We start from the raw sequence: 228,052 nt of genomic DNA on the forward strand, positions 1-228,052 counted from the left end.
GGTGCTCGCGGCGGCGACCCTGCGTCGGCGCACCGGCTGACCGACCGGCGGCGACCCGCGCGGGGCGGGTCGCCACCCGCCGCCGGGAGACCGGCGGCGTCAGCGGACGAACGAGGGGCGGCGATGACGCGGCGTACCGGCCGGCGACCCGGCAACCCGGACACCCGGGAGGCGATCCTCGACGCGGCGCGGGCGACGTTCGCCGAACGGGGTTTCGACGCCGCCCCGATCCGCGCCATCGCCGCCACCGCCGGGGTGGACCCGGCTCTGGTGCACCACTACTTCGGCACGAAGGACCAGCTCTTCCGGGCCGCGATGAACTTCCCCGTGGACCCCGCCGAGCTGCTGCCGGCGGTGCTCGCCGGTGACCAGGACGGCGTCGGCGAGCGGCTGGTACGGGCCTTCATCGGCATCTGGGACTCACCGGCCGGCAGCGCCGGAGTGGCGCTGGTGCGCTCCGTGCTCAGCAGCGAGTGGACCGCTCGGCTGCTGCGGGAGTTCGTCACCACGCAGGTGTTGCGCCGGGTGCTCGACCAGCTCGACGTCGACCCGGCCGAGGTCCCGCTGCGCGGCTCGCTGGTCGCCACCCAGCTCATCGGCCTCGCCATGATCCGACACGTGGTACGGCTGGAGCCGGTCGCGTCGGCCGATCCGGAGCTCCTGGTCGCCACCATCGGCCCCAGCGTCCAGCGGTACCTCACCGGGTCGCTGCCGATCTAGGGCCGGGCACGGTCAGCGGGGCGGGTGCACGTCGGCGGGGCGGCGCAGCGGCGGGAGCAGCCGGCCCAGCTCGTCGGGGCCGGTGAGCGGGCACGGGAACGCCAGCCGGACGCGCCGCCGTGCGCCGGGGCGTCCGAGAGCGACCACCAGCCCGTAGCGGTCGACACGCACCACGCGCGGCGGGCCGTCCGGGGCCTCTTCGGTCAGGCCGAGCTGCCGGCACAGGTAGTCGGTGACGGCGGCGGGCTCGCGCTGGGCGAAGTCGGCGAGCAGCAGGGCCTCGAAGGGGTGCACCGGATCCGGCTCCGCCTCGGCGTACTCCACCGGGTCGATCCGGTGCACGACGCCGGCCCGCTCCCAGCGGACCTCGGCCACCTCGAAGCGGAACAGCCGGAACCGGGCGCCGACGTCGAGCAGGTCGCCGGTCGGCTCGACGGCCGCGAAGTCGACCGCGGCGCGGCGTGCCTCGTCGTCGTGCAGTTCGGCGGCCCAGCCGGAGACCCAGGCCCGCCCGAGCCCGGGAGCGCCGGCCGCGGGCGGCAGGTCGAGGACGTCCAGGACCACCGCGACGTCGTCGCCCCCGGCGGCGGGCTGTAGCGCGGCGCCCAGGTGGCTGGCCACCGGCACCAGCAGCAACACGCGGCCGTCGGGGTCGGTCACGTGCCGGGCGTGGTGCGGACCCGGGCGGCGAGCCAGGTGGACGAGGCCGGGCAGGCGACCGGCGACGAGGGTACGGACGATCTCGGCGGGGCTGGGCCGCATGGCGCAACCTCCTTCAAAGGTTAGCCTTACCTAACCGGAGCGTAGAGCACCAGCACCACCGCGTCCACCAGCCGATGCCATGGACATCGACCCGTTACCTGGTCTGCTCCAGCCAGGAGGCGTACAGCAGCCCGTAGACCGAGTCGGCGTCGCGCACCAACTCGTCGTGCGGGCCCCGCTGCACGACGCGCCCCCGGTCCACCACGATGACCTCGTCGGCGGCCTGGGCGGTGGAGAGCCGGTGCGCGATGGCGAGGGTCGTACGCCCCCGCGTGACCGCGTCCAGGGTGCGCTGCAAGCGCACCTCGGTCGCCGGATCCACCGCGCTGGTCGCCTCGTCCAGCACCAGCAGGTCGGGGTCGGCCACGTACGCGCGGGCCAGCGCGACGAGCTGCCGCTCCCCCACGCTCAGCGCCTCGCCGCGCTCCCCGACCGGGGTGTTGAGGCCGGCGGGCAGACCGTCCAACCAGTCCGCCAGGCCCAACTCCGTAAAGGCGGCCCCCAGCTCATCGTCGGTCAACTCCGGCCGGGCGAACCGCACGTTGTCCCCCACCGTCGCGTCGAAGAGGAACCCGTCCTGCGGGACCATCACCACCCGGGCGCGCAGCGAGTCGAAACGCACCTGCGCCAGCGGCACCCCGGACAGCAGCACCGCCCCCGCCGACGGATCCATCAGTCGGGTCAGCAGCTTCGCGAAGGTCGTCTTGCCGCTGCCCGTCTCGCCGACCACCGCCACCCGGCTCTTCGCCGGGATCTCCAGGTCGATGTCGTGCAGCACCGGCGGGCCGCCGGGATAGGCGAACCGTACGCCCGAGAACCGGATGTCCAACGGACCGATCGGCAGGTCCCGGCCCTGCTCCCCGGGATCCGCGACGTCCGGGGCGACGTCCAGCACGTCCAGCACCCGGCGCCAGCCCGCGATCGCGTTCTGCGCCTCGTTGAGCACCTCGGTGGCGATCTGCACCGGCTGGATGAACAGCGTCACCAGGAAGAGGAACGCGGTCAGCTGACCGATCGACAGCGTGCCGTCCACGCCCAGCGTCACCCCGAGCACCACCACGCCGGCCAGCGCCAACCCGGCCGCCAACTCACCGACCGAGCTGCCCACGATGCTGATCCGGATGGCCCGCTGCTGCGCCATGCGCTGCGCGTCGATGGCCTCGTCCAGCCGCCGCTCGGTACGCCCCGCGATGCCGTACGCCCGGATCACCGGCGCGCCCACGACGCTCTCGCCGATCGCGCCCAGCAGCGCGCCGGTGCGCTGGCGCACCGTCGCGTACGCCGCGCCGAGTCGGCGCTGCAACTGCCGGATGACGAGCACCGCCGGCAGGAACGCCACCAGCACCACCAGGGTCAACTGCCAGGAGTACGCCAGCATGACGGCCGTCGTCACCACGAGCTGGCCCAGGTTGACCAGCAGGATCACCCCGCCCCACTGGAGGAACTGGGTGATCTGGTCGACGTCGCTGGTCACCCGCGAGACCAGCGAGCCGCGGCGCTCCGACTGCTGGTGCAGCATCGACAGGTCGTGCACGTGCCGGAACGCCCGCGTCCGCACGTTCGCCAACGCGGTCTCGCTGACCGTGAACAGCCGGCGCATCATCAGGTAGCCGCAGGCCGTGGTGACCACGAGGATCGCCGCGGTGACCGCCACCACCCACCAGACGACGTCCAGCCTCAGGCCGCCGACGATGCCTCGGTCGATGCCCTGCTGCACCGCCACCGGAACGGCCACCCGGCCCACCATGTAGACCAGCGCCAGGGCCAGGGTGGCGGCCAGCCCGGTCCGCAGCTCGGGCGAGAGGGCCAGCCCCCGCCGCAACGTCCGCCAGGTCGTCTCCGGCCGCTCGTCGCGCTCGTCGGTCGTCACCGTCGTACTCAATGGTCCACCTCGATCTCCAGGCCCGACGGGAGCGGCGCCACCTCGTCGTCGTACGCGCGCTCCTGCGCGCGGTCGACCTCCGCCTGCTCGTAGGCGGTGACCAGGTCCACGTACCCGGGCACGGTGGCCAGCAGCTCGGTGTGCGTGCCCCGCGCGATCACCCGCCCCTGCTCGACGTAGATGACCTCGTCGGCGAGGGCGATGGTGGCCCGGCGGTACGCCACGACGAGGATCGACGCGGCGGGAACCCCCGGCTCGCCGGCCGAGGAGCGCAGGCCGGCGAGGATGGCCGCCTCCACGCGCGGGTCCACGGCGCTCGTCGCGTCGTCGAGCACCAGCAGGCGTGGCCGCCCGGCGAGGGCGCGGGCCAGGGTGAGCCGCTGCCGCTGCCCGCCGGAGAGCGAGGTGCCCCGCTCGCCGACCATCGTGTCCAGCCCGTCGGGCAGCGCCGCGACGAAACCGTCCGCCTCGGCCAGGCGCAGTGCCGCCCACACGTCCTCGTCGTCGATGCCCGGCCGGTCCAGGGCGATGTTGGCCCGTACGGTGTCGTCGAAGACGAACGGCACCTGCGCCACGAGCGCGACCGTGCCGGCCAGCGACGCGGCGGTCAGGTCGCGCGTGTCCACGTCGTCCAGGGTGACGGTGCCCGAGTCCGGGTCGACCAGGCGTACGGCCAACGAGGCGATGGTGGACTTGCCCGCGCCGGTCGGCCCGACCAGGGCGACCGTGCGGCCCGCCGGGACGGTGAAGCCGACCTCGCCGAGCACCTGCGCGCCGGGCTGGTGAGCCTCGGCGGGCGGATAGGAGAAGTGCACGTCGGTGAAGGTGAGGCTGGCCGGGCCCGGGGTGGCCGGGTCGAGCACCCGCTGTCCGTACGGCATCTCGCCGGTGGCGTCGAGGACCCGGCGCACCCGGTCCCAGCCCGCGACGCTGCGCGGCAGCTCGGCGAGCACCCAGCCGATGGCCCGTACCGGGAAGGCCAGCACGGTGAAGAGGAAGGCGACGCTGACCAGCTCGGTGACGCTGATCGCGCCCTGGCGCAGCCGGAACGCCCCGACCACCAGGACGGCCAGGGTGCCGAGGCTGGGCAGTGTCTCCAGCAGCGGGTCGAAGACGCCCCGCAGCCGGCCGACCGCGATGAGGGCGTCGCGCAGCTCACCGGCGCGGCCGGCGAACCGGGCGGTCTCCTGCGCCTCGCGGCCCATGGTCTTGACCACCAGCGCGCCGTCGAAGCTCTCGTGCGCGATGCCGCTGACCTCGGCGCGCAACCGCTGCGCGCGGGCCTGGCGGGGCGCCATCCGGCGGGAGTAGACCACGTTGAGCGCGAACAGCGCGGGGAACACCGCGAGGCCGACCAGGGCCAGGGCCCAGTCGGTGGCGAACAGCGAGACGATCGCGCCGACCAGCATCACCAGCGTGCCCACCGCGAAGGGCAGCGGGGCGATCGGATACCAGGCCGCCTCCACGTCGGAGTTGGCGTTGGACAGCAGCGTGCCGGTGGCGTTGCGGTGGTGCCAGGACAGCGGCAGGTCCAGGTAGCGGCGGGTGACCCGGCGGCGGTAGGCGGCCTGGAGCCGGTACTGCATGTAACCGGCGCCGAGCCGGCGGCCGAAGATGCCGACCACCCGCAGCACGCTGATCCCGAAGAGGGCCACCGCCGCCAGCACCAGCGCGCCGACGCCGACCTCGCCCCGGGCGATCGCCGGCACCACCACGTCGCCGACGACCGCGCCCACCACGTACGCGCTCACGATGACCATCGAGCCGAACAGCACGCTGCCGACCACGGCGACCGTGAAGATCCGTGGCTGCTCGCGGATCGCCTGCCGCAGCACCCCCAGCCCTCTGCCGAGCACGTCCCGGCTTGTCCTGCTCGCCACGCTCTCCCCCGCCGTAAGCCACAATTATCTACCTCATCCTTACCGGTGCGGGCCTGCGCCGCCGACCCGGACGGGATATGTCGACCATCACGTATTCCACGCCCGCGCCAGCGGTACGACCCGGTCCCGCTCGCCGCGCGGCCGCCAGGGTCCGGGCCTACGATCGGCCCATGTCGCGGTACGCCCGAGCCGAGCGCGAGACGCTGGCCGATCTCCTCCTGGCCCTCGGGCCCGACGCACCGACGATCAACGAGGGCTGGGCGACGCGCGACCTCGCCGCGCACCTGGTGCTGCGCGAGCGCCGTCTGGACGCCGCCGGCGGGATCCTGCTGCCGCCTCTGCGGGGGTACGCCGAACGGGTCCGCCGCCGGCTCGCCGCCGGGCCCTACCCGGAGCTGGTGGCGAAGGTACGCCGGCCACCGGTGTGGAGCCCGGTCAGCAACCCGCTGACCGACGAGCTGGTCAACACCATGGAGTTCTTCATCCACCACGAGGACGTTCGGCGGGCCGTCGGGGGATGGCAGCCGCGTGAGTTGCCGCGTGGCCTGCAGGCCACCCTGTGGAAGCGGGCCGCACCGATGGCCCGGCTGACGCTGCGGCGCTTCCCGGCGGACCTCTACGTGCAGGCGCCGGGGTACGGCGAGGTCTCCGTCGGCCGTGGCGGCGAACGACTGCGCCTGGTGGGTGCCCCGGCCGAGTTGGCCCTGTTCCTGTCCGGACGGCAGCGGGTGGCCAGGGTCCAGCTGGACGGCCCGGCGTCGTCCGCGCGGCAGCTGCGCAACGCCAGCCTGGGCATGTGACTTTCTGCGCCTAATCGGTCACAGCAACGTCGGACGAATGCCCCAGTCCCAACGATGCATACCGATACCTCCTCCCGTACGCTTCACCGCGCCGTTCCGCGCCGGGGCGGCACGATGTGGGGGCACACGATGCGAAGTTTCGCAATCTCGGCGCTACGGGAACCCTCCTTCACGGCGGGGCGCCACAAGTCCACAGATCTGGTGGCCAACGAAAGCGTCGATTGGGCGCGCGCTTTCGGCCTGGTCAACTCCGGTCAAATTCATCGACTACAACGGGCGGACGCCGCCGGCCTGGCGGGCCGAGCCTGCCCGGACGGGCCGGCACGGGGGCTGCGACTCCTCACCGACCTGATCTCCTGGCTGTTCGTCATGGACGACGCCTGCGACGAGGACGGCCTCGGGGCCGATCCGAGCCGGCTGGCGCCGGTCATCGCCGCCCTGCTCAACGTGTTGGACCGGGCCGGCGACCCGCGCGCCGTACCACCGCCGGAGGCCGGCCCGCTGGGCGCCGCGCTGCACGACCTGTGCCGCCGGACCCGGGCCGAGGGTCGGGCGCCGATGCTGCTGCGGTTCGTCAGCCAGGTCCGCCAGTACCTGCTGGCGCTGCTCTGGGAGGCCAGCAACCGGGAGCGCCGCCGGGTACCGGGGGTCACGGAGTACGTCCAACTGCGTCGGCACATCGGCGGCGTACACCCCTGTCTCACCCTGACCGACCTCGCGTCGGAGCAGCCACCCGGGCCGGCGCGGCGGGCCGATCCGGCGCTGACCGCCCTGGACCTGCTGGCGGTGGACCTGGTGTGCTGGTGCAACGACCTCTTCTCGTACGGCAAGGAGAGCCGGTCCGGCCCGGACGCGCACAACCTGGTGACGGTCATCGCCCAGGAGAGCGGCCTCGACGAGGCGGGCGCGTTACGGGCCGCCGCGGAACGCTTCAACCGGGGGTTGGCGGCGTACCAGGCGGCGGAGGAGGGCCTGCTGGCGAGCGGTGTCGCGGCGTTGCGCTCGCCGTTGGCCGCGCGGCGCAACTGGGTCCGGGCCACCTACGACTGGTCGGTCGTGGCTGCCCGCTACGCCTGATTCAGGGCGCCGGTCGGCGCGGCAGGGTCGCCGGACGATCACCGGCACTAGCCGATGCCCGGTATCAGGCAATACTCTTCGGTAACCACTATGACGTGACGACCGTCACGTCGCCACCCCCGAAGGCGGCTACAGCGATGGCTCTCGATGTACCGTACCGTTCCATCCCGGACATGTTCCTCAAGCGCGTGGCGGCCACCCCCGACCGGCACGCGTTCGCGTCCCCGACCCCTGACGACTCGGGGCCCAACTGGTTGACCTGGGCGCAGGTCGGCCAGCGCGCCAAGGCCGTCGCCGCCGGCCTGCACGCGCTCGGCGTCGGCCAGGAGAACCCGGTCGCGATCCTCGCCAACACGCGACTGGACTGGGTGGTCGCCGACCTGGGCATCATGTGCGCCGGCGGGGCGACCACCACCGTCTACCCGACCACCGAGCCGGCGGACGCGACGTACATCATCGCCGACTCCGGCTCGCGGGTCCTCTTCGCGGAGAACCCGGCGCAGGCGGCCAAGATTGCCGGAGCGGAGCTGCCGGCGCTGACCCACGTGGTGCTCTTCGACGGCGCCCCCGACCCGAACGCCGCGATCCCCCAGCTCACCCTCACCGAGCTGGAAGAGCGGGGCAGCCGGGCGCTGGCCGCCGAACCCGATCTGATCGACATGCTCGTGGCCGGCATCGGCCCCGACCACCTGGCCACGCTGATCTACACCTCCGGCACCACCGGCCAGCCCAAGGGTGTCGAACTGTTGCACGGTGGGTGGTGCTGGGAGGCGGTGGCGCAGGCCGACGGCGGGCTGCTGCGCGACGACGACCTGCAGTACCTGTGGCTGCCGCTGGCGCACTCGTTCGGCAAGACGCTGCTCTGCGGCGCGATCCACGTCGGCCTGCCGACGTACGTGGACGGGCGGGTGGAGAAGCTGGTCGACCTGCTCGCGGTGATCCGCCCGACGCTGATGTGTGGCGCCCCCCGCGTCTTCGAGAAGGTCTACAACCGGGCGGTCACCACCGCGCAGGGCGCCGGCGGCGCGAAGGCGAAGATCTTCGCCTGGGGTGTCCAGGTCGGTAAGGAGAAGGTCGCGCTGGAGCAGGCCGGCAAGCCGGTGCCGGCCGGGCTCAAGCTGCGCTACGGGCTGGCCGAGAAGCTGGTGTTCAGCAAGCTCCAGGCCCGCCTGGGCGGCCGGATGCGGGTGCTGGTCTCCGGCGCCGCGCCGCTCAGCCCGGAGATCGCCACCTTCTTCGCCGCGGCCAACCTGCCGATCTCGGAGGGCTACGGCCTCACCGAGACCAGCGCCGGCAACTTCGTCAACCCACCGGACGGGCTGCGCATCGGCACGGTCGGGAGGGCGATGGGCGACCTGGAGTGCCGGGTCGACACCGACGGCGAGATCCTCGTGCGGGGTCGCCCGGTGATGCGCGGCTACCACAACCTGCCCGAGGAGACCGCCGCCGCGTTCACCGAGGACGGCTTCTTCCGCACCGGCGACATCGGCACGCTCGACGAGCAGGGCTACCTGCGGATCACCGACCGCAAGAAGGACCTGGTCAAGACCTCGGGCGGCAAGTACATCGCGCCGTCGCACATCGAGGGCATGTTCAAGGCCATCTGCCCGTACACCTCGCAGGCGGTCGTGATCGGGCAGGCCCGCAACTTCTGCACGATGCTCGTCACGCTCGACGCGGACGCCATCCGCGGCTGGGTGGCCGGCGGCCCGCTGGAGGGCCGCGACTACACCGAGATCGTCGCCTCGCCGGAGGCGCAGGCGATGGTCGAGGAGTACGTCGCCCAGCTCAACGCCAAGCTGAACCGCTGGGAGACGATCAAGAAGGTGGCGATCCTGCCGCGTGACCTGACCATCGAGGACGGCGAGGTCACCCCGTCGTTGAAGATCAAGCGACGGGGCGTGGAGAGCAACTTCGCCGCCGAGATCGACAAGATGTACGCCGGCTCCCTCGCCGAGCTCTAGGAACGTGTCGTCGTGGCCCCGCACCCGCCCGGGTGTGGGGCCACCGGCGTCCTCGGTCCGCTCAGGCGATGACCGACGGCTCCGGCCACCGCTGCCGGCCGCTGCGGTCCAGGTCGTAGCGGACCGTGGCGATCCGCTCCACGGCCTCCACCAGCTCGGCGGCCGGCAGGGTGAACGGCAGCCGCAGGAAGCGTTCCAGGGTGCCGTCCAGACCGAACCTCGGCCCGGGCGCGAGCCGTACGCCGACCTCCTCGGCGGCCCGCGCGAGCGCGCTGGAGACCGGGCCGTCCAGCTCGGCCCAGAGGGTCACGCCGCCGCGCGGCACGGTCACCCGCCAGTCCGGTAGTCGGTGTGCCAGCGCGCCGAGCAACGCGTCGCGCTGGGCGGCGAGCTGCGCCCGACGGTCGGCGACGATGGCTGCCGCGTCGGCGAGCAGGCGCACCGCGACCAACTGGTCGAGCACCGGGCTGGACATGTCGACGCCGACCCGGACCGCCGCCAGCCGCTGCACCTGCGGCGCGGAGGCGCGGACCCAACCGATCCGCAGACCACCCCAGTACGGCTTGCTCATCCCGCCGATGCTGACCACCCGGGAGTGCCGGTCGAACGTGGCCGTGGGCGGGGGCAGCTCGACGCCGTCCAGCGGGAGGTCCACGAAGGACTCGTCGACGATGAGATCGGTGCCCACGGCGTGGGCGGCGGCGACCACCCGCTCGCGCAACGCGGCGGGCATCAGGTGGCCGGTCGGGTTCTGGAACTCCGGGATCAGGTACGCCAACTTGGGGCGGGTCTGCCGCAGGCTGCCCAGCAACAGGTCGGGCTCCCAGCCGCCGGCGTCGGCGGACAGACCGTGCGTGGCGATCCGGGCCCGCCGGCCGGCCAGCGCGGCGAGCGCGTTGGGGTAGGTCGGTGACTCGACCAGCACGTTCCCGCCGGGGGCCAGGGCGAGGCGCAGCACCAGGTCCAGGGCGTGCTGGGTGCCGCTGGTGACCATGATCTGGTCGGCCGAGGTGGGTAGCCCGCGCGCGGTGTAACCGGCGGCCACCGCCTCGCGCAGCTCACCGATGCCGGTCGGGTGGTAGCCGGCGCCGCCCAGGTAGCGGGGCAGGTCCTCGACGGCGGCGCGGGCAGCCCCGAGCAGTTGCGGCGGGGCCGCCAGCGCGGCGACGCCGAGGTCGATCATGTCCCGGTCGTCCAGTGGGGTCCACAGGCCGGTGCTGGCGACCCGGTGGTTGCCCGGCAGCATCGTCCAACTGCCGGCGCCCCGCCGGCTGGCCAGGTGGCCGGTCTCACGCAGCTCCCGGTACGCGGCCGTGACCGTGGTGCGGCTGATCCGCAGCGCCTCGGCCAGCTCACGTTCCGCCGGCAGCCGCACGCCCAGGGGAAGCCGGGCGTCGGCGAGCAGCCCGCGTACCGCACCGGCGAGCGCCGCGTAGTCGGGGCTGCGGCGACGGCCCGGCAGGGCGTGCCACTGCCCCAGCAGTCGCGCTAATTGGACCCCTCGCACCTGACCAGTCATGACCACTCCTCGGATATTGGCCTCTTCCTCCGGGAGGATTGGCACCTAGGGTGGCATGCATGGCACTGATTGGCAATCTGCGGGAGCGGCCGGCACGACGGCTCAGCCAGCTCTACGCCGGGCTCGTCCTCTACGGGGTCAGCATGGCCCTGATGGTCCGCTCCCAGCTGGGCCTGGACCCCTGGGACGTCTTCCACCAGGGGCTGTCCGAGCTGACCGGGCTCTCCTTCGGCACGGTCACCATCGGTGTCGGCGCCCTGGTGCTGCTGCTCTGGATTCCGCTGCGACAGCGGCCCGGCCTCGGCACCGTCAGCAACGTGGTGGTGGTCGGCCTCGTGGTGGACGCCACTCTGGCCCTGCTGCCCGCCGGTGGTCCCCTCGGCGTCCGCATCGCCCTGTTGATCACCGGGATCGTCGCCAACGGAGCCGCCACCGCGCTCTATCTCGGCGCCCGCCTGGGTCCGGGCCCACGCGACGGGCTGATGACCGGCTTCGTCGCCCGTCGGCCCCGCTTCTCGGTGCGACTGGTGCGTACCGTCATCGAGGTCACCGTGCTCGCGCTGGGCTGGCTGCTCGGCGGCACGGTCGGCGTGGGTACCGTCGCGTACGCGCTGGCCATCGGTCCGCTGGCGCAGTTCTTCATCCCGCTCGTCGCGGTGCCCCCGGCCAAGGCCGACGCTGACGACGAGTCGGCGGTCACCGCCGGTGACCCGTCGCGTGCCCCGGCCGCCTGAACGTTCACCGACCGTTCACGGACCGGCACGCCGCGCTGGTGGAAGTGGGCTCGTTGGAGGGTGGGTGTTCCCTTCCGCGTCGCTCGCCGTCATCATCACTGCATGGGGGAGAACGGTTGGCGCTGGAGCGACGCATGGATCTTCGTGTCGTTGGTCATCGCGAGCGGCGCCGGACGGCACCGCCGTTCCGCGACCAGCCGCCGCCCGGAGGGCGTACGTCTGACCGACGTGCTGTCCACCGCCGACCATCTCAACCACGCGATTCCCGAACGACACGAGGTGGAGGCCGCGGTCCAGCGGCTGGTCGGCGCGGGCCTGGTCACCGTCGCCGACGGGTGGTTCCGCATCACCGCCGAGGGTGAGCAGCTCTGGCGCAGCCGGCCCCGGGCCGGCGTCGCCACGATGGTGGACACCGTGCAGGGGGTCCTGAGCCGCCGGCACGCGCCCGGCAGCGCGGACTGGATCCTGGAGGAGGCCGACCACGCGGCGGCCGTGCAGGAGTACGCCGTCCGCTCGATCCCCACGCCCCGCCGCTCACCCGAGGGGCAGTCCGGCGGCCACTGACCCACAACGAGATCTTGGACAGTTTCCGTTAGCTACTAACGAAAACTGTCCAACATTGCCACGGTTAGGGCGCGCCGACGGGCGGAGCGGGTAGCGGCAGGACCAGCAGGTGCGTGGGTGTGCCGTCGGGCATCGCCGACCCGCCGACCTGCCGCCAACCCGCGCGCTGGTAGATGTCGCGGGCCGGCGCGGCCGGGTTGGACGCGAGAGTCGCCCACCGCTCGGCCCGCCCGTCGAGGAGCCGGTACATAAGCTGCGCGCCAATGCCCTCACCCCGCCGGCCGGGACGCACGATCCATTCCATGACCGCGAACTTGTCCACGGCGCGGAGATCGGCGGGCGGCTCGGCGGTGGCACGCGTCCACCAACGCCCGGCAGCCATCGTCGAACCGTACGCCGCACCGACCAGTTCCCCCGCGTCGTCCGCCACCACGAGGGTGAACCCAGGGCGCCTCGTCTCAGCAGGCAGGGCGGCGGCGAACGCGGCCACCTGATCCGGTCCCTCGACGTACGGCGGCTCCGCGTAGACGACCGCGTAGAGACCCACGAGCGCCGGGAGTACGGCCGCGGCCGATTCGCTGTCATGCATGGTGTACGTGACGGGCATGGCAGCAGAGCCTAGGCCCGGATCCGGTCGGCGAGATCAATGAACGCGGTCCGGGACCGTTCCACTGTGGGTACCGCATCCACGACCTGAGCGGCCACCGAGCGAAGCGAGTTGTTGTGCAGGTCGACCGGGAGCGCGTCAAGGGTGTCTGCCGCGTGCCGCAACCCGTCGGGAATGTACCCGCCCCGAATCAGCCGGGCAGCCTCATGCAGTTGCACCTGCGCACGTAGCCGCGCCTGCGATGCCGGATACAGGTGGCGGGCCTGCCGCTGCGCGGCTTCAGCGTCGCCCAGCCGGTCCGCATGCGTGTAAACCCACGATTCGGTGTGGTGAATCCGATGCTCCGGCCATCCCCACAGCGACTCCACATCGCTCACGACTGCGGCTGGCAATCGCTGAGCGACGTCGACGAGTTGCCGCACCGCTGTCACCGCCTCCGCATGCCGTCCGGCCAACGAGAGTGCCTGGGCCCGGCCGGCGAGTAATCCGCACACCGCCGACGTGGCTTGTCGGCGCAGCAGCGGCAGCACGTCGTCGGACAGGGCGACGACCGCCGATGGTGGACGTCCGTCGTAGCAACCGTTCACCACGTCCCACGCCCGCACCAACACCCGGGTTTCGGTGTCCCCGGATTGGTCGGCGACCCGACGGGCCGTCTGCCACCAACGCCGACCCATCACGATCTGGCCCGAGGCGACAAGGCTCAACGCGACGACGACGGACAGGCGTGCGGCGGCCTGCAGGAGACCAGGACGACGCGCACCGGGGTCAGCGGCGATCTGGTGCTGCAGCACCGTCAGATCGGCCGTCAGCTGGGCCATCAACGCGGGACGGGGTTGACGGTAGTAGCCGTGACCGTAGTCGACCGCGATCTGCTCCCACTCGTCATGATCGGGAGTCGCCGCGTCGCCAAGGCCGTGGCGAAGAGCCTCCAACCCCGCCAGGGGCGCGACGGCGGGGGCGGCGGCCAACGCCGTCATGGCCCGCAACATGGTGCGTCGGTGCAGGTCGGAGGCACCGACCCGCTCACTCCGGTACGCCTCGACGAGCGCCCCGTCGGCGTCTAGGGCCCGGTCGCAGGCCGTGGCCAGGGCCTCGGTTGGGCGGCGGTCACCGCGCTCCACTTGGGCGATGTGGCTGTACTGGAAATGGATGATGGCGCCGAACTGTCGCAGGGACAGTCCGGCGCTCTCCCGATGCTGCCGGAGCAGCCTCCCGAAAGCGTCCATGGTCGGCTCCTAGCGTGTGCAGGAGCGTGTGCACACGACGCACGCCTGCCGTATGGGCAGCATATCGGCCATGCTCGACGTGTCAGCCCACCTGACACAGCGGGTTTCCACCGGAAACTCTCTGCCGTCTTGGGTGATGTCACTCCTGCCCCCGGAGCCGAGCATGACCGACAGCCTTCATGTACCTGCGGGCACCCTGCTTCACCTGCTGGCATGGGAGATCACCCCCAATCCCACCAACCGCGACGAGCTGGTGTGGGCGGTGGTCGTGGGCCAACAGGCGGTCGGCGGCATGGTGCGGATGCGAGGGCACACGTGCTCTGGCCCCGTGCCGGATTGTGCCGGCGGATGGTGCTTCGAAGCAGAGGTCTCGGTCGCGGCGATTCGCGCGAACCTGAGTGGAGCCCGGTGAGTGCACCCGCCGCCGAACTACCGGACCGCTGGTGGCGGATTCTGGCCGAGCATGAACAGCGACACGGGCGATGCCCGATCTGCGGCACCCGCGCACGGTGCTGGGCATGGGCGGGAGCGTTCGGGAACCTCGTGGCGAACGACGCGTACCATCTCGGTCCACCGTCACCGCGCGCCAGCGGTTCACCAGCCGCCGCGTCCCCGATCTCCCGGGCAAGACACGACGACCAATGACCTTGGTATGAGTCGTGTAGGACGAATCAGGGCCGCAGTTTCGCGTCCTTGACCCCGCCGAGGAATGCCGTCCACGCCGCGGCGGTCGCGACCAGGGAGGGGCCGGACGGGTCTACGTGCGACACGGACACTGCCCCGTGGGCAGTACAACAGCTGCCGATGAGTGCGTACGCCCAGTTGGCGACCGCTGCGGCTTGGACCGCGATGACCAGCTAACACTCAGCGCCGTGCCGCTCTTGCCGTACGCCGACGGCAGGAGCGGCACGGCCTGGTGCCGACTAGGCTTCAGTGCGTCCGCAGCAGAAGGAGCTCCGTTGATCTCTGAGAAGTTTTGGTCGTACATCGACCTGCTCGACGACGCGGCGAGCCCGGAGGGGTGCGGGCGTCTCGTCGAGTCCCTTGGTTCGGCCGGAGAGGCAGACGTGCGGCAGTTCGCCGACGATCTCGTCGAGGCAGTGCGCGCACTCACCAGCGCGCGCCACCAGTCGCAAGCGGTCTGGGACGTGTCAGAGCCGGCCGCAACGCCCGCGCTGCCCATGTCCGACGACGTCTTTCTGTACGCCAGACTCGCCGTCGTCGCCGCCGGCCAGCGCTCGTGGCAGGCGGTCCGCGCCGATCCCGACGCCATGTCGGGGCGCTGGCACGTGGCAGATGCCGAGGAGCTGTTGGAAGTAGTGCCGACGGCGTTCCGACGCGCCACGGGTCTGGAGTGGGACGAGGACCTGGTCTTCGACACGCCGCTCGCTGGCGGCGGCCCCGGAGCCGAGGCCGGCGTCGCCGACGACGGCAAGTGGTGGAACTGGTACATGTGCGGACACATGTACGACGTGAAAGCCGAACGTGATGAGTTCGACGCCGTGTCCTACGAACTGGAAGCGGCGATCGACGCTGATCCCGCCTGGCGGGCATGGTGGGCCGGATCCGGCGTGCCCGATCTGGAGACCTACCCGTTCTACACCTGGGACGTCGTCCCGAAACAGCGCCTGAGCAAGGGCCGAAAGGTGGTCCGAGTTCACTTCGGCTTTGACGCCGCGGTTCTGCACAACGCACCCGTCCGGGACCTGCCACGTCTTGCGGCTGAGCATCAGCGGGCGATGTTCGAGTATGCGCAGGTGAGACTCGGCCTGCCGGAGATGCCGCCCGTGCCGAGGCCTGACCGAACATAGCTGGCAACGTGTCGCGGGATGTCTCCCGGGCCCGACCCCGCCGTTCGTCCCAGTGGTCAGCCCGCCTGGCTCGGGACGGGTCGAGGTGGACTGATCTTCAGCTGATCGGCGGTGGAACACCGGCCGCAGGTCGAGGGTGGTCTTCATGTCGCGCCAGCCGCGTTCGACCTCGAGGAGCTGCTGGTAGCCCAGGGCGACCTGACCTGCACCTTCGGGCCCGAGTGCCGAATATATCGACGCGAACCTGCGGAACGCAGGGGCGGAGGAGACATCGACGACAAGGGTGACCGCATGCGCGAGGGTCGACGGTCGACCGAACTGGGCGTCGGACCGAGCAGAAGGACGTCGCGCGATGAGCCGGCTAGCGGACCGGGTGGCCGCTGCGGCGCAGGGCGTCCTTGACCTCGCCCACCGTCAGCTCGCCGAAGTGGAAGACGCTGGCCGCGAGGACCGCGTCGGCCCCGGCCCCGATCGCGGGCGGGAAGTGCGCCACCTCGCCAGCCCCGCCGCTGGCGACGACCGGCACGTCCACCACGGCTCGCACCGCGGCGATGAGTTCCAGGTCGAAGCCCGCCTTGGTGCCGTCGGCGTCCATCGAGTTGAGCAGGATCTCCCCCGCGCCCAGCTCGGCCACCCGCCGGGCCCAGTCCACCGCGTCGATGCCGGTGCCGCGCCGACCGCCGTGGGTGGTGACCTCGAACCCGCTGGGCGTGTCGCCCGTGGGCGCGCGGCGTACGTCGAGGGAGAGCACGAGCACCTGCCGGCCGAACCGGTCGGCGATCTCGGCGATCAGCTCCGGCCGCGCGATGGCGGCGGTGTTCACGCCGACCTTGTCGGCTCCGGCGCGCAGCAGCGTGTCGACGTCGCCGACCTGCCGGACCCCGCCCCCGACGGTCAGCGGGATGAAGACCGACTCGGCGGTGCGGCGTACCACGTCGAGCATGGTGCCCCGGTCACTGGACGACGCGGTGACGTCGAGGAAGGTCAGCTCGTCGGCGCCGGCCCGGTCGTAGGCGGCGGCCAGCTCCACCGGGTCGCCGGCGTCGCGCAGGTCGAGAAAGTTGACCCCCTTGACCACCCGCCCGGCGTCCACGTCGAGACAGGGGATCACCCGTACCGCCACCGTCATGCGGTCAGCCTATCCTCCGCGCACGGCTCGGCGGCCGACCCGAGGGGGCCGACCGCCGCGCCGCAGGTGCACGTCACACCCGGACGAGCATCTTGCCCAGGTTTTCGCCGCGGAGCAGGCCGAGGAACGCCGCCGGGGCGTTCTCGATGCCGTCGACGACCGTCTCGTCGTAGGAGAGTTTGCCCTCGCGCAGCCAGCCGGCGACGTCCTGGACGAACGTCGCGCGCACGTTGTTGTGGTCGTTGACCAGGAACCCGCGCAGGGTGAGCCGCTTGCCGATGACCAGCGCCAGGTTGCGCGGCGCGGCCGGCGGCTCGGTGGCGTTGTACTGGGCGATCATGCCGCAGATGGCGACCCGGCCGTGCAGGTTCATGGCCGAGATCGCCGCCTCCAGGTGGTCGCCACCGACGTTGTCGAAGTAGACGTCGATGCCGTCCGGGGCGGCGGCGCGCAACGAGTCGCGGACCGGCCCGTCGTGGTAGTCGAACGCGGCGTCGAAGCCGAGTGCCCGGAGCCGCTCGACCTTGGCGGCCGACCCGGCGCTGCCGATGACCCGGCCCGCGCCCTTGAGCTTGGCGATCTGGCCCACCAGGCTGCCGACCGAGCCGGCCGCGGCGGAGACGAAGACCGTCTCGCCGGGCCGCATCGCGGCGACCTCCAGCAGACCGGCGTACGCGGTGAGTCCGGGCATGCCGAGCACGCTCAGGTACGCGCTGGCCGGGGCGATGCTCGCGTCGACGGTGCGGGCGCGGCCGGCGTCGAGCAGCGCGTACTCCCGCCAGCCGAGCCCGTGCAGGACGGTGGCGCCCACGGCGATGTCGGGTGACTCGCTGGCCACCACCTCGCCGACGGCGGCCCCGTCGAGGGGGGCGTCGAGCGCGAACGGCGGCACGTACGACTTGACGTCGTTCATCCGTCCCCGCATGTACGGGTCGACGGAGACGTACTGGTTGCGGACCACGATCTGGCCCGGTCCGGGCGTCGGGACGTCGGTCTCGACGAGCCGGAAGGTGTCCTCGGTGGGCCAGCCGTCGGGGCGGCGGGCCAGGTGGATCTCGCGGTTGCTGGTCATCGGGGGGTCGTCCTCTCGTACGCGGGTGGGGTCCGGGGCCGCGACGGTCAGGCGGCCAGGGTCTCGCGGACGGTCAGCGCGACGTCGATGTTGCCGCGGGTGGCGTTCGAGTACGGGCAGACCTGGTGGGCCTGCTCGACGAGCTGCTCGGCGGTCTCCCGCGCGACGGCGGGCAGGTCCACGATGAGCTGGGCGGTGAGCCCGAAGCCACCGCTGCCGTTGGGGCCGATGCCGACCTCGGCGGAGACGACGGAGCCGGTCACGTCGGCCTTGGCGCGGCGGCCGACGATGCGCAGGGCGCTGTGGAAGCAGGCGGCGTAGCCGGCGGCGAAGAGCTGTTCGGGGTTGGTGGCGCCACCCTCGCCGCCCAGTTCCTTCGGCGACGCCAGGTCCATGGCGAAGGTGCCGTCGGAGGTCTCGACGTGGCCGTCCCGGCCGTCACCGGTGGCGGTCGCGGACGCGGTGTAGAGAACCTTCATGATGGTCACTGCTCCTTCTGTCGATGGACGGTCTCGGTGACCCGGGTGAGCGTGTCGCGCAACGCGACAAGCTCGTCGATGCCCAGGCCGGTGGCCTGCGCGATCCGCAACGGAACGTCGCAGAGCCGCTCGCGCAGCGCCCGACCCTGCTCGGTGAGGCTCACCTCGACCCGCCGTTCGTCGCGCGCCGCGCGTCGGCGCACCACCAGGCCCGCGCTCTCCAGCCGTTTGAGCAGCGGGGAGAGGGTGCCGGAGTCGAGCCGCAGCTCGGCGCCCAGCTCGGACACGGCGGGCGGGTCGTCGGGGCGTTCCCAGAGGACCAGCAGTACCAGGTACTGCGGGTAGGTCAGCCCGACCTCGTCGAGGATCGGCCGGTACACGTCGGTGAGGGCGCGCGACGCGGCGTAGAGCGCGAAGCACACCTGCCGGCGCAGCACCAGGTCATCGGTCACCGCTGAACCGTAGCCCGCAATTGAGTTGTGCACAACTTATCGGCGCGGGATGCGGCCGTGACGACCGCCACCGAAGCGGTCAGCGGTCGCCGACGTACGCCTCCAACTCCACCTCGACGAGGTGCTCCGGATCGAGCAGACCGGCCACCACCACGAGCGTCGCCACCGGCCGGACCGCGCCGAAGACCGCGTTGTGCGCCCGGCCCACCTCGTCGGCGTGCAGCCGGTCGGTCACGTACATCCGGGTCCGGACCACGTCACCCGGCTCCGCGCCCACCTCGGCGAGCGCGGCCAACCCGATCCGTAACGCCTGCGCGGTCTGCGCGGCCGCGTCCCCGACGTGCGCCACCCGACCGTCCACGGTGGCCGTGCAGCCGGCCGTCAGGGCCAGGTCACCGGCGCGGACCACCCGGCAGTAGCCGTAACTCTGCTCCCACGGCCCGCCCGAGCCCAGCCGGGTGACCGTCACGCCTCGGCCAGGGTGCGCAGCGCCTCGGACACCGTGAACGCGCCCGCGTACAGCGCCTTGCCGGCGATCACGCCCTCCACACCCAGCGGTTCCAGCGTGGCCAGCGCCCGCAGGTCATCCAGGGTGGACACGCCGCCGGAGGCGATCACCGGCCGGTCGGTACGGGCGCACACGTCCCGCAGCAGGTCCAGGTTCGGCCCGCGCATCGTGCCGTCCTTGGTGATGTCGGTGACCACGTACCGGGTGGCGCCTGCCTTGTCCAGGCGCTCCAGCACCTCGTACAGGTCACCGCCGTCGCGGGTCCACCCCCGCGCGGACAGCGTCTGACCCCGGACGTCCAGCCCGATGGCGACCCGGTCGCCGTACTCCCCGACGACCCGGTCGCACCACTCCGGGTTCTCCAGGGCGGCGGTGCCGATGTTCACCCGGGCCGCCCCGGTGCCCAGCGCGGCCCGCAGCGACTCGTCGTCGCGGATCCCGCCCGACAACTCGACCTGCACATCCATCTGGCGCACCACCTCGGCGAGCAGGTGCGCGTTGCTGCCCCGACCGAACGCCGCGTCCAAGTCGACCAGGTGGATCCACTCGGCGCCGTCGCGCTGCCACGCCAGCGCCGCGTCCAGCGGGTCGCCGTAGACGCTCTCGCTGCCGGCGGCGCCCTGCACGAGCCGGACAGCCCGGCCGTCGGCGACGTCCACGGCGGGTAAAAGGGTGAGGCTCAACGTCTTCTCCTCGATCAGGTACGACGGTCCAGGGCGATCACCACGATCGCCGGCAGTACGAGTAGCAACAGCACGATCAACGCGACCCGCAGCGCCAGATCGTCGACGAACGTCCAGATCAGAATCATCGCCGCCCCGGTGAGCAGCACGATCGCCGCGCGCTCACCCCGCGAGTGCCGGGCCAGCCGGCCCGAACGACCCCGCCGGACCTGCGGCGTCAACCGGCGCAGAACCGCGCGGCGGCGCTGCCGACGGGCCACCCGGCGCTGCCGGACCGCCCGCTCCCGCGCCTGCTCCGCCTCACGTTCCGCCCGCCGGCGGGCCCGCTCGCGGCTCACCGCGACGCCCGCTGGGCGAACGCCGGGCGGCGTCGACGCTCAGTCACCGGCGGGCAGCGCGGCGAGCCAGTTGCGCAGCAGCGCGGCACCGGTGTCGGCGGACTTCTCCGGGTGGAACTGCGCCGCCGACAGCGGCCCACGCTCCACCGCCGCCACGAAGTCGGTGTCGTGGTGGGCCGTGGTCACCAGCGCGCCCGCGCCCGCCAACGCCGCCGGCTCGCCCATCGCGTACGAGTGCACGAAGTAGAAGCGGCTCTGCGCCGGCAACCCGGCGAACAGCACCGAGCCCCGGGGCGCGCGGACCGTGTTCCAGCCCATGTGCGGCAGGCGGTGCGCCGCCAACCGGGTCACCCCGCCGGGCAGCAGCCCGAGGCCCTTCGTCACGACCCCGTGCTCCTCGCCGTACTCGAAGAGCACCTGCATGCCCACGCAGATGCCGAGCACCGGCCGGCCCGCCGCCACCCGCTCCGCGATCACCGGGCCCGCGCCGAGCGCCTCGATACCCGCCATGCACGCGGCGTACGCGCCCACCCCCGGCACCACGAGACCATCGGCGGCAGCCGCCGCGGCCAGGTCGTCGGTCACCCGGACGCTCGCGCCGGCCGCTTCGAGGGCCCGCTCCGCCGAGCGCAGGTTGCCCGAGCCGTAGTCGAGCACCACCACGTCGGCGGTCACGACCCCGACTCCGGGATCAGCCGCAGCACCCCGGCGGCCGTGGCGAGCAGCGCCAGCAGCGCGGTCACCACGACGGCGCCGCGCGGAGCGCCCTGCCGGTGCAGCGACCACGCCCCACCCACCAGCACTCCGGCAAGAATCAACAGCAACGTCGGCAACGCGGCACCCATCAGAGCCACCTTCCCTTCGCGACTGCGGGGCTCCGCTGCGCTGCACTCCTCGCGCTCATCAGAGAGCACCCTTCGTGCTCGGGATCGCGCCCGCCGCCCGCGGGTCGATCGCGGTGGCCTCGCGCAGCGCCCGGGAGACCGCCTTGAACTGGGCCTCCACCACGTGGTGCGCGTCCGGGTGCCCACCGGGACGCGCCGCCCGCAGCACGTCGACGTGCAGGGTCACCCGGGCCGCCTGGCCAAACGACTCCCAGATGTGCCGGGTCATGCTCGTCGCGTAGACCGGCCCGATGTACGGCGCGAGCAGCGGCTCGTCGTGCACCACGTACGGGCGGCCGGACAGGTCCACCGCGGCCCGGACCAGCACCTCGTCCATCGGGACGGTCGCCGACCCGTACCGCCGGATGCCGGCCTTGTCGCCCAGCGCCTGATCGAACGCGGCGCCCAGCGCGAGAGCTGTGTCCTCCATCGTGTGGTGCGCGTCGATCTCCAGGTCGCCCACCGTGCGGACGGTCAGGTCGTAGCCGCCGTGCCGGGCGATCTGGTGGAGCATGTGGTCGTAGAAGCCCACGCCGGTGCTGATCTCGGCGGCGCCGGTGCCGTCGAGGTCGATCTCGACGAGGACCTTGGTCTCCTTGGTGATCCGCTCCACCCGGGCGGTCCGGCTCATCACAGGGTCTCCATCGCAGTCAGAAAAGCATCGGTCTCGGCCGGCGTGCCGGCGGTCACCCGTAGCCAGCCGGGCAGGCCGACGTCACGGACCAGCACCCCCTGCTCCAGCAGGGCGTGCCAGACGGTGGCCTGGTCGCCGCCGACCTCGAACAGCACGAAGTTGGCGTCACTGTCGGCCACCCGCAGCCCGCGAGCGCGCAGCGTCGCCACGATCCGGTCCCGCTGTGCCATCACGGCGGCCACCGTACCGAGCAGGGCGTCGCGGTGGGTCAGCGCCGCGCGGGCGGCGGCCTGGGTCAGCGCGGACAGGTGGTAGGGCAGGCGGACGAGCTGCACCGCCTGCACCACGGCCGGGTCGGCGGCCAGGTAACCCAGCCGGCCCCCGGCGAAGCCGAAGGCCTTGCTCATCGTGCGGGTCACCACGAGCCGCGGATGGCCGGGCAGCACCGCGAGGGCGCTGACCGTGCCGGGCCGGGCGAACTCGGCGTACGCCTCGTCGACGACCACCATCCCGGGCGCGACGTCGAGCACGGCCGCGACGACCGCCGGGTCGAGAGCGGTGCCGGTCGGGTTGTTGGGTGAGCAGAGGAAGACCACGTCGGGCCGGTGCTCGCGGACCTGGGCGGCCGCCTCGTCGGCGGTCAACCCGAAGTCGACGCCGCGCCGCGCCGGCACCCACCGGGTGCCGGTGCCGAGGGACAGCAGCGGGTGCATCGAGTACGACGGGACGAAGCCCAGCGCGCTGCGCCCCGGCCCACCGAACGCCTGAAGGATCTGCTGCTGGATCTCGTTGGAGCCGTTCGCCGCCCAGACGTGCTCGACGGTGAGCCCGTGCCCCAGGTATTCGGCCAGGTCGGCGCGCAGCGCCACCGCGTCCCGGTCCGGGTAGCGGTTCAGGTCACGCAGCTCGGCGGCGAGCGCCTTGCCGATGGCGTCCACCACCGACTCGGGCACCGGGTAGGAGTTCTCATTGGTGTTGAGCCGCACCGCCACGTCGAGCTGGGGTGCCCCGTACGGCGACAGGCCACGCAGGTCGTCGCGGATCGGCAGATCGTCGAGGCCGCTCACGCCGACTCCTGCGGGAACCGGGCCTGGACGGCCTGGCCGTGCGCCGGCAGGTCCTCCACGGTCGCCAGGGTCACCACGTGCGGCGCCACGTCCCGCAGCGCGGCCTCGGTGTACTCGATCAGGTGCACCCCGCGCAGGAAGGACTGCACCGACAGTCCCGAGGAGTGCCGGGCGCAGCCGCCGGTGGGCAGCACGTGGTTGGAGCCGGCGCAGTAGTCGCCGAGTGACACCGGCGACCACGCGCCCACGAAGATCGCCCCGGCGTTGCGGACGCGCAGCGCCCACTCCCGCGCGTCGACCGTCTGGATCTCCAGGTGCTCGGCCGCGTACGCGTCGACCACCCGCAGCCCCGCCTCAAGGTCGTCGACCAGGACCACGCCGCTCTGCTCGCCGGTCAACGCCGTGGTCACCCGCTCGGCGTGCTTGGTGGCCGGTACCTGCCGGGCCAGCTCGGCCTCGACCGCGTCGACGAGCGCCAGCGACGGGGTGACGAGCACGCTCGCCGCGAGCGGGTCGTGCTCGGCCTGGCTGATCAGGTCGGCGGCGACGTGCGCCGGGTCGGCGGTGTCGTCGGCCAGGATGGCGATCTCGGTCGGACCGGCCTCGGCGTCGATGCCGACCACACCGCGCAGCAGCCGCTTGGCGGCCGTCACCCAGATGTTGCCGGGGCCGGTGACCAGGTCGACGGGCTCGCAGCGCAGCTCACCAGCCGGGTCGACGGCGGAGCCGTACGCCAGCATCGCGACCGCCTGGGCGCCGCCGACCGCGTACACCTCGTCGACGCCGAGCAGCGCGCACGCGGCGAGCACCCGGGCGTCGGGCAGGCCGCCGTTGTCCTTCTGCGGCGGGCTGACCACCACCAGCGAACGCACTCCGGCCGCCTGGGCCGGCACCACGTTCATCACCACCGTCGACGGGTACATGGCCAGGCCGCCGGGGACGTAGAGGCCGACCCGGTCGACGGGCAGCCACCGTTCGGTGACCGTGCCGCCGGGCACCACCTGGGTGACGTGGTCGGTACGCCGCTGGTCGGCGTGCACCCTGCGGGCCCGACTGATCGACTCCAGCAGCGCCTCGCGCACCGCCGGGTCGAGCATCCCCTCGGCCTCGGCGATCGCCTCGACGGGCACCCGCAGCACCTCCGGCGAGATGCCGTCGAACCGCTCGCTGGCCTCCCGGATCGCCGGGTACCCATGCTTGCGGACCGCCTCCACCAGCGGGCGGATCCGCTCGACGGCAACGGACACGTCGAGCTGGGCACGGGGCAGCAGACGGCGCGGGTCACCGAGACCGTCGCGCAGGTCGATCCGATTCAGCACCCTTGCGAGTCTAGGCGGCCCGCCCGTCGCCCACCCGGGCCGTCCGGTCGGCGGGACGGTGAGCCGGGCCACGCCGTCGCGGACGGGATTGGTTAGGCTCGACGGCGTGACCGCACGGCTGCCGGTGTTCCCGCTCGCAACGGTGCTCTTTCCCGGGTTGGTGCTGCCACTGCACATCTTCGAGGAGCGCTACCGGGCCCTGGTCCGGCACCTCGTCGACCTGCCCGAGGGCGCGCCGCGCGAGTTCGGCGTGGTGGCCATCCAGGCCGGCTGGGAGGTGGCCCCCACCGGACCCGGCGCCCGCGCCGGCAACGGGGTCGGCGACGTCACCCTGCACGAGGTGGGCTGTACCGCCGAGCTGCGCCAGGTCACCGAGCTGGCCGACGGCGGCTTCGACATCGTCACGGTCGGCCGACGTCGATTCCGGATCGCCGACGTCGACGACGACACCGCGCCGTACCTGACGGCCGCGGTGGAATGGCTGCCCGAGGCCAGCGGGCCGGACGAGGTGGCCGACCTGCTGGCCGCCCGCGTGATCGCGGTGTTCCGGCAGTACCTGAGCCTGATCCGGCCCGACCCGGAGGAGATCTCCGAGCAGCTTCCGGAGGATCCGACGGTGTTGTCGCACCTGGTGGCGGCCACCGCCGCCCTGACCGTCAACGACCGGCAGCGGCTGCTCGCCATCGACGACACCGCCGCCCGGCTGCGCGCCGAGCTGCGGCTGCTCAACCGCGAGGCGGCTCTGCTGCGCCAGGTGCGGGCGGTTCCGGTGTCGTTGTCGGAGCTGGCGTCCCCGCCGACACCCAACTGAACGACGCCGGGCCGGGCTCCGGGCGCAGCGACGGCCACCGCGACCAGCCGGCCAGCAGGGTGTACGTGACGGCGGCACCGAAGGCCGGCAGCAGCAGGTTGCCGTGCGGCACCGGCAGCACGTGCCCGAGCCAGTCGATCCCGCCGGCCCGCAGGTCGGCGGGTTTGGTGAAGGCCTGCCCCGCCGGGGCGCTCTCCAACAGCCGGTCGAACGTCGCCAGCCCGACCCGACGCCCCACCTGCCAGGCCACCGGGGCCGCGGCGAGGGCGCCCAGCACCCCGCCGAGCAGCCCGACCGGGCCGCGTCGCCGACGCAGCAGGAACCACAGGGCCAGCGCGGCGAGCACGCCGAACGCCAGCCCGAGCAGGCTGAACCAGCCGTCGGCGGCGATCGGCTGCTCCGGCTGGGGCTCGGCGTAGATCGCCCCCTCGGCGGTCTTGAGCACCGGGGTGTCCGGCGCGAACGCCGCCCAGAGCAGCCCGAGCGGCGCGCCCAGCACGGCCAGGGCGAGCGCCGCGCCGAGCACCGTCGCCACCGCCCGCACCGGCCGGCGCGGCTCGTCGGGGGTCAGCTCCACCCCGCTCGGGTACGCCGTCACGGCGGCACTCCCGTCGGGAACCGACCCGAACGCCGACCCGGCGGGCGGGGCGGACTCGCTCGGCGGCGGCACGGCCGACGGTCGGGGTGGCGCGGGGCGGTCGTCGGAGATGTCCGCGTGCCGCTCAGGGTCGGGGTTGTCCGGGCTCACCCGATGATCCTCTCAGGCCGCGCGACGGGCCGGGGCGCCGGTGGCGGCGAACCAGCTCACCGGGCGAACGGCTCCGCCATGGCCGCGGCGGCGCGCAGCCACGCCTGGCGGGTCTCCGGCTGGAGCTGGTGATACTCGATCGACGAGCCGGTCTCCAACGCCGGGTCGTACGGCACCACGGCCACCGCGCGGGTACGCGTGGCGAAGTGCCGTTCCAGGTCGTCCTGCAGTGCCGAGCGGCCGGGGGTGGGGCAGGAGATGAGGGTGATCGCGTTGTCGGCCAGCTCGCCCATCCCCTCCTCGTGCAACAGGTCGAGCATCCAGTCGGCGCTGAACGCCGCGTCCTCGCGAGGCACGGTGGTGACCACCAGTTGGTCGGCGGCGTGCATCACGGTGCGCCAGTTGGGGCTCTCCACGTTGTTGCCGGTGTCCACGCAGATCACGTCGTGCGTACGCCGCAGCAGCTCGAGCACCCGCTTGACGGTGAACTGGTCGAGCCGCTGGGCGAAACGGGGGCTCTCCTCGCCGGCCAGCACGTCGTACGAGCCGTCGGAGGCGTGCCGCAGGTAGTCGTCCAGCCGCTCCAGCAGGGTCGCGCCCTCCAGGATCTCGATCTGGGCGAGGTCGCTGACCAGGTGTCGGATGGTGCGGGCGTGCCGGGCGCTGCCGGCGCGCAACCCGAGGGTGCCCCGCAGTTCGTTGTCGTCCCAGGCCAGTACGCCCCGCCCCCGCACGCTGCCGACGGTGGCGGCGGCGAGCACGGTGGCGGTGGTCTTGTGCACCCCGCCCTTGGGGTTGGCGAACGCGAACACCCGGGGTGTGCCCAGGTCGCGGCGGAGCACTCCGGTCGCGCGCTCGGACTCCTGGTCGACGCCCTGCGGGCGCCACTCGACCCGGGCCGGGTAGCCGCGCTCGGCGAGGGCCGAGCCGGGCGGGGTGACCACCGCGACCGGCGGCGGCGCGACCGGCGGGGCGGGTGGTGGAATGACCGGCGGTGGCGCGATGGCCGGGGTGGGTGTCACCGGCGGCGCGGGCGCCGGGTAGCCGGTCTCCGGCTGGTAACCGGTCTCCAGCAGCGCGTAGCGGGACTCGCCGACGGGACTGCCCGGCCGGTAGCCGTTGTCCAGGATGGCGTAGCGGGACTCCGGCTCGGCGCGGCGCGGCGGCTCGGGCTCCACCTGGTAACCCGGCTCGGCCTGATAACCCGGCTCGGCCTGGTAACCGGGCTCGGCCCGGTAGGTCGGCTCGGCCCGGTAGCCGGGCTCGGCGCGGTACGTCGGATCGGCACGGTAGTCCGGCTCGGACCGGTACCCGGGCTCCGCGCGGTACGCGGGCTCGGCCCGGTAGTCCGGCTCGGACCGGTACGCCGGCTCGGCGCGGTAGTCCGGCTCCGAGCGGTACGCCGGCTCGGCACGGTAGTCCGGCTCGGACCGGTATCCCGGTTCGGCCCGGTAGGCGGGGTCGACCCGGTACGTCCCCTCGGCCCGGTAACCGGGCTCCTGGCCGTACGACAGATCGGCCGGGTGCCCGATGGCCGACGCGCGCCCCGCGTAGCCGTTGGGGGCCGCGCGTCGCGGCAGTGGGTCCGGGGCCGCCTCGTCGGCACGGCGCTCGGGCTCGGGCTGCTCCGCCGCCCGACCGCCCAGCCGGGCACGGTCGAGCAACGCCCGCCACCTCGGCGCTGGTTCGGCCGGCCGGCCCCAGCCGGTCTCACTGCCCTCCACGGCCCGCCCTCCCAGCGCCATCGATCTCTGCCTGACAGGCTACGAACCAAACCCTATTCGGACCACTCCTGTGGGCGCACGCCGCCCGGCGTAGATCACGGCGGGGAGGTTGCCAGCAACCCGGCGTCGGTCGCGTCCGGGGAGGTGGTGAGCGCCGGCGGGGCAGGCGCGGTGGACTGCGCCGGGGTCGGCTCGGGTGACGCAATCGTTACGAGCGGTGCGGGTTCCGACGATTCGCCCATCGGCACCGGCGGCATTGGCGTGCTCGACGTCGACCCGGCGCTCGGGCGCGGCGTCGACGACGGACTCGGCCCGGTGTCGGCCGGCGGGCGGACCACGTCGCGCTGCTCGGGCAGCGGCGGCGTGAAGACCGTACGGTCGAGCCGGTACACCTCGGGCGCCGGATCGACGGCCCGCACGTCCGGGCGGGCGGCCACCCGGCGCAGCGCCTCCGGCGCGGCCCGCACCACCGCCGCGTAGACGCAGGCGCAGCCGGCCCGGTACGCCCGAGCCTCGGCGCCGGCCACGTCCGCGTCGACGGCGTACCGCTCCCGCAGCTCGCGCTCGGCGACGCCGTCGCCGCGCACCGCGGCGGCCCGCGCCCGGTAGTCGGCGGCCTCGCCGTCCTTGCGGGCGGCCACGCGTTCCATCTGCGCGACCACGTCGTCCGGCACCCGCAGGGCCGGGATGCGGACGATCTCGGTCTGCCGACCGGGCAACGGGACCCGCCCGAAGACGGCCGAGACCGACACGTCCCCGAGGACCGTGGCCAGGCGCTGTGGCGGCAGGTACGCGCCGAGCGTGACCAACGCGTACGTCCCGTCCCCGGTGGCCGGCGCGGTCGGACCCAACGCGGCCAGGTCGGCCGCCGCGGAGCTGAGGTAGCCCGGCACGGAGTCGCCGTCGGCCACCCCGACGCGGGTCACCTCGCCCACCGTCGGGTCGCTGACCGGCGCGTCGTCGACGGTCCAGACGGCCGTGCCCAGCACCGCCGCCGCCGAGAGCACGGCGACCCAGCTGAGCACGCCGGACCGCGTCGGACGATCAGCGAGACGGGCCACCGCCCGGGTCAACGGCGGCAGCAGCCGTTGGTCCAGCTGCCGCAGCAGGTCGCCGGCGCGCACGGGCGAAATCCCCTCGTCGGATCGATGTCGGGTGGTCGCCGCTCAGTCACGCAGGATCTCAAGCGCACGTTCCAGATCGTCAGGGTAGTCGCTGACGAACCGGACCTCGTCCCCCGAACGGGGATGCAAAAAGCTCAGTTCGCGGGCGTGCAGCCACTGACGGGCCAGGCCGAGACGGGCCGAGAGGGTGGGGTCGGCGCCGTACGTGAGGTCACCCACGCAGGGGTGCCGCAGGGTGGAGAAGTGCACCCGGATCTGGTGGGTCCGGCCGGTCTCCAACCGGACGTCGACCAGGCTGGCGGCCGGGAACGCCTCGAGCGTGTCGTAGTGGGTGATGCTCGGCTTGCCGCCGGACACCACGGCCCAGCGGTAGTCGTGGGTGGGGTGCCGGTCGATCGGCGCGTCGACGGTGCCCCGCAGCGGGTCCAGGTGGCCCTGCACCACGGCGTGGTAGCCCTTGTCGACCTCGCGGTACTTGAAGGCCCGCTTCAACGCGGTGTACGCCTGCTCGCTCTTGGCCACCACCATGATGCCGGTGGTGCCCACGTCGAGGCGGTGCACCACGCCCTGGCGCTCGGCGGCGCCGCTGGTGGAGATGCGGTGGCCGATCGCGGCGAGCGCGCCGATCACCGTCGGGCCGGTCCATCCCGGGCTGGGATGCGCGGCCACCCCGACGGGCTTGTCCACCACGACGATGTCGTCGTCGGCGTACACGACGCGCAGGCCCGGCACCGCCTGCGGCACCACGGTCGGCGGCGCGACCGGAGCGGGCAGCGTGACGTCCAGCCAGGAGCCGGCCTTGACCTTGTGGGAGTTGGGTCGGGCGGCGCCGTCGACGAGGGCGTCGCCCGCGTCGACGAGGGCGGCCGCGGCGGTCCGGGAGAGACCGAAGAGCCGGGACACCGCCTGGTCCAGGCGCATGCCGTCGAGACCGTCGGGTACGGGCAGGGAACGGTGGTCGCCGCCGGCGGCGAAGGCGGAGGTCATGCCCGCTCCCGCTGCTCGGCGTCGGCGGTGGCGTTCGCGTCGCCGCTGGCGCCGTCACCGCCGGCCCGCCGGCCGTCGCGCTGCCGACCGGTCAGCTCCAGCAGCACGGCCAGCACCACGCCACAGACGAGCGAGCTGTCCGCCAGGTTGAACACCGGAAAGTACTCGCCGTACGGTCCGAAGACGCTGATCATGTCGACCACGTGCCCGTGGAAGGGCGCGGGCGCCCGGAAGATCCGGTCCATGAGGTTGCCCAGCGCGCCGCCGAGCACCAGGCCGAGGGAGATCGCCCACGGCAGCGAGCGCAGCCGCAGCGCCATCCAGACGATCCAGCCGACCACGCCGATGGTGATCAGCGGGAACACCCAGGTGTAGTCCGCCCCGATGCTCCACGCGGCGCCGCTGTTGCGGGTCAGGCTCAGGTAGACCAGCCCGCCCAGGATCCGGACCGGCTGGCGGTCGGTGAGGCCGGCCAGGGCGAGGTGTTTGGTCACCAGGTCGGCCAGCAGGGCCACCAGGGCCACTCCGGCGAGGATCGCGACAGCCCGGGGACGGGCCTTGCCGCCGTCCGGGTCGGTGCGGCCGGGTTCGGCGGGCGGTGCTGCGGTCATGCGCTCCCCATCGAGGTGTCTCGGCGGTGATCGCTCACCGTCTCGTCGCAGACGGGGACCGGGCTTTCAGCGCCGCTCCTCCAACTGCTTGCACGTCACACACAGGGTGGCCGACGGGAAGGCGGCGAGGCGCTCGACCGGGATCGGGTTGCCGCACCGCTCGCACCAGCCGTAACCACCCTCGTCGAGGCGCTCCAGGGCGCGCTCGACCTGCGTGATCCGTTCCAGAATGCTGTTGGCGAGAGAGATCTCCTGCTCCCGCTCGAAGGTCTTGGTGCCGGTGTCGGCCTGGTCGTCCCCGGCCGAGTCCGTCAACCGCTCGCGCTGCAGCTCGGTGATCTCGCTCAGCGTCTGATCGTACTCGGCGCGAAGCTCGTCCCGGCGCGCCGCCAGCGCCGCCCGGATCTTCTCGGTCTCCGCCGCGCTGCGGGTGGCCTTGGCCACCGGCTTGCGGCCGGCGGTCCTGGTGTCGGCTGGCTTCGCCATGGGTCGCTCCCTCGGCCGGGGAGCCGCGCGGTCGCGGCACCTGGTCAGGGGGCGCCGACGAAGGCGTCCCCTGAGTACGAAAAGGGGCGCACGGCGACAATGGCCGCGCACTCCCGAGGTTGGCAAGAATACGGAACGTACAGGCGTCCGACAACGTGGCGCACCGTCGCACCGCTCAACTGCCCCTAGCCCTGCCTAACTGGGGCAAAGGGAACGCTAGCAGATCAACCGACCGCTTCATCTCCGTACTCGCCAAACCATCGGGCCAGCCGACCCCGTCGGCTGACGGCCCGCAGCCGCCGTTCGGCGGCGTCGCGTACCCCACCGGCGGCGACGATCAGCAGGCTGTCGCCGGTCTTCAGCCGGGTGTCCGGGCCGGGCACGAAACCCACCCCGTCGCGCAGCACCAGGGTCACCGAGGCGCCCAGCGGCAACCGCAGCTCGTCGACGTGCACGCCGGCCAGCCGGGAGCCCGGCGGCACCTCCAGTTGCAACAGGTCGGCGCGCATCCGCTCGAGCGGCGCCGTCTCCACGTGGATCTCGGCGGCCTCCGCCGGCGCGGTGGTCCCCAGCCGGCGGGCGAGCGGACCGAGCGTGCCGGTCTGCACCAGCGTGAAGATCACCACCAGCACGAAGACCGCGTCGAAGAGGCGTTCCGCGCCCGGCACCCGTTGCGAGAGCGGGATGGTGGCCAGCACGATCGGCACCGCCCCGCGCAGTCCGGCCCAGGACAGGAACGCCTGCTCCCGAAGGCCGACCCGGAACGGCAACGCCGAGACCGCCACCGACAGCGGCCGGGCCAGCAGCACCAGCGCCAGACCGGCGACCACCGCCGGCAGCACCGCGGCGTCCAACCGGCCGGGCGCGACCAGCAGGCCGAGCAGCACGAACAGGCCGATCTGCGCGAGCCAGGCCAGCCCGTCGGCGAAGCCGAGGATCGCCTGTCGGTGCGGCAGGCGGGCGTTGCCCAGCAGCACCCCCGCCACATATACGGCGAGGAAGCCCGAGGCGTGCAGCACGGCGCCGGCGGCGTACGCCAGGACGGTGATCCCCACCGCCGCGATCGGGTACAGGCCGGCCGAGGGCAGCGCCGCCCGGCGCAGCGCCCAGGTGCCGGCGAGGCCAGCGCCCACACCGACGGCCGCGCCGACGCCCAGCTCGTAACAGACCAGCGCGACCTCGTACCACCACGGGTGCGCCCAACCCTCGTGGGACAACAGCACCACCAGCAGCACCACCGGGGCGTCGTTCATGCCCGACTCGGCCTCGAGGGTGGCCACCAGCCGGGGTGGCAACCGCAGCCGCCGCAGGGTGGCGAACACCGCCGCCGCGTCGGTGGAGGAGAGCACCGCGCCGTAGAGCAGCGCCAACCGCCAGTCCAGGCCCAGCAGCAGGTGTACGGCGACGCCGACCACCACGATGCTCACGACCACGCCGACCGTGGAGAGCGCGGACGCCAGCGCGAGCACCGGACGCAGCGTGCTCCACCGTGCGGTGAGGCCGCCCTCGGCGATGATCACGATCAGCGCGCAGAATCCGAGGGTCCGGGTCAGGTCGACGTCGTCGAAGCGGATACCGAGCCCGGCCTCGCCGATGGCCACGCCGAGCGCCAGGTAGACCAACAGGCTGGGCACCCCGAGGCGGGTCGAGAGCCGGACCGCGCCAACCGCCACCAGCAGCACGGCCGCGCCGAGCAACAGCGCGATGTCCAGGCCGGGCGTCACGGTCGCCGGGCCCGGGCGATCCTCACCCCGCGGCTCCGTCGCGCAGTCGGCGCAGCACGTCGGGCAGCTCGGGGGTGGGCCGGTCGACGAGGAAGAGCTTGTCCCGGCTGGTCGCGCCGGTCCGCAGCGACACCGCCGCCGGCCGGACGCCGAGCGCGGCGGCGAGGGCGCGGCGGGCCGCCTCGGTCGCCCGACCGTCCACCGCCGGAGCGTGGACGGCGATCACCAGGGAAGGGCCGTGCGGGCCGTCGAAGCGACCACCGACGGCATCGCGGGAGGCGCCCGGCTTCACCCGTACCGCAACGGTGAGCGCGTCCTGCGGGGGCACCGGCACCGCTTTTCAGAACGGCCGGGCGTCGATGAGCAGGGCGGTGGCCGGCGCGCACGCCGCGCACGGCGTGAAGCCCAGCTCGACCGCCTCGGCGACGGGAAGCGTCTCCGGGGTCCGGCCGATCAGGTGCGGGCACGCGGCCAGGTGGTAGCGGGGCCGTCCGTCCACCACCTCGACGGAGTCGGGCAGCCGGGAGATCCGGGCCGCCTCGGCGGGGGTGACCGGTTGCTCCGCGGGCTCGTCGGCCAGCGGGTCGGCGGTCACGGCGTCGGCCCGGTACGCCTCGTCGGCGCGGGCCACGAACGGGGACGCCGGGCTGACGGGCGAGGTGCGTGCACCGCCGTCGGCCGCCGCGTCGGGCTCGTACGGCGAGGCCACGTCATACGCCGGCTCGGGGTCGGACGGCGGCTCGGGTGGTTGCCGCCACCCGGTGCCGCCGTCGCCGACCGTCGAAGGTACGTGCTGGACCGGCACATCCGGCTCGGCCAGCGGTGGCCCGTACGCGGCACCCGGCTCGGCCCGGCTGGCCGTGCGGAATGCCCCGCGGTCCCGCGGGCCGGCCCGGCCGGGATCCGCCGAGGCGCGGTTGGCGGCTGCCTGGCGGGCGCCCACCACCAGCGCCACGGCGGCCAGCAGACTGGCCGCGATGGAGATGGTCAACAGAGTGCTGGAGCCACCGGCCAGGCCGAACACCAGCAGCACCACGGCGACGAGGATGAGCAGGAGACTCGCGACTATCACGGCTCACCCCTGCCGCGTCGTACCGTCCAGGCGGGGCCGGCGACCGTCACCATCTGCGGAGAGCGATCGCCGGCCGGTGCTCAGCGTCCGGCTTCGAGGGCGCCGGAGCGCCCGCCGCCGTACGAACCGGCGAGGCCCGCCGCGGCCAGCCCGTTGCCGCCGGCGACCCGGCCCGCCTCGGAGCGGGTCATCTCGGCTTCGAGGCCCTGGCCGCGACCGTCGAGGTCCCGCAGCTGGCTCTCCAGGTACGCCTTGAGCCGGGTGCGGTACTCGCGCTCGAACTGCTTGAGCTCCTCGATGTGCTTCTGCAGGGCCGTGCGCTTGGCGTCCAGGCCGCCCATGGCCTCCTGGTGCCGCTGGCGGGCGTCCCGCTCCAGGGCGTCGGCCTTCGCGCGAGCCTCGCGGGTCACCTCCTCGGCCTTGCTCCGCGCCTCGGACAGCAGCGAGTCGGCCTCGCGGCGCGCGTCGGACACGTGGTCGTCGGCGGTGCGCTGGGCCATCATCAGCACCCGCAGCGCCTGCTGCTCACCGTCACCGGTGACGCCGGCCGGGCCGCCGGTCGCGCGGACCTGCTCCAGCTCGGCCTGCATGGCGCGGGCGGCCTGCTCGGCGGCGGACTTGTCGCGCTGGACCCGGTCGAGCTGGGCCTTGACGTCGTTGAGCTCCGCCGCCAGTCGGGCGTCGCCGCCGGGGCCGGCGGGGGCACCGCCACGGCCGCCGCGCTCCACCTGGGCGCGCAGCTCGTTGTTCTCCTCGATGAGACGGGCGAGCTCGCGCTCGACCTCGTCCAGGAAGGCGTCGACCTCCTCCTCGTCATACCCCCGCTTGCCGATCGGCGGCTTTTTGAAGGCGACGTTGTGTACGTCGGCCGGGGTCAGCGGCATCGAAACTCCTCGGGTCAGTTGCGGCCGCGAAAGCGCGTCGGTCATCAGGCAGATGCCCTGATCGACGGCCCTAACACGAACTCCATCAGCACGAACAGGATAACCAGGAGCACAAGGGAGGCCAGGTCGATGCTCACGGTACCAATTCGCAGCGGAGGGATCACACGCCTCAACGCGTTGAGAGGGGGATCAGTGACGCTCCACACGGATTCCAGTCCTGCCGCCGCTCCGCGCCCCGGCTGCCACCGGCGGCCGTACTGCAGGACGGCGCTCAACACGAACCGGGACAGAAGAAGAAGCAGGAAGACATAAAGGACCAGGTACAACACTTGCAGCAAGATCGACAACACGGTCAGCGACGTCCCTCGGGTCGGGCGGGGTCAACTCAGGCTGAAAAAACCGCCCTCAGCGATCTTGGCCTTGTCCTCAGCGGTGACCTGGACATTGGCCGGTGAGAGCAGGAACACCCGATTGGTCACGCGCTCGATCGTACCGCGCAGCCCGAACGCCAGGCCGGCCGCGAAGTCAACCAGACGGCGGGCGTCGGCCTCGTCCATCTCGGTGAGGTTGATGATCACCGGTACGCCGTCGCGGAAGTGCTCACCGATGGTGCGCGCCTCCCGGTAGGTGGTCGGGTGCAGGGTGGTGATCTGGTAGCGCTGCTCCTCCTCGGGCACGACCACGCGCTCCCGCGTCACGGCCTGCGGCGCGAGGGCCAGGTTGTCGCGGGTGTGGTAGGTCAGCGCGCCCGACGTCTCGCTCGCCGAGGACCGCGTGATCGACCGTACGCTGGAGCGCTCAGCCCGCTCGGCTCGCTCAGCCCGGTCGGAGTCGCCACGGTCGGAGTCGGCGAGCCGCCCGGCCGACCGCTCGGAGAGCCGGCCCCGCTCGCTCGCGCGCGTCCGGGGAGCCGGCGGCTCCTCGGTGTCGTCGTCGTCCTCGTCGGCGAACTCCTCGGCGTACCGGCTCTGCCGGTAGCGCGAGTCACGGTAACCACCCTTGTCGTAGTCACCGTCGTCGTAGGCCCGCTCGTCGTCTTCCTCGACGAGACCGAGCCAGACCCCCGCCTTGCGCAGTGCACCCATCCCGCGCCCTTCCGTCCGCCGTGCGGCACTCGCCCCCGTGCCATGTCGCCCGTCGCGAGTGGACAACCATGCCCATCGGACCGGGACGGCAATCCCGTGACATGCGATTCGCGTCGCGTGTCACGACCCCCACAGGATCAGCCGTCCCTGAAACAACACTGATGTAATTTGCCTGTCTCGCGGTCAGGCTACCGCAGCGTGGGACGCATTCCGAGCAACGCGCTACCGACGCGGACATGTGTCGCGCCGTAACGGATCGCGATTTCCAGATCGCCGCTCATCCCCGCCGACAACGCTGTCGCTCCCGGATGGACCGATCGGAACGCCTCGGCGATCTCGGCCAGCCGGGCGAAGGCGCGATCCGGCGGCCAGCCCAGCGGCGCGACCGCCATGAGGCCGGCCAGGCGCAGCGCCGGCGACTCGGCGACCGCCGCGGCGACCGTGTCCAGGCCGGACTCCGGGTCGGCCGACCCGGGCAGAGCGCCGCCCCGCGCCGGGTCACCGTCGATGCTCACCTGCACCAGGGCGTCCAACGGCCGTTCCCGCTGCGCCGCCGCGCCGTCCAGTGCCCGGGCCAGCCGTACGCTGTCCACCGAGTGCACGACGTCGGCGTAACGGACCACCGAACGGGCCTTGTTGCGCTGCAACTGCCCGATGAAGTGCCAGCGTGGATGTATCCCCGCGGCGGCCACCTCGGCCGCCTTACCGGCGGCCTCCTGGTCGCGGTTCTCCCCCATGTCGGTCACCCCGAGCCCGGCCAACGCCAGCACGTCCCCGGCCGGGTAGGTCTTGGTCACGGCGATCATGGTGACGTCGGCGGGATCCCGGGCCGCCTCGGCGCAGGCTTCGGCGATCCGGGCCCGTACCGTCGCCAGACCGGCCGCGAGTTCGGCGCTCCGGTCCGGTCGTACCGTGGCTGAGCTGTCGGTCATCGGCGGCGCTCAGGAGCCGTTCTTGAGGAAGTCGGGCACGTCCACGTCGTCGAAGAGCACCCGGCGGGGCGATTGCGTCGGGGCCGGCAGGGTGGCCGGCGGCGGCACCGGGGTGGTCTGCGGCGCCGGCTGGTTGGTGTTGGTCTTGCGGGACGGCTCGGCCGCCTTGTAGGCCGGCGTGCCGCCGTCGAAGCCCGCCGCGATGACCGTCACCCGCACCTCGTCACCGAGCGCGTCGTCGATGACCGCGCCGAAGATGATGTTGGCGTCCGGGTGGGCCGCGTCGGTGACCAGCTGCGCCGCGTCGTTGATCTCGAAGAGGCCCAGGTCGGAGCCGCCGGCGATGGAGAGCAGCACGCCGCGCGCGCCGTCCATGCTCTGCTCCAGCAGCGGGCTCGAGATGGCCGCCTCGGCCGCCTCGACCGCGCGGTTCTCCCCGCGGGCGCTGCCGATGCCCATCAACGCGCTGCCCGCGCCGCTCATCACGCTCTTGACGTCGGCGAAGTCCAGGTTGATCAGACCCGGGGTCGTGATCAGGTCGGTGATGCCCTGCACACCGGAGAGCAGCACCTGGTCGGCGGTGCGGAACGCGTCCATCATGCTGATGTTGCGGTCGCCGAGCGCCAGCAGCCGGTCGTTCGGGATGACGATCAGGGTGTCGCACTGGTTACGCAGTTCGTCTATCCCGGACTCGGCCTGCACCTGCCGGCGCTTGCCCTCGAAGGAGAACGGCCGGGTCACCACGCCGATGGTCAGCGCGCCGAGCTTGCGGGCGATGTTCGCCACCACGGGCGCGCCGCCGGTGCCGGTGCCGCCGCCCTCGCCGCAGGTCACGAAGACCATGTCGGCGCCCTTGAGCACCTCCTCGATCTCGTCGCGGTGGTCCTCGGCGGCGTTCTTGCCGACGTCCGGGTTGGCGCCCGCGCCCAGCCCGCGGGTCAGCTCGCGGCCGACGTCGAGCTTGACGTCGGCGTCACTCATCAGCAGCGCCTGGGCATCGGTGTTGATCGCGATGAACTCGACGCCCTTGAGCCCAACCTCGATCATCCGGTTGACGGCGTTGACGCCGCCACCCCCGATGCCGACGACCTTGATGACCGCCAGGTAGTTGTGCGGAGGTGTCATCTCCGGTCCTTTCCCTTCGAGATTGGCTTCGGCCGACCGGGTACGGCGTGGCCAGCCCAGCGGCCGACGACAGCGCCACCAGCGAGGATCAGAGGTGAACCCTCACCCTCTACTAGAGGCTTACAGTTATGTCAACCACTGAACCTCTTCGGGGCAACGTAAGCGCCGCCGCGCCATGAGCCAAGGACCCGGTCGGCGTGTCGCCGGCCGGAGCGCGACTCGTCACCTCCACGGCCCGCTCAGTCGGTCAGCGGAAGGTCACCACGTCCGGCGCGCTCACGTCGATCCGCTCGCTCTCCTCCCCGAGCAGCGCGGTGGCCACCCGGGCCTTGTCCGCGCTCCGCGTGGCGTCTCCCCAGACCACCGTGCGGTTCCCCCGCAGCCGCAGGCTGATCCGGGCCAGACCCGCCACGCTCACGTCCACCAACTCGGCACGCAACTGCGGGGTCAGCGCGCCGAGCACCTCCAGCGCGGCCCGGGTGTCCGGGTCGGCCGCGGCGGGTCGGACCACCCGCACCAGCGGCAGACCGGCCGGGCGGCGGTCCACCGTCTGGAACGCCACACCGCTGCCGTCGATCACGGCGAACGCGTCCGCCTGCGGCACCACCGCCACCGGGGTCCGCTCGGTCACCTTCACCACCAGCGTGCCCGGCCAGTCCCGCGACACCGTGGCCCGCTCCACCGGCGCCAACCCACCGACCCGACGCGCGGCGGCCGCGAGGTCCACCCGCGCCAGCGGCACCCCGTCGGCAACCCCCACCGCGTCGCGTACCTGCACGTCCGTAACCAGCTTGGCGCCCTGGACGCTGACCGACCGGACACCGAACAGTCCGGTGCCGAGCACCGTCCAGGCGATCAGCCCGAGCAGCGCCAGCACGCCGGCAGCCACCGCCCACGGCATCGCCGCCCGCATCCGGCGCTGGCGGGCGCGGGCCATGAACCGGCGGGTCGACGCCGGCACCGCGTCGCTGCCGGCCCGGACCAGCTGCCAACGCCGGACCGGACCGCGCCGGGCAGAGCCGCCGTCGGGAGGGCTGGTCCGCCCGCGGGCGGGGCCGGGGCTCATCCGGCCGTGGGCGTCGCGCCGTCCGGTGCGGCGGCGCCGAGGGCCGCCCCGTCGCCACCCGCCGTGGACCCGCCCGGCACCGGCTGGCCGATCGCCGGGGTCGTCGCCAGCGGATCGACGGCCGCGGTCGCCGAGGAGCCGGCGGTACGCGCCCCCAGCGCCGCCAGCAGCTCGTCACCCATCAGCGAGATCGGTGGGGCGCCCATGGTGACCACGACGTCGCCCGTACCGGCCCGCCGGGCCACCTCGCCCGGCACGGCCTCCCACGAGTCGACGAACACCTTACGGTCGGCCGGCAGGTCCACCGCCGCGATCAGCGCCGCCGAGCCCTCGCCGGGCTGGCGCAGCTCGCCCGGCCCGAAGACCTCCAGCAGCACCACCTCGTCGGCGATGGCCAGCGCCTCGGCGATCTCCGCCTGGTTGTCGCGGGTACGGTACAACCGGTACGGCTGGAAGACGACGATCAGCCGCCCGTCCCCGGCCACCTCGCGCAGCGTCTGCAACGCCAGCCTGATCGAGGTCGGGTGGTAGGCGTACTCGTCGTAGACCAGCACGCCGTCCGCGACGCCCTTGCGCTCGAAGCGCCGCCGCACCCCGGGAAAGACCGCGAGCGCGGCCTCCGCCGCCTCCAGGGGCAGTTCGAGCAGGTACGCCGTCAGCACCGCCGCGGCGCTGTTGAGCCCCATGTGCCGCCCGGGCACCGGCAGCCGGAACTCGCCCAGCGACCGTCCGTCGATCGCGGCCAGGTAGCGCACGCCGCGCGCGGAGGAGGCGATGTCGGTCAGCCGCAGGTCGGCGTCCTCGGCCGCGCCGTAGGTGAACACCCGCCGTCCCTCGGCGCGCAGGGTCTCGGCCAGCCGCCGACCGCCCGGGTCGTCGGCGCAGGTGATGATGAACCCGCTCGGGTCGGTGAGCCGCGCGAACTCCGCGAACGCCGCCTCCAGCGTCGCGAGGTCGCCGTAGGTGTTCAGGTGGTCCGGCTCGACGTTGGTGATGACCGAGACGTACGGGCGGTAGATGAGGAACGAGCGGTCGCTCTCGTCGGCCTCGACCACGAAGTGCTCGCCGGTGCCGTGGTGGGCGCCCGAGCCGACCTCGGAGATCTCCCCACCGATCACGAAGGACGGGTCCACACCGGCCTGCTGGAGCACCATCGTCACCATCGACGTGGTGGTGGTCTTGCCGTGCGTACCGGCGACCGCGATCGCCCGGCGGCCGGTCATCGCCGCCGCGAGGGCCTCCGAGCGGTGCAGCACCCGCAGGCCACGGCGACGGGCCTCGACCAACTCCAGGTGGTCCTTCGGAATGGCCGAGGAGTAGACGACCGTATCCACCCCGTCCAGGTTGGACGCCTCGTGGCTGAGGTAGATGGTGCCGCCGAGCGCCCGCAGGCCCGCCAGCGACGGCCATTCGCGCAGGTCGCTACCCGAGACCTGGATGCCCCTCGTGAGCAGCAGCCGGGCCACTCCGAGCATGCCCACCCCGCCCACGCCGATCAGGTGCACGGCGCCCAGGTCCTCGGCGGTCAGCGTGCCGGCCGGGGTGAACTGCGCGGTCATCGGGCCACCGCCTCGAGAACGAACGAGCGCAGCGCCTCGTCACCGTCGCGCCGCCCGTACGCGGACGCCGCCGCGCCCATCGCGTACAGCCGCTGCGGGTCACGGATCAGCGGGATGACCGCGCGCTCCAGCCAGTCCGGGGTCAGCTCCGCGTCGTCGACCAGCAGACCGCCGCCGGCCTCCACCACGGGCAGGGCGTTGCGCCGCTGCTCCTGGTTGCTGTGCGGGTACGGCACGAAGATCGTCGGCAGGCCGATCGCGGCCACCTCGGCGACGGTCATCGCCCCGCCCCGGGCCAGCATCAGGTCGGCGGCGGCGTAGCCCAGCTCCATCTCGGACAGGTACGGCAGCGTCACGTACGGAACCGGCAGGTCGGTGGGGATCGGCACCGGCTCGTTGCGGGCGCCCATCACGTGCAGCACCTGCACGCCGTTGCGGGCCAACTCCTTGGCCGCGCCGGAGACCGCCAGGTTGACCGAGCGGGCGCCGGACGACCCGCCGGCCACGAAGAGCACCGGCAGATCCGGGCGGAGGCCGAACCGGGCGCGGGCGGCGTTGCGCATCGCGTACCGGTCCAGCGCGGCGATGCTGCGGCGCAGCGGCACACCCACCACGGTGGCGTCCCGCAGCGACTCGGCCTGACTCGGCTGGTGCGGGAAACCGACCGCCACGTTCTTGGTGAACTTCATGCCGAGGCGGTTCGCGACGCCCGGCGGCACGTTCACCTCGTGGATCACCATCGGCAGCTCACGCCGCCACGCGGCCAGGTAGGCCGGCACCGAGACGTACCCGCCGAAGCCGACCACCGCGTCGGCGCGCACCTCGTCGATCACCTTGCCCGCCGCGCGGGCCGCGGTCCACATCCGGCCCGGGGTACGCACCAGGTTCAGGTTGACCGACCGGGGTAGCTGGTACGCCGGGATCTGCCGCAGGTCGTAGCCGTGCGGCGGGATCAGCTCGTTCTCCATGCCCTTGGGTGTGCCGAGACAGGTGATCCGGACGCCCGGGTCGTGTCGGCGCAGGCAGTCGGCGAAGGCGAGCAGCGGGTAAATGTGCCCCCCGGTGCCACCTCCCGCGAGCACCACCGAACGCAGCGGACCCATCAGCGTCTCCTCTCGCTCGCCGTACCCTGACGGCTCCGGCCCTGCCGGACACCGCGCGGTACGGCATGGTCGTCCTTCCGCCGCTCCCGCGCCCGGGGCACTGGCCCTCGGGCCGCCGGTGGCGTCGCCGGCCGGCGACGCCGGCCGGGAAGCGGCGGCAACGGGGCCCAGAGTAGTCGGACCCACCGGGCCGGCGGACGGGCATGCAGTGCTCTGGCCGCATCGGGTTCGGCGCGGGCGAAGGACGCCAGCATCCCGATCGCCGCCAACGTCACGACCAGGGCACTTCCGCCGTCGGAGATGAACGGCAGCGGCAGACCGGTGATCGGCAGCAGCCCGACCACGCCCCCGATGTTGATCACCGCCTGGCTCACCAGCCAGGTCGTGACGGCGGCGGCGGCGAGCCTCCGGAACGGGTCGTCGACCCGCCGGGCGATCCGCAGACCGGTGTACGCGAGCACGGCGAACAGGGCGAGCAGCACGGCGCAGCCGATCACGCCCAACTCCTCGGCGATGATCGCGAAGATGAAGTCGTTGTGGGCCTCGGGCAGCCAGTCCCACTTGACGCTGCCCTTGCCCAGCCCGACGCCGAACCAGCCACCGTGCTCGATGGCCAGTCGACCCTGGTAGAGCTGGAGGCAGCCGTCGAGCTTGCACTCCTGCGGGTCGGGCGGGTTGATGAACGACGTCAGCCGCGCCAGCCGGTAGTTGTCCGCGCCGCGCTCGCCGGAACCGGCGCCCAGCGAGGCGACCGCGATGAGCAGGCCGACGCCGAGCAGGCCGACCACGGTCAGCGCGCCGAAGACCCGCATCCGCACGCCGGCGGCCCAGAGCAGGCCGACCACGAGGGCCAACAGGCAGAGCATCGTGCCGGTGTCGTTGTAGCCGACCAGCACGAAGAGCAGGCCCATCACCGGGAAGAGCGGGGTGGCCAGCTCCCGCAACCAGCCCAGCGCGGCCCCCTTGCGGGCGATCACGTGCGCGCCCCAGAGGACCAGCGCGAACTTGGCCAACTCGGAGGGCTGGAGCTGGATCCCGCCGACGAACAGCCAGTTCAGCCGTGCCTCGATCGGCCCGAACGACACCGACTTCAGGTTGGCGAGCCGGCCGTACGCGACCAGCAGGTTGAGCACCAGCAGCAGGGCCACCGCGGTGAACAGCAGCGGCCGGCCGAGCGAGCGGTAGGTGCTGGCGGGCAGCCGCTGACACACCCAGAACGCCCCGATGCCGATCACCGCGAAGATGGCCTGCTTGGTTAACGAGGCCGACGCGTTGCCGTCCTCGGCGTAGTCCTTCACGCTGGTCGCCGAGAAGACCATGGTCAACCCGATGAGCAGCAGCAGGCCGGCGCTGGACAGCAGCAGGTAGTAAGAGGCCAGCGGCCGGTCCAGCAGGCCCCGCAGCGCGGCCAGTCCACCGGCCGCGTCCAGCCCGCGCAGCGACGCCGACGCCCCGGCGGCGCTCTCCGCCGCACTGCTCTCCCGCGCCGCGCCGCTCTCCCGCGGAGCCGCCCCCGGCTCCGGCCCACGCGCGCCGTCGGGCCCGCGAGCGCCACCGGTCACCGCGGTACGCGCCGCGCTCGGTGACCGACGCCGCCGGCCGTCAGCTCTGTCCTCAGTGCCGATGTCCTCCCCCACCCCGACATCATCACCGCTCGACACCCCCGACGGCTCCAGAACGCCACCCCGGGCGTGTCGAGCCCCCTCCCGCCGATCTTGCGCTTTCTGTCCCGACCTAAGCCGCAGAGCGGGACATTCCACCGACAGAAGGTGCAAGATCGGCGGGGCAGGGCAGGGTCCCCCGCCCGGGGGGGGTTATGTCATGTTGGCGAGGAACTCGCTGTAGAACAGGCCCAGGGCGATGGCCACGCCGATGCCGGCGATGATCCAGAACCGGACCACGATGTTGACCTCGCTCCAGCCGGCCAACTCGAAGTGGTGCTGCAACGGGGACATCCGGAACACACGTTTACCGGTGGTCCGGAAGGAGATGATCTGGATCACCACGGACATCGTGATGATCACGAAGAGCCCGCCGATGATCGGCAGCAGCAGGATCGTCCGGGTGGACATGGCCATGCCGGCGATCAGGCCGCCCAGCCCCAGCGCCCCGGTGTCGCCCATGAAGATCCGCGCCGGGGACGTGTTCCACCACAGGAAGCCCACACACGCCCCGGCGGCGGCCCCGGCTATCAGCGCGATCTCCAACGGGTCACGGACCTCGTAGCAGTACGGCTGGGAGTAGCTCGGGTCGGCACACCAGTGGCGGTACTGCCAGAACGCGATCAGCGCGTACGCGGCGAGCACCATCACCGAGGCGCCGGTCGCCAGACCGTCCAGGCCGTCCGTGAGGTTGACGCCGTTCGTCGCGGCCATCACCACGAAGATGAAGATGATCACCGCGCCGACCTTGCTGACCTCCAGGAAGTCGATGTCCCGGATGAAGCTCAGCGTGGTGCTGCCCACGGTCTGGGTGTTGGTGGCCCGGCCCGTCGCGTCGGTCATCGTGCTCGGGAACCACAGCGCGATCACGCCGAAGACCGCGCCGACCAGGATCTGACCGAGCAGCTTGCCGCGCTTGTTGAGGCCGGCGCTGTTGCGCTTGCGCACCTTGAGGAAGTCGTCGAGGAAGCCCACCGCGCCGGAGAACACCATCAGCCCCAGCAGCACCAGCGCCGTGATGGTCGGCTCCACCTGCGCGATCTGCGCGTCCGGCAGCGTGGTCAGGGCCAGGTGGCCGGCCACGTACGCGATGACCGTGGCCAGGATGAAGACCACGCCGCCCATCGTCGGCGTGCCCTTCTTGCCCTGGTGCATGGCCGGGCCGTCGGACCGGATCGGCTGGCCGGCCTTGAGCCGGGTGAACACCTTGATCGCGATCGGGGTGCAGAACAGCGAGACGACGAAGGCCACCCCGATGGCGACGATGATGGCCCTCATCGAGTGGCCTCCTCGGCGGCGTCGGCGCGCAGGGCGTCAGCCACCTCCCAGGTCCGGTACCGGGAGCCCTTGACCAGGACGACGTCGCCCGGCCGTAGCTCGCCCCGCAGCACCTCGACGGCCGCCGCCTGATCGGTGAGCAGCACCGACTCTCCTCCCCAGTTCGCTACCGCTGTCGCGCCTTCGTGGATCGGCGCGGCCGGCTCGCCCACCACGAGCAGCCGGTCGACACCCAGCTCGGCCGCCAGCCGGCCGACCTCGGCGTGGCCGTCGCGCTCGAACGGGCCCAGCTCGGCCATGTAACCGAGCACCGCGACGGTACGCCTCTCCCGTCCGAGGCTGCCAAGCGCCCGGAGCGCGACCGCCATCGAGGCCGGGTTGGCGTTGTACGAGTCGTCGATGACCGTCACCCCGTCGGGCCGGTCGAAGACGTCCATCCGCCGGGTGGACTTCAACCCCAGCTCGCCGAGCGCCGTGGCCAGCTCGGCCAGCGGCATGCCCAGCTCCCGGGCGACCGCGGCGGCGGCGAGCGTGTTGCCGACCTGGTGGCGGCCGGTCAGCGCGAGCCGCACGGCCGCGCGCCCCTCCGGCGTGACCAGGGTGTACGACGGGTGCCCCCGCTCGTCGAGCGTGACGTCCTCGGCGCGCAGGTCGGCGTCCGGCGCCTCGCCGTAGCGGACCACCCGGGCCCGCGTACGGCTCGCCATGGCGTCCACCCGGGGGTCGTCGGCGTTCAGCACGGCCAGCCCGTCGGCCGGCAGCGCCTCGACCAGCTCGCCCTTGGCCTGGGCGATCGCCTCCTGTGAGCCGAACTCACCGATGTGCGACGTGCCGACGTTGAGCACCACCGAGATCCGCGGCGGCACCAGCTCACACAGGTAGCGCACGTGCCCGATGCCCCGCGCGCCCTTCTCCATGACCAGGTAGCGGGTGTCCGGCCCGGCCAGCAGCGCCGTGTACGGGTGACCCAGCTCGTTGTTGAACGAGCCGGGCGGCGCGACCGTGGCGCCGAGCCGGGCGGTGAGCTGACCGATCAGGTCCTTCGTGGTGGTCTTGCCGGACGAGCCGGTCACCCCGACCACGGTCAGCTCGGGCAGCCGGTCCACCGCCGCGCGGGCCAGCCGTCCCATCGCGGTCAGGGCGTCGTCGACCAGCACCATCGGCACCCCGGGAACCGCGCGGGTGCCGAGCACCGCCACCGCGCCGGCCTCGATCGCCCTGGCCGCGTAGTCGTGCCCGTCGACCTTCTCCCCCGGGAACGCCACGAAGAGCGAACCGGGCCCGACCTTGCGCGAGTCGAACTCGACCGAACCGGTGACGGTGGCGGCCGGGTCGGCGGCGACGAGCCGCCCGTCGACGGCCGTGGCCACCTCGGCCAGGGTCAGGGCGATCACCGCTGACCCGCCCGGTCCGCGAAGCGGGCCCGCAGCGCGTCGGCCAGCTCGGTGCTGTCGTCGAACGGGAACACCTCGCCCGCCACCTCCTGGCCCCGCTCGTGGCCCTTGCCGAGCAGAGCGATCACGTCGCCCGGCTCAGCCAGTCGGACCGCCTCGTCAATCGCGTCCCGCCGACCGGCCACCTCGATGATCCGGGCGGCGGTGTCGGCCCGGTACGCCCCGGCGAGCACCTCGGCGCGGATCTCGGCCGGGTCCTCGGTGCGCGGGTTGTCGTCGGTCACCAGCACCACGTCGGCCCCCTCGGCGGCGGCGGCGCCCATCACCGGCCGCTTGCCCCGGTCACGGTCCCCACCGGCGCCGATCACGCAGATCAGGCGTCCGACGCTCAGCTCCCGCAGCGCGGCCAGCGCCGCCACGATCGCGTCCGCCTTGTGCGCGTAGTCGACGACCCCACGCACCGGCCCGGCGACGTCGACGAGTTGCAGGCGACCGGGCACGCCACCGCAGGCGGCCACCCCGCCGGCGGCGGTCCGCGGGTCCACCCCGGCGCCCACCAGCGCGGCGATGGCCAGCAACGCGTTTGCCACGTTGTGCCGGCCGGGCAGCGCCACCCCGGCGGACACGACCACGCCGTCCGGGCCGTGGGCGGTGAACCGTTGCGCGTACCCCTCGCCGTCGACGCCGTCGGCCCACCACGTCGCGGTGGGGTCGCCGGCCGCCGAGTAGCTGACCGTCGCCGGCTGGTAGAGCGGCGTGAGGGCCGGATCGTCGCGGTTGAGCACCTCGACCGCGCACCGGCCGTCGAAGAGCTGCGCCTTGGCGGCGAAGTAGTCGGCGCTGTCGGCGTGGAAGTCCAGGTGGTCGGAGCCGAAGTTCGTGTAGCCACCCACGGCGAAGCGCACCCCACCGACCCGGCCCATGGCCAGGGCGTGGCTGGAGACCTCCATGACGACGGCGGTGACCCCCCGCTCGCGGGCGGTGGCCAGCATCGCGTGCAGGTCGGTCGCCTCCGGGGTGGTCCGCACGCTGTCGATCACGAGATCGCCGAGGCGGGTCTCCACGGTGCCGATCAGTCCGGTGGTGTGTCCGGCGGCGCGCAGCCCCGACTCCACCAGATAGGCCGTGGACGTCTTTCCGGCTGTGCCGGTGATGCCGATGACGGTCAGGTCGGCGGTCGGGTCGCCGTACACGGCCGACGCCAGTTCGCCGAGCACCGCGCGCGGGTCGGGGACCACCAGGGCGGGCAGGCCGCTCGCCGCCGCCAGCTCCGCGCCGGCCGGGTCGGTCAGCAGGGCCACCGCGCCGGCCTCGGCCGCGCCGACGGCGAACTCCGCGCCGTGGCGGCGAGCACCGGGCAGGGCCGCGTACAGGTCGCCGGGGCGGACCTCCTGGCTCGCGTGGGTGGCACCCGTGACGAGCACGTCGGCGGCGTCCGCCGGCAGGTCGACGGCGAGCCGGGCGGCGAGATCACCGAGCCGGACGCCGGTCACGGTACGTGGACGTGGATTGCCGGGCACGGCGTCAGACCCTACCCGGTCGTCCGGTTCCGGCCGCACAGCCGCCCCGGTGGTTCGTCGGCACTCACCGATGATGTCGCGCCCACGCCGCTCAGCGCGGATAGACCACGAACTTCGGTGCGGAACCACTCGGGGACGGCGGCACCCGGTAGTGACGCAGCGTGAACTGCATCATCTTCCGGAACGCCGGGTTGGCGATCGCCGCGCCACCACCGCCGGGGGCGTACACGAAGACCGCGATCACGTACCGGGGCTTCTCGGCGGGGGCCATGCCGATGAACGAGGACACCTCGCCCGACTGCCTCTTGCCGTCGACCCGACGCCACCCGGTGCCGGTCTTGCCGGCGACCCGGTAGCCGGAGACCGCGGCCGTGGTGCCGGTGGCGCCCTCGACGGTGGTGACCGCCTCCAGCATGGTGCGCAGCGCCGCCGCGTTCTGCGGGCTGAGCACGGAGCGGGTGACCGGCGCGGGCGCGGGGGTCCGCTTGCCGTCCGGGCCGATCGTCTCCTTGACCAGGTGCGGCTGCACGTACGTGCCGTCGTTGGCGATCGCGGCGTACGCGGCGGCCATCTGCAACGGGGTGGCGTCGACGCTGTGCCCGATCGGCACCGAACCGTACGACGAGTCGCTCCACTCGTCGGCCGGCAGCAGCCGGCCGCTGGCCTCGCCGGGCAGGCCCTCGCGGGTGGGCTGCCCCAGCCCGAACCGCTTCTGGTAGTCGATCAGCCGGTCCTTGCCGAGCTTGTCGGCGACGGTGATGGCGCCGACGTTCGACGAGAAGGCCAGCATCCCCGGAATGCTCATCTTCTTGCCGTTGGCGGGGTGCGTGTCCGAGAACCAGGTGTCGCCCATCTTGATGCTGTTCGCGATCGGCAGCGTGGTGTCCGGGGTGATCACCCCCTCCTGGAGCGCGGCGGCGTAGGTGATGGCCTTGTGCACCGAGCCCGGCTCGACCACGAAGCTGGTCGCGGCGTCCTCCCGGGCGACCGGGTCGCCCGGGGTCGGCTTGGCGGCGTTGTAGGTGGGGTCGCTGGCCTGGGCCCGCACCTCGCCGGTGGCGACGTCGATGATCACGGCTGCGGCGGTCGCGCCCTTCTGCCCCGCCATCCCCGCGCTGAGGATCTGCTGGCAACGGAACTGCAGGTCCCGGTCGATGGTGAGGGTCAGCGAGCTGCCCGGCTTCGCCGGAGTCGTCTTGCTGTAGCCGCCGGGGATCGGCGCGGCCAGGTCACCGAGGCCGGCCTCGTACACCCGCCGGCCGTCCTGCCCGGAGAGCAGGTCGTCGTAGCGGGCCTCCAACCCCTCCAGGCCGTCCATGTCCTGGCTGGTGAAGCCGATCAGGTTGGCCGCCAGGTCGCCGCCGGGCACCTCCCGGCGCTCGTCGCGGTGCACGCCGATGCCGGGCAGGTCCAGGTCCAGCACCTGCTTGGCCGTCGGGATCTCCACCCCCCGGGCCAGGTACTCGAAACGCGACGCGTTGCCGTTCTCCAGTTTGCGGGGCTTCATCAGCTCGGTCAGCTTCGACGCGGGAATGCCGAGCAACGGGGAGAGCGCCTTGGCGGTGGCGTCCGCCCCGATCCACCCGGGGCTGGACCGGTCTTCGATCAGCGTCGGGTCGGCGAACACGTACCGCGCCTCGACGCTGTGCGCCAGCGGCTCGCCCCGGAAGTCGTAGATCGCGCCGCGCGGCGCGGGCAGCTCCACGGTGCGCGTCCGGTCGGCGACGCCACCACCGGCGTAGGCGGGGGTGTCGACCGCCTGCAGGAAGATCAACCGCACCCCGATGGCGACGAAGAGCGCCAGGGTGAGCACGGTGCCCAGGCGCAGCCGCAGCCGCGGGTCGGCGAGCTTCGGCGGGCGGGGCGGCTTGCGGGACGGCCGGCGGGCCGGCGGACGGTCGCCGCGACCGGGCGCGCGGGGCGTGGTGCGGCGACGCGGCGGCGGAACGTCACCGGGGGCGCCGCGCGGATTCCGGGGCGCGACGGTGCGCACGACGCCGCTGCGGCCGGCCGCCGGAGCGTCACGCCGGCCGGCGCGGGCGGCGGCCCGGCCGCCGTCGAGCACCTGCAACGCCGGCCGGAACGGGTCGCCGGACCGCGTGCTGCCCCGAGGGGTACGCCGCTGCTCGGCGTTCCCGCCGCGCGCGGGCGTGCCGCGCTCCTCGCGGACCGTCCGCCCCCTCGGGGTGTACGCCCGAGCGCCGGAGATGCCACCGATCCCCGGCTCACCCGTGCGGGACTCGGAGTCGGCGGCGTCCCGGCGAGAACCGCGCCGGGACCCCGTGGGGTCCCGGCGCGGCTCGTCCGACTTCGGTGGCACCGGTCAGCCTCCCGCGCCCTGGCTGGTGACCGACGGCTCGCCGGTCGCCGGCTTGGGCACGCCGATCGGCTTGCCGTCCGGCATCCGGATGTACGCCGGCTCACCGGCGTCCACCAGACCCAGCCGACGTGCCTCGGCGGTCAGGTTCCCCGGCGCCTTGGCGTCGGCGATCTGCTTGTCGAGCTGCTGCTTCTCCAGGTCCAGTCGGGCCTGCTGCTGCTGCAGCTTCTCCAACCGGAACGCGTTCTCATTGATCTTGGTGTTGACCGCCAGGATGCCGAACACCCCGCCGACCACCAGCACCACGATCAGCGCCGCGAACGGCGCGCGCGGAACGGACACCGGCGGCGGAGGCGCCACCCGCAGCCGCGGCGAGCGGGCTGCCGCCGTGGCGGCTGCCTTCTCGGCCGGACGCAGCGCGGCACTGCCCTGGGTCGGGAACTCGCGCGCCCCCCGGGCGCGAGTCTCCCCCTGCCGACTCACTCGATCGATGCGTGGCGTACCGTTTTCCACGCGCGGAGCTCGCTCCGCCGCGGTCCGGCCCCCCGACCGCGGTGCGCGCTGCCCGCCGCCGGTGACGTCCCGGCGGTCGCGCTTGTCAATGCTCATGTCCCTCCCCCTCAACGTCCGTCCCTCGCCGGTCGCGGCGCCCCTGACCCCCCACGGATCAGGCGGACCCCGTGCCCGGTTGGTGCATTCCCTTCACCCGTCGGCGAGACCGTTCGCGGTCGGTCCGCCCCTGCTCTGTCGCGTTCGGGTCGAGTCGCTCCGCGGCCCGCAGCCGCACCGAAGCGGCGCGCGGGTTCGCGGCGACCTCCGTCTCCCCGGGCAGTTCGGCGCCCCGGCTGAGCAGCCGGAACGTCGGACCGGACCCGGGCAGTTCGACCGGGAGGTCGATCGGGCCCTTACTACGGACCCGGTCCGCGAGCGCCGCCTTGGTGAGCCGGTCCTCCAGCGAGTGGTAGGACAGGACCACCATGCGACCGCCCACGGTCAGTGCGTCGAGCGCGGACGGCAGCGCTGTCTCCAGCGCTGCCAGCTCTCTGTTTACCTCGATCCGTAAAGCCTGAAACGTTCTCTTTGCCGGGTGCCCGCCCGTTCGTCGGGCTGGTGCCGGAATCGACTCCCGGACCAGCTCGGCCAGCCGCGCCGACGAGGTGATCCGGGCCCGTTCGCGCTCCCGGATGATCGCCGAGGCGATCCGCCCGGCGAACTTCTCCTCGCCGTACACCCGCAGCACCCGGGCCAGATCCGGATGGGCGTACGTGTTGACCACCTCTTCGGCGGTCGTCCCCCGCGTCTGGTCCATCCGCATGTCCAGCGGCGCGTCCTGCGCGTACGCGAACCCGCGGTCGGGCGCGTCCAGTTGCAGCGACGAGACACCCAGGTCGAACAGGATCCCGTCGATGCCCGGATACCCCAGCCGCTGGAGCACGTCGGGCAGCTCGTCGTAGACGGCGTGCTCCAGGTGCACCCGGTCGGCGAACCGCGCCAACCGCACCCGTGCGTGGGCGAGCGCCTCGGTGTCCCGGTCGAGCCCGATCAGGACGGTCTCCGGATGCGCTTCGAGCACCGCCTCCGCGTGCCCGGCCAGGCCGAGCGTCGCGTCGACGTGCACCGTCCGGCCGCCTCGACCCAGCGCGGGGGCCAGCAGCTCGAGACACCGCTCGAGCAGCACCGGCACGTGCGTGCCGCGCAACTCCCCCATGATGACCCCCACTGGTTGAAACGTCCGTTCTTCTCGCGCGCCTGCCGTTGGAGACGGCGCTCCCGTCGTACCGCCAGATCCCCATCCGCTCCCGCCGGACACCGACTTCCGCCGGATTACTGGATCGTGCGCCTGGCACCGGGGAAGTGATGCCAGGAACTCGAAAGCGGCTGGAGATCTCGCAGTACGTCGGACGCCGTTCCGCCCTACAGACCGCCGGGCAGCACCCCCTCCTCGATGTCGGCGAAGTCGTCTTCGCTCTCGGCGAGGTAGGTCTCCCAGGCGACCTTGTCCCAGATCTCGACCCGGGTGCTCGCGCCGATGACCACCAGGTCCCGGTCGAGCGCCGCGTACTCACGAAGATGCGCGGGGATCGTCACACGGCCCTGCTTGTCCGGCACCTCGTCGTGCGCGCTGGCGAAGAAGACCCGGCTGTAGGCCCGGGCCGCCTTGTGCGTCATCGGCTGCGCGCGCAACTGCTCCGCGATCCGTTGGAACTCGGGTGTCGGAAAGACATAGAGGCAGCGATCCTGCCCTTTGGTGACCACGACACCCCCCGCCAGCTCATCCCGGAACTTGGCCGGAAGGATCAACCGGCCCTTCTCGTCCAGGCGCGGGGTATGGGTGCCGAGAAACATCGGCCCAACCCCCTCGCCCTTGAGCGGCGTTCGCGGCGCCGCTGACCCCCCGGGCCGGTGAGCCCTCCCGGCCTCACCATTGGGCCCCACTCTACTCCACTTCCCTCCACCTGCAACCAGATTCGCCCGCGTGGCGCGTCCGATCCGCGCGTGAAACCGCACGTCACAGGGGGTGGAGCGGAGTGGAGGGCCGGCGCGCCCGCCCGGTGTGGTCCGCTTTCCGACATTGATCGACTCCGTCCGGCCGAGCGCGCGCCGACCGCCCGCCGGGATGCCACGGCCGAACGGTTCACCGTCGGCGGCGATCTGGCGAGGTGGGCGGTCCGGTAACCTCGCTCGCGTGACGGACGCGAAAATGCCCCTACGGGCCAAGGTGGCCAGCTCCGTGTCACGGACCGCCGCGGCGCTCTCCCGGGCCGCCGGCCGTGGCGACGGTTCGGTGATCGGCGGGTGGATCGGGTTGAAGATCGACCCGGACCTGCTGGCGCACCTGTCGGCCGGCCGCGCCATCGCGCTGGTCTCCGGCACCAACGGCAAGACGACCACCACCCGGTTGACCGCCGCCGCGGTCGGCGTGCTCGGGCGGGTCGCCACCAACTCGTTCGGCGCCAACATGCCCAGCGGGCACACCTCGGCGCTGGCCAAGGCCGGCAGCACCCCGTACGCGGTGCTGGAGGTCGACGAGCACTACCTCGCCCAGGTGCTCGAGTCGACCGAGCCGCACGTGGTCGCGCTGCTCAACCTCTCCCGCGACCAGCTCGACCGCGCCAAGGAGGTCGCCATGATGGCGCAGCTCTGGCGCGCGGCCCTGGTCCGGCACACCGACGTACGGGTGGTGGCCAACGCCGACGACCCGATGGTGGTGTGGGCGGCCACCCCGCCGGCCGACCCGGCCCGCGGCATCAATCCGCCGCACGTGACCTGGTTCAGCGCCGGCCAGCGCTGGCACGACGACTCCTGGGTCTGCCCGGAGTGCGGCGCCACCATCGCCCGCTCCGGCGAGCAGTGGTGGTGCACCGGCTGTGCGCTGCGCCGCCCCGAGCCGCACTGGGTCGTCGAGGACGAGGGAGTGCTCGACCCCACCGGGGCCTGGCACAAGGTCTCCCTCCAGCTACCCGGCAAGGTCAACCTGGGCAACGCGGCGACCGCGCTGGCGGTGGCGGCCGAGTTCGGCGTACGCCCCGTCGACGCGGTGAGCCGTCTCGGCATCGTGACCTCGGTCGCCGGCCGGTACGCGCAGGTCGACCGGGACGGCCGCAACATCCGGCTGCTGCTGGCGAAGAACCCGGCCAGCTGGCTGGAGGCGTTCGACATGGCGGACGAGGCGCCCACCCTGCTCTCCATCAACGCGCGTGACCCCGACGGGTTGGACACCTCCTGGCTGTTCGACGTCGACTTCGCCCCGCTCCGCGGCCGGCAGGTGTTGATCACCGGTGACCGGGCATACGACCTGGCGGTTCGGCTGGACGTCAACGACGTGCCCTTCCAGCACGTCCGCACGTTCGACGACGCCGTCCGGTCGGTCCCGCCCGGCCGGCTCGAGGTCATCGCGAACTACACCGCGTTCCAGGACATCCGAGCGGAGTTGGACCGTGTCAACTGAGAGCCTGCGTATCGTCTGGATCTACCCCGATCTGCTGTCCACCTACGGTGACCGGGGCAACGCGCTGATCCTGGCCCGGCGGGCCCGCCAGCGCGGCATGCCGGTCGAGGTGCTGGAGGTCCGCTCCGACCAGCAACTGCCGTCGACGGCCGACATCTACCTCGTCGGCGGCGGCGAGGACGGCCCGCAGGCGCTGGGCGCGCAGCGGCTCATCGCGGACGGCGGTCTGCACCGGGCGGTCGCACAGGGCTCGGTGGTCTTCGGTGTCTGCGCCGGTTACCAGCTGCTCGGGACGTCCTTCTTCGCCAAGGGCGTGCAGTGCCGCGGCCTGGAACTGCTGGACCTGCGGTCCGACCGGGGCGAGAGCCGGGCCGTCGGCGAGCTGGCCGGTGAGATCGACCCTCGGCTGGGCCTGCCGCCGCTGACCGGTTTCGAGAACCACGGTGGCCGTACCCACCTCGGCCCGGAGGTCGCCCCCCTGGCCCGGGTCACCGCCGGGATCGGCAACGACGGCGCCACCGAGGGCGCCTGGCGCGGCAAGCTGCTCGGCACCTACTCGCACGGGCCCGCGCTGGCGCGCAACCCGGCCCTGGCCGACCTGCTGCTGCGCTGGGCCACCGGGGCACACCAGCTCCCGCCGCTGGACGACACCTGGCCCGACCGGCTCCGCACCGAGCGCCGTTCAGCGGTGGCCGCCGCCCGGGCATGATCCACGCTGTCCGGCGGCTGCTCCGGCAGCCGTCGGCCGCTCGGTTCGCCCTGCTGGTCGCGCTCATCGGCGGCTGCGGGCTGCTGCTGCTCCTGGCGCCCCGCCCGGACCCGGCGCGGCTACCGGCGCTCGCCGACCAGCTGGGCGACCTCGCCCCGGTGGCGGCGATCCTCGGCGGCGCGCTGCTCCTGGTCGCGCTGGTCCCCCGCACCTTCGTGACGCTCGCCGCGGGCGCGATCTTCGGCCCGCTGGAGGGCGCCGCGTACGCCCTGGGCGCGGCGTTGGTGGCCGCGGCGATCGGGTTCACCGTCGGCCGGCTGCTCGGCCGGGAGTTCGTCGCCGAACGGGTACGCGGTCGATTGGCCCGCCTCGACGGTTGGTTCGCCCGGCAGAGCGTGTTCGGCGTGGTCACCGTCCGGCTGCTGCCGATCGCGGGGTTCGGCCTGGTCAGCTACGGCTACGGCACGACCGGCACGCGGGTGTTGCCGTTCCTGGCCGGCAGCGTGATCGCCTCCGCCCCGACCGCGTTCGGCTACGCGGCGATCGGCGCGGCGGTCAGCTCACCCGGTCACGTCAACTGGTACGCCGCCGCTCCCGCCAGCCTCGGCCTGATCGCCAGCCTCGTCCTCGTACACCAGTGGTGGCGCGCCAACCGCCACCCCCGCTCCACCCCAACCTGACCCCCCGCGCCCGCGCCCGCGCCCGCGCCCGCCGATCTTGCACTTTCTGTCCCGACAAACCCTCGCATAAAGGGGCGGAATGTCGACCGAAACTGCAAGATCGACGGGGCGGAGCGGGGCGGAGCGGGGTGACAGGGTGGGGTGGGGTGGGGTGACAGGGTGGGGTGGGGGTCAGGCGACGACCGAGACCATCCGGCCCTTGACCACGATGACCTTGCGGGGTTCCCTGCCGGCCAGCGTCGCGGCCACCGCCTCCAGGGCCGCCGCGCGGACGGTCTCGTCGGCGGCGTCGGCGGGCACCTCGACGCGTCCCCGGACCTTGCCGTTGACCTGCACCGGGTAGGTCACCGTGTCGGCCACCAGCAGCGCCGGATCGGCCACCGGGAAGTCCGCGTACGTCAGCGAGGTGTCGTGGCCCAGCTTGCGCCACAGCTCCTCGGCCAGGTGCGGGGCGAACGGCGCCACCATCAGCACCAGCGGCTCGGCCACCTCGCGGGGCGTCGCCGACAACCCGGTCAGTCCGTTGGTCAACTGGATCAGCTTGGCGATCGCGGTGTTGAACCGGATGCCGTCCATGTCGCCACGGACCCCGTCGATCACCGTGTGTAGCAGCCGGCGGGTCGCCGCATCGGCCGGGTCGTCGGTGACGCGCACCTCGCCGGTCTGCTCGTCGACGACCGCCCGCCAGACCCGCTGCAGGAACCGGTACGAGCCGATGACCGCCCGGGTCTCCCACGGGCGGGACACCTCCAGCGGGCCCATCGACATCTCGTACACCCGGAAGGTGTCCGCGCCGTACGCCGCGCACATGTCGTCGGGGGTCACCACGTTCTTCAGCGACTTGCCCATCTTGCCGTACTCGCGGTTGACCACCAGGTCTTCCAGGTAGTACGCGCCGTCGCGCTCGATGACGTCCTCGGCCTGCACATAGCTGCCCCGCGAGTCGGTGTACGCGTACGCCTGGATCATGCCCTGGTTGAACAGCTTGCGGAACGGCTCGAACGACGACACGTGACCCAGGTCGAACAGCACCTTGTGCCAGAACCGCGCGTACAGCAGGTGCAGCACGGCGTGCTCGGCGCCCCCGACGTACAGGTCGGTGCCGCCGCAGTCGCCCTCGCCGCGCGGGCCCATCCAGTACCGCTCGTTCTCGGCGCTGACGAACCGCTCGGTGTTGGTCGGGTCCAGGTAGCGCAGCTCGTACCAGCAGGAGCCGGCCCACTGCGGCATCACGTTGGTCTCGCGGGTGTAGCGCTGGGGCCCGTCACCCAGGTCCAGCTCGACCTCGACCCAGTCGCGGCGACGTGACAGCGGGGTCTCCGGGTTGGAGTCGGCGTCGTCCGGGTCGAACGTCTTCGGGGAGAAGTCGTCCACCTCGGGCAGCTCGACCGGCAGCATCTCCTCCGGCAGGGCGATGGCCGCGCCGGTGGAGTCGTACACGATCGGGAAGGGCTCACCCCAGTAGCGCTGCCGGGAGAACAGCCAGTCCCGCAGCCGGTAGGTCACCGCGCCGGTCCCGTGTCCGTTGGCCTCCAGCCACGCGATGATCGCCGCCTTGGCCTCCGCGACCCCCAGGCCGTTCAGGTCCAGGCCGCGCTCGGGCGCGGCGCTGTTGATGGCCGGGCCGTCGCCGGTGTACGCCCTGCCGTCGAAGCCCTCCGCCGGCTGCACGGTCCGCACGATGGGCAGCTCGAAGACCTCGGCGAACGCCCAGTCCCGCTCGTCCTGCGCCGGCACCGCCATGATCGCGCCGGTCCCGTAGCCGGCCAGCACGTAGTCCGCGACGAAGATCGGGATCTGCCCGCCGGTGACCGGGTTCGTGGCGTACGCGCCGACGAAGACGCCGGTCTTCTCCTTGGAGTCGGACTGCCGCTCAACGTCGGTCTTGGCGGCCGCGGCCCTGCGGTACGCCTCGACGGCCTCGGCGGGGCTGGCGTGCCCGCCGGTCCAGGCGTCCCGGGTGCCCTGCGGCCAGGCGGCCGGCACCAGGGCGTCGACCAGCTCGTGCTCGGGCGCCAGCACCACGTAGGTGGCCCCGAAGATGGTGTCCGGACGGGTGGTGAACACCCGGATCGGCGCCTCCGCCGTGGCGAAGTCGATGTGCGCGCCCTGCGACCGGCCGATCCAGTTGCGCTGCATCAGCTTGATCGGCTCGGGCCAGTCCAGGCTGTCCAGGTCGTCCAGCAGCCGGTCACCGTACGCGGTGATCCGCATCATCCACTGCTTCAGGTTGCGCTTGAAGACCGGGAAGTTGCCCCGATCGGAGCGGCCGTCGGCGGTGACCTCCTCGTTGGCCAGCACGGTGCCCAGCCCCGGGCACCAGTTCACCGGCGCCTCCGAGACGTACGCCAGCCGGTGGTCGTCGACGACCTGGCGACGCTCGGCGACGCTCAGCTCGGCCCAGGACCGGCCGTCCGGGGTCGCCCGGTTGCCGCCCTCGAACTCGGCGATCAGCTCGGCGATCGGACGCGCCCGGCCGGCGTCCCGGTCGTACCAGGAGTTGAAGATCTGCAGGAAGATCCACTGCGTCCAGCGGTAGAAGTCGGTGTCGATGGTCGACACCGAGCGCCGCTCGTCGTGCGCCAGCCCCAGGCGGCGCATCTGCGCCTTGTACCGCTGAATGTTCTGCTCGGTAGTGGTCCTGGGGTGGGTGCCGGTCTGCACGGCGTACTGCTCCGCGGGCAACCCGAACGCGTCGAACCCCATCGCGTGCAGCACGTTGTGCCCGGCCATCCGCTGGTAACGGGCGTAGCAGTCGGTGCCGATGTAGCCCAGCGGGTGGCCGACGTGCAGGCCGGCGCCCGACGGGTACGGGAACATGTCCAGCACGTACAGCTTCTGCGCGTCGAAGCGCGGGTGGCTCGGATCGGCCAGCGGGCCGGTCGGGTTGGGCGCGTGGAAGGTGCCCTCGCGCGCCCAGGTGTCCTGCCAACGAGTCTCGATCTCGTCGGCCATGGCCGCGGTGTACCGGAACGGGGGGATGTCGCCCGCCGGTGCGGCTGCCTTGCTCATCGTCTCTCCTCGCTTCGCTTCGCTTCGTCTCGGCACCGCCGGGCCGGACCGGCGGCGGGCACAAAAAAAGCCCCTCGCGCAGGAGGGGGCCGCCGTGCTGTCGCGCGCTCAGCGCATCAGCACGGCCCGATAAGAAGCAGGAAGACTCCGGCCATATCCGGCAGTCTACCCCCTCACCTGCGGCATTAATGCGTCCGTCAGCGCGCCCGCACCGATCCCCCGACTCGGCGAATATCCATCCGTAACCGACGGACTACCTGCGGGGGTCGGCGATAACGACAAACATGGTTAGCCTGAGAGGCCAGTGAGCTCCCTGCGGCAAACGAGGCTCGGCGTCGCATACCCAACGGCGGGTCCAGGTGCTCTCGACAGAGCTGCCGTGACGGCGACGAGGAGGAGGCCCGTGACACAACAGACCTGGGACGAGGTGGGCGGCCTGTTGCCGCACGACGAGTTCCGCGCCGCCAGCGAGGCCATCGTGGCCAACATCGAGCAGGTCATCGAGGGAAAGACCGCCACCGTGCGGCTGGCCCTGGCTGTGCTGCTCGCCGAGGGCCACCTCCTCATCGAAGACGTCCCCGGCGTCGGCAAGACCAAGCTGGCCAAGGCCCTCGCTCGGTCCATCGACTGCACGGTCCGCCGGATCCAGTTCACCCCCGACCTGCTGCCCAGCGATGTCACCGGCGTCAGCGTCTACAACCAGGAGACCCACGACTTCGAGTTCCGGCCGGGCGCGGTCTTCGCCAACCTGGTGGTCGGCGACGAAATCAACCGGGCCTCGCCGAAGACCCAGTCGGCGTTGCTGGAGTGCATGGAGGAACGGCAGGTCACCGTCGACGGCGTGACCTACCAGCTCCAGACCCCGTTCATGGTCATCGCCACCCAGAACCCGATCGAGATGGAGGGGACGTACCCGCTGCCGGAGGCGCAGCGCGACCGGTTCACCGCCCGGATCGCGATGGGTTACCCGGACGCCGGCGCGGAGCTGGCGATGCTCGACGGCCACGGCGCCACCGACCCGCTGCACGAGCTGCGTCCGGTCTCCGACGCCGACATGGTCCGGCAGCTCATCGCCACCGTCCGGCAGGTGCACGTCGCGGACGCGGTCAAGCAGTACGCGGTCGACCTGGTCACCGCCACCCGTGAGGCCCACGACCTGCGCCTCGGCGCGTCCCCCCGGGCGACGCTGCAACTGCTGCGCACGGCCCGTGCGGTCGCCGCGCTGGAGGGCCGCGACTACGTCCTGCCCGACGACCTGCAGGCCCTGGCGGTGCCGGTGCTGGCGCACCGGATCATCCCGACGGCCGACGCGCAGCTCGCCCGGCGGACCACCGACGCGATCGTCTCCGAGCTGGTGCACCGGCTGCCCCTGCCGCACGACCGTCAGCGCAACCCGTACGACACCCGGCCCGCCACCGGCAACGGCCGCGCGCCCTACGAGCCGCGGAGGCCGTGACGTGCGTGCCGGGCTGCGCGGGCTGACCACCCGCGGGCGCTCGTTCCTGGCCGCCGCGGTCGCCGCGGCGGTCTCGGCCGTCATCCTGGGCGAGAAGGACCTGCTCCGGGTGGCCCTGCTGTTGGCCATCCTGCCGCTGCTGGCCGCCGCCTACGTGGGTCGCAGCCGCTACAAGCTGGCCTGCAACCGCTCGCTGGACCCGCACCGGGTCCCGGTCGGGGCCAACTCGAGGATCGTGCTGCGCCTGCAGAACCTCTCCCGGCTGCCCACCGGCACCCTGCTGCTGGAGGACCGGCTGCCCTACGCGCTGGGCAGCCGGCCCCGCGTCGTGCTGGAACGGCTCGGCGCGCAACAGGCCAGCTCCGTGGCGTACACGGTCCGCGCGGACGTGCGCGGTCGCTACGACGTGGGTCCACTGGTGGTCCGGATGACCGACCCGTTCGGTCTCTGCGAGCTCACCCGCTCCTTCCCCAGCACCGACCACCTCACGGTCATCCCGCAGGTCACCCCCCTGCCGTCGGTCCGGCTCCCCGGGGAGTACGCCGGCAGCGGCGACAGCCGGGCGCGTTCGGTGGCGGTCCACGGCGAGGACGACGCGGCGACCCGGGAGTACCGCCGGGGCGACGACCTGCGTCGGGTGCACTGGAAGTCCACGGCGCGCACCGGCGAGCTGATGGTGCGCCGGGAGGAGCAGCCCTGGGAGAGCCGTGCCACCGTCGTGCTGGACACCCGGGCGTACGGCCACCGGGGTGACGGGCCGACAGCGAGCTTCGAGTGGGCGGTCTCGGCCGCCGCGAGCATCGCCGTACACCTGCGCCAGGCCGGCTACAAGCTGCGCCTGGTCACCGGCTCGGGGGTCGACGTGGACGCCTCGGAGGGCGGTGGCGACGGCGTGCTGCTCGACCATCTGGCCGAGGTGCGGTTGGACCAGCGGGCCGACGTCACCGGGCTGGTGCAGCGGGTGCGGCAGCGCGCCGACGGCGGGCTGATCATCGGGCTGTTCGGCGCGGTGAGCGTCGCCGAGGCCGAGCTGCTGGCCGGGCTGCGCGGCAACGGCGCGACGTGTGTGGGTTTCCTGTTGGACAGCTCCACCTGGCTGAGCCTCCCCGAGAAGGCTCGCGCCGAGGCGGAGCACGCGCACGGCGCCGCCGTGCTCACCATGGTGCGCAGCGGCTGGCGCGTGGTCGGCGCCGACCACGGCAGCCGACTGCCGGCGCTGTGGCCGCAGGCGGGCCGCGGCTCCCAGGGCTTCGCCCTGCGGGCCGCGCTGGCCGAGACGGTCGCTGGCCGCGTGCGATGAACGGAAGGTCCCCCTCATGATCGCCAGCCGGAACACCGGTCTGGTCGCGGCCGCCGCGACGCTGCTCGCCGCCGCGCCGCTGTCGGCCATCTTCCAGACCTGGACGTGGCTGATCCAGTGCGCGATAGCGGTCGCCGTGGTGGCCGGAGTCGCCGCGCTGACCCGGCTCGTCCGCGCGCCGCTCTGGGGCCAGGTGCTCGGCATGCTGGCCGCCCTGCTGCTCGCGCTGACCTGGCTGTTCCCGAGCGGCAGCGAGCTGCTGGCCCTCCTGCCCACGCCGAGCACGATCGGGCACTTCGCCGATCTGCTCGCCGGTTCGGCGCAGGACATGCGCTCGTACGGCGTCGAGGTCCCGGACACCGATCCGCTGCTGTTCATCACCGTGCTCGGCGTCGGCGGGGTGGCCGTGCTGGTGGACTTTCTGGCCGTGGGACTGCGCCGGCCGGCGCTGGCCGGGCTGCCGATGCTCGCGATCTACTCGGTGCCGGTCGCGGTCTACGTGGACAGCGTCCCCCCACTGCCGTTCGTGGTGGGTGCCGCCGGCTACCTGTGGCTGCTGGTGACCGACAACATCGACCGGGTGCGTCGGTTCGGGCGGCGGTTCACCGGCGACGGCCGGGACGTGGACGTGTGGGAGGCGTCGCCACTGGCGTCCGCCGGACGTCGGCTCGCCGTGGTCGGCGTGGTGCTGGCCGTGGTGCTGCCGCTGGCGGTGCCCGGCCTGAGCGGTGGGTTGCTCGACCGGATCACCGAGGGCACGGGTAACGGCACCGGCAACGGTCGGGGGGTGGGTGGCTCGTCCGGCCGGATCGACCTGTTCGCGTCGCTCGCCGGCCAGCTCAACCAGTCCGAGGTGGTGGACCTGGTCAAGGTGACCACGTCGGAGCAGAGCCCGTTCTACCTGCGCTACGCGGTCGCCGACGAGCTGCGCCCGAACGGTTTCCAGGCCCGCGCCGCGAGTGGCCGGCCGGTCAACCGCGATCTGCCCGATCCGGGCGAGCGGGTCGGGCCGGGGGTGCAGCAGGCCGAGTACCGGGCGACCGTCGAGGTGACCAAGAGCCTCAGCATGTCCCTGATGCCGGTGTACGCCGAGCCGGTGCGCACCCAGGACCTGAACAGCAACTGGCTGTACGACCCCAACCAGCAGATCGTGTTCTCCAACCGGGAGAGTTCGCGGGGGCGTAAGTACTCGTTCGACTACATCCGCTCGACGTACACCCCGGCGACCCTGCGGGCCGCGAAGTCGCTGCCGGCCGAACACCCGCTCCGCCGGCAGCAGACCGCCACCCCCGGGCCGGTGCCCGAGGTGGAGGAGCTGGTCCGGGGGCTGATCCAGGGCAAGCGGACCGACTACGACCGGGTGCTGGCCATCTACCAGCACTTCTCCGCGAACAACGGGTTCACGTACCGGTTGAGCACCGCGAGCGGCAGCAGCGGCCAGGACATCGTGAACTTCCTGACCAACAAGGTCGGTTACTGCCAGCAGTACGCCGCCGCGATGGCCTGGCTGGTCCGGTCGGCCGGCATCCCGGCGCGGGTCGCGTTCGGGTTCACCAACGGCAGCAGGCGCGACGGCGACACGTACACGCTGACCAACCTCAACCTGCACGCCTGGACCGAGGTCTTCTTCGACGGGATCGGCTGGGTGCCGTTCGACGCCACCCCGGCGTCCGGAGTTCCCGGCTCCACCCGATCGGCCTGGGCGCCGGACACCGACGCCCCCGAGCCGTCCACTCCGGAGGCCGGCGCCACGGACAGCCCGAGCGGCGCGGACTCGTCGGCCGGGCCGACCGGCCCGGACAACGCCGACCGGGACACCGACTCCGGGCTCTCCCTGGGGGATTCGCGGCCGACCGAGCAGGCCCCGGTGTGGCCGTGGTGGGTAGCGGCCGTACTCGCGCTGGTGGCACTGCTGGCGGTGCCGGCACTTCGTCGGCGGGCGCTGCGTCGGCGGCGGGCCGGCCGGGCGGACGTCGCGGCTGCCGCCGCCGTGGGCGACGGGCCGCCGACCGACGACGCGCGGGTGATGGTGGTCGAGGCGGACCCGGGTCGCGCTCGCGCCGACGCCCACGCCGCCTGGGCCGAATTACTCGACACGCTCGTCGACTACAAGGTGCGGGTGGACCTGACCGAGACGCCCCGGGCGACCGCGGACCGGCTGGTCCGGGACGCTCTGTCCGACGACGCCGAGGCCATCGGGGCGGCGCGGCTGCTCGGCCGCGCCGAGGAGCGGGCCCGGTACGCGCGGGCTCCGCTGACCGGTGAACCGTTGCCGTCCGCGCTCCGCGCGGTCCGTGGGGCGCTCTCGTCCCGGGCGGACCGACGGACCCGGCTGCTCGCCGCCGTGTTGCCGCCCTCGGTGCTGCAACGCTGGCGGATCGCACTGGCGGACTCCTCCGGCCGCCTGGTGGCGCTGACCACGCGGATGCGCTACCGGCTGCTGCGCTGGAACCCGCGCCGGTTGCTGGCCGATCGAGCCGCCCGCTGACCAACGCCCGCCAGCGCGCTGCGGCGGCGCCCCGGCCTAACGCCGGGGCGCCGCCCCAGCCCCAGCCCCAGCCCCAGCCCCAGCCCCAGCCCCAGCCCCAGCCCCAGCCCCAGCCCCAGCCCCAGCCCCAGCCCCAGCGATCTTGCACTTTCTGTCGCGACATAAGGGGTATCCCACTCATACGGACGACAGAAACTGCAAGATCGGCGCGATCTCGGAGGGACGCGGAGCGCGAGCACGGCGGCGCGGGGCGCGCGAGCACGATGTTCGGGGCATGACGGAGCGACGGCGGCCATCGGGGGTGTCCCGATGGCCCGCTCGTCGCGGTGGTCGGCCCGCCTCAGCGGCGGGACGCGCTCAGCGGTGCCCCTCCGGGCGCTGCCGCCATCGGTCTTCCATCCGGTCCAGGATCGACCGTCGGCGACCGGACCGGCCACCGCGGGGACGACGACGACTCGTCGTGCCACCCACCACGTGCAGGTCGGGTGACTGCGCCCGCCGGTGCGACTGCACCGCGAACGCGGCCGACGCCAGCATGACGACGAAGCCCGCCACCGCCAGCGGTGGAGTCTTGATCACCGCGCCGTAGACCAGTAGGGCCAAGCCAGCGATGATCACGCCGGCTGCGACGAGCAGGCGACGCCGCGCGTGGAAGCGCGGATCGCTGGCGCGCACGGCCGAGGCGAATTTGGGGTCCTCGGCAAGCGACCGCTCGATCTGCTCGAACAGCCGCTGCTCGTGCTCCGAGAGCGGCACGGCACTCCTCCCCGGTCACGTTGGTCGGCCCACTCGGGCCGACAGACCGTGGCAGCCAACCGGCTGCTTACCCGCAAGTCTACGAGGGGGGTCGCGCGTCGGAAAGCGGGACGACCTACGGGTGGGGTGGATTTTCCTTTCGATGAGCGTCACGGTCGGCTAACAGACTGGCCGGACCTATGACGGACCGCCCGAATCGGGCAGCGGCGGCGTCCGCGGCGGCTTCCGCCTCCCGCCAACCACGCTCGGGCGCGCCGAGGGTGAGCTGTCGGGGCGCGCCCTGCGCCGAGGTGAGTCCCTCCACCCGGACACCGACGAGGCGGATCCGCTCAGCCGGGTCCAGCGCGGTGTAGAGCGCCCAGACCGTGTCGAACATCTCCCGGGCCGTGTCGGTGGGTACGTCGAGGGTGCGGGAGCGGTTGACGGTGCGAAAGTCGGCCAGTCGTACCTTCAGGGTGACCGTGCGCCCGACGTGTCCGGCGCTTCGCAGCCGGACGCCGACCTTCGCGCTGAGCGCGAGCAGGGCACGGCGGATCTCCGTCGGGTCCGCCACGTCGGCGTCGAAGGTCACCTCGGCGCCGATCGACTTGTCGACGTGTTCGGGACTGACCCGGCGCGGGTCACGCCCCCACGCCAGCTCGTGCAGGTGCGCCGCGGACGCCGCGCCCACCGCCCGGCGCAGCATGCCCACCGGGGCCTCGGCGAGGTCCCCCACGGTGGCCAGACCCAGCCGACGCAGCGTCTCGGCGGCCCGCTCCCCCACCCCCCACAGCGCGTCCACCGGGAGCGGGTGCAGGAAGTCGAGGACCTGCCCGGCGGGTACGACCAGCAGGCCGTCGGGCTTGGCCCGGGTGGAGCCGAGCTTGGCCACGAACTTGCTCGGCGCCACCCCGACCGAACACGTCAGCCCCTGCTCGTCGGCGACCCGCTGGCGGATCAGCCGGGCGATGGTGGCCGGCGGGCCGAACAGCTTGCGGGCGCCCCTGACGTCGAGGAACGCCTCGTCGAGGGAGAGCGGCTCGACCAGCGGGGTGACGTCCCGGAAGATCTGCATGACCGCCCGCGAGGCGGCCGAGTACGCGGCGAAGTTCGGCGGCAGGTAGACGGCGTGCGGGCAGAGGGCTCGGGCCCGGGAGGTCGGCATGGCGCTGCGCACGCCGTAGCGGCGGGCCTCGTAGCTGGCCGAGCTGACCACGCCACGCGAGCCCACGCCACCCACCACGACCGCGCGGCCGCGCAGCTCGGGCCGGGCACGCACCTCCACCGAGGCGAAGAACGCGTCCATGTCGACGTGCAGGATGCCGCTGGCGGAGTCGTCGGCGTCCGGCCCGAAGCGCGGATCACCGCCTCGGGGCAACGACTGACTGCGGCCCATCGGTGCAGGTTATCCCCGAGGTACGACACCAGCACCGGCCGGCTGGCCGGACCGCGCCCCGGTCAGCCCCGCACGACCAGCAGCGGCACGGTCAGCTCGGCGGCGGTGTCCGCCCCGTGGTACGCGACCAGCTTCGACACCTTCGGCGGTTCGGTGCGGCTGGCCAGGACGGCGTACGTGTCGTTGCAGGTCACCACGACGTCACCGATCCGGCCCAGGTGCTCCTCGGGCACCGGCCCGAACCAGCCGGTGGCGACCACCTCCGCGCGGGTACGCACCCGGGCCGCGTCGCCGAGCACCGCCGACCAGGCGGCCACCACGTCGTCCACCGCTCCCGGCTCGGTGTGCAGGTAGCGCACCCGGGCCTCGCCGGCAACCACCCGCAGGCCGTCGCGCAGCCGTGGATCGGTGTCCAGGTCGAAGCGGTGCGCGACGGGGATGTCGAGTTGCCCGTGGTCGGCCGTGACCAGCAGCGCCGCGTCCGGCGGTAGCCCGTCGACCAGCCGGGCGAGCAGCAGGTCCACCTCGGCGGCGGCGCTTCGCCACGGCGCCGAGTCGACCCCGCTGAGGTGCCCCTGCCGGTCGAGGTCGGGGTGGTAGCCGAAGACCAGGGTTGGTCCGTCGCCGGCGGACAGCGCGGCACGCATGGCGGTGGCCAGCTGATCCGCGCCGGCGGCGCCCCGGAAGTCGCCGCCCCGGTTGGCGGCCAGGGTCAACCCGCTGCCGCCGTACTCCGGCCGGCTCACCACCGTCGTCGCCACACCGGCGGCCCGGGCCCGTTGAAGCTGGGTGGGCACCGGCTGCCAGCGCAGCGGCGACGGGTCGGCGGCCCAGTCGGTGTGGGTGAGCACCCGGTCGGTGCCGGGCACCCGCACCGTGAAGCCGAGCACCCCGTGCGCGCCGGGCGCGACGCCGGTGCCCAGCGTCACGAGGCTCGTCGGGGTGGTGGACGGGAAGCCGGCGACGAGGGGCCGACCCACCGTCGCGGCCAGCCCGGCGAGCGTCGGCGCGTACGGGGCGGCGGTCGGCACCTGGTACCAGCCGAGCCCGTCGACGAGCAGGACGGCGATCCGGCGTACCCCGGCCAGCGCGGGCGTCAGGCCGAGCGGGTCGGGCGAGCCGGGCACGCCCAGTACGGCGAGCGCGCTGGGCAGCACGTCGGCGAGCCGTCCGCCGGTTCGATCGGGCGCGAGGACCGCCAGCGGCGGGTCGAGGCCGGTCACCGGACCGCTGGCAGCCGGCGTACGCCCGTCGGCGGTCAGCTCGGGGCCGGACGAACCGGCCGACGTACCCCCGTCGACGGGCCGGACCGGACGGGTCATGCCGGTCGGCGGGCGAACAGGTGCAGTTGGGCGGCCAGATCCCGGTAGGGGGGCTGAGCGGCCAGGGCCAGTTCCAGCTCGACCAGGGCCGCGGGCTGCCCGTCGGAGACGGCGGCCGGCAGCAGGTCGGCGAGCACGCGTACCCCGTGGATGTCCTCGACCTCCAGCCCGGCGGCGGTGAGCAGCGCGACGGCCTCGGGGGCGTCGTAGCGGCGGCGCAGGGTGTCGCGCGGCCCGGCGCTGCCGGCCGGGTCGGCGGCCACCGACGCCGCGACGTCCAGATGCCCGTTCATGGCGCGGCCCAGCACGGCCGCCGCCCGGCCGGCTACCAGCACGCTTGCCGCGCCGCCGGGGCGCAGCGCGGTGGCCAGCGCGGCGACCACCGGCGTCGGGTCGTCGACGACCTCCAGGACTGCGTGGCAGAGCACCAGGTCGACCCCGGCCGGCTCGACCAGCCCGGCGAGGGCGTCGCCGTCGCCCTGCACGGCGACGACCCGATCGGCGACCCCGGCCTCGGCGGCCCGGCGGGTGAGCGCGGCGAGCGCGTCGGGGCTGGCGTCGACCACGGTGACGCGGTGCCCGGCCCGGGCCAGCGGGACGGCGAAACCGCCGGTGCCCCCGCCGATGTCCAGCACGGTCAGCTCGGCGTCGCCGCGCCGGTCCAGCTCGGCGCGCAGCACCGACCAGATCACGGCGGTACGGGGGGTCAGCGGCGGCGCGGCGAACCGGCCTCGGGTCTGCTCCACCCGGTCGAGCCTAGTGGTCAGGACTGGGTGCCCTCGACCGCGTCCTCAGCCCGGGATCGACGCTCGTTGGCGACCGGACCGTTTGTCACCTCGTACTCGCGGGGGTCGGTGAGGTGCGACGGCATCCAGCCGGCACCCAGCCGGGTCCGCCGGACGTTGGCGATTCCGCCACCGGTGTACGCGTGGTTTCCCATCACTTGTCAGTCCCCCTCACGGATCACGGGCCGCTCTGCCCGCTCAGGACGAGTCTCCCGCTCCGCGGCGACAGAAACCGTAATGTGGATCACTGTTCAGCGGAAGTCGCGGGAGGCGGGACTGACCGGCGGCTCGATGGCGTCCAACCGGTCGGCGACCAGGTTGGTCACTCCCTCGTGGCGTTGCAGTCGTCCCCGGACCACCAGCGCGGCGCTGGTGCGGGCCACCCGCCGATAACGCTGCCACAGACCCGGCGAACAGGTCACGTTCAACATCCCGGTCTCGTCCTCCAGGTTGAGGAAGGTCACCCCACCAGCGGTCGCCGGGCGCTGTCGATGGGTGACGATGCCACCGACCCGGATCCGCTGGCCCGGCTCCACCCGGCCGAGCCGGGCGATCGGCACCGCCCCCAGCACGTCGAGCTGCCCCCGGATGAACCGGGCCGGATGGCTCTCCGGCGACAACCCGGTGGCCCACACGTCCGCTACCAGCCGATCCACGGCCTCCATGCCGGGCAGCGTGGGCGCCGTCGCGCCGGTCACCGTGCCGGGCAGCCGGCCCGGTCGGTCCTGGGCCGCCGCGCCGGCGGCCCACAGCGCCTCCCGCCGGGTCAGCCCGAAACAGGCGAAGGCGTCCGCGGTGGCCAGCGCCTCCAGCTGCGCGGCGGTCAGTCCGACCCGCCGGGCCAGATCCGGCATGTCACGGTACGCCCCACCGGCCGTCCGCTCGGCCTCGATCCGCTCGGCCACGTCCGATCCGAGGGTACGTACGCTGGACAGCCCCAGTCGGACGGCCGGACCGCCCAGCCCCCAGGCGTGCGGCGGCTCCCCCGGCTCGCTGCCCCACCGGGTGTCCGGGGTGGACTCGAGCACCGCCAGAGCACCGCTGGCGTTGATGTCCGGGCGGCGGACCTCCACCCCGTGCCGGCGGGCGTCGTCGACCAGGGTCTGCGGCGAGTAGAAGCCCATCGGCTGGGCGTTGAGCAGCGCCGCCAGGAACGGGGCCGGGTGGTAGCGCTTGAGCCACGAGCTGGCGTACACCAGGTAGGCGAAGCTCATCGCGTGGCTCTCCGGGAAGCCGTAGCTGGCGAACGCGGTGAGCTTGCGGTAGACGTCGTCGGCCAGCTCGCCGGTGATGCCCCGCTCGGCCATCCCGGCGTAGAGCCGGTCGGCGATGCGGGTCATCCGCTCGACCGACCGTTTCGCGCCCATCGCCCGGCGCAACTGGTCGGCCTCGGCCGCGTCGAAACCGGCCAGGTCGATGGCGAGCTGCATCAACTGCTCCTGGAACAGCGGCACCCCCAGGGTCTTCTCCAGCGCGTTACGCATCAACGGGTGGGCGAAGGTCACCGGCTCCTGACCGTTCTTACGCCGGATGAACGGGTGCACCGAACCGCCCTGGATCGGGCCGGGACGGATCAGCGCCACCTCGACCACCAGGTCGTAGAACTCGCGGGGCTTGAGCCGCGGCAGGGTGGCCATCTGGGCGCGGCTCTCCACCTGGAACACCCCGACCGAGTCCGCCCGGCAGAGCATGTCGTAGACCTCGGGATCGTCAAGCGTCATGTCGCCGAGATCCAGCCGGGACCCGATCATGTCGTAGCCGTAGTGCAGGGCGGAGAGCATGCCCAGGCCGAGCAGGTCGAACTTCACCAGGCCCACGGCGGCGCAGTCGTCCTTGTCCCACTGCAGGACGCTGCGTCCGGGCATCCGCCCCCACTCCACCGGGCAGACCTCGATCACCGGACGGTCACAGATCACCATCCCGCCCGAGTGGATACCCAGGTGCCGGGGGAACGTCTGCAACTCGTTGGCGTACTCCACCACCTGCTCCGGGATGCCCTCGACGTCGACCGTGGCGACCGAACCCCACCTGTCGATCTGCTTGCTCCAGGCGTCCTGCTGACCGGGTGAGAAGCCGAACGCCTTGGCCACGTCCCGCACCGCGGACCGGGGCCGGTAGGAGATGACGTTGGCGACCTGGGCGGCGTGCTCCCGGCCGTAGCGGGTGTAGACGTGCTGGATCACCTCCTCCCGCCGGTCGGACTCGATGTCCACGTCGATGTCCGGCGGGCCGTCCCGCTCCGGGGCGAGGAACCGCTCGAAGAGCAGCCGGTGCCGGACGGCGTCCACGTTGGTGATCCGCAGCGCGTAGCAGACCGCCGAGTTGGCCGCCGAGCCCCGGCCCTGGCAGTAGATGTCCTTCTCGCGGCAGAACGAGACGATGTCGTAGACCACCAGGAAGTAGCCGGGGAAGCCCAACTCCTCGATCATGTTCAGCTCGTGGTCGAGCTGCGCGTACGCCGCGGGGTGCGCCTGCGGCGGACCGTAGCGCTCCCGGGCGCCGTCGGCGGTCAGCTTGCGCAGCCAGCTCATCTCGGTGTGCCCCGGCGGCACCGGGTACGCCGGCAGCTGCGGCGCGACGAGTTGGAGGTCGAAGGCCAGTTCGGCGCCGAACTCGGCGGCCCGCGCCACCGCGCCCGGGTACGCGGCGAACCGCGCCGCCATCTCCGCGCCGCTGCGCAGGTGGGCGGTGGCCGCCGCGGGCAACCAGCCGTCGATCTCGTCCAGGCTGCGCCGGGCCCGCACCGCGGCGACCGTGGTGGCCAACCGCCTCCGGCCGGGACTGGCGTAGTGCACGTTGTTGCTGGCCACCGTCGGTAGCCCGGCCGCGGCGGCCAGCTCGGCGAGCGCGTCGTTGCGGTCGGCGTCGACCGGATGACCGTGGTCGGTCAACTCCACCGCCACCGTCTCCGCGCCGAAGAGCGCGGTCAACCGGTCCAGCTCGCGGGCCGCCGCGTTCACCCCCTCGGTGAGCAGCGCGCCCGGCACGTGCCCCTTGCGGCAGCCGGTCAGCACCAGCACGTGGTCGCGCAGCTCGGCGGCGACCTCCTCCAGCTCCCCGTAGACCGGGCGGCCCTTCTCCCCGCCGCGTAGCTGGGCGCGGGCGATGGTGGTGGCCAGCCGGGCGTACCCCTCATGGCCGTGCGCCAGCACCAGCAGGTGCGCGCCGTGCGGGTCGGGTTCGCCGTTCTGCGGGCCCGGTAGCCCGAGGGACAGCTCCGCGCCGAAGATGGTCGGCAGGCCCAGCGTACGGGCCGCCTCGGCGAACCGGACCACCCCGTAGAAGCCGTCGTGGTCGGTGACGGCCAACGCGGTGAGCCCCAACCGGGCCGCCTCCTCGGCCAACTCCTCGGGGTGGCTCGCGCCGTCGAGGAAACTGAAGTTGGTGTGCGCGTGCAGCTCGGCGTAGGGCACCACGCCGTCGGGACGGGCAAGCTCCGGCGGCTCGTACCGCTCGCGGTGGCGACTCCAGGCCGGCGAGTCACCGCCGTCGGCGTCCACGGCGAGCGGATCCACCACGTGCAGGTGCCGCTCGGCGCGCCGCCGTCCGCCGCCGGCCCGGCCGGAGAGCACGCTCTCCAGCTCCGACCAGGGCATCTTCGGGTTGTGAAAACTCATCCGGCCACCCCGGCCACGCTGGCGGCGCTGGCGGCGCTGGTCCGTCCGACGCTGGCCGAGACGTTCCAGGCGTCGCTGGCGTTGGCGTTGGCGCTCCCCGCCCGCGGCGAGAGGTGCGATGAGCGTGATGACTCACAGGCATCAAGATGCCGGTGAGTCATCACGCTCATGAGGACATCTGCTCTCCGGCCAGCGCCGGGCCGACCAGCGCCGGGCCGACCAACACCGGACTCGCCGACACCGAGCCCGCCGACGCCGCGCCAGGCGACGCCGCGCCAGGCGACACCGGTCAGGGGCCGATCTGACTCAGTCATAGATCGCCTCCACCAGCCACTGCCCCGACTCCACGGCGAGCAGCAGAGCGGCACCGTCGGCGAGGCTGACCTGGAACCGGGCCCGGCGGTGGGCCTCGGCCGGCGCCCACCAGCGCTCGTCCACCGGCCACGGCCCGGCCCAACCCACGATCTCCGCCGGCTGACCGGCGCCGACCACCAGTCGGGCCGGTGGGGCGCTCACCGCCAACCGCGCGCTGATCACCACCGGCTCGCCGGCGGCGTCGTGCACGGTCGCGGCGAGTGGGCTGGGCAGCACCACGGCGGGCGCGGGCGGCGGCAACCGACCCGGCCACGGCGGAATACCCGCACCCATGCCTGCGCCCGCACCCATGCCTGCGCCTGCGCCGGTGTCCGCACCGGCACCGGCACCAGTACCCATGCCCACGCCGGCGACGGCCGGTGGGCCGGGTCGGGTCGGGAGCCGCTCGTCGCCCCACGGCACGAGGCGCACCTGGTCGGCCGGAGAACGCCCGCCACCGAGCACCGCCGTGACCACCGCCTCCGGGCCGAGGATGCCCTGTACGCGGCTCAATGCCCGGTGCGCCCGCTCCCGCTCCTCGCCGGTCTCCCCCCAGAGGCCGGTCTGCAGGCCGGCCTGGGCGACCACCCCGTCCGGGATCAGCCGCAGTCGGATGATCCCGGACGTCGGGCGGGCCGGGCGGGCGCCGGCGCGACCGCTGCTGCCGGAGAGCCAGCCGTCGAGCTGCCAACGCACCCGGTCGGCGATGGCGGCGGCGGTGAGCAGACCGTCGTGCCGCCACACCCGGTGCAGCTCCTGCCCGTGCTCGGTAACCGCCTCGATGCCGAGTCGGGTGCAGGCCAGCCCGTGCCCGGCGAGCCGGTCGTGCAACTGCTCGGCCAGGGCACGGGCGGCGAACGCCGCCGCGTCGACCCGGTCGATCGGATCGTCGTACCCGGCGGTCACCGTCAGGTCGGCCGGCGGCTGCCGGACGGCGAGCGGGCGGTGGTCCCGGCCGGCGGCCAGCCGGTGGGCCAGCGCGCCGTCGAACCCGAAGCGGGCCAGCACGTCGCCGGCCGGTAGCGCGGCGAAGTCACCGAGGGTCCGCACCCCAGCCGGCGCAGCAGGTCAGCCAGCGCGGACCGACCGAGCGCCTCGACCGGCATCCCGGCCAGGAACGCCGGCGTCCCACCCGGCGCCACCACCCGGCCGGTGCGGGCGGCCAGCCCCGCGGCGAACACCCCGTCGGCGATGCCCACCTGGCTCTCCACCAGACACGACTGGGCGACGTGCTCGATGAGCCGTTCGGCGGCCGCCTCCTCACCGCCGAGGTAGCGACTCGGGCCCCGGGCGGCAACCGCACAGGCGCCCGGCCGGACCACCTCGACACCGGCCACCAGTTCCTCCAACGCGGCGACCACCGGCTCGAACGCCCGGGCGTCCCGGCCAGGGTCGTAGTCCACGACGGTGAGCTGCGGGCAACGACCCTGCGCCTCCCGCTTGCGCAGCCCTCGGCGTACGCCTTCGGCGCGGGCCCGCTCGGAGCACGCGACCACCCGGTTGGCGTGCAGGACGGCGACCGGGCCGGTGGCTGGTATCCCGTCGACGATCTCGGCGGCGAGCACCGGCCAGTCCGGGCACCACAGCAGCAGGGTCCGGGTCGGCGAGCCGGTCACCCCGACCCGACCAGGGCGAGCGGCCCGGACGGTCGGCCCACGGTCGATCGCACCGTCCGGGGAATGACGCGGGTGAGCTCGGCGTCGGGGAGCCAGACCTTGATCTCCTTGGGGCGGGCGGCTGCTCCCCGCCCGCGCGCCGACACGGTGACCTCCCGGCGGCGCAGCCGCCCCCGACCCTGACCGAGCCCTTCCCAGACCCCGCGGACCACCTGCAGCGTCACGTCCGCGCCGTCCCACCGGCCGTACGGGACGAGCACGCTGCCGCGCTGCCGGGCCCGGGCGGCCAGCCGGGTGGCGACCGAGGCGGAGACCGCGGCCGGTACGGCGGTGACCACGACGTCCACCCCGTCGATCAACGCGGCGACCACGGTGGCCCACTCGGGACCCGGATTCGGCACCAGGGCGAGCCGGTCCAGGGAGATGCCCAGCTCGGCCGCCGCACCCGCGCCGAACGTCGGCACCCCGACCACCGCACACCACGAGCCGGCCCGGGACGCCTCGGCCAGCAGTGCGAGCACCAGCGAGGTACCCCCACTGCGGCGGGGCTGACCGGCAGCGACAGCGATCGTGCTGCCCCGGCGTAGACCCCGGTTGGGCAACAGGCCGGTCAGCTCAGGCGTCACCGGTAGCACGCGGTGGCCGCCCACCGGATCGGGCGCGCTCGCTGGGCGTACCAGATCGGCCAGCGCGGCGGAACCCACCACCATGCGGCCCGCCATTGGACCAACCCCCCGTCGTTGCTGTGGAACAGATCAGGCCGCACCGTGACGCCGGCCGCCCGGCTTCCCTTCCAGGCGGCCGGCGTCACGGCGGTCTCACGCCGCGAGGCCGTCCAGGGCTGGTTGGTGTGCCACGCCGAGCGCGGTCTCCACCACCGTGACGAACTGTTCGGCGGCGCGGAGCAGGTCATCGGCCTCCCGGGCGCTGACCACCCGGGGGATGCCGGCTTCGGCGGCGGCTCGCTTGCTGGCCCCGGCCGCGAAGAACCGGGCCCACTCGTCGAGCTCGGGGGCGACGGCGCAGAGCAGGACCCAGACGCTGGTGATCCGGTTGCGCCGGCTCGGGGCGGGACGGGCCCGGGCGGCGAGCAGGGCGGCCGCCGCGCGCAGCGCCGCCAGGTGGGCGGCCGCGTAGCGCAGGCCGTCGGGTCGGGTCTGGCCGGCCTCGACCAGCCCGCGGCGGGCCAGGGTGAGGAGCTGGGCAGGGGTGCGGTGCGGCAGCACGTGCGCCGGCACCGTCGGTGCCTGAGCCGGGTTGGTCGGCATGGACTGTCTCCTCCACGTGGCCGGGGTGTCGGTCGGGGCGGTGGTGCCGCCGACGAGACGCCGAGGTCGGGTGGGTGCGGAGGAAGACGCACCAGGGGTGGCCGGCCGGGTGTGGATGCTTCCCCACACCACACCCGGCCGGCGTACCGGCGGGTTCGTCGCCCGCCGCCCGGGGGTCGTGGGCGGCGGGCGACGCTCCTGCCTGATGGGACCGGGCTCGCGACTGCCCGGAAACCCAGGTGCGGCCCGCGGAGCCGCACCGGCCGGAACTGGCGCCGCGAAACACCGCGCTCCGGCTGGTTGGAACGAGCGTTCGAGACAATCGAACACTCGTTCTAACTGCTGCTGACAGTACACCTCCCCTCCGACGAAAATGCAACGTGTGACGCGCCAGGACTCGCCGTGACGTGTGCCGACGTGAACCGGCGCACACAGACCGGGAAGAATGACGGGATGCAGCCACACCCGAACGTACGGGCGGTGCAGGACGCGCTGGACGGCGCCGGCGCGCTCGACGACGCCGGTCAGCCCAGCACGGTCCGACTCCTGCCCGACGCGGTGCACACCGCGGTAGCCGCCGCCGAGACGCTCGGCGTCGAGGTGGGCCAGATCGCCAACTCGCTGATCTTCGACGCGGACGACGCGCCGCTGCTCGTGCTCACCTCCGGCGCGCACCGGGTGGACACCGCCGGTCTGGCCGCGTCCATCGGCGTCACCCGGCTGCGCCGGGCCACCCCGGAGTTCGTCCGCGAGCACACCGGCCAGCCGATCGGCGGGGTCGCCCCACTCGGGCACCCTCGGGCGCTGCGCACCCTGGTGGACACGGCGCTGGCGACGTACCCACAGATCTGGGCGGCGGGCGGCGTGCCGCAGGCGGTCTTCCCGACCACCTACGCCGAACTGCTGCGCGTCACCGCCGGCATCCCGGCCGAGGTGGCGTGAGCGAGCGAAGCGAGCGAACCAGCCGGCACAGCAGCGATGCGCTCGCGCCGCCGCGAAGCGGTGGCGTGAGCGAGCGAACCAGCCGGCCCAGCAGCGCCGTACCGGAGCTGGTCACCCTGCACGTGTGGCGGACCGCCCGGAGCGCGCTGCCCCGGGCGCTGATGAGGATGGCGGTGGATCCGCGTCGGCTGCGCGCCCTGCCGGGCGTCCGGTTCGGCAAGCTGCTGGGCACCGGGACGGGCACCGGCTTCGGCCCGGGTGACGCCGACCTCACCAGGTGGGCGACGCTGACCGTCTGGGACTCCCCCGCCGCGGCGGCCGGCTTCGACGACTCGCCGGTCGGGCGGGCCTGGGCGCGCATCGCCCAGGCGCAGGTCCGGGTCGACCTGCGTCCGCTGAGCAGCCGTGGCGAGTGGTCGGGCGAGCGGCCGTTCGGCGAACCACCGGGCGGTCGGGTGGCCGGGCCGGTGTTGGCGTTGACGCGGGCCCGGTTGCGGGCACGTCGGGCGGCCACCTTCTGGCGGGCGATCCCGCCGGTGGCGGCGGCCCTGCGCGACGCGCCGGGGTTGCTCGCCCGGTTCGGCGTGGGCGAGGCCCCGTTGGGCTGGCAGGGCACGGTCAGCGTGTGGCGCGACCCGACGGACCTGGTGGCGTTCGCGTACCGTCACCCGGAGCATCGGGCGGCGATCATGCGAACCCCCACCGCGGGTTGGTACGCCGAGGAGCTGTTCGCCCGGTTCGAGGTACGTGACGTGGTCGGCGACCGGACGGTCCTCGGGTGGGTCGCCGACGACGGCGACCAGGCGACAGGGAAGGGTGGACGGGCATGAGGTTGGTGCGCTGGACGCCGGACGACCTCGTCCGACGACTGGACGATGTGGTGGCCGTCTACGGCGAGGCGATGGGGTACCGCACCGACCTGTTGGAGGCCCGGCGCGGCTACATCGCCACCCACGTCCGCCGGCCGGGGTTCCGGGCCGTGGCCAGCCTGACTAGCGAGGGTCACCTCGCCGGCTTCGGGTACGGCTATCTGGGCAGCGCCGGCCAGTGGTGGCACGACCAGGTGCACCGGGCGCTGGACGGCCCGACCCGCAAGCGCTGGCTCACCCACTGCTTCGAGGTGGTCGAGCTGCACGTCCGCCCGCCCGCGCAGGGGCACGGCCTGGGCGCCGGCCAGTTGCGGGCGCTGCTCACGATGGCCGAGGGCGACACCACGCTGCTGTCCACCCCGGAGGCGGAGGAGCAGACCTCGCGGGCCTGGCGGCTGTACCGGCGCTTCGGCTTCGTCGACGTGCTGCGCGACTTCCACTTTCCGGGTGACGAGCGGCCGTTCGGCGTACTCGGTCGGGACCTGCCGCTCGATCCCCCGGCGTCATGACCCGGCGGATCTCCTGGACGCTGCTCGGCGTCCTGGTGTTCGCCCAGATCTGCTACCCGCTGACCACCGGCGCGACCCGGGCCGGGCTGACCGTGGCCACCGTCGTGCTCGGCTGGCTGCTCTCGGTCGGTCACGCGCTGCTCAGTCGGGGCCCCCGGGTGGCGGCGGCGTTGGTCGCGGTGGCCACCGGCGGTGGGTTCGCGATCGAGGCGATCGGGGTGGCCACCGGTGTGCCGTTCGGCAGCTACGACTACTCGGGCGAGCTGGGTCCCAAGCTGGCCGGCGTACCGCTGATCATCCCGCTGGCCTGGACCTGGATGGCCTGGCCGGCCTGGCTGGCCACGGTCCGCCTGACCGGCGGCGGCACGGCAGGTGGTGGCACGACGGCCGGGCGGTGGGTGGGCAGGATCGCGCTGGCCGCGCTGGGGCTGGCGGCGTGGGACCTCTTCCTCGACCCGCAGATGGTCGCCGAGGGCTACTGGGTCTGGCGTGACGCCACCCCCGCGCTGCCCGGCCTGACCGGCATCCCGGTCAGCAACTACCTGGGTTGGCTGCTCTTCGCGGTGCTGCTGATGAGCGCGCTGCGCCCGCTGGCCGGTCCGACCGCCGAACGCACCGACCGGCGGGACCACCCGATGGTCGCGCTCTACCTGTGGACGTACTTCTCCAGCATCCTGGCCCACGCCGTCTTTCTGGACCTGCCCGCCTCGGCGCTCTGGGGCGCCGCCGGCATGGCGGTCACCGCCGTGCCGCTGACGGTGACGCTGCTGCGTGCCCGCCGGGACGGCGAGACCCGCCAGGAGGATCACCGGCCGGACCGTACCGGCGTCGACGCGACCCGATGACCGTCCTGTCCGCCCTGCTGTCCGTCCTGCTGGTCGCCGTCGCCGCGTTGACCGCGCACACCTGGGTCAACGCGGCCCGCTGGCTGCGCCGGCCCACCGACGCACCGGACGTGGTCGGCGAGTCGGTGGCCGTCCTGCTGCCGCTGCGCGACGAGGCCACCCGCGTCACGCCCTGCCTGCGCGCCCTGCTCGCCCAGCGGGGCGTACCCGGGCTGCGCATCGTGGTCCTGGACGACGGGTCCACCGACGGCACCGCCGACGTGGTCCGCGCGGTGGCCGGCGACGACCCCCGGGTCACAGTGCTCACCGGGGTCGCCCCGCCACCGGGCTGGCTGGGCAAACCGCACGCCTGCTGGCAGCTCGCCACCCGGGCCGCCCCGGGGGCCACCGCGCTGGTCTTCGTCGACGCCGACGTGGTGCTCGCCCCGCACGCCGTCGCGGCGGCCGTCACCGAGTTACGCGCCGCCGGCGCGACGTTGCTGTCGCCGTACCCCCGGATCGTGGTGGCGACGGCGGCCGACCGGCTGGTCCAGCCGTTGTTGCAGTGGCTCTGGCTGACCTTCCTGCCGCTGCGGGCGATGGAACGCTCGCCGCGGCCGTCGCTGGCCGCGGCGGGCGGCCAGTTCCTGGTGGTGGACCGGGCCGGCTACACCGCCGCCGGCGGGCACGCCGCGGTCGCCGACAAGATCCTGGAGGACGTCGAGCTGGCCCGCGCGGTCAAGCGGGCCGGCGGTCGGATCGCCCTGGCCGACGGGTCGCGGCTGGCCACCTGCCGGATGTACGACGACTGGCCGCAACTGCGCGACGGGTACTCGAAGTCGCTGTGGGCGTCGTTCGGGCACCCGGGCGCGGCGGCGGCCGTGGTGGCGGCGCTGCTGCTGCTCTACACCGCCCCGCCGCTGGTCGCGCTGGGAGGGCTGGTGGCCGGCGCGCCAGGGGTGGCCGCCGTGGGCCTGGCCGGCTACCTGCTCGGAGTCACCGGGCGGGCGCTCACCGCCCGCGCGACCGGGGGCCGGTGGTGGCCCGACGCGCTCGCACACCCCGTGTCGGTCGTGGTCCTCGGCTGGTTGACCCTGCGGTCGTACCATCTGCGCAAGCGACGCCGCCTCACCTGGCGGGGCCGTCCGGTCAGCTAGGGAGGGCACGGCATGGCGCGGATCGTGGTCGTCGGCGCCGGGGTGGGTGGCCTCGCCACCGCCGCCCGGCTGGCCGCCACCGGACATCAGGTGACCGTCTTCGAGGCGGCCGACGCGGTCGGCGGCAAGCTCGGCCGGTACGCGCACGACACCCCGGCCGGGACGTTCCACTTCGACACCGGGCCGAGCCTGCTCACCCTCCCCGAGGTGTTCCACGACCTGTTCGAGGCGACCGGGGCGAAGCTCGACGAGTACCTGGACCTGGTCCCGCTAGACCCGATCGTCCGGCACGTCTTTCCCGGCGGCGGCCCGACCCTTGACTCGTGCGCCGACCCGGCGGAGTTCGCCGCGCGGATCGGGGCCGCCTTCGGTGACCGGGCGGCGGCCGACTGGCAGCGGCTGTGGCGCCGAGCCGAACGGGTGTGGCGCGCCTCCGAGCGGGACATCCTGCGCCGCACCGTCGACTCCCCCAGCGACGCGAGGTCGCGGGGGGAGTCGACCTCGCGTCGCTGGCCTGGCGGCTCGGCGACCTGGCCGCCATCGCGCCGGGCCGCAGCCTGCGCGGCCTGGGCCGCCGGCACCTGTCCGACCCGCGGCTGCGAATGCTGCTGGACCGGTACGCCACCTACACCGGCGCCGACCCACGCCGGGCGCCGGCGGCGCTGGTCGCGGTCCCCTACGCCGAGCTGGCCTTCGGCGGTTGGTACCTGCGCGGCGGGCTGGGCACGCTCGCCGACGCGCTGCTGACCCGCTGCCTGGACCTCGGCGTGGTCGTGCAGACCGACACCCGGGTCACCCGGATCGACGCGACCGGCGGCCGGGTACACGGGGTACGCCTCGCCGGTGTCGCCGCTCCGGTCCCCGCCGACGTGGTGGTGGCCAACGTGGACGCCCTCACCGTCTACCGTGACCTGTTGCCGCACCCGCGCCGGCTGGCCGGCCTGGCCGACCGCAGCCTCGCCGGTTTCGTGCTGCTGCTCGGCGTCTCCGGCGACACCGGGCTGGCCCACCACAACGTGTTCTTCCCGCGCGACTACGACGCCGAGTTCGACGCGGTCTTCGGCGACCCGGGTCGGGGCGTACGGGCCCGGCCGGCTGTCGACCCGACGGTGTTCGTCACCGTGGCCGACGACCCGATGGTCCGCCCGGCCGGGCACGAGGCGTGGTTCGTGCTGGTCAACGCCGCCCGGCAGGGCACCACCGGTGGGGCGGTCGACTGGCGACGCCCGGGGCTCGCCGACGCGTACGCCGACCGGATCCTGGACGTGCTGGCCGAGCGCGGCGTGGACGTGCGGGACCGGCTGCTGTTCCGTGAGGTCCGCACCCCAGCCGACCTGGACACCGCGACCGGGGCGCCGGGCGGCACGATCTACGGGACCGCCGGCGGTCTGCTCCGCCCGGCCAACCGGGGCCCCGCGCACGGACTGTGGCTGGTGGGCGGCTCCAGCCACCCCGGCGGCGGGCTGCCCATGGTGACCCTCTCCGCGCAGATCGTCGCCGACGAGATCGGCCCCGCCTGGTAGGTCGTAAGGAAGGGCACCTTACTAACGCCTGCGGTAGAGGAAGGGCCCCTTGCTAACGCTGCGGGAGATCAGCCGGCTAACGCTGCGGGAGATCAGCCGGCGTCGAGGAGCGCGCGGCGGACGGTGGACAGCAACTGCCCCAGCCCGAAGCCGGCGAGCAGCACCCAGACCGCGGTCGCCATGGTGATAGTGCCGGCGGCCAGGTCCGGCTCGATCAGACCGGCCAGCCCGGCGACCACCAGACCCGCCAGCGCGACCGAGACCCGGGTCGGTCGTTCGCCGACGGTCACCGCGCCGATCTCACGCATGCCGGCCAGGGCCGCGCGGGCCCGGACGTACTCGTGCAGCCAGGACAGCGCACCGGCCGCGACGACCAGCGCGCCGGGCGCGCCGACCAGCCAGAACGCCAGCAGCCAGGCCACCTCGCCGAGCCGGTCGGCCAGCGAGTCGTAGACGTAGCCGAGCCGGGTGGTGCGGTCGGTGGCGACGGCCACGGCGCCGTCCACACTGTCGGCCACGGCGGCGAGCAGCACGAACAACGCGCCGAGGAACGGGCCGTCGCCCGGCCGGGTCGCCAGCAACGGTACGCAGAAGCAGAGCAGCACCCCGACGACGGTGACCGGGGTGGGGCCGACCCGAAGCCGGCCCAGCACGTACCCGACGTGGTAGGCGAACCGCAGCCAGGCGCGTACCACCGGCGCGGCGACCCGTGGGTCGAACCCGCCGTGCAGCCGCGCCCACGCCGTGGCGTACTGGTCCCAGTTCAGCTGTGTGCCCACCTGGGGATCAACCGTCGTGCCGGGCATCAGGTGTCGCCGACTCCGCGTTCACACCCGCGCGCCGGCCTTGAGGTTCTGCCAGACCTCCCGCGTGGCGGTGGACCGATTGAGGGTGATGAAGTGGATTCCGGGGACGCCCTCGTCCAGCAGCCGGCGGCACATCTCGCTGGCCTGCTCGATGCCGAGCTGGCGCACCGCCTCCGGATCGTCGGCCACCCGCTCGAAACGCGCCGCCAGCGCGGGCGGGAAGGGCGCCCCGGAGAGCTGCACGGACCGCTCGATGGTGCCGATCTGGGTCACCGGCATCACCCCGGCCAGGATCGGGGTGGCGCAGCCGGCGGCGGCCACCCGGTCACGCAGGCGCAGGTAGTCGTCGGCCTCGAAGAACATCTGGGTGATCGCGAACTCGGCGCCGGCCCGGCACTTGCGGACGAACTGCGCGGTGTCGCTGGCCACGTCGGGTGAACGGGGGTGCTTGTACGGGAAGGCCGCCACCCCGACGCTGAAGTCGCCGGAGTCACGGACCAGCCGGACCAGGTCCTCGGCGTAGTCGACGCCCTCGGGGTGCCGGACCCACTCACCGCCGGGGTTGCCGGGCGGGTCACCGCGTACGGCCAGGACGTTGCGCACCCCCACCCCGGCGAGCCGCCCGATGACGTGTCGCAGCTCGGCCACGGAGTGGTTGACGGCGGTCAGGTGGGCCATCGGCAGCAGGGTGGTGTCGGTGGCGATCCGCTCGGTCACCGCCACGGTGGTGTCCCGGGTCGAACCGCCCGCGCCGTAGGTGATCGACACGAACGACGGACGCAGCGACTCCAGCTCGCGGATCGCCTGCCAGAGCAGTCGCTCCCCCGCCTCGGTCTTGGGCGGGAAGAACTCGAACGAGAACGTCGGCTGACGGTCACGGATGAGCGCCCCGATCGCCGGCTGCGGATTGGGGAGTACCGAGGGAAGACCGAGCGCCACGACCCGACTCTAGCGGGCGGCGCCACCGTGACCCAGAAGCTTCCCACCGTGCGCACGAGTCGACCGGTCCCGAACGCGGCGCGGCCGGGCGGGCAGAGTCGTCGTACCCCAGGGGTAGGAATGAGGGGCGCGGAAGAGGCGGCGGGGGCGGCCGGTTCCGGCGTGGGGGTCACACAGCCGAGGTGCGCCCGGCCGTCGAGCGGCGGGGTGGCACCGCGTCGACGTCCCGCTGGGAGGGCCCGTGACCTCGTCTCCACCGCCGTACCGCACGCAGCTCGGGCCACTGCTGGTCCGGCATCGGCTGGCCCGGGGGTGGAGTCAGCGGCGCGCCGCCGCCGAGTTGTGCGCCGCCGCAGGTGTGCCGACGTTGAGTCGGAACGAGGTGTCCCGGTGGGAACGGCAGCGACGCGTACCCGGTGAATTTTGGCTCGGCTGGCTTGCCGTCGTGCTGGACGTACCGGCGGGGGTGCTCACCGAGGCGGCCGTGCGCGCCCGGCGGACCGGGCCGCCCACGACGGCCGGGTCGGGCCGACACGGCGCGGCCGGTGCGCGGCCGGGCGGGCGGACCGGGCCGGGCCGGGCCGGCGGGACTACGCGTGGCGGTGGGGCGCGGGCCGTGGCGAACCGCTAGCGTCGTGGCGTGACCCATGCTGCTCCCGTGTCCCCCGTCGACCGCGCCGGCCTGCGGCAGCGGGTCGACGAGGCGCTCACCGAGTTCCTGGCCGGCCAGCGGGCCCGGTTGACCCGAGTTGACCAGGCCCTCGTTCCGGTGGCGGAGGCGATCGAGGCGTTCGTGCTCGGTGGCGGCAAGCGCCTGCGTCCGGCGTTCGCGTACTGGGGATTCCGAGGCGCCGGCGGGGTGGACGGCGACGAGGTGCTCACCGCGCTCGCCGCGCTGGAGTTCGTGCAGGCCAGCGCCCTCATCCACGACGACCTGATGGACCGTTCCGACACCCGGCGGGGCGAACCGGCGGTGCACCGGCGGTTCGCCAGTCGGCACCGGGCGGCCGGCTGGGGTGGCGACGCGGACGGGTTCGGCGACGCCGCCGCGATCCTGCTCGGCGACCTGTGCCTGGTGTGGTCCGACGAGCTGCTGCACTCCGCCGGCCTGGACCTGCGGGCGCTGGCCCGGGCCCGGCCGGTCTTCGACGAGATGCGCACCGAGGTCACCGTCGGGCAGTACCTCGACGTGCTGACCCAGGCCACCGGGGACACCTCACTGGAGCGGGCCGGCAAGGTGGCCCGGTACAAGTCGGCGAAGTACACCGTCGAGCGTCCGCTGCTGCTCGGCGCCGCGCTGGCCGACGCGGGCGAGGAGATCCGGACGACCTACTCGGCGTACGGGTTGCCGTTGGGTGAGGCGTTCCAGCTCCGCGACGACGTGCTGGGAGTCTTCGGCGACCCGGCGCAGACCGGCAAACCTGCCGGGGACGACCTGCGCGAGGGTAAGCGCACCTATCTGGTGGCGGCGGCCGTGGAGACCACCGACGACGCGGGCCGGGAGCTGCTGCTCGGTCAGCTCGGCAACCCGGACCTGGACGAGCAGGGTGTGGCCCGTCTGCGCGAGCTGATCCACGCGAGCGGGGCCCTGACCCGCACCGAGCAGCGCATCGTGACGCTCACCGACACGGCCCTGGCCGCCCTGAGTGCCGTAGACCTGGACACCGAAGCCCGCCAAGCCCTGGTGGACCTGGCCATAGCCGCCACCCGCCGAGCCGACTAACCCCCTGCCTGTCCCCGTCCCCGTCCCACGCTGCGTCGATCTTGCACTTTCGGTGGCGACATAAGGGGCAGACCAGCCCATCACGGCAACACAAAGTGCAAGATCGGCGCAGCGTGGGCCTGGGGGCTTCCCCACACCACGCGGGTCGGTCAGAAGCCCAGGGCTTGGGCGCGGCGTTTGATCTCGCGGGCCTGGTCGCCGGAGAGGGCCGCGGCGGGAGTGTCGCCGGGGAGCGTGTCGTCCCGCTCGTAGAGCCAGCGCAGCGCCGCCTCGTCGTCGTAGCCGTTGTCGGCCAGCAGGTTGAGCACACCGGGCAGGTGTTTGAGGGCTGTCGCGTTGGCCACCAGGTCCGCGGGTATCCGGCGTACGCCGTCGCGGCGGACCGCCAACAGCTCCCGGTCGCGGATCATCTGGTGGACCTTGCTGATCGACACGTCGAGCCGCTCGGCGACGTCGGGCAGGGTGAGCCAGCCGGACGGGTCGGTGGGGCCGGCGAGCTCGGGGTCGGGTACGGATTCGGTCACCCGATCACCCTGCCACGCCGTCGGCGGCGGGAGCCATCGGCACCCCGCACGACCGGTCCGGGTCCGCGGGGCGGGCACCACCGGTGAGCAGCAGCTCAGGGCGGGCGGTCACGACGGGACGGACCAGGTGCGTCTCCGGGCTGTAGCATCCTGTTCAACTCTCACCCCCTGGACACATAGACTCCCTGCCGATGGACACACAGGTCGCCGACACGTTGCTGGGCTCGCTGATCGACGGGCGCTACCGCATTCGCGGTCGCGTGGCCCGTGGTGGCATGGCGACCGTGTACACCGCCACCGACGAGCGCCTCGAGCGCACCGTCGCAGTCAAGATCATTCACCCGACCCAGGCGCCCGAGGCGCGGGCCCGGGTCGCCAACTTCGTGGCCCGGTTCACCGACGAGGCCAAGACCATCGCCCGGCTGACCCACCCGAACGTGGTCGCGGTCTACGACCAGGGCACCCACGCCGGCCTGCCGTACCTGGTGATGGAGTACGTGCGTGGCCGCACGCTGCGCGACGTGCTGGCCGAACGACGCCGACTCAACCCGGACGAGGCGCTGGCCATCGCCGAGCAGATGCTCGCCGCGATCGCCGCCGCGCACCGGGCCGGCCTCGTGCACCGCGACGTCAAGCCCGAGAACGTCCTGGTCGCCGAAGCGCCCACCGGCGGTGTCGCCAACCTGGTGGACAGCGTCGTCAAGGTGGCCGACTTCGGGCTCGCCCGCGCGGTCGAGGCCAGCGCCGACGACGAGCAGGGCAACCAACTGATGGCCACCGTGGCGTACGTCGCCCCGGAGCTGGTCACCGAGGGTCGGGCCGATCCGCGTACCGACGTCTACTCCGCCGGCATTGTGCTGTTCGAGATGCTCACCGGTCGGGTGCCGTACGACGGGGGCCGTCCCGTGGACGTCGCCTGGCAGCACGTCGACCGGGACGTGCCGGCGCCCTCGACGCTGGTGCCCGGCCTGCCGCCGGCCCTCGACACCCTGGTGCAGCGCGCCACCCGGCGTGACCCGTCCGCCCGGCCCGCCGACGCCGGCGCGCTGCTGGCCGAGGTCCAGGTGGCCCGGGACCAGTTGGGCAACGTCAACAGCACCAGCACCGCCGTCCTGCGGCGGATCACCGACGAGCCGCCGGCCTCCCAGCCGACGATGATGGTCGCCGCGATCCGCCCGGCGCAACGGCCGACCTGGGCGCGGCTGCCCGAGGGCGGCGCTCAGGGCCCGGGTCGCCGGCGGGCCGCCCCGGAGCCCGCCGAGGGTCTGGCCGCGCGGTTCGCCGAGCTGCGCACCAGGATCCTGGGCACGTCCCAGGGTCGCCTGGCGTTCGCGGCCGTGGTCGTGGCGCTGGGCCTGGTGGCCGCGCTGGGTGGCTGGTGGTTCGGCGTCGGCCGCTACACGTCCGCCCCGCAACTGGTCAGCTTAAACAAGGCCGAGGCGCAGGCCCAGGCCGAGCGCGCCGGCCTGACCCTGGCGTACGGGGAGCCCCGCTTCGACGAGAAGGCCCCGAAGGACAGCGTGCTGGGGCAGAGCCCGGCGTCGTCGAGCAAGATCGTCAAGGGCGGCACGATCACCCTGACCCTCTCGCTGGGCCCGGAGCGCTTCCCCGTGCCGGACGTGATCGGCAAGGAGTACGAGCTGGCCGAGGCGGATCTGGTCAACGCCCAGCTGGTGGTCGCCAAGGGCACCGCCCGCTATGACGACACCCTGCCGGCCGGCGTCGTCCTGGACAGCAATCCGAAGGTGGGCGCCGAGGTCAAGCCGGGCACGAAGATCACGCTGATCCTGAGCCGTGGCCGGGCGCCGGTGACGGTGCCGAACCTGGTGGGCAAGAGCCTGACCGAGGCGCGCACCAAACTGGGTCAGCTCGGCCTGGTCCCGGTGGAGAGTTTCAAGGACTCCGACAAGCCCAAGGACGAGATCCTCGGGCAGAGCCCGGCCGACGGCGGGGGCGTGGAAAAGGGCACCGAGGTCAAGCTGGAGATCAGCAAGGGTCCGCCGCTGGTCGTGGTGCCCCGGGTGATCGACCTGCCCTGCCAGCAGGCCAAGCAGGTGCTGGAGAGCCAGGGCTTCCCGGTGACGGTCGCCGTCAACCCGAACGCCGTGGCCCGCATCCAGGCACCCGGGGAGAATTCGCAGGTGCCTCCGGGCACCCCGGTCGTCATCACGTGCTTCTGATGACGTCGATCTCGGCGCGGCCGGTGGGCGCGCACACCCCGACCTCCGGCGGGCTGGCCAGGGCCGCCCTGCCGTACCTGGACGCGACCGGCGCCGCGGCCGTGCAGGTGTACGTCTCCAACTCGCGGGGCTGGGCGCTGCCACCGGGCGACCCGGCGCAGGACGCGCTGTTCCGCGACGGCTGCGCCGAGCGGGGCATCCCGGCGTTCATCCACGCCTCGCTGCTGGTCAACCTCGGCTCACCCACCCCGGCAACCGTCGAGAAGTCGGCGCTGACACTGGCGCACGCGCTGCGCCGGGGCGTGGCCATCGGCGCGCGGGCGGTGGTGTTCCATGCCGGCAGCGCGGTCGACGAGGGGTACGCCGAGGAGGCGATGCGGCAGGTCCGTCGGGAGCTGCTGCCCCTGCTCGACTGGACGGCCGAGGCCGGCGGACCGATGCTGCTGGTCGAGCCGAGCGCCGGTGGCGGCCGTTCCCTCGCCTCGCGGGTTGAGCACCTCGGGCCCTACCTCGACGCGGTGGACCGGCATCCGATGCTCGGCGTCTGCTTCGACACCTGCCACGCCTGGGCGGCGGGGCACGATCTGGCCGCCGAGGGCGGTATGACCGCGACCCTCGACACGCTGGTGGCCACCGTGGGAGCCGACCGGTTGCGGCTGGTGCACGCCAACGATTCCAAGGATCTGTGCGGTTCCACCCGGGACCGGCACGAGAACATCGGCAAGGGCGCCATCGGCGAGCCGGCGTTCGCCGAGCTGATGGCCCATCCGGCCACCGTCGGCGTCCCCGTGGTGGTGGAGACCCCGAGCGAGAAGCAGCTGGGCCACGCGGCCGACATCGCCATCCTCAGCCGCCTGGCCCGTCATCCTTCCTGAGGTTCACCCACGGGTACGGCCGGTCGCCATCAGCCGTGCGCCGGTGTGGTGATGGCGAAGAACTCGTCGATGAGCCGGGCCGTCTGCACGTCCTGGTTGGTCCTGCCCAGCACGGCAGGCGCTTTGGCCGGCCCTGGGATGGTGTGTCCGCCACCGCGCACGGTGTAGAGGGCCACCGACGGGTGCCCGGGCTGCCGGTACTCGGTGCGTTCGATCGAGGTCGCGGCGTTCGCGGCCGGCAGTTTCGTGCTGGTGGGTTGTGCGGTGATGCCGTTATGGGCGGCGAAATAGGCTGCGGACTCGGGCGCGGACAGGTTGCGGCCGCCGACCTTGAAGGCCAAGCGCGCCCACCAGATGTACGCACCACCGGCGTACGGGACGATCCGGTCCTTCGTGCCGTTGATCAGCAGGACCGGCATGGGCGCGGGTGACGCGTCGCCGAGCAGGAAGTTCTCGGGTGCCGGCATGGTCGCGGCGATCACCGCCGCACCGGCGATCAGCACCGGAGTTTCGTGGGCCAGGCGGATCACCATCTGGCCGCCGTTGGAGTAGCCGATCGCGTACACCCGCGCCGGGTCGATGTCGTGGCTGAGGGCCACCTTCTCGATCAGCGCCCGAACAAAACCGACGTCGTCGCTGTTGTCGGTGCGGGCCGGGAAGGAGCTCTCCCGCCGGGCGTCGTTCCAGTTGCCCTTGTGGCCGTCGAGGTAGACCACCACCGCCGCGCCGGTCTCGGCGAGCGCGTCGTAGGCCCGGCCGATGAACTTCCGGTGCTTGGCCCCGGTCTGTTTCGATCCGTGGAAGACGAGCACGAGACTGCGTCCGGGGTTGCCGTCCGCGGACCCGATGATCTCGTACGTCCGCCGGGCGCCGTTCACCGTGATGCTGTCGCGCATGCGGAGCCCCCTGAAGTGGATGGGTCATCCGCTCCAACGTAGCATAAGCGGATTAGTTATCCGTTACGCTCGTGTCGGTCGGTGAGACTCCGGCCTCTCGATCACGGCCTCAGGCTGCTGCCAGGATGCGGGGTAGGGCCCGCAGCGCGCGGTCCAGGCCCTCGTCGTCCAGACCCAGGTGGGTGACCAGGCGAGCGGTCCGGGGGCCGAGCACCGAGATCAGTACGCCCTCCTGGCGCGCGGCGGCGGCCAGGGCGCGGGCGTCCAGCGCGTGCTTGGTCAGGTCCAGCGGAACGAGGTTGGTGCGGACCGTGGTGGCGAGCACCCCGAACGGCGCGACCGCCTCGGCGAGCCGGGCCGCCCTCGCGTGGTCCTCGGCGAGCCGGTCGACGTGGTGCGCGAGCGCGTACCGGCCGGCGGCGGCGAGGATGCCGGCCTGACGCATGCCGCCACCCATCCGCTTGCGGATCGTCCGGGCCCGAGCGATCTTCTCCGCGCTGCCCACCACCAGCGAGCCGACCGGCGCGCCGAGCCCCTTGGAAAGGCAGACGGACAGCGTGTCGAACAGCCCGCCGTACTCGCTCAGCGACACCCCGTCGGCGACGTGCGCGTGCCAGATCCGGGCGCCGTCGCAGTGCAGCGCCACCCCCGCGTCGTCGGCGACGCCGCGCAGCTCTCGCAGGGTGTCCAGCGGGATCACTCCGCCGCCACCCCGGTTGTGGGTCTGCTCGACGGCGATCGCACGGGTGGGCACGGCGAAGAAGCCGTCCGGACGGATCATCCGGGCGACCACCTCCGGGTCGATGTCCGCGCCGACGGTCGGCCAGGTCCGCGAGGAGATTCCGCCGTACGCGGCGGCGGCCCCGATCTCGTACGTGACGACGTGCGCGTCCGCGTCGCACAACAGCTCCTCGCCGGGCGGCACGAGCAGTTGCAGGGCGATCTGGTTGGCCATCGTCCCGCTCGGCGCAAACAGCGCCGCCTCGTGGCCGAACAGCGCGGCGACCTCCGCCTCCAGCGCGTTGACGGTGGGGTCCTCGCCGTAGACGTCGTCACCGACCTCGGCGGCGGCCATCGCCTCGCGCATCCCGGCGGTCGGCCGGGTCACCGTGTCGGAACGCAGGTCAACAAGCTCAGCCACAGTCATCCTTTCGGCGGCCGGTCGCGGGTCTCGCGCACCTGGCCACGGTCATTCCTGTTCGACAGAGAGCGGCGGCCTCGGAGCCGGCCTTTCGGCTGCCGACCGCGGGGCTCGCGGCCTCAGCCTCGGAGCATCTCCGCCACGAGGAAGGCCAGCTCCAGCGACTGCTGGGTGTTCAGCCGCGGGTCGCAGGCGGTCTCGTACCGGTCGGGCAGGTCGAGGTCCTCAATGCCCTGCGCGCCGCCGAGGCACTCGGTGACGTCCTCACCGGTCAACTCGACGTGGATGCCACCGGGGTGGGTGTCCAGGCTCCGGTGCACCTCGAAGTAGCCGAGCACCTCGTCGACGATCCGGTCGAAGTGCCGGGTCTTGTAGCCGTTGGACGACTCGTGGGTGTTGCCGTGCATCGGGTCGCACTGCCAGACCACCTTGGCGCCGGAGGCGGTGACCTTGGACACGATCGGCGGCAGGGCGTCGCGGACCCGGTGGTTGCCCATCCGGCTGATCAGCGTGAGCCGGCCGGGGACATTGTCCGGGTTGAGCTTCTCGCACAGCTCGATCGCCTCGTCCGGCGAGGTCGTCGGGCCGAGCTTGACGCCGATCGGGTTGGCGATCCGGGAGATGAAGTCGATGTGCGCGCCGGTGATCTGCCGGGTGCGTTCGCCGACCCAGAGGAAGTGCCCGGACAGCCCGTACGCCCGGCGGTCGGAGACCCGGGTGAGCGCCCGGTCGTACTCCAGGGCCAGGGCCTCGTGGGAGCAGTAGAGGGTGACGGTCCGCAGCGCTTCGTCGTCGGTCATCCCGCAGGCCCGGATGAAGGCCAACGCCCGGTCGATCTCCCGGGCGATCGCCTCGTAGCGCTCCCCCGCCGGGGAGGTCCGGACGAAGCCCTTGTTCCAGTCGTGCACGGCGTGCAGGTCGGCGAGCCCACCGGCGAGGTACGCCCGCAGCATGTTCATCGCGGCGGCCGAGTTGGCGTACGCCCGGATCATGCGCTGCGGGTCGGCCACGCGGGCGGCCGGATCGGCCTCCAGCGAGTTGATCATGTCGCCGCGGTACGCGGGCAGACCCCGCGCGTCGGTCGGAAGTGAGCGGGGCTTGGTGTACTGGCCGGCGACCCGGGCGACCTTGACCACCGGCAGCGACGCGCCGTAGGTGAGCACGATCGCCATCTGCAACAGGGTGCGGGCGTTGGCCAGCAGGTGGCTCTCGGTGTTGTCGGCGAAGGTCTCGGCGCAGTCACCGCCCTGGAGCAGGAACGCCTTGCCCTCGCAGACCAGCGCCAGCTTCTGCCGGAGCTGGTCCACCTCGTAGGGCGCGACGACCGACGGCACGGTGTCGAGCACCTTGCAGACCTCGGCGACGGCGGCCGGGTCGGACCACGGTGGGACCTGCTCGCGGGGCAGCTCCCGCCAGCGGTCCAGGCCGAGGGCGGCGTCCTCGGCGGAGTCGACGGTCGGACGGCTGGTCTGCAGGCCCGGGCTACCCACCGCGGGATGGCTCAGCTGATGCCACTCATGGCGCATGAGAGAAAGCGTACGGCGACCGTGCGTGTGACCGGGCGGCGAGGGTGACGGTTCCGGCAAGTGGGAGGTCGATCCCACCCACCTCGGTCAGGACGCGGGTGAGGGGGACGCGGGTGAAGGGCTGGTGGCCGGGTTGCCGCCCGGCGCCTCACTCGCGATGCACCAGTCGCCGCCGTCCCGCGTGACGGTGAACACCAGCGGGCGGGTGACCTTGCTCTTGCCGGCGGTGACCGAGACCGAGACGCTGACCTCCTGGCCGCGCTGACCGGACCGGACGTCGGTGATGGTCGCCTGGGGCACCTTGAAGTGGTCGGCGAAGTCGCCGTTGGGACCCGTGGCCGCGGCGTCGAACCCGGCCTGCAACACCGCGCAGAGCTGGCTGCGGCCGGCGGCGACGTCCTTGGCGGTCATCGCGTCGAGGTACGCCTGCACGCGCTCGCGGGACCGGTTGGCGGCCTCCTCGGCGGGCGCCCGCTGGGGCGCGGCGGTCTGCTTGTCGGCGTCGTCGCCGCCGCTCCCGCAGCCGGCAAGGGCGGCCGGGAGCAGCACGAACGCGGCGGCGGTCATCGCCAGCCCACGGTGGGTCGCGCGCATGACCACCTCCGTCGAACGGGAAATCGGGACCTGCCGAGCCGCGAGTCTGCCATATCGGACCCGACCCGCCCAAGGCCGGCGGCCCGGCCGACGCGTGGCGTCGACCGGGCCGCTACGGCACGGGCGGGAAGGGGCGGTGCGGGCCCCTTCCCGCCGTGTGGGTGGTGCGTCGGCCCTCGGCTCAGCCGAGACCGCCCTTGATGGCGCCGATGAGCTCACCGTTGCTGGTGTCGCCGGAGAGTTCCCAGAAGAACGCGCCACCGAGGCCCTGGTTCTTCGCGTACGTCATCTTGCCGTTGATGGTCGACGGGGTGTCGTAGCTCCACCAGTTGCTGCCGCACTTGGCGTACGCGGTGCCGGCGATCGTGCCGGTAGCCGGGCAGGTGTTCTTGAGGACCTTGTAGTCCTCGATGCCCGCCTCGTAGGTGCCCGGTGCGGCACCGGTGGCGCTGCCGCCCGGCGCGGCCTGGGTGACGCCCGTCCAGCCCCGGCCGTAGAAGCCGATGCCGAGCAGCAGCTTGTTGGACGGGACGCCCTTGCTCTTGAGCTTCTGGATGGCCGCGTCGGAGTTGAAGCCCTGCTGCGGGATCCCGGTGTACGACGTCAGCGGCGAGTGCGGCGCCGTCGGACCCTGGGCGGCGAACGCGCCGAAGTAGTCGTACGTCATCGGCATGAGCCAGTTGAGGTTGCCGATCGCGCCGGCGTAGTCGGTGGCGTCGATCTTGCCGCCGTTGCTGCCGTCCGCGGTGATGGCGGCGGTGACCAGGGCGTTGGACCCAAACTTCGACCGCAGCGCGCCGATCACGTTCTTGAACGCGTTCGGACCGCTGGTGTCACAGCTCAGACCGCAGGCGTTGGGGTACTCCCAGTCCACGTCGATGCCGTCGAACACGTCCGCCCAGCGCGGGTCCTCGACCAGGTTGTAGCAGCTCTCGGCGAACGCGGCCGGGTTCTGCGCGGCCTGGGTGAAGCCGCCGGACCACGTCCAGCCACCGAACGACCAGATCACCTTGAGGTGCGGGTTGAGCGCCTTGAGCTTGCGCAGCTGGTTGAAGCTGCCACGCAGCGGCTGGTCCCAGGTGTCGGCGACGCCGTCCACGCTCTCCGCCGCCGTGTACGCCTTGTCATAGTCGGCGTACGGGTCGCCGATGGTGCAGCGACCGCCGGTGGTGTTGCCGAAGGCGTACAGGATGTGGGTCAGCTTGGCGGCCGAGCCGCTGGTCTGGATGTTCTTGACGTGGTAGTTGCGCCCGTAGACGCCCCACTCGGCGAAGTAGCCGACGACCTTCTTACCGCCCGTGTTGGGCGGCGGGGTGGTGGTCGGCGGCGCGGTGGTCGGCGGCGCCGTGGTGGGCGGCGCGGTGGTCGGCGGCGCCGTGGTCGGCGGCGCGGTCGTGGTCGGCGGGGTCGTCGGGGTGCCGCCTCCGCAGGGAGCGCCGTTGACGGTGCAGTTCAGTGGCGCCTTGTACGCGCCGGTGCCGTTGTAGCCCCAACTGAACGAGGCGCCGGGCGCGAGCCCGCCGGCCCAGCTCTTCTTGACCGCGACGTAGTGGTTGCCGCTGCTGGTGACGTCGGCGTCCCACGCGCTGCTGATTGTGGTGCCCGACGGCAGGTCGAACTCGATGCGCCAGGTGGCGACCGTGGCGCTGGTGCCGTTGGTCACGGTCACCTTCGTCTCGTGACCGGTCCCCCAGTCCTGCGCCTTGGCGAACGTGGTGGTGACCGTGCCGGCGCCGAACGCGGTCGTCATCGGCACCGCCGCGACGGTCACGGCGACCACGGCGCCGGCCCAGAGGGCCCGGCGGAGCGATCTTTTCATGAGGCGTCTCCCGCACTGTTAGGAAACTTTCCAAAAGAGATGGTGAGACGGTACTCACACCGTCATCACTCCGTCAAGATGTCCATGTTTCGATTTCCCCTGGTGCGCGGAACGGGCCGGCCACGCCCTACCCGGGCGACCCCACACCCGGCGCGTAGCCTCGGGCCATGACCGTCTTCGACATCCCGATCGGCGCCCTCAACGGCGGCCCCGCGGACCTCGCCCGCTACCGCGGAAAGGCGCTGCTGGTCGTCAACGTCGCCTCCCGCTGCGGCCTCACCCCGCAGTACGCCGACCTCCAGCGCCTCGCCGACACGTACGCCGAGCGCGGCCTCGTCGTGCTGGGCGTGCCGTGCAACCAGTTCGCCGGGCAGGAGCCGGGCAGCGCCGCCGAGATCAGCGACTTCTGCCAGGTCAACTACGGCGTGACGTTCCCGCTCACCGAGAAGGTCGACGTCAACGGGCCCGACCGGCACCCGCTCTACGCGGCGCTGGTGGACACCCCGGACGCCGACGGGCACAGCGGGGACGTCCGCTGGAACTTCGAGAAGTTCCTGGTGGCACCGGACGGCACGGTCGCCGGCCGCTTCGCCCCGACGGTCGAGCCCGACGACCTCCGCACCCCCATCGAAAAGATCCTCCCCGCCTAAGCGCTTGATCCCGCCCGGCTCCCACCACCCCGCCCTCGGCCCCGGTGATCAAGAGGTTCGCGTCAGGAATCGGCCGATCGGTGACGCGAACCTCTTGATCACCGGGGCAGCGCGGCCACCGGGGCAGCGCGGCCACCGGGGCAGCGCGGCCACCGGGGCAGCGCGGCCACCGGGGCAGCGCGGCCACCGGAGGGTGGTACGTGGGTGGGGGCCGGTCGGGCGACGTCCGTCCGCAGTAGGTTGTGCGGTAACCGGGACAACTTCGCGCATCGGCCGGAATGCGTCGTGGGTGGACGGAGTTGGGAAGAAACATGACAACTGTGGGACTGATCGGCAGTGGCAACATCGGCGGCACCGTGGCCCGGCTGGCCGTGGCCGCCGGCTACGACGTGGTGCTGAGCAACTCGCGGGGGCCGGAGACGCTCACCGATCTGGTCGACGAGCTGGGCGAGCGGGCCAGCGCCGGCACGTCGCAGGACGCGGCGCAGGTCGGTGACCTGGTGGTGGTCACGGTGCCGCTCAAGGCGTACCGGGCGGTGCCCGTCCAGCCGCTGGCCGGCAAGGTCGTCATCGACACCAACAACTACTACCCGCAGCGGGACGGGAACTTCCCGGAGCTGGACTCGGGCGAGACCACCAGCAGCGAACTCCTCCAGCGGCACCTGCCGGAGTCGCGGGTGGTCAAGGTCTTCAACAACATCTACTTCACGGGCCTGGCCGCGCTCGCCCGGCCATCCGGGGCCGCCGACCGCAGCGCTCTCGCCATCGCCGGCGACGACGCTGCCGCGAAGGCCGAGGTCACGGCCTTCCTCGACCGGATCGGGTACGACGCGGTCGACGTCGGCCCGCTCGCGGAGGGCTGGCGCTACCAGCCGGACACCCCGGCGTACGGCACGCTCTACTCCGCCACCCCGACCGACTGGGAGCACCCGGCGCCGGGCGACGCCGAGAAGCTGCGCGCGGCCCTGGCCGCCGCCACCCGCTGAGCACCCGTCGCCCTCCGGTGACCGCCTACCGGGTGGCCCTCCGGAGGGCGACGGCCAGTTCGTCGTCGTAACTGGCGACCGGCTGACCGTCGACGTCGTACGCCACCAACCGACCCTGCGCCATGCTGGCCGACCGGAACGAGAACATCCGCGTGCCGGGGTAGGGCGCCAGCAGGGGGATGCTGCGGGGTGCGCCGCCCGGGGCGGAGTAGTACTCCAGTCGGGCCACCCGAGGGGAGACCACACCGTTGACCCGTACCTTGGTCTTCTCCGCCCGGGTGCCGAACGTGACCGGCGCGTCGGTGGCGTAGGCCGCGCACTCGGCCGGACCCCGGCAGACGAAGAAGTACCGCGGGTTGGCCACGTCGTCGAGGGCGTACGCCTTGAACGTCGGGTCCGCCCCGGCGGGCAGCGGTTGTACGGCGAAGAAGGCGAGAGCCACGGCGGACGTGACGCCCACCCGCAGCCAGGCCCGGCGAGCGGCGGGGCGACGGCTGCCCCGGGCGGCGGCGACCGCGACACCGCCGAAGCCGGCCAGGCACAGCAGGCACGTGCCGACGGTACGGGCGTTCTCGAACAGGAACTGCACGCCCGGACGCGCCGACACCGGTCCGAGGACCGCCCCCAGCGAGACGACCATGGCGGCGAGCAGCGCCGCGCCGGCCACCCGCTGGGTGACGCCGGACGCGCCGACCAGCAGCATCGCGGCGAGCACCGGCCACACCTGGTGGTGGGTCCAGGACACCGGGGACGCGGCCACCGTGGCGCAGCCCACGAGCACGGCGGCGTGGCCGGGACGGGCCCGCGCCGCCAACTGGCGGGCGCGAAGGAGCGCCACCCCGCAGATCACCGCGACCAGAGCGGCCCACAGCACGGGCAGGGTCGCCTCGTCGACCCCGACGCGCAACAGCATCCCGTGCACCGACTGGTTGCCCAGCGAGGCCAGGTTGCCGATCCGTGAGGTCTGCCGGACGGCCTCGGTCCAGTAGATCCAACTCTCGCCGGGCAGCACGAGCGCCGCCAGCCCGGCGCAGGCCACGAAGGTCGCCGCGGCACGCCCGGCGTCGCGGTAGCGCCCGGTGGCGAGGAAGTAGACGACGAACAGCAGCGGGGTCAGCTTGATCGCCGCCGCCACCCCGACGAGCACTCCCCGCAGCCGTGGCGGAACGACGCCCATGCCGTCCAGCAGCGCCAGCAGCACGACGAAGATACTGACCTGCCCGAACCGCAGGTTGCTCTGCACCGGCGCCGAGAGCATCAGGACCGTGGCGGCCACCGCGACGACCAACGGGCGGCGGGACCGATCGGCGCTCAGCGCGACACCGACCATCGCGGCGACGGCGACGACCGCCGCGCACGTCGCGACCAGCCAGATCCCCTGGAGTACGCCCTCACCCACGAGAGTGATCGGCCCCAGCACGAGAGCGGCGAACGGCGGGTAGGTGAACGGCCCGCCGTTGGCGGCGCGGTACTCGTACAGCGGCCGGCCGGCGTGCAGATCGGACAGTGCGCCGTAGTAGATGTGCAGATCGGAGAGTCGGTCATCGCGGGTCGACACGAGCACACAGGACACCATCGCGACGACGACGAAGACCGCCCAGACCAGCGCCACGCGTCGATCCCGCACCGCCCGAGAATAGGCGAACGCGAGACAAGCCAAGGCCCCTTCGACCGCTGGCAGTCTCGCTCCACGAGTCAGGAGCATCCCTCTCCGAGCGGCAAGATCGCGCTCGATCATGGATCCAGTGGCATCCTCCCGACGCCGAGGCCACTACATCCTGGATCGAGCACGATCTTGCGACCCGCAGCACGGCCCGCAGCACAAGCAGCATCCGGCACGGGCAGCATCCGACGGCGCGGCGGGAAGAAACATCGCGTGTACAACTTGCGCGAGAGTCTCACGCACGGGACTCTGTCGGTGGGTTGCCGCCCGCTCACCGACCGTGCCTCGGAGGCGACATGCACACGCTTCGTACCGCGTCCCGCCGGCTGCTGGCCGGTGCCGGCGCGCTCCTGCTCGGCACCTCCCTCGCTGCCGCGATCCCGGCGTCGGCCGGCGCGGCCAGCGTCGGGTACGTCCGACTCGCCCACCTCTCCCCCGACACACCGGCGGTGGACGTCTACCTCGCCGCCCCCGACGCCGCGAAGCCGAGGGTCTTTCCCGGCGTCGGCTACGGCGTGGTCTCCGACTATCTCCAGTTGCCTCCGGGCCGGTACGCGGTGGCGATGCGCGAGGCCGGCACGCCCGCCAGCGAGCCGCCGGTGCTCACCACCGAGGTCGCGGTGCGAAGTGGCGGCGCGTACACGGTGGCCGGTGTCGGGCGGCACGCCGACCTGGGGCTGCGGGTGCTCACCGACGACCTGAGCGCTCCCACGCAGGGCCGGGCCAAGGTGCGCGTCGTGCAGGCGTCGGTGCGCACGCCCGTCCTCGACGTGGCCGACCCCGACGGCCCGAGGATCGCCGACGGCGTGCAGTTCGCCACCACCACCGACTACCAACAGGTCGAGCCGGGCACCTGGAAGCTGCGGCTGACCGGCGCGGGCGGTCCGAGCACCGACACCGAGGTACGGCTCACCGGCGGCGCGGTCTACTCGCTGCTGGTCCTCGACGACAAGCAGGGTGGGCTCAGCGCCGAACTGCGTCAGGACGCCGAGGGCGGCACCGTCGTACCGGCGGGTGGGGTGGAGACCGGCGCGGGTGGCACGGCCGGGCGTGGGCTCGGGGCGTACCCCCTGATGGCCGGCGCGGTGGCCGCGGCGGCCGTGGCGGCGGGCCTGCTGCTGTGGCGTCGGCGGCGGCGCACCACCTGGTGAGCATCGGGCCCGCCATCCGACGGCACCGCGACCGTCGGGCGCCGCTGGCCGCGCTGGTCGCGGCCGGCGCGGCGGTCTGCCTGGCCGCCGGCAGCGGCGTCGGGCTCGCGACGACCGGGCCGCCGCCGGTCGCGACCTGGCACCCCGGCTGCGCCGACGGCTGCCCGTCGGTGGCCGCGTCGCCGCGACCACAGGGTCCACCCACCCGGGTACGGGTGCCGCGCATCGGCGTCGACTCGGCGCTCACGGTGCTGGGCCTGGACCGCGCCGGCGCGCTCGTCCCGCCGGCCGACTTCGACACGGCCGGCTGGTACGAGGGCGGCCCCGCCCCCGGCGACACCGGTCCGGCCGTGCTCGCCGGGCACCTGGACTCGCGGCGCGGCCCGGCGGTCTTCGCCCGGCTCGACGAGCTGCGCTCCGGCGACCGCGTTCAGGTGTGGCGCGACGGGCAGTGGCTGTCGTTCCGGGTGACCGGGTCGCTGCGCACCCGCAAGGACCGGTTCCCGACGGCCACGGTCTACGGCCCGACACCCGGGCCGGAGCTGCGCCTCGTCACCTGCGGGGGCGACTTCGACCGGCGGCGCGGACACTACCGGGACAACGTGGTGGTGTTCGCGGTCCTCGACGGGTGACCAGCCCGGTCAAAGCGGACGACGTTTGCGGCGGGCGGAGGGTTTGATCGACTCGGGTTCATGGAAATCGCGGCATCCGGCGCAAGCTAACACCACGGTTTCCATGAACCCGAGTGGATCAACACCCCAGCGGCGCGGCGGCGCGGGACGGTCAGAGCGGGCGACGGCCGGCGAAGCCGCACTCGGCGCGGTGGTACCACCGCACGTCGGAGTCGCCCTCCAGCCAGCACCAGAGCACGGCGCGGCCCTCGCGCTCGCCCGGGAAGTCGAGCAGCACCGGCGCGATGCCCTTGACCTGAATCTCGTGCTGGTGCAGCTCGTCGACGACGGCGTGCAGCCGGGCCTCCAGCCCCTTGACCTCGGCCAGCCCACCGAGCGCGCTGACCCCGTGGTCGGCCAGGTCGACGCGCAACTCGGCCAGGTCGGCGCGGACACGGATCAGCTCGTCGACACGCGGCTGCAGGGTGGCCACCAGGTGCCGGGCCTGGGCGAGAGTGAACACGCCGCCAGTATGCGCCACCTACCGCGCCGCAGTGACCCCGCTCGGCGTGGTCAGTCGGCCTGGGCGGCCAGCTCGCGGGCGCGGTCCCGGGCCGCCTCCAGCGCGGCGAGCAGCGCCGCGCGGACGCCGTGCTTCTCCAGCTCACGGATCGCCGAGATGGTGGTGCCGGCGGGCGAGGTGACCGCCTCACGCAGCTTGACCGGGTGCTCGCCGGAGTCGCGCAGCATCACGGCGGACCCGATGGCGGTCTGCACGATCAGCTCGTGCGCCACCTGGCGCGGCAGACCGAGCAGGATCCCGGCGTCGATCATGGCTTCCACCAGCAGGTAGAAGTAGGCCGGTCCGGAGCCGGAGAGCGCGGTGACCGCGTCCTGCTGCGACTCGGGCACCCGGATGGTCTGACCCAGAGGCTTGAACATCTCCTCGGCGAGGCTCAGATGCGCCCCGGTGGCATACGCGCCGGCGGAGATGGCCGTCATCGCCTGGTCGACCAGCGCCGGCGTGTTGGTCATGACCCGGACCACGGGGGTGCCGTCGGGCAGCCGACGGTTGAAGAAGCTGGTGGGCAGCCCGGCGCAGAGCGAGATGACCAGCTTGTCGGCGGGCACCTTCGGGCCGATCTCGTCCAGCAGCGCTGCGGCGTCCTGGGGCTTGACCGAGACGGCGAGCACGTCGGCCTCTTCCACCGCGGTGAGGTTGTCCACCACCCGGACGCCGTAGCGGTCGGACAGCTCCTGCGCGCGGTCCGGTCGGCGCGCCGTGGCGAGCAGCCGCTCCACCGGCCATCCGGAGCGCAGCAGCCCGGAGAGCATCAGCTCGCCGATCTTGCCCGCGCCGATCACCGCAACCGTGTGCCCGCTCACCACGCCTCCTCGTCGGTCGACTGCTACGGGTCGACTGTTAGTAAGGGCCCCCTGCTATACGCCACGCGTTAAGAGGGGGCCCTTCCTTACACCTCAGCTGCCGAAGAAGACCTCGGCCTCCTGGTACCGCTCCAGCGGCACGGTCTTCAGCTCGCGGGTGGCCTCGGCGAGGGGCACCCGGACGATGTCGGTGCTCTGCATCGCGACCATCTTGCCCCAGTCGCCGTCGTTGGCGGCGTCGATGGCCTGCAGGCCGAGGCGGGTGGCGAGGACCCGGTCGAAGGCGGTCGGGGTGCCACCGCGCTGGATGTGACCCAGCACCACGGTGCGGGCCTCCTTGCCGGTCTTGGCCTCCAGCTGCTCGGCGAGCCACTGGCCGATGCCGCCGAGGCGGACGTGGCCGAACGAGTCGAGCTCCTGGTTGGCGAGCACCATCTGGCCGTCGAGCGGCTGGGCGCCCTCGGCGACCACGACGATCGGGGCGTACTGGTGCTGGAAGCGCTTCTCGACGTAGCCGGCCACCTGGTCGACGTCGAACTGCCGCTCGGGCAGCAGGATCACGTTGGCGCCACCGGCCAGGCCGGCGTGCAGGGCGATCCAGCCGGCGTGCCGGCCCATGACCTCGACGACCAGGGTGCGGTGGTGGCTCTCCGCGGTGGTGTGCAGGCGGTCGATGGCCTCCATCGCGATGTTGACCGCGGTGTCGAAGCCGAAGGTGTAGTCGGTGGCGCCGAGGTCGTTGTCGATCGTCTTCGGCACGCCGATGACGTTCACGCCCAGCTCGTGCAGCTTGGTGGCCACGCCGAGGGTGTCCTCGCCGCCGATCGCGATCAGCGCGTCCACGCCCTGCTCGGCGAGGTTGTCCTTGATCCGCTCGACGCCGTTCTCGATCTTGAACGGGTTGGTCCGGGACGAGCCGAGGATGGTGCCGCCCCGGGGCAGGATGCCGCGCACGTCGGCGATGCCCAGCGGGCGGGACAGACCCTCCAGCGGGCCCTTCCAGCCGTCCCGGAAGCCCACGAACTCGTGACTGTAAGTGGCGACGCCCTTGCGGACCACCGCCCGGATGACCGCGTTGAGACCCGGGCAGTCGCCGCCGCCGGTGAGCACGCCGATACGCATGATCCGCTCATCCTCCTGGAGCATCAGGTAAAGCCCGATATGCCCCAGGGTATGTGTCAGGTCAGACCATCGGCGCCGTTGCCGGCCCGGGGCGGGCCGTCACTGCGCACTGTAGTCGGCCTGCGCGCGCGACGACAGCGCGCCCCGGGGGCGGCGGCTCAGTAGGTCACCTCACGGTTCTCGCCGGATGACGGCGGACGGCCGGTGACGGCGGCCTTGGCGAAGCCGAGAAGGTTGACCACGGTGCTGCTCGGCGAGTCCCAGTACTCGGCGGAGCTGGCGTGCACCTTGATCAGGGTCAGGCCGGGAGTGTCCAGCCCGTCCGGGAACCAGGTCTTGAGCAGCGGGTTCCAGAGCCGCTTCGCGCGCTCGGTGTCGGAACTCTCACTGGCCGTCCCCGAGACCGAGACCCAGGAGTTGTGCCTCTGGTCGGAGAAGGCGACGTTGACCTCCGGATTCACCCTGATCTGGCGCAGTTTGGCCGAGTCGGTGTAGGCGAAGAACCAGAGGTCCCCGTCGAACTCGGCCTCCTGCAGCCCCATCGGCCGGCTCACCTGCCGCCCGTCCAGCGCGATGGTGGTGAGCATGCAGATCCGTGCGGCGCGGATCAGTTCGGTGACCCGCGCCCGGGCGTCGGCGACGCTGGTCGGATCGTTGCTCATGGCAATCTCCCTCGGCTCGGCTGACGAACCGTTGCCCGGGACAGAACCGGTCAAACCTACAGACGTATGACCATCGCTCAGCGCGCCGTCATCGCCCGCCAGCGGGCCAGGTTGTGCCGGGCGTCGACCAGGGCGTCGTGCCGGGCCGCGTCCGCGTCCGGCAGCGCCGGCCGGCCCCGGTCGTCCCAGAGCTGCCGCAGATCCTTCGTGAACCGGGGAATCTCCCGGGGCAGCGCCGGCATCGCACCCCAGAGCTGGGCGAGGACCACATGGTCGTACGCCGCGTACCAGGCCCACAGCTCCAACTGCTCGGCCGGCCGGTCCCGGACGGGCTCCATGAGGAAGTCGTACAGGTCGTCGCGGATGCGCTCCCGCGAGCGCCAGGCCCGGTCGGCCGGCGACGGCAGCCGGTCCAGCACGTTACGTCGGACCCAGGGCACGGCTCGGGAGTCGTCGAACTCGGTGGAGACCGCGTAGAACTCGCGGCCGTTCTCGTCGACGACACCGATCGAGACGAGGTCGACGATCCGGCCGTCCTCGATGAACTCGCAGTCGTAGAAGTAGCGGTAGACCATTCCGGACATCCTCACCCACCGCCGTCCGTCGGCGCGCGGCGGGGCCGGGTCCGAGCCCGGCCGGCCCGCCGTGGGCCGGCCGCGACCCGGGCCGCCGACGCCGCTCCGGCGACGCCCCAGGGGGTACGCCGCAGCTCGCGACGGTCACGGAAGTGCTTCGAGGGGTGTACAGCAAGCGACCGGACCGTCATGATCTGATGTGTACCGCTACCGGATGCCGAACCGGTGTCAGTTCACCTCGTCAGGGCCATCAGGTTCACCCGGTGAGCGATTGTGTGGTCCATGACCGGGGAGGGGTTGGGCCGTGGAGATGCGCCTGCCGGAGCCGGGTGACGCGCTCACGGGTGTCGAGATGTTCGCTGGCCTGGAGCCCGAGGTGCGGCAGCGGGTCATCGCGGCCGCCGTTCCGCGCACCTACCGCAAGGGTCAGCTGCTGTTCGTCGAGAACGACCCGGGCGAGTCGCTCATCGTGCTGCGCCGGGGCGCGGTCGCCGTGTTCCGCACCGCGCCGACCGGCGAGCGGGCGGTGCTGTCGGTGATCCGTCCGCCGGACGTGCTGGGCGAGGTCTCCCTGCTGGACGCCTCCACGCGCTCCGCGTCGGCCGAGGCCATCGAGGACTGCGCGGCGCTCGCGCTCTCCCGGGGCGCGTTCATGGAGCTGGTGCACTCCAACCCACGCATCCTGGACGCGGTGATGAGGTCGCTGGGCGGGTTGATCCGCCGACTCACCGAGCAGAACGCCGACCACGTCTTCCTCGACCTGCCGGGTCGGGTCGCCAAGACGCTGGTCCGGTTGGCCGGCGAGAGCCAGGCCCCGATGATCACCATCGAGTTGAACCAGAGCCAGTTGGCCGAGATGGCCGGCGGTTCCCGGCAGAGCGTCAACCAGGCCATCGGTTCCTTCGCCAGCCGCGGCTGGCTGCGGACCGAGGGGCGCCGGATCGTCGTCACCGACGTCGCCGCGCTGCGCCGCCGGGCGGGCATGAACGACCGCTGAGCTGCCCCACCGCCCCCGAACGCGGGGTCGTACATCCGCAACGGCCGGGCCGCCCGTGGGCGGCCCGGCCGTTGCGCTGTGTCACCGAAGTGCGGTTCAGACTCCGGGGCTGCCCGGGCCGGCCCACTTGTTCGGGCCCTTGCTGTCGCCGCCCGAGCCGGTGGACTGCTCGCTGACGATCCCCTCGGCCTGCAGCGTGGCGAGCGTGGCGGCGTCGACGTCCACGGACTCGCCCGCCGAGTGACTGACGCCCTTGCCGTCGGTCCAGTCACTCTCCAGCTTTACGTACACCATTGACCTGTCCCCCTCTGGTCGCTGATCGAAGATGTGGCGGACTGAATGTAGTCGCTCAAGCCGTTGGTGGACTGTCCACAAACCAACAGGCCGGTACCCGACAGCCCTTTCGGCAGCGATACTCCTTGCGGGCGGCGGCGCTGGGGGCGTGGCCGGTATCGCCAGTGGAGGGTGTGTCATCGCCGCGCAGTGTGGGCGCTGTGGACGCACGGCCGCCGACGGTGACCGCTTCTGCGGTGGCTGCGGCGCCGAGCTGGGTGCTGTCTGCCCGCACTGCCTTCGTCCGCTCGCCTCGGACGTCGCGTTCTGCACCTCGTGCGGGTCGCCCCGGCCGGGCACCGACCGGACCGCCACGGTCACCCCGCAGGAGGACCGCCGGCGGGTGAGCGTGCTCTTCGTCGACCTCATCGACTTCACCCCGTACGTCGAGCGCGCCGATCCGGAGCAGGTCCGCGGCATGCAGACGGGCTTCTTCTCGGCGGCCCGCCGGGTGGTCGGCCAGTACGGCGGGGTGGTGGAGAAGTACATCGGTGACGCCGTGATGGCGCTCTTCGGCGCGCCGATCGCCACCGAGACCGACGCGCTGCGCTGCGTACGGGCGGGGCTGGAGCTGCAACGGGTGCTCACCCGGTTCGCGCCGACGGGCAGCACCGAGATGCGCTTCCGGGTGGGGGTGGCCACCGGTGAGGCCCTCGTCGACGTGGCCGCCGCCCGCGACGGTGGGCAGGCCATCGTGGCCGGTGACGTGGTGAACACCGCCTCGCGGATGCAGTCGGTCGCGCCGCCCGGCGGGGTGCTGGTCTGCGGCACCACGCACGCCCTGACCAAGGACGCGATCCGCTACGAGGAGCAGCCCCCGGTCACCCTGCGCGGGCGCTCCTCACCCACCGAGGTGTGGCTCGCCCTGTCCCCGCTGCGCCGTCAGCCCACCGACCGGGAGCCGGACACCACGCCCCTGGTGGACCGCGAGCACGAGCTGGGGATGCTGGTCAACGCCCTGCACCGGTCGCTGCGCGACCGGCTGCCCCAGGTGGTGACGATCTTCGGCCGGGCCGGAATCGGCAAGAGCCGGCTGCTGCGCGAGCTGTACCGGCACACCGGCCGGCTGGTGGACGAGCCGCTGACGTGGCGGACGGGACGCTGCCCGCCGTTCGGCGAGAACGTCACGTTCGCCGCGCTCGCCGACATCGTCAAGTCCGAGGCCGGCATCCTGGACACCGACCCGGCCGCCAGCGCGGCCCAGCGGCTGGGCACCGCGGTCGGGGAGCTGATCGGGCCGGGTGAGCGCGACCGGGTCGTCGACGCGCTGCGTCCGCTGGTCGGACTGCCCGGCACGCCGCTGCCGGCGGAGGAGGCGGAGTCGGCGTGGCGGCGGTTCCTGCTGGCGTTGGCGGCCCGCCGCCCCACCGTGCTGGTCTTCGAGGACCTGCACTGGGCCGACGACGCGATGCTGCGCTTCGTGGAACTGCTCGGGGCGGCGGCTCGTGAGGTGCCCCTCCTGCTGCTGTGCACCGCCCGTCCGGAGCTGGTCGACCGGGACCCGAGCTGGGCCGGGACGATCACGGGTTCGGTGACCATCACCCTGCCGCCGCTGCGCGACACCGGCATCGCCGCCCTGTACGCGCACCTCTTCGGCCAGGCGGCGTTCTCCGCCGAGATGCTGACGCCGCTCATCGAGGTGGCCGGCGGCAACCCCCTCTACGCGCACGAGTACGTCCGGATGCTGATCGAGCAGGGCGCGCTGCGCCAGTCGGGGCGGGGCTGGTCGCTGGACAAGCAGCTCGAACTGACCATGCCGGAGAGCGTGCACTCGGTCATCGCCAACCGGGTGGACCTGCTGGACGCCAAGGACCGGGCGGTGCTGCTCGCCGCCTCGGTGGTCGGGGTGCAGTTCTGGCCGGGCGCGGTGGCCGCCGCGCTGGGGCAGCCGGTCGAGTCGGTCGAGCGCGCGTTGCGCCGCCTCGAACAGCGCGACTTCGTGCACGAGCAGGCCGCGTCGACGATGGCCGGGCAGGCCGAGTTCCGGTTCCGGCACGTGCTGGTACGCGACGTCTGCTACCAGCGGCTGCCCCGAACCGAGCGGGTGGCACGGCACGAGCGGGCCGCGGACTGGCTCGACGCGCTGTCGCAGAGCCGCGACACCGACCTGGCCGAGGTCCTCGCCCACCACCGCTGGGCGGCCCACGAGATCGCGCGGTCCCTCGGCATGCAGATGCAGCGGTACGCGGGGCCCGCGCGACAGGCGCTGCACCGGGCGGCCCGCCGGGCGTACGCCCTGCACGGGCTGGAGGCGGCGGCGAGCCACGCCGGCCAGGCCGCGCGGCCCGGCCGGCGACAGCGACCCGGTGGGCCGGCTGCAACTGGAGCTGCTGAGCACGGAGATCTCGTTCTACCGGGACGGCAACGCGTTCCTCTCCGGCGGCGGGCCGGAGCAGGTGCACGCGCTGGCCGACCGGCTGGCGGCGCACGGTGACGACGCGTGCGCCGCGCGGGCGTGGACGCTGCTCGGCCAGGCGGCGTGGCTGCGCGCCGACCGGGGTGAGGCGTTGGCCTGCCTGGATCGCGCGGTCCAACTGTTCGAACAGCTACCGGACAGCCCGCAGAAGGCCGACGCGTACGCCGAGCTGGGCCGCCTGCACATGCTCAACTACGAGCGCGACCCGGCGGTGTCCGCGGCGGACACCGCGGCGGAGATCGCGGAGCGGCTGGGCCTGACCGAGGCGCGGACCAACGCGCGGATCACCGCGGCCACCGCCCGCTACCAGGCCGGCGACCGGATCGGCCTGGACGAGTTGCACGCCATCGTCGAGTTCAGCCGGGCCGGTCAGCTGCTCGCGCTGCCCCGGGCCACCCAGAACCTGGCCTGGGCCATCCGCGAGGAGGGCGACTGGCTGCGCTCGAACGCCCTGCTCTCGGCCGCTCCGGCGCGTACGGCCAGCGGGCAGACGCTGACCACCAGCTATTCGGCCGAGGCGATGCGGGCCTGGTTCGAGGGTGACTTCGGCCGGCTGCTGGCCGCGGCGGAGGCGTTCGTGGACACGCCGACCGGTAGCTGGGACATGCAGGTGCGGGGGCTGCGGTGCTGCCTGCTCGTGCTGCGCGACGACGAGGACCCGGCCGACCTGGGGCAGGCGCTGGCCACCGCCCGGCGCAGCGGCTTCCACCGGCTGCGCTGGACGATGCTGGGCATGGCCGCGCTGTGTCGGGCGTTGCAGGAGCGCCACGCCGAGGCTGCGGAGCTGATCGACGAGCTGGAACGGTCCTGGTCGGCGGTGCCGGCGCTGGCCAGCGGGGAGTGGATCGCCGCGGCCGCGTACGCCGGCGCCCTGGCCGGCCGGGACGCCGCGGTGCGGGTCCGGGCGATGCTGGACCGGGTCGGACATCGGACGCCGTGGTCGGAGGCGGCGTTGCGGACGGTGACGGCGGCGGTGGCGGCGGCCGACGGCGACCACCGGCGCGCGGCCGAGCTGCACCTGGCCGCCGCCGAGACGTACGGGCGGATCCCGGACGCGAGCGACCGGGTGCTGGCGCTGGCGCTGGCGGCCGCGGAGCTGACCCGGGCGGGTGACCCGGCCGGCGCGCGGGCGCCCCGCGCCGAGGTGCGCACCTTCGCCCTACGCAACGACGCGCCGGGCCTGCTGGCGCTGACCGGCCGGCCGATCAGCCCGACCGGACCGGCGGTCGCCTGCTGAGAGTCAGGCGGCCACTGGCGTCTTGAGCTTCTGCGCGTAGATGTCGACGTACTCGCGGCCGGAGAGCTCCATCACCTCGTACATGATCTCGTCGGTGACCGCGCGCTCGACGAACCGGTCGCCGGCCAGGCCCGCGTAGCGGGAGAAGTCCAGGGGCGCGCCGAAGCGGACCCGCACCTGGCCGATCCGGGGCAGCAACCGGCCGGGCGGCTGGAGCTCGTCGGCGTTGAGCATCGCCACCGGGACCACCACCGCGCCGCTCTCCAGGGCCAGCCGGGCCACCCCGGTTTTTCCCCGATAGAGCCGCCCGTCCGGGGAGCGGGTGCCCTCGGGGTAGATGCCGGCCACCCCCTGGGCGCGCAGCACCCGCAACTGGGTGTCCAGCGCGGCGCGGGCGGCCTGGCCGCCGGAGCGGTCCACCGGGATGGTGCCGGTGCCGACGAAGAACATCTTCGTCAACCAGCCCTTGATCCCCTTGCCGGTGAAGTACTCGGCCTTGGCCACGAAGGTGACCCTCCGCGAGACGATCAACGGGATGAAGATCGAGTCGAAAAAGGAGAGGTGATTGCTGGCCAGGATCACCGGGCCGGTCGCCGGCACGTGGCGCAGCCCCTCCACCCGCGGGCGGAAGATCAACTTGAGCAGCGGACCGAGGATCACGTGCTTCAACAGCCAGTAGAGCACCGGCGTCCTTTCCGAGGGGGGCGCGACAGCGCTGGCCGTCATCCCCGTGGAGCCTACGAAGCGAGCGCTCTCACCACAACGGACGGACGCTCACCACCACGACGCGGCGGACGCGCTCCCCCACGACGGTCTCCAAGGCCGGATCCATGTCGACCTCTACTCGCCGCGCTCCGTCTTCCACTGCAGGAACTCCTGGTACAGCTGCTCCTCCCGACGTCGCGTGCGCCGGTGCAGCACCCGCGAGACGACGAGGAGCACGACACCGCTGCCCAGCATCAGATAGCCGAGGGCCCGGTCGCCGGTGACCTTCGGGGCGGTGCTGAACAGCAACCCCAGCAGGGCCGAACCCAGGCCCAGGTAGAGCGCGATCCCGGGCGGCGTCTGCCGGTAGTCAAGGTGATGACGCTGCGCGAAGGTCTGAAGGTGCGGCGGGATGTTCAGCTCCTCGTGGTCGTCAGTAGCCACGTGCGCCTCTCGTTCCCGGTCGGTGGCAGGTCGCAGGGCGGTGTTCGGGACCGCGGGTCGCCCTGGCGTCAACGATCACCGAGATCGCACGTCTCGCGCAAGAACGGACAAAGAACCCCCGCCGCGACCTGCGACGGCAGCCCCGACTTTCCAAGACGCGACACAACGCACTCCCGGAACCGGCCCCTGACGTGTCACGATTCAGAGCACGACGTGCGCACGGGCGTCGAGGGGGCAGCGGTGGCCGCGCCGCAGGGCGCGTTGAGGAGGATGTCCGGGTGTCAGCGGGTGGGGCCCGCCGGGGACGGCGGGACAACGGGCTCGACGCGAGCGAGTACGCCGTCGTCGGCGATGTCGATCCGCGCGTCGGCGAGCACCTGCTCGACGTGCTGGCCGCCGGCGGGATCGCCGCCTACCTGCAACCGTCGGCCGACCTCAATCCGGTCACCCGTACCACCACCGTCCCGGCCCGTCCGGTCGACCGGCTCTACGTCGACCGTTCGCACCTGCGGACCGCCCGTGACTACCTGACGCAGCTCGCCGACGAGAGCGCCCCGGAGCAGCCCCCGGCCCGCGACGAGCCGGACATCGACGCGGAGTGGGCCCGGATCGTGGCCGGCTTCCACAGCACCCCCTCGACCACCGACGAGCGGCCCTGGCCGGCCGCGGAGGACGTGGACGAACGTGACGACCGGGACACCCGGGACGAGCCGACGGCCGGTCCGCTCGCCCGCTCCGGCGTCGACGAGGCCGGGCCCACCGCGACCGACGTCCGTCGACTGCCGTCGGCGACCGACTTCTCCGGGATCTCGGTCGGCCGCAACAGCCGGGACGATGAGCCCTCACTGCTGGACGGTCTGGACACCTTCGGCGCCGACCTGCCGGACGACGACGAGGACACCTACCACCCGCCCCCGCCGCCGCCGCTGCCCCGCGTCTCCAAGTACGCGGTGGTCGGCGCGCTCGCCGTGGTCGTCGGGTTCGTGCTCTTCCTCTTCCCGTCGCTGCTCCCGATCGACCGCTCGGCGGTCACCCTGTTCGGGTTCACGGGCATCCTGGCCGGCTTCGTCACGCTGATCTGGCGGCTGCGCCCCGGTGACGAGGAGGACGACGACCCGGACAACGGCGCCGTCGTCTAGCGCCTGTTTCATCAGCAAGAAACTGGCCGGCCGCCCTTATGAAGCTGGCCCTACCCGGCCCGCATCGCGGGACACGACCGCCCTCACTCGGGGCGTAACAGTGGTGTAACTTACTGTCAGTAGGAATACCGCTGTACGTCACTTCCCCCGCTGACTGACCGGTTTTCCCTTGCTCGTGGCGGTCAGTCCTCTGCTGATCGGAATGCCCGAGATGCGACAGAGTTCCCTCGTGGTGGTGGCCAACCGCCTCCCCATCGACGACAGCCAGGCCCCGGACGGCGCCTGCGAGTGGCGACGCAGCCCCGGAGGGCTGGTCAGCGCGCTACACCCGCTGCTGCGACACACCCCGGCGATCTGGGTCGGCTGGGCCGGCGGCACCGGCCCGGCGCCCGCCCTGCCGGACGTGGACGGCGTCCACATGCACACCGTCGCTCTCAGCCACGAGGACCTGCGCGATCACTACGAAGGCTTCGCCAACGCGACCCTCTGGCCGCTCTACCACGACGCCGTCGAGCAACCCGAGCACCACCGGCGCTGGTGGGAGGCGTACCAGCGGGTCAACCAGCGGTTCGCGGAGGCGACCGCCGAGGTGGCCGAGCCGGGAGGCGTGGTCTGGATACAGGACTACCACCTGCAACTCGTACCCGGGCTGTTGCGCGCGCTCCGCCCCGACCTGCGCATCGGCTTCTTCCTGCACGTGCCGTTCCCGCCGCCGGAGCTGTTCATGCAGTTGCCGCGCCGCGCCGAGCTGCTGCGCGGCATGCTCGGGGCCGACCTGGTGGGCTTCCAGCGGGCGCAGGCGGCACACAACTTCGCCCAGCTGGTGACCCGGGTGCTGGAGCTGCCGGCCACCGACCGTCGGATCGGGATCGACGACCGGGTGGTCCGCATCGGCGCGTTCCCCGTCTCGATCGACACGGCCGAGATGGCCGCCCTCGCCGCCCGCCCCGACGTGGCCGCCCGGGCCCGCCGCCTGCGGCAGGATCTCGGCGATCCCCGGCAGGTCATCCTCAGCGTGGACCGGATGGACTACACCAAGGGCATCGAACAGCGACTCAAGGCGTACAGCGAGCTGCTGGCCAGCGGCGACGTCAAGGTCCGCGACACGGTGCTCGTCCAGGTCGCCATGCCGAGCCGGGAACGCGTCGGTCAGTACCAGATCCTGCGCGAACGCATCGAGCGCGAGGTGGGCCGGATCAACGGCGAGTTCGGGCGGGTCGGCGAGCCCGCCATCCACTACCTCACCCAGCCCTTCGACCGGGCCGAGCTGGCGGCGCTCTACCGGGTCGCCGACGTGATGGCGGTGACCCCGCTGCGCGACGGGATGAACCTGGTCGCCAAGGAGTACGTCGCCGCCCGGGTGGACGACACCGGAACGTTGCTGCTCAGCGAGTTCGCCGGCACCGCCGCGGAGCTGTCCCAGGCGTACCTGGTGAACCCGCACGACCTGGAAGGGCTCAAGCAGGCGCTGCGCACGGCGCTGCGGGCCGACCCCGCCGACGTCATCGCCCGCATGCGGGCGATGCGCGCCCACCTGCACGAGCACGACATCCGGGCCTGGGCCCGCTCCTACCTGAGCGCCCTCGACGAGACGGGCGCGCTGGTCAGCCGCCTCACCAGCACCGACGGCACCGCCCGGGTGCCACGGCCGGCGACCCGGGCGACCCAGCACGCCGGCGGCTGACCGGGCCGCGTGATCAGCGGCCGGCGGGCTCCTTCTCCAACCAGTCCAGGATCGCGTCGATCGGCTCGGCCCAGCGCGCGTCGAGCATCAGGTCGTGCCCCATGCCGGGGAACAACAGCGGCGCCGACCCGTACCGGCGGGCGACCCGCGTCAACGTCGCCGCCGGCACCACCCGGTCGTCCGGGCTGCCCAGCACCAGGACCGGGGGCTCGCCCACGGCCGCCTCGGCCTGCGGTTCGCCCAGCAGCGCCCACTGCGCGCGCCGACCGGCCCGGCCCAGCCGCGCCACGTACCGTCGGGCGTCCTCGTCGGGCAACTCCCGGCTGAACAGCTGCGCGCGGCTGAGCCGCAGCGGTCCGCCGAACACCGCCGGCAGCGTCCCGGCCGGGTTGCGGCGCACCGCCGTACCGAAGACGCCCCAGCCGCCGAAGACCGGCGCTACCAGCACCGCGCCGCGCGCCGGATAGCGCGCCATCGCGTGGGCCACCACGAGCGCCCCGGCGCCGTGCCCCACCAGGACCGCCTGGCGCGGCAGGCTCGCGGCCACCTGGGTCACATCATGGGTGTACGCGCGCAGCGTCGCCTCCGGCGCCGGCTCGCTGCCGCCGTGCCCCCGCAGGCTCAGCGCGTACGCCGGGAAGCCCCGCGACGCGGCATGGCCCAGCCAGTGCTCGGCGAACGCCCACGCCCCGTGCCCGAACCCGGGTACGAACAGCAGCGGCGGACGCCCCTGTTCCAACTCGGGTACGGCGCTGAGCACCTCACGGCGCGCCGGCCGGACCGGACGAGCCCACTCCCGGCCCCGCATGATCCGCACCTCGGTCACTGATCCAGCCTTTCGTTCGCGACTGCGGGGCTCGCAAGCTCACTCCTCGCGCTCACTTGCCCTCCAGGTCGTGCAGGGCGCGCTGGACGGCGCGCAGGTAGTCGGCGTGCCCGACCTCGAACCAGTGCCGGCTGCTGTCCTTGACCTGGCCCGCGTAGCGCTCCCCGGCCCGGTCCCGGACCCGCTGCGCGAACGCGGCGGCCCGCTCGGGTCGGTCCCGTCGGGCCAGCAGCAGCCGCGCGAAGAGCACCGTCTGCCAGTGGGACAGGGTGAACAGGCCGGAGTCCGGCTGCACCAGGCCGGCGACGGCCAGCGTGGGGTGCCCCGGCGTGAAGGCGTTGAGCCAGAGCGTGGGACGGCCGGTGCCGGCGCTGTCGCCGAACACCGACGCGTCGAGGAACTCGAAGCGCGGCAGGTAGCCGGTGGCGAAGATGACCAGCTCGGGGTCGATCTCGCGGCCGTCGGCCAGCTCCACGGCGTACGGCTGGAACCGGGCGATGTCGGGCACCGGGCCGATCCCGCCGTGGCCCACGTAGTAGACGAGCTGGCTGTTGGCGATCGGGTGCGTCTCGTACACCCGGTGGTCGGGCTTGGGCAGCCCGAAGCGGGTCAGGTTGCCGACGGTCAACCGCATCGTCCAGTGGTAGAGCCACTGGCGGACCCGCAGCGGCACCCGCAGTGACAGCAGCGCGTCGTTGATCTGGTCGGCCGGTCGGCCCAGCACGTACTTCGGGGCGTACCAGTAGCCACGCCGGGTGGAGTGCCAGCAGCGCGACGCCTGCTGGGCGGCCTCGACGGCGATGTCACAACCGGTGTTGCCGGCACCCACCACGAGCACCCGCTTGCCGCGCAACTGCGCCGGGTCCTTGTAGGACGACGCGTGCATGATCTCGCCCCGGAACTCCTCCAGGCCCTCGTAGCGGGGCAGCTTCGGCGACCAGTTGTGCCCGTTGGCGATCACCACGGCGGCGTAGCGGGAGGTGCGCTCCGGGCCGTACCCGCCGGTGGAGCGGGTCGTCACGTCCCACCGCTCCCCCGGCGCGGGCTCGACCCGGACGACCTCGGTGCCGAACCAGATGTGCGAGCGCAGGTCGAAGTGGTCGGCGTACCGCTCGAAGTACGACAGGAGCTGGCCGTGGTGGGGGTAGTCCGGCCAGGAGTCCGGCATCGGGAAGTCGGGGAACTGGGTGAACGGCTTCGACGAGATCAGGTGGGTGCTGGCGTACACCGGGCTGCGGTCGTGCCGCCAGTTCCAGGCCCCGCCGACGCCGGTCTCGCGTTCGTAGCAGTCCACCCCGAACCCGTGCTCGCGCAGGTTCTTGATGGCCGTCAGGCCGCTGGCCCCGGCGCCGATGACGCAGACCGTGTCGCCCCGGTCGGAGAGCGAGCGGCCGTCGCGGCTCTGCGCGGACGGGATCGCATCCGGGTCGGGCCGGCCCTGGTCGGTGGAGGTGGACACCGGGACATCTCCTTTTGTGCGGCACGGGTGCCGGTTCGCCGCGAAATCCTCTCCACATCGGAGCCGGATGTCCAGCCCCGGCGCGGACCGATCGGCGGGTCCGGACCGGTGGGGGTCAGGCCGTGGCGGGCAGCAGCAGGTCGACGAGCACCGGGAAGTGGTCACTGGCCCGGCGGGTCTGCGGAGTGTCCACCACGTCGTAGTCGACCACGGTGATCCGGGGGTCGACGAAGAGCGCGTCGATGCGCCGGCGCGGGTCGGCGCACGAGTAGGTGAGCCGTTCCGCGCGGTCGGCCGCGACCGCCGCGTCGGTCAGGCCGCGCGCCACCGTCGCCCAGGCCGGCCCGTCCGGGCCCTCGTTCAGGTCGGCGCCCGCCACCACCGGAGCATTCGCGGCGTCCAGGCCGCGTCGGAACTCGGCGGCCTGCGCGGGTCGCTCCGCCGGGTCGGTGGACAGGTGCGAGCCGGCGAGGGTGAAGCGGGCGTCGCCGACCCGGCAGTCGGCGTACGCCGCGCCGCGCAGGTGCCGGCCCGGGGTCAGCGGGAACCGCTGGCACCGGGCGCCGCGCACCTGCACCCGCAGGCTGGTCAGCAGCAGGTTGCCCAGGGCGGGCAGCCCTCCGGCGGCCACCACCAGGCCGAACGACTCGGCCAGCGTGGCCGACTTCTGCCGCCACCGGAACCGGCGCGGACCCTCCTGCACGATCACGACGTCCGGCTTCGCGGCCCGGACGACCGCCGCCAGCGCGGCGGTGTCGTCGCGCTGGCTGTGGATGTTGTACGACACCACGCGCAGCGGTACGCCCATCTCCTGGCCGCCCTCAGATCCGGCGGGCCAGGTCGGCCGCGCCGATCACCCCGGCGCTGTTGCCCAGCTCGGCGGGGAGGACCTCGGCCACCGGCAGGCGTCCCCGCTGGGCCAGCGCGTCGAGGTACGAGCGACGCGTCGGGCCGAGCAGCAGGTCACCGGCGTCGATCACGCCGCCGCCGACGACCAGGGCCTGCGGGTCGAGGATCTGCGCCATGTCGGCGAGGCTGGTGCCCAGCCACCGGCCGATCTGCGCGAACGCCTCGGCGGAGACCGGGTCGCCGCCCTGCGCGGCGGCGGTCACCATGTGACCGGTGATCGCCTCGGGCTCGCCGCCGGCCAGCTCCAGCAGGGCGGTGGCCCGCTGCGGCTCCTGTCGAGCGCCGGCACGGGCGAAGCGGACCAGGGCGCTGCCGCTGGCGTACTGCTCGATGCAGCCGAGCCGCCCGCAGCCGCACTGGTGCCCGTCCGGCACGGCCAGCATGTGGCCCAGCTCCGCGGCGATGCCGTGCGCGCCGCGCATCAGCTCGCCGCCGAGGACGATGCCGCCGCCGACGCCGGTGCCGATCGTGAACATGATCATTGAGTCGTCGGCGGCGCGGGCCGCGCCGTAGCGGAACTCGGCCCACGCGGCCACGTTGGCGTCGTTCTCCACGATCACCGGCAGGCCGACGGCGGCGCTCACGTACTCGCGCAGCGGCTCGTCGCGCCAGGCCAGGTTGGGGGCGAAGAGCACGGTCGAGCGGGTGGCGTCGATCCAGCCGGCCGCGCCGACGCCGACCGCCTCGATCGTTCGCCCGGCGGCCAGCTCGTCGACCAGCTCGATGATGACGTCGCGGGTCTTGGCGACGTCGTCGGCGGGGGTGTCCCGTCGGCTCTGCACGAGGACCGTGCCGGTGTCGTCCACGACACCGCCGGCCACCTTCGTGCCACCCACGTCGACTCCGATGGTCAGCGTCACCGCCGCCGCTCCCCTCTGCTGTGCTGTCCGGCTCGCGCGCGCCGCGGGGCACGCCGGTCCGGATCGCGATGTCCCGCGCTCAGGCGCCGCCGCCCGGCGCGTCCGCGCCGGTGTCGTCGGACGCCCGCGAAGCGGGCACCACGGGTCGGCTGGTCGGCACCGGCGCGGCCACCGCCCCGGCGTCGTCGACGGGTGCCGCGGTGGCCGGGGCGGGTGTGTCCGCCGACCGGGTGGCGACCGACCAGACATCCCGCTCCGGCGCCGGTTGGGAATCATGCCCGGTGCGGGTGGCATCGCGCCACACGTGCTCGTCGAAGGCCTCGGCCGACCGCGCGGTCGAGGCCGGCCGCGCCGGCTCGCCGTCGCCGCCCGCACCGGCCGCCGCCTGCGACGACGCGGCCCACTCCGGCCCGGTCGTCGGGGACGGCTCCGGCGGCGCGAACGCGCGGAGCAGGCTGGCCACGCCGGCGGCGAGGTCGCCCGCGCCGGTGGCGAGGCGTTCGGCGAATTCCGGACTCGGATCGCGCAACGCGGCGATGCCACGACAGACCGGGCAGACGCAGCATTCGGCCGAACCGGTGGCGAAACCACCACGGGCGCGATCGCCGCCGCCCGGAGCGGCACTGTGACCGAGGACACCGGCCAACATCCCGCCCAACGGGCCGAACGCGCCGCCCGTCGACCCGCTGGAGGCCAGCCGCGCCCCCGCGAGCAGGGCCGCCACCAGACGCTCCGCCTCTTCCCGGGCCGAACCCGGGTCCGTTCCGCCCACCCTCGGCTCCTCTACCCCGCTGCCGGACGCGTCACTGCGCCGCACCGGGTGCTTCTACCCGGCGCTTGAGCTGCTTCAACGCCGTATCCATGATCATTTTCTCGGCCTTGCGCCGAAACATGCCGAGCATCCCCACGGACAGCTCGACCTCCAGCGTGTACGTCACCGTGGTGGTCCCGTCCGGGTTGCCCACCAGGTCGTACGAGCCACGCTGGCTCTTCTGCATCTTCGAGGGGGCGACCAGATGCCACTCGACGCGGGACAGGTCCTCGACGTACTCGTAGGCGAGCACGTACTCGTCGGCCATCACCCCGGCGTCGATGGTGAACCGCACCTGGCTGGCGTAGCCGTCCTCGTACTCCTCGATCACCTCGGCACGGCGGACCGCCTCGGTCCACTCGGGGTAACTCGGGAAGTCGCAGATGACCGTCGCCACCCGGTCGGGTGACGCGCCGATGATGATCGACTGGGTGGAGGAGTCCGCCATGGGGGGAGGCTACCCGGCTGACGCCGCCCACACCCCCCGCCGCCCCCGCCGCGCCCTGCCTACCCCACCCGAACCGCCCGCCGGGTAGGTTTCGACAGAGCCGATGCTCTCGGGCAGAGTCCGGCCCAGGCCAGTGCGAGCACGAAGGAGTGCAAGTGCGCGAGTTCTCCGTTCCACCGATCGTCACCGTTGGCGAGGCGGCCAACCTCACCGATCCGGTCTGGGACAACGCCGAGATCGCGCCGGACACCGTGCAGTTCGCCCGCGCCACCCGCTCCGCCGACGGCGGCGACACCACCACCTGGGCCGAAGTGACCTGCCTGCAGTTCCGCGACGAGGTGGCGGCCGTGGCCCGGGGCCTGATCGCCGCCGGCGTCCAGCCGGGCGCGCGGGTCGCCCTGATGAGCCGGACGCGCTACGAGTGGACCCTGCTCGACTACGCCATCTGGGCGGCCGGCGGGGTCACCGTACCGATCTACGAGACCTCCAGCGCCGAGCAGGCCGCCTGGATCATCGCCGACTCCGGCGCGGTCGCCGCGCTTGTCGAAACGGGCGCCCACACCGAGCTGATCGCCGGTGTCCGCGACCGCCTCCCCGAGCTGACGAACGTCTGGCAGATCGACCGGGGCGCGGTCGACGAGCTGGTCGCCGTCGGCGCGACGGTCGAGCTGGCCCAGGTGGAGCAGCGGCGCGAGGCGGTCCGCGCCGACGACCTGGCCACCATCATCTACACCAGCGGCACCACCGGCCGCCCCAAGGGCTGCGTGCTGACCCACCGCAACATGTACGCCGACATCGCCAACGCGGTGCCCGTGCTGCCGAACCTGTTCAACGCCGGCGCGAGCACCCTGCTCTTCCTGCCGCTGGCGCACGCGTTCGCCCGGCTCATCCAGATCGGCGTGGTGCAGGCACGGGCCACCCTCGCCCACTGCGCGGACACCAAGAACCTGGTCGGCGAGTTGCAGGAGTTCCGGCCGACCTTCGTGCTGTCCGTACCCCGGGTGTTCGAGAAGGTCTACAACGCGGCCAAGCAGAAGGCCGAGGCCGACGGCAAGGGCGGCGTCTTCGCCCGCGCCGAGCAGGTCGCCATCTCGTACAGCGAGGCGCTGGAGACCTCGCGCGGGCCGGGCCTGGCGCTGCGCGCGCAGCACGCGGTCTTCGACCGGCTCGTCTACCGCAAGCTGCGCGCCGCGCTCGGCGGGCGGTGCCGCGACGCCATCTCCGGCGGCGCGCCCCTGGGCGCGCGGCTCGGCCACTTCTTCCGCGGCGTCGGCGTGACGGTCCTGGAGGGGTACGGGTTGACCGAGACGTCCCCCGCCGCCGCCGCGAACCTGCCCACCGGCACCCGGATCGGGACCGTCGGCCGGCCGCTGCCCGGCGTGACCGTCCGGATCGAGGACGACGGCGAGATCCTGATCTCCGGCGAGCTGGTCTTCCAGGGTTACTGGCACAACGAGGCGGCGACCACGGAGGCGCTCAGCCCCGACGGCTGGTTCCGCACCGGTGACCTGGGCCAGCTCGACGCCGACGGCTACCTGAGCATCACCGGCCGCAAGAAGGAGCTGATCGTGACCGCCGGCGGCAAGAACGTCGCCCCGGCGGTGCTGGAGGACCAGGTCCGGGCGCACCCGTTGATCAGTCAGTGCGTCGTCGTCGGAGACGCGAAGCCGTTCATCGCGGCGCTGGTCACCATCGACGAGGAGGCGCTGCCGACCTTCCTGGCGAACGCCGGGCTCCCACCGGAGACCTCGGTCGAGACGCTGCGCGAGCACGAGGGCCTGCGCGCCGAGGTGCAGTCCGCCATCGACGCCGCGAACCAGGCCGTGTCGAAGGCCGAGGCGATCAAGGTCTTCCGGATCCTGCCCCGCGACTTCACCGAGGTCACCGGCGAGCTGACCCCGTCGCTCAAGGTCAAACGCCAGGTCGTCCACAAGACGTACGCGGCGGAGATCGCCGACATCTACCGCGGCTGACTACGATCCGTCACGTGCCCGCATCCACAACCGCCGTCCCACACCCGCATCCTCTCGCCGCGGCCGCCCGCGTGGTGATGCTGGCGCTGGTCGCGATCCTGACCCTGTTCGCCACCCGCGACGTCACCCAGCTGTGGTGGATCGCGCTGCTGGCGGTCGCCGGGCTGCCCTCCCTGCTCGCGCCGCAGCACCGGCTGGTCGGGCCGCTGAGCCGGGTCGCCGAGGTGGTGGTGCTGGGGCTGGCCGCGAGCCAGGTCGCCGCGGTCGCGTCGATCGGCGGCACGGTCGACGGGCTCGGCGCCTCCGCCGTGCTGCCCTACCTGGCGGTGCCGGTGACCGTCACCGCGCTGCGCCGCCGCTTCCGCGAGGGCGCGGCGCTGCTCGCGGTGACCGCCGGCACGCTGCTGGTCAGCGGGGCGCTGACCGAGGTCGACGGGGAACGTCAACTCGGCCAGGTGGGCTACCTCGCGGTCTGCGCGCAGTGGTTGATCCTGGCCGCGCTCGGGCTCTACGCCGCCGGCACCCTGCACCGGGTGATGGCCGTACGCGCCGACAGCAAGCCCCAGCCGTACGCCGAGGCCACCCGGCTGTTGACCCAACTGCGGACGGTGGCCCGGCAGCTGCCCGGGGCGACCCTGGACCCGGGGGGCATCTCCGAGCACCTGATCGACGAGCTGCGCACGGTGGCCCGGGCGGACCGCGGCGCGGTGCTGTCCGCCAGCGGCGGCGGCCGGCTCGTGGTCCTCGCCCAGGCCGGGGCGGACCGCGTGGACTGGGAGACGACGCTGGACGCGGACTCGGCCATCGCCGACGCCTGGGCCAGTCAGCAGGCCACCACCGCCGCCCGCTCGCAGTCCCGCTCGCACCGGGGTCCGGACGTGTCCGCGCTGATCGTCCCGCTGGTCGCGGGGGTACGCACGGTGGGGCTGGTGGTGCTGGAGGCCGATGTCGCGCAGGCGTACCCGCCGCCGGTGGTGTCCCGGGTGACCGGGCTGACCCGGCCCGCCGCGCTGCGGCTGGAGGCGGCGCTGCTGTTCGACGAGGTCCGGTCGCTGGCCACCAACGAGGAGCGCCAGCGGCTGGCCCGGGAGATCCACGACGGGGTGGCGCAGGAGCTGGTGATGGTCGGCTACGGCATCGACAACGCCCTGGCCACCGTCTTCGACGACGCGGACGAGACGGCCGAGGCCTTGCGGACGCTGCGCGCCGAGGTGACCCGGGTGATCCAGGAGCTGCGGCTGAGCCTCTTCGAGCTGCGCAGCGAGGTGGACCGGCAGGGCGGCCTGGCCGCGGCGATCGCCGAGTACGCCCGCACCGTCGGCGCGTCGGGCGGGTTGCGGGTGCACCTGTCGCTGGACGAGTCCACGGCCCGCCTGCCGGCGGCCACCGAGGCCGAGTTGCTGCGCATCGCGCAGGAGGCCGTGACCAACGCCCGCAAGCACGCCGGAGCGTCCAATTTGTGGGTCACGTGTGAGGTCGACCCCCCGTACGCGCAAATAGAAGTGTCGGATGACGGTCAGGGGATGGCTGACCAGCGCCCCGACGGGCGGTACGGTCTTGCGATCATGGCCGAGAGGGCGGAACGTATCCGGGGCCGGTTGGAGATCAGGCCGCGGCAACCCAGCGGCACGACCGTGGCGGTGGTTCTCGGCACCTCGTCCCGGCGCGATAACGTGCGTGACAGCGCAGCACCAGAAGGGGAGTAACCCGAGGATGACCACAAGTCCGACACCGGCCACCCGCACCAAGGTCCTCCTTGTTGACGATCATGACCTGATTCGTAAGGGCCTGCGGCACGCCTTCGAGCGCGACCGTCAGTTCGAGGTCGTCGGCGAGGCCGCGACCGCGGCAGAGGGGGTACGCCAGGCCGGCGCCCTCCAGCCGGACGTGGTGATCATGGATCTGCGGCTGCCCGACGGCAGCGGCCTGGAGGCCACCCGCGCGCTGCGCAAGTCCAGCGCGTCGATGGGCATCGTGGTGCTGACCATGTACGCCGGCGACGACCAGCTCTTCGGCGCCCTGGAGGCCGGGGCGAGCGCCTTCGTGCCCAAGACCGCCCCGGCCGACGAGGTCGTGGCCGCCGCGCGGCACGCCGCCTCGTCCCCGAGCGCGTTCACCGCCGCCGACCTGGCCGAGGCGATGAAGCGTCGGCTCGCCCCCTCCGGCCCGCAGCTCTCCCCCCGCGAGGGGCAGGTGCTGCGGCTGCTCGCCGACGGGATGAGCGTGGCGGGCATCGCCAAGCAGCTGTTCGTCAGCGAGTCCACGGCGAAGACGCACATCTCCAAGCTCTACGAGAAGCTCGGCGCCGCCAACCGGGCACAGGCCCTGATGACCGCGCTGCGACTCGGCCTGCTCGAAGCGCCGGACGCGCCGAAGTTCTGACCCGCGCCCGTTCGTCGAGCGTAATTCCGTAACCGAAGGTCCGCGCCGGCTCGCCGCCGTCGCGGACCTTCGCGTATCGACCGACGTCCGCGACGGGTGGACGGGCACGCTATGGTCTGGCGGGTACCGCGGGGGCAGAATACCCGCGCGGGCGATGACGTCCGCGTCGTGGACTCAAGGGGTGAGCGCATGCAGCGGCCGGACTGGGCGCCCGACACCATCGACATCGAGCGCCCGAGCGTCGCCCGGATGTACGACTACTACCTCGGCGGATCGCACAACTTCGCCGCCGACCGGGCCGCCGCGCAGGCGATGGTGGCGGCCGTACCGGAGGCGCCGCTGGCCGCGCAGGCCAACCGCGCGTTCCTGCGCCGGGCGGTCCACCACCTCGCCGAGGCCGGCGTCCGCCAGTTCCTGGACATCGGCTCGGGCATCCCCACGGTCGGCAACGTGCACGAGATCGCCCAGCGGATCGACCCGGCGTCGCGGGTGGTCTACGTGGACGTCGACCCGGTCGCGGTGGCGCACAGCCGGGAGATCCTGGCCGACAACGACCGGGCGACGATCGTCCAGGAGGACCTGCGGCACCCGGAGGAGATCCTGGCGCACCCCGACACGCGCCGGCTGCTCGACCTCGGCCAGCCGGTGGCGGTGATGATCGTGGCGGTCCTGCACTTCGTCCCCGACGACGACCGGCCGGCGGAGTTGCTGGCGACGCTTCGGGACGCGGTGGCGCCCGGCAGCTACCTGGTGTTGTCGCAGGCCAGCGACGACGGCCGCGCCGGGGAGGAGCGCGCCGAGGCCGAACGCGTCTACCGGCGTACCGACAGCCCGCTCACGATTCGCAACCGGGCCGAGGTGACCGCCCTCTTCGACGGGTTCGAGCTGGTCGATCCGGGCGTCGTCTGGGTGCCACAGTGGCGACCGGACACTCCCGAGAGCGCGGAGGACGCCGAGCGGGCGGTCTTCATGGGCGGCGTCGGGCGACTCGGTGACTGAGTCGCCCTCGGCGGTCACCCGCCCCGGCACCTTCGCCCGCGCCTGGGCCAAGGCGGTCTCCGGTACGAGCTACCTACCGATGACACAGGCCCAGCTCGAGGCCCTGTTGCAGAGGCTCGCCGGCCAGTTGGCCCAGGCGCTGCTCGCCGAGCCGTTCGACCTGCGGGCCGGGCACCGGGTCGGTGCGGAGTTGGTCGCCGCGCACATCGCGTCCGCCGAGGGACTGGGCCGTACCGTCGAGGTGATCCAGCTTCGGCTCGTGCGGGACCTGGGACTGGTGGCCGAGGACGTCGAGGACCGGATGGCCCGACTCCTGGCCGCCGTGGCGACCGGTTACGCCCGCGCGCTGCGGGACCGCACGCTCGATGAGCAGGAGTCCATCCGCCGGGCCGCCATGATGGCGCGCACCCAGGCCGAACGGGCGCTGCGGGCCAGCGAGGCGCGGTTCCGCCACCAGGCCACCCACGACCCGCTCACCGGTCTGCCCAACCGGACGCTGTTCACCGAGCGGCTCACCGCCGCGCTCAACGAGCCGGGCCGGGGCGCCCAACGCGTCGGGGTGTGCTTCCTCGACCTGGACCGCTTCAAGGTGGTCAACGACACGCTGGGACACCAGGTCGGCGACCGGTTGCTGACCACGGTGGCCGACCGGCTGCGCCAGTGCCTCGGTGAGCATCTGGTGGCCCGCCTCGGTGGGGACGAGTTCGTCATCCTGGTGGAGGGCGCGGGCGGCACCGACGCGGTCGTGGAGGTCGCCGAGAGCGCTCTGGCCGCGGTCCGGACACCCGCGGTGGTCGACGGGCACGAGCTCCAGGTCACGGCGAGCATCGGCATCGTCGAGCGGCAGGTGGCCGGCTCCAACCCGAGTGACCTGATGCGGGCCGCCGACAGCACCCTGCACTGGGCGAAGTCGGCCGGAGGGGCGCGCTGGGCGCTCTACGACGCCGAGCGCAACCGTCGCGAGCTGGCCCGGTACGCCCTGTCGGCGGCCATCCCGGCCGCGCTGGAGCGGGGCGAGTTCTATCTCGACTACCAGCCCCTGACCTCGCTGCGCGACGGCCGACTGCTCGGTGTGGAGGCGCTGGTCCGCTGGCGACACCCGGAGCTGGGCGTCCTGCGGCCGGACAGCTTCATCGCGCTGGCCGAGGAGACCGGTCTGATCGTGCAACTGGGCGGGTGGGTGCTCGCCGAGGCGTGCCGGGAGGCGGAGGCGTGGTCGACCGATGGCGCGCAGGCGCCGTTCGTGAGCGTCAACCTGGCCGTCCGGCAGGTGCACCGGCCCGGTCTGGTGCGGGAGGTCCGTACGCTGCTGCGCCAGACCGGCCTGCCGCCCGAACGACTCCAGTTGGAGATCACCGAGAGCACGATGATGAGCAGCGCCAAGGAGCCCGTCCGGGCGCTGCGGCTGCTGGCCGACCTGGGCGTACGGATCGCCATCGACGACTTCGGCACCGGCTACAGCAACCTGGCGTACCTGCGGGATCTGCCCGTCACCGAGCTGAAGGTGGCCGGCGAGTTCGTGGCTGGCCTGCGGTCGCCGACGGTGGGGCGTACCGACGAGCGGATCCTCGCCTCGCTGGTGTCGCTGGCGCACGCCCTCGACCTCACGGTGACCGCCGAGGGGGTGGAGACCGCCGGGCAGGCCGAGCGGCTGCGGGCGATCGGCTGCGACGCCGCCCAGGGCTGGCACTTCGGCCGCCCGGCCCCTGCCGACCGCATCCTGGCCCGCATCCGCTGAGCCGGCACGGGCACCCGCACCGTCGCCCACGGCCGTAGACAACGTCTACGGCGAACTGGTAGACAGTGTCTATGACCGTGGAGGAGGCCGGAGTCCGGGCCCGGCTGGTGGCGGCCGGAGTCGACCTCGTGTTGCGTGAGGGCCAGTCCGCGGTGTCCCTGCGGGAGATCGCCCGTCGGGCGGGCGTGTCGCACGGCGCCCCGCGCCGCTACTTCCCCACCCACGTCGACCTGCTCTCGGCCATCGCCCGGGAGGGCTTCGCCGACCTCACCGCCCGGGTGGAGCGGACGATCCACGCGGCCGGTACGGAGCCGCGTACCCGACTGGTCGCGCTGGCCCGGACGTACCTGGACTTCGCCGCCGGGCACCGCGGCATGTTCGAGCTGATGTTCCGCCACGACCTGCTGGCCAGCAGTCGTCTACGGCTGCGCGAGACGAGCCTGCCGCTGTTCACCCTCCTGACCGACCTGGTTGCCCAGACACGCCAGCCGACCGCCCCGCCCGCGCCGGTGGTGGCCGGCGCGCTCTGGGCCAACCTGCACGGCATCGCCCAGCTCTGGGCCTGGGGCAGCCTGCCGCTGGCCACCGGCGACCGCGACGACGACACCGTGCTGCGGGCCGCGCTCGACGCGTACCTCGGCCCCGCGCGGAACTGAACGGGAGAAGACGTGCCCCTGCTGTACGACCTCAGCAAACTGACCGTCGGCTCAGCCCTGCGACTGGGCTGGCGACCCCGCGTCCAAGGCCTGGAGCACCTGCCCCGCCGAGGCGGGGCGATCCTCGCCAGCAACCACCTGTCCGTCGCCGACCAGGTGGTCCTCGCCTGCCTGACACCCCGACACGTGACGTTCTGGGCCAAGGCCGAGTACTTCACCGGCAGCTGGCTCAGCCGGCACGTCGTGGCCGGCATGGGCGCCATTCGCGTCGAGCGCGCCGGCGGCCGGGCCGCCCTCACGGCCTTCGACGCGGCCGTGCCGGTGTTGCGCGCCGGCGGTCTCGTCGCCATCTTCCCGGAGGGCACCCGGTCCCCCGACGGGCGGCTCTACCGCGGCCGCACCGGAATGACCCGGTTGGCCCGCGACGCCGAGGTCCCGATCATCCCGGTCGGCGTACTCGGCACCGCCGAGGTGTTGCCGGTCGACGCGCGAATCCCCCGCCGACACCCGGTCGCCCTGCGCTTCGGCCCGGCGATCCCGGTCGCCGACCGCATCACCGGGCCGCGCGACATCCGGGCCATCACGGACGAGGTGATGGCCGCGATCCAAGGGCTCACCGACCAGGAGTACGTCCCCCGCTACGCCCCGCCCCGGCAACCCCGCGCCTGAGCGGCGGCGGCGGTCAGCCGGCCAGCAGAGCCGCCATCCGCTGCGCCTGCGCCTCCCAGCGCCACTCCCGCTCCACCCACGCCCGGCCGGCCGCCCCGAGTTGGCGGGCCAGGTCCCGGTCGCCGAGCAGCCGGGCGACCCGGTCGGCGAGCTGGGCGACGTCCCGGCCACGGACCACGTACCCGGTCTCGCCCTCCCGGACCGCGTCGGGCGCGCCGCCGGAGTCGCCGGCCACCACCGGCAGGCCGGTCGCGGACGCCTCCAGGTAGACGATGCCCAGCCCCTCCACGTCCAGGCCACGGTTGCGGGTACGGCAGGGCATGGCGTAGACGTCGCCGGCCGCGTAGTGCGCGGGCAGGTCGGCCGCCGGCACCGAGCCGGTGAAGACCACGTCCCGCTCGACGCCGGTCTGGCGGGCCAGCTTCTCCAGAGTGGCCCGGTACGGCCCGCCGCCGACGATCAGCAGCGCCGCGTCGGGCACCCGGCGGCGGATCTCCGGCAGTGCCCGGATCAGCATGTCCTGGCCCTTGCGCGGCACGAGACGCGACACGCAGACCACCACCGGCCGGTCGGTCAGCCCCAACCGGGCCCGGACCGGCTCGCCGTCCACCGACGGGTGGTAGGCGTCCACGTCCACGCCCGGCGCGAGCCGCCGCAGGTCGGTCACCCCGGCCAGCACCCGGGCGAGCCGGGCGCGCGTGTACTCGCCGAGGTAGGTGGTCACGTCGACGCCACGCCCGATGCGCCGCAGCGCCGGCCGCGCGGCCGGCAGCGCCGCCCAGCCGACCTCGTGGCCGTGGGTCTGCGCCACCACCCGGCGTACGCCCGCGCGCCTGCGCAGACCGGCGGCGAGCAACCCCAGCGGGGCCGCCGCGCCGAACCACACCGTGTCGCAGTCGTACGTGCGGGCGAGCCGGGCCGCGCGCCGGGCGATCAGCGGGGTGGGCAGGAGCACCCGGGTGCGTTCCCGGATCACCTCGAACGGCTGGTCGGCGTCGAACTTCTCCGCACCACGCCAGCTCGACGCGTAGACGACCACCGACCCCGCCGGCTGACGCACGGCGAGGTTGTGCACGAAGGACTGGATGCCCCCCGGGCGGGGCGGAAAGTCGTTCGTGATCAGCAACGTGCGGCTCATCGGCGTGCCTCCCGGGCGTACGCGCGGGCGGCGGCCATCCGCTCCACCGTGGACGGATGCGAGGCCGAGTAGAGGTATTCCCACCGCGGCGGGTCGGGGTCGCCCAGGTTGACCGTGCCGAGACGGCGCTGCATCGACTCGAAGGCCGCCGGGTCGCCGGTGAGCGCGAGCGCGTGCGCGTCGGCCCGCGCCTCCACCCGCCGCGACACCAGCGCCTGCACCGGGGTGGCGACCAGACCAGCCACCGTGACCAGGGCAATTACCAGTGGAAACGCGCGTGGATGGGCGATCGAGTCGACACCGGCCAACCGCAGCAGCAGCCCCCACGAGCCGAGCAGGTAGAGGGCCACCACCGCGGCGGCGACTCCCAGCGCCCCGGTCAGCGTGCCCACCGCCACGTCGGAGTCCTTCGCGTGGCCCAGCTCGTGCGCCACCACGGCCGTCACCTCGGCGGGGTCGGCCTCGCGCAGCAGCGTGTCATAGACGACCACCCGGCGGGTCGGGCCGAGGCCGGAGACGTACGCGTTGACCGCCGTGGTCCGCCGGGAGGCGTCGGCGACGAGCACGTCGCGCACCGGCACCCCGTCGCGGGCGGCCATGCTCATCAGCTCGGTGCGCAGCGCACCCTGCTCCATCGGGGTGAACTTGTTGAACACCGGCTCCACGAGCACCGGCAGCACGAATGACAGCAGCACCACCAGCAGGGCCGCGCCCGCCGCGCCGAGCGCCCACCACCAGCGCGGCGCGAGCCGGATGACCAGGTAGAAGCCGAACAGCGCCACCGCACCGATCACGGCGCTCACCGCGTACGACTTGAGCAGGTCGACGGCCCAGCCACTCCAGGAGTTGGTGCTGAGCCCGTAGCGGGTCAGGACGGTCTGCCGCCAGGCGGAGAACGGGAGGGTGAGCAGGTCGGCGACGAGCACCACGGCGAGGCCGCCGAGCACCGCCTGGGCGATCCAGTGCCCACCGAAGGGCCGGCCCACCAGCTCGACCAGGCGACCGCCCAGCGGGGTGAGCCCCAGCGCGACGGCGATCAGCAGCCCCACGGCGAGCGCGGCGTAGCCGCCGGGGCGCAGCGCGGCGCGGAACTCCCGCCCCCTGGCCACCTGGTCGGCCGGGAGATCCCGCAGAGCGGCGAGCTGGTCGGCACGGGGGGCCGGGGGCCGGTGCCAGGGCACGAACACGGCGACGGTCACCAGCAGGGCCACCGTCAACCCGGCCAACGTCAACAACGCCCAGCCGCGCGGGCTCACCGGCGCACCGCCGTGGCCACCACGCTCAACGCCCGGTCACGATCACCCCGGCACACGGCGGCGTCGGGCCGCCGCGCGTGGCCGCGCCACCGCCACACGGCACCGGCGCGCGGGGCACCGACGGGCCCGTCGTGCTCGCGTCGTACCCCGCTCATCCCGCCGCTCCTCCCGCCGTGACCGCCCATCCTATGGCCCGCGAAAAGCCCGCTTCGGGTGCGGTGACGCACTTCGCCGACGCGGCCCCCGCACGGCTGTGCTCAGCGCCCGCACGGCTCGTCGACGGCCATCCGGCCGGCCCCGGGGCGAGGGCTCAGGCCACCCGGCGGACCCGACGCGCGCCAGCGCCGGGCCGGGCGGGCGCGTCGGGCCGGGCGGGCGCGGCCAGCACCTCGACGTCGAAGCCGGCCCGGGCGAACACCTCGATCGCCTCAACCTCGGCGGCGACCAGCCCGGCCGCCGGGGACGTGTCGTCGAACAGGGCGGTCAGCGGGCAGCCGGAGCAGCCGTCGGCCCGCTTCGCGCACCCGTCGCAGTCGATGAGCATCACGCCTCCTGATCGCTCGCGATGCGCGGCCGACACCCTGTCGTCGCCACCCGAGCACCGTCGGTCACATCGACGTTATCCACCGGGTACGACAGAACCGCCCGTTGAGGGCTAGATCGACTCCAGATCAGCGAAATCGGGGTATCCCGAACGGCCGGACAGCCCGACATCGCCGACCTCGCGCGGGCGCACCCCGTCGAATCGCCGGTCAACTGCCGGTCAAGCGCCTGTTTCGTCGATCCAGGTCACTGCGATCGTGGTGCTACGTCCGGGCCACGCCGGGCGAGGCCCCAGCCCTGGCCGTCGGTCCGGGCCGAACGGAACGGGTCGCACCACCCTGACTCAACGGAGGCTTCGACATGCGCGGACCATCTTCGACCACACGCTCCCGGCTCACCGCCGTCGCGCTCCTCGCGGGCGTCACGACGGCCGCGGGCGGGCTCGTCGCCACGCCGGCGCAGGCCACCTCGGCACTCGGCTGCAACTACCCCCGCGTCTGCTTCTGGGTGAGCGGCAACCCGTACGACGGCGCGCCGCCGACCGCGTCGTTCCAGGACACCTACTACCAGACCCTCGGGTCCCGCAGTAAGGGCGCGGACTGGGTCTACAACAGCCGCAACGACGACGGCGCGAAGATCTTCTACTCCAACAACGACTGGGTCTGCGTCTCCCCGGGCGAACTGGCCTACCTCGAGCCGTACGGCTACGCGGTCGCCATCGACATCATGGACTCCCCGTACTGCTCCTACTGACCCGCTCACCGGAGGTTGACGACATGAATCCACGACGTCTCCTGGCCGCCTGCGCGGTCGCGGTGACCGCATCGGTCGGCCTGGTCGCCACCCCGGCGTTCGCCGGTGGTTACTTCACGACGAAGACGGACCTGAACCTGCGCTACTGCCAGTGGCTGAACAATTCGCAGTGCTCGGTCATCCTGACGATCCCGAAGGGCCAGTCGGTCTACCTGAACTGCTGGGCGACCGGATCGTCGGTCAACGGCGACACCGTCTGGTACAACGCCTTCTACGGCAACGCGAGCGGCATGCTCGCCGGTGACTACATGTACATCGGCCACGACCCGAACCCCGCCGTCTCCCGCTGCGTCTGACACGCCGATCCGGCCGCTGGCGCTGACGCGCCAACGGCCGGATCCGTACGTCACGGGTAGTAGACCCGAGGGCTGGTGTAGGTGCCGTGAAACGCTCCGCTGCACGTGTAGACCTCGACCACCGCCACGGCGGAGCCCTTGAAGTTGTTCATCACGTTGACGTTGCGGCTGATCGGCCCGAACCGGCCGGTCCGGTTGAGGTCGTAGTAGATCCAGGAGGTGTTGCCGTTGTTGCTGGTCCGCAACTGGAGGTACGCCGTGCACCGGGATCCGTCCGGGGTGGCGTTCATGTAGAAGTCACCCACCACGGTCTGGTTGGAGCCCTGGTACGAGATGCACGAGCTGATCGGGTAGGCCCCGGTGCAGCCGCCACCCGAGGCCGCCTGGGCCGCTGCCGGGGCGACCAGGAGCGCCGCCAGTGTGACCACCGTGCCGAGGATGGTGCCCAGCAGTCTCTTTCCCATGTCGTTCGCCTGCCTTCGTCCGGTGCCCGGCGGTGCCGGGCGGATGCGGACACCGTCGCCGACCGGACCTGCCGGAACCTCGCCAAATTCTTGCCCGCCCCGACAGCCTGCCCGGACGTGCGGTCAGGAGCGGGCGAGGCGGCGCAGCAGCGAGTCGGCCCCCAGCGGATACGCGCCGTGCCGGCGTACCCCGTCGGCGACCTCGCGGTCGGACGAGACCACGACGACCGGACGGCCCGCCGGCTCGGCGCGGACCAGGCGTCGGATCAGCTCGTCGGCGGTCTCGCCCTTGCGGGAGAAGAGCACCCGTACGCCGCGCGGGGCGGGCGGCAGCCCGTGCATCCGCTCGGCGCCGTCGAACACGACGGTGACCTCGTCGCCGGTCTGCGCGGCGATACCGCCCAGCCCGGTGATGAGGCGCTTGCGCTGCTGCTCCAGCGACATCTCGCCGAAGCCGCGCTTGGTGACGTTGTAGCCGTCCACGACGAGGTGCGCCCGGGGCAGGGCGAGCAGCTGGTCGAGCCGGGCCGGGTCGTCGGTGTCGCGGGCGCGCGCGGCCGGGCCCGCCGGGGCGGTACCGGGCTGCTCGGCGAACGCGTCGGCGACGAAGTCGGCGGGGAGCTTGTCGACCGGGTCGAGCGCCAGCTCCCGGCGCAGCCCGACGGCGGCCTGACCGATGGTCTCCAGCAGCAGCCAGAGGCGGGCGTCGTCGACCGAGCGGGCCTCCTTGGCGCTGGCCCGGGCCACGCCGGCGGCGGCCTCCGCCTCGGCGAGCCGGGCGCGGGCGCGGCGCAGCTCGGCGTCGACGTCCGCGCTGGCGCGCGCGGCCCGGCCGCGTTCGGTGGCGAGAAGTTCGCTGGCCTTGCGCTCGCGGGCCTGCGTCTCGCGAAGGGTACGGGCCAGCTGACGGGACTCCTCACGGAGCTGGCCGAGTTCCTCGCGGACCCGGGCCAGCTCGTCGCGGAGCTTGTCGGCCTCGACCCGGGCCACCGCCCGGTCGTGTTCGGCGCGGGTGGCCCGCTGCTCGGCCTCGCGGACCAGTTCGGCGACGACGGCGCTGTCCGCCTCGGCGCGGACCGCCGCGCCGCTGGCGTCGATCAGCTCCCGCCAGCCGCGCGGCCGGACCAGATACGCCAGTGCGGCCACCTCGACCGGGTCGGCGGCGGCCGGCGCGGTGCCCTCGACCACGGCCGCCCCGAGGTCACCGGCGTCGGCCAGCACCCGGGCGGTGACCCGCTGCCGGAACAGCGGGTCGGCGGTGAGCTGGGCGGCGATGGCCGGAGCGCCGAGACGGGCGCGCCGGTTGGGGGCGAACTTGGCCACCCGCCGCAACGGCACCGGCACCTCGTCGCCGGGGAGGCTGGGTAGCACGGCGGCGGTCAGCGCCACGATCCGTTGCCGGACCGGCTCGGGCAGCGTCGGCTCCGGCTCGATCGTCGGATCACCGCCCGAATCGGCGGGAGTGTCACTGGCGTCCGGATCGCTCACCGCGCCGTCGCGGGCGACCGGATCCTCCTGCGGGAGGTGGTCGTCGTGCGGCTCGGCGAGGGGCATGTGGCAAGTCTCCCACCGCTGGCGGGCCCACCGCCTGGTGAGTGAGCCGATCTCTCATCCTAGCCCCCTGGTGACTGCTGGGACCTCTGCGACGGGAGTGTCGGACCGGGGCGCTAGCGTGCCGCCGATGGCACAGGCGGAGTACGTCCAGGAGTCACTGGCCGGTCTCGACCCGGCGGTGGGCGGGGTGGACCCGGCCCTGCCGCTGTACGCGACGACCTTCGTGGTGGTCGACCTGGAGACCACCGGCGGCGCGCCGGACGGCGGCGGGATCACCGAGATCGGCGCGGTCAAGGTGCGCGGCGGCGAGGAGCTGGGGGTGCTGGCCACCCTGGTCAACCCGGGGCAGCCGATCCCGCCGTTCATCACCGTGCTGACCGGGATCACCCAGGCCATGCTGCTGCCGGCCCCGCCGATCGAGGAGGTGCTGCCCAGCTTCCTGGAGTTCATCGCCGACGCCGTGCTGGTGGCCCACAACGCCCCGTACGACGTGGGTTTCCTCAAGGCCGCCTGCGCCCGGCACGGCTACCGCTGGCCCAACCCTCGCGTGCTGGACACGGCGGCGCTGGCCCGGCGGGTGCTGACCCGCGACGAGGTGCCCAACCGCAAGCTCGGCACCCTCGCGGCGTACTTCCGCACCGCCACCCAGCCCACCCACCGGGCGTTGGACGACGCCAAGGCCACCGTCGACGTGCTGCACGGTCTGATCGGCCGCCTCGGCGGGCACCGTGTCGACACCGTCGGCGACGCCATCGAGTTCGCCCGCGCGGTCACCCCGACGCAGCGCCGCAAGCGGCATCTGGCCGAGGGGCTGCCCAGGGTCCCGGGGGTCTACATCTTCCGGGCCGCCGACGACCGGCCGCTCTACGTCGGCACCTCGGGCGACATCGCCACCCGGGTGCGCAGCTACTTCACCGCCGGCGAGAAGCGCGCCCGGATCTCCGAGATGCTGGCCGCGGCCGAGCGGGTCGAGGCGGTGGAGTGCGCGCACTCGCTGGAGGCGGAGGTCCGCGAGCTGCGGCTGATCGCCGCGCACGCGCCTCCGTACAACAGGCGGTCGAAGTACCCGGAGCGGATGGTCTGGCTCAAGCTGACCGACGGGCCGTACCCCCGGTTGTCGATCGTGCGCGACATCTCCCCCACCGACACCGCCTACCTCGGGCCGTTCACCTCCCGGCGGGCCGCGGAGCTGGCCGCCGCCGCCTTCCACGACGCGGTCCCGCTGCGCCAGTGCACGCACCGGCTCTCGCTGCGCACCGTCACGCCGGCCTGCGCGCTGGCCGAGCTGGGTCGCTGCCCGGCGCCCTGCGAGCACCGGATCACCCCCGAGGAGTACGACGACAGAGCCGTCGAGCCATTCCGGACGGCCACCACGAGCGACCCGCGGCCGGTGGTGGACGCGCTGCTGGCCCGGATCGACGTGCTCGCGGCCGACCAGCGCTACGAGGAGGCCGCCGTGGTGCGGTACCGGCTGGCCGCGGTGCTGCGCGCCACGGTGCGGATGCAGCGGTTGGCGGCGCTGACCGGGATCGCCGAGCTGGCGGCGGCCCGACCGGCCGCCCGGGGCGGCTGGGAGCTGGCCCTGGTACGCCACGGTCGGCTGGCCGGCGCCGGGGTGTCCCCGCCGGGCGTCCACCCGCGACCCACGCTGAACGCCATCCGGGCCACCGCCGAGACGGTGTCGGGTGGGCACGGGCCGGTGCCGTCGGCCACCGCCGAGGAGTCCGAGCGCATCCTGTCCTGGTTGGAGCGGCCGGAGACCCGGTTGGTCGAGATGTCGTCCGGTTGGTCCTCACCGGCGGGCGGCGCGGGGCGCTTCCGTGACCTGCTGGCGAAGGCCGAGAGCGGGGCGTCGCACCAACTCTCGACCGAACGCTCATGACCAACTGACCGATCGGACTACGTCGACTCGCTTAGGCTGTTAAGGAAGTGCAGTCCTGCCCGTTTCGTGGGCCTGCTCCGTTCACCGGGTCCGGTGACCGCGGAGCCGGGGTGAGGAGGTGTCCCTCGTGGACGTCGACGCCGGACACGGCGCCGCCCTGGGGGGCGCCCTGCCAACCCAGTCGGGCGAGCTGCCCCTGACCCGCCGACTGCGGTCGTTGCTCACCTGGCCGACCACCGACTCCGACCCGGTCACCCACCTGGTCCGCACCCATCGGGGCATCCACGCCGGCACCGATCCGGCGGTGCTGCGCCGGGCGTACACGATCGCGGAAAATATGCACCGCGGGCAGTTCCGCAAGAGCGGCGAGCCGTACATCACCCATCCTCTCGCGGTGGCGCAGATCTGCGCCGAGCTGGGCATGGACACCACCACCCTGGTCGCGGCGCTGCTGCACGACACGGTCGAGGACACCCGCTACACGCTCCAGGCGCTCTCGGAGGACTTCGGCCACGAGGTGGCCCACCTCGTCGACGGGGTGACCAAGTTCGACAAGGCGTTCTACGGCAAGGCCGCCGAGGCGGAGACGGTCCGCAAGATGATCGTCGCCGCCGCCAAGGACGTCCGGGTGCTGATCATCAAGCTAGCCGACCGGCTGCACAACATGCGTACGCTCGGGGTGCGCTCGGCGGCGTCCCGGGAGCGGATCGCCCGCAAGACGCAGGAGGTCCTGGTCCCGCTCTGCGACCGGTTGGGCATCCAGACCCTCAAGCGTGAGCTGGACGACGTGGTGCTGCTGCACCTGGAGCCCGACGAGCACGCCCGGCTGGCCCGGCACGTGCACGACCGGCCCGGCTGGGAGGCCTACCTCGACGCCGTGGTCAACCGCGCCCGCGCCGCGCTCAAGCGCAGCCGGGTCGACGCCGAGGTGAGCCCCCGTCCCCGGCATCTCTACTCGATCTGGAAGGACACCGTCGCCGGCGGCCACACCGCGCCGTACGACCTGCCCCGCATCTCGGTGGTGGTCGACGGCCCGGCCACCGACTGTTACGCGGCGCTGGGCGCGATCCACGGCACGTGGCGGCCGGTAGCGGGCCGTTTCAAGGACTTCATCGCCTCGCCGAAGAACAACCTCTACCGCTCGCTGCACACCAGCGTCTGCGGCCCGCAGGACCGTACGGTGGAGGTGCTGATCCGCACCCAGGAGATGCACCGCGCGGCCGAGTACGGCATCGCCGCCGACTTCCGCTTCCCGCGCTCGGGCAGCGGCAGCGCGGCGGCCCGGGCCGAGCAGTTGGACTGGCTGCGCCGCGTGCTCGACTGGGAGCCGGAGGCCGCCGACCCGGCGCAGTTCTACGAGTCGCTGCGCTGCGACCTCGCCGAGGGCCAGATCCAGGTCTTCGCCGACGGCCGTCAGGTGGTGCTGCCGGCCGGCGCCACACCCGTCGACCTGGCGTACGAGCTGGGCAATCATCGCGGTGACCACTGCCTCGCGGCCCGCATCAACGGCCGGCTCGCGCCGCTGAGCTCGGAACTGGACGAGGGCGACGTGGTGGAGATCTTCACCGAGAACGACGCCGACAACGGCTTCGAGGCCGCCGCCGCCCCGCGCGGCCCCCGCAAGGAGTGGCTGGGCTTCGTCAAGTCGCCGCACGCGCAGATGCAGATCAACAGGTGGTTCGCCGAACACACCGAGCCGGGCATCACGATCAGCGACAAGGTACGCCTCGGTCGGGCCACCATCGGTCTCGCCCTGCGCCAGCACAACCGGGGCCTCGCCAGCGACCTGCCGCTGCTGCGGCTCTCCGAGGAGTTGGGCTACCCCGACCTGGAGACCCTGCTCGTCGCGGTCTTCGACCGGGTGATCGAACCGGACGCCGTGGTACGCCAGCTCATCGACCTGGTCGACCATCGACAGTGACTCGGGCGTGCCCCAGCGCGTCCGAGGGACATTCGTGACCACTAGCCTGGGGTCATGATCCCCCGTTCCCGCGCCACCGGTCGGGCCGTCTTCTACCAGGCCTTCTACCGGCTGCCGCTGCCGGTGCGCCGGCGTCTGGTCCGACTCGCCGTACCGAAGTACATCGTCGGCGCGGTCACGTTGGTCCGCGACACCGAGGCGAGCGGCGCGGGTCGGTTGCTGATGCTGCGCCAGCCTCCCGGCAACAAGGGCTGGTCGCTCCCCGCCGGCCTGCTGAACCGGGGTGAGCCCCCGGTCGTGGGCGCGGCCCGCGAACTGTTCGAGGAGTCCGGCGTCCGGCTGCCGCCGTCCCGGCTGCGCCCCGCCGTGCCGAACGCGATCGTGCACGCCAAGGGCTGGGTGGACATGGTCTTCGAGGCGGAGGTGCCGGCGTCCAGCACCGAACTGGTGGTGGACGGCGGGGAGGTCTTCGAGGCCGCCTGGCATCGGTTGGACGACCTGCCCAAGCTCACCTGGCCGACCGCGCGGTTGCTCGCCTACTACGACATCGGGCCGCTGGCCGGGCAGTTCCCGCCGCCGGTGCCCGACACCGCGCCATGACCAGGGCGAGCTGGCCGAGGGACGTCTGCGCGGTCGTGCTCGCCGCGGGCGAGGGCACCCGGCTGCGTCCGCTCACCGAACGGGTGCCCAAGGCGCTCTGCCCGGTCGGTAACGTGCCGCTCCTGGACCGGGCCCTGGATCGGTTGGCCGGTCTGGGCCTGAGGAGTCCGGCCCGGGTCGCGGTGAACGCCTGCTACCTCGCCGACCAGGTGGTCGCGCACGTCGGCGACCGCGCCCACCTGTCGGTGGAGCCCGGCGACCCGCTCGGCACGGCGGGCGGGGTGGCGAACCTGCGGGACTGGATCGACGGCCGAGGAGTCCTGGTCGGCAACGCCGACGCGTACCTGGCCGAGCCGGCCACCGCGCCGGGCCCCGACGTGGCCGCGCTGCTCGACGGTTGGGACCGGGACTCCGTACGCCTGCTCGGGCAGCCCGCCGCCGACCCGCACGCGCCGGGTACCTTCGCCGGGCACTGCTTCACCGGTTTCTCGCTGCTGCCGTGGCGACTGGTCCGCGACCTGCCGGTGGTCATGTCCGACCTGGTGCGCGCGGTGTGGCGGCCGGCGGAGGCGGCCGGGGCGCTCGACGTGGTGCCGTACGCGGGCACCTTCTACGACACCGGGACGCCGGCCGACTACCTGGCGGCCAACCTGCACGCGGCGGCCGGCGGCGTGCTCGTCGACGAGTCCGCCACGGTGCCCGGGAACTGCGTCGAATCGGTGGTCGGCGCCCACGCCCGGGTCGACGGCGACGTGCGACGCAGCGTGATCTGGCCGGGCGCGACCGTGCGAGCGGACGAGCGTCTGCGGAACGTGATCCGCTTCGGCGACGGCGGGACGGTGCAGGTCTAGCATGGGCGACGACGCCGACGAACGGAGAAGTGCCCCGTGATCACCGCGATCGTGCTGATCGACTGCGCCACCGACGCGATCCCCGAGGTGGCCGATGCCCTGGCCAACGTCCCCGGCGTCAGCGAGGTCTACTCGGTGGCGGGGCACGTCGACCTCATCGCCATCGTCCGGGTCCGCGAGTTCGACCAGATCGCGCAGGTCATCGCGGGCAGCATCTCCAAGGTGCCGGGTGTGCTGAACACGGAGTCGCACATCGCGTTCCGGGCGTACTCGAAGCTCGACCTTGAGGAGACGTTCGCGATCGGCCTCGCGGACGCCGACTGACCCGCAGCCCGCATGCGCCGCGGCCGGTCCACCCCGCGTGGGGTGGACCGGCCGTCGCGCTACCGCGAGATCAGCTCTCGCTGGGAGCGGGCCGCTCGGTGGTGCCGAGGCCCGGTTCCGGCGACTCGGTGATCCCACCACTCGGAGCCGGCGACTCGGTGACGCCACCCGGAGCCGGCGACGAGGTGCCCGGGCTGGGCGTGCCGCTGGCGCTGGTCTGCGGGACCGGGATGCCCAACTGGTTGGCCAGCTGGACCAGCTCGTCGTAGTGCGCCTGCAGCGTCGGCAGGGCGGTCTGGGCCAACTGGACCACCGACTGCTCGGAGCCCTGTGAGATCTCCGTCTGGGTGGCCTGGATGGCCTGGACGTGACCGGCCAGCTCACTGGTCACCCAGAGCCGGTCGAACTCCGTCCCACTGACGTTGTTCAGCTTGTCGATGACCGCCTGCTGATCGGTCGTGGGCTCGTTCGGCAGCTGGACGTTGAGCTGCGACGCGGTCTGCTGCACCGTCTGGTCCAGCTGGGTGTGGTCGGTCTTGAACATCGCGCCCAGGTCCTTGACCCCCTGGTTCTGGCCCTTCTGCTGAGCCAGGTCACCGGCGGTGATCTCGAAAAGGTTCACCTGGTGCACCGCCTGCAGGTACTGGGTGTCCTGCGTCGACGGCTGTGCCGCCGCCTGGGCGGCTGCTGCCGGCGCGACACCCACCAGCACCAGCGCGGCCAACAGGCCGAGGCGTTTGAGACCCAACATGCTTCCCCCCCTAGAGACGTTGGATCGCACGGATACCCGGCTCACGGGGGTTATTCCTGCGATCGCCCGGCGCGCGGGGTCGACCGGTCCCGCCGTGCCCGTCCGACTCCTGCTCGGTTGGGCGACCGGACACCGGAAACGGCGTGACGCCCGCCGGAAGTCCGGCGGGCGTCACGTGACGGTGCTGTCGGGAGGTCAGCGGCGGCTCTCGCCGCTGCCGATCTCCGCACGATCTCCCCGGGGCTCGACCGGCGGGTGACCCGGCGAGACCGGCGCCTCGACCGGCTTCTCGATCGGGTAGAAGAAGCCCCGGACCGCCGGGCCGAGGGCCCCGAGCCGGTTCATCTTCTTCGGTACCACCCAGCCGACGTACTCCAGCTCACCGTGGCCGTCCGCGTGCCCGTTCGACGCGCTGAGCGGCTGGTGGACCTCGATGAACCGACCGTCCGGCAGACGCCGGATGATGCCGGTTTCGACGCCGTGCGCGAGCACCTCCCGGTCGTGCTGCTGCAGACCCAGGCAGAGCCGGTAGGTGACGTAGTACGCCAGCGGCGGAACCACGAGCAGACCGACCCGGCCGGCCCAGGTCATCGCGTTCAGGCTGATCTGGAACTTGTCGGCGATCACGTCGTTGGCGCCCGAAAGCGTCAGCACGATGTAGAAGGCGACGGCCATGGCGCCCACGGCCGTACGGGCCGGAACGTCGCGGGGCCGCTGGAGCAGGTTGTGGCTCTTGCGGTCCTTGAGGTGCCGGGCCTCCAGGAACGGGTACATCGTCGACAGGCCGACCAGGATGCCGGGCAGCACGACAGTGGGCCAGAACAGCGGCGGGATGACGTACCCGTCGCCGATCGGGATGTTGATCTGCCAGGCCGGCATGAGTCGCGTCGAGCCGTCGAGGAACATGACGTACCAGTCGGGCTGGCTGGCGGCCGAGACCACCCACGCCTCGTACGGCCCGAACAGCCAGATCGGGTTGATCTGGAACAGACCGCCCAGCAGCGCGATGACGCCGAAGACGACCATGAAGAAGCCGCCCTGCTTCAGCGCGTAGCGGGGGAACATCCGCTCGCCGACCACGTTGTTGTTGGTCCGGCCGGGGCCGGGCCACTGGGTGTGCTTCTGCTTGAAGACCAGACCCAGGTGGGCGCTGATCAGCGCGAGCAGCAGGCCCGGGATCAACAGGACGTGGGCGATGAAGAACCGGCTGATGATGATCGTGCCGGGGAACTCGCCACCGAAGACCGATGACGTCACCCACGAGCCCACCACCGGGATGGACAGCATGATCGCGGAGGCGATCCGCAGACCGGTGCCGGACAGGCCGTCGTCCGGCAGCGAGTAGCCGGTGAAGCCGGCCAGGAAGCCGACCCAGAACAGCAGCGAGCCGATGATCCAGTTGGTCTCGCGCGGCTTGCGGAAGGCGCCGGTGAAGAACACCCGCAGCATGTGCACGACGATCGCGGCCATGAACAGCAGCGCCGCCCAGTGGTGCATCTGCCGCATCACCAGACCACCCCGGACGTCGAACGACAGGTCCAGGCTGGAGGCGTACGCGGCGGACATCGGGGTGCCCTGCAACGGCGCGTAGCTGCCGTCGTAGACCACCTCGGTCATCGCCGGCTCGTAGAAGAAGGTCAGGAACACACCGGTCAGCAACAGCACGATGAACGAGAACAGCGCGATCTCGCCCAGCAGGAACGACCAGTGGTCCGGGAAGACCTTGTTCAGCAGCTTGCGCAGCGGCGTGGCCACCGCGAAGCGGTCGTCCACCCCCGCCGCGGCCTTGCCCGGCGTGGCCGCCAGGTCAAACTTTCGACGCTTCATGGCCGCTCCCAGAAATCAGGCCCGACGGTCTCGGTGTAGTCGGACTTCGCCACGAAGAAGCCCTCGGAGTCCAACTCGATCGGCAGCTGCGGCAGCGACCGGCTGGCCGGGCCGAAGACGGGCCGGGCGTTGTCGGTGATCAGGAACTGGGACTGGTGGCACGGGCAGAGCAGCCGGTTGGTCTGCTGCTCGTAGAGGCTGGCGGGGCAGCCGGCGTGCGTGCAGATCTTGGAGAACGCCGCGTAGTTGCCCCACATGTAGTCCTTGTGGTGCTTCTGCGTCTCGCCGGGGCGCGAGTTGGCCTCGCGGGATTTCTGGGCGTCCGCGTCGCGCAGGTGGATCAGCAACGTCGGCGAGTCGGCGTGCCGGTTGCTCACGCCGTGCTCGATGCCGGGGAAGACGGTCAGCTGACCACCGGCGCTGATGTCCGCCGGGCGCACCGGGCGGCCGTCCTCGCGGACCAGGCGGATCTTCTGCCCGTTCTCCGTCGGGGCGAACCCGGTGGTGAACATCTGGTTGTTCTTGTGCGGCTGGGAGATCAGGCCGCCGACCAGCGGCGCCGCCGCGACCGCGGCGACCGGCGCGAGACCGGCCAGCAGCGAGATGCCGAGCAACGGACGACGCTTGATGCCCATCTCGTCGGCCAGGTAGAGCATGGTCTGGCCGGTGATGGTGCGACCCTCGGAGTCGACCTGGCCCTCGTGCCGGTCCTGGATCGAGACCTCCTTGGGCAGCAACTTCTTGCCCCAGGTCAGGATGCCGAAGCCGACGGCGAGCAGGGCCACGCCGAGGGTGGCGCCCAGCAGCGGCGTGTAGAACTTGTCGCCGCCGCGACCCGGCTCGTACTGCCACGGCCACCAGATGTAGATGGCCAGGAAGGCGGTCGCCGCCAGACCGGTGATCAGGAAGAACCCGGCCACCACGCGGGTGAGCCGACGCTCCGCCTTGGTGCCCGGCAGCACCTGCGGCTCGTAGTGGACGATCTCGATGTCGTCCCGACGCGCGCCCTCGCGGACGATGTCGAACCGGCTCAGCCTGGGGTCGTTCACGTCGAGCGGCTCCGGGCCCTGCGAGGCCTGGTGCTCGGTGTGCGTGCTCATGCCGTCACCTCGCTACGGGTGGCGCCGAGCGGCACCACGGCGGTGGAACTGAAGATCCGCTCGGTCACGACTTACCCGCAATCCACAGGCTAGCGAACACGAGCGCCACGATGCCAACCAGGAAGATCGCCAGGCCCTCGGTGGACGGCCCGTACCGACCGAGGTTGAACCCGCCCGGGTCCTGGTCGGTCTTCAGCGTCTCCTGGATGTAGGCGATGATGTCGGCCTTCTGCTCCGGAGTGATCTGGTTGTCGCCGAACACCGGCATGTTCTGCGGACCGCTCAGCATCGCCGCGTAGATCTGCCGGTCGGTCGCGGGGTGCAGGCTCGGGGCGAACTTGCCCGAGGAGAGCGCACCGCCGCCACCGCCGAAGGCGTGGCACTGCGAGCAGTTGATCCGGAACAGCTCGCCACCGGCCGCGACGTTGCCGCTCTTGTGCAGGTCCTCTTCGGTGCCCGGGACGACCGGACCGCCGCCGAGTTCCTGGATGTACTGGGCGAGCTGCCGGGTCTGCTCGTCGGTGAAGACCGGGGGCTTGCGGTGCGCCTGGGCCTCCTGGCGGGCCAGCGGCATCCGGCCCGAGCTGACCTGGAACTCGACCGAGGCCGCGCCGACGCCGATCAGGCTCGGCCCGCGGCCCTCGACGCCCTGGGCGTTGCGCCCGTGGCAGGTCACACAGCTCACGTCGAACAGCGCCTTGCCCTCGGCTGCGGCACCGGTGAGCGGCGGATTGTCCTGCGCCTGCGCACCGGGCGCGAAGACGGTGTAGGCGCCGCCGGCGAGCATCAGCGCCGCGATCAGCCGGACCGCGGCGCCCAGCCGGCGGCGGCCCCTGCTGCGCGCGGCGGGCCGCCCGCGCAACCGCGCGAGCAGGCCGCGTCGGCGGTCGTTGTCAGAAGTCATGAGCTGTGTCCTTAACCGGTTGGACCTTGTCTCAGGGGACGGAGCAGCGGCGCGGTTCGTGACGCGCCAAGATCACTGAAGCCAGTAGATCATGGCGTACAGGCCGATCCACACGACGTCGACGAAGTGCCAGTAGTACGACACGACGATCGCCGAGGTCGCCTGCGCCGGGGTGAACCGGCCCATGGTCGTGCGGACCATGAAGATGATGAAGGCGATGAGACCGCCGGTCACGTGCAGGCCGTGGAAACCGGTCGTCAGGTAGAACATCGAGCCGTAGCCGTCGGCGTTGATCCTGACGCCGTCCTCCACCAGGTGGCGGTACTCGTTCACCTGGCCGAGCACGAAGATCAGGCCCATCACGAAGGTGACGGTGAACCAGCGGCGCAGCGCGTGCACGTCACCCTTCTCCGCCGCGAAGACGCCGAGCTGGCAGGTCACCGAGGACAGCACCAGGATCACCGTGAAGGTGGTCGCGTACGGGATGTTCAGCGACTCGGTGTGCTTCTCCCACTGCTCCGGCGCAGCCGCGCGGATCGAGAAGTACATCGCGAAGAGCGCCGCGAAGAACATGAGTTCGCTGGAGAGCCACACGATCGTCCCCACGCTGACCATGTTGGGTCGCGTCAGAGAGTGGATCCGGCTCTTGTCAATGGCTGGGGCCGCAGTCACGCCGTCATTATTGCCCCTGACCGGGGCCGGCGATCAGCGGGGTGGCAAACCTGCGCCTTCCGTGGCCCGGGCGTCAGGGTCCGGTTCGCCTGGCCTAGCCTGAAAAGCGTGCTGCACGTCGATCCCATCCTCGCCGCCACCTCGGCCCTCCCGGCCGATGTGCTCGCGGCCACCTCGGCGGGCCCGTCGACGCTGGCCGCCGGGGCCGAGGCGACCCCGCCACCGTTCACCATCGGCGCGGTGCTGACCGAGACCCGGTTGGACAGCTGGCTGGCCCTCGGCCTGGTGCTCGCCGCCGGCCTCTACCTGTACGGGGTGCACCGGCTGCGCATCCGGGGCGACCGCTGGCCGGTCGCCCGTACCGTCTTCTTCCTCGGCCCCGGCCTCGGCGGCATCGCGCTCGTCACGGTCAGTGGGCTGCACGCCTACGACACCGCGCTGCTGTCGGTGCACATGGTCCAGCACATGGTGCTCTCCATGGTGTCGCCGATCTTCCTGGCACTGGGCGCGCCGATGACGCTGGCCCTGCGGACCCTGCCGGTCGGGCCGCGCAAACGCCTCCTGGCGATCGTGCACAGCCGGATCGCCCGGGTCTACAGCTTCCCGCTGGTGGCGTTCGCCATCTTCGTGGTCAACCCGTTCGCGCTGTACTTCAGCGACCTGTACCGCTTCACGCTGGAGCACGCCTGGGCGCACGAGCTGGTGCACGCGCACTTCATCATGACCGGCTGCGTGTTCTTCTGGCCGCTGCTCGGCCTCGACCCGCTGCCCGGCCGCTGGCCGTATCCGGCGCGGGCGCTGCTGATGCTGCTCTCCGTGCCGTTCCACACCGTGCTCGGGCTCACCATCATGCAGAGCACCACGCTCTTCGGCGGCGACTGGTACCCCTCGCTCAACCTGAGCTGGTCCGACCCGAAGGCCGACCAGGTGGTCGCCGGCGGCATCCTCTGGGCCGGCGGCGAGTTCGTCAGCGTCACCATGCTCGCGGTGCTGGTCGTGCAGTGGGTCAAGCAGTCCGAGCGGGAGGCCCGCCGCGTCGACCGCGAGCTGGACCGCCAGGAGGCGCGCGAGCGCGCGGCCGAAGCCCCGACGGCCTGAGCTGCGCAGACGGCACGCCCGACGCGCGGGAAGCGGGCGGCGTGTCAGGTACGTCACGTCGGCCGGTACGATCGGCGGGCAGCTACGAGGTTGGAAGCGGAGTGTCGGCATGAGTGAGCGTCTGTGCACCGTCCTGCTCTACAGCGACGACCCGCAGGTCCGTGACCGGATGCGGCTCGCCGTGGGCACCCGGCCCGCGCCCGGCCTGCGGATCGAGTTCGTCGACGCGTCGACCTACGCCGAGACCATCCGGCTGGTCGACGACTACGAGATCGACCTGCTGCTGCTCGACGGCGAGGCCAGCCCCGGCGGCGGCATCGGCATCGCCCGGCAGATCAAGGACGACCGGGACGACGCGCCTCCCACCTGCCTCGTGATCGCCCGCGCCGCGGACCGATGGCTCGCCGCGTACGCCGAGGTCGACGCGACGCTGGTGCACCCGCTCGACCCGGTGACCACCGGCAGCACGGTGGCCGAGTTGCTGCGGACGCACGCACCCGCCTGACGTCCCCGCGCCACCCGGCACCGACACGGCGCCGGCCGAGCCTGCGCCGGTTCCAGCCCACCCGCACTTCGTACGCTCGGGAGGCCCGCCATGGGCGATCGGACCTGGCCGCACCTGCTCAACTCGCTGCTGCGCGGCGAGGAGCTGTCCACCGGCGACACCGCCTGGGCCATGGGCGAGATCATGGCCGGCTCGGCGGGTGCCGCCCAGGTGGCCGGCTTCGCGGTGGCGCTGCGGGCCAAGGGTGAGACCTCGGCCGAGCTGGCCGGCCTGGTGGAGACGATGTTGAGCCGGGCCGTCCCCGTCGACCTGCCCGACGAGCTGCGTTCCACCGCGCTGGACGTCGTGGGCACGGGCGGTGACCTCGCCCACACGGTCAACATCTCCACCATGGCCGCGCTTGTCGTCGCGGGCGCGGGTGTCCGGGTGGTCAAGCACGGCAACCGCGCCGCGTCCTCCTCCTGCGGCACCGCCGACCTGTTGGAGTTCCTCGGCGTCCCGCTCGACCTCGACCCCGACGCCATCGTGCGGTGCGTCACCGAGGCGGGCATCGGGTTCTGCTTCGCCGCCCGCTTCCACCCGGGCATGCGGCACACCGGGCCGGTCCGCCGGGAGCTGGGCGTCCCCACCGTGTTCAACTTCCTCGGCCCGCTGACCAACCCGGCCCGACCCCGCGCCGGCGCGGTCGGCTGCTTCGACGCGCGGATGGCCCCGGTGATGGCCGGCGTGTTCGCCGCCCGTGGCGACTCGGTGTTGGTGATGCGCGGCGAGGACGGCTTGGACGAGTTCACCACCGCCGCGCCGACCCGGATCTGGGCGGCGCAGAACGGCACCGTACGAGAGGCCGTGCTGGACGCGAGCGACCTGGGCGTACCCCGGGCCACCCTGAGTGACCTGCGCGGCGGTGACGCCGCGTACAACGCCGGTGTGGCCCGTCGCCTGCTGGCCGGTGAGACCGGCCCGGTGCGCGACGCGGTCCTGGTCAACGCGGCGGCGGCGCTCGCGACGCAGGGGCCGCTCGACGGCGACCTGACCGAGGCGCTGCGCGCCGGCCTGGACCGCGCCGCCGAGTCGATCGACTCGGGCGCGGCGGCGGGCGTCCTGGAGCGCTGGATCGAGACCGCGACCACCACGGCCGAGGCCGCGACCACCGCCTGATCCGCGCCGCCCGTCCCACCGGATCGGCCGGCACGCGCGGCCGCGTCTGACCAGGTAGGGGAGGTGGGGGGCGACAGTACGACGGAATGCCCCCACCTCGGCGACGCGGGGGTGTCGGCGCGGCGGTATACCGCCCCATCGGCGATCTGGCGGCGACAGCACGGCGAGACACCGCCACATCGGCGACCTGCGGCGACAGCACAGCGAGACACCGCCGCATCGGCGATCTGGGCACGGCGTCGCGTCGGTCGCCGCGATGTCCGGGCGGCCGAGGGCGGCGTGCGTCAGGCGGCGCGGCGGCGGGTGCCGTGCGTCAGGCGGCGCGGCGGCGGGTGCCGTGCGTCAGGCGGCGCGGCGGCGGGTGCCGTGCGTCAGGCGGCGTGGCGGCGGGTGCCGTGCGTCAGGTGCCGTGCGTCAGGCGGCGGTGCCGTGCGTCAGGCGGCGTGGCGGCGGGACGGCTGGCGGCGTCGGCGCTCGGCCAGCCGAGTGACGGGCGCGACGAACGTGGTGATCACCACGGCCGCGCCGCAACCGGCGCAGACCAGCTCGGGACAGTCGCTGCCGTGGCCGTCGACGCAGGGCGGCGCCTCGAACGGCGTCACGCCCGCACAGACGTCGCAGTAGAGATCGCGGTGCGACATCGGGCGTCTCCTCTCACTCCAGGCGACCCGCCCCCGGAACGTGACAACGACGCACAACGGAAGCGAAGAACTACTCGCCTGTAGTTTCCCACGCGGGTCCGACAAATCTCCGCGCCCGCCCCGGACCGCGCCGCCTCGGGTGATCCACCCCGACATCACTGAAGGCGGGGTGTTCGGGCCACCCGGACACCCCGAATTCCGGGAACCCGGGTCGATCAAGCGCACCTCACGACGAAGGCCCGCTCCCCCGGTCGGGGTGCGGGCCTCCGTGGCGGTACGCGATCTCGTCGATCAGTGCTCGGCGGTGCGCCGGGTGCCGCTGTAGTACTCGAACAGCAGGCCGCAGGCGGCGAAGACGACCGCCACCAGGCCGAGACCGATCAGCCAGAACTGCCAGAACACCAAGCCCAGCGCGGCGATCGCAGCGGCCAGCGCCAGACCGAACGGCCAGTAGCTGCCCGGGCTGAAGAAGCCGACCTCACCGGCGCCGTCGGCGATCTCGGCGTCGGCCCGGTCCTCGGGGCGCAGGTCGATACGGCGGGAGACGAACCAGAAGAAGCCACCGCACATCGAGCAGAGCAGGAACGACAGCGCCAGGGCGACGGTGCCCACCCACTCGATGTTGCCGGACTCACCGTGCGTCCAGGCGCCGTAGAGGATGGTCGCGCCGAAGAGGAACCCGGCGATGATCAGGAAGATACGCCACTCGGTCTTCATGCGGCTGCCTCAGCTTCCCGTGCCGGCCGGAGCGTCGTCCGGGTTGAAGTTGCTCTGCGTCCGTCGGGTGTCGAACGGCTTCGTGGTCTGCGCGTACGGCTCCTCGCCGATCTGGGCCAGCGCCTCCTGGGTGGACTTGCCACCCTGCTTGGCCGCGAGGAACTGGTCGTACTTCTCCGGCGACACGACCCGCAGCTCGAAGTTCATGAACGCGTGGTAGCTGCCGCACAGCTCGGCGCAGCGGCCGACGTACGCGCCCTCGGCGTCGAGGCTGGAGACCTCGAAGACGTTACGGATCTTGCCCGGCATGACGTCCCGCTTGAACAGCAGCTCCGGCACCCAGAAGGAGTGGATGACGTCGCGGCTCGTCTCCTCGAACCGGATGGACCGGTTGGTCGGCAGCACGAGCACCGGGATGACCTCGCTGGTGCCGAGCGTCGACGCGGTGGTCTTGGCCTCCGTGCCCTGACCGTCGCGGTAGTTGAACTGCCAGTTCCACTTGAACGCGACGACCTCGACCGTGACGTCCGGGTTCTTCGACAGCTTGTCGACGTCGGTCTGCACGATCGCCGTGTAGTAGAAGAGCACGGAGACGATCAGGATCGGCGCGATGGTGTAGAGGAACTCCATCGGCAGGTTGTAGCGGGTCTGCACCGGCAGCGCGTTGCCACGCTTGCGGTACCGCACGACACACCAGAAGATCAGGCCCCACACGAAGACGCCGACCGCGAGCGCGGCGACGCAGGAGGCGATCCACAGGTCGTACATCCGGTGCGACTCGGGCGTGATGCCGCCCTGGGGCCAACCGAAGCCGTCGAACGTCTTGCCGACGTCACAGCCCGTGAGCAGAACCAGCAGCGCCACGCCCCCGAGACCGAGCCCGGCCAGCCGACCGGCACCACGTCCCCGGCGTCCACCGACCCGTGGGGCAGCACCGTGCCGTACGGCCGACGGCCGTACCTCCGAACTCCTTGCGACCACCTGGTCCTGCCTCCCTAGCGCGCCGCGGTGCGTCGTTCGTCAGCACCGGCGGCAAAGGCGTCACCGACGGTCGCAGATTACTCGACCATGACGGACTCGGCCGTGGTGGGGTCACTGTCCGCCCCCATCGGGGGGATCCTGGGCATAACGTCGCGATAGCGTGGGGACCCGTGAGTGCGAGGAGTGAGCCGGGGTTGCGAGCCCCGCAGTCGCGAGCAGAAGGCGGCGCCGTGAGCGCCTCTTCGGTGTACCTGGACGCGGCGACGGCCGCGCCGCTGCATCCGGTCGCCCGGCAGGCGCTGCTGGCGGCGCTCGAGGACGGCTGGGCCGACCCGGGGAAGCTCTACAGCCAGGCACGCCGCGCCCGGCAACTGCTCGACGCCGCCCGCGAGGCCGCCGCGCAGACGCTCGGCGTCCGCGCCGACGAGCTGTCCTTCACCCCCAGCGGTACGACGGCAGCCCACGGCGCGGTGCTCGGCGCGCTGGCGGGACGGCGTCGGGTCGGGGCGACGCTGGTGCACTCGGCGATCGAGCACTCCGCCGTCCTGCACGCCGCCGAGCGGCACGTGGCGGCCGGCGGCGCCGCCACCGCCGTACCTGTCGACCGGATGGGCCGGCTGGACCTGACCGGCTGGTCGGACGCCGTCGGCGCTCCCGGGGTCGCGCTGGCGGCGCTGATCAGCGCCAGCCACGAGGTGGGCACCGTGCAGCCGGTCGCCGAGGCGGCGGCCGTCTGCGCGGACGCCGGGGTTCCGCTGTACGTCGACGCGGCGCAGTCGGTCGGACGGGTGCCGCTGCCGGCCGGCTGGTCGGTGCTCAGCGCCAGCGCCCACAAGTGGGGCGGGCCACCCGGGGTGGGGTTGCTGGCGGTGCGCAAGGGCACCCGCTGGGAGTCGCCATGGCCGGCCGACGAGCGGGAGGGTGGCCGTACCCCGGGGTGGTGAACCTGCCCGCGGTGGTGGCGGCGGCGGCGAGCCTGCGCGCGGCGGCGGCCGACGCGGCCGCCGAGGCGGCCCGGCTGTCCCCGCTGGTGGATCGGATCCGGGCGCGGGTCGCGGCGGAGGTGCCCGACGTGGAGGTGGTCGGCGACCCGGTGCTGCGCCTGCCGCACCTGGTGACGTTCTCCTGCCTGTACGTGGACGGCGAGACGTTGCTGCACGCGCTGGACCGACGGGGGTTCGCGGTGTCGTCCGGTTCGTCCTGCACGTCGTCCACGCTGCGGCCGTCGCACGTGCTGGAGGCGATGGGGGTGCTCTCGCACGGCAACGTGCGGGTCAGTCTGCACCGGGACACCAGCGACGAGGACGTCGAGCGGTTCCTCACCGAGCTGCCCGGGATCGTCGCCGGCCTGCGGGCCGACGCCGGGGTGGTCGGGCTGTGACGATGCCGGACGAGGTGATCGACTGCCGGGGTCAGCGCTGCCCGCTGCCGGTGATCGCGGCGGCCCGGCGGATGCCGCAGGTGCCGGTCGGCACGGTCGTCCGGGTGCTGGCCGACGACCCGGCGGCGGCGGTCGACCTCCCGGCGTGGTGCCGCATGCGCGGCCAGGAGTACCTGGGCGCCCTAACAGGCCCCGAAGGCCCCGCCTACGACATCCGCCGCACCCACTAACCCCCACCCCCCTCCCCGGCGATCTTGCCTTTCGGTGCCGACAAGAGCGGACACAAGCCGCGAAACGGCGACACAAAGTGCAAGATCGGCGCGGGGTCGGGGTGAGGGTTACGGGAGGAGGTGGGGGCGGATCTCTTCTGCCGCCACGTCGCCGTAGGACTCGGCGAGGCGCTTGACGAACAGGTCGCGGCGTACGTCGTACTCCTGGGTGCCGACCGTCTCCAGGACGAGCGTGGCCAGCAGCGAGCCGACCTGGGCGGCCCGCTCCAGGCCAAGACCCCAGGAGAGCGCGGTGAAGAAACCGGCCCGGAAGCCGTCGCCGACACCCGTGGGGTCGACGGCCCGGATCTCCCGGGCGATGGGTACGTGGATGGGGTCGATGCCCCGACCGGCGATCTCGACGCCGTCCTTGCCCAGCGTGGTGACCCGCACCTTCACCAGGTCCAGCAACTGCTCGTCGCTGAGCTGCGCCTTGCTCTGCAGCAGCGACTTCTCGTAGTCGTTGGTCATGAGGTACTCGGCGCCCTCGATCAGCGCCACCACGTCCTCGCCGGGCATCCGGGCGAGCTGCTGGGAGGGGTCGGCGGCGAACGCGTACCCGCGGGTGCGGCACTCGGCCGAGTGCCGCAGCATCGCCTCCGGGTCGTTGGCGCTGACCAGCACCAGGTCCAGCCCGCCGAGCCGGTCGGCGACCGGGGCCAGTTCGATGTTGCGCGCCTCGCTCATGGCGCCCGCGTAGAACGAGGCGATCTGGCACATGTCGGTGTCGGTGGTGCAGACGAACCGCGCGGTGTGCGCCACCTCACTGACGTGCACGGAGTCGCAGTCCACGCCGTGCCGCTCCAGCCAGGAGCGGTAGTCGGCGAAGTCCGCGCCGACCGCCCCGAGCAGCACCGGACGCAGCCCGAGCTGCCCCATGCCGAAGGAGATGTTCGCCGCCACCCCACCGCGGCGCAGCACCAGGTCGTCCACCAGGAAGGAGAGCGAAACCTTGTGCAGCTGATCGGCGATGAGCTGGTCGGCGAAGCGACCCGGGAAGCTCATCAGGTGATCGGTGGCGATCGAGCCGGTCACGGCGATCTTCATGTCAACCTCAGGGTCGGGAGCGGGGCGCGGTCAGCCTACCGGCCCGGTAACCGGGGCGTGTCCGGTCCGTCGGGCGACGGCAACCAGCTCGTCACGACGAAGGGGCCGCCCCGAAAGGGACGGCCCCGTCATCGCTGGTGTGGTGCGTGACTCAGTTGAACGAGTCGCCGCAGGCGCAGGAGTTGCCCGCGTTGGGGTTGTCGATGGTGAAGCCCTGGGCGTCGATCCGGTCGGCGAAGTCGATCGTCGCGCCGGACAGGTAGGGGGCGCTCATTCGGTCGACGACGACCTCGACGCCACCGAAGTCGGTGACGACGTCACCGTCGAGCGACCGCTCGTCGAAGAAGAGCTGGTACCGCAGGCCGGAGCAGCCGCCCGGCTGCACCGCGACCCGGAGCCGCAGGTCGTCGCGGCCCTCCTGCTCGATCAGGGCCTTGACCTTCTGCGCCGCGACGTCGGTGAGGACGACGGAAGTAGGGGCCTGGGCCTCGGTCGACTCGGTCTGCGCTGGCGTGGTCACGTGGAAGTCTCCCTGCGCGGTTTTGGGTCCGGACGCACTGGCCAACGTCGTACGCCGTCCAGTGATTCCCGGTTGTGGTCCGGTTCCGATGGTACGCCGCCCCGGCCGGACGTACCCGCGTGGCGGGCACCCGGCCCAGGTGGGACGGGGGCGCGCGCTCAGCGGCTCCACTGCCGGGCCAGCCGGGCGCCCAGTTCGCGCAGCCCGTCGGCGGGGCGGCTCAGCGCTGCGGCGAGCCCGCCGGTCTCCTCGCCGCCGAAGTGCTCCACCAGGCTGTAGGCGTCGGTCACCCCGGCCGAGGCGGCCTCCCGCCGACCGGTGCTGACCTGGCCAGCGACCACCACGCAGGGCACCCCACGGTCCCGGGCGGCCCCGGCCACCCCGGCGACGACCTTGCCGCGCAGCGACTGGTGGTCGAAGGACCCCTCCCCCGTGATCACCAGGTCGACGGTGTCCAGGGCGGCGTCCAGCCGGTTGGCGCGGGTGACCAGCCCGATACCGGACTCAACGGTGCCGCCGAGCGCGAGGACGGCTGCGCCCAGGCCGCCGGCCGACCCACCGCCGGGCAGCGCGCCCAGGCCCGCCGGGCAGCCGGGCAGGTCCCGTTCCAGCACCGCCGCGAAGCGTTCCAAGGCGGCGTCGAGCAGCAGCACGTCGGCCCGGTCGGCACCCTTCTGCGGACCGAAGACGTTGCTCGCGCCGTGCAGGCCGAGCAGCGGGTTGTCCACGTCGGTGGCGGCGACCAGCAGGGCGTCCCGCAACCGGGGTACGCCGTCCAGCGCGTCGACCGCGGCCAGCGCGGCTCCGCCGTACGGCAACGCCGCGCCGGTCCCGTCCAGCGGAGTCGCGCCCAGCGCGGCGAGCATGCCCGCGCCGGCGTCGTTGGTGGCGGAACCGCCCAGCCCGATCACCACCGTCCGGGCCCCGCTCTCCACGGCGGCGGCCACCAGCAGGCCCAGCCCGTACGACGTGGCGGCCTTCGGGTCGCGCTCGTCGGCGGCGAGCAGGTGCAGTCCGCACGCCTGGGCGCTCTCCAGGTAGGCGGTCGTGCCATCGGCGGTGAGCAGGATCTCACCCGCCGCCGGGCGGCCCAGCGGATCGACCGTCGACACCGGCAGCCGCCGGCCGCCGAGCGCTTCGGCGAGCACCTGGACGAAGCCCGGCCCGCCGTCGGCGAGGGGCCGGATCAGCAGGTCATCCGCGTCGGTGACGGTGCGCCAACCGGCGGCGACCGCGGCGGCCACCTCCGGTGCGGACAGGGTGCCGGCGAACTTGTCCGGGCAGAGCAGCACGCGCATGGCGAGCAGTGTGGCAGCACACACCGAGCGGAGCTGCGGCGCGCTCGTGCTGTGGGACCATGGGCTACGTGACTTCGACCTGGGTGGAACCCTCCAACACGGCGACGGCTCTGCTGCTGCTCGGCCGGGGCAGCGACCCCGACACCGAGCGCGGCGTCGAGTGTCCGGGCGACCTGCCGGCGCCCAGCGATCCCGACCTGGTGGCCCGCGCCACGGCGGCGAAGGCGAAGCTGGGCAGCAAGGTCTTCGTGCTGGGGCACCACTACCAGCGCGACGAGGTGATCCAGTTCGCCGACGTGACCGGTGACTCGTTCAAGCTGGCCCGGGAGGCGGCGGCCCGTCCGGAGGCGGAGTACATCGTCTTCTGCGGCGTGCACTTCATGGCCGAGAGCGCCGACATCCTCACCACCGGCACCCAGCGGGTGATCCTTCCCGACCTGGCGGCCGGCTGCTCGATGGCGGACATGGCCGTGCTGGGTCAGGTCGAGGCCGCCTGGGACACGCTGACCGAGCTGGGCATCGCGGGCGACACCGTGCCGGTGACGTACATGAACTCGTCGGCGGACATCAAGGGCTTCGTGGGGCGCAACGGCGGCGTGGTCTGCACGTCGTCCAACGCCAAGCGCGCCCTGGACTGGGCGTTCGAGCAGGGCCAGAAGGTGCTCTTCCTTCCGGACCAGCACCTGGGCCGCAACACGGCGGTGCTGGAGATGGGCCTGTCGCTGGACGACTGCGTGCTCTACGACCCGCACAAGCCCGGTGGCGGGCTCACGCCGGAGCAGCTGCGCGACGCCAAGATGATCCTCTGGCGGGGGCACTGCTCGGTGCACGGCCGGTTCACGCTGGACAGCGTCAACGACGTACGGGAGCGGGTGCCGGGCGTCAACGTGCTGGTCCACCCGGAGTGCCGGCACGAGGTGGTCACCGCCGCCGATCACGTCGGCTCGACCGAGTACATCATCAAGACCATCGAGGCGGCGCCGGCCGGCTCGGCGTGGGCGCTGGGCACCGAGCTGAACCTGGTCCGCCGGCTGGCCCTGGCCCACCCGGACAAGCAGATCATGTTCCTCGACAAGGCGGTCTGCTACTGCTCGACGATGAACCGGATCGACCTGCCGCACCTGGTGTGGGCGCTGGAGGAGCTGGTCGCGGGCCGGGTGGTCAACCAGATCACGGTGGACGCCGACACCGCCCACCACGCGCGGGTGGCGCTGGACCAGATGCTCGCTCTGCCCGGCGCATGACCACGATCCGTGACGTCCCTGGTACACAAAAGTGCCGGATCACCGATTAATGCCACACACGCCGGTCTGACCGAGTCCTTTTTCGTCACCGAGGGCTATGCTGCCGGAGCGACGACGCGAGCGGGCCGTTTCGATATGGCCGCATCCGGGGTAGCGACAAGGTTCACGCTCCCCACCATCAACACAGCAGCACCGAAGCGCTGGAGGTTGCGTTGACCGACGACGTCCTGGTCGTGCATGGAGGCACTCCGCTCGAAGGGCGGATCCGCGTGCGCGGCGCGAAGAACCTGGTTTCGAAGGCGATGGTCGCCGCACTGCTGGGCGACAGCCCGAGCCGGCTGTTCGACGTGCCGAAGATCCGCGACGTCGAGGTGGTCCGGGGTCTGCTCGGTCTGCACGGCGTCAAGGTGACCGACGGCGCCGAGGACGGTGAACTCGTCTTCGACCCCGCGAACGTGGAGAGCGCCAGCACCGACCAGATCAACGTGCACGCCGGTTCGAGCCGGATCCCGATCCTGTTCTGCGGGCCGCTGCTGCACCGTCTCGGCCACGCGTTCATCCCGGACCTGGGCGGCTGCCACATCGGCCCGCGTCCGATCGACTTCCACCTGCAGGCGCTGCGGGAGTTCGGCGCGACCGTCGACAAGCGGCCCGAGGGGCTGCACCTGTCCGCGCCGAACGGGCTGCACGGCACCAAGTTCGCCCTGCCGTACCCGAGCGTCGGCGCCACCGAGCAGGTGCTGCTGACCGCGGTCATGGCCGAGGGCGTCACCGAGCTGCGCAACGCCGCCGTCGAGCCGGAGATCATCGACCTGATCTGCATCCTGCAGAAGATGGGCGCGATCATCAAGGTCCACACCGACCGGGTGATCGAGATCCAGGGCGTGCCGAAGCTGCACGGGTACACCCACCGGCCGATCCCGGACCGGATCGAGGCCGCGAGCTGGGCCGCCGCCGCGTTGGCCACCCGTGGTCACGTCGAGGTCCTCGGTGCCCAGCAGGCCGACATGATGACCTTCCTGAACATCTTCCGGTCCGTCGGTGGCGAGTACGAGGTCACCGACGCCCGCGCGCCGAAGCTGGGCGACCCGGGCCAGGAGGGCGGCATCCGCTTCTGGCACCCGGGCGGCGAGCTGAACGCCGTGGCGCTGGAGACCGACGTGCACCCGGGCTTCATGACCGACTGGCAGCAGCCGCTGGTCGTGGCGCTGACCCAGGCCCGTGGCCTGTCGATCGTGCACGAGACGGTCTACGAGCAGCGGCTCGGCTACACCGAGGCGCTGAACTCGATGGGCGCCAACATCCAGGTCTACCGGGACTGCCTCGGCGGCACCCCGTGCCGCTTCGGCCGGCGCAACTTCAAGCACTCCGCGGTGATCGCCGGGCCGAGCAAGCTGCACGCCGCCGACCTGGTCATCCCGGACCTGCGGGCCGGGTTCAGCCACCTGATCGCGGCGCTCGCGGCCGAAGGCACCTCCCGGGTGTACGGCGTCGACCTGATCAACCGGGGCTACGAGGACTTCGAGGCGAAGCTCGCCGACCTGGGCGCGCACGCCGAGCGCCCGTAACCTCCCGCACCAAGCGTTCGATCCCGACGGCTCCAGGTCGCGCTGCGACCTGGAGCCGTCGGCCCGTTGCACCGCGATGTGCACCGGGCACGGACCGTTGGCTACCCTTGCCGCGTGCCGTCGCTCTTTCGCCGCAAGTCCACCGACCTCGTCGACGAGGCCGTCACCTCGGTGACCCCCGAGGAGACCGCCGACCGTTCCCGGGGCTACACCCCGGCCAAGGGTCGGGAGACGCCGAAGCGGCCCACGGTCGGCCGGCGTCCGGCCGGCCCGAGCCGCCCCCTCACCAAGGAGGAGGAGCGGGAACGGCGTCGTCAACTGCGCGCCGAGGCCGCCGCCGACTTCCGCCGCGAGGGCGGCCCGCGCGACCGGGGCCCGGAGCGGCTGCTGGCGCGCAACGTGGTCGACTCCCGTCGTACCGTCGGCACCTGGTTCTTCGGCGGCGCGCTGATCGTGCTGATCGGCTCGAACGCCGCGATGCCGCCGGTGGTCCGGTTGATCTCCAACGTGCTCTGGGGCGCCCTGGCCCTCGGCGTGGTCGTCGACTCGGTGCTGATCTGCCGCAAGATCAGCAAGTTGGTCCGGCAGCGTTTCCCGAAGACCGACCAGCGGATGGGCTCGCTCTACCTCTACGCCGTGATGCGGTCGATCACCTTCCGGCGGATGCGCACTCCGGCGCCCGCGGTCAAGCTCGGCGACAAGGTCTGATCCCGGCGACCCGTCGCCGGGACACCCGCTCTGGCCGCGTTGGTGGCAAAGGACGTCGGGCGGTTGCCGTTCGTTGTACCGTGCGCGTAGTCCCGCACGGTGAACAGGCCCCCGTTGTTCGTGACCGCGAACGATGATCCAGTGGAGCGAACACGCATGCCCGGAGAACCATCGGCCAGCGTCGCCGCCGCCCTGCGCCGCGAACGCGAGCGGGCCGGTGTATCGCTGACCGAGCTGGCCGCGCGGGCGGGGACGCCCGAGTCCACGCTCTCGGCGCTGGAGTCGGGGACCGGTGACCCGAGCGTGGAGACGCTGTGGGCAATCGGCGTGGCGCTGGGCGTGCCGTTCAGCCGGCTCGTGGAGCCGGTGGCCGACAACCTTCGGGTGATTCGTGCCGGCGAGGGCCCCCGGGTCCGCTCCGAGCGGGCCGACTTCACCGGGACGCTGCTCAGCGCCGGAACGTCGCGGGTACGTCGGGACATCTACCTGATCGAGCTGGAGCCGGGCGCGGTCCGGGAGGCGGACGGACACACGCCGCACAGCGTGGAGCATGTGGTGGTGGCCGCCGGACGGCTGCGGGTGGGCCCCGAGAGCGACGTGGTCGACCTCGGCCCGGGCGACTACGCGACGTTCCCCGGCGACCTGCCACACCGGTACGAGGCGCTGGTCCCCGGGACGTTCGCCGTCCTCGTCATGGAGCATCCCTGACCCGGCGCTCCGGTCCGTTCGGGCGGCGGGTGGGGTATCGTCAAAGGTCAGATTCGGTTATCGACCTAAATGTCCGGAACCATCGGATAACGTTTGCGCTCGTGGGCGCTGCCACAGTGGCGGTGAACGAGCCCGCGCCGTTACCCTCCATCCGCAGCCACGCCCTGCCGGAACGGGCGACCCAACCGGCACGCGAGGCCCCAGCGCGACAATGTGCAACGAGGTGACAACGCCGTGAGCGAGCGGACGCGAGCCGGCCACCGGAGCGTGGCAGGCGGCGACCGGACGCCCAACGGCCAGCGGGACAGGAGCGCCACCTCACCGTCGACGGGGAGCGGCCGAACGGTCGGGTGTGGCGACGGGCTCGACGGATGAACGGCCGGTACACCGACCGGTGGCGGGATCCCAACGAACCGTCCTGGGTGGTCGAACCGACCACCGAATGGCAACCCCAGTTCCCCGGCCAGCGCTACCCCGGTGACATCGGCGCCACCCACCAGTCCCCGCCCCCGCGCGGTCGGGCGAGCGCGGTGGGTCGTGCCGAGGTCCCCCCGCTCGCGCCGACCCGCCCGGACGGCACCTACCTCGGCCGCTCCTGGGCCGACGAACCTCCGGCCGAACCCGAGGGCCGGTGGCGGACGGACGACGAGCCGGACCAGTCCTACGGCTGGCCGCGCGGCGACGAGCGGACGCCCGACTCGTCGCGACACGGCCGCTCCGAGCCCGCGTACTACGACCATGAGCCGTACCGCCGGCCGCTCCCCGAGCCGCCCCGGCGCGAGGAGCGCCGCTCGCCCGAGTCGGACCGCCGTACCGCCTGGTCCGACCGACGCCCCGGCGACGACCGGGCACCCGGCCGGGAGGCCGCGTGGCACCGCGAGCAGCCCGCTTCCGATGGGTACGACAACCGCCGACACCGACCCGAGCCGACCGACCGGGACCGGGCGTACCCGACGTCACCGCCGGTCTCCCCCGGGCCCTACTCCCCGGCCCCCCGTGGTGACTCGGGATGGGTGTCCGAACCCGACGAGCCACCGCGCCGACGCGGCACGTCGGAGCGGCCGGCCGCCGCCCACGACCGGCAGCCCGGCGACGGGTACGGCGTCCGGCCGACCCGGAACCCCGAGAGCCGCCCGACTGACGGCTGGGCCGCCGAAGGCGCCGGCCAGTGGGCGCCCATCGACAGCCGCAACCGCTACCGGGCCGACGGCCAGCCCGACCGTCGCCCCGACGAAGCCCGCCGGTCGGATCGCTGGCCGGACGACGAGGTCCGCCGTGCGGAGCGCCGGCCCGACGACGCCCGCCGGCCGGAGCGCGGCGGTGCCGACGAGCGGTCCCGGGTGGAGGCTGGCCCCGGCGGGTCCGGCGAGTGGCAGCGCCGCCCGGACGAGATGTACGGGCCGCCCCAGACCTCCGAGGGCGGACGGCGACGCCGCCCCGAAACGGACGCGCCGCAGCAGCAGCCCCGCCGCGACGACGACCGCCGCCGTCCCGACGTCGAACCGCACCGCCAGCAACCCCGCGAGGCGGCAGCGCGCGCCGAGGCGTACCCGGACCGTCGTCCGCGCGAGACGGCCCGACCGGAGCCGTACCGCGAAGAGACCCGCCGCGACGAGGCCTACCGCGAGCCCCGCTCGGGTGGCGGCCTGCCCTGGCCGGCGCCCGGCCCGGTGCATCCGGACCGTACCCGGGAGCCGGGCTACCGGCCCGAGCCGTACCGCGACACCGAGCCGCGTGTGGGGTCGCGGCCGCCGACCGCCCCCGCACGGCCAGCGACGGAGCCTGGCCGGTACGACGAGCGGCCGGTCCGCCCCGCCGCGAGCGCGTCACCCACCTACAGTCGGGCCACCCCGGTCCCGCCCACACCCGTCTCCCCGGCCGCGCCCGGCACCGACCGGCTGCCGTCGGACCGGCCCGTGTCCCCCGCCGCCCCCGGACGGGACGCACCCGTCTCCCCCGCCGCCCCCGGACGGGACGCACCTGTGTCCCCCGCCGCTCGCGGGCGGGACCGGCCTGTCTCGCCCGCCGCCGGGTGGGAGGAACCGCTGTCGGCGACGCCCGTCTCCCCCGCGCCCGCCGACCACGAACGGCGACCGCCCACCTCGTCCGGCCGGCCGGAGTACAACCGGCCGGAGTACGACCGGCCGGTGTCGGGCCTGCCGGTCTCGCCGGCTGTGGACGCTCCGATCTCCGGTCCACCGGCCGCGCGGCTCCGGGTGGAGTTCCTGCCCGCCCCGGTGGAACCCCCGTCGGCGGACGAACAGTCGGCGTCGCCGCCCCGGCCCGAGCAGCGACCCACCGAAGCCGCGCCGACCGCGGACGCCCGGCCCACCACCGCGCCGCGTTACCCCGGCCCGGACAGCCGCCCGCCGGTCGCGCCGCCACCGACCTGGCGGCGACCGGAACCGCCCGCCACCCCAGCGACGCCGAGGTCCTCCGCACCCGACGCCGAGCCGTCACTCCCGGTCGCCCCGGGGGTGCCGCGTCGCTACGTGCCTCCGACGCCCACCGAGACGTCCGCGCCAGTTACCCCGGAGCCGGCGGCGGCACCGGTGCGGGGGCCCGATGCCTGGTTCAGCCCAGGCACCCAACCGGTGGAGCCCGATCAGGACGTGCCGCCGACGACCGACAAGGCGTCGACGGCCGCCGCCACGGCCGAGGACCGGGCCCTCGTCGACGTACCGGCAGGGCCACCACCCGGGACCGGGGACCCGCACGGCACGATCGCGTCGACCGAACCGCTGGTCGACCGCCCGGCCACCGACCAGCGACCCGACGCTGGCGAGGCCGTCGCGGCGTCGGTCTCCGCGCTCCCGGTCTCCGCGCCGCCGGTCTCCGCGCCGCCCGCCGCCGCGCGGCCCGTCTCCGCGCCGCCGATCGGGCCGGTCGACGCCGGGCGTCCATCCTGGTCCGGCGAGCTGGTCGACGACGCGACGCCCGCTGCCGAGCCGACCCCGACCGGGATGGACCCCGTGTCCGGTCCGGCGGCGGAGTCCACTGCGGTCGCGCCGCCCGCCTGGTCGGACGACCTGGGCGACACCAGCAGCCGCGAGCCGCTGACGACCGACGGCGCAGCCGCCAGGGATCGCCGCCCGGTCTCCGGCGAGCCGTCGGAGTGGCAGAGCGAGTCCACCGCGGACGACCCCGACGAGGTGGCCGCCCGCAGAAGCACGCCGCCCGTCGACGGTGCCGCCGGCCGGGAATCGTCGGACCGGCCGTCGTCGTCGCGCGGGCCGAACGCCGCAGACCCGTCGACCGCCACGCCGGGCACCGACGCGGAGCCCGCGCCGTCGACCGAGGCGGATCGCACGACACCCGAGCCCGCAACGAAGTGGCCCGTCGACGCGGACTCCGTCGCGGCAAGCACACCGGCCACACCCGTGTCGGCACCACCGGCCACACCCGTGTCGGCACCACCGGCCACGCCCGTGTCGGCACCGCCGGCCACACCCACGACCGCCTTTGCGGCGCCCACTTCCGCACCACCCGCCGCCGCGCCTGAACCCGTTCCCGTGCCGGAGAGCACGGCAGAGGGCACGGCGGACGGCATGGTGGCGGGCGCCACCACGGCACCCTCCACATCCGATGTCGCACCGGAACCCACCTACGCGTCGCCCGCGCCCGAACCAGCCTTCGCGCCGCCCGCCGTCGTCAAGCCCGTCTCCGGACCACCCGCCGCCCCCGAACCCACCACAGCACCGGCCGCCCCCGAGCCCCCTCCCCCGCCACCGGCTGCGGCGGAACCCGTGCCCGCGCCACCCGTCGCCACCGAACCGGTTACCACGCCGGTCGCCCCCGAGCCCGCCTCCGGGCCGCCAGCGGCGTCCCCGACCCCTCCCGCGCCACCCGTCACCGCAGAAGCCGCCCCCGCAGAGATCGCCCCCGCAGAAGCCGCCCCCGCAGAGATCGCCTCCGCAGAAACCGCCTCCGCAGAAGCCGTGTCTGCCGTACCGGCCGTCGTCATTCCCGGGCCGCGTGACCCGTCCGAGGCGGACGCGCCCGTGTCGGCGCCGCCGGGCACGGCGACCGGGCCGGTGCGTCCGTCGCTGTCCGACGAGGGCGACCCGGAGCAGGTCCTGGCCGCCTACCGCTGGCGGCTGGACCCGGTGACCCTGCGCGAGGAGCTGACCGAGCCGGACGGCATGCGGGCCATCCGGCGGCGGCTGACCGAGAAGTTGGGTACGGCCATCGACAACCGGGCCCGCGCGCGGCTGCTCAGCCTCCGGGCGGTGGCCTCGCGGATCCTCGGCGACCTCGACGACGCGTTGGCCGACGGACGCCTCGCCCTCACGTACGCGGAGGCCACCGGTGAGCTGCGCCGGACCGCGCTCGCGCAGGCGCGGCTGGCGCACGTGCTGCGGTGGCGGGGTGACTTCGCCGAGGCCGACCAGCTCTTCACCGAGGCCAACTCGGTCGAGCTGCCCGACCGGTTGCGCGCCGCCCTGCACGAGCACGCCGGACGCTGTTGTTACGACCAGGGCCGCCTGATGGAGGCCTGCCACCACTTCGAGCGGGCGCTCGATCTGCGCGGCGCGGCCGACGCCGAACTGCTGGACCGGGTGCGGGTGGCCCTCGACGCGGTCACCGTGCGAGCGGCGGACGGCTTCGGGCCGTACCCCCGGGGTCGGGACGAGGTGCTCGACCGTGACCGGCCCCCGCAGCCGGACCGCGACGGGCCGCTGTGGGGTTACACCGACCAGGCCGGGAACGTTGCCGTTCCCGCCCGGTACGCGGAGGCGCAGCCGTTCCACGACGGGCTCGCCTGGGTCCGGCGGCCGGACACCGACCGGTGGTCGCTGATCAACATGTTGGGTACGACGGTGATCCCGCCGTCGTACCGGGCGGTGCGTCCGTTCAGTGACGGTCTGGCCTGGGTGGTCACCGACGGCGGGTGGACGGCGATCGACCCGACGGGCGCGGTGCAGGTCCCGCCGAACTTCGCCGACGTACGACCGTTCCGCCGCGGACTGGCCCCGGTGAAGCGCGAGGGCTGGGGGGCGGTCGACCGGACCGGACGGATCGTGGTGCCGACCCGCTACCACGCCTTCGTCACCGAGTTGACCGACGCGGGGCCGGTCGACGGCTTCACCGAGGAGGGTCTCGCGGTCTTCGACGTGGCCGGCCGGCGCGGTGTGGTGGATCGCACAGGCACGGTGCTGGTGCCACCGTCGTACCCGGTGGTGGTCATCCACCCGGTGGCGTTCCTCGTCAGCGGCGGCGGTCGGTGGGGCGCGCTGGACCGTCGTGGCGCGTCACTGATCGACCTGGTGCATCCCGATCGCGGGGCGGTGCTGGAGGAGATCGACCGACTGTTGACCGACGCCAATCCCGTGCTCTGAGCCGCCACTCGGCGATCGTGATCCACCGGAGTTAGGGTCGGGACATGGAATTCCGACACCTGGGCCGTTCCGGCCTGATGGTCAGCGAGATCTCGTACGGCAACTGGATCACCCACGGTTCTCAGGTCGAGGAGGACGCGGCGTTCGCGTGTGTGCGGGCCGCCCTCGACGCGGGGATCACCACCTTCGACACCGCCGACGTGTACGCCGGCACCCGGGCCGAGGACGTGCTCGGCCGGGCGCTGGAGAGCGAGCGTCGCGAGGGCCTGGAGATCTTCACCAAGGTCTACTGGCCGACCGGGCCGGGTCGCAACGACCGTGGCCTGTCCCGCAAGCACATCATGGAGTCGATCAACGGCTCGCTGCGCCGGCTGCGTACCGACTACGTGGACCTCTACCAGGCCCACCGGTACGACTACAGCACGCCGCTGGAGGAGACGATGGAGGCGTTCGCCGACGTCGTGCACTCCGGCAAGGCCCACTACATCGGCGTCTCCGAGTGGACCGCCGAGCAGCTGCGCGCCGCCCACCCGCTCGCCCGGGAGCTGCACGTTCCGCTGGTCTCCAACCAACCCCAGTACTCGATGCTGTGGCGGGTCATCGAGGCCGAGGTCGTACCGGCCAGCGAGGAGCTGGGCATCGGTCAGATCGTCTGGTCGCCGATGGCGCAGGGTGTGCTCTCCGGCAAGTACCTGCCGGGGCAGCCGCCGCCCGCCGGCTCCCGCGCCACGGACGAGAAGTCGGGCGCGAACTTCATCGCCCGGTTCATGAACGACGACGTGCTCACCCGGGTGCAGCAGCTCAAGCCGCTCGCCGAGCAGGCCGGGCTGAGCATGGCCCAGCTCGCCGTGGCGTGGGTGCTGCAGAACCCGAACGTCTCGTCGGCGATCATCGGCGCGTCCCGCCCCGAGCAGGTGCACGACAACGTGAAGGCGGCCGGGGTCACGCTCGACGCCGAGCTGCTCAAGGCCATCGACGACATCGTCGAACCGGTCGTGGAGCGAGACGCGGCGAAGACCGAGTCTCCCGCACAGCGGCCCTGACGTGGGTCCGGTCCGGTCGGCGCGACAGGTTCGCGCCGACCGGACCGGTCAGCCGCACGGGCCGGGTCAGCTCAGCCGCCTCGGGCCGGGCCGGACAGCTCAGCTCTGCCAGAAACGGATCAGGTCGAGCCCGGTGGCGTACAGCCAGGACGGCAGGCCGAGCAGGTCACCGACCGCGAAGACCGCGTCGAAGAACCAGCCGCCGATGCGCGGGTTCCACAGCAGCGCGAAGAGCAGGATGAAGCCGTACGGGGCGAACAGGTCGTACATCCTGCGCCACTGTGGATTCAGCCACGGCTGGATCATGTTGCCGCCGTCCAGGCCGGGCACCGGCAGCAGGTTGAGCACGCTCGCGGTGAGTTGCAGGAACGCCAGCAGCGCCACCCCGGCCCAGAACTCGACCGGGCCGCCCGAGGTCGCGCCGAGTCGTACCGCGAGCACCAGCAGCAACGTGAACAGCACGTTTGTCGCCGGGCCGGCGAGGCTCACCAGGGTGTGCCGCAGCCGCCCCGGTATGGCGTGCCGGTCCACCCACACCGCGCCGCCGGGCAGGCCGATGCCGCCGAGCAGCACCACCACCACCGGCAGCACGATCGACAGCAGCGGGTGGGTGTACTTGAACGGGTTGAGCGTCAGGTAGCCACGGTGGGCGATGTCCCGGTCACCGGCCCGGTAGGCGACGACCGCGTGGGCGTACTCGTGCAGGCACAGCGACACCAGCCAGCCGGAGACCACGAACAGGAACACGTCGAAGCGGACGCTGCCGTAGCCGTTCCAGGCCAGCGCCCCGCTGGCCACGAAGAGCGCGACCAGGCCGAGGAAGACCGGGCTGGGCCGGAACGCCGCGCTGGGCACGCCGAGCACCAGCTTGTCGCCCGGCCGGTCGTACGCCATCACTCGGCCGTGGGCAGCAGGCTCATCCGGTACTCCACCCGGTCGTCCTCCACGAGCGCGACCGAGGTGACGCCGGACGCCGCGAGTTCACGCCAGGTCTGACCGATCCAGGATTCGGCGTCGGCCTGGCTGCCGAACGACTCCGCCGGTCCCTCGACCGTCTGGCCGTCCGTGCCCTCGTACCGCCAGCTCCACGCCATGCCGCGTCTCCCCTCGCCGCTGAAGTCCCGGTGGGACGAACCCCCGCCAGCGTAGTCGGCCCGACGCGCGACGGCCCCTCACCCGTCGCGCGAGCGCCGGGCCGGCAGGCAGAGCGACCCCGGGCGGCCTTAAGGTACGGGCATGTCCGTTGACGGGTGGAACACGGTCCTGGTGCTCGGCGGCATCCGGTCCGGCAAGTCCGAGTTCGCCGAGTCCCTGGTCGCCGACGCGCCGGTGGTCCGCTACGTCGCCACCGCGCCCGAGGGCGACCCGGAGGACACCGAGTGGGCCACCCGCCTGGCGACGCACCGCGCCCGACGCCCGGGTAGCTGGACCACCGAGGAGACCGCCGGGGAGCCGCGTCGGCTGGCGGACGTGCTCGCGTCCGCCGAGCCGAACGAGACGCTGCTCGTCGACGACCTGGGCGGCTGGGTGACCGTGCTGCTCGACCCGGAGCACCAGCCCGCCGACGACGTGGCCACGATCGCCGAGCTGGCCGAGGCGATCCGGGCCTGCACGGCACGGGTGGTGCTGGTCAGCCCCGAGGTGGGACTGTCGCTGGTGCCGACGACCCCGCTGGGGCGGGCGTTCGCCGACGCGCTCGGCGCGGCGAACCGCGCGGTCGCGGACGCCTGCGACGCCGTGGTGCTGGTGCTCGCCGGCCAGCCCGCCTGGTTGAAGCCGGCAGCGGTCGTCACCTCGGCGCCGTCCACGCCGGTGGCCGCGACCGGGAGGCACGCCGTCGCCAGCGAGCTGGGCACCCCGGGCCCGGCCACTCCCAGCCTGGGTGACACCGAGCCCACGCCCGAGGTGCAGCTCCCCGAGGTGCTGACCCACACCCCGCCGGTCGCGCCGAACCAGGAGCCCGGCAACCCCTGGGCCGCGCCGACGATGGCGCTGCCGATGGTGGCCACCGGACTGGTCATCCAGCCGGGCATGGAGCTGCCGATGCCCGACGAGTACGCGGGCCCGCAGGCGGTGGACCGGCTGGCCAGCCTCGACGTGCCGGGCGCCGGGCTGGGCGTCCTGGACCGGGTGGTCGGCTTCGCGGCCGCCACGCAGGGCACGTCGACCCCGTCCGCCTGGGGTTCGGTACGGGTGCTGCTGCTCAACGGCGACCACGCGGGCGGCGCGTCCGCCGGCACCGTCGCCGGCGAGTCGGCACGCCGCGCCGCGCAGGCCCGCGCCGGCCGGGGCGCGCTGGCCCGGCTGGCCGCCGAGGCCGGCGCGAGCCTCCAGGTCGTGGACACGCCGGCCGCCGCCCCGATGGAGACCCAGCCGGCGCTGGCCGGCGAGCAGGTCGAGTCGGCGCTGCGCTACGGCTGGCGGCTGGCCGAGCAGGCGGCCGACGCGGGCGTACAACTGCTGGTCCTGGGCGCCTGCGGCGCCGGCACCGAAGCGGCGGCGGCGGCCGTGCTGGCGGCCACCGCGGGCGCGGAACCGCCGTCGGTGCTGGGTCGGGTGATCACCGATTCCGGTGAGATCGACGACGCGGCCTGGATGGTCCGCTGCGCCGCCGTGCGGGACGCCCTGCACCGCACCCGCCGCTCGCCGCGCTCCGCCAAGGACGTGCTGGCCGAGTTGGGTGGCGGCGACGTGGCGGTGGCCACCGGCGTGCTGCTGGGCGCGACCGCCCGCCGGGTGCCGGTGCTGCTGGACGGGCCGGTCGGCCTGGCGGCCGGGATGATCAGCCGCGACCTGGCCGGGCAGGCCCGGCACTGGTGCCTGCTGGCCGACCACGGCCAGCACCCCGCGGTGCGGCTGGCGGCCGACGTGCTCGGCCTCACCCCCTGCTCGACCTCCGCCTGGACCTCGGCGAGGGCGCGAACGCCCTGGTCGCGCTGCCGATGCTGCGCTCGGTGCTGGCTCTGGCCGCCGCCCTGCCGGTCCATCCGTCGCTCGGCGGCGACGCCGACCCGGACGGCACCGACGAGCCGGAGCCCGACTACGCCGACGACGAGCCGGCCTACACCGGGCCCGACTACACCGACCCGGAGTTCGTCGAGCCGGAGCCGGCCGGGCCGGGCCCCACCCGCACGGGCGGCGACGAGCAGCCGGCGTCGGGCTGGCGTGCCGGCTGAGTCGCGGTTCGTCGCGGGCGTCCGGCTCGCCGTCACCACCTTCAGCACGCTGCCGGTACGCGCCGGACGGATCGACCGCCCGGTGGCGGGTACGGCGATGGCGCTCGCCCCGGCCGTCGGCGCGCTGCTCGGCGTACTCCTGGGGGGTGTCCTGCTCCTGGCCGGCCTGCTCGCACCCCCGCTGGTCGCGGCGGGCGTGACGGTGGGGGTCGCCGCCCTGCTCACCCGGGGGCTGCACCTGGACGGGCTGGCCGACACGGTGGACGCGCTCGGCTCGTACCGCCGGGGCGCCGCCGCGCTGGAGATCATGAAGAAGCCGGACGTCGGACCGTTCGGTGTCGTGGCGCTGGTGGTCGTACTCCTGGTGCAGGCCGCGGCGCTCGCCGACCTGGCCGGGCGGTCGTGGCCGGCGTGCCTCGCGGCGGTGGTCGCGGCGACGGCGGCCGGCCGACTGGGCGTCACGGTGGCATGCCGGCGGGGTGTGCCCGCCGCCCGGCCGGACGGCCTGGGCGCGCTGGTGGCCGGCACGGTCGGCCCGGCGGCCCTGACCGCGGGCGCGGTCGCCGTCGTGCTGCTGGCGGCGCCCGCGGTGCCGGGCCGCCCGTGGCAGGGGCCACTCGCCGTCGTCGCCGCGCTGGCCGTCGCCGGGGCGCTGCTGACCCACGTGGTACGCCGGCTCGGCGGGATCACCGGCGACGTGCTCGGCGCGACCGTCGAGGTGGTCACCACGCTGGTCTACCTGGGTGTGGTGCTGTCCGGCTGAAGCCGGCGCGCGCGGCCGGGTAGCGTTCGGCTCGACAGCACCGGCACGGCCACCGGGGGAACCCACATGCTCATCACGGACGACTTCCTGCCCGTACCGGTGCCGGAGTCGCTCAGCGCGACCTACCTGGTGCCGATGGCGGGGCTGCCGAAGGTCAGCGCGAAGACGGCGGTGGCGTCACTGGCCGGGCGGCTGGCCGAACCGGTGCACGGGCTCGCCACCCAGATGCTGGACAGCCCGCTGATGAGCGTGGACACCCGGCCGATCGCCGAGTTCCCCGCGCTTCCGCCGGATCTGCTCACCGCGTTCGGCGCCACGCCGGAACAGTTGGCCCGGCTGGCGGCGGCGACGCACCTGGTGGTGGTGCAGGCCGAGTACCGACCCGGTTGGCCGCCGGCACACGAGTGGGCGGCTCGGGCGGTGGCGGCGGCGGTCGCCGAGTCCGTCGACGGCGACGTGGTGGACGTCTTCGGCCTCCAGTTCCTCGACCCGGCGACCGCGCTGCGTTCCCTCCCCGACGAGCAGGGCCGGATCCGGCTCGTCGACTGGGTGCTGGTGCCGTACTCGTCGGACGCCGAGGGGTTGTGGTTCACCACGAAGGGGCTGCGTCGCTTCGGGCTGCTGGAATTGCAGACCCAGGGGGTGCCCGACCACCTCACCCGCGCCTGGGGCGCGGTGATGACCGGCGCGGCCCGTCGGCTGCTGCGGGACTGGACCGACGGCCTCAACGGCGCGGAGGTGCCCGCCTTCGTGCAGCTACCGGTGCTCGCCACGGTCACCGGGCACGACATCGCCGTCGCGTACGGCAACCCGGAGCAGCACGGCGCGACCGCCCCGGTGCTGCTGCGCCTCGAGCTGGACCCGGCGACCGACCCGGAGGCCGACTCGTTCCTGAGCCTGCGCCCACCGGCCGGGCACCCCGGCCCGGACGGTCGCTACTACGCCGCCGCCTGCGCGACCCTGTTCTCCGGCATCCAGCCGGACGTGCGCTACGCCCGCTCCGGTGACGCCATGAGCCGTGCGGTGGCCACCGCCCGCGCCGCGCTGGGCGACGCGCGGGCCCGCTTCGTCGCCGGCCGGCTGCCGACCGAGTCGCAGCTCGTCGTCAAGTACGGCCTGCCGGGCGACGACGGCCCGGAGTACGTCTGGGCGGGCGTCACCTCGTGGGAGACCCCGGAGCGGATCGTCGGCGTCAGCGCCAGCGACGCGAACACCGACGAGAGCGTCCGGATCGGCGCCCCGGTGGTCGTGGAGTCCACCGACGTCGTCGACTGGGCGGTCCTGGACGCGACCGGGGTCATCGAAGGAGGCTGGACCCAAGCCGTCCTGGACTCCGGCGAACCCCCCACCCCAACCCCCTAACCCCACCCCCCTGCCCACCCACCCCACCCACCCCCACCCCCACCCCCGCTCGACCTCGTTGATCAAGAGATTCGCGTCATTTTCCGGCGGGATTTTGACGCGAACCTCTTGATCAACGAGTGCGGGTGGGGCTCGTGCAGCGCGGTGGGGTGGGGGTGGGGGTTAGTGGGTTGAGGGGGTTACGAAGGGGGGTTTGGTTACGGTCAGGGGGGCGCGGCGGCCGCGGATGTCGATCTCGACCTCGGCGCCTTCGGGGAGGTTGGCGTCCGTGTCGACCAGGGCCAGGGCGATGCCCTGCTTCCTGGTGGGGCTGAAGGTGCCGCTCGTCACCACGCCGACCTGCTGGTCGCCGACGTGCAGGGTCATCCCGGGGCGCGGGATGGCGCGGTCGACGGCCACCAGGCCACGCAGCGTACGACGAGGGCCGGCGGCCTTCTCGGCACGCAGCGCGTCACGGCCCCAGAACGCCGGCTTGTCCCAGCCGACGGCCCAACCGGAGCGGGCCTGCACCGGGGTGATGTCCAACGAGAGGTCCTGCCCGTGCAGCGGGTACCCCATCTCGGTGCGCAACGTGTCCCGGGCGGCGAGGCCGCAGGCGCGCAGCTCGAACGCCTCGCCGGCGGCGAAGAGCGCGTCCCACACGGTCACCGCCTGCTCCGCCGGCACCACCAGCTCGTAGCCCAGCTCGCCGGTGTAGCCGGTACGGCAGACGGTCAGCTCCACGGCGGCGAGGCTGGCGGCGTCGAAGCTCATGTAGCCGTGCTCGGTGGGCAGGTCGAGGGCGGCGAGCAGGTCGGCGGAGCGGGGGCCCTGCACGGCCAGCACCGCGTACGCCTCGTGCTCGTCGGTGACGGTGATCCGCTCCGGCGCGGCGGCGCGCAACCGGCGTACAACCTCGGTGGTGTTCGCGGCGTTCGGGATGAGGAAGACGTGGTCGTCGGCGTACAGGTAGGCGATGATGTCGTCCACCACGCCGCCGGTGGCGTCGTCGCAGCACAGCGTGTACTGGGCGCGGCCCGGCCCGATGCGGCCCAGGTCGTTGCTGAGGCACGAGTTGACGAACTCGGCCGCTCCGGGACCGGTCACCCGGACCTTGCCCAGGTGCGACACGTCGAAGACCCCCACCGCCGTCCGCACCGCCGTGTGCTCCTTGAGCACCCCGCCGCCGGCGTACTCCAGCGGCATCTCCCAGCCCCCGAAGGGGGCGAACTTGGCGCCGGCGGCGGTGTGCCGCTCGTGCAGCGGGGAACGTCGCAGCCGGGTCGCGGCGGCGGCGGAGGTCACGTCGGTCATGGGTGGCAACTTACCGGGGGTTACGCCGCTGGTTAGCATCGGCGGGACCCCGTTGCGTGATCGACGGGACAGCCCTGACGTCCGGCGGGTAGGTTCCGCCGGAGACCTTCACCGCTGGTACGCGACGACGCGACCGGCCCGGCCCGCCCGGAGTAGCTTCAGTGACAACCCCCCGCACGACCACCCTGAGCCTGGTCGACACCGACCCGGCGGAGCTCGCCGTCGACGCGATCGTGATCGGCGTGCACAGCCAGACCGGAGAGCAGGACGCCACCAGCGGCCTCGCCGGCACCCTGCTGCTCGGCAGCGGCGCGGAGAGCATCGCCGTCGCGTTCGACGGCAAGCTGACCGAGACGCTGGCGCTGCTCGGCGCGACCGGTGGCCCGGGCGAGGTGATCAAGCTGGCCACACTGGGTACCGTCACGGCCCCACTGGTCGTCGCGGTCGGGCTCGGCCCCGAGCCGACGGGCGCCGCCCCGGCGCCGGAGACGCTGCGCCGCGCGGCTGGCGCCGCGGTGCGGGCCCTGGCGGGCGCGCCGAAGGTGGCGCTCAGCCTGCCGTTGCCCGACGACGCGGACGCGCTGGCGGCGCTGCGCGCGGTCGCCGAGGGCGCGCTGCTCGGCGGCTATCGCTTCGCCGGTTACAAGACCCGGCCGCAGCCGGCCCGGCGGGAGCCGGTGGCCGAGGTGCTCATCGCTGTTCCGGACGCCGCCGACACGGGCGCCCAGGCGGAGATCACCCGCGCGCAGGCGGTCGCCGGCGCGGTCCGGACCAGCCGGGACTGGGTGAACACCGCCCCGAACGAGCTGCGTCCCCCGTCGTTCGCCGACGCCGTGGCCGCCGCCGCCCGGGACGCCGGCCTCGGCGTCGAGGTGCTGGACGAGGCGGCGCTGGCCGCCGGCGGGTACGGCGGCATCATCGCGGTCGGGCAGGGTTCGGAGGCCCCGCCGCGGCTGGTGAAGCTCACCTACACGCCGCAGGACGCCGGCAACGGCAAGCGGGTCGCGCTGGTCGGCAAGGGCATCACCTTCGACACCGGCGGCATCTCGATCAAGCCGGCGCAGGGCATGTGGGAGATGAAGTCCGACATGGCGGGCGCCGCCGCGGTGGGTGCGGCGATGCTGGCGATCGCCGCGTTGAAGCCGAACGTGGCGGTCAGCGCGTACCTGCCGATGGCCGAGAACATGCCGTCCGGCACCAGCTACCGGCCGGGCGACGTGATCAGCATGTTCAGCGGCAAGAAGGTGGAGGTGCTCAACACCGACGCCGAGGGCCGGATGGTGCTGGCCGACGCCATCGCCCGCGCCTGCGCCGACGGCACGGACTACCTGTTCGAGACGTCCACCCTGACCGGCGGTCAGGTGATCGCGTTGGGTAAGCGGGTCGCCGGCGTCATGGGTACTCCCGAGCTGTGCGAGCGGGTCCGCACGGTCGGCGACTCGGTCGGCGAGCCGGCCTGGCCGATGCCGCTGCCGGACGACGTACGCAAGGGCATGGACTCCGACGTGGCGGACATCTCGCAGGTCAACGCGGGGATGGACCGGGCCGGGCACATGCTGCAGGGTGGCGTGTTCCTGCGCGAGTTCGTGACCGACGACGTGGCGTGGGCGCACATCGACATCGCCGGCCCGGGCTACCACTCGGGCGAGCCGACCGGCTACTGGACCAAGGGCGGCACCGGCGTGCCGGTCCGCACCCTGGTGCAGCTCGTCGAGGACGTCGCCGCCAACGGCTGACATGTAAGGAAGGGCCCCCTGTTAACGCCTAGCGTCTAACAGGGGGCTCTTCCTTACATGTGCTGCTCGGGGCGGCGCTTGCGGCGCTCGTTGAAGTCGCGCATCCGCTGCGGATAGCCCATCAGCCGGACGTCGTACACAGGGATGCCCATCCGGTACGCGAAGCGACGCGCGCCGTCCGGACCGTCGATGCGCCGGCGGGTCCACTCCCCGTCGTCGGCGATCAGGATGACGGTGGTCTCGGTGACCGTCGTCCGGGGCTCGATGAACGCCTCGACACCTCGCCGGCTCCGGATGAAGTTCTCCAGATGGGCCAGATCACCACGATCGGCCGCACGGTCGTGGCTCGCCACACGCGTCTGTTTGCGACGCCGGAACAACCCCACCGGACTTCTCCCCCACCTGACGTCATCGACAACGGTGCCAAGGGTACGTGTCGATGACGTGTCGTTGGGCACCTCACTACGCACCCTGTGCCCAGTGGTGACAAGATGACCGAGGTGGGGTGTGTCCGTGTTACACCTCCGTGACCCCCGATGCAGTGACGCGACCTGGGAGTTGGACGTGAGCGAGCCGAACGAAGCGACCTTCGACATTGTCATCCTCGGAGGTGGCAGCGGCGGCTACGCGACCGCGCTGCGCGCCGTTCAGCTGGGCCTGAAGGTCGCGCTGGTCGAGAAGGGCAAGCTCGGCGGGACCTGCCTGCACAACGGCTGCATCCCGACGAAGGCGCTGCTGCACGCGGCCGAGATCGCCGACCAGACCCGCGAGTCAGAGCAGTTCGGTGTGAAGGCCGAGCTGGTCGGTATCGACATGGCGGGGGTCAACTCGTACAAGGACGGCGTGATCGCCCGCCTTTACAAGGGCCTCCAGGGCATGTTGAAGGGCAACAAGTCGATCACCATCGTCGAGGGCCACGGCAAGCTCGTCGACAAGAACGTGGTCGAGGTCGACGGCAAGCGCTACACCGGCCGCAACATCGTGCTGGCCTCCGGCTCGTACGCGAAGAGCCTGCCCGGCCTCGAGGTCGACGGCGAGCGGATCATCACGAGCGACCACGCGCTGACCCTGGACCGGATCCCCTCGTCGGTGATCGTCCTCGGCGGTGGCGTGATCGGCGTCGAGTTCGCCAGCGTGTGGAAGTCCTTCGGTGTGGACGTGACGATCGTCGAGGCGCTGCCCCGGCTGGTCGCCGCCGAGGACGAGGAGTCGTCGAAGGCGTTGGAGCGGGCGTTCCGCAAGCGCAAGATCAACTTTAAGGTCGGCAAGCCGTTCGAGAAGGTCGAGAAGACCGACAACGGCGTCAAGCTGACCATTTCCGGCGGCGACACCGTCGAGGCCGAGCTGCTGCTGGTCGCGGTGGGTCGCGGTCCGAACACCGCGAACCTCGGGTACGAGGAGCAGGGCGTCAAGATGGACCGCGGCTACGTGCTGACCGACGAGCGGCTGCGCACCAGCGTGCCGAACGTCTACGCGGTCGGCGACATCGTGCCCGGCCTCCAGCTCGCGCACCGGGGCTTCCAGCAGGGCATCTTCGTCGCCGAGGAGATCGCCGGCCAGACCCCGGCCGTCATCGACGAGGTGGGCATCCCGCGCGTCACCTACTGCGACCCCGAGCTGGCGTCGGTGGGCCTGACCGAGGCGAAGGCCAAGGAGCAGTACGGCGCCGACAAGATCCAGTCGTACAACTACCCGCTCGGTGGCAACGGCAAGAGCCAGATCCTCAAGACCACCGGCTTCGTAAAGCTGGTCCGGGTCAACGACGGCCCCGTGGTCGGCGTCCACATGGTCGGCGCCCGGGTGGGTGAGCTGATCGGCGAGGCTCAGCTCATCTACAACTGGGAGGCCTACCCGGCGGAGGTCGCCCAGCTCGTGCACGCCCACCCGACCCAGAACGAGGCCCTGGGCGAGGCGCACCTGGCCCTCGCCGGCAAGCCGCTGCACGCGCACGCCTGACAAATCAACCGCGGCGTCCGGCGACGGGCGAAGATCCCACCAGGGGAATGAAGGAGTCTCAGAAAATGCCGGTATCGGTCACCATGCCCCGGCTCGGCGAGAGCGTCACCGAGGGCACCGTCACTCGCTGGCTCAAGCAGGAGGGCGACACGGTCGAGGTCGACGAGCCCCTGCTCGAGGTCTCGACCGACAAGGTCGACACCGAGATCCCGTCGCCCGCGGCGGGTGTGCTGAGCCGCATCGTGGTCGGCGAGGACGAGACCGCCGAGGTCGGCAGCGAGCTGGCCGTCATCGCCGGTGAGGGCGAGTCGACCGGCGGTGGCGAGGCCGCCCCGCAGGAGCAGCAGCAGGCGCCGGCCGAGTCGGTCGAGCCCGCCGCCGAGCCGACCGCCGCCGCCGAGGGCACCGCCGACCAGGTGGCGCAGGACGAGGCCCCGGCCGAGGCGCCGGCTCCGGCCGCCGCGTCGTCGGGCGAGGGCACCGCGGTCAAGATGCCGGCCCTGGGCGAGAGCGTCACCGAGGGTACGGTCACCCGCTGGCTCAAGCAGGTCGGCGACACCGTCGAGGTGGACGAGCCGCTGCTGGAGGTCTCCACCGACAAGGTCGACACGGAGATCCCGTCGCCGGTCGCCGGCACCGTGCTGGAGATCAAGGTCGCCGAGGACGAGACCGCCGCGGTCGGCGCCGACCTCGTGGTCATCGGCGTCGCCGGTGGGGCCCCGGCCCAGGCGAAGACCGAGCCGAAGCCCGAGCCGAAGGCGGAGGCCGCGCCGGCCCCCAAGGCCGAGCCGAAGCCGGCGCCGAAGGTCGAGGAGCCCACCCCGGGCATGTCGTACAACGAGCCGGCCGCCGAGGCGGAGGCGTCGGCGCAGCCGGCGAAGGCCGAGCAGGCCGCCCAGCCGTCCGCGCCGACCGCCGCGCCGCAGCGCCCGTCCGCGCCGGCTCAGGGTGGCGAGGAGGCGGCCGGGTACGTCACGCCGCTGGTCCGCAAGCTGGCCAACGAGCACGGCGTGGACCTGGCCGCGCTCAACGGCACCGGTGTGGGTGGCCGGATCCGTAAGCAGGACGTCCTCGACGCGGCCGAGAAGGCCAAGGCCGCGGCGGCCACGCCGGCTCCGGCGGCACAGCCCGCCGCCAGTGCGGCGACCCCGGCCAAGCCGGCCGCGAAGCCGCAGCCGAGCGGCAAGCGGGGCACCACCGAGAAGCTCCCCCGGATCCGCAAGGCGATCGCCAACCGGATGCAGGAGTCGCTGCACGAGATGGCGCAGCTCACCACGGTGGTCGAGGTGGACGTCACCCGGGTCGCGAAGTTGCGGGCGCAGGCGAAGGACTCGTTCGTGCAGCGGCACGGCGTCAAGCTGTCCTTCCTGCCGTTCTTCGCTCTCGCCGCCGTCGAGGCGCTGCAGACCTACCCGATCGTCAACGCCCAGTTGGACCTGGACGGCGGCACGATCACCTACCCGGCCGCGGAGCACCTCGGCATCGCCGTGGACACCGAGCGGGGCCTCGTGGTGCCGGTCATCCACAACGCCGGTGACCTCAACCTCGGTGGCATCGCGAAGCGGGTCGCCGACCTGGCCGAGCGGACCCGGACCAACAAGATCAGCCCGGACGAGATCGCCGGGGCGACCTTCACGCTCACCAACACGGGCAGCCGGGGCGCGCTCTTCGACACCCCCATCGTGCCGAAGCCGCAGTCGGCGATGCTCGGCACGGGTGCCGTGGTCAAGCGGCCGGTCGTGGTCAACGACCCGGACCTGGGCGAGGTCGTCGCGGTCCGGTCGATGGTCTACCTGGCCATGTCGTACGACCACCGACTGATCGACGGCGCCGACGCGGCCCGCTTCCTGAGCGCGGTGAAGGAGCGGCTGGAGGCCGGCAACTTCGAGTCGGAGCTGGGCCTGGCCTGATCCGTCGTAACGCCGAAAGGGGCGCCCCGGTCATCGACCGGGGCGCCCCTTCGTCTGTGCCGCTCAGCCCTTGAGCAGGTCGGTTGAGACCTTCCACAGCCGCTCGGCCGCCTCCGGGTCCAGCGCGTAGTCCGCGACGCCCGTCCGCGTGTCGGGTCGGGCCGGCGCGGCCTGCTGGCAGTCCTCGAAGTAGCGTCCGCCGACCTCGTCGAGCAACGGGGACGCGGCCACCAGCACCGACGTGGCGGCGCCCTGCTCGACGGTCTTCCAGGCCGCCGCGTTGCCGGCGCGCAGGCGGTTCAGCTCCTCCTCGCTGACGTAGCGCTGGAGGTTGGTGCGGATCGCGCCGGGCATCAGCGAGTTGGTGTAGATGCCGTCGTCGGCCCAGCGGCGGGTCGCCTCCACGGCGAAGAGCACGTTGGCCGTCTTCGACTGCCCGTACGCCTGCCAGGGCTCGTACTCGCGGCGGTCGTACTGGATGTCCTCGAAGACGACGGGCGAGCGCAGGTGGGCGGCGGAGCTGACCGAGACGATGCGGGCCCCGTCGGCGGCGGCGAGCGCCGGGCGCAGCCCGGTGGCGAGCGCGAAGTGCCCGAGGTGGTTGGTGGCGAACTGCATCTCCCAGCCCTGCGGGGTGCGGCTCAGGGGCGCGGCCATGATGCCGGCGTTGTTGACCAGGATGTGCAGCGGGCCGTCCCAGTTGGCGACGAAGTCGGCGACCGAATTCTGGTCGGCTAGGTCGAGCGGGGCGACCAGGACGCGGTCGTTGCCGGTGGTGCCGGTGATGTCGTCGGCGGCCTTCTGGCCGGCGTCGGGGTTGCGGACGGCCAGGGTGACCTCCGCGCCGGCGCTGGCCAGGGCACGGGCGGTCTCCACACCGATGCCGGACGACCCGCCGGTGACGATCGCCCGTCGGCCGACCAGGTCCACGCCCCGGATCACGTCCATGGCGGTGGAGTCGTGGGCGAACGACGTGGTGATCGGGTTGCTCGTCGTCATGATCCATCCTTGTCCGAGCTGGGGGCGGGCCGGTCGGCCCGCCGGTACGATGGAAGCGGAGGATCCTCCGCTGCGGTCGAGACTAACCGGAGTTCCCTCCGCTTGCCATGGCCGGTGCGTTACACCCACTCAGCGAGGAGGAGACGGTGCCGGAGTCCAGCCCCCGCCCACTGCGGGCGGACGCGCTGCGCAACCGTGAACGCCTGCTTCGGGTCGCGGTCCAGGCTCTTTCCCGCCCCGGGCCGGAGGTAACGCTCGACGCCATCGCCCGCGAGGCAGGGGTGGGCATCGGCACCCTGTACCGCCACTTCCCCACCCGCGAGGCGCTGATCGAGGCGGCGTACCGCAACGAGCTGGCCCGGCTCTGCGACGCCGCGCCGCGGCTACTTGACCAGTTGCCGCCCGACCGGGCGCTGCGAGACTGGATGTCCCGTTTCACCGACTACCTCGCCACCAAGCGGGGCATGGCCGACGCGCTGCGCCTCGTCATCGCGTCCGGCGCCAACCCGTACGCGCAGAGCCGCGACCTGCTGCTGGCGGCGCTCGACCAGTTGCTCGCCGCAGGGGTCGCGGCGGGCACCGTCCGAGCCGATGTCGCCGCCGGTGACGTGCTGGCGGGCCTCAGTGGCATCTCCCTGGCCGCCGGCGAGCGCGCCCAGGCCGACCGGCTGCTGGACCTACTGATGGACGGACTGCGCTCCCGCGACGCGGGCTGACCCGTTCCGTCCTCCGACCAGGCCGGACGCTGCCAGAGTGGGACCGTGGGCGGTAACCGGCGGCGCGGACAACTGGGACCCGCCGTCCCCATCGCCCCCGGGGCCCGGGTGGACAAGTTCGAGGTCTTCTTCGACCTGGTCTTCGTCTTCTCGTTCTTCATCATCACCCGCGCGACGGCCGCGAACATCTCCGGTCGCCAACTGCTGCACGCCGCCCTGGTGCTCGCCGTGCTCTGGTGGATCTGGGTGGTGCACAGCCTGGTCGCCACCCGGGTCCGGCTCGGCGAGGGCTACGTGCCGGCGCTCATGGTGATCTCGATGGTCGCGCTGTTCGCGTTCGCGCTGGGGCTGCCGCAGGCGTTCAGCGAACCGGGAGGCAGCGCCGCCGGGCCGATGCTGGTGGCCATCAGTTACGTCGTGGTGCGAGGCATCCACTGGATCCTGTACCAGCACGTGGTGCGGGACAGCCCGCAGGAGCGACGCCAGCTCCGACGCTTCGCCCCGGAGCTGGCGGTGAGCATCCTGCTGCTGCTCGCCGCCGCGTTGATCCCGCCGCAGATCACCGACCCCGACCGGGCCGCCCTGGTCCGGGACGGGCTGTGGATCGCCGTGGTGGTGGTGCAGTACGCCACCGGCTTCATCGTCGGCACCTGGGGTTGGGGGGTGACCAGCGCGGAGCACTGGACCGAGCGCTACGACCTCATTCTGATCATCGCGCTCGGCGAGTCGATCATCTCCACCGGAGTGGGCGGCAACCTGCTCGGCAAGCCGGTCACCTGGCCGGCGGTGGCCGCCGCCGCGCTCGGCATCGTGATCACCGCCGCGCTCTGGTGGGCGCACTTCGACTTCGTCGGGCCCGCCGCTCGGATCGCCCTGCACGCGGCGGAGGGCGCTCCCCGGGTGGCGATGGCCCGCGACGCGTACGCGTACCTCTACCTGCCGATGATCGCCGGGGTGATCCTCTTCTCGATCGGCAACGAGGAGATCCTGCACAAGATCACCGACCCGGCCGGCGGTATCGCGGAGAAGGTTGAGGGGCCGGCCGTGCCGATGCTCTTCGGCGGGTTGATCACCTACTTCGCCGTCAACATGCTGTTCCAACTACGCACGCTGCACACCGCCACCTGGAGCCGAGTGGGCGTCATCGTGGCGCTCACGGTGGCCCTGCCCATCGGCCTGCACCTGCCGGCGCTGGGCGCGCTCACCCTGGCGACCGTGATCTGCGTCGGGCTGGTGGCCGTCGAGGTGCTGGTGATGGCGGACTCCCGGCACGCGCTGCGGTCCGCCGTGTTCCAGGAACGGACGACGCACGAGGCGCACGAGGCGGCGTGGCGTGCCCGCTGGCACGACGTCCGGGAGCCCGACGAGCCGACCACGCCCTGACGATTCCGGTCTAGAGTGTCGGACAGCGTCGCGGTGTACCCGGCACGATGGCCGCCGAGGGCATGGAGGCGCGGGGACGCAGCATGAGGACGAACGTGCACCCAACGGGTTCACCGACCGATCGGCTCGCCGCCGTCGGCAACCAGATGATCGAGATCCACCTCTGGCTCCGCACGGAGCTGGCCCGCCTCCGGGCCAACCTGGACACTCCCTCGCGGGACCTACGGGCCCACTGCCTGACCTTCTGCGCCGCGCTCGGCCGCCACCACACCGGCGAGGACGCGGGCGCGTTCCGGGTCCTGGCCGACGAGGTGCCCGAGCTGCGCCCGGTCCTGGCCAACCTGATCGTCGACCACGAGGTGGTGGCGGGGATCCTCGCCCGGGTCGAGGAGCTGCTGGGCGACGACCGTCCGCTGCCGACCGCTCAGGTACGCGCCGAGCTGGACGGGTTGGCCGCCCTGCTGGAGACACACTTCCGCTACGAGGAGAAGCGGCTGGTCAGCGCGTTGAACGCGCTCGCCGGCCGGCCCGGGACAGCCGAGCAGTTGCTCGGCCTGACCGCGCCGGGCTGAGCCGCACGTCGGCCGCGCGCGCCGGGCTGAGCCGCACGTCGGCGGCGCGCGCCGGGCTGAGCCGCACGTCGGCCGCGCGCGCCAGGCTGGCCCCCCGCGATCACCGGCCCCCGTCGGGGGCGGGCGGGCCGGGCAGCCGCTCGTAGAAGCGGATCTTCTCCCGCAGATGGTCGTACTGACGCCGCAGCAGGCGCATCTGCTCCTCCACCTGCGCCGCGTGCTGTTGCAGCAGCTCACGCCGCTCGTCGACGGTGTGCTCGCCCGCACGGGCCAGCGACGCGTACCGGCACATCTGGGCGATCGGCATCCCGGTGTCCCGCAGGCAGCGGAACAGCAGCAGCCAGCTCAGGTCGTCGTCGGTGAAGACGCGCTGGCCACCCGGCGTACGACCCACGTCGGCCAGCAGGCCGATCTTCTCGTAGTACCGCAGGGTGTCCAGGCTGAAGCCGCTGCGCCGGGCGGCCTCGGCGGGGGCGTAACCGGTCATGCCCCGGATGCTAGCCAGCCCTTGACCTGGAGCGCACTCCAGATTGGAGGCTGTTCCGCATGACGACGACACGCACGCTGGGACGCAGCGGCATCGAGGTGAGCGCGATCGGGATGGGATGCTGGGCGATCGGCGGTCCGCTCTGGGGAGACGGCGGGCAGCCGTTCGGTTGGGGCGAGGTCGACGACGACGAGTCGATCCGTACCATTCACCGGGCTCTCGACCTCGGCGTCACCCTCTTCGACACGGCCAGCAACTACGGCGCCGGGCACAGCGAGCGCGTCCTCGGCCGGGCCCTCGCGGGCCGCCGGTCCGAGGCGGTGATCGCCACCAAGTTCGGCAACGTCAGCGACGAGGACACCCGACGGTGGCTCGGCACCGACGCCAGCGGAACGTTCGCCGTCCGCAGCCTGGAGGACTCGCTGCGCCGCCTCGGCACCGACCACGTCGACCTCTACCAACTGCACATCAACGAACTGCCGACGTCCGCCGCGCTCGACCTGGTCGACACCCTCGAGGGCCTCGTCGACCAGGGCAAGATCCGGGCGTACGGCTGGAGCACCGACAACGCGGCCTCGGCGGCAGCGTTCGCGGCCGGCGGACCGCACTGTGCCGCCATCCAGCACGACGAGTCGGTGCTGAACGACAACGCGGCGGTCCTGGCCGTCTGCGACCGCCACGACCTGGCGAGCCTCAACCGGGGGCCACTGGCGATGGGGCTGCTCACCGGCTCGACCCGGGCGCCCGGCGCGGACGACGTACGCGGCCGGGCGCCCGAGTGGTTGCGGTGGTACACCGACGGCCGTCCGACGCCGGAGTGGGCGGCCCGGGTCGAGCAGGTCCGTGCGGCGCTCACCGCCGACGGACGGACCCTCGCCCAGGGCGCGCTCGGCTGGCTGCTGGCCCGCAGCCCACGGACGGTGCCGATCCCCGGTCTGCGCACCGTCGCCCAAGCCGACGAGAACCTGACAACCCTGAAGCTGGGCCCTCTCCCCCCAGAGGCATACGCCGAGGTAGAACGCCTCCTGTCCGACCTACGCCCCTGACCCGACCTCGTCGATCTTGCGCTTGCTGTCCCGACAGAACGGACCTTCCCGGGCAGAACGGCGACACTAAGTGCAAGATCGGCGAGGAGTGGGGCCGGGGCGCGTCCGGGAGTGGGGTTTTCGACGAAGATAACGGCATGCGGATCCTCATGGCCGGCGCGTCCGGCTTCCTCGGCACCCGACTGGGCGACCGGCTCGTCGCCGACGGGCACCAGGTCACCCGACTCGTGCGACGCGCGCCGCGCGACCCGCACGAGCGGCAGTGGGACCCGGCGGCCGGCCAGCTCGACCCGGCCGTGGTCGCCGAGTCGGACGCGGTCATCAACCTGGCCGGCGCGGGCGTCGGCGACAAGCGCTGGAACGACGACTACCGGCGGTTGATCCGTACCAGCCGGGTGGACAGCACCACCACGCTCGCGACGACGATCGCCGGCCTCCCCGAGAGCGACCGACCCCGGGCGCTGCTCAACTCGTCCGCCGTCGGCTGGTACGGCAACACCGGCGACCGGGTGGTCGAGGAGGACGCCCCCGCTGGCGACGGTTTCCTGGCCGACGTCTGCCGGGTGTGGGAGGCCGCGACCCGACCGGCCGAGGACGCCGGGGTACGCGTGGTCCGACTCCGCACCGGCCTGCCGCTGCACCGCGACGGCGGTCTGCTCAAGCCGCAGTTGCTCCCGTTCAAGCTGGGCATCGCCGGGCGGCTGGGCAGTGGGCGGCAGTGGCTGCCGTGGATCTCCATGCGGGACTGGCTGGACGCGACCCTCTTCCTGCTGGCGCACGACGAGATCGCCGGCCCGGTCAACGTGGTGGGCCCGAACCCGGTGACGAACGCCGAGTTCACCCGCGAGCTGGCCCGTCAACTGCACCGCCCGGCGATCATCCCGATCCCCGCCCTGGCGCTCAAGGTGGCCCTGGGCGGCTTCGCCCACGAGGCCCTCACCAGCACGAGAGTCCACCCCAAAGTCCTGACGGAAGCCGCCTACCCCTACCGCCACCCCACCCTCCCCGAGGCCCTGAAGACGGCCCTCCAGGACTGACCAGCCCCGCCGCCATTCGCGTTGATCAAGAGGTTTGCGTCATCCGGGTGCCGGAATCTGACGCAAACCTCTTGATCAACGGGGTCTAGCCTCGGCGTCGCGGGGTCAGCAGCCGATCACCCAGTAGTTGGGGGCGGTCTGCTTGAGGGTGCTCGTGTAGAAGGTGTTGTAGAGGCCCATGCGCTGGTTCGAGCCGTTGGCGTAGGCGTAGCCGCCGGACTGGTACGCGCGGCCGGCCGTCACGTGGGCGTAGTTGGTCGCCGTCACACAGGTTGGCGGCGTGGTCGGGGTCGGGCTCGCCGTGGGCGACGCGGTGGGGGTGGGCGACGCGGTGGGGGTTGCGCTGGCCGTGGGGGTGGGAGACGCGGTGGGGGTGGTGCCGCCGTTGTTCAGGCCGAAGAAGAGCGCGTCGCGGTACGTCGAGCAGATGGTGTCCAGGAAGTACGCGGCGGCGGTGCCGCACTGGTCCGCCCCGGAGCCCGGGTCGACCGGCGTTCCGTGGCCCATGCCGGAGACGCGGTAGAGGCGTACCTCGTCGTTGCCGTACACCTCGAGGCTGGTGTTGCCCGGCAGCGACGACGTGCTGGTCGGCGTCTGCGAGATCCCCCGCACGTTGGTCCACTGGTCGCGTGACTCAGTGCCGTTCAGCGGTGTCACGGTGGTGTCCGACGTGCCGTGCCAGATGGCCACCCGGGGGCGGGGGCCGGTGTAGCCGGAGTAGGCGCCCCGGACCAGGTCGCCCCAGGCCGCCGGCGTCTTGTCCGTGCCCGGGTTCATGCAGCTGAACGCGTTGACCATGCTGGTGGCGCAGCGGTACGGGATGCCCGCGATGATCGATCCGGCGGCGAAGACGTCCGGGTAGGTGGCCAGCATGACGGCGCTCATCGCCCCGCCCGCGGAGAGCCCGCTGACGAAGACCCGCGAGCCGTCGACGGCGTAGTTCGCCTTGGCGTGGTCGACCATCTGCTTGATGGACAGCGCCTCGCCCTGGCCCCGGGCGGTGTCGCCGGCCTCGAAGAAGTTGAAGCAGGAGTTGGCGTTGTTGCCGGCGGGCTGCTGGGCGACGATCAGCGTGAACTTCCACTGGTCGGCGTACTTCTGCCAGCCCGAGTTGGCGAAGTAACCGGAGGCGTTCTGGACGCACCCGTGCAGCAGCACCACGGCGGGGGAGTTGGCCGGCAGGTTGTCCGGCCGGTAGGCGTACATGGCGAGGTTGCCCGGGTTGGAACCGAACCCGGTGACCTGGGTGAGGCTGGCGGCCTGGGCGGGCGTGGCGAGGGTGAACGCGCCCGCCACGGCGAGGACGAGCCCGGCGACCGCACCGGTCAGCCGGGTGAGGAGGGACGAGGAGCGGCGCACGGAGGCCTCCTGACGGAGCAGACTGTGAACTGGGTCACGGTCAAGTTGCCGAGACGTTACGACGGTGTGTCCCCGGCCCGATATGGGGCGCGTTCACACATTCACGACAGCCGTTGTGTACGCCGAACTCCCCCCACCACGGCAACACCCGGAGCCGACAACAACCGCCGGTCTGACCGGCTCGTCCAGATCCGATTGGTAACGTCCGCTGCGTGCCGTCCTCCCCGTCGCTGGCCACCGGGCCCGCACCAGCGTCGTCACCGCGTACCCATCGGGACCTCCGGGCCGACCTGATCGTCGTGCTCGTGGCGCTCGCGCTCGCCGTCTGGGTGACCAGTGGGCTGTGGCGGGACCCGAACGTCCGCACGATCACCGTCAACTCCAGCGACCAGGCGCTCTTCGAGTGGCTGCTGGCCTTCGGTGGGCACGCGGTCACCCACGGGGAGAACCCCTTCTTCACCTACCTGATCAACGTCCCGGACGGCGTGAACCTCGCGGTCAACACCTCGATCACGGTGTACGCGGTGGTCTTCGCCCCGCTCACGTACCTCGTCGGGCCACCGGTGACGTTCCTCGTGATCCTCACCCTGAACCTGTTCGCCACCGCGCTGGCCTGGTACTGGCTGCTCTCGCGGCACCTCGTCCGCAGCCGCCTCGCCGCCGCCGTGGGCGGCCTCTTCATCGCCTACTCCCCCGGCATGGTCTCGCACGCCAACGCGCACCTGAACTGGACCGCGGGCTGGCTGGTCCCGCTGTTGATCTGGCGGCTGTTCGCGCTGCGGCGGCCCGGGAACTGGCTGCGCGACGGGGTGATCCTCGGCGTGCTCGTCGCGGTGGCCTTCTCGATCGCCGCCGAGGGCCTGTTCTTCGCCGCTCTGGCGCTCGGCGTGTTCGTCGCCGTCTGGGCGTTGCACCCGGCCCACCGGGCCGAAGCGCGCGCCGCGCTACCCACGTTCCTGCGCGGGCTCGGTGTGACCGCCGTGGTGGCCGGCGTGCTGCTGGCGTACCCGCTGTGGTTGCACTTCGCGGGGCCGCAGCGGTTCCACGGCACCGGCTTCGACCCGGTGATCCACTCCGAGGACATCGCCGCCTTCGCCGCGTTCCCGCGCCGGTCGCTGGCCGGGGAGGTCGGACTGGGGACCGCGCTGGCGCCGAACCCCACCGAGGAGAACTCGTTCTTCGGGGTTCCTCTGCTCGTCCTCGCCGTGGTCTGCTTCGTCGCGCTGTGGCGACGCGCCGACCCCGGCCGCCGGGCGGTTCTCTGGGCGCTGGGCGTCGTCGCGGTGATCTTCTCGGTGCTGTCCTTCGGGCCGGTCGCGAAGGTCGACGGGCGGCGTACCGACCTGCCGATGCCGTTCGACATCCTCGGCCAGTTCCCGGTGGTGAACGCCGCGTTGCCCGCCCGGCTGGCGCTGGTGGTGGCCCCGGTGATCGGGGTGCTGCTGGCGTACACCGTCGAGCAGTTGCGCACCTCCCCACCCCGGCACCGCTCGACGGAGTTGGCCTGGGCGATCGGCTTCGCGGTGGCCCTGCTGCCGCTGCTGCCCACCCCGCTGCTGACCGACGAGCGGGAGCCGATCCCGGCGTTCATCACCTCCGGCAACTGGCGGCAGTACGTCTCCGACGGCAACACGTTGACCCCCGTGCCGCTGACCGTGGACATCTATCCGGACGGCCAGCGCTGGCAGGCGTACGCCCTGTCGCACCGCCAGGGCGAGTTCGCCATTCCGGGCGGCTTCTTCCTCGGACCCGGCGGGCCGGACGGGCGCGGCCGGATCGGTCCGGTGCCACGCACCCTGAGCGCGCTCATGGACCAGGCCGGCCGCACCGGGCTGGTGCCGATCATCACCGACGGCACCCGATCGGAGGTCCAGTCCGACCTGCGGCACTGGCGGATCGAGACGCTGGTCCTCGCCGACGCGGTGCACGGCGCGAAGTTCGAGGTCGACGAGGCGGCGGTCCGACGTACCGCCACGGCGCTGTTCGGCGAACCGCAGCGGGTCGACGACGTCTGGCTCTGGCGCATTCCCCCGGCCGGTCGGTAGGAACGGCGCAACCGGACGGGACACCCGCACAGACTTTCATCGCGTCTAATGGCCCGATGGGAATGATGGGCCGCCAACTGGGGCGCGGGGTCGCGGCGGCTGGCGCGCTGGCCCTCGTGGCTCTCAGCGCGCCAGGCGTTACGCCCACGGCCAGCGCTGCCGCCGACCCCACAGCCAACGTGGTGCCGACCCGGGTGCACAACCCCTGGCTGTGGCAGGCCACCGTGGGGCAACGGCCCGCCGGTCCGGCGGCGCTGGTGTTCTTCACCGATCGCACCCGCTACTTCGAGTCGACCGGGGTGGTGGTGGCCCGGGACGGCGCGTACCGGCTGATCCCGATCGGCATCGGCGAAGGGCACGGGCTGCTCTCCCCGGACGGACGGCACTATCTGCGGCCACAGTCCGGCGAGTTGCTCGACCTCACCACCGGCCGGCAGAGCCGCCCCATGACCGTCGGGGTGGACGCGCTGGCCTGGTCGCCGGACGGGCGGCGCGTATTGGGCACCCGCAGCAACGACGACGGCGTGATCACCTACGGGCCGGAGAACCAGCAGCTCAACGATCCGGAAAAGTCCGACGACCTGCTCGTCATCGACCCGTTCCAGGGCGCCGAGCGGGTGGTCGACATCGGCACCTTCACCCAGCACACCGCGGCGGCCTGGTCACCCGGTGGCGACCTGATCGCCGCCACCGGCTGGCCGGACGTGCCAGCCCGATTCGCCGAACGCCAACGACTGGTAGTCGTCGACCCGACCGGCGCCGCCCCTCGTTGGCAGGTCGACCTGGGCGACAGGCGAATACTTGCCGGGCCGGCCGCCTGGCATCCCGACGGCCGGCGGCTCGCGCTGCTCGCCTTCGACGGCTGCGCCGGGCCCAGGTGCACGTCCGAGCAGATCGCGGCGCGCACCTGGCGAGTCGAATTTCTGGACGCGGCCACCGGCCAAGCTGTCGGAACGGCCCTGCCGGCGGGCACCTCGGTGAGCGGCATCCTCGGCTGGCGTGGTGCCGACCCCGTCGTGCGCTACCTCAGCGACACGGAGCAGGACACCGACCGGCGTGCCACCCTCGCCGCGCTGTCGCCCGACGGTCGTCGCGAGGTGCTGGTGACCACGCCGGGCGGGTCGACCGACCTGATAGTGCCGGGCGACCTGCTGATAAGAGCCGCGTTCGGCGGGCCGGAGCCACGGCCGTCACCGTTCGCCGCCTCGCTCTGGGTGTACCTGACACTGGCCGCGCCGACGCTGTTGGCGTTCGTCCTCGTCATGCGGCGCATGCGTCGTCGCCGCATTGCGAGCGGTCCCGCTTCGGCGTGACAACGACCTCCCGAGTGGTTCAGCGTGGGCCCTGGTGAGACGTCTCACCAGGGATTCGAACCGTGCGCGGGACTAGGCTGGATGCCGTGACGACGACGACCCCCGGCCTGACGGCCGTCCGCGCCGGCCTGCTCGACTACCAGGCTGCCTGGGACGAGCAGCGGCGCCTGCACGAGTCGGTGGTGGCCGGCGAGCGCGGCGACACCGTGCTGCTCCTGGAGCACCCGAGCGTCTACACCGCCGGAAAGCGCACCGAGCCGTGGGACCGTCCCATGGACGGCACCCCCGTCGTCGACGTCGACCGTGGCGGCAAGATCACTTGGCACGGCCCGGGTCAGCTCGTCGGCTACCCGATCCTGCGGCTGCCCGACCCGGTGGACGTCGTCGCCTACGTCCGCCGGACGGAAGACCTGCTCATCGGCGTGTGCGACGAGTTCGGGCTGACCGCCGGCCGGGTCGAGGGGCGCAGCGGCGTCTGGGTGCCCGAGGACGACCGGGGGCCGGCCCGCAAGGTCGCCGCCATCGGCATCCGCGTCGCCCGAGGCGTCACCCTGCACGGCTTCTCGATCAACTGCGACTGCGACCTGGCGTACTTCGACCGGATCGTGCCCTGCGGCATCCGCGACGCCGGCGTCACGTCGCTCACCGCCGAACTGGGCCGTCCGATCACCGTCGCCGACGTGCTCCCCGTGGTCGAGCGCCGCCTCGCCACCCTCGTCGAGGTCTGAGCCCGCACGGGCCGACGTCACCGGACGCCGACCCGTGCCCCCGCTCACGGCGTCAGGCGGTGCAGGTCCCGTGGGAACGCGGTGACCTCCCGGACGTTGGCCGCGCCGACCAGCCGGGCCACGAACCGTTCCAGACCGATGGCGAACCCGCCGTGCGGCGGCATGCCGTGCCGGAACGCGTCCAGGTAGCCGGCGTAGGGCTCGACCGGCTCACCCCGGGCCGCCAGCGCCGCCAGGTAGTCGGCGTGCCGGTGCAGCCGCTGTCCCCCGGTGACCAACTCCACGCCGCGAAAAAGCAGGTCGAAACCGTTCGAGTACGCGGGCTGCGCCGGGTCCGGATGGGTGTAGAAGGGCCGTTTCGCCATCGGGTAGCCGGTGACGAAGAGGAAGTCGGACCCGTGTTCGCGCAGCGCCCACTCGCCGAGTGCCCGTTCGTGGGCGGGCGCGAGATCCGGCTCGTCGGCGGGCGCGCCGGCGATCGTCAACGCCTCGGTGAAGTGCACGGCCGGGATCTCCGCCGGCACCTGCGGCGGCGTGACGCCGAGCGCGGCCAGCGCGCCGCCGGCCCGCTCGCCCGTCGTGCCCAGCATCTGCGCCACGGTGTCACGCAGTACGCGCATCACGTCCCGGTGGTCGGTCACGAAGCCCAGCTCCGCGTCGAGCGACGTGTACTGCGCGAGGTGCCGCACGGTGTCGTGCGGCTCAGCCCGGAAGACCGGCCCCACCTCGTAGACGCGCTCGAAGACGCCGACCATCAGTTGCTTGTAGAACTGCGGCGACTGGGCCAGGTACGCGGGCCGGCCGAACCAGTCCAGCGCGAACACGTTCGCCCCGCTCTCCGTGCTGGAGCTGACCACCTTCGGAGTGTGGATCTCCACGAAGTCGCGCGCGTCGAGCGCGGCACGGAAACCGGCCACCGCCGCCGCCGAGATCCGCAACGCGGCCGACCGGGTGGGGTGCCGCAGCGCGGTCGGCGCGTTGTCCAGCTGGGTGGGCAGGCTCGCGGTGAGCGCCGGCCGGTACAGGTCGAACGGTGGCGGCACGGCGGGCGGTCCGAGGGGACGTACCGTCGGGTCGGTCAGCTCGACCCCGGCGGGCGCCGTGGTGTTCGACGTGGCCGTGCCGACGACCTCGACGACCGTCTCCTCGGTCAGTTTCTCCAGCTCGGCGCGGACGGCCGGGTCGGTGACGACCACCTGGGCCAGGCCGGCCGCGTCGCGCACGATCAGGAAGGCCACCGACTTGAGCAGTCGGCGTCGGTTCACCCAGCCGGCGATCCGCACGGTCGAGCCGATCTCGGCGGCCAGGTGGTGGGACAGGGTTCGTCGCATGGCGGACTCCTCGGTCGTTCGCCACGCCGTCGCCGCCCGGGGGAAGCGATGCGTCGCGTCAGCCCCAGGGAGGTGTGGGCGAGCGGGAACCTCGCGGTGCCACCACACCTTCACCCCCGCCGAAGCGGAGGCCTCGTTCGTCGCCTGGTGACCGGGGCCAGCCGGGCGGGCTCTACTAGGCGTTAGGAAGGTGCCCTTCCTCTACCGCAGGCGTTAAGAAGGGGCCCTTCCTTACCGTTCTTCCCGCAGCTCGGGAGGGTCTTCACTCCCCGGCGCCAGACCGCCTCTCAGCACCGGCGGCTCTCTGCGCTGGCGGGGTCGGGGTGCTACTCGGCTCCGTCGTCGCTGTTGCCGGCGACGCTAACATCCCGACCGGGAGCGTGTGACGCCATTTTTCGGCTTACCGGTGTCCGGCGTCACAACGTCAGCGGCGTGATGCCGGTCGCCTGACGCACATAGACGGCCACCATCCGGCGTAGGCTCGTTTTCGTGACGATCGAGCACTCCGCGCCGACGACCGGCCAGGCAGCGCGTACCGCAACGGCCGCCCCCGAGGGGCGTCGCCTGCTGCGTATCGAGGCGCGCAACGCCGAGACGCCGATCGAGCGCAAACCACCGTGGATCAAGGTCAAGGCCAAGATGGGCCCGGAGTACACCCAGTTGCGCGGGCTCGTCTCGCGCGAGGGTCTGCACACCGTCTGCCAGGAGGCCGGCTGCCCCAACATCTACGAGTGTTGGGAGGACCGGGAGGCCACCTTCCTCATCGGTGGCGACCAGTGCACCCGGCGCTGTGACTTCTGCCAGATCGACACCGGCAAGCCGGCCGAGTTCGACGCCGACGAGCCGCGTCGGGTCGCCGAGTCGGTCGTCTCGATGGGCCTGCGCTACGCCACCATCACCGGCGTCGCCCGCGACGACCTGCCGGACGGCGGCGCGTGGCTCTACGCCGAGACGGTCCGGCAGATCCACGCCCTCCAGCCGGGCTGCGGCGTCGAGCTGCTGATCCCGGACTTCAACGCCGTCCCCGAGCAGTTGGCCGAGGTGTTCGGCTCCCGCCCGGAGGTGCTGGCGCACAATGTGGAGACCGTGCCGCGCATCTTCAAGCGCATCCGGCCCGCGTTCCGCTACGACCGCTCTCTGGACGTGATCCGGCAGGCCCGCGCCGACGGCCTGGTCACCAAGAGCAACCTCATCCTGGGCATGGGCGAGGAGCGGGCCGAGGTGTCGCAGGCGCTGCGCGACCTGCACGAGGCCGGTTGTGAGCTGATCACCATCACGCAGTACCTGCGCCCCTCCCCCCGGCACCACCCGGTGACCCGCTGGGTCAAGCCGGAGGAGTTCGTGGAGCTGCGCGAGGAGGCCGAGGAGATCGGCTTCGCCGGGGTGATGAGCGGGCCGCTGGTGCGCTCGTCGTACCGCGCCGGCCGGCTCTACCAGCAGGCGATCGACGCCCGCGCCGCCGCCACGGTCGCCACCGCGGGCTGACCCGCCGACAGCGCCGCACGGACCGTGCGGCGCCCGGGTGTCATGATCGTGCGATGACCGCCGGGGTACGCGACCAGCCGCGCGGCGCGGATCGACCGCGTCCGCGGCCCGGCGCGCGCCTCGGCCCGGTCGGCTGGCTCACCGGGCTGGCCCTGCTCGCCGGGGTCGGCTACCGGCTCTGGCTGCTGGGCCACGCCACTCCGCCGACGAACAGCGACGAGGCCACCATGGGGTTGGCCGCGCTGCACATCGCCCGGGGCGAGGACTTCCCGGTCTGGTTCTACGGCCAGCAGTACATGGGCACGCTGGAGGCGTACCTGGCCGCACCGGTGTTCGCGCTCGCCGGCCCGTCGCTGGTCGCTCTGCGGCTGCCCACGCTGGCGCTGTACGCGCTGTTCCTGCTACTGGCCTGGCGGCTGACGCTGCGGTTGACCGGGGACCGCTGGTTCGGCCTGCTGGTGGTTGTCCTGCTCGCCCTCGGGGCCGACCGGGTCGTCAAGAACCAGTTGATCGCCGGCGGCGGCTATCCCGAGATGAACGCCGTCGGCGTGGCGCTCGCCCTGCTCGCCGTGGACCTGGCCGCCGGCCGACCCGGTTGGCGGCTGACGCGCTGGGCGACCTGGGGATTCCTGGCCGGCCTGATGCTCTGGGTCGATCCGCTGGTGCTGCCGTACGTCGTGGCGACCGGAGCGGTGCTCGTCGGGTTCTGCCACCGCGAGCTGCGCGGTCGGGCCGGCGCGCTGGTCGGGGTGGGCGTCCTGCTGGGGGCCGCCCCGCTGCTCACGGACAGCCTGTTGACCGGCCGGAATCCGGTGCACGCGGTGCTCGCCGCGGGTGGTGCCGACGCCACCGCCGGGTGGGCCGCCCGGCTGCACGGCGGGTTGCTGGTCGGGCCGCCGCTCGGGATGGGCTTCTGCGACCCTGGCGCCTGCGCCACCTGGCAACTGTGGTGGGCGTACGCGCTGCCGGTGTTGCTCGTCGTCGCGGCCGGCACGGCCTGGCGCGCCCTGCGCCGCCCAGCGGCTCCGGCCGACCCGGGCCGGGTGTCATCCCGCGTCGCGGGGGCGGTGCGACTGGCTCTCGTGTTTGCCGCGGTGGCAACGCTCGTCGCGTACACCGTGAGTAGTTCCTCCGGCCTGACCCCGGCGGAGAGCGCCCGGTACCTGTCCACCCTGCTCATCGCCGTGCCGGCGCTGTTCTGGCCGGTCTGGACGCTGGCCCGGTCGGGGTCGACGGCGGCCCGGCCGGTCGCGCTCGCCGTCCTGGCCGCCACGCTGCTCACCACCGCCTGGGCCACCGCGCAGGCGGCGCGGACGGCCCCGGCGACCCGGGCCGCCGAGACCCGGCACGCCGCGCTGGTGACCACGCTGCGTGACCTCGGTGTACGGTACGTGCGCGCCGGCTACTGGACCTGCAACCGTCTCACCTTCGCCAGCGCGGAGCGGGTGGTCTGCGCGGTCGTCGACGACGACCTGCGCCCCGGCTTCGACCGCTACCCCGCGTACCGCCGCGAGGTGGAGCGCGCGGCGGCGCCCGCCTGGGTGGCGGCGACCGGGTCGCCGCTGGCGGCCCGGCTCGACGCGCGACTCGGCGCGGGCCCGGACGCCCTCGACCTGGTCACCCTCGACGGCTGGCGGATCTACCTGCCGCGCGGCTGACGGTGGCCGCTGACGGTAGCCGCTGCCGTCAACGCTGGGTGGCGGGCTCGGCCAGCAGGCCGAGGCGGTGGGCCAGCGCGGCGGCCTCCCCCCGGTTGGTGACGTCCAGTTTGGCGATGATGCGGGAGACGTGCACGCTTGCCGTCTTCGGTGAGATGAACAAGCGCTCGGCGATGCGGCTGTTGCTGTGCCCCTCGGCGACCAGCCGCAGTACCTCCCGTTCCCGGGACGTCAGCACATCCGGGCCGGCCCCGCCGGCGCCCGCCCCGCGCAGACCGACCCGCCGCGCCAGGGTGGCGGCGGCCCCGGCCAGCGGCGTCGCGCCGAGCCGCCGGGCGATCTCGGCCGCCTCGGTGATCGCCGCCGACACCTCGTCCCGCTCGCCGGCCAGGGCGGCGGCCTCGGCCAGCGCCAGCAACGCCCGGCCCAGCGGGTACGGCTGCCCGTCGGCCCGCCACGCCCGCACTGCCGTGCGCCACGCAGGCAACGTCTCGTCGTCGGCCGCCAGCAGCGCGTTGACCTGGTCGGAGTGCGCCCGAGCGGCCGGGTGCCGCGCCGGCAGGTCGGCCGCGAGCGCGGCCACGGCGGCGGCCAGCTCGACGTCACCCGTGCGGGCGGCGGTACGCGCGGCAGCGCTCAGCACCGGCCAGCCCTCGCGGGGTAGCTGCGGCAGGCTCCCGTCGGCCACCGCGACGCGAGCCGCGCGTACCGCCTCGGACACGTCGGCGGCGGCCAGCGCGGCCTCGATCCCCAGCTCGTGCAGGGGCAGTCGGTGGTTCGGCCACAGGTAGGGCCGGCCGAGGAAGGCCAACGCGCGCTCGACCAGCTCCTCGGCGCCCGGGTGCGCCCGGGCCAGCCGCAGACCGGCGCACACCTGGAGCCAGTGCAGGCCGGTCACGCCGGACAGGTCGATCCGGGCCGCCTCGGCGCACACCGTCTCCGCCTCGTCCCAGCGGCCCAAGGCGATCAGCGCCTCCGCCCGGTTGGACAGCAGGTACGCCCCGGTCGAGCGGCTGATCCCCACCCGCCGCGCCTCGGCCATCCCGGCCTCGGCCGCCTCGGCGGACTCGGCGTAGCGGCCCGCCTCGCAGAGCAGGTCCGACTGGAACACCTTGGCGAGCACCAAAGCCGGCACGTCACCGGACGCGCGCGCCGCCGCCTCGGCGCGGTCCAGCTCCGCGAGCCCTCGTCCGTCGTCCCGTTCGCCCTGGCAGAGCAGCGCGATCCGGGTCGCGAGCAGGGCCGGTTCCGCGCCCAGCGCCTGCGCGTCGGTGGCAGCCTCGGCCGCCACCCGCGCGGCCTGCGCCGCATCGATCTTGACCAGGTGGGTGGCGATGTCGGCGAGCAGCCGGACCCGCTCGACACCGGGCGGACCGCCGGCCGCCAGGCGGTACGCCTCGTCCAACTCCCGCCTGCCGTCGCTCTTGCCCAGCAGGGCCATCAGTCGGCCCCGCTGGTTGAGCAGGCGGGCGGCGCGCAACGGCGCGGCGTCGGCGTCCACTTCGGCCAGTCCGGCGCGGGTCAACGTGATGGCCCGGCTGAAGTCGCCGGCCGTCACCGCCGCGTCCAGCGTCTGCTCCAGCAACGCCAGATGGTCCATGCCCAGCAGGTCGGCCGCGTCCGGCACCAACTCCCACAACTCCAACGCCCGCTCCAGCAGGCGGCGCTGCTCGGCGTAGGCGTACCGGTCGGCGGCGGCGCAGGCCGCGACCCGTGCGGCGACGAGGGCCCGGGGATGGTCGTGCGCCGCGTACCAGTGGTGGGCGATCTCGGCCGGGGCGCGGCCGGCGACGACCAGGTGCGGCTGCGCCTCGATCGCGGCGGCGAACCGCGCGTGCAGCCGGGCGTGCTCGCCGGGCAGCAACTCGTCGTGCACGGCCTCACGGACCAGAGCGTGCCGGAACTCGTAGTCGCCGTCCCGGTCGGCCACCACCAGTTGGGCCGCGACGGCGGCGCGCAGCGCCTCCTCCAACTCGGCCTCGGGCAGGCCGGCGACCTCGGCGAGCAGATCGTGGGCGAAGCGCGTGCCGCCGGCCGCAGCGATCCGCAGCACCCGCTGGGTCGGCTCGGGCAGCCGGTCCACCCGGGCCAGCAGCAGGTCACGCAGCGTCTCGGGGATCGCCGCGCAGCCGATCGGGTCGCCGGCCACCGCCAACTCCTCGATGAAGAACGGGTTGCCCTGCGTACGCTTGTGCACGTCGTCGACGGCACGCGGTGCCGGCTCGCCGCCGAGCAGGTCGGCGAGGATCGCGGCGGTGCCGTCGCGGTCCAGCCGGCCCAGCTCGACCCGTTCGACACCGCGGGCCCGGTCCAGCTCGGCGAGGAACGGGCGCAGCGGATGCCCCCGCTGCAGCTCGTCGGTGCGGTACGTGCAGACCAGCAGCAGCCGGCCCGGCCGCGCGGCCCGGACCAGGAAACCGATCAGATCCCGGGTGGACCGGTCCGCCCAGTGCAGGTCCTCGATTACCAGCAGCAGCGGCCGAACGTCGGCGAGCCGCTGGAACAGCTCGGCGACCAGGTCGAACAGGTATCCACGCGGGGCGTCGGTCAGCGGTCCCGTTCGCGACAGGGTCGACGCCGTCGGCGTCCGGCCCAGCTCCGGCAGCAGACGGGCGAACTCCGCCTCGAAACCGGCGAAGACCTCCGGGCCGTCGGCCCGCAGCACCGCGCGCAGCGCGGCGGCGAACGGGGCGAACGGAAATCCCGCCTCCCCCAGTTCCAGGCACTGGCCGACCAGCACCCGGGTGCCGGAGGCGGTGGCCAGGGCCGCGAAGTCCTCCAACAGCCGGGTCTTGCCCACCCCCGCCTCACCACCCACCAGCACGGTGGCCGGCTCGCCCTTGCCGGCCCGACCCAGCGCGTCGTGCAGGGCCGCGATCTCGCGCTGGCGGCCGACAAGGACGGAACTCGCGGCACGGAGGGTCACGCGACCGAGCATGCCATGACCGGACGACACCGCGACCCCGCCGGCCGGCCCGCGCCATGGCGGCCCGGCCGGCGGTCGCGGCCCCGTCCCGCCGCCCCCGTTTGGCGACGGGACGGGCCGGTCGGCCGTGTCGGGTGGCGCGGTCGCGGTCACCGGCGGTCGTCGCCCGTGCGGCGGACCGGCTGGCGGCGGCCGGTCCAGGTACGGCCGCCCCGGCGCGTCATCGAGCGGGCCAGTCGCTCCGCGGCGGCCTCGGCCCGCAGCTCGGCGGCCTGGGTACGGTGCAGGGAGAGCAGGAAGTCCACGTCGTTGCCGAACATGTCAGGCTCCTTCGTCGCGTCGTCGTTCGCTGCCGACAACTCTTCGCGTGAAGGCCCCAACCCGGCATGGGCACACCGCCTCATCTCTCCCAGCGGCACCCTCCTTACTCGCCCGATCCGGGCCGCTGAGGGGACGTAAGGTACTCAGCCGGGCGGCACCCGGACGCGGATCAACCCGGGCGACGGGGACCACTAGACTCTGCGGCATGGCAAAGCCCCAGGAGAAGGTCTCGTTCGGCCAGCGGCTGAAGCAGATCGGGATGGTGTTCCAGTTCACCGCCAAGCAGGACCGGTGGTTCGCGCCGCTGGTCGCCGCAGCGGTGCTCATCCCGCTCGCGCTCACCGTGGTCGCGGTGATCCTCTGGGGCTGGATCTGGCTGCCGCTGGGCATCCTGTTCGCCCTGCTCGCGGTGCTGATCGTGCTGAACCTGCGGTCCAATGCGGCGATGATGAACGCCGCCGAGGGGCAGCCCGGCGCGGCGGCGCAGATCATGGACAACATGCGCGGCGACTGGCGGGTCACGCCGGCCGTCAGCTCCACCACCCAGATGGACATGGTCCACCTGGTGATCGGCCGGCCGGGCGTGATCCTGCTGGCCGAGGGCAACCCCCAGCGCGTACGCGGCCTGCTCGGGCAGGAGAAGCGTCGACTGGCCAAGGTCATCGGCTCCGCCCCGCTGCACGACTACGTGATCGGCCAGCAGGAGGGCGAGCTGCCGATCCGCAAGCTGCGCAACACCCTGCTGCGGCTGCCCCGCGCGCTCAGCGGCAAGGACGTCAACGCGCTGGACAGGCGCCTCAAGGCGCTCACCGCCCGTCCGCAGATGCCCAAGGGCGCGATCCCGAAGAACATGCGCCCGCCGGGCGGCGCCCGTCAGCCGCGACGCTGACCTCGTACCCGAAGAGAGCCGGACCCCCACGGGTCCGGCTCTTTCTCGCACGCCCTCGGGCCCCGGGTCCAAGATCTGCGCACCTTCCCCGATGTTGCTGCCTCCGACGCGCGGGAAGCAGCAACATCGGGGAAGCTGTGCGGATCTTGCGGGGCCCGGCCGAGCCGCGTCGGTCCCGGGAGGCGGGCAGTGCTCGGGCGTCAGGCGCGGGGGGCGTCGACGACGACCGAGTCGACGAGCCGGTCGTGTACGCCCCGGCGGTGCTGGTCCATGATCAGCGCGGGGACGACGAGCGCCAGCAGCACGCCCCGGGCCAGCGCGCGGAGCACGCCGATCCGACCCCCGTCGTGCCAGTTCACGCAGCGGACCTTGGTGATGTACATGCCCGGCGTCTGGGCGAACAGGCCGAGGAAGAGGCCGTACTCCAGGATCAGCACGAGCACCGGCGCCCAACCGTCGCGTACCGGGTCGGCGAAGATGTTGGCCACCAGCAGGCAGAGCACCCAGTCCACGATCAGCGCGCCGAAGCGCCGGCCCAGGCTCGGCGGGGTGAAGGTCGGGTCGGTGGCCGGCGCTGCCGGGACGTGCGGATTGGTCACAGCGATCAAGGGTATCCGCGTCCGAATCGAGGCCACCGAGGAGCCGTCGAGGAGCCGTCACCACAGCGTGCCGATTCGGGCCAATGACCTCAAGTGTCATTACACTGGCACAGCCGGTACGACGTTCGCGCAGGCTGAGTGCGTGGACAGGAGCATCCCTGACGCTCCGCGAGGGACGTAACACGGCAGAAACACTGAAGACATGGCCGGGCAACTCCCCGGCCATAGCGTCCCCAGGACGCTAGCCACCCGTGGACGTGCCAGGAGGATGTGTGTTCGCCAATCCCGAGGAACTGCTGCGATACCTCAAGAACGAGGACGTGAAGTTCGTCGACGTGCGTTTCTGTGACCTGCCCGGTGTGATGCAGCACTTCAACCTGCCGGTCGAGTCCGTCAACGACGACCTCTTCACCGACGGCCTCGCGTTCGACGGTTCGTCGATCCGCGGTTTCCAGGCGATCCACGAGTCGGACATGCTCCTGCTCCCGGATGTCGCCACCGCGTTCATCGACCCGTTCCGCGCGCAGAAGACGCTCGCGCTGAACTTCTTCATCCACGACCCGTTCACCCGCGAGGCCTACAGCCGCGACCCGCGCAACGTCGCGAAGAAGGCCGAGGCGTACCTGGCGGCCAGCGGCATCGCCGACACCGCCTACTTCGGCGCCGAGGCGGAGTTCTACATCTTCGACTCGATCCGCCACGAGACCTCGGCGCACCAGTCGTTCTACTACATCGACTCGATCGAGGGCGCCTGGAACACCGGCCGCGATGAGGCGGGCGGCAACCTCGGCTACAAGACCGCCTACAAGGGCGGCTACTTCCCGGTGCCGCCGGTCGACCACTACGCCGACCTGCGCGACTCGATCGTGCGCCGCCTGGTCGACACCGGCTTCACCGTGGAGCGCTCGCACCACGAGGTGGGCACCGCCGGCCAGTCCGAGATCAACTACAAGTTCTCGACGCTGCTGCACGCCGGCGACCAGCTCCAGCTCTTCAAGTACATCGTGAAGAACGAGGCCTGGGCCAACGGCAAGACCGCCACGTTCATGCCCAAGCCGCTCTTTGGTGACAACGGCTCCGGCATGCACACCCACCAGAGCCTCTGGCTCAACGGTGAGCCGCTGTTCTACGACGAGACCGGCTACGCCGGCCTGTCCGACACCGCTCGCTGGTACATCGGCGGTCTGCTGCACCACGCGCCGTCGCTGCTGGCGTTCACCAACCCGACGGTCAACTCGTACCGTCGCCTGGTGCCGGGCTACGAGGCCCCGGTCAACCTGGTCTACTCGCAGCGCAACCGCTCCGCCTGCACCCGCATCCCGGTCACCGGCGCCAACCCGAAGGCCAAGCGCGTCGAGTTCCGCGTGCCGGACCCGTCGGCCAACGTCTACCTGGCCTTCTCGGCCATGATGATGGCCGGCCTGGACGGCATCAAGAGCAAGATCGAGCCGCCGACGCCGATCGACAAGGACCTCTACGACCTCCCGCCGGAGGAGTGGGGCGACGTCAAGCAGGTTCCGGGCTCGCTGCCGGCCGTGCTCGACTCGCTCGAGGCCGACCACGACTACCTGCTCGAGGGTGGCGTCTTCACCCCCGACCTGATCTCCACCTGGGTCGACTGGAAGCGCGCCAACGAGGTCGACCCGGTGCGTCTGCGCCCGACCCCGCACGAGTTCGCCATGTACTACGACTGCTGAGCAGTCCACCGCTACACCGGCCGGGCCGGCTCCACGATCGTGGAGCCGGCCCGGCCCGCTTTGTAACGCCCCCCGATATACCTTCGGGTCCGATATATTGTCGCCGTGGACATACCGCTGCGCGAACCCACCTTCCTGATCCTGACCGCGCTCGCCGTTGAGCCAATGCACGGCTACGGACTGATCGGCGAGGTCGCCGCCCTCTCCGACAACCGCGTGTCGCTGCGCCCCGGAACGCTCTACGGCGCGCTGGACCGGCTGGTCGACGCCGGCCTCGTCGAGGTCGACCGGGAGGAGGTGGTGGACGGCCGACTACGCCGCTACTACCGCCTCTCCCCCGACGGCGACGCCACCCTCAGCGCCGAGACCGAACGGCTGCGACGCAACGTCGAGGCCGCCACCGCCCGGCTCGCCGCACGGGCCCGCGCCGCCCGACCGACCACCCCACGCCTCGCCGGAGGCCTCGCATGACCGAGCTCGAGCGCCGTTACCTCCGGCTCCTCGCCGCGTACCCCGCCGACTACCGGCGGGCCCGGGGCGCCGAGATCGTCGGCACGTACCTGGACCTGGCCGAGCCGGGCCGCCGCTGGCCCACCCCGGCGGACGCCGTGGACCTCCTCCGCGGCGGGCTCCGCCAACGGGTACGCGCCACCGGCGTCACCGACCTGGTCCCCGGGGTACACCTCGCGGCCGCCCTGGCCCTGCTCACCGCCACCACGCTCGCCGGCATGTGGACCGTGCTCGAACTGCGCCCGGCTCTGCCCGGCTTCGGCGAGCCGTCCGCCGGGCCGTTCGTCTCGCTCGGCATCGTGGCGTGGGTCGGTTGGCTCCTCGCCGCAGGTGTGCAGGCGCTGGCACCCAGCCGGTGGCACCGACGCGCGGTCGCGCTCGCGCTGCTTCTCACGGTCGCGCTCGTCCCCGCCGCCGCGCTCACCGGCCTGCCCCGTCCACCGTTGTTCGTGCTGCTCCCGCAGGTCGGGTTGGGTGTGGTCGCGCTCGGCGCGTCCCGCGCGCGGCCGGTGTCGCTGCGGGTGGCGCCATTGCTCGCCGCCGTCGTCGGCCTGGCGGCGGCCGCAAGCCTGACGCCGGGAAGTTTCGCCTGGACCTATCGCGCGGTGAGGGCGATTCTGATGTTGCAGGACACCGCCGTGGCGGTGCTCGCGATGGCCATGCTGCTCGCGGTGGGACTGGCCGTACGCGGCGACCACCGGGGCGGGTGGGCCCTGCTGATCCTGCTCACCCCCGTGGGTCTGCTGGCCCTGCTACCGCTGGCCGGGGCGGCGGACGGCATGCGGAGCGCGTTCGTCCCGAACTGGACGGCGCTCGCCGCGACGGCTGCCGTGGTCGCGCTGGTCGGCCCCGCGCTGCTACCGGTGGCCCTCGCCGTCCGCGCCCGACTGGCCCGACCCCCCGCGCCGAGCGCCCACCGCTAACCGCACCGCACCGCACCGCACCGCACCGCACCGCACCGCACCGCACCGCACCGCACCGCACCGCACCGCACCGCACCGCACCGCACCGGAATCGTGCTCGATCCTGGATGTAGTGGCCTCGAACGCGCCAGAAGCCACTACATCCATGTTCGAGCGCGATCTTCGCGCATCCGACCGGTGGTCAGGGACGTAGCGAGCGCTCCGGTGCGTGCCGCCACATCCGGAGAAGCAGGAACAGGAGCAGGACGGTCATCGCGAGAGCGCCGGGGGCCTTCGTGAAGCGGGCCAGGTTGGTGCCGTCGGGCAGCGCCAGGAAGGCAGCCACGGCGGCCGGCAGCACGAACCACGTGGTCCGGACGGCGCTGAGCGCGAGCAGGGCCAGCGGCCAGGTCGCGTACCAGGGGTGGAAGACCGGGGACAGGACGACGGTGGCGACCAGGGCCAGGCCGGCGCCGTGCAGTACCGCTCGGCACCGCGCCGCCCCGGCCGGCAACCCGCCCGAAATGGACGGCGACCCGCCCGAAGCGGCTGACAGCGCATCGCGGCCGACCGCCAGCCCGCCCGAGGCGTCCAGCAGCCCGCCTGAGCCAGCCGCCAGCCCGCCCGAACCGGTGGCAACTCGCCGCCACGTGCGCCACCAGAGGGCCACGAGCACGACCGCGAGCAGCACCAACGCGATGGCGCGGGTCACCGGCACGGCCTGCGGGTCCCGCCCGACCACCGCGCCGGCGTAGTCGACGACGAACCCGACGGCGGTGGGCGGCGATGTCCACTGTTCGGAGTCGCCGCTGCGGGTCAACCCACCCACCCAGCCGAATCCGAGGCCGGACAGCGCCGAGGTGACCAGCAGCGCGCCCAGGAGCCCGCCGCCCAGCCACGCGCCGCTGCGGAACACCGTCCGGCCGGACGCTCCCACCAGTGCCGCGAACGGCACCACCACGATTGCGCTGGCCTTCACGGTGACCGCCAGCCCGAGCAGCGCCCCGGCGAGCAGCAGCGCGGGGGGCCGGCCCGGCCAACGGACCGCCACCAGCAGCCCGCCCAGCAACAGCCCGAGCATCACGGCGTCGTTGTGCGCGCCGCCCACCAGGTGTACGCCGACCAGTGGCGCGGCCAGCGCCAGCCAGGCCGTCCGCCGGGTCGGCACTCCGGTGGCCCGGGCCAGCGGAGGCAGGCAGAGCGCGGCCAGCAGCAACCCGGCCACGGCGATGACCCGCAGCAGTACGACAGTGCCGGTGAGCCCGCCTCCGACAGTCACCGCGAGCGCCGCGAGCAGCACGAACACCGGGCCGTACGGCGCCGGCGTGTCCCGCCAGATCGGTGCCACCGTCTCCCCCCACGGGCAGCCGGCCGCCGCCACCGGAACGGCGTACGGGTCGACACCGTGCGCGTAGGTCCAGCCCTGGCAGGCGTACGAGTAGACGTCCCGGCTGCCCAGGGGCGGCGCGAGCAGCAGCGGCAGCGCCCACAGCCCGGCGGTGACGTACGCCCACCGGCTCGACGGCGCACCGGCGCGCAGTGACCACCAGGCGCCGACGAGCAGCGCGGTGCCGACCAGCCAGCAGGCCAAGGTTGCCGCGCCGCCCGGGGCTCGCCAGATCGACACGGGCGTGACGTTCAGCGGGGCGTCGGGCAGCGCCCCGCCGAGGTACCCGGCCACGGCGAGCAGGACCGCGCCGACCAGGCCGGCGTACCGGGCAAACCGGGCGGCCAGCAGGCCGGGAACCGGCGAAGGCGCGCCGGGAGTGGTCACCGGCGCACCTTCCCCCTGGTCGACCTAGTCGGCGGCGACCGGTTGGCGGGCCGCCCGAGCCGACCGTACCAACCGGATGGCCAGCACGATCACCAACAGCGTCATCAGTGGCGCCCCGACCGTCTTGGTGTAGCGGGGCAGCCCGGTGCCATCGGGCAGCACCAGGAACGACGCCACCAGCGCGACGACGATGAACCATCCGGTACGCCGGGCGGTGGCCGCCAGCACCGCGAGCGGCCAGACCCAGTACCAGGGGTGGAACAGTGGCGCGAGGGCGACCGTGGCGGTCAGCGCCACGGCGGCGTACCACAGCGGCTCCCTGGTGCGGGCCCGCCACCACAGCCACACCAGCAGCACCGCCAGCACCGCGACGCCGACCCCCCGGGTGACGGCGAGCGCGTCGACGTGCCCGCCGAAGGGCACCGCCAGGTAGCCGACGGTCTGCCCGACCGCCGTGGACGGCGACGTCCAGGCGATCACGTCACCGCCGCGGGCCAGCCCACCGACCCAGCCGAAATCGAGGCCGGCGGCGAAGGTCACCCCGACCACGACGGCGACCGCGCCGCCGACCACCCAGCCGCCATGGCGGATCAGCGCGCGGATCGAGTACCCGCCGACGATCGCGGCCAGCGCGGCGAACGGCACCACGACCAGCGCCGTCACCTTGATGCCGGCGGCGAGACCGAGCAGCACGCCACCGGCGAGCAGCGGGCCGGGGCGTCCGGGCCGGGAGGCGATCACGGCCAGCCCGGCGACGAGCAGGCCGACCATCAGGGCGTCGTTGTGCGCGCCGGAGACCAGGTGCACGGCGACCAGCGGGCAGGCGAGCGTCAGCCAGACCGCCCGGGAGGCCGGTACGCCCACCCGTCGGGCCAGCACCGGCAGGCTGACCGCCATCAGCGCGACCCCCGCCACGGCGATCAGCCGGAACACCACGATCGCGCCGGTCAGCGAGCCGGTGGCCTTGACCACCGCGCCGGACAGCACCACGAACAGCGGCCCGTAGGGCGCCGGGGTGTCCCGCCAGATGTACGAGATGGTGTCCAGCCAGGGGCAGGGCAGCGCGGAGACACCCTGCTCGTACGGGTTGATCCCGGCGGCGTAGCTGGCGCCCTGGCAGGCGTACGCGTAGACGTCGCGGCTGGCCAGCGGGGGCGCGATCAGCAGCGGCAGCAGCCAGAGCCCGACGGTGACCAGCGCCCAGCGGGTCGACGGCACGTCGTCGCGCAGCGACCACCAGGCGTACGCCAGCAGCCCGGTGCCGACCAGCCAGGCGATGAGCACCAGCGGTCCGTTCGCGCCCTGCCAGATGCTGACCGGGTTGCTGCGCAGGGGCGAGTCGGGCAGGGCGCCGCCCAGGAACGCGGCGACGGCGAGAAGCACCGATCCCGCCAGTCCGGTCCAGCGCGCGAGGTGGTGAGGCACGCCGGACATGCTGCCAGTACGGTTGTCGCGGTACGGAGGTGGGCATGCGGCGCAGTCGGGTGGTGGCGGTGGCCGCCGGTTGCTCCGTCGTGCTCGGCGCGCTCTGGTTGGCCCTGCCGCTGATGGGCTCGGACCTCTCCGCGCAGGTCGCCCGCGCCGACTTCTTCGCCGCCCACGGCCTCACCCCGGTGGATCTGCGCTGGTACGGCGGGGTGCAGCAGTTCGGCTACAGCCTGGTGTCGCAGCCCGTGATGGCGGTGCTCGGTGTGCGGGTGACCGGCGCGCTGGCGCTGGTGGCGTCGGCGACCGCGCTGGCCGCGCTGCTGGTCCGCAGCCTGGTGCCGCGTCCGCTGCTGGGCAGCCTGATCGGCGTGGTCACGCTGGCCGGCAACCTGGTCTCGGGCCGGGTGACGTACGCCCTCGGTGTCGCCTTCGGGCTGGCTGCGCTGGTCGCGCTGACTCGGGGCGTACCCCCGGGTCGTCGTGTCGCGTTGGCCGCGGCCGGCGCGTTGCTGGCCTCGGCGACGAGCCCGGTGGCCGGCCTGTTCGTCGGCCTGGCGGGCGCGGCGCTGCTGCTGGCCCGCCGGTACGCCGACGGGCTGGCGCTCGGCGTCGCGGCGGCCGTGCCGCTGGGCGCGACCGCGGTGCTCTTCGGCGACGGCGGCTGGATGAACATCAGCCGCACCGACACCCTGCGGGCGGTGGTGACGAGCCTGCTGGTGGCGGCGCTGGTGGCGTACCGGCCGGTGCGGTTCGGCGCGCTGCTGGCCGCCGCCGGGGTGCTGGTCGCCGCCGGAGTGCACACGCCGGTGGGGTTGAACGCGACCCGGTTGGCGACGATGTTCGCGCTGCCGGTGCTGGCCGCCGCCGCCCGCCCGCCGGCCTGGCTGTCGACCCGCCTGGCCCGCCGGCCGGCTGTCGGGCCCGTGCCGGCCCGACTGTTGGGTGGGATCGGCCTGGCCGCGCTGCTGGCGGCCGTCTGCGGGTGGCAGCCGCCGGTGGTCCCGGCGGACCTGCGGAGCATCGGCGACCCGACCAGCGCGCCCGGCTATCACGCGCCGCTGCGCGCGTTCCTGGCCGGGCAGCGGCTCACCGGCCGGGTGGAGGTGCCGCCGACCCGCAACTACTGGGAGGCGGCCCGCCTCGGTGAGGTGCCGCTGGCCCGCGGCTGGCTGCGGCAGGCCGACATCGACCGCAACCCGCTCTTCTTCACCACCGTGCCGGGCGCGACCGGCACCGGCGTGCCGCTCACCCCGGCCAGCTACCGGGCCTGGCTGGCGGAGAACGCCGTGCAGTACGTGGCGGTGCCGGACGCCCCGCTGTCCTGGGTGGGGCGGGCCGAGGCGGAACTCGTCGAGGGCGGCCTACCGTACCTGACCCCGGCCTGGTCCGGCCCGCACTGGCGGGTCTGGGCGGTGGCCGACCCGACGCCGCTGGTCGCCGCGCCCGCCGAGCTGGTCCGCGCGGACGGCGCGGCAGTCACCTTCCGGGCCCCGACCGCCGGCCCGGTGGCGGTCCGGGTGCGGCACAGCCGCTGGCTGACCGCGTCCGGCGGCGCGACCGTCGCCGCCGACGGGGACTGGACCAGCGTCACCGTCCCCCGCGCCGGCGACTACACCCTCGGCTGATCTTCCTACCCCTCCAGCACGCGCTGGGCGGCGGCGCGGGAGCGGCGGCCGGTACGCAGGTACTCGTCGAGGAACTCCCCCGGGTCGTCGTGGCCGAGCAGCCGGACCACCCCCGCCAGCTCCACGCCGTGCCGGGGCAGCTGGTCGCCGGCCCGGCCCCGGACCAGCATCAGCGCGTTGCGGACCTGCGCGGCCAGGGACCAGCCGGCGGCCATCTCCGCGGCGTCCGCCGCATCGATCAGGCCGGCCCGCTCGGCCGCCGCGAGGGCATCGAGGGTACGCGTGCCGCGCAGCTCCGGGATCGCGCCCGCGTGTCGGAGCTGGACGAGCTGGACCGCCCACTCGACGTCGGCCAGCCCGCCCCGGCCCAGCTTCGTGTGGGTGGCCGGGTCTGCGCCGCGCGGCAGCCGCTCGGTCTCCACCCGGGCCTTGATCCGACGGATCTCGACGACCTGCTCGCGGGTCAACCCGTCGGCCGGGTAGCGCACCGGCTCGATCATCGCCTCGAACTCGGCGCCCAGGTCGGCGTCACCGCAGACGAACCGGGCGCGCAGCAGCGCCTGCGCCTCCCACACCCGGGACCAGCGGGCGTAGTACTGGGCGTACGCGGCGAGGCTGCGCACCAGCGGACCCTGCCGGCCCTCGGGGCGCAGATCGGCGTCGACACCCAACGGCGGGTCGGGCGCGGGTACGCCGAGCAGTCGACGCAGCTCCTCCGCGATGGCGTGCGCGGCCGCGCTGGCGGCGCTCTCGCTGCTGCCGGCGGGCGGGTCGTAGACGAAGAGCACGTCGGCGTCGGAGAGGTAGTTCGACTCGTACCCGCCGAGGCGGCCCATTCCGATCACCGCGAACCGCAGCCCGTCCGGGGCCGGTTGGCTGGCCCGCGCGGCCCGCAGCGCTGCGGCGAGGGTGGCGTCGGTGACGTCGGCGAGCGCCGTACCGACCTCGGTGATGTCGGCCAGGCCGGGTGACGGCCGCGTCGTGCCGTCCGCCCGGGTCGGGGTGGGTGCGAGCGCGCCGGCCCGGCAGAGCACGTCCGCGCAGGCCACCCGGACCAACTCCCGGCGGCGCAACGCCCGCACCGCGCGGGTCGCCTCGACCGGGTCGGTGTGCCGGGCCGCCGCCGCGAGGAAGCCGTCACGCAGCACCGGACGCGGACGCGGCGACAACTCGTTCTCCTCGGCGAGCAGCCGCAGCGCCTCCGGATCCCGGGCGAGCAGGTCGGCGACGTACCGGGACAGGGCCAGCACCCGGGCCAGCCGGCGGGCGACGGGACCGCCGTCCCGCAGCAGGCGCAGGTACCAGGGGGTGCTGCCCAGCTTGTCGGAGACCTTGCGGTAGTTGAGCAGCCCCCGGTCCGGCTCCGGCGCGTCCGCGAACTCGCTCAGCAGCACCGGCAGCAGGGTGCGCTGGATGGCCGCCGTACGACTCACCCCGCCGGTGAGCGCCTGGAGGTGACGCAGCGCCCCGGCCGGGTCGGCGAAGCCGAGGATCTCCAACCGGTGCCGGGCCGCCTCCGGGGTGAGCCGCAGCCCGTCGGCGGGTACCCGGGCCACCGACTCCAGCAGCGGCCGGTAGAGCAGTTTGGCGTGCAGCCGTCGTACCTCGGTGGCGTGGGTGACCCAGTCGGCCCGGAAGCTCTCGACGGCGCTGCGGCCCGGCGTGGCCACGAAACCCAGCGCGGCGGCCAGCCAACGCAGCGCCCCCGGCTCGGTGGGCACGGTGTGCGTACGGCGCAGGGCCTGGAGTTGGAGCCGGTGCTCGACGGCGCGCAGGAAGCGGTAGCCGCGCAGCAGCGACTCCCCGTCGGCGCGGCCGACGTAGCCACCGGCGACGAGCGCGCGCAGCGCCGGAATGGTGCCGGGCGCCCGCAGGGTCTCGTCGCCGCGGCCGTGCACGAGTTGCAGGAGCTGAACGGCGAACTCGATGTCGCGCAGCCCGCCCGGACCGCGCTTGATCTCGCGTTCCAGCTCCTTCGGCGGGATGTTGTCGATGATCCGGCGGCGCATCGCGCGGACGTCCTCGACCGCCTCGGGGCGTTCGGCGGCGCTCCACACCAGCGGCGCGAGCTGGTCGATCCACTCTTGGGCCAGCGGCAGGTCCCCGGCGGCCGGGCGGGCCTTGAGCAGCGCCTGGAACTCCCAGGTGCGTGCCCACCGGCGGTAGTAGGCGAGGTGGCTGGCGAGGGTACGCACCAGCGGGCCACGACTGCCCTCGGGCCGCAGGGCGGCGTCCACCGGCCAGGCGACCATCCCGCAGACGGAGATCAGCCGGGTCGCCACCTGGGTCGCGGCGGGCAGGTCGGCGTCCTCGGCGGCCACGAAGATCACGTCCACGTCGGAGACGTAGTTCAGCTCGCCGCCGCCGCACTTGCCCATCGCCACCACGGCCAGCCGGGGCCGCTCGGTGCCCGCCGCCAACTCGGCGACGGCGATCTCGTACGCGGCCGCGAGGGTCGCGTCGGCCAGCGCGGACAGCGCCGCCATGGTCTGCTCCAGGGCCCGGCCGCCGGTGAGGTCGGCCGCCGCGATCCGCAGCAGGGAGAGCCGGTACGCGGCACGCAGCACCGCCACCGGGTTCCCGTCGCCGGCCGGCTCCAGCCGACCGTCGGCGATCGGCGCGAGCCCGTCCGGTGCGGTACGCAGCGTCATACAGTGCTCGGGATTCGCCACCAGATGGTCGCCGAGCGCCGACGACGCGCCCAGCACGGCGATCAGCCGACGCCGCAGCCCGGGGTCGGCGTGCAGCTCCGCGAGCAGCGGCGAGCTGGCGCTGGTGCCGGCGGCGCTGGTGCCGCGCGGGTGCCGGCGGCGCTGGTTCGGCTCTCCGCCTCGACGATGCGGTGCAGTTGGCGCAGCGCCAGGTCCGGGTCGGCGGCCCGGGACAGCGCGGCGAGCAGCTCCCCGGCCGCGTCGTCGACCGGCTCCTGTTCCTCCGGCTGCCAGAGACCCAGCCCGTCCGGGCCGAGCAGGTCCGCGGCGCGGGCCCCGCCGTCGCCCTCGGCGATGCCGAAGCCGTAGCGGGCGAGCCGGCCCGGGGCCCTCGTCGGCCGGCTCATCAGTGCCCGAGCAGCGGCAGGCCGCGCCGGATCGTGCTGTCGTCCAACTCGCCGAGGGCCAGCGCGGCGAACCGGGCGGCGAACGGCTGCCAGACCTCCTCGACGTCCACCATCACCGAGTCGCAGGCCGCCACCACCAGCTCCGGGTCGTAGCCCAACTCGGCGAGCAGGGTCGAGTCGGTGGCCCAGTCGCCGATCATCTCGGTGTCGCACTCGATGTGGAACTGCAACCCCCAGGCCCGGTCGCCGAGCCGGAACGCCTGGTGCGGATAGCGGGTGGAGGCCGCCAGCAGGGTGGCACCCCGGGGCAGTTCGGTGATCTCGTCGGAGTGCCACTGGAGCACGTCCGGGATCAGCGGCACGTACCGGAACAGCGGGTCCTGCTCGGCCGCGTCGCGCCGGCCCACCACACCGGGGCCGATCTCCGGCCCGGACGGGCTCCGCTCCACCAGCCCGGCATGCGCCGTGGCGAGCAGCTGCGCGCCCAGGCAGACGGCCAGGGTCGGCACGCGGTACCGGACCGCCTTGCGCAGCAGCCCCTCCACGGCCGGGAACCAGGGCGCCCCGGGGGAGCCGTCCGGCAGCGGATACGCCTGCTGGTCGCCACCCAGCACCACCAGTGCCGCGTACCCCTCAAGGTCGGCGGGAAGTTCCTCACCGGCGTGCGGGCGGACCACCCACAAATCCAGCCCTGCCTCGGTCAGCCACTCACCCAACCGGCGCGCGTCGTCCGTCGGGTCGTTCTCGATCACCAGCGCGGTTGCCACCCGTCGAGGCTAGCGGGTGCGGCGCGCTCCGCCACGCCCCGGCACGGGTCGGTGCCACCGGCTGGCGGCCGTCGTGTCGGCGCGGTGGCTAGGCTCTCCGGTTGTGATCAACGAGGACTCCACCGTCGTCCGCCCGCCCGTGCTGCGCCCGGGTGACACGGTGCTGCTCGTCTCGCCGTCCGGGCCGACCTCGCCGGAGCGGGTGGCCCGGGGCGTGGAGCTGCTCACCGGCTGGGGCCTGCGCCCGATACCGGCCCCGAACGCGTACGCCCGCCACGGCTACCTCGCCGGCACCGACGACCTGCGGGCCGCCGACCTGAACGCGGCGTTCGCCGACCCCCAGATCCGTGGGGTGATCTGCACCCGGGGCGGCTACGGCGCCCAGCGGATCGTCGACGCCATCGACATGGCGGCCGTGCGCCGCGACCCGAAGGTGGTGGCCGGCTTCTCGGACATCACCGCGTTGCAGCTCGCCCTGTGGCGGGGCGCCCGACTGGCCGGGGTACACGGCCCCGGAGCGGCCTGGCGGGACGAGCGGACGCCGCTGCGCTCCGCCGAGTCCCTGCACGCGGCGCTGATGACCACCGAGCCGGTGACCGTTCAGGCGGTCCCCACCGAGGAGACCTTCGACGTACGCGTCCCCGGCCGCGCCACCGGCACCCTGCTCGGCGGCAACCTGTGCCTGCTCGTCGCGTCGATCGGCACACCGGACCTGCCCGACCTGACCGGCGCGGTGCTGTTGATCGAGGACGTGCAGGAGCCTCCGTACAAGGTCGACCGAATGCTCACCCAGCTCCGCCGGGCCGGTGCGCTGGACGGGCTGGCCGGGGTGGCGGTCGGGCAGTTCACCGACTGCGGCGACGGCTGGGACACCACGATCGTCGACGTGCTCACCGAACGCCTCGGCGACCTGGGCGTACCGGTCCTCGGCGGCCTCCCCATCGGCCACGGCCACAACCAGCTGACCGTCCCGGTAGGCACCGAAGCACGACTGGACACCGAAACCAACACCCTGAAGGTCACCCCCGCAGTCCAGTAACCCCAACCCCAACCCGACCCCGACCCGGCCCCGCGCCCGGCCCCGGCCCCGCCCGACCCCGGCCCGGCCCGGCACCCGACCCAACCCGGCCCGGCCCAACCCGGCCCGGCCCGGCCCAGCCCCGGCCCCGACCTCGTTGATCAAGAGGTTTGCGTCAGTTCCAGGCCGGATTCTGACGCAAACCTCTTGATCAACGAAGCCAGGGGGCCGGGGCCGGGGCCGGGAGGCCAGGGGGCCGGGAGGCCAGGGGGCCGGGAGGCCAGGGGGCCGGGGGCCCGGGGGCCGGGGGCCCGGGGGCCGGGGGCCCGGGGGCCCGGGGGCCGGGAGGCCAGGGGGCCGGGGGCCCGGGGGGGCCGGGGGCCCGGGGGGGCCGGGGGCCGGGGGTCGGAGGGGTATGGGTCAGGGGGTCAGGTGGGCTAGTGCGCCGGTTTCCAGGGCTGCCCACACCCCATCCGGGGTGTGGACGACGCCGTGTGGTTCCGACTGCGGGGTCGGTAGGGCGTAGCTCTCGAATCGTCCAGTCGGATCGAGGTGGCCGATCCGGTTGGCGCCCCACTCGGTGAACCAGGCCCCACCCGCTGGGTCGGCCACGATCGCGTGCGGGCGCGCGGCCCGGTCCGGCAGTGGGAACTCGACGATCACGCCATCAACGTCGATCCGGCCGACCTGGCCGGCGGTGATTTCCACGAACCAGATGGCGCCGTCCGCGCCCAGGGCGATGCCGACCGGCCCGGCGTCCGCGGTGGGCAACGGGTACAGCCTCACCGTGCCGTCGAGGGCGATCCGGCCGATCGCGTTCGCGCGGTTGAGGGTGAACCAGAGGGCGTGGTCCGCGCCGGCGGTGATCATCGAGGGGAACCCGCCGGTGACCGGCAGCGGAAAGGCGGTCGCCGTGCCGTCGGTGGTTACCCGGCCGATCGTGTCGGAGGTCATCCCCGCGTACCAGAGTGCCCCGTCGGGTCCGGCCGCGATGCCACCCGGCCCGGTACCGGCCGGCAGGGCGACCGTGCGCTGCTCGCCGTCGACGGTGATCCGACCGATCCGGTCATCACCGGAGCGGGTGAACCAGAGCGCACCGTCCGGACCCGTCGTGATGATCAACGGACGGCCCCCGGCTGGCTCCAGCGGATGGGTTCGGACCGAGCCGTCGGGGTCCAGGCGGGCGATGCCGCCGCCGTGGACCAACGTCAGCCACAGCGCGCCGTCGGGCCCGACCGTGATGCCGTACGGGCCGGCGTCCGGCTCGACGAGTGCGATCTCCCGGATCTCGACTCTCATCTCGGCGTACGTCCCTTCGTTGGCGGTGGACCGACCCTGACCGCCCGACAAGCGACGACACAACCGATTTCCGCCTTCGATTGTCAGCTCGCTGACAGGTTCGCCACGGGTCGCGCCCAGGCTCACCCGTCACTGTCGGTGACGACATCACGTATCACCTAGCTTTCTGGAGGAGAGCATGTCCCGCACCATCAGTAGGAAGCACATGCTGGCCGGCCTGGCCGCCGCCGGCATCCTCGGCGTCGGGATCGCGGCCCCGACGATCGCCTTCGCCGCCGATTCGCCGTCGCCGAGCGCCAGCACCGCCCCGGCGCCCGGAGCCAAGGCCGACCGGCAGGGTCAGTTCGCTGAGGATCTGGCCAAGGAGCTGGGCGTGCCGACCGACAAGGTGACCGCCGCGCTGGAGAAGATCCGCGAGCAGCACCGGCCGGCCGACCGGCCGCAGCGCCACTCCGCCGAGGATCGCAAGGCCGCGCTCAAGGAGCGGCTGGACCAGGCGGTCAAGGACGGCAAACTCACCCAGGAGCAGGCCGACGCCATCACCAAGGCCGTCGAGGCCGGCGTCTTCCCTGGTCCGGGCGGCCACCGCGGCCCGGGCGGCCACGGCGCACCGGCAGGTACGCCCGGCAAGTAACCCGGCGGAACCGGGGTCGCCCCGGTAGGCCCCCGGCCGGCCCTGGTCCTCCGGTCAGACCAGGGCCGGCCTCCTGGGGCGGGCCGCAGGAATCGTCAGTGCGCAGCTTCGGCACGCAAGGGGTAGGCGACGCCTGTCGCCACTTCGGACATCTCCCACAGTCGACGTCGGGTGGCCGGGTCGTAGGCGCCTTTCGGGGCCCGCTGCGGTTTCGGGGCGCCCTTGAACTGGCCGGGGCCACCCGGCCCGTAGTACTCGCCGCCGGCGGCCCGCGGGTCGGTCGCCGCCCGGAGTACGGGCAGCGCACCGGCCTGGGCAGACTGGGTGAACAGCCACCCAATCGTCGCGTTGGCGATGCGGAAGCCTGGCGATGCGTCACGAAACAGGCTGGTGCGTGCTCCACCGGGGTGGGCCGCGAGGCTGATCGTCGATGAGTCGGACGCGGCGAGTCGATGCTGCAGTTCGAACGCGAACAGCAGATTCGCGAGTTTTGCGGCGTTGTAGGCCTTGGCTGGCCGGTACCCGTCGAGGTTCCTGGGGTCGAGGTGCGTGACGGACCCGGCGGCGGCCCCCTTGCTGCTGACCGTGACGATCCGCCCGGCCGGTGACCGCTCAAGCATGTCGAGGAGGAGACCGGTCAACGCGAAGTGGCCGAGGTGGTTGACGCCAAACTGAGACTCGAAGCCGTCCTGGGTACGCCGTGCGGGCTGCCACCACAGGCCGGCGTTGTTGATCAGGATGTCGAGTCGCTCGAAGCGCTGGTGGAGGTCGCTTGCCGCCTGCCGCACGGCTTGGAGGCTGGCGAGTTCGAGGGCGAGGACGCTGCCTCTGCCGGGTAACGCGCGCAGGGTGTCCGCACCGCGTGCCGCGTTGCGAGCGCCGATCACCACGTGGGCTCCCTGAGCGCTCAAGGCCATTGCCGTTTCCAGGCCGATTCCGGCGGTAGCTCCGGTCACCAACGCGGTGGTGCCGTCGAGCCGGGGTATGTCGCGCGCACTCCACACGGCGTCTCCTATAATCGGAACGGTCGCCCCGTTTCAACTATACGGAACGGCCGCCCCGCTTGTCGACAGGCCGGAGGATCCTCATGCGTGCCGATGCTCGCCGCAATCGCCAGAGCGTCCTGAACGCCGCCTACGAGAGCCTGGCCGCCGAGGGCCTGGACGTGCCCATCGACGAGATCGCCCGTCGCGCGGGCGTCGGCGCCGGCACCGTGTATCGGCACTTTCCGACCAAGGAGTCGCTCATCGAGGCCGTAGTGCTCGACCGGCTCCACGCCCTGACCGACAAGGCCCGTTCCGGCATCGACTTCGCCGAGTTCTTCACCGTCATGGTGGAGGCCTGCCGCACCAATCGCGCCATCGCGGACGCGCTGGACCGCGGTGGATACCACATACCCGCCGACGCGGACGCCGCCCTCAACGCCGCCTTCGCCGACCTCCTGCACGAGGCGCAGCAACGCGGAACCATCCGGCCGGACGTCACTCCCGACGACATTCAAGCCCTCGTGATCGGCTGCGCCGCGACCGCGCGGCACCGTGGCAGCAGCGCCCTCGTTCAGATCGTCGTCGCCGGCCTACGCGATCAGGGCCTCAGCCCGGCCCGGACCTGAGCTTCAGTCCGGGCCAGCCGAGAAGTGATCAGCTCTGTCGGGGCGGGGGCGCGAACACGCCCAGGCGGTTGCCGACCGGGTCGATCAGCTGGGCCAACGTGAGCCCGGTGGGCGTGGTCCGGGCCGGCACCACCACTTGGGCGCCGGCCGCCTCGGCCCGCCGACAGGTCTCCTCGACGTCGGCCACCTCGGCGTAGAGGATCGCGTAGTTCGGCGACGTGCCGCCGGTCGCCCGGATTCCGCCGCCGATCCCGGTGTCGCCACCGGCCCCGGTCACCCGGTAGGAACCGCCGTCGGCCGAGCCCTCCTCGTTGAAGGTCCAGCCGAACAGCTCGCCATAGAAGCGCTCCGCCTCCTCCGGCCGGTCGGTGCCGATCTCGAACCACGTGATGGGCGTCGCGGACATACTGCCTCCAGGTCTTCGCGTTTCCGGCCGTCCGGCCGTCTCCCGGAGGAGTCTCGACGTCGTTCGCGACACCGTCCTGTCGGTGTTTCCCGATCACCCGGCCGGGTGGGCCACCCGGACCGCGCGCTCAGACCAGACTCAGCGCGCGGACCCGCTCGTGGGGGATGTCCAGGTCCTCCGGACGGAGGTCCCGGAGCACCACCTCTGGCAGGGCCTCGACCTCGCGGATCCGGTCGGTGCGGAAACATCGCACCTCGGCGCGCAGGCGGCACCAGGCCACCAGGTACCAGTGGTGGGAGTTGCCGAGGTAGCCCAGCGGCTCGACGTCCCGCAGCGAGTCGACGCCGGCGCGGTCGTCGTACCGGATGCGCAGCACCCGCCGCGCGGTGACCGCGTGGGCGACGGTGGCCGGGACGGGCGTGGCCGGCCCGTCGCCGACCAGGTGCACCCGGCCGGCGAGCCGGTGCGCCTCGGCGGCGTCGGCGGCCGGCAGCACCGCCAGCAGCTTGCGCAGCGCGGTGGCACCCGGCCCGGCGAACGGCGAGCCGGCGAGCCGGTGCAGCGCCACCGCCATCGCGACCGCCTCGGCGGCGGTCAGGTTGACCGGCGGCAGGGTGTGGGCGCGGTCCAGGACGTAGCCGCCGGTACGCCCCGACTCGGCCCAGATCGGCACCCCGGCCTGCTGGAGCGCGCCGATGTCCCGCTCGATGGTCCGGCTGCTCACCTCGAAGCGCAGAGCCAGCCAGCGCGCGCTGCGCGGCCGTGGCGACACCGCCCGCAGCTCCTCGACCAGGGCGTAGAGGCGGTCCGTACGGTTCATGCCCGGCACGCTACGACCGGGGTACGACGCCCGCACTCAGGCCGTGCGGGCTCAGGCCGTGCGGGCTCAGGCGATGCAGGCGCAGACGATCAGCGCGGCACCGAAGTGCGTGGCGGCGCTGACCCGGGCCGCCGGGTGCGGCTCGGACGAGCAGATGACCTCACCGAGCTTGCCCGGGGTGAGCAGGTCCAGCACGAAGAAGGCCAGCGCCATGATGGCCAGCCCGACCAGACCGAAGACCACGGTCGAGGCGAGCCCCTTGGCGAAGTCGCTGTAGCTGGTCAGGATCGCGGTGAAGACGATGCCGGCGATGCCGAGCTGGTTGGCGGCGAGCAGCAGCCCCGCGTTGGTGTTGCGCTCGACCCAGATCAGCTCGCGCAACCGCCCCGGGGTCAGCAGGTCGACGAGCCCGAACCCGGCCGCCATGAGCCCGACGCCCACGATCCCGAACACGACGCTCTGCCAGGCACCGCTGAGCAGGTCCTCCAGCACCGACTGCCTCCCGATTCTCCGTCCGGAAGGGGTACCGGCGCGGTGATCGAGACGATAGCGGCAGCGGGCAAGCCCGTCAGCCCCGCGCCGATGCCCTGCCCTAGAGCGCCAGGTAGCGCTGCCGCTCGTACGGGGTGACCTCGCGGCGGTACTGCTCCCACTCGGCCCGCTTGTTGCGCAGGAAGAAGTCGAAGACGTGCTCGCCCAGCACCTCGGCGACCAGTTCGGACTCGGCCATCACGTCGATCGCCTCGGCCAGGTTCTCCGGCAGCGCCTCGTACCCCATGGCGCGGCGCTCGGCGCTGCTCAGCGACCAGACGTCGTCCTCGGCGCCCGGCGGCAGCTCGTAGCCCTCCTCGATGCCCTTGAGGCCCGCGCCGAGCAGCACCGCGAAGGCGAGGTACGGGTTGGTGGCCGAGTCCAGCGAGCGGACCTCGACCCGGGCCGAGTTCGGCTTGCCGTACGCGGGCACCCGGACCAGCGCGGAGCGGTTCAGGTGACCCCAGCAGACGTACGCCGGGCTCTCGGTGATCCGGTCCGGCAGCGCCTGCGGGAAGAGCCGCTTGTACGAGTTGACCCACTGGTTGGTGACCGCCGTGTACTCCCGGGCGTGCATCAGCAGGCCGGCGATGAAGGACTTCGCCACCTTGGAGAGCTTCATCGGGTCGCCACCGTCGTGGAAGGCGTTGCGCTCGCCCTCGAACAGCGACAGGTGGGTGTGCATGCCGCTGCCGGGCTGGTCGGTGAACGGCTTCGGCATGAAGCTGGCCTGCACGCCGGTGGAGAGCGCGACCTCCTTGACCACGTGCCGGAAGGTCATGATGTTGTCGGCGGTGGTCAGCGCGTCGGCGTAGCGCAGATCGATCTCCTGCTGGCCGGGCGCGACCTCGTGGTGGCTGAACTCCACCGAGATGCCGATCCGCTCCAGCGCCAGCACGCCCTGGCGACGGAAGTCGCGGGCCACGGCGTGGGTGGTGTGCTCGAAGTAGCCGCCGGTGTCCACCGGGGTGGGCACCGAGCCGTCCTGCGGGCCGTTCTCCAGCAGGAAGAACTCGATCTCGGGGTGGGTGTAGAAGGTGAAGCCCTTCTCGGCAGCCTTGGACAGCGCGCGGCGCAGCACGTGCCGCGGGTCGGCCCAGGACGGCCCGCCGTCGGGCAGCAGGATGTCGCAGAACATCCGGGCGCTCTCGCCGCTGACCCCACCCTCGAACGGGAAGACCTGGAAGGTGGTCGGGTCGGGCATCGCGACCATGTCCGATTCGAAGACGCGCGCGAAGCCCTCGATCGCCGAGCCGTCGAAGCCGATGCCCTCCTCGAAGGCCGCTTCCAACTCCGCGGGCGCCACCGAGACGCTCTTGAGCGTGCCCAGCACGTCCGTGAACCACAGCCGGACGAACCGGATGTCCCGCTCTTCCAGCGTACGGAGGACGAACTCCTGCTGACGGTCCACTTCCCCAACCCCTCGCGACACTCTTTGTCCGCCTTGGCCGGGCTGCGCCCGACCTGACCGCCCAGTGTTCCCGGGCCTGGTTACGCAGACGTTACGCGAACCGCCGCCGCCCGTCCCCTCGCGTCCCGCCCGGCGAGCGGTACCGATGCGGCACGCCGGCCGCGCGGCGTCCGCACGTGGCCGCCGTCTCGTCCGAGGGTACGGATTGCTCGGCCGAAGCTGAGGCAAGATGAGGACATGCCCACCCTGCGTCTCGCCCTGTCACAGGTCAACCCGAGCGTCGGCGACCTCGCCGGCAACGCCGACCTGGTCCGCAACTGGACCCGCCAGGCCGCCAACGCCGGCGCCCAGTTGGTGCTCTTCCCGGAGATGATGTTGACCGGCTACCCGGTCGAGGACCTGGTCTTCCGGCGGTCCTTCGTCGCCGCGTCCCAGGCCGCCCTGCGGCAGCTCGCGGCCGACCTCGCCGGGGACGGTCTCGGTGACCTGCCGGTCGTCGTCGGCTACCTGGACGCCGACGGCCCGCCGCAGGTCAGTGGGGACGCCGAGCCGGGGCGGGGCGCGCGCAACGCCGCCGCGCTGCTGCACCGCGGCGAGGTGGTGGCCCGCTACTTCAAGCACCACCTGCCCAACTACGGCGTCTTCGACGAGGACCGCTACTTCGTCTCCGGCGAGGAGCTGACCGTCGTGCGGATCGGCGGGGTGGACGTCGCGCTGACCATCTGCGAGGACCTGTGGCAGGCCGGCGGGCCGTTCGCCGCCGCCCGGCAGGCCGGCGTCGGCCTCGTGGTCAACATCAACGGCTCGCCGTACGAGTTGAACAAGGACGACATCCGGCTGCCGCTGGTCCGCCGCCGGGCGGCCGAGGCGAACGCCACCATCGCGTACGTCAACATGATCGGCGGCCAGGACGAGCTGGTCTTCGAGGGCGACTCGATGATCGTCGCCGCCAACGGCGACCTGCTTACCCGCGCCCCACAGTTCGTCGAGCACCTGCTCGTGCACGACGTCGAGCTGCCGGCCGCCACGACGACCCCGGGCGGCGAGAGCGTCGCCGACGGCATGCGGGTGTCGTACCACGCGGTGGAGGCGGCCCCGCCCGCGCCGTCCGGCCCGGCCGTCACCGGCGGGCTGATCGAGCCGGTCGCCGACGAGGCCGAGGTCTGGCACGCGCTCGTGCTGGGCCTGCGCGACTACGTCAACAAGAACCGGTTCGCCTCGGTGGTGCTCGGCCTCTCCGGTGGCATCGACTCGGCGGTGGTGGCCGCCATCGCCGTCGACGCGCTCGGCCCGGACCGGGTGGTCGGCGTGTCACTGCCCAGCCAGCACTCCTCCGAGCACTCTCGGGAGGACGCCGCCGACCTGGCCAAGCGCACCGGGCTCGACTACCGCGTCGAGCCGATCCAGCCGATGGTGGACGCCTTCCTGGCGAACCTGTCGCTGTCCGGGATCGCCGTGGAGAACCTCCAGGCCCGGGTACGCGGGGTCATCCTGATGGCGCTGTCGAACCAGGAGGGCCACCTGGTGTTGACCACCGGCAACAAGAGCGAGCTGGCGGTCGGCTACTCCACCCTGTACGGCGACTCGGTCGGCGGCTTCAACCCGATCAAGGACGTCTGGAAGACGCTGGTGTGGCGTCTGGCGAAGTGGCGCAACGCGGACGCGGCCCGTCGCGGCGAGACCGCCCCCATCCCGGAGAACTCGATCGGCAAGCCGCCGAGCGCCGAGTTGAGCCCGGGCCAGCTCGACAGCGACTCCCTGCCCGACTACGACGTGCTGGACCCGATCCTCATCGGCTACGTCGACGGCGACCTGGGCCGCGACGGGCTGGTCGAGTCGGGCCACGACCCGGCCGTGGTCGACAAGGTGCTACGACTGGTGGATACCGCCGAGTACAAGCGACGCCAGTCCGCGCCGGGCACGAAGATCTCCATGAAGGCGTTCGGCCGGGACCGTCGACTGCCGATCACGAACCGGTGGCGCGAGCACGGCTGATGTCCCGCGCCTCCGGAGTGACATCTTCCACTGGGCCCTGCCGCCAGGCTGTCGCGCGGTGCGACGATCGGCGAAGCCCGGGGACCGCGCAGGCGGCCTCGAGGAAGGGAGACAGTCATGATCGAGTCCACTCCGCACGAGGTGACCGCGCTGTACGGCGGACCGGCCACCCGTCGGGTCCGCACCCGCGACCTGATCGCCGCGAAGGAGCGCGGCGAACGGTGGCCGATGCTCACCTCGTACGACCAGTACACGGCGGGGATCTTCGACCGGGCCGGCGTACCGGTGCTGCTGGTCGGTGATTCGGCGGCGAACAACGTCTTCGGCTACGAGACGACCCTGCCGATCACCGCCGACGACCTGTTGCCGCTGGTACGGGCCGTGGTGCGCTCGACCCGGCAGACCCTGGTCGTCGGTGACCTGCCGTTCGGCTCGTACGAGGAGGGCCCGGCCCAGGCGCTGCGCACCGCCGTCCGGTTCATGAAGGAGGGCGGCTGCCACGCGGTGAAGCTGGAGGGCGGCCGGCGCTGTGCCGCGCAGATCGCCGCGATCGTCGGCGCCGGCATCCCCGTGATGGCGCACATCGGCTTCACCCCGCAGAGCGAACACACCCTGGGCGGCTACCGGGTGCAGGGGCGGGGCGACACGGCCGACGAGGTGCTCGCGGACGCGCGGGCGGTGGCCGAGGCCGGCGCGTTCGCGGTGGTGCTGGAGATGGTGCCGGGCGTGGTGGCCAAGCAGATCACCCACGAGCTGTCCATCCCCACCGTCGGCATCGGCGCCGGCCCGGACACCGACGCCCAGGTGCTCGTCTGGCAGGACATGGCCGGTCTGCGCACCGGCAAGGCGCCACGCTTCGTGAAGCGGTACGCGGACCTCGCGGACGTCCTCACCGACGCCACCCGGCGCTTCGCCGAGGAGGTCCGGGGCGGCGAGTTCCCGGCCGCCGAGCACACCTTCTAGCCGTCCGGTGGCCTGGGCGGGCGGGGTTGGGGCCCACCCCCGCCATCCGGCCCTGCCCGCCCAGCCGAGAACGACGGTCCGCGCGCGGGTTTCGGTCGGTGCGGGCCCCGGTGAGCGGTCTCGGCGGCCACCGCGTCACACGGTGACGACGATCTTTCCCGCCGGGTGCCCGTGCCGGAGGTGGCGGATCGCGTCCGCCGCCTGGGCCAGCGGATAGGTGCGGTCGACCGCCGGGGTGAGCGCCCCCGATTCGATGAGGTTCCCCAGCTCGCTCAGGTCCCTGGTGCGCTCGACCGCGCTCACGCTACGCAGGCGTTGACCGACGAACAGGGACAGCAGCGGCGCGCGGAACATCTGCCGGTCGTAGCCGCTGAGCACGGGGCCCTTGGTGTACGCGCCGCCGACCAGCGCCAGTGTCCCGTGTGGGGTGAGGGCGCGGCGCAGCAGGGAGACCGGCCGATCGCCGCCGGTGTCGATGACCACGTCGTAGATTGGGCCACGGCTGTCGACCTCCTCGCTGGTGTAGTCGAGGGTGTCGTCGGCGCCGAGGCCGCGTACGAACGCGGCCCTGGCCGGCGCGCAGACGGCGGTGACGGTCGCCCCGTACGCCTTGGCGATCTGTACGGCGTGTGACCCGACGCCGCCGGATGCGCCGATGACCAGCACGCGCTGCCCTGGGCGTACCGCGCCGCTGTCGCGGACCGCACGCAGCGCCGTCATCCCGGAGACCGGCGCGGCGGCGGCCTGCGCGAACGACAGGTTGGCCGGTTTGCGGGCCAGCCGCCGCTCCGGCGCGCTCGCGAACTCGGCGTACGAGCCACGCGGACAGGTGCCGAACACCTCGTCGCCGGGCCGGAACCGGGTCACCCGAGCACCGACCGCGACCACCACCCCGGCCAGGTCCCGCCCGCGCACCGGCGCCCGGGGCCGGCGCGGCCCTGCGGCCAGCCGCGCCAGGTAGGGGCGACCGGTCATGAAGATCCACACCCCGGGGTCGACCCCGGCGGCGCGGACCTGGACGAGGACCTCCTCGTCGTTCACGGCGGGTTGGTCGATGTCGCGAAGGTGGAGCACGTCGGGCGGGCCGTAGCTGTCCTGGACGATGGCCTTCACGGTGTCGCCTCCTCGGGGTACTGGAACACGTCGTCGAGACGTGCGTCGAACAAGCGCGCGATCTTGAACGCCATCTCCAGCGACGGCGAGTAACGACTCTGCTCGATGGCGATGACGGTCTGTCGGGTCACGCCGATCCGCTCGGCGAGCTCGGCCTGGGTCATCTCGCCGTGCGCGAAGCGCAGCGCGCGGATGTTGTTCGTGACGCGGGTCGGCTTCACCACTGCGGGACACCCTTGCGGTAGACGATCACCTTCGCCAGGGCGCCAACCGCCGCCGACAGGACGAAGCACAGGTAGATGACGTTCGCGATCCAGAACCAGTCCCATTCGGCCAACGCCATCAGCATCGCCGACACCGCGCCGATGGCCACGAACGCCTGACCGACGTGGTCACCGAGCCGTCCGATCTCCCGGTCCCGGACGTCCTTGGCACGGGAGGCGCCCGGGTTCAGCACACCCATCCCGATCTCGGCCACGATGCTCGCGACGACGGCCCCGCCGATGGTCCACAACAGCACCCCGGCGTACGGCGTGGCGGTGAGCGGACCACCGTCGGCCCGGTTCAGGACCACGGCCGCGTAGGCGGCGTAGCCCACCACACTGACCACCAGCATGATCCAGGCGCGTTTCTCCTCGTGCGTCACGACCGCCTCCTGCTGTAAAGAATTCTTGACATGCTCATAGTATGGCGTCTTTGACATCATGTCTAGAAAGCTTTACATCGGCGTCGTGCGCCGCCCCCGATCGGGCCGCGAGGTCACCCTCATTGATCATGGTGACTGGTTTTGTCGTACACCTGTTCTAGGTTCGGGGTGTGATCGAAGAGTTGGCGCAGGCGCGGGGCGCGGTGGCGGATGCCGCCGCCGCGCCGGCCTGGGCCCTCGCGGAGCATGACCTGGTGGCTGCGCTCGACGCCGCGCACCGGCTCGAGCAGCAGCTCGCGGCCGTCAAGCTGACCCTCGTGCGCGAGCTGGACGGCCGGGGCACGGCCCTGGCGCAGGGCGCTTCGTCGACGGCGGTCTGGTTGCGCGACCGCCTACGGTTGACAGTTCCCGCGGCCCGCCGGTTGGTCGAGTCCGCTCACGCCCTCGACACGGGCGCTCCCGAGGTCCGCCGGGCGCTGGCCGACGGAGACGTCAGCCTGGAGCAGGCCCGCGTCATCGCCGACACCGTCGACACCGTGCGGGCCGCCGCCGGCACTGACGTCGCCACCAGAGCGATCGGCGTCCTCGTCGACTGGGCCGGCCAGTTCGACCCCACCCTGCTGCGCAGGCTCGCCACCCGCATCCTCGACCACGTCGCACCCGAGGTCGCCGACGCCGCCGCGAAGGCCGCCCTCGACGCCGAAGCCCGCCGAGCCACCCGGGACCGTCACCTCACCCTGTCCGAGCTGACCGACGGCCGGCTGCGGTTGAGCGGCACCCTCGACGCGGAGACCGCCGGTCTGCTCCGCGCCGCCATCGACCCACTGACCGCACCCTCCGGTCAGGACGACCAGCGGTCACCGGGGCAACGGCGGCACGACGCCCTCGGCGACCTCTGCCGACTCGCCCTGCGCACCGGTGAGCTGCCCGAGCACGGCGGCGAGCCGACCCAGCTCGTCGTCACCACCAGCTTCGACGGCCTGGTCCGGCAGCTCGGCACGGGCACCCTCGACGCCGGCTTCGGGCTCACCGCCGAGGCCGTGCGGCGGCTCGCCTGCGACGCGGCGATCCTGCCGGCCGTGCTCGGCAGCGCCGGCCAGCCACTCGACGTCGGCCGCCAGCGCCGACTCGTCACCGGCCCCCTGCGCCGCGCGCTGGTCCTGCGTGACCGAGGCTGCGCCTTTCCCGGCTGCGACCGCCCACCCCGCTGGTGCGACGCCCACCACATCCGACACTGGGCCGACGGCGGCAACACCAGCCTGGCCAACGCGGTGCTGCTCTGCGGCCACCACCACCGCCACCTCCACCATGGCGAGTGGGCCGTCCAGTTGGGCGGCGACGGCCACCCCGAATTCGTCCCGCCCGCCTGGCTCGACCCGGAACAGGTCCCCCGCCGCAACCACTACCACCGGCGAAACATGACGGCAGCGGGTCAGCCACGCACCCGATGACGGTGCCGTTCGACCTCTCGATTCGTGGCTGCGCCGCGCGTTCCGGAGCTGGCGAGCGTGCCGTGGGCACGGCCTGCACGGGGCGCGGGCGGAGCCGCACGGCGGTGCGCTCACCGCAGGCGTGCGGCCCTCGAACGACGGTGCGGCGGGACACGGGGCGGCGAGCAGGGCCTCAGCTTGGTGCCGGTGTGCCCACCGGTCGGCCCGTCCCCGCGCAGGCTAGCTCTCGCGATTGTCGGGCAGATCGAGGTACGCCAGCAGCCGCAGCAGCCCGCTGACGTGCGAAAGGTCGTGCCACAGCGACACGAAGCCGTCTGGACCACCCCGCCGCAGGAGGCTCGTCAGCTCGGCGACATCGTCGCTGCTCTGCCCGCAGTCGATCTCCAACTCGGGGCGCTGGACCATCCCGAACGCCGCACCCAGGTCCATGTTCCAGTAGTGGTCGACGCCAAGCTGTGACAGCTGGATCTCCGGACCGAACCGGCTCTCCGCCGCATCCAACAACATCGAGCACGCTCGGCGCAGATCCGCGATCCGCAACACCCCGTCAGCATCGGTCATGCCCCAGGATCCCTCAGGGCACTGTCAGAGGTCGGTGACGCGGATGCCGGCGTGGGCCTTGTAGCGCTTGTTGATGGCGATCAGGTTCGCGGTGAACGCCTCGATCTGGTGGGCGTTGCGCAGCCGACCGGCGTAGATGCCACGCATGCCGGGGATCCGCGCGGCGAGCGCCCCGACGATGTCGACGAGTTCCCGGTCCTCGGTGCAGATCAGCACGTCGAGGTCGATCCGGTCGACCTCGGGGTCGGCCAGCAGTGGTGCGCTCACGTGGTTGAACGCGGCGCAGACGCGGGAGTCGGGCAGCAGCGCGGCAGCCTGCTGGACGGCGCTGCCCTCGGCGACGGTGAGCGCGTACGGACCCTGCTTGTCGAAGCCCAGCGGGTTGACGCAGTCGACGACGATCGTGCCGGCCAACGGCTCCGCCAGGGCGGCGACGGTGGCCGCGTGGCCGTCCCACGGCACCGCGATGATCACCACGTCGCTGCGGCGGGCCACCTCGTCGTTGGCCGCGCCGGTGATCCGCACCTCGGCCGGCATCCGGGGCAGCGCGGCGATCTCGGCGGCGGACTCGGTGGCCCGCTCGGCGGACCGGGAGCCGATCAGCACCGTCTGGCCGGCCCGGGCGAGTCGATAGGCGAGGCCACGGCCCTGGTCGCCGGTGCCGCCGATGATGCCGACCGTCAGCCCGGAAACGTCGGGCAGCGTGCTCGCGTCGTATGCCATGGGCTCATCCTCGCAAACCGCTCGGCGCGCCAGAGTCGCCAGCCACTGTGACAATCCCCGCTGCCCGCGCGACCCGACCGCGCGGCGACTCAGGCCAGCTCGAACAGCACCGTACGGGCCGCCGGGTCGGCGGTGACCAGGCGGACGCGGACCCGTTCGCCGAGCGGAAGTTCACCGAGGCAGCGGCTGCGGACCGGCGGGGCGTCCAGGGCCACGGTTCCGCCGGGCGGCCGCGGCCGGGACTTGCCGTTGGCAGGGGCGTCGACGTCGAGCACCGCCGCGTCGAAGGTCTCCCCCACCCGGTGTTCCAGCAGCACCGCCTCGGCCAGTTCGACCGCGCCCCGGCTGGCCGCCGAGGCGGTGCGGTCGGTGCTGGCCATCACCTCGGGCAGCCGGGGCAGCGCGGCGCGGGCCCAGTCGGGCACCTCCCGGCCCGCGTGCAGGGCCAGGCAGACCTCGGTGGCGTACCGGTCGGCCAGGCGCCGCAACGGCGCCGTGACATGGGCGTACGCGGCCGCGACCCCGCCGTGCTCCGGCTGCTCCGGGCGGCTGCCGTCGAAGGCGGTGTACGCGGCGCCGCGCATCAACTCGGCGGCCTGGTCGATGAACGCGGCGGCACGTGGCTGCGCGGCGTCCAGACCGGCGATGACCTCGCCGGGGCTCGCGCCGTCCGGCCAGCGCACGCCCAGCGGGGCGGCGGCCGCCCGCAGGCGTTGCACCGCCTCCGGCTTCGGTGGGGGCATCGTCCGCAGCAGGCCGATCCCGCCGGCCAGCATGATGTCGGCGGCGGCCATCCCGGTCAGCAGCGAGATCTGCGCGTTGTGCTCCTCCATGGGCGCCGGCCCGCGCAGCACCAGCCGCCACCCGTCGCCGTCGGGCTCCACGTCCTGCTCGGGCAGCGGCAGGTTGATGGCCCCCCGGCGCAGCCCACGGGCGGTCAGCCGGTCGCCGATCTCGGGCAGCAGCGCGATCGGCTCGGGCAGCCGACCGGCGTCGGCCGCCGCCTGCACGCCGGTGTAGTCGAGCTTGGCCCGACTGCGGACCAGGGCGCGCTCCAGCTCGACGGCCACCGTGGCGCCGTCGGCGTCCAGGTCGATGGTCCACACCACGGCGGCGCGGTCGTCGTCGGGCAGCAGGCTGGCCGCACCCTCGCTGAGCGTCACCGGGTGCAGCGGCACGTTGCCGTCGGGCAGGTAGACCGTCTGCCCGCGCCGCCAGGTCTCCTCCTCCAGCGCGCCGCCCGGCTCGACGTGCGCGGCGACGTCCGCGATCGCGTACCGCACGCGGTAGCCACCTCCCGTCCGGCGGGCCAGGTGCATCGCCTGGTCCAGGTCACGGGAGGTGGCCGGGTCGACGGTGACGAACGGTATGTCGGTGCGGTCGACGGCCGGCCGGGGCGGCGCGGCGGCCGCCGCGTCGGCCTCCCGCTGGGCGGCCGTGGGGAAGCTCTCGGGCAGGCCGAGCTCGCGGCGCAGCGCGCCGAAGTCGATGCGGGGGCGAGTACGCGTCGGATGACCACGGGTCAATCCTGACAGCGCCGCCGGTGATCCGCTTCCGGTGACCGGCCGAGTCCACGCCGCGCCGCCCGGCCAGCCCGGGGCGACGACCAGCGCCAGCCGGGGCGACCCCGGCCGAGGCGGGGCGACCCCGGCCGAGGCGGGGCGGCCAGCCCGGGGACGACCAGCGTCAGCCGGTCGCCCTCCGCGCCGTGGTCCGCGTACCCGGGGGGCGGTTGCCCGTGCGGCGACCGGCTGCGACGGCGACTTGCGGGCGGTCACCTTGCGGGCCGGCGCCTTGGCGGCGGTGGTCTTCTTCGCCGGGGCCTTCTTCGCCGCCGCCTTACGGGCGGTCGTCGACGACGTGCCGGTCACCTTCGAGGCCGGGGCCTTCTTCGCCGCCGCCTTGCGCGCGCCGCCGGCCGGACGGGTCGCCGTCTTCTTCGCCGCCGTGGTCTTCTTCGCGGGCGCCTTCTTGGCGGGAGCCTTCTTCGCGGCCGTCTTCTTCACCGCCGACGCCTTGGTCGCGACCTTGCGGGCGGGCGCCTTCGTCGCGGCCGTGGTCCTCTTGGCCGCCGAGGCGGTGGTCTTCTTCGCCGCGCTGGTGGTCTTCTTCGCCGCGCTCGTCGCCTTGGTCGCGGTGCCGCTCTTGCGCGCCGTGGCTGCCGGGCTCCGCTTCGCGGCGGTGGCCGTCCCGCGGGCGGACGCGGTCTTCGCTGGCGCCTTCCTGGCCGCCGCCGTGTTCTTGGTCGCCGTGGTCCTGGCCGTGGTCGCGGTCTTCTTCGCGGGCGCCTTCTTGGCCGCCGTGGTCCTCTTGGCCGCCGCCGTGGTCTTCGTCGTCTTCGTCGCCGTTGCCTTCTTGGCGGGGGCCTTCTTCGCCGCGGTGGTCGTCTTCGTCGCCGGGGCACGCCCCGCGCCGCCGGCCGCCTTGCGGGCCGGCGCCTTCGCCGCGCCCGTGGTGGACTTGCGCACGGGGGTGGTCCGGCTCGCCGACGTGCCACGCTCCGCCGCGGCGGTCTTCTTCGCGGTGGTCTTGCGGGCGGCCGGGCGGGTGGTGGCCTGCTGTGTAACGGCCATCGTGGTTCCCTCCTTGGGGACGTGCTCTCGCGTGCGTCCTCGCGGAGCACGAACTACCGCGACGCGGGCCGTCCCGCGCCGTCTACCTGTCCTCCCCGGCCCAACGCGCGTCCTCGGCCTCCCACGCCTCATTCCGCTCCTGCACTCGCTGCAGGGCGTTCTCCGCGTCGGCCGCCGAGTCGTACGGGCCGAGGACGTGCTTCGCCGGACACACGTCGGCGTCCGTCTCGACCCGGTGGTGTCGGGTGCACCAGTAGAACTGCCCACTACGTTCGCTGTCGCTCATGGGAAACACTGTGCACCGCGAACCGGTTGCCCGCCACCGGATCACGCAAGTCGCCTAACCCTCTCCACAGTAGAGACGCTTACCGCACCGCGGGCGAAAACGCCGAAAGAAGTGCAGGTGGGGGCGTTGGAAGGCGCGGGAACACCGGTGGCCGAACGGTCGATTCCCCGGCACGACGCTCCGGGGCAGGATTCGTGGCCGTGATCAACACGGTGACGGGCGCGGGGGCGTGCCCGCGATGCGGAACGACCACCGCATCGCTGAGGGACGCGGCGCCGTGGTGCCCCGGCTGCGAGTGGAACCTGGAGGCGTACGACCCCGGGCGGCGCGAGCGCGAGTTCGGCTGGACCTGGGTCGACCGGTGGACCCACCGGTTGGCGTTTCAGGCGACCGGGCAGCAGTTCCGCCAGTTGCTCGGCCGTCCGCTCGGCGACGGCGGGTCGAGTGCGGCACGGACGCTGACCGCGGTGGTGTCCCTGCTGCTGATCGCGGCCGTGCTCGCCCTCGCGGTCGTCGGCGGTTGGCTGATCGTGGCGTTCCCCTTTCCCAACCTGGCGATCGTGCTGGGTGTGGCGATGGTCGCCCTGGCGGTCGCCCTGCGGCCCCGCTTCGGCCTAGTCGACCCGAATCTGGAGGTCCTGTCCCGCGACCGTGCGCCCGAGCTGTTCGGGCTGATCGACGAGGTGGCCGCGGCGATCGGCGCGCCGGTGCCGGACGTGGTCGGCGTCGACAACGCCATCAACGCGTACGCGGGCGCGGTCGGGGTGCGACGCCGCCGGGTGTTGGCGCTCGGGCTGCCACTGTGGGGCTCGCTGCCCGCCGGTGAACGGGTGGCGCTGCTCGGGCACGAACTCGGCCACTTCGTCAACGGCGACCCACGTCGGGGTCTGCTCACCCAACCCGCGTTCACCACGCTCGCCTCGGCCGCCGACCTGTTCCGGCCGGTGCAGACCACCGTCGGGGCCGGGCTGCTGGAGATGGTGGGTGACGCGCTGGGCCGCGCGTTCCAGTGGGTGGTGTCCCGGGTGCTGTTCGGCGCGCACCTCGTGCTGGTGAGCGTGGCGCTGCGGGACAGCCAGCGCGCCGAGTACCTCGCCGACGACCTGGCCGCCCGGGTCGCCGGCACGACGGCCGCCACCGATCTGCTCGACGCCCTGCTGGCCGGCGAGTCGATGGCGTTGGCGGTACGTGTCCACGCACGAGCGGGGCACGGCCCGGACCGTTGGCGGTCGGCGTTCGCCGAGGCCCGCGCGGCGAACAGTCACCGGCTGCCGCTGCTGCGCCAACTGTCGGTCCGTGACGAGGCCTCGCTCTTCGCCGCCCACCCGCCGCTCGGGCTGCGTCGCCAACTGCTCGCCGGACGGCCGTGGCAGGACCCGTCGGTGGTGCTCACCCCCGCCCGGCTGGAGCGCATCGACGCCGAGCTGACCGCGGAGTACAAGCGCTTTCGTCGTACCGTCGAATGGTCGGGCTGAGCACGACGCGACCTCGATGGGACGGCGGTGGCCGCCGACGCGCGGCCTATGATCGCCCGATGGCGGTACCGGACTACATCGTGCGGATGCGAAAGCACGTCGGCCACGACCTGCTGTGGCTGCCCAGCGTCAGCGCGGTCATCCGCAACGACGCCGGTGAGCTGCTGCTCGGCCAACGCTCGGACGACGGGCGGTGGTCGGTGATCAGCGGCTTCGTCGAGCCGGGCGAGCAGCCGGCCACCGCGCTGGTCCGGGAGGTGCGGGAGGAGACCGGCCTGGACGTGACGCCGCTGCGCCTGACCAGTGCCGTCTCCCACCCGCACACCTACCCCAACGGCGACCGCTGCGAATACCTCAACCTGGGCTTCGTCTGCCAGGTGGTGTCCGGCACCGCGCGGGTCAACGACGACGAGTCGCTGGACGTGCGGTGGTTCGCGCTGGACCGGCTGCCCGAGTTGGACCGGCACGCGCTGCTGGTCATCGCCTACGCGTTGCGCGACAACCCGTCGGCCGGCTATCTACCGCCGGGCACCACCTGGGACGACGTACCCGACTGAGCCTCCGGCCGCGACGTCCTCAGACCGCGACCCGTTCGACGGGGATCCACAGCTCCGCGTCCGCCGTGCTCCCGTCCGCGGACACCCGCACCCGGGAGATCTCCGGTCCGGGCCGGCTGCGGTACGGGTTCGACGGGAACCACTGGGTGAACACGTCCCGCCACAGGAACTGCACCGCCTGCGGGAACGCGCCGGAGGTGGTGAACACCGCCCACGACCCGGCCGCCACCGGCAGCGCGTCCAGGTCGTCCGGTGGCGTGGCCCCGGTGACGGCCCCATGCCAGTAGTCCAGCTCGCTCCCCTCGGCCCGGGTGTCGGCCAGGTTGTCGCTGACGTTGACGATCCCGGCCGGCTCCTGGTCGGAGAGCGCCTCGATCCGGGCGGTCGTCTCCTTGTCGATGCTCCTGACGAACGCGACGATCGACGGGTTCATCCCCTCGTGCACCAGCGGAACCCGGGCCTTACGCCCCACCAGCGCGAACGCGTCCTTGGTGACGATTCGGTACTCCATGCTGCCGCTCCCTTCCACGGTGAGTCGGAAGGACATCCGGGGCTGGGAACGCAACGCCGCCCCCGTACGCCGGGCATCTCCGGGCCCCACGCCGTGCACGGCGTGGAACGCACGGGCGAACGCCTCGGCCGAGCCGTAGCCGTAGCGCACCGCGACGTCGAGCAGCGTCCGCTCCCCCGCCAGCACGTCCGCGCCGGCGACGGTGAGCCGACGGCGGCGGATGTACTCCGACAGCGGCATGCCGGCCAGCGCGGAGAACAGCCGCCGGAAGTGGTATTCCGACGTGAGCGCGATCCGCGCCAGGTCGGCCACCTCGATCTGCTGGTCGAGGTGCCGCTCGATGTGCGCCATGGCCTCGTTGAGCCGCTCCAGCACCCGGGCCTCCTTCCCTTACGAGCAGCAACGCTAGGCGGCGGGCCAGGTGGTCCACCCGACATCCGGTGCCCGCATCGGTCGGGCCGCGGTCCGGGGTTGAACCGCCAACCGGGACGTCTCAGCGGGGCGGCTGCTGCATGATCCAGGTGGGCACCGGCTCCGACAGGGTGCCCACCACCTCCCAGCCGGCCCGGCGGTACAGGCCGACGTTGCCCGGGTTGCTGGTCTCCAGGATCGCCGGCAGTCCGTCGGCGGCGGCACGAGCCAGCCCGGCCCGCATGACGGCGCGGCCCCAGCCGCGTCCGGCGCTGTCGGGGTGGGTGCCCAGGACACCGAGATACCAGAACGGGTATGTCGGCAGTGCGGCGTGCACGGTGTGGTCGTAGCCCTGCACCCGGGCCAGCACGTCGGCCGGGTAGGAACCTTCCTTCGGCGACCTGTGCACGGCTGCCGGCCCGGCAGTCCGCACGTCGGCCGGCCCGGCAGTCGGTTGCTTGGCCGGCGGCTCCCAGATGGCGACGGACGCACCGCCACCTGTCGTCCAGATCGACGACAGGTGCACCCGCTTGTCGAAGAGGTCCCCGAAGAAGGTGGCGGCGTGGCGCGGGTAGGCCTCCTCGTCGGGGAACAGGAACCGCAGGATGGGATCCTTGACGAACGCGGCGACCAGTGAACCGACCACCGCATCGCGGTCGGCTGGGGTGGCGATGGTGATCTCGGGCGATGTCACAGCAGTCGACACTAGCCGGGAAAAGCGCCTTGACCCT

206 protein-coding genes and 9 pseudogenes (1 of these 215 cut by a window edge) are annotated in these 228,052 nt (G+C 73.0%); 90 read left to right on the forward strand and 125 right to left on the reverse strand.

The features are described 5' to 3' along the window. Both ACQP03_RS24915 and ACQP03_RS24920 read left to right on the forward strand, forming a co-directional pair. Positions 1-40, forward strand: the final stretch of a protein-coding gene (locus ACQP03_RS24915; RefSeq protein ID WP_433458687.1) for an ABC transporter permease. The gene continues 716 nt to the left of window position 1, outside the view; the window shows 40 of its 756 coding nt (coding positions 717-756); the start codon falls outside the window, past its left edge; its stop codon occupies positions 38-40. An 83-nt stretch (positions 41-123) separates the two neighbouring features. Then, entirely contained in the window at positions 124-720 is a 597-nt protein-coding gene (locus ACQP03_RS24920) for a TetR family transcriptional regulator (RefSeq protein ID WP_357127064.1), read from the forward strand. Between the two features lie 12 nt (positions 721-732). On the opposite strand, the gene ACQP03_RS24925 is transcribed toward ACQP03_RS24920, so the two are convergent. The 3 genes from ACQP03_RS24925 to ACQP03_RS24935 form a co-directional block, all read right to left on the reverse strand. Then, positions 733-1,482, reverse strand: a complete 750-nt coding sequence (locus tag ACQP03_RS24925; RefSeq protein ID WP_357170746.1) for a DUF2470 domain-containing protein — start codon at positions 1,480-1,482, stop codon at positions 733-735. Between the two features lie 94 nt (positions 1,483-1,576). Then, on the reverse strand, positions 1,577-3,352 hold the full coding sequence (locus tag ACQP03_RS24930; protein WP_396832921.1) for an ABC transporter ATP-binding protein: 1,776 nt from the start codon (positions 3,350-3,352) through the stop codon (positions 1,577-1,579). A gap of 8 nt (positions 3,353-3,360) precedes the next feature. Further along, entirely contained in the window at positions 3,361-5,244 is a 1,884-nt protein-coding gene (locus ACQP03_RS24935) for an ABC transporter ATP-binding protein (RefSeq protein ID WP_396832886.1), read from the reverse strand. Positions 5,245-5,414: 170 nt separating this feature from the next. On the opposite strand from ACQP03_RS24935, the gene ACQP03_RS24940 reads away from it, so the two are divergent. The 3 genes from ACQP03_RS24940 (at position 5,415) to ACQP03_RS24950 (ending at position 9,085) form a co-directional block, all read left to right on the forward strand. Beyond that, positions 5,415-6,044, forward strand: coding sequence for a TIGR03085 family metal-binding protein (locus ACQP03_RS24940; protein ID WP_357127055.1), 630 nt, complete (start codon positions 5,415-5,417; stop codon positions 6,042-6,044). 201 nt (positions 6,045-6,245) lie between these two features. Beyond that, a complete protein-coding gene (locus tag ACQP03_RS24945) occupies positions 6,246-7,121 on the forward strand; it encodes a terpene synthase family protein (protein ID WP_433458690.1) in 876 nt (291 codons plus the stop codon). Positions 7,122-7,258: 137 nt separating this feature from the next. Further along, the gene (locus ACQP03_RS24950) at positions 7,259-9,085 is read left to right on the forward strand and encodes an AMP-dependent synthetase/ligase (protein WP_357127050.1); all 1,827 of its coding nucleotides are present in this window, start codon (positions 7,259-7,261) and stop codon (positions 9,083-9,085) included. 61 nt (positions 9,086-9,146) lie between these two features. Here ACQP03_RS24950 and ACQP03_RS24955 read toward each other — a convergent pair whose 3' ends face one another. Continuing rightward, positions 9,147-10,604: a PLP-dependent aminotransferase family protein gene (locus ACQP03_RS24955; RefSeq protein WP_357127047.1), complete on the reverse strand. Its 1,458-nt coding sequence runs from the start codon at positions 10,602-10,604 to the stop codon at positions 9,147-9,149. A 59-nt stretch (positions 10,605-10,663) separates the two neighbouring features. Here ACQP03_RS24955 and ACQP03_RS24960 point away from each other — a divergent pair. Both ACQP03_RS24960 and ACQP03_RS24965 read left to right on the forward strand, forming a co-directional pair. Further along, positions 10,664-11,333 (forward strand): annotated as a pseudogene (locus ACQP03_RS24960) (YczE/YyaS/YitT family protein); the annotation flags it as partial. A gap of 107 nt (positions 11,334-11,440) precedes the next feature. Continuing rightward, positions 11,441-11,902 carry a hypothetical protein gene (locus tag ACQP03_RS24965; RefSeq protein ID WP_357127041.1) on the forward strand — a complete coding sequence of 154 codons (462 nt, stop codon included), beginning with the start codon at positions 11,441-11,443 and terminating at the stop codon, positions 11,900-11,902. Between the two features lie 64 nt (positions 11,903-11,966). Here the strand turns inward: ACQP03_RS24965 and ACQP03_RS24970 are convergent, their stop codons facing one another. Then, positions 11,967-12,509 (reverse strand): N-acetyltransferase family protein, encoded by a 543-nt coding sequence (locus ACQP03_RS24970; protein ID WP_433458693.1) that lies wholly within the window; start codon positions 12,507-12,509, stop codon positions 11,967-11,969. A gap of 11 nt (positions 12,510-12,520) precedes the next feature. Continuing rightward, positions 12,521-13,738, reverse strand: coding sequence for a helix-turn-helix domain-containing protein (locus tag ACQP03_RS24975; protein WP_433458695.1), 1,218 nt, complete (start codon positions 13,736-13,738; stop codon positions 12,521-12,523). A gap of 163 nt (positions 13,739-13,901) precedes the next feature. Here ACQP03_RS24975 and ACQP03_RS24980 point away from each other — a divergent pair, with 163 nt between their 5' ends. Next, a complete protein-coding gene (locus ACQP03_RS24980) occupies positions 13,902-14,150 on the forward strand; it encodes a hypothetical protein (protein WP_357394890.1) in 249 nt (82 codons plus the stop codon). A gap of 259 nt (positions 14,151-14,409) precedes the next feature. Here ACQP03_RS24980 and ACQP03_RS24985 read toward each other — a convergent pair whose 3' ends face one another. Then, positions 14,410-14,514: a DUF397 domain-containing protein gene (locus tag ACQP03_RS24985; protein WP_433458697.1), complete on the reverse strand. Its 105-nt coding sequence runs from the start codon at positions 14,512-14,514 to the stop codon at positions 14,410-14,412. Positions 14,515-14,697: 183 nt separating this feature from the next. Between ACQP03_RS24985 and ACQP03_RS24990 the strand changes: the two genes are divergently transcribed. After that, positions 14,698-15,549 carry a DUF4240 domain-containing protein gene (locus ACQP03_RS24990; protein ID WP_433458699.1) on the forward strand — a complete coding sequence of 284 codons (852 nt, stop codon included), beginning with the start codon at positions 14,698-14,700 and terminating at the stop codon, positions 15,547-15,549. Between the two features lie 361 nt (positions 15,550-15,910). Here ACQP03_RS24990 and hisF read toward each other — a convergent pair whose 3' ends face one another. From hisF to hisD, 12 genes are all read right to left on the reverse strand, one after another. After that, positions 15,911-16,678 carry an imidazole glycerol phosphate synthase subunit HisF gene (gene hisF, locus ACQP03_RS24995; RefSeq protein ID WP_357398348.1) on the reverse strand — a complete coding sequence of 256 codons (768 nt, stop codon included), beginning with the start codon at positions 16,676-16,678 and terminating at the stop codon, positions 15,911-15,913. A gap of 73 nt (positions 16,679-16,751) precedes the next feature. Beyond that, the gene (locus tag ACQP03_RS25000) at positions 16,752-17,750 is read right to left on the reverse strand and encodes an NADP-dependent oxidoreductase (RefSeq protein ID WP_357127023.1); all 999 of its coding nucleotides are present in this window, start codon (positions 17,748-17,750) and stop codon (positions 16,752-16,754) included. Positions 17,751-17,797: 47 nt separating this feature from the next. After that, on the reverse strand, positions 17,798-18,229 hold the full coding sequence (locus tag ACQP03_RS25005; protein WP_357127020.1) for an organic hydroperoxide resistance protein: 432 nt from the start codon (positions 18,227-18,229) through the stop codon (positions 17,798-17,800). Between the two features lie 5 nt (positions 18,230-18,234). Further along, positions 18,235-18,681 (reverse strand): MarR family winged helix-turn-helix transcriptional regulator, encoded by a 447-nt coding sequence (locus tag ACQP03_RS25010; RefSeq protein ID WP_357398346.1) that lies wholly within the window; start codon positions 18,679-18,681, stop codon positions 18,235-18,237. A 79-nt stretch (positions 18,682-18,760) separates the two neighbouring features. Beyond that, complete coding sequence (locus tag ACQP03_RS25015; RefSeq protein WP_433458703.1) at positions 18,761-19,150, reverse strand: RidA family protein; 390 nt, start codon at positions 19,148-19,150, stop codon at positions 18,761-18,763. Further along, positions 19,147-19,872, reverse strand: a complete 726-nt coding sequence (gene priA / locus ACQP03_RS25020; RefSeq protein ID WP_433458705.1) for a bifunctional 1-(5-phosphoribosyl)-5-((5-phosphoribosylamino)methylideneamino)imidazole-4-carboxamide isomerase/phosphoribosylanthranilate isomerase PriA — start codon at positions 19,870-19,872, stop codon at positions 19,147-19,149. Before priA ends, ACQP03_RS25015 begins: the two co-directional genes overlap by 4 nt. Positions 19,873-19,886: 14 nt before the next feature. Beyond that, positions 19,887-20,210 carry a hypothetical protein gene (locus ACQP03_RS25025; protein WP_357127008.1) on the reverse strand — a complete coding sequence of 108 codons (324 nt, stop codon included), beginning with the start codon at positions 20,208-20,210 and terminating at the stop codon, positions 19,887-19,889. A 39-nt stretch (positions 20,211-20,249) separates the two neighbouring features. Further along, positions 20,250-20,885, reverse strand: coding sequence for an imidazole glycerol phosphate synthase subunit HisH (gene hisH, locus ACQP03_RS25030; protein ID WP_433458707.1), 636 nt, complete (start codon positions 20,883-20,885; stop codon positions 20,250-20,252). Next, entirely contained in the window at positions 20,882-21,055 is a 174-nt protein-coding gene (locus tag ACQP03_RS25035; protein WP_266244462.1) for a hypothetical protein, read from the reverse strand. The genes hisH and ACQP03_RS25035 overlap by 4 nt, the downstream gene beginning before the upstream one ends. Before the next feature lie 58 nt (positions 21,056-21,113). Beyond that, positions 21,114-21,725, reverse strand: coding sequence for an imidazoleglycerol-phosphate dehydratase HisB (gene hisB / locus ACQP03_RS25040; RefSeq protein WP_355049484.1), 612 nt, complete (start codon positions 21,723-21,725; stop codon positions 21,114-21,116). Beyond that, a complete protein-coding gene (locus tag ACQP03_RS25045) occupies positions 21,725-22,795 on the reverse strand; it encodes a histidinol-phosphate transaminase (RefSeq protein ID WP_357127000.1) in 1,071 nt (356 codons plus the stop codon). Before ACQP03_RS25045 ends, hisB begins: the two co-directional genes overlap by 1 nt. Next, the gene (hisD, locus tag ACQP03_RS25050; RefSeq protein WP_357126997.1) at positions 22,792-24,114 is read right to left on the reverse strand and encodes a histidinol dehydrogenase; all 1,323 of its coding nucleotides are present in this window, start codon (positions 24,112-24,114) and stop codon (positions 22,792-22,794) included. The genes ACQP03_RS25045 and hisD overlap by 4 nt, the downstream gene beginning before the upstream one ends. Before the next feature lie 106 nt (positions 24,115-24,220). Here hisD and ACQP03_RS25055 point away from each other — a divergent pair, with 106 nt between their 5' ends. Next, entirely contained in the window at positions 24,221-24,925 is a 705-nt protein-coding gene (locus ACQP03_RS25055; protein WP_433458711.1) for an LON peptidase substrate-binding domain-containing protein, read from the forward strand. On the opposite strand, the gene ACQP03_RS25060 is transcribed toward ACQP03_RS25055, so the two are convergent. The 25 genes and pseudogenes from ACQP03_RS25060 to mraZ form a co-directional block, all read right to left on the reverse strand. After that, entirely contained in the window at positions 24,840-25,673 is an 834-nt protein-coding gene (locus tag ACQP03_RS25060) for a DUF2567 domain-containing protein (protein WP_433458713.1), read from the reverse strand. The genes ACQP03_RS25055 and ACQP03_RS25060 overlap by 86 nt on opposite strands. A 56-nt stretch (positions 25,674-25,729) precedes the next feature. Beyond that, complete coding sequence (locus ACQP03_RS25065; RefSeq protein WP_433458715.1) at positions 25,730-27,397, reverse strand: AAA family ATPase; 1,668 nt, start codon at positions 27,395-27,397, stop codon at positions 25,730-25,732. A gap of 95 nt (positions 27,398-27,492) precedes the next feature. Then, a complete protein-coding gene (locus ACQP03_RS25070) occupies positions 27,493-28,521 on the reverse strand; it encodes a hypothetical protein (RefSeq protein WP_433458717.1) in 1,029 nt (342 codons plus the stop codon). Positions 28,522-28,563: 42 nt separating this feature from the next. Further along, on the reverse strand, positions 28,564-29,508 hold the full coding sequence (locus ACQP03_RS25075; protein ID WP_355049478.1) for an RluA family pseudouridine synthase: 945 nt from the start codon (positions 29,506-29,508) through the stop codon (positions 28,564-28,566). Then, a complete protein-coding gene (gene lspA / locus ACQP03_RS25080) occupies positions 29,505-30,119 on the reverse strand; it encodes a signal peptidase II (protein WP_433458719.1) in 615 nt (204 codons plus the stop codon). The genes ACQP03_RS25075 and lspA overlap by 4 nt, the downstream gene beginning before the upstream one ends. Before the next feature lie 66 nt (positions 30,120-30,185). Further along, on the reverse strand, positions 30,186-30,605 hold the full coding sequence (locus ACQP03_RS25085; protein WP_355049476.1) for a TraR/DksA family transcriptional regulator: 420 nt from the start codon (positions 30,603-30,605) through the stop codon (positions 30,186-30,188). 224 nt (positions 30,606-30,829) lie between these two features. Continuing rightward, a complete protein-coding gene (locus tag ACQP03_RS25090) occupies positions 30,830-32,329 on the reverse strand; it encodes a potassium/proton antiporter (protein WP_357170716.1) in 1,500 nt (499 codons plus the stop codon). A 22-nt stretch (positions 32,330-32,351) separates the two neighbouring features. Beyond that, positions 32,352-32,663, reverse strand: a complete 312-nt coding sequence (locus tag ACQP03_RS25095; protein WP_357126977.1) for a DUF167 domain-containing protein — start codon at positions 32,661-32,663, stop codon at positions 32,352-32,354. 6 nt (positions 32,664-32,669) lie between these two features. Beyond that, positions 32,670-33,401 carry a hypothetical protein gene (locus tag ACQP03_RS25100; protein ID WP_396832890.1) on the reverse strand — a complete coding sequence of 244 codons (732 nt, stop codon included), beginning with the start codon at positions 33,399-33,401 and terminating at the stop codon, positions 32,670-32,672. 80 nt (positions 33,402-33,481) lie between these two features. Beyond that, a complete protein-coding gene (locus ACQP03_RS25105; RefSeq protein ID WP_355049472.1) occupies positions 33,482-34,285 on the reverse strand; it encodes a DivIVA domain-containing protein in 804 nt (267 codons plus the stop codon). Between the two features lie 44 nt (positions 34,286-34,329). Continuing rightward, complete coding sequence (locus ACQP03_RS25110) at positions 34,330-34,635, reverse strand: YggT family protein (RefSeq protein WP_355049471.1); 306 nt, start codon at positions 34,633-34,635, stop codon at positions 34,330-34,332. A gap of 30 nt (positions 34,636-34,665) precedes the next feature. Next, positions 34,666-35,370 (reverse strand): cell division protein SepF, encoded by a 705-nt coding sequence (locus tag ACQP03_RS25115; RefSeq protein ID WP_433458723.1) that lies wholly within the window; start codon positions 35,368-35,370, stop codon positions 34,666-34,668. A 188-nt stretch (positions 35,371-35,558) separates the two neighbouring features. Further along, the gene (locus tag ACQP03_RS25120) at positions 35,559-36,302 is read right to left on the reverse strand and encodes a YggS family pyridoxal phosphate-dependent enzyme (RefSeq protein ID WP_433458725.1); all 744 of its coding nucleotides are present in this window, start codon (positions 36,300-36,302) and stop codon (positions 35,559-35,561) included. Positions 36,303-36,311: 9 nt separating this feature from the next. Further along, the gene (gene ftsZ, locus ACQP03_RS25125) at positions 36,312-37,427 is read right to left on the reverse strand and encodes a cell division protein FtsZ (protein WP_357126961.1); all 1,116 of its coding nucleotides are present in this window, start codon (positions 37,425-37,427) and stop codon (positions 36,312-36,314) included. 247 nt (positions 37,428-37,674) lie between these two features. Then, the gene (locus ACQP03_RS25130; protein WP_357126958.1) at positions 37,675-38,493 is read right to left on the reverse strand and encodes a cell division protein FtsQ/DivIB; all 819 of its coding nucleotides are present in this window, start codon (positions 38,491-38,493) and stop codon (positions 37,675-37,677) included. Then, complete coding sequence (murC, locus tag ACQP03_RS25135) at positions 38,490-40,052, reverse strand: UDP-N-acetylmuramate--L-alanine ligase (protein ID WP_357398330.1); 1,563 nt, start codon at positions 40,050-40,052, stop codon at positions 38,490-38,492. The genes ACQP03_RS25130 and murC overlap by 4 nt, the downstream gene beginning before the upstream one ends. Further along, on the reverse strand, positions 40,049-41,155 hold the full coding sequence (gene murG / locus ACQP03_RS25140; protein ID WP_357398327.1) for an undecaprenyldiphospho-muramoylpentapeptide beta-N-acetylglucosaminyltransferase: 1,107 nt from the start codon (positions 41,153-41,155) through the stop codon (positions 40,049-40,051). The genes murC and murG overlap by 4 nt, the downstream gene beginning before the upstream one ends. Further along, complete coding sequence (locus ACQP03_RS25145) at positions 41,155-42,567, reverse strand: FtsW/RodA/SpoVE family cell cycle protein (protein WP_433461213.1); 1,413 nt, start codon at positions 42,565-42,567, stop codon at positions 41,155-41,157. Before ACQP03_RS25145 ends, murG begins: the two co-directional genes overlap by 1 nt. A 402-nt stretch (positions 42,568-42,969) precedes the next feature. Then, positions 42,970-44,094: a phospho-N-acetylmuramoyl-pentapeptide-transferase gene (mraY, locus tag ACQP03_RS25150; RefSeq protein WP_355049464.1), complete on the reverse strand. Its 1,125-nt coding sequence runs from the start codon at positions 44,092-44,094 to the stop codon at positions 42,970-42,972. Further along, on the reverse strand, positions 44,091-45,488 hold the full coding sequence (locus ACQP03_RS25155; protein WP_357399236.1) for a UDP-N-acetylmuramoyl-tripeptide--D-alanyl-D-alanine ligase: 1,398 nt from the start codon (positions 45,486-45,488) through the stop codon (positions 44,091-44,093). Before ACQP03_RS25155 ends, mraY begins: the two co-directional genes overlap by 4 nt. Then, positions 45,485-47,047, reverse strand: coding sequence for a UDP-N-acetylmuramoyl-L-alanyl-D-glutamate--2,6-diaminopimelate ligase (locus tag ACQP03_RS25160; RefSeq protein ID WP_433458729.1), 1,563 nt, complete (start codon positions 47,045-47,047; stop codon positions 45,485-45,487). The genes ACQP03_RS25155 and ACQP03_RS25160 overlap by 4 nt, the downstream gene beginning before the upstream one ends. A gap of 52 nt (positions 47,048-47,099) precedes the next feature. After that, positions 47,100-49,328, reverse strand: a complete 2,229-nt coding sequence (locus tag ACQP03_RS25165) for a peptidoglycan D,D-transpeptidase FtsI family protein (RefSeq protein WP_433458731.1) — start codon at positions 49,326-49,328, stop codon at positions 47,100-47,102. A 3-nt stretch (positions 49,329-49,331) separates the two neighbouring features. Continuing rightward, the gene (locus tag ACQP03_RS25170; RefSeq protein ID WP_357126937.1) at positions 49,332-49,937 is read right to left on the reverse strand and encodes a hypothetical protein; all 606 of its coding nucleotides are present in this window, start codon (positions 49,935-49,937) and stop codon (positions 49,332-49,334) included. Next, positions 49,927-51,036: pseudogene (gene rsmH / locus ACQP03_RS25175) on the reverse strand (16S rRNA (cytosine(1402)-N(4))-methyltransferase RsmH). The gene ACQP03_RS25170 and the pseudogene rsmH overlap by 11 nt, the downstream one beginning before the upstream one ends. Before the next feature lie 206 nt (positions 51,037-51,242). After that, entirely contained in the window at positions 51,243-51,674 is a 432-nt protein-coding gene (gene mraZ / locus ACQP03_RS25180; protein ID WP_355049459.1) for a division/cell wall cluster transcriptional repressor MraZ, read from the reverse strand. Positions 51,675-52,029: 355 nt separating this feature from the next. Between mraZ and ACQP03_RS25185 the strand changes: the two genes are divergently transcribed. The 3 genes from ACQP03_RS25185 to ACQP03_RS25195 are packed head-to-tail and all read left to right on the forward strand — an operon-like array spanning position 52,030 to position 54,666. Continuing rightward, positions 52,030-53,277 (forward strand): MurT ligase domain-containing protein, encoded by a 1,248-nt coding sequence (locus ACQP03_RS25185; RefSeq protein ID WP_357171213.1) that lies wholly within the window; start codon positions 52,030-52,032, stop codon positions 53,275-53,277. Beyond that, the gene (locus ACQP03_RS25190; RefSeq protein ID WP_357126932.1) at positions 53,267-53,986 is read left to right on the forward strand and encodes a type 1 glutamine amidotransferase; all 720 of its coding nucleotides are present in this window, start codon (positions 53,267-53,269) and stop codon (positions 53,984-53,986) included. Before ACQP03_RS25185 ends, ACQP03_RS25190 begins: the two co-directional genes overlap by 11 nt. Continuing rightward, complete coding sequence (locus tag ACQP03_RS25195; protein WP_363661526.1) at positions 53,983-54,666, forward strand: TVP38/TMEM64 family protein; 684 nt, start codon at positions 53,983-53,985, stop codon at positions 54,664-54,666. The genes ACQP03_RS25190 and ACQP03_RS25195 overlap by 4 nt, the downstream gene beginning before the upstream one ends. 171 nt (positions 54,667-54,837) lie before the next feature. Here the strand turns inward: ACQP03_RS25195 and leuS are convergent, their stop codons facing one another. Next, positions 54,838-57,678 carry a leucine--tRNA ligase gene (gene leuS / locus ACQP03_RS25200; RefSeq protein WP_433458734.1) on the reverse strand — a complete coding sequence of 947 codons (2,841 nt, stop codon included), beginning with the start codon at positions 57,676-57,678 and terminating at the stop codon, positions 54,838-54,840. A 403-nt stretch (positions 57,679-58,081) separates the two neighbouring features. Here leuS and ACQP03_RS25205 point away from each other — a divergent pair, with 403 nt between their 5' ends. The 3 genes from ACQP03_RS25205 to ACQP03_RS25215 are packed head-to-tail and all read left to right on the forward strand — an operon-like array spanning position 58,082 to position 62,922. After that, positions 58,082-59,134 (forward strand): AAA family ATPase, encoded by a 1,053-nt coding sequence (locus ACQP03_RS25205; RefSeq protein WP_357126923.1) that lies wholly within the window; start codon positions 58,082-58,084, stop codon positions 59,132-59,134. A gap of 1 nt (position 59,135) precedes the next feature. Next, complete coding sequence (locus ACQP03_RS25210; protein ID WP_357126920.1) at positions 59,136-60,434, forward strand: DUF58 domain-containing protein; 1,299 nt, start codon at positions 59,136-59,138, stop codon at positions 60,432-60,434. A 16-nt stretch (positions 60,435-60,450) separates the two neighbouring features. Continuing rightward, positions 60,451-62,922 (forward strand): transglutaminase TgpA family protein, encoded by a 2,472-nt coding sequence (locus ACQP03_RS25215; RefSeq protein WP_433458737.1) that lies wholly within the window; start codon positions 60,451-60,453, stop codon positions 62,920-62,922. Between the two features lie 357 nt (positions 62,923-63,279). Here ACQP03_RS25215 and ACQP03_RS25220 read toward each other — a convergent pair whose 3' ends face one another. The 6 genes from ACQP03_RS25220 to ACQP03_RS25245 form a co-directional block, all read right to left on the reverse strand. Next, a complete protein-coding gene (locus tag ACQP03_RS25220; protein ID WP_007463044.1) occupies positions 63,280-63,678 on the reverse strand; it encodes a DUF3040 domain-containing protein in 399 nt (132 codons plus the stop codon). A gap of 115 nt (positions 63,679-63,793) precedes the next feature. Further along, on the reverse strand, positions 63,794-65,053 hold the full coding sequence (locus ACQP03_RS25225) for a DNA polymerase IV (protein WP_357399097.1): 1,260 nt from the start codon (positions 65,051-65,053) through the stop codon (positions 63,794-63,796). A 62-nt stretch (positions 65,054-65,115) separates the two neighbouring features. Further along, positions 65,116-66,375, reverse strand: a complete 1,260-nt coding sequence (locus tag ACQP03_RS25230; protein ID WP_433458740.1) for an alkaline phosphatase family protein — start codon at positions 66,373-66,375, stop codon at positions 65,116-65,118. Continuing rightward, the gene (locus tag ACQP03_RS25235; RefSeq protein ID WP_357127324.1) at positions 66,372-67,142 is read right to left on the reverse strand and encodes a methyltransferase domain-containing protein; all 771 of its coding nucleotides are present in this window, start codon (positions 67,140-67,142) and stop codon (positions 66,372-66,374) included. The genes ACQP03_RS25230 and ACQP03_RS25235 overlap by 4 nt, the downstream gene beginning before the upstream one ends. Next, positions 67,139-67,318, reverse strand: coding sequence for a hypothetical protein (locus ACQP03_RS25240; protein WP_355049450.1), 180 nt, complete (start codon positions 67,316-67,318; stop codon positions 67,139-67,141). Before ACQP03_RS25240 ends, ACQP03_RS25235 begins: the two co-directional genes overlap by 4 nt. A gap of 93 nt (positions 67,319-67,411) precedes the next feature. Next, positions 67,412-70,777, reverse strand: coding sequence for an error-prone DNA polymerase (locus tag ACQP03_RS25245; RefSeq protein ID WP_433458742.1), 3,366 nt, complete (start codon positions 70,775-70,777; stop codon positions 67,412-67,414). On the opposite strand from ACQP03_RS25245, the gene ACQP03_RS25250 reads away from it, so the two are divergent. After that, positions 70,766-70,933, forward strand: coding sequence for a hypothetical protein (locus ACQP03_RS25250; protein ID WP_433458744.1), 168 nt, complete (start codon positions 70,766-70,768; stop codon positions 70,931-70,933). The two genes, ACQP03_RS25245 and ACQP03_RS25250, sit on opposite strands and share 12 nt — an antisense overlap. Then, positions 70,930-71,082, forward strand: coding sequence for a hypothetical protein (locus ACQP03_RS25255; RefSeq protein WP_396832897.1), 153 nt, complete (start codon positions 70,930-70,932; stop codon positions 71,080-71,082). The genes ACQP03_RS25250 and ACQP03_RS25255 overlap by 4 nt, the downstream gene beginning before the upstream one ends. A gap of 1 nt (position 71,083) precedes the next feature. Here ACQP03_RS25255 and ACQP03_RS25260 read toward each other — a convergent pair. The 4 genes and pseudogenes from ACQP03_RS25260 to ACQP03_RS25275 all read right to left on the reverse strand — a co-directional run. Continuing rightward, positions 71,084-71,413: pseudogene (locus tag ACQP03_RS25260) on the reverse strand (DNA polymerase Y family protein); the annotation flags it as partial. Positions 71,414-71,506: 93 nt separating this feature from the next. Continuing rightward, positions 71,507-72,747, reverse strand: a pseudogene (locus ACQP03_RS25265) (DNA polymerase Y family protein); the annotation flags it as partial. Next, positions 72,744-73,469: a hypothetical protein gene (locus ACQP03_RS25270; RefSeq protein ID WP_355049446.1), complete on the reverse strand. Its 726-nt coding sequence runs from the start codon at positions 73,467-73,469 to the stop codon at positions 72,744-72,746. The pseudogene ACQP03_RS25265 and the gene ACQP03_RS25270, both read right to left, overlap by 4 nt. Before the next feature lie 96 nt (positions 73,470-73,565). Beyond that, complete coding sequence (locus tag ACQP03_RS25275; RefSeq protein ID WP_234589090.1) at positions 73,566-74,015, reverse strand: SAV_6107 family HEPN domain-containing protein; 450 nt, start codon at positions 74,013-74,015, stop codon at positions 73,566-73,568. Positions 74,016-74,468: 453 nt separating this feature from the next. On the opposite strand from ACQP03_RS25275, the gene ACQP03_RS25280 reads away from it, so the two are divergent. From ACQP03_RS25280 to ACQP03_RS25305, 6 genes and pseudogenes are all read left to right on the forward strand, one after another. Beyond that, entirely contained in the window at positions 74,469-74,957 is a 489-nt protein-coding gene (locus ACQP03_RS25280) for a YbaK/EbsC family protein (RefSeq protein WP_357126892.1), read from the forward strand. A 161-nt stretch (positions 74,958-75,118) separates the two neighbouring features. Continuing rightward, positions 75,119-75,787, forward strand: a complete 669-nt coding sequence (locus ACQP03_RS25285; protein WP_357398909.1) for a monooxygenase — start codon at positions 75,119-75,121, stop codon at positions 75,785-75,787. Continuing rightward, a complete protein-coding gene (locus ACQP03_RS25290) occupies positions 75,784-76,335 on the forward strand; it encodes a GNAT family N-acetyltransferase (RefSeq protein WP_355049443.1) in 552 nt (183 codons plus the stop codon). Before ACQP03_RS25285 ends, ACQP03_RS25290 begins: the two co-directional genes overlap by 4 nt. Further along, complete coding sequence (locus ACQP03_RS25295; protein ID WP_357126888.1) at positions 76,332-77,180, forward strand: carotenoid biosynthesis protein; 849 nt, start codon at positions 76,332-76,334, stop codon at positions 77,178-77,180. The genes ACQP03_RS25290 and ACQP03_RS25295 overlap by 4 nt, the downstream gene beginning before the upstream one ends. After that, the gene (locus ACQP03_RS25300; RefSeq protein ID WP_357126885.1) at positions 77,177-78,316 is read left to right on the forward strand and encodes a glycosyltransferase; all 1,140 of its coding nucleotides are present in this window, start codon (positions 77,177-77,179) and stop codon (positions 78,314-78,316) included. The genes ACQP03_RS25295 and ACQP03_RS25300 overlap by 4 nt, the downstream gene beginning before the upstream one ends. A 12-nt stretch (positions 78,317-78,328) precedes the next feature. Continuing rightward, positions 78,329-79,839, forward strand: a pseudogene (locus ACQP03_RS25305) (phytoene desaturase family protein). A gap of 92 nt (positions 79,840-79,931) precedes the next feature. Here ACQP03_RS25305 and ACQP03_RS25310 read toward each other — a convergent pair. Both ACQP03_RS25310 and metF read right to left on the reverse strand, forming a co-directional pair. Continuing rightward, a complete protein-coding gene (locus ACQP03_RS25310) occupies positions 79,932-80,645 on the reverse strand; it encodes a CDP-alcohol phosphatidyltransferase family protein (RefSeq protein ID WP_357126879.1) in 714 nt (237 codons plus the stop codon). A gap of 21 nt (positions 80,646-80,666) precedes the next feature. Continuing rightward, positions 80,667-81,584 (reverse strand): methylenetetrahydrofolate reductase [NAD(P)H], encoded by a 918-nt coding sequence (gene metF / locus ACQP03_RS25315; RefSeq protein ID WP_355049438.1) that lies wholly within the window; start codon positions 81,582-81,584, stop codon positions 80,667-80,669. A gap of 241 nt (positions 81,585-81,825) precedes the next feature. Between metF and ACQP03_RS25320 the strand changes: the two genes are divergently transcribed. Both ACQP03_RS25320 and ACQP03_RS25325 read left to right on the forward strand, forming a co-directional pair. Continuing rightward, on the forward strand, positions 81,826-82,215 hold the full coding sequence (locus ACQP03_RS25320) for a helix-turn-helix domain-containing protein (protein ID WP_357170687.1): 390 nt from the start codon (positions 81,826-81,828) through the stop codon (positions 82,213-82,215). Positions 82,216-82,224: 9 nt separating this feature from the next. After that, complete coding sequence (locus ACQP03_RS25325; protein WP_357126872.1) at positions 82,225-83,307, forward strand: polyprenyl synthetase family protein; 1,083 nt, start codon at positions 82,225-82,227, stop codon at positions 83,305-83,307. A gap of 149 nt (positions 83,308-83,456) precedes the next feature. Here ACQP03_RS25325 and ACQP03_RS25330 read toward each other — a convergent pair whose 3' ends face one another. Continuing rightward, positions 83,457-83,831: an Rv2175c family DNA-binding protein gene (locus tag ACQP03_RS25330; protein ID WP_357126869.1), complete on the reverse strand. Its 375-nt coding sequence runs from the start codon at positions 83,829-83,831 to the stop codon at positions 83,457-83,459. A gap of 191 nt (positions 83,832-84,022) precedes the next feature. On the opposite strand from ACQP03_RS25330, the gene pknB reads away from it, so the two are divergent. Further along, the gene (gene pknB / locus ACQP03_RS25335) at positions 84,023-86,011 is read left to right on the forward strand and encodes a Stk1 family PASTA domain-containing Ser/Thr kinase (RefSeq protein WP_357170685.1); all 1,989 of its coding nucleotides are present in this window, start codon (positions 84,023-84,025) and stop codon (positions 86,009-86,011) included. Next, complete coding sequence (locus tag ACQP03_RS25340; protein ID WP_433458751.1) at positions 86,011-86,886, forward strand: deoxyribonuclease IV; 876 nt, start codon at positions 86,011-86,013, stop codon at positions 86,884-86,886. The genes pknB and ACQP03_RS25340 overlap by 1 nt, the downstream gene beginning before the upstream one ends. Positions 86,887-86,915: 29 nt before the next feature. Here the strand turns inward: ACQP03_RS25340 and ACQP03_RS25345 are convergent, their stop codons facing one another. The 5 genes from ACQP03_RS25345 to ACQP03_RS25365 all read right to left on the reverse strand — a co-directional run bounded on the left by ACQP03_RS25345 (position 86,916) and on the right by ACQP03_RS25365 (position 92,862). Beyond that, positions 86,916-87,782 carry an alpha/beta hydrolase family esterase gene (locus ACQP03_RS25345; RefSeq protein ID WP_433458753.1) on the reverse strand — a complete coding sequence of 289 codons (867 nt, stop codon included), beginning with the start codon at positions 87,780-87,782 and terminating at the stop codon, positions 86,916-86,918. 109 nt (positions 87,783-87,891) lie between these two features. Beyond that, positions 87,892-88,929, reverse strand: coding sequence for a threonine aldolase family protein (locus tag ACQP03_RS25350; RefSeq protein ID WP_433458755.1), 1,038 nt, complete (start codon positions 88,927-88,929; stop codon positions 87,892-87,894). 113 nt (positions 88,930-89,042) lie between these two features. Beyond that, a complete protein-coding gene (locus tag ACQP03_RS25355; RefSeq protein WP_355049430.1) occupies positions 89,043-90,449 on the reverse strand; it encodes a class II 3-deoxy-7-phosphoheptulonate synthase in 1,407 nt (468 codons plus the stop codon). Between the two features lie 87 nt (positions 90,450-90,536). Continuing rightward, positions 90,537-91,043 (reverse strand): hypothetical protein, encoded by a 507-nt coding sequence (locus tag ACQP03_RS25360; RefSeq protein ID WP_357126853.1) that lies wholly within the window; start codon positions 91,041-91,043, stop codon positions 90,537-90,539. 181 nt (positions 91,044-91,224) lie between these two features. Continuing rightward, complete coding sequence (locus tag ACQP03_RS25365; RefSeq protein WP_433458758.1) at positions 91,225-92,862, reverse strand: glycosyl hydrolase family 18 protein; 1,638 nt, start codon at positions 92,860-92,862, stop codon at positions 91,225-91,227. A gap of 167 nt (positions 92,863-93,029) precedes the next feature. Between ACQP03_RS25365 and ACQP03_RS25370 the strand changes: the two genes are divergently transcribed. Both ACQP03_RS25370 and ACQP03_RS25375 read left to right on the forward strand, forming a co-directional pair. Then, positions 93,030-93,512, forward strand: coding sequence for a glutathione peroxidase (locus ACQP03_RS25370; protein ID WP_357126847.1), 483 nt, complete (start codon positions 93,030-93,032; stop codon positions 93,510-93,512). Positions 93,513-93,823: 311 nt separating this feature from the next. Further along, positions 93,824-94,498 (forward strand): NADPH-dependent F420 reductase, encoded by a 675-nt coding sequence (locus ACQP03_RS25375; protein WP_357395371.1) that lies wholly within the window; start codon positions 93,824-93,826, stop codon positions 94,496-94,498. A gap of 25 nt (positions 94,499-94,523) precedes the next feature. On the opposite strand, the gene ACQP03_RS25380 is transcribed toward ACQP03_RS25375, so the two are convergent. Continuing rightward, positions 94,524-96,125, reverse strand: coding sequence for a glycosyltransferase 87 family protein (locus ACQP03_RS25380; RefSeq protein ID WP_357395376.1), 1,602 nt, complete (start codon positions 96,123-96,125; stop codon positions 94,524-94,526). Positions 96,126-96,457: 332 nt separating this feature from the next. On the opposite strand from ACQP03_RS25380, the gene ACQP03_RS25385 reads away from it, so the two are divergent. Together ACQP03_RS25385 and ACQP03_RS25390 are read left to right on the forward strand one after the other, a co-directional pair. Continuing rightward, positions 96,458-97,312, forward strand: coding sequence for a DUF4397 domain-containing protein (locus ACQP03_RS25385; protein WP_357395379.1), 855 nt, complete (start codon positions 96,458-96,460; stop codon positions 97,310-97,312). Then, positions 97,309-97,944, forward strand: a complete 636-nt coding sequence (locus ACQP03_RS25390) for a class F sortase (RefSeq protein ID WP_433458762.1) — start codon at positions 97,309-97,311, stop codon at positions 97,942-97,944. Before ACQP03_RS25385 ends, ACQP03_RS25390 begins: the two co-directional genes overlap by 4 nt. A gap of 151 nt (positions 97,945-98,095) precedes the next feature. On the opposite strand, the gene ACQP03_RS25395 is transcribed toward ACQP03_RS25390, so the two are convergent. The 5 genes from ACQP03_RS25395 to ACQP03_RS25415 all read right to left on the reverse strand — a co-directional run bounded on the left by ACQP03_RS25395 (position 98,096) and on the right by ACQP03_RS25415 (position 101,668). Beyond that, positions 98,096-98,446 carry a DUF2203 domain-containing protein gene (locus tag ACQP03_RS25395; RefSeq protein WP_355049422.1) on the reverse strand — a complete coding sequence of 117 codons (351 nt, stop codon included), beginning with the start codon at positions 98,444-98,446 and terminating at the stop codon, positions 98,096-98,098. Positions 98,447-98,496: 50 nt separating this feature from the next. After that, positions 98,497-99,258 carry a pyrroline-5-carboxylate reductase gene (proC, locus tag ACQP03_RS25400; protein WP_433461214.1) on the reverse strand — a complete coding sequence of 254 codons (762 nt, stop codon included), beginning with the start codon at positions 99,256-99,258 and terminating at the stop codon, positions 98,497-98,499. Positions 99,259-99,402: 144 nt separating this feature from the next. Beyond that, positions 99,403-100,431 (reverse strand): 6-phosphofructokinase, encoded by a 1,029-nt coding sequence (locus ACQP03_RS25405; RefSeq protein ID WP_357127318.1) that lies wholly within the window; start codon positions 100,429-100,431, stop codon positions 99,403-99,405. A gap of 158 nt (positions 100,432-100,589) precedes the next feature. Then, positions 100,590-101,093, reverse strand: a complete 504-nt coding sequence (locus tag ACQP03_RS25410) for a pyridoxamine 5'-phosphate oxidase family protein (protein WP_433458764.1) — start codon at positions 101,091-101,093, stop codon at positions 100,590-100,592. Between the two features lie 77 nt (positions 101,094-101,170). Beyond that, entirely contained in the window at positions 101,171-101,668 is a 498-nt protein-coding gene (locus ACQP03_RS25415) for a polyadenylate-specific 3'-exoribonuclease AS (protein ID WP_357127315.1), read from the reverse strand. Between the two features lie 304 nt (positions 101,669-101,972). Between ACQP03_RS25415 and ACQP03_RS25420 the strand changes: the two genes are divergently transcribed. Next, complete coding sequence (locus ACQP03_RS25420; RefSeq protein ID WP_007463121.1) at positions 101,973-102,665, forward strand: Crp/Fnr family transcriptional regulator; 693 nt, start codon at positions 101,973-101,975, stop codon at positions 102,663-102,665. Positions 102,666-102,761: 96 nt separating this feature from the next. Here ACQP03_RS25420 and ACQP03_RS25425 read toward each other — a convergent pair whose 3' ends face one another. Beyond that, positions 102,762-102,959: a hypothetical protein gene (locus ACQP03_RS25425; RefSeq protein ID WP_357126810.1), complete on the reverse strand. Its 198-nt coding sequence runs from the start codon at positions 102,957-102,959 to the stop codon at positions 102,762-102,764. 148 nt (positions 102,960-103,107) lie between these two features. Here ACQP03_RS25425 and ACQP03_RS25430 point away from each other — a divergent pair, with 148 nt between their 5' ends. After that, a complete protein-coding gene (locus ACQP03_RS25430; protein ID WP_433458767.1) occupies positions 103,108-105,432 on the forward strand; it encodes an ATP-binding protein in 2,325 nt (774 codons plus the stop codon). 1,222 nt (positions 105,433-106,654) lie between these two features. Here the strand turns inward: ACQP03_RS25430 and ACQP03_RS25435 are convergent. Both ACQP03_RS25435 and ACQP03_RS25440 read right to left on the reverse strand, forming a co-directional pair. Beyond that, entirely contained in the window at positions 106,655-107,335 is a 681-nt protein-coding gene (locus ACQP03_RS25435; protein WP_357127312.1) for a lysophospholipid acyltransferase family protein, read from the reverse strand. Positions 107,336-107,491: 156 nt separating this feature from the next. Further along, complete coding sequence (locus ACQP03_RS25440; protein ID WP_357126804.1) at positions 107,492-107,800, reverse strand: hypothetical protein; 309 nt, start codon at positions 107,798-107,800, stop codon at positions 107,492-107,494. Positions 107,801-108,078: 278 nt separating this feature from the next. On the opposite strand from ACQP03_RS25440, the gene ACQP03_RS25445 reads away from it, so the two are divergent. Further along, the gene (locus tag ACQP03_RS25445; protein WP_357126801.1) at positions 108,079-108,939 is read left to right on the forward strand and encodes a DUF308 domain-containing protein; all 861 of its coding nucleotides are present in this window, start codon (positions 108,079-108,081) and stop codon (positions 108,937-108,939) included. A 211-nt stretch (positions 108,940-109,150) separates the two neighbouring features. Then, positions 109,151-110,623: an alpha,alpha-trehalose-phosphate synthase (UDP-forming) gene (locus ACQP03_RS25450; protein ID WP_357126798.1), complete on the forward strand. Its 1,473-nt coding sequence runs from the start codon at positions 109,151-109,153 to the stop codon at positions 110,621-110,623. 13 nt (positions 110,624-110,636) lie between these two features. Here ACQP03_RS25450 and ACQP03_RS25455 read toward each other — a convergent pair whose 3' ends face one another. The 6 genes from ACQP03_RS25455 to ACQP03_RS25480 all read right to left on the reverse strand — a co-directional run bounded on the left by ACQP03_RS25455 (position 110,637) and on the right by ACQP03_RS25480 (position 115,936). Then, the gene (locus ACQP03_RS25455) at positions 110,637-111,431 is read right to left on the reverse strand and encodes an alpha/beta hydrolase (protein WP_357127310.1); all 795 of its coding nucleotides are present in this window, start codon (positions 111,429-111,431) and stop codon (positions 110,637-110,639) included. Between the two features lie 70 nt (positions 111,432-111,501). After that, positions 111,502-112,908, reverse strand: coding sequence for a flavin-containing monooxygenase (locus ACQP03_RS25460; protein ID WP_357126795.1), 1,407 nt, complete (start codon positions 112,906-112,908; stop codon positions 111,502-111,504). Positions 112,909-113,023: 115 nt separating this feature from the next. Then, positions 113,024-113,716 carry an endonuclease/exonuclease/phosphatase family protein gene (locus ACQP03_RS25465; RefSeq protein WP_357126792.1) on the reverse strand — a complete coding sequence of 231 codons (693 nt, stop codon included), beginning with the start codon at positions 113,714-113,716 and terminating at the stop codon, positions 113,024-113,026. A 13-nt stretch (positions 113,717-113,729) separates the two neighbouring features. Then, positions 113,730-114,677, reverse strand: a complete 948-nt coding sequence (locus ACQP03_RS25470) for an ROK family glucokinase (RefSeq protein WP_357126789.1) — start codon at positions 114,675-114,677, stop codon at positions 113,730-113,732. Positions 114,678-114,756: 79 nt separating this feature from the next. Continuing rightward, on the reverse strand, positions 114,757-115,449 hold the full coding sequence (locus ACQP03_RS25475; protein ID WP_357126786.1) for a hypothetical protein: 693 nt from the start codon (positions 115,447-115,449) through the stop codon (positions 114,757-114,759). Between the two features lie 31 nt (positions 115,450-115,480). After that, complete coding sequence (locus ACQP03_RS25480; RefSeq protein ID WP_433458771.1) at positions 115,481-115,936, reverse strand: SRPBCC family protein; 456 nt, start codon at positions 115,934-115,936, stop codon at positions 115,481-115,483. A gap of 155 nt (positions 115,937-116,091) precedes the next feature. Here ACQP03_RS25480 and ACQP03_RS25485 point away from each other — a divergent pair, with 155 nt between their 5' ends. From ACQP03_RS25485 to ACQP03_RS25515, 7 genes are all read left to right on the forward strand, one after another. Further along, positions 116,092-117,909 (forward strand): AMP-dependent synthetase/ligase, encoded by a 1,818-nt coding sequence (locus ACQP03_RS25485; RefSeq protein WP_433458773.1) that lies wholly within the window; start codon positions 116,092-116,094, stop codon positions 117,907-117,909. 14 nt (positions 117,910-117,923) lie between these two features. Then, positions 117,924-119,615 carry a sensor histidine kinase gene (locus ACQP03_RS25490; protein WP_357126777.1) on the forward strand — a complete coding sequence of 564 codons (1,692 nt, stop codon included), beginning with the start codon at positions 117,924-117,926 and terminating at the stop codon, positions 119,613-119,615. 7 nt (positions 119,616-119,622) lie between these two features. Next, positions 119,623-120,291, forward strand: coding sequence for a response regulator transcription factor (locus ACQP03_RS25495; RefSeq protein WP_007072219.1), 669 nt, complete (start codon positions 119,623-119,625; stop codon positions 120,289-120,291). A gap of 189 nt (positions 120,292-120,480) precedes the next feature. Next, on the forward strand, positions 120,481-121,290 hold the full coding sequence (locus tag ACQP03_RS25500; RefSeq protein WP_357126774.1) for an SAM-dependent methyltransferase: 810 nt from the start codon (positions 120,481-120,483) through the stop codon (positions 121,288-121,290). A 79-nt stretch (positions 121,291-121,369) separates the two neighbouring features. Then, positions 121,370-123,028 (forward strand): putative bifunctional diguanylate cyclase/phosphodiesterase, encoded by a 1,659-nt coding sequence (locus ACQP03_RS25505; RefSeq protein WP_357127307.1) that lies wholly within the window; start codon positions 121,370-121,372, stop codon positions 123,026-123,028. Positions 123,029-123,099: 71 nt separating this feature from the next. Further along, on the forward strand, positions 123,100-123,684 hold the full coding sequence (locus ACQP03_RS25510; RefSeq protein WP_357126771.1) for a TetR/AcrR family transcriptional regulator: 585 nt from the start codon (positions 123,100-123,102) through the stop codon (positions 123,682-123,684). A 12-nt stretch (positions 123,685-123,696) separates the two neighbouring features. Beyond that, positions 123,697-124,353: a lysophospholipid acyltransferase family protein gene (locus ACQP03_RS25515; RefSeq protein ID WP_357126768.1), complete on the forward strand. Its 657-nt coding sequence runs from the start codon at positions 123,697-123,699 to the stop codon at positions 124,351-124,353. Positions 124,354-124,366: 13 nt separating this feature from the next. Here ACQP03_RS25515 and ACQP03_RS25520 read toward each other — a convergent pair whose 3' ends face one another. From ACQP03_RS25520 to ACQP03_RS25535, 4 genes are all read right to left on the reverse strand, one after another. After that, positions 124,367-125,491: a glycosyltransferase family 4 protein gene (locus tag ACQP03_RS25520; protein ID WP_357126765.1), complete on the reverse strand. Its 1,125-nt coding sequence runs from the start codon at positions 125,489-125,491 to the stop codon at positions 124,367-124,369. Then, entirely contained in the window at positions 125,488-126,747 is a 1,260-nt protein-coding gene (locus tag ACQP03_RS25525) for a M48 family metallopeptidase (RefSeq protein ID WP_357126762.1), read from the reverse strand. The genes ACQP03_RS25520 and ACQP03_RS25525 overlap by 4 nt, the downstream gene beginning before the upstream one ends. Beyond that, positions 126,744-126,902, reverse strand: coding sequence for a hypothetical protein (locus ACQP03_RS25530; protein WP_357126759.1), 159 nt, complete (start codon positions 126,900-126,902; stop codon positions 126,744-126,746). Before ACQP03_RS25530 ends, ACQP03_RS25525 begins: the two co-directional genes overlap by 4 nt. A 155-nt stretch (positions 126,903-127,057) precedes the next feature. Next, complete coding sequence (locus ACQP03_RS25535; protein ID WP_357126756.1) at positions 127,058-127,291, reverse strand: hypothetical protein; 234 nt, start codon at positions 127,289-127,291, stop codon at positions 127,058-127,060. Positions 127,292-127,650: 359 nt separating this feature from the next. On the opposite strand from ACQP03_RS25535, the gene ACQP03_RS25540 reads away from it, so the two are divergent. Both ACQP03_RS25540 and ACQP03_RS25545 read left to right on the forward strand, forming a co-directional pair. Next, on the forward strand, positions 127,651-128,043 hold the full coding sequence (locus ACQP03_RS25540) for a hypothetical protein (RefSeq protein ID WP_357126753.1): 393 nt from the start codon (positions 127,651-127,653) through the stop codon (positions 128,041-128,043). 23 nt (positions 128,044-128,066) lie between these two features. Continuing rightward, positions 128,067-128,399, forward strand: a complete 333-nt coding sequence (locus ACQP03_RS25545) for a hypothetical protein (RefSeq protein WP_357170660.1) — start codon at positions 128,067-128,069, stop codon at positions 128,397-128,399. Positions 128,400-128,449: 50 nt separating this feature from the next. Here ACQP03_RS25545 and ACQP03_RS25550 read toward each other — a convergent pair whose 3' ends face one another. After that, positions 128,450-128,863: a hypothetical protein gene (locus ACQP03_RS25550; RefSeq protein ID WP_355049393.1), complete on the reverse strand. Its 414-nt coding sequence runs from the start codon at positions 128,861-128,863 to the stop codon at positions 128,450-128,452. Positions 128,864-128,986: 123 nt separating this feature from the next. After that, on the reverse strand, positions 128,987-130,417 hold the full coding sequence (locus tag ACQP03_RS25555; RefSeq protein WP_357126746.1) for an NYN domain-containing protein: 1,431 nt from the start codon (positions 130,415-130,417) through the stop codon (positions 128,987-128,989). A gap of 127 nt (positions 130,418-130,544) precedes the next feature. Here ACQP03_RS25555 and ACQP03_RS25560 point away from each other — a divergent pair, with 127 nt between their 5' ends. From ACQP03_RS25560 to ACQP03_RS25580, 5 genes are all read left to right on the forward strand, one after another. Further along, positions 130,545-132,299: a DEDD exonuclease domain-containing protein gene (locus ACQP03_RS25560; protein ID WP_357170658.1), complete on the forward strand. Its 1,755-nt coding sequence runs from the start codon at positions 130,545-130,547 to the stop codon at positions 132,297-132,299. Between the two features lie 127 nt (positions 132,300-132,426). Then, complete coding sequence (locus ACQP03_RS25565; RefSeq protein WP_357127304.1) at positions 132,427-134,220, forward strand: RelA/SpoT family protein; 1,794 nt, start codon at positions 132,427-132,429, stop codon at positions 134,218-134,220. 54 nt (positions 134,221-134,274) lie between these two features. Next, positions 134,275-134,820, forward strand: coding sequence for an NUDIX hydrolase (locus ACQP03_RS25570; RefSeq protein WP_357126740.1), 546 nt, complete (start codon positions 134,275-134,277; stop codon positions 134,818-134,820). Continuing rightward, positions 134,817-135,671, forward strand: a complete 855-nt coding sequence (locus ACQP03_RS25575; protein ID WP_363661090.1) for a sugar phosphate nucleotidyltransferase — start codon at positions 134,817-134,819, stop codon at positions 135,669-135,671. The genes ACQP03_RS25570 and ACQP03_RS25575 overlap by 4 nt, the downstream gene beginning before the upstream one ends. Positions 135,672-135,707: 36 nt before the next feature. Further along, positions 135,708-135,995, forward strand: coding sequence for an Lrp/AsnC family transcriptional regulator (locus ACQP03_RS25580; protein ID WP_355049387.1), 288 nt, complete (start codon positions 135,708-135,710; stop codon positions 135,993-135,995). A gap of 70 nt (positions 135,996-136,065) precedes the next feature. Here the strand turns inward: ACQP03_RS25580 and ACQP03_RS25585 are convergent, their stop codons facing one another. The 5 genes from ACQP03_RS25585 to ctaE all read right to left on the reverse strand — a co-directional run bounded on the left by ACQP03_RS25585 (position 136,066) and on the right by ctaE (position 141,249). Next, positions 136,066-136,746, reverse strand: a complete 681-nt coding sequence (locus ACQP03_RS25585) for a DUF4142 domain-containing protein (protein ID WP_357126735.1) — start codon at positions 136,744-136,746, stop codon at positions 136,066-136,068. Between the two features lie 195 nt (positions 136,747-136,941). Then, positions 136,942-138,573, reverse strand: coding sequence for a cytochrome bc1 complex cytochrome b subunit (qcrB, locus tag ACQP03_RS25590; RefSeq protein ID WP_355049385.1), 1,632 nt, complete (start codon positions 138,571-138,573; stop codon positions 136,942-136,944). Continuing rightward, the gene (gene qcrA / locus ACQP03_RS25595) at positions 138,570-139,673 is read right to left on the reverse strand and encodes a cytochrome bc1 complex Rieske iron-sulfur subunit (RefSeq protein ID WP_355049384.1); all 1,104 of its coding nucleotides are present in this window, start codon (positions 139,671-139,673) and stop codon (positions 138,570-138,572) included. The genes qcrB and qcrA overlap by 4 nt, the downstream gene beginning before the upstream one ends. A gap of 64 nt (positions 139,674-139,737) precedes the next feature. Further along, positions 139,738-140,577 (reverse strand): cytochrome bc1 complex diheme cytochrome c subunit, encoded by an 840-nt coding sequence (qcrC, locus tag ACQP03_RS25600; protein WP_357126730.1) that lies wholly within the window; start codon positions 140,575-140,577, stop codon positions 139,738-139,740. Positions 140,578-140,649: 72 nt separating this feature from the next. Then, the gene (ctaE, locus tag ACQP03_RS25605) at positions 140,650-141,249 is read right to left on the reverse strand and encodes an aa3-type cytochrome oxidase subunit III (RefSeq protein ID WP_357126727.1); all 600 of its coding nucleotides are present in this window, start codon (positions 141,247-141,249) and stop codon (positions 140,650-140,652) included. A gap of 108 nt (positions 141,250-141,357) precedes the next feature. Between ctaE and ACQP03_RS25610 the strand changes: the two genes are divergently transcribed. The 3 genes from ACQP03_RS25610 to trpD all read left to right on the forward strand — a co-directional run bounded on the left by ACQP03_RS25610 (position 141,358) and on the right by trpD (position 144,010). Next, positions 141,358-142,347 (forward strand): cytochrome c oxidase assembly protein, encoded by a 990-nt coding sequence (locus ACQP03_RS25610; protein ID WP_396832910.1) that lies wholly within the window; start codon positions 141,358-141,360, stop codon positions 142,345-142,347. A 109-nt stretch (positions 142,348-142,456) separates the two neighbouring features. Beyond that, positions 142,457-142,852, forward strand: a complete 396-nt coding sequence (locus ACQP03_RS25615) for a hypothetical protein (protein ID WP_355049380.1) — start codon at positions 142,457-142,459, stop codon at positions 142,850-142,852. A gap of 90 nt (positions 142,853-142,942) precedes the next feature. Next, positions 142,943-144,010, forward strand: coding sequence for an anthranilate phosphoribosyltransferase (trpD, locus tag ACQP03_RS25620; RefSeq protein WP_363661092.1), 1,068 nt, complete (start codon positions 142,943-142,945; stop codon positions 144,008-144,010). A 434-nt stretch (positions 144,011-144,444) separates the two neighbouring features. Here trpD and ACQP03_RS25625 read toward each other — a convergent pair whose 3' ends face one another. The 3 genes from ACQP03_RS25625 to ctaC all read right to left on the reverse strand — a co-directional run bounded on the left by ACQP03_RS25625 (position 144,445) and on the right by ctaC (position 146,349). Continuing rightward, positions 144,445-144,651, reverse strand: coding sequence for a hypothetical protein (locus ACQP03_RS25625; RefSeq protein ID WP_357126721.1), 207 nt, complete (start codon positions 144,649-144,651; stop codon positions 144,445-144,447). Positions 144,652-144,942: 291 nt separating this feature from the next. Then, positions 144,943-145,368: a cytochrome c oxidase subunit 4 gene (locus ACQP03_RS25630; RefSeq protein WP_357126718.1), complete on the reverse strand. Its 426-nt coding sequence runs from the start codon at positions 145,366-145,368 to the stop codon at positions 144,943-144,945. Between the two features lie 9 nt (positions 145,369-145,377). Next, on the reverse strand, positions 145,378-146,349 hold the full coding sequence (gene ctaC, locus ACQP03_RS25635) for an aa3-type cytochrome oxidase subunit II (protein WP_357126715.1): 972 nt from the start codon (positions 146,347-146,349) through the stop codon (positions 145,378-145,380). Between the two features lie 230 nt (positions 146,350-146,579). Here ctaC and ACQP03_RS25640 point away from each other — a divergent pair. Together ACQP03_RS25640 and ACQP03_RS25645 are read left to right on the forward strand one after the other, a co-directional pair. Then, positions 146,580-147,730: pseudogene (locus ACQP03_RS25640) on the forward strand (cysteine desulfurase family protein). Continuing rightward, positions 147,727-147,960 (forward strand): sulfurtransferase TusA family protein, encoded by a 234-nt coding sequence (locus ACQP03_RS25645; RefSeq protein WP_355049374.1) that lies wholly within the window; start codon positions 147,727-147,729, stop codon positions 147,958-147,960. The pseudogene ACQP03_RS25640 and the gene ACQP03_RS25645 overlap by 4 nt, the downstream one beginning before the upstream one ends. A 108-nt stretch (positions 147,961-148,068) precedes the next feature. Here ACQP03_RS25645 and ACQP03_RS25650 read toward each other — a convergent pair whose 3' ends face one another. The 3 genes from ACQP03_RS25650 to ACQP03_RS25660 all read right to left on the reverse strand — a co-directional run bounded on the left by ACQP03_RS25650 (position 148,069) and on the right by ACQP03_RS25660 (position 150,864). Beyond that, positions 148,069-149,046, reverse strand: a complete 978-nt coding sequence (locus tag ACQP03_RS25650) for a carbohydrate kinase family protein (protein WP_357170650.1) — start codon at positions 149,044-149,046, stop codon at positions 148,069-148,071. 151 nt (positions 149,047-149,197) lie between these two features. Next, positions 149,198-149,566 carry an iron-sulfur cluster insertion protein ErpA gene (erpA, locus tag ACQP03_RS25655; protein ID WP_007463211.1) on the reverse strand — a complete coding sequence of 123 codons (369 nt, stop codon included), beginning with the start codon at positions 149,564-149,566 and terminating at the stop codon, positions 149,198-149,200. Positions 149,567-149,724: 158 nt separating this feature from the next. Next, on the reverse strand, positions 149,725-150,864 hold the full coding sequence (locus ACQP03_RS25660; protein WP_433458788.1) for a glycerate kinase family protein: 1,140 nt from the start codon (positions 150,862-150,864) through the stop codon (positions 149,725-149,727). 68 nt (positions 150,865-150,932) lie between these two features. Here ACQP03_RS25660 and nadA point away from each other — a divergent pair, with 68 nt between their 5' ends. The 6 genes from nadA (at position 150,933) to ACQP03_RS25690 (ending at position 161,474) form a co-directional block, all read left to right on the forward strand. Further along, positions 150,933-152,108 (forward strand): quinolinate synthase NadA, encoded by a 1,176-nt coding sequence (gene nadA / locus ACQP03_RS25665; RefSeq protein WP_357395473.1) that lies wholly within the window; start codon positions 150,933-150,935, stop codon positions 152,106-152,108. Between the two features lie 212 nt (positions 152,109-152,320). Beyond that, a complete protein-coding gene (gene murA / locus ACQP03_RS25670) occupies positions 152,321-153,676 on the forward strand; it encodes a UDP-N-acetylglucosamine 1-carboxyvinyltransferase (RefSeq protein ID WP_203177790.1) in 1,356 nt (451 codons plus the stop codon). A 114-nt stretch (positions 153,677-153,790) separates the two neighbouring features. Beyond that, positions 153,791-154,384 (forward strand): DUF3043 domain-containing protein, encoded by a 594-nt coding sequence (locus tag ACQP03_RS25675; protein WP_357126698.1) that lies wholly within the window; start codon positions 153,791-153,793, stop codon positions 154,382-154,384. 156 nt (positions 154,385-154,540) lie between these two features. Next, the gene (locus ACQP03_RS25680; RefSeq protein ID WP_357126696.1) at positions 154,541-155,092 is read left to right on the forward strand and encodes a helix-turn-helix domain-containing protein; all 552 of its coding nucleotides are present in this window, start codon (positions 154,541-154,543) and stop codon (positions 155,090-155,092) included. 371 nt (positions 155,093-155,463) lie between these two features. After that, positions 155,464-160,431 (forward strand): WG repeat-containing protein, encoded by a 4,968-nt coding sequence (locus ACQP03_RS25685; RefSeq protein ID WP_433458791.1) that lies wholly within the window; start codon positions 155,464-155,466, stop codon positions 160,429-160,431. A gap of 44 nt (positions 160,432-160,475) precedes the next feature. Further along, on the forward strand, positions 160,476-161,474 hold the full coding sequence (locus tag ACQP03_RS25690; RefSeq protein ID WP_357126690.1) for an aldo/keto reductase family protein: 999 nt from the start codon (positions 160,476-160,478) through the stop codon (positions 161,472-161,474). A 99-nt stretch (positions 161,475-161,573) separates the two neighbouring features. On the opposite strand, the gene ACQP03_RS25695 is transcribed toward ACQP03_RS25690, so the two are convergent. Both ACQP03_RS25695 and ACQP03_RS25700 read right to left on the reverse strand, forming a co-directional pair. Further along, entirely contained in the window at positions 161,574-162,368 is a 795-nt protein-coding gene (locus tag ACQP03_RS25695; RefSeq protein ID WP_357126687.1) for a site-2 protease family protein, read from the reverse strand. Further along, positions 162,368-162,568, reverse strand: a complete 201-nt coding sequence (locus tag ACQP03_RS25700) for a hypothetical protein (protein ID WP_030337978.1) — start codon at positions 162,566-162,568, stop codon at positions 162,368-162,370. Before ACQP03_RS25700 ends, ACQP03_RS25695 begins: the two co-directional genes overlap by 1 nt. Positions 162,569-162,710: 142 nt before the next feature. Here ACQP03_RS25700 and ACQP03_RS25705 point away from each other — a divergent pair. From ACQP03_RS25705 to ACQP03_RS25715, 3 genes and pseudogenes are all read left to right on the forward strand, one after another. Continuing rightward, positions 162,711-164,650, forward strand: a pseudogene (locus tag ACQP03_RS25705) (bifunctional adenosylcobinamide kinase/adenosylcobinamide-phosphate guanylyltransferase). Further along, positions 164,640-165,413: an adenosylcobinamide-GDP ribazoletransferase gene (locus ACQP03_RS25710; protein WP_433458794.1), complete on the forward strand. Its 774-nt coding sequence runs from the start codon at positions 164,640-164,642 to the stop codon at positions 165,411-165,413. Before ACQP03_RS25705 ends, ACQP03_RS25710 begins: the two are co-directional and overlap by 11 nt. Before the next feature lie 66 nt (positions 165,414-165,479). Further along, positions 165,480-166,775, forward strand: a complete 1,296-nt coding sequence (locus ACQP03_RS25715) for a DUF2314 domain-containing protein (protein WP_357170645.1) — start codon at positions 165,480-165,482, stop codon at positions 166,773-166,775. A gap of 162 nt (positions 166,776-166,937) precedes the next feature. On the opposite strand, the gene gcvT is transcribed toward ACQP03_RS25715, so the two are convergent. Beyond that, a complete protein-coding gene (gene gcvT / locus ACQP03_RS25720; RefSeq protein WP_357126675.1) occupies positions 166,938-168,068 on the reverse strand; it encodes a glycine cleavage system aminomethyltransferase GcvT in 1,131 nt (376 codons plus the stop codon). A 161-nt stretch (positions 168,069-168,229) separates the two neighbouring features. Here gcvT and ACQP03_RS25725 point away from each other — a divergent pair, with 161 nt between their 5' ends. Beyond that, positions 168,230-169,804: a leucyl aminopeptidase gene (locus ACQP03_RS25725; RefSeq protein WP_357126672.1), complete on the forward strand. Its 1,575-nt coding sequence runs from the start codon at positions 168,230-168,232 to the stop codon at positions 169,802-169,804. Positions 169,805-169,857: 53 nt separating this feature from the next. On the opposite strand, the gene ACQP03_RS25730 is transcribed toward ACQP03_RS25725, so the two are convergent. After that, positions 169,858-170,190: a hypothetical protein gene (locus ACQP03_RS25730; RefSeq protein ID WP_357126669.1), complete on the reverse strand. Its 333-nt coding sequence runs from the start codon at positions 170,188-170,190 to the stop codon at positions 169,858-169,860. A 178-nt stretch (positions 170,191-170,368) separates the two neighbouring features. Here ACQP03_RS25730 and lpdA point away from each other — a divergent pair, with 178 nt between their 5' ends. Both lpdA and sucB read left to right on the forward strand, forming a co-directional pair. Continuing rightward, the gene (gene lpdA / locus ACQP03_RS25735) at positions 170,369-171,760 is read left to right on the forward strand and encodes a dihydrolipoyl dehydrogenase (protein ID WP_357126666.1); all 1,392 of its coding nucleotides are present in this window, start codon (positions 170,369-170,371) and stop codon (positions 171,758-171,760) included. Positions 171,761-171,825: 65 nt separating this feature from the next. Further along, positions 171,826-173,670 (forward strand): 2-oxoglutarate dehydrogenase, E2 component, dihydrolipoamide succinyltransferase, encoded by a 1,845-nt coding sequence (gene sucB, locus ACQP03_RS25740; protein WP_357126663.1) that lies wholly within the window; start codon positions 171,826-171,828, stop codon positions 173,668-173,670. A gap of 63 nt (positions 173,671-173,733) precedes the next feature. On the opposite strand, the gene ACQP03_RS25745 is transcribed toward sucB, so the two are convergent. Further along, positions 173,734-174,669 (reverse strand): SDR family NAD(P)-dependent oxidoreductase, encoded by a 936-nt coding sequence (locus ACQP03_RS25745; RefSeq protein WP_357126660.1) that lies wholly within the window; start codon positions 174,667-174,669, stop codon positions 173,734-173,736. A gap of 146 nt (positions 174,670-174,815) precedes the next feature. Between ACQP03_RS25745 and ACQP03_RS25750 the strand changes: the two genes are divergently transcribed. From ACQP03_RS25750 to ACQP03_RS25760, 3 genes are all read left to right on the forward strand, one after another. After that, positions 174,816-175,385: a TetR/AcrR family transcriptional regulator gene (locus ACQP03_RS25750; RefSeq protein ID WP_357126657.1), complete on the forward strand. Its 570-nt coding sequence runs from the start codon at positions 174,816-174,818 to the stop codon at positions 175,383-175,385. 45 nt (positions 175,386-175,430) lie between these two features. Beyond that, entirely contained in the window at positions 175,431-176,768 is a 1,338-nt protein-coding gene (locus ACQP03_RS25755; protein ID WP_357126653.1) for a low temperature requirement protein A, read from the forward strand. Between the two features lie 83 nt (positions 176,769-176,851). Beyond that, the gene (locus ACQP03_RS25760) at positions 176,852-177,340 is read left to right on the forward strand and encodes a hemerythrin domain-containing protein (protein ID WP_357397828.1); all 489 of its coding nucleotides are present in this window, start codon (positions 176,852-176,854) and stop codon (positions 177,338-177,340) included. Positions 177,341-177,440: 100 nt separating this feature from the next. Here ACQP03_RS25760 and ACQP03_RS25765 read toward each other — a convergent pair whose 3' ends face one another. Continuing rightward, positions 177,441-177,827, reverse strand: a complete 387-nt coding sequence (locus ACQP03_RS25765) for a MerR family transcriptional regulator (RefSeq protein WP_357126647.1) — start codon at positions 177,825-177,827, stop codon at positions 177,441-177,443. A gap of 59 nt (positions 177,828-177,886) precedes the next feature. Here ACQP03_RS25765 and ACQP03_RS25770 point away from each other — a divergent pair, with 59 nt between their 5' ends. Together ACQP03_RS25770 and ACQP03_RS25775 are read left to right on the forward strand one after the other, a co-directional pair. Then, positions 177,887-178,873 carry an aldo/keto reductase gene (locus ACQP03_RS25770; RefSeq protein WP_357397831.1) on the forward strand — a complete coding sequence of 329 codons (987 nt, stop codon included), beginning with the start codon at positions 177,887-177,889 and terminating at the stop codon, positions 178,871-178,873. A 137-nt stretch (positions 178,874-179,010) separates the two neighbouring features. Then, on the forward strand, positions 179,011-179,910 hold the full coding sequence (locus tag ACQP03_RS25775; RefSeq protein ID WP_433458800.1) for a TIGR01777 family oxidoreductase: 900 nt from the start codon (positions 179,011-179,013) through the stop codon (positions 179,908-179,910). A gap of 105 nt (positions 179,911-180,015) precedes the next feature. On the opposite strand, the gene ACQP03_RS25780 is transcribed toward ACQP03_RS25775, so the two are convergent. After that, positions 180,016-181,269 (reverse strand): extracellular catalytic domain type 1 short-chain-length polyhydroxyalkanoate depolymerase, encoded by a 1,254-nt coding sequence (locus ACQP03_RS25780; RefSeq protein ID WP_357170637.1) that lies wholly within the window; start codon positions 181,267-181,269, stop codon positions 180,016-180,018. A gap of 212 nt (positions 181,270-181,481) precedes the next feature. Here ACQP03_RS25780 and ACQP03_RS25785 point away from each other — a divergent pair, with 212 nt between their 5' ends. The 3 genes from ACQP03_RS25785 to lipB all read left to right on the forward strand — a co-directional run bounded on the left by ACQP03_RS25785 (position 181,482) and on the right by lipB (position 185,355). Continuing rightward, positions 181,482-183,314: a DUF2079 domain-containing protein gene (locus tag ACQP03_RS25785; protein WP_357170635.1), complete on the forward strand. Its 1,833-nt coding sequence runs from the start codon at positions 181,482-181,484 to the stop codon at positions 183,312-183,314. Positions 183,315-183,370: 56 nt separating this feature from the next. Further along, positions 183,371-184,627 (forward strand): hypothetical protein, encoded by a 1,257-nt coding sequence (locus ACQP03_RS25790; RefSeq protein WP_357170633.1) that lies wholly within the window; start codon positions 183,371-183,373, stop codon positions 184,625-184,627. An 86-nt stretch (positions 184,628-184,713) separates the two neighbouring features. After that, positions 184,714-185,355: a lipoyl(octanoyl) transferase LipB gene (gene lipB / locus ACQP03_RS25795; RefSeq protein ID WP_355241494.1), complete on the forward strand. Its 642-nt coding sequence runs from the start codon at positions 184,714-184,716 to the stop codon at positions 185,353-185,355. Positions 185,356-185,399: 44 nt separating this feature from the next. Here the strand turns inward: lipB and aspS are convergent, their stop codons facing one another. Further along, the gene (gene aspS / locus ACQP03_RS25800) at positions 185,400-186,686 is read right to left on the reverse strand and encodes an aspartate--tRNA(Asn) ligase (RefSeq protein WP_357397839.1); all 1,287 of its coding nucleotides are present in this window, start codon (positions 186,684-186,686) and stop codon (positions 185,400-185,402) included. 489 nt (positions 186,687-187,175) lie between these two features. Here aspS and lipA point away from each other — a divergent pair, with 489 nt between their 5' ends. Together lipA and ACQP03_RS25810 are read left to right on the forward strand one after the other, a co-directional pair. Further along, positions 187,176-188,171: a lipoyl synthase gene (gene lipA, locus ACQP03_RS25805; protein ID WP_357126626.1), complete on the forward strand. Its 996-nt coding sequence runs from the start codon at positions 187,176-187,178 to the stop codon at positions 188,169-188,171. Between the two features lie 53 nt (positions 188,172-188,224). Beyond that, positions 188,225-189,829 (forward strand): hypothetical protein, encoded by a 1,605-nt coding sequence (locus ACQP03_RS25810; RefSeq protein WP_433458804.1) that lies wholly within the window; start codon positions 188,225-188,227, stop codon positions 189,827-189,829. 28 nt (positions 189,830-189,857) lie between these two features. Here ACQP03_RS25810 and ACQP03_RS25815 read toward each other — a convergent pair whose 3' ends face one another. Continuing rightward, complete coding sequence (locus tag ACQP03_RS25815; RefSeq protein WP_433458806.1) at positions 189,858-192,755, reverse strand: helix-turn-helix transcriptional regulator; 2,898 nt, start codon at positions 192,753-192,755, stop codon at positions 189,858-189,860. Positions 192,756-192,904: 149 nt separating this feature from the next. Then, positions 192,905-193,075 carry a hypothetical protein gene (locus ACQP03_RS25820; protein WP_357126617.1) on the reverse strand — a complete coding sequence of 57 codons (171 nt, stop codon included), beginning with the start codon at positions 193,073-193,075 and terminating at the stop codon, positions 192,905-192,907. Positions 193,076-193,281: 206 nt separating this feature from the next. On the opposite strand from ACQP03_RS25820, the gene ACQP03_RS25825 reads away from it, so the two are divergent. Then, entirely contained in the window at positions 193,282-193,965 is a 684-nt protein-coding gene (locus ACQP03_RS25825) for a DUF4191 domain-containing protein (protein ID WP_355049339.1), read from the forward strand. A gap of 200 nt (positions 193,966-194,165) precedes the next feature. Here ACQP03_RS25825 and ACQP03_RS25830 read toward each other — a convergent pair whose 3' ends face one another. Beyond that, entirely contained in the window at positions 194,166-194,564 is a 399-nt protein-coding gene (locus ACQP03_RS25830; protein ID WP_396832917.1) for an RDD family protein, read from the reverse strand. Between the two features lie 272 nt (positions 194,565-194,836). Here ACQP03_RS25830 and glnA (ACQP03_RS25835) point away from each other — a divergent pair, with 272 nt between their 5' ends. The 3 genes from glnA (ACQP03_RS25835) (at position 194,837) to ACQP03_RS25845 (ending at position 197,694) form a co-directional block, all read left to right on the forward strand. Continuing rightward, the gene (gene glnA, locus ACQP03_RS25835; protein ID WP_357170622.1) at positions 194,837-196,261 is read left to right on the forward strand and encodes a type I glutamate--ammonia ligase; all 1,425 of its coding nucleotides are present in this window, start codon (positions 194,837-194,839) and stop codon (positions 196,259-196,261) included. Between the two features lie 105 nt (positions 196,262-196,366). After that, entirely contained in the window at positions 196,367-196,732 is a 366-nt protein-coding gene (locus tag ACQP03_RS25840; protein ID WP_355051491.1) for a PadR family transcriptional regulator, read from the forward strand. Continuing rightward, positions 196,729-197,694, forward strand: coding sequence for a hypothetical protein (locus ACQP03_RS25845; RefSeq protein WP_433458810.1), 966 nt, complete (start codon positions 196,729-196,731; stop codon positions 197,692-197,694). Before ACQP03_RS25840 ends, ACQP03_RS25845 begins: the two co-directional genes overlap by 4 nt. Before the next feature lie 181 nt (positions 197,695-197,875). Here ACQP03_RS25845 and mptB (ACQP03_RS25850) read toward each other — a convergent pair whose 3' ends face one another. Beyond that, a complete protein-coding gene (gene mptB / locus ACQP03_RS25850; protein ID WP_433458812.1) occupies positions 197,876-199,447 on the reverse strand; it encodes a polyprenol phosphomannose-dependent alpha 1,6 mannosyltransferase MptB in 1,572 nt (523 codons plus the stop codon). A 24-nt stretch (positions 199,448-199,471) separates the two neighbouring features. Next, positions 199,472-200,872: a polyprenol phosphomannose-dependent alpha 1,6 mannosyltransferase MptB gene (gene mptB, locus ACQP03_RS25855; RefSeq protein ID WP_357170616.1), complete on the reverse strand. Its 1,401-nt coding sequence runs from the start codon at positions 200,870-200,872 to the stop codon at positions 199,472-199,474. Positions 200,873-200,916: 44 nt separating this feature from the next. On the opposite strand from mptB (ACQP03_RS25855), the gene ACQP03_RS25860 reads away from it, so the two are divergent. Next, complete coding sequence (locus ACQP03_RS25860; protein ID WP_396833260.1) at positions 200,917-202,500, forward strand: hypothetical protein; 1,584 nt, start codon at positions 200,917-200,919, stop codon at positions 202,498-202,500. Between the two features lie 5 nt (positions 202,501-202,505). On the opposite strand, the pseudogene ACQP03_RS25865 reads toward ACQP03_RS25860, so the two are convergent. Both ACQP03_RS25865 and ACQP03_RS25870 read right to left on the reverse strand, forming a co-directional pair. Next, positions 202,506-205,558, reverse strand: a pseudogene (locus tag ACQP03_RS25865) (bifunctional [glutamine synthetase] adenylyltransferase/[glutamine synthetase]-adenylyl-L-tyrosine phosphorylase). Next, positions 205,558-206,325, reverse strand: a complete 768-nt coding sequence (locus ACQP03_RS25870; RefSeq protein ID WP_357134847.1) for a type 1 glutamine amidotransferase — start codon at positions 206,323-206,325, stop codon at positions 205,558-205,560. The pseudogene ACQP03_RS25865 and the gene ACQP03_RS25870 overlap by 1 nt, the downstream one beginning before the upstream one ends. Positions 206,326-206,428: 103 nt before the next feature. On the opposite strand from ACQP03_RS25870, the gene ACQP03_RS25875 reads away from it, so the two are divergent. After that, positions 206,429-207,364: a S66 peptidase family protein gene (locus ACQP03_RS25875; RefSeq protein WP_363661338.1), complete on the forward strand. Its 936-nt coding sequence runs from the start codon at positions 206,429-206,431 to the stop codon at positions 207,362-207,364. A 399-nt stretch (positions 207,365-207,763) separates the two neighbouring features. On the opposite strand, the gene ACQP03_RS25880 is transcribed toward ACQP03_RS25875, so the two are convergent. After that, positions 207,764-208,642 (reverse strand): Vgb family protein, encoded by an 879-nt coding sequence (locus ACQP03_RS25880; RefSeq protein WP_357393427.1) that lies wholly within the window; start codon positions 208,640-208,642, stop codon positions 207,764-207,766. 178 nt (positions 208,643-208,820) lie between these two features. On the opposite strand from ACQP03_RS25880, the gene ACQP03_RS25885 reads away from it, so the two are divergent. After that, positions 208,821-209,276 (forward strand): hypothetical protein, encoded by a 456-nt coding sequence (locus ACQP03_RS25885; RefSeq protein ID WP_357134858.1) that lies wholly within the window; start codon positions 208,821-208,823, stop codon positions 209,274-209,276. A 95-nt stretch (positions 209,277-209,371) separates the two neighbouring features. On the opposite strand, the gene ACQP03_RS25890 is transcribed toward ACQP03_RS25885, so the two are convergent. Then, the gene (locus ACQP03_RS25890) at positions 209,372-210,280 is read right to left on the reverse strand and encodes an oxidoreductase (RefSeq protein WP_357134859.1); all 909 of its coding nucleotides are present in this window, start codon (positions 210,278-210,280) and stop codon (positions 209,372-209,374) included. A gap of 83 nt (positions 210,281-210,363) precedes the next feature. Between ACQP03_RS25890 and ACQP03_RS25895 the strand changes: the two genes are divergently transcribed. Next, positions 210,364-210,888, forward strand: a complete 525-nt coding sequence (locus tag ACQP03_RS25895) for a TetR/AcrR family transcriptional regulator (RefSeq protein WP_357134860.1) — start codon at positions 210,364-210,366, stop codon at positions 210,886-210,888. Positions 210,889-210,916: 28 nt separating this feature from the next. Here the strand turns inward: ACQP03_RS25895 and ACQP03_RS25900 are convergent, their stop codons facing one another. The 4 genes from ACQP03_RS25900 to glnA (ACQP03_RS25915) all read right to left on the reverse strand — a co-directional run bounded on the left by ACQP03_RS25900 (position 210,917) and on the right by glnA (ACQP03_RS25915) (position 214,056). Further along, positions 210,917-211,294, reverse strand: coding sequence for a VOC family protein (locus tag ACQP03_RS25900; RefSeq protein WP_357134861.1), 378 nt, complete (start codon positions 211,292-211,294; stop codon positions 210,917-210,919). Positions 211,295-211,421: 127 nt separating this feature from the next. Beyond that, the gene (locus ACQP03_RS25905) at positions 211,422-212,114 is read right to left on the reverse strand and encodes a helix-turn-helix transcriptional regulator (RefSeq protein WP_357170608.1); all 693 of its coding nucleotides are present in this window, start codon (positions 212,112-212,114) and stop codon (positions 211,422-211,424) included. Positions 212,115-212,180: 66 nt separating this feature from the next. Then, on the reverse strand, positions 212,181-212,606 hold the full coding sequence (locus ACQP03_RS25910) for a DUF350 domain-containing protein (RefSeq protein ID WP_355051479.1): 426 nt from the start codon (positions 212,604-212,606) through the stop codon (positions 212,181-212,183). Between the two features lie 100 nt (positions 212,607-212,706). Continuing rightward, complete coding sequence (glnA, locus tag ACQP03_RS25915; RefSeq protein WP_355051478.1) at positions 212,707-214,056, reverse strand: type I glutamate--ammonia ligase; 1,350 nt, start codon at positions 214,054-214,056, stop codon at positions 212,707-212,709. A gap of 237 nt (positions 214,057-214,293) precedes the next feature. Here glnA (ACQP03_RS25915) and ACQP03_RS25920 point away from each other — a divergent pair, with 237 nt between their 5' ends. After that, a complete protein-coding gene (locus ACQP03_RS25920; RefSeq protein ID WP_357134864.1) occupies positions 214,294-216,051 on the forward strand; it encodes an NAD+ synthase in 1,758 nt (585 codons plus the stop codon). 117 nt (positions 216,052-216,168) lie between these two features. Then, positions 216,169-217,014, forward strand: a complete 846-nt coding sequence (gene panB / locus ACQP03_RS25925; RefSeq protein WP_357134865.1) for a 3-methyl-2-oxobutanoate hydroxymethyltransferase — start codon at positions 216,169-216,171, stop codon at positions 217,012-217,014. 135 nt (positions 217,015-217,149) lie between these two features. On the opposite strand, the gene ACQP03_RS25930 is transcribed toward panB, so the two are convergent. From ACQP03_RS25930 to ACQP03_RS25940, 3 genes are read right to left on the reverse strand one after another with little or no spacing between them, the layout of a single operon-like run. Beyond that, positions 217,150-218,127 carry an NAD(P)-dependent alcohol dehydrogenase gene (locus ACQP03_RS25930; protein ID WP_433458819.1) on the reverse strand — a complete coding sequence of 326 codons (978 nt, stop codon included), beginning with the start codon at positions 218,125-218,127 and terminating at the stop codon, positions 217,150-217,152. Next, positions 218,124-218,351 (reverse strand): helix-turn-helix transcriptional regulator, encoded by a 228-nt coding sequence (locus tag ACQP03_RS25935; protein WP_433114454.1) that lies wholly within the window; start codon positions 218,349-218,351, stop codon positions 218,124-218,126. The genes ACQP03_RS25930 and ACQP03_RS25935 overlap by 4 nt, the downstream gene beginning before the upstream one ends. Next, positions 218,345-218,773 carry a hypothetical protein gene (locus ACQP03_RS25940; RefSeq protein WP_357132734.1) on the reverse strand — a complete coding sequence of 143 codons (429 nt, stop codon included), beginning with the start codon at positions 218,771-218,773 and terminating at the stop codon, positions 218,345-218,347. The genes ACQP03_RS25935 and ACQP03_RS25940 overlap by 7 nt, the downstream gene beginning before the upstream one ends. 170 nt (positions 218,774-218,943) lie before the next feature. Here ACQP03_RS25940 and ACQP03_RS25945 point away from each other — a divergent pair, with 170 nt between their 5' ends. Next, positions 218,944-220,224, forward strand: coding sequence for a DUF222 domain-containing protein (locus ACQP03_RS25945; RefSeq protein ID WP_433458822.1), 1,281 nt, complete (start codon positions 218,944-218,946; stop codon positions 220,222-220,224). A 219-nt stretch (positions 220,225-220,443) separates the two neighbouring features. On the opposite strand, the gene ACQP03_RS25950 is transcribed toward ACQP03_RS25945, so the two are convergent. The 4 genes and pseudogenes from ACQP03_RS25950 to ACQP03_RS25965 all read right to left on the reverse strand — a co-directional run bounded on the left by ACQP03_RS25950 (position 220,444) and on the right by ACQP03_RS25965 (position 224,367). Continuing rightward, positions 220,444-220,785 (reverse strand): hypothetical protein, encoded by a 342-nt coding sequence (locus ACQP03_RS25950; protein ID WP_357132730.1) that lies wholly within the window; start codon positions 220,783-220,785, stop codon positions 220,444-220,446. 24 nt (positions 220,786-220,809) lie between these two features. Then, positions 220,810-221,508: an NADPH-dependent F420 reductase gene (npdG, locus tag ACQP03_RS25955; RefSeq protein ID WP_357132728.1), complete on the reverse strand. Its 699-nt coding sequence runs from the start codon at positions 221,506-221,508 to the stop codon at positions 220,810-220,812. Between the two features lie 89 nt (positions 221,509-221,597). Further along, a pseudogene (locus tag ACQP03_RS25960) lies at positions 221,598-223,027 on the reverse strand (RNB domain-containing ribonuclease). A 1,136-nt stretch (positions 223,028-224,163) separates the two neighbouring features. After that, a complete protein-coding gene (locus ACQP03_RS25965; protein WP_357132722.1) occupies positions 224,164-224,367 on the reverse strand; it encodes a hypothetical protein in 204 nt (67 codons plus the stop codon). A gap of 200 nt (positions 224,368-224,567) precedes the next feature. Here ACQP03_RS25965 and ACQP03_RS25970 point away from each other — a divergent pair, with 200 nt between their 5' ends. Both ACQP03_RS25970 and ACQP03_RS25975 read left to right on the forward strand, forming a co-directional pair. Further along, positions 224,568-225,842, forward strand: coding sequence for a M48 family metallopeptidase (locus tag ACQP03_RS25970; RefSeq protein WP_357173840.1), 1,275 nt, complete (start codon positions 224,568-224,570; stop codon positions 225,840-225,842). 59 nt (positions 225,843-225,901) lie between these two features. Beyond that, the gene (locus tag ACQP03_RS25975; protein WP_357132717.1) at positions 225,902-226,399 is read left to right on the forward strand and encodes an NUDIX hydrolase; all 498 of its coding nucleotides are present in this window, start codon (positions 225,902-225,904) and stop codon (positions 226,397-226,399) included. 19 nt (positions 226,400-226,418) lie between these two features. On the opposite strand, the gene ACQP03_RS25980 is transcribed toward ACQP03_RS25975, so the two are convergent. Continuing rightward, positions 226,419-227,285 carry a helix-turn-helix domain-containing protein gene (locus ACQP03_RS25980; protein WP_433458826.1) on the reverse strand — a complete coding sequence of 289 codons (867 nt, stop codon included), beginning with the start codon at positions 227,283-227,285 and terminating at the stop codon, positions 226,419-226,421. A gap of 118 nt (positions 227,286-227,403) precedes the next feature. Next, complete coding sequence (locus tag ACQP03_RS25985) at positions 227,404-228,015, reverse strand: GNAT family N-acetyltransferase (protein WP_433458828.1); 612 nt, start codon at positions 228,013-228,015, stop codon at positions 227,404-227,406. Positions 228,016-228,052 lie beyond the last annotated feature (37 nt).

The sequence above is a fragment of the Micromonospora sp. CA-248212 genome, from assembly GCF_050948405.1.
GTDB lineage: Bacteria > Actinomycetota > Actinomycetes > Mycobacteriales > Micromonosporaceae > Micromonospora.

Coding starts and splice junctions, on each gene's coding strand:
- leuS (WP_433458734.1), bottom strand. CDS start 57,678: ATGAGCAAGGCAGCCGCACCGGCGGGCGACATCCCCCCGTTCCGGTAC.
- ACQP03_RS25880 (WP_357393427.1), bottom strand. CDS start 208,642: ATGAGAGTCGAGATCCGGGAGATCGCACTCGTCGAGCCGGACGCCGGC.
- ACQP03_RS24940 (WP_357127055.1), top strand. CDS start 5,415: ATGTCGCGGTACGCCCGAGCCGAGCGCGAGACGCTGGCCGATCTCCTC.
- gcvT (WP_357126675.1), bottom strand. CDS start 168,068: ATGACCGACGTGACCTCCGCCGCCGCCGCGACCCGGCTGCGACGTTCC.
- ACQP03_RS25370 (WP_357126847.1), top strand. CDS start 93,030: ATGACCGTCTTCGACATCCCGATCGGCGCCCTCAACGGCGGCCCCGCG.
- ACQP03_RS24920 (WP_357127064.1), top strand. CDS start 124: ATGACGCGGCGTACCGGCCGGCGACCCGGCAACCCGGACACCCGGGAG.
- ACQP03_RS25075 (WP_355049478.1), bottom strand. CDS start 29,508: ATGACCTCCGCCTTCGCCGCCGGCGGCGACCACCGTTCCCTGCCCGTA.
- ACQP03_RS24975 (WP_433458695.1), bottom strand. CDS start 13,738: ATGGACGCTTTCGGGAGGCTGCTCCGGCAGCATCGGGAGAGCGCCGGA.
- ACQP03_RS25685 (WP_433458791.1), top strand. CDS start 155,464: ATGAACGGCCGGTACACCGACCGGTGGCGGGATCCCAACGAACCGTCC.
- ACQP03_RS25820 (WP_357126617.1), bottom strand. CDS start 193,075: ATGTTCGGCAACGACGTGGACTTCCTGCTCTCCCTGCACCGTACCCAG.
- ACQP03_RS25170 (WP_357126937.1), bottom strand. CDS start 49,937: ATGAGCATTGACAAGCGCGACCGCCGGGACGTCACCGGCGGCGGGCAG.
- ACQP03_RS25965 (WP_357132722.1), bottom strand. CDS start 224,367: ATGAGCGACAGCGAACGTAGTGGGCAGTTCTACTGGTGCACCCGACAC.
- proC (WP_433461214.1), bottom strand. CDS start 99,258: ATGCTCTCCGGGCTGCTGCGCTCCGGATGGCCGGTGGAGCGGCTGCTC.
- ACQP03_RS25005 (WP_357127020.1), bottom strand. CDS start 18,229: ATGAAGGTTCTCTACACCGCGTCCGCGACCGCCACCGGTGACGGCCGG.
- murG (WP_357398327.1), bottom strand. CDS start 41,155: ATGGGTCCGCTGCGTTCGGTGGTGCTCGCGGGAGGTGGCACCGGGGGG.
- ACQP03_RS25350 (WP_433458755.1), bottom strand. CDS start 88,929: ATGACTGTGGCTGAGCTTGTTGACCTGCGTTCCGACACGGTGACCCGG.
- ACQP03_RS25825 (WP_355049339.1), top strand. CDS start 193,282: ATGGCAAAGCCCCAGGAGAAGGTCTCGTTCGGCCAGCGGCTGAAGCAG.
- ACQP03_RS25695 (WP_357126687.1), bottom strand. CDS start 162,368: ATGGCGTACGACCGGCCGGGCGACAAGCTGGTGCTCGGCGTGCCCAGC.
- ACQP03_RS25295 (WP_357126888.1), top strand. CDS start 76,332: ATGACCCGGCGGATCTCCTGGACGCTGCTCGGCGTCCTGGTGTTCGCC.
- sucB (WP_357126663.1), top strand. CDS start 171,826: ATGCCGGTATCGGTCACCATGCCCCGGCTCGGCGAGAGCGTCACCGAG.
- qcrA (WP_355049384.1), bottom strand. CDS start 139,673: ATGAGCACGCACACCGAGCACCAGGCCTCGCAGGGCCCGGAGCCGCTC.
- ACQP03_RS25355 (WP_355049430.1), bottom strand. CDS start 90,449: ATGCGCCATGAGTGGCATCAGCTGAGCCATCCCGCGGTGGGTAGCCCG.
- ACQP03_RS25950 (WP_357132730.1), bottom strand. CDS start 220,785: ATGACCGATGCTGACGGGGTGTTGCGGATCGCGGATCTGCGCCGAGCG.
- ACQP03_RS25425 (WP_357126810.1), bottom strand. CDS start 102,959: ATGGTGTACGTAAAGCTGGAGAGTGACTGGACCGACGGCAAGGGCGTC.
- ACQP03_RS25625 (WP_357126721.1), bottom strand. CDS start 144,651: ATGTCGCACCGCGATCTCTACTGCGACGTCTGTGCGGGCGTGACGCCG.
- ACQP03_RS25630 (WP_357126718.1), bottom strand. CDS start 145,368: ATGAAGACCGAGTGGCGTATCTTCCTGATCATCGCCGGGTTCCTCTTC.
- ftsZ (WP_357126961.1), bottom strand. CDS start 37,427: ATGACACCTCCGCACAACTACCTGGCGGTCATCAAGGTCGTCGGCATC.
- hisB (WP_355049484.1), bottom strand. CDS start 21,725: ATGAGCCGGACCGCCCGGGTGGAGCGGATCACCAAGGAGACCAAGGTC.
- ACQP03_RS25905 (WP_357170608.1), bottom strand. CDS start 212,114: ATGAACCGTACGGACCGCCTCTACGCCCTGGTCGAGGAGCTGCGGGCG.
- ACQP03_RS25230 (WP_433458740.1), bottom strand. CDS start 66,375: ATGACCCGTCCGGTCCGGCCCGTCGACGGGGGTACGTCGGCCGGTTCG.
- ACQP03_RS25510 (WP_357126771.1), top strand. CDS start 123,100: ATGACCGTGGAGGAGGCCGGAGTCCGGGCCCGGCTGGTGGCGGCCGGA.
- ACQP03_RS25775 (WP_433458800.1), top strand. CDS start 179,011: ATGCGGATCCTCATGGCCGGCGCGTCCGGCTTCCTCGGCACCCGACTG.
- ACQP03_RS25765 (WP_357126647.1), bottom strand. CDS start 177,827: ATGACCGGTTACGCCCCCGCCGAGGCCGCCCGGCGCAGCGGCTTCAGC.
- murC (WP_357398330.1), bottom strand. CDS start 40,052: ATGACCGCGCAGTTCACCCCGGCCGGCACGCTGACCGCCGAGGACCTG.
- ACQP03_RS25340 (WP_433458751.1), top strand. CDS start 86,011: ATGACGTCGATCTCGGCGCGGCCGGTGGGCGCGCACACCCCGACCTCC.
- ACQP03_RS25450 (WP_357126798.1), top strand. CDS start 109,151: ATGCGACAGAGTTCCCTCGTGGTGGTGGCCAACCGCCTCCCCATCGAC.
- ACQP03_RS24980 (WP_357394890.1), top strand. CDS start 13,902: ATGACCGACAGCCTTCATGTACCTGCGGGCACCCTGCTTCACCTGCTG.
- ACQP03_RS25115 (WP_433458723.1), bottom strand. CDS start 35,370: ATGGGTGCACTGCGCAAGGCGGGGGTCTGGCTCGGTCTCGTCGAGGAA.
- qcrC (WP_357126730.1), bottom strand. CDS start 140,577: ATGACTTCTGACAACGACCGCCGACGCGGCCTGCTCGCGCGGTTGCGC.
- ACQP03_RS25290 (WP_355049443.1), top strand. CDS start 75,784: ATGAGGTTGGTGCGCTGGACGCCGGACGACCTCGTCCGACGACTGGAC.
- ACQP03_RS25615 (WP_355049380.1), top strand. CDS start 142,457: ATGAGTGAGCGTCTGTGCACCGTCCTGCTCTACAGCGACGACCCGCAG.
- ACQP03_RS25360 (WP_357126853.1), bottom strand. CDS start 91,043: ATGCGCGCGACCCACCGTGGGCTGGCGATGACCGCCGCCGCGTTCGTG.
- ACQP03_RS25385 (WP_357395379.1), top strand. CDS start 96,458: ATGCACACGCTTCGTACCGCGTCCCGCCGGCTGCTGGCCGGTGCCGGC.
- ACQP03_RS25900 (WP_357134861.1), bottom strand. CDS start 211,294: ATGTCCGCGACGCCCATCACGTGGTTCGAGATCGGCACCGACCGGCCG.
- ACQP03_RS25575 (WP_363661090.1), top strand. CDS start 134,817: ATGACCAGGGCGAGCTGGCCGAGGGACGTCTGCGCGGTCGTGCTCGCC.
- ACQP03_RS25535 (WP_357126756.1), bottom strand. CDS start 127,291: ATGCTCATCGACTGCGACGGGTGCGCGAAGCGGGCCGACGGCTGCTCC.
- ACQP03_RS25660 (WP_433458788.1), bottom strand. CDS start 150,864: ATGCGCGTGCTGCTCTGCCCGGACAAGTTCGCCGGCACCCTGTCCGCA.
- ACQP03_RS25415 (WP_357127315.1), bottom strand. CDS start 101,668: ATGGTCTACCGCTACTTCTACGACTGCGAGTTCATCGAGGACGGCCGG.
- mraY (WP_355049464.1), bottom strand. CDS start 44,094: ATGAGGGCCATCATCGTCGCCATCGGGGTGGCCTTCGTCGTCTCGCTG.
- ACQP03_RS24950 (WP_357127050.1), top strand. CDS start 7,259: ATGGCTCTCGATGTACCGTACCGTTCCATCCCGGACATGTTCCTCAAG.
- pknB (WP_357170685.1), top strand. CDS start 84,023: ATGGACACACAGGTCGCCGACACGTTGCTGGGCTCGCTGATCGACGGG.
- ACQP03_RS25480 (WP_433458771.1), bottom strand. CDS start 115,936: ATGGCGGACTCCTCCACCCAGTCGATCATCATCGGCGCGTCACCCGAC.
- ACQP03_RS25405 (WP_357127318.1), bottom strand. CDS start 100,431: ATGCGTATCGGCGTGCTCACCGGCGGCGGCGACTGCCCGGGTCTCAAC.
- ACQP03_RS25505 (WP_357127307.1), top strand. CDS start 121,370: ATGACACAGGCCCAGCTCGAGGCCCTGTTGCAGAGGCTCGCCGGCCAG.
- ACQP03_RS25455 (WP_357127310.1), bottom strand. CDS start 111,431: ATGCGGGGCCGGGAGTGGGCTCGTCCGGTCCGGCCGGCGCGCCGTGAG.
- ACQP03_RS25410 (WP_433458764.1), bottom strand. CDS start 101,093: ATGAGCAACGATCCGACCAGCGTCGCCGACGCCCGGGCGCGGGTCACC.
- ACQP03_RS25920 (WP_357134864.1), top strand. CDS start 214,294: ATGCCCACCCTGCGTCTCGCCCTGTCACAGGTCAACCCGAGCGTCGGC.
- ACQP03_RS25540 (WP_357126753.1), top strand. CDS start 127,651: ATGCGCGGACCATCTTCGACCACACGCTCCCGGCTCACCGCCGTCGCG.
- ACQP03_RS25345 (WP_433458753.1), bottom strand. CDS start 87,782: ATGCGCGACAGCATCACGGTGAACGGCGCCCGGCGGACGTACGAGATC.
- ACQP03_RS25700 (WP_030337978.1), bottom strand. CDS start 162,568: ATGGCGTGGAGCTGGCGGTACGAGGGCACGGACGGCCAGACGGTCGAG.
- ACQP03_RS25845 (WP_433458810.1), top strand. CDS start 196,729: ATGACCGAGCTCGAGCGCCGTTACCTCCGGCTCCTCGCCGCGTACCCC.
- aspS (WP_357397839.1), bottom strand. CDS start 186,686: ATGCGACGAACCCTGTCCCACCACCTGGCCGCCGAGATCGGCTCGACC.
- ACQP03_RS25790 (WP_357170633.1), top strand. CDS start 183,371: ATGGGAATGATGGGCCGCCAACTGGGGCGCGGGGTCGCGGCGGCTGGC.
- ACQP03_RS25860 (WP_396833260.1), top strand. CDS start 200,917: ATGCGGCGCAGTCGGGTGGTGGCGGTGGCCGCCGGTTGCTCCGTCGTG.
- ACQP03_RS24955 (WP_357127047.1), bottom strand. CDS start 10,604: ATGACTGGTCAGGTGCGAGGGGTCCAATTAGCGCGACTGCTGGGGCAG.
- ACQP03_RS25495 (WP_007072219.1), top strand. CDS start 119,623: ATGACCACAAGTCCGACACCGGCCACCCGCACCAAGGTCCTCCTTGTT.
- ACQP03_RS24970 (WP_433458693.1), bottom strand. CDS start 12,509: ATGCCCGTCACGTACACCATGCATGACAGCGAATCGGCCGCGGCCGTA.
- ACQP03_RS25500 (WP_357126774.1), top strand. CDS start 120,481: ATGCAGCGGCCGGACTGGGCGCCCGACACCATCGACATCGAGCGCCCG.
- ACQP03_RS25280 (WP_357126892.1), top strand. CDS start 74,469: ATGCAGCCACACCCGAACGTACGGGCGGTGCAGGACGCGCTGGACGGC.
- ACQP03_RS25550 (WP_355049393.1), bottom strand. CDS start 128,863: ATGGGAAAGAGACTGCTGGGCACCATCCTCGGCACGGTGGTCACACTG.
- ACQP03_RS25285 (WP_357398909.1), top strand. CDS start 75,119: ATGAGGATGGCGGTGGATCCGCGTCGGCTGCGCGCCCTGCCGGGCGTC.
- ACQP03_RS25975 (WP_357132717.1), top strand. CDS start 225,902: ATGGCGGTACCGGACTACATCGTGCGGATGCGAAAGCACGTCGGCCAC.
- ACQP03_RS25555 (WP_357126746.1), bottom strand. CDS start 130,417: ATGCCCCTCGCCGAGCCGCACGACGACCACCTCCCGCAGGAGGATCCG.
- ACQP03_RS25530 (WP_357126759.1), bottom strand. CDS start 126,902: ATGAGCGGGGTACGACGCGAGCACGACGGGCCCGTCGGTGCCCCGCGC.
- ACQP03_RS24965 (WP_357127041.1), top strand. CDS start 11,441: ATGGGGGAGAACGGTTGGCGCTGGAGCGACGCATGGATCTTCGTGTCG.
- ACQP03_RS25680 (WP_357126696.1), top strand. CDS start 154,541: ATGCCCGGAGAACCATCGGCCAGCGTCGCCGCCGCCCTGCGCCGCGAA.
- ACQP03_RS25310 (WP_357126879.1), bottom strand. CDS start 80,645: ATGCCCGGCACGACGGTTGATCCCCAGGTGGGCACACAGCTGAACTGG.
- ACQP03_RS25560 (WP_357170658.1), top strand. CDS start 130,545: ATGGCACAGGCGGAGTACGTCCAGGAGTCACTGGCCGGTCTCGACCCG.
- ACQP03_RS25545 (WP_357170660.1), top strand. CDS start 128,067: ATGAATCCACGACGTCTCCTGGCCGCCTGCGCGGTCGCGGTGACCGCA.
- ACQP03_RS25185 (WP_357171213.1), top strand. CDS start 52,030: ATGCCCCTACGGGCCAAGGTGGCCAGCTCCGTGTCACGGACCGCCGCG.
- ACQP03_RS25715 (WP_357170645.1), top strand. CDS start 165,480: ATGCTCATCACGGACGACTTCCTGCCCGTACCGGTGCCGGAGTCGCTC.
- ACQP03_RS25225 (WP_357399097.1), bottom strand. CDS start 65,053: ATGGGCCGCAGTCAGTCGTTGCCCCGAGGCGGTGATCCGCGCTTCGGG.
- lspA (WP_433458719.1), bottom strand. CDS start 30,119: ATGACCGCAGCACCGCCCGCCGAACCCGGCCGCACCGACCCGGACGGC.
- ACQP03_RS25085 (WP_355049476.1), bottom strand. CDS start 30,605: ATGGCGAAGCCAGCCGACACCAGGACCGCCGGCCGCAAGCCGGTGGCC.
- ACQP03_RS25000 (WP_357127023.1), bottom strand. CDS start 17,750: ATGACCAGCAACCGCGAGATCCACCTGGCCCGCCGCCCCGACGGCTGG.
- ACQP03_RS25760 (WP_357397828.1), top strand. CDS start 176,852: ATGAGGACGAACGTGCACCCAACGGGTTCACCGACCGATCGGCTCGCC.
- ACQP03_RS25585 (WP_357126735.1), bottom strand. CDS start 136,746: ATGTTGGGTCTCAAACGCCTCGGCCTGTTGGCCGCGCTGGTGCTGGTG.
- ACQP03_RS25770 (WP_357397831.1), top strand. CDS start 177,887: ATGACGACGACACGCACGCTGGGACGCAGCGGCATCGAGGTGAGCGCG.
- ACQP03_RS25245 (WP_433458742.1), bottom strand. CDS start 70,777: ATGAGTTTTCACAACCCGAAGATGCCCTGGTCGGAGCTGGAGAGCGTG.
- ACQP03_RS25465 (WP_357126792.1), bottom strand. CDS start 113,716: ATGGGCGTACCGCTGCGCGTGGTGTCGTACAACATCCACAGCCAGCGC.
- ACQP03_RS25895 (WP_357134860.1), top strand. CDS start 210,364: ATGCGTGCCGATGCTCGCCGCAATCGCCAGAGCGTCCTGAACGCCGCC.
- ACQP03_RS25520 (WP_357126765.1), bottom strand. CDS start 125,491: ATGAGCCGCACGTTGCTGATCACGAACGACTTTCCGCCCCGCCCGGGG.
- ACQP03_RS25885 (WP_357134858.1), top strand. CDS start 208,821: ATGTCCCGCACCATCAGTAGGAAGCACATGCTGGCCGGCCTGGCCGCC.
- ACQP03_RS25195 (WP_363661526.1), top strand. CDS start 53,983: ATGATCCACGCTGTCCGGCGGCTGCTCCGGCAGCCGTCGGCCGCTCGG.
- ACQP03_RS25745 (WP_357126660.1), bottom strand. CDS start 174,669: ATGACGACGAGCAACCCGATCACCACGTCGTTCGCCCACGACTCCACC.
- ACQP03_RS25270 (WP_355049446.1), bottom strand. CDS start 73,469: ATGGCGGGCCGCATGGTGGTGGGTTCCGCCGCGCTGGCCGATCTGGTA.
- ACQP03_RS25375 (WP_357395371.1), top strand. CDS start 93,824: ATGACAACTGTGGGACTGATCGGCAGTGGCAACATCGGCGGCACCGTG.
- ACQP03_RS25300 (WP_357126885.1), top strand. CDS start 77,177: ATGACCGTCCTGTCCGCCCTGCTGTCCGTCCTGCTGGTCGCCGTCGCC.
- ACQP03_RS25120 (WP_433458725.1), bottom strand. CDS start 36,302: ATGACCGACAGCTCAGCCACGGTACGACCGGACCGGAGCGCCGAACTC.
- panB (WP_357134865.1), top strand. CDS start 216,169: ATGATCGAGTCCACTCCGCACGAGGTGACCGCGCTGTACGGCGGACCG.
- ACQP03_RS25365 (WP_433458758.1), bottom strand. CDS start 92,862: ATGAAAAGATCGCTCCGCCGGGCCCTCTGGGCCGGCGCCGTGGTCGCC.
- mraZ (WP_355049459.1), bottom strand. CDS start 51,674: ATGTTTCTCGGCACCCATACCCCGCGCCTGGACGAGAAGGGCCGGTTG.
- trpD (WP_363661092.1), top strand. CDS start 142,943: ATGGGCGATCGGACCTGGCCGCACCTGCTCAACTCGCTGCTGCGCGGC.
- ACQP03_RS25690 (WP_357126690.1), top strand. CDS start 160,476: ATGGAATTCCGACACCTGGGCCGTTCCGGCCTGATGGTCAGCGAGATC.
- ACQP03_RS25275 (WP_234589090.1), bottom strand. CDS start 74,015: ATGCCGACCAACCCGGCTCAGGCACCGACGGTGCCGGCGCACGTGCTG.
- ACQP03_RS25810 (WP_433458804.1), top strand. CDS start 188,225: ATGACCGCCGGGGTACGCGACCAGCCGCGCGGCGCGGATCGACCGCGT.
- qcrB (WP_355049385.1), bottom strand. CDS start 138,573: ATGAAGCGTCGAAAGTTTGACCTGGCGGCCACGCCGGGCAAGGCCGCG.
- ACQP03_RS25130 (WP_357126958.1), bottom strand. CDS start 38,493: ATGAGCCCCGGCCCCGCCCGCGGGCGGACCAGCCCTCCCGACGGCGGC.
- ACQP03_RS24925 (WP_357170746.1), bottom strand. CDS start 1,482: ATGCGGCCCAGCCCCGCCGAGATCGTCCGTACCCTCGTCGCCGGTCGC.
- ACQP03_RS25105 (WP_355049472.1), bottom strand. CDS start 34,285: ATGCCGCTGACCCCGGCCGACGTACACAACGTCGCCTTCAAAAAGCCG.
- ACQP03_RS25215 (WP_433458737.1), top strand. CDS start 60,451: ATGATCGCCAGCCGGAACACCGGTCTGGTCGCGGCCGCCGCGACGCTG.
- ACQP03_RS25035 (WP_266244462.1), bottom strand. CDS start 21,055: ATGGGTGCCGCGTTGCCGACGTTGCTGTTGATTCTTGCCGGAGTGCTG.
- hisF (WP_357398348.1), bottom strand. CDS start 16,678: ATGACGGTGGCGGTACGGGTGATCCCCTGTCTCGACGTGGACGCCGGG.
- ACQP03_RS25570 (WP_357126740.1), top strand. CDS start 134,275: ATGATCCCCCGTTCCCGCGCCACCGGTCGGGCCGTCTTCTACCAGGCC.
- npdG (WP_357132728.1), bottom strand. CDS start 221,508: ATGGCATACGACGCGAGCACGCTGCCCGACGTTTCCGGGCTGACGGTC.
- ACQP03_RS25650 (WP_357170650.1), bottom strand. CDS start 149,046: ATGAAGATCGCCGTGACCGGCTCGATCGCCACCGATCACCTGATGAGC.